This is a genomic window from Phenylobacterium sp. LjRoot225 (genome assembly GCF_964252855.1).
In the GTDB taxonomy this organism is placed as follows: Bacteria; Pseudomonadota; Alphaproteobacteria; order Caulobacterales; family Caulobacteraceae; genus Phenylobacterium.
Genome location: NZ_CAXUPL020000003.1, coordinates 827,416 through 1,019,962, shown reverse-complemented (window position 1 = coordinate 1,019,962; position 192,547 = coordinate 827,416). Strand labels below are relative to the sequence as shown.

Genomic DNA, 192,547 nt, shown 5'->3' with positions numbered 1-192,547 from the left:
AAGGCCGGCGGACCGGCCCGCTCTAAAAGAGCTACTTCTTGGAAGGGCGCTTACTTAACGACCGAAGGCCGGTTCCGCAAGTGCCTTTGTTCGGAAAGTTTTTCCGAACAACTCTCGTTGAGTTGGTCGTCTCTTTACAGAAGCGAAGACCGCTTTGCAAGAGACTTTCGTCAGTAAACCGACGAACTCCTCAAGAGCTCCAAGGACCTTTCTGGCTTCGGTTACCCTTAGCTTTCAGACCCTTGCTCGCCGAGATCTTCGAGGCGCGAAGCCCGTCCGCCGCGGCGAGGGGCGGTATCTAGTTGGCGGCCGATTTCGGGTCAAGCGCCTTTCGCCAAAAACCGCCGATCTCTGCGGGCCGCTCCTCCAGGACGCCCGCCCACGAGACGCACGCGGGTCCGCGCGCGCGTGCGTAGGCGACGAGTGCGAGCCCGCACGCGCGCGACGAGGAAGCCGGATGAAAGACGGCCGCCCGACGCGTTCCCTCGCCCGGCGGCCGCCCTCGGCTTTGGACGTCGCAGCCCCGCGCGCGGGTTCGGCGCCCTCGCCGCCTGTCAGCTTGGCGCAGCATGGCCGCCTGCGCCTTGAGGCGCATCAACGATGATCAGAGATGGCGGGATCGGCGATCGGCACGATCCGGGATCGCGGGCGTTCAGGCCGGTTCGTGGACCAGGCTCTGCAGCAGGTCGACCAGCAGGCGCCGGGATTCCGGCGACAGGGCCTCGTACCGCTTCAGCAGATCGATCGCGCCCGGCAGGGTCATGAGCTTCAGGAACTCGAAGTCGGCCGGGGCGAACTGCGGCTGGTCGAGCGCGCTGGTCAGGTCGGTCACCCGACACTCCAGGGCGCGGGCGATCTGCACCAGCCGGGAGAAGGAGACCCGGTTGGCGCCGTTCTCGTACTTCTGCACCTGCTGGAACGAGATTCCACAGGCGTTGGCCAGCTGCTCCTGGGTGAGGTTCAACGACCGCCTGCGCAGGCGGATGGCGTTACCGAGTGCGCGGTCCAGTTCGTCGGCCGCCCGGGCGTCGGAGGTTACCTTGGGCATGCCTTTGCTGTGAACGGATTGCCTGCGAGACGCAAGTCTCACAACGCGCCGAAATCATCGGAAGATATAGAGGAATGGTTAAGATTGGCCGGGGCCGGCCTCAAGGCTGCATTCGTCCAGCACCAGGGCGGTGAGGCAGAGCACTTCGCGCAGCACCATCTCGGCGGGCTTGAGCCCGGCGTAGACCTTGGTGCGCTCGACGAGCCGGTGCACCAGCTCGGCCTGCAGATCGGTCGGCGCGAGCTCGACCAGCTGCCGTTCCAGCGCCGCCCACCCGATGGTCAGACAAGGCTCGGTCTCGGCCAGCGGCGACCAACGGCTCGTGAAGCGTTCAACCTCCGCACGAAGCTCGAGCGCCCTGGCGAGAAGGGGATCTGAAACCTGGGCCGATCGGTCGTCGTTCATGAAGCCCTCCATGGTGGTGCGCTCCTCCCTATCCATAAGGCTTGCGCTGCGTCTGTCCTGATTGAGTGTGTCATCATGAAATGTGGACGGGCGCGCGTGACAAAATCGGGACACACGCGCGATACAAATGGGCGAGGAAGGGGCGTCGATCCACCGCGGACCGCCGGCGACACGTACGCCCTTCCGTGGGCCCGCAGACTTGTGGCATTCAACGGCTGGTGTTCGCCTGCGGCGCAGATCGTCGGCGAGCTCGAGAAACGAGCGCCCAACGAGAGATCATGCTGCAAGCCGCCGATGCGCGAGATCTGAAGCTCAGCCTGCTCACCCCGCAGGAGCGTGAGTGCCTGCGGCTGGTCGCCCAGCAGCGCTCGTCGAAAGAGATCGCAAGCGAGCTCGGCATCTCCAAGGCTTCGGTCGACACCTATTGCAATCGCGCCCGCGCCAAGCTGGGCGTCACCAGCCGCCGCGACGCAGCTCAGCTCGTGCTCAACCACGAGATCGTCGGCCCCGCGGCCAGCCCGGCCGCCGGGCTCACGCCGCCGTCGCGCAGCGAGGCGACCGTCCCCACGATCTCGCTGCTGCTGCCCATATCCAGCCTCGGGCCGATGGCGCGGCTGGCGATCATCATGGGCGGCGCCGTCGTCCTGGCGCTGGCCTTCGGCATGCTGGTGAGCGGACTGCAAAGCCTGAACGACGTCGTGAAAGCCGCCAGCTCCGCGCCGGCCCCGCCCGCGTCATCGACGGTCGTCGTCACCCGCTGAGGCCCCGCATCGACAGCCTCATGGCCACGTGATTAGCTTCTGCGATCATCGTTCGGGGAAGCGCCATGACCATCGTCGACGCCGCCCAAGCCAAGCTGGACATCAATCGCGTAATCCGGCGCACCCTCGAGGTGCTGCAACGGAACTGGCGCTCGCTGCTGCGCCCGGCGCTGCTGTTTCTCTATCTGCCGGGCATCGTCGTCGGCGCGCTGGAGCCGCACCGCGGGCCTTTCGGGCAAGGCCTTGGGATACATCCGGCCCTGCCGCTCGTCGCCCTGCTGGCGCTCATTCCCTACACCCTGTTCCACGGCGGCCTGATCCGCCTGACCGTCGCCGATCTGCGGGCCGAAGCGATCTCGACTGAGGAAGCGATGGCCGTGGGCCGCCGGCGCCTGTGGCCGCTGCTCGGCCTCTCCCTGCTCGCGGGCCTCGGCGTCGCTCTAGGCCTGGTCCTGCTGATCGTTCCGGGGGTCATGCTGGCGACCGCCTGGAGCGTCGCAGGGCCCACGCTGATCGAAGAACGCCGCCCGGTCATGGAGACCTTCGGCCGCAGCGCCGAGCTCACCCGCGGCTCGCGGCTGAACATCTTCGGCGTCGGCCTGATCCTGGTGGTCGTCCAGCTCGTCGGCTCGCTGGCGGTCTCGGTGGTGAGCGCGCCTTTCCCCGCCCTGCTCAGCGGGGCGCTGATCTGGCCGCTCTGGTCGTCGGCCATCAGCATCGCCGCCGTGGCGGCCTCCGCGGTCATCTACGACGAGCTGAGCAGCCTCAAGACCGACCGCGCCGAGGCCACGGCCGCGCCGGCCTGAGCATGTTCAAGCGCAAGACCGGCGTCCACCTTTGCGCAACACGCTCTACGTCTGCCGCCGCCGCTCCATGCCGCGATAGTCCAGGTCGGCGCGGCGCCGGCGGCAGGGGCCGAAAAAGTCCGGCGCTCGCACGAAGGGGCGGGCCTGGAAGATCAGCGCCTCGATCCGCCGCAGGAAACCGGTGACGGTGAAGGGCTTGGAGAGGAAGTCCGTGACGCCCGCGTCCCGCGCCGCGGTCACCCGCCGCTGTTCGGTGTAGCCGGTCAGCATCAGGACCGCGACATAGGGACTGGGGCTCGTCGGATCCTTGCGGATCCGCCGCACCAGCTGGACGCCCTCGTCTCCCTTGCCCAGATTCTGGTCGACGATGACGAGATCGAACACCTCGCGCTGCATGGTCTCGAACGCTCCGTGCGCCGTGGCGACGTAGCCGATGTCCTGCGCGCCCAGGCTGGTCAGAATCGACTTCACGATCTCGGCCGCGTGCCGGTTGTCGTCGACAACGAGTATGCGTAGAGCCTTGAGATCCATGCGCCCCGTAAGGTCCCCAAACGACCGGGGGATATTGGGCGGCGGGCCCTAATATTGAGCGAACGGCGTGAACCGTTCAGGCGCCCAGGGCCAGGCGCGGGGTTCTCAGCCGCAGAAGACTGACTCCAGCCGCCACCGCGGCGACCGCGCAGCCGGCGAGCAATGCGTCCGCCGTCGCCCGCGGACCTGCGAAATGGAAGAAGACCCCCGTCGCCAGCGCCCCGAACGTCTGGCCCAGCAGGCGGGCGGTGGCCAGCATGCCCCCTGCCGCGCCGCTGCGGCTGAGCGGGGCCGCCGAGACGATGGCGCGATTGTTCGGCGACTGGAAGAAGCCGAAGCCCAGGCCACAGACCACCATTCGCCAGCCGATCTCCAGGTCCGAGGCGCCGGGGTGAAGGGTCGACAGCAGGCCCAGGCCGCCGGCGAACACCGCCAGGCCCACCCCGCCCAGGAGACCGGCGGGATAGCGGTCGGCCAGGCGGCCGGCGAGCGGGGCGGACAGCGCCACCGCCAGCGGCCAGGGCGTCATCAAAAGGCCGGTGGCCACGGCGCTGCGGCCGAGAACCTCCTGGAAGTAGAAGGGCAGCGCCGTGTAGGCGAGCATCTGGGCCGCGAAGGAGACGATCGAGGTCGCGATCGACAGGCCGAAGATCGGGATGCGCAGCAGGTCGAACGGCACGAGCGGGGCGGCGCGGTCGAGCTCGCGGCGGACCAGCAGCACCGCGGCGATCGCCGCGCCGGCGATCTTCAGCAGTCCGGCGCCGAGCCCCTCCCGCGCGAGGTTCTCCAGTCCCAGGATCAGGAGGCCGAAGGCCAGGCCGTTGAGCAGGGCCGAGATCCAGTCGAACGGCCGGTGCGAGGGCTCCGTCCTCGGCAGCGCCCAGACCGCAAGCGCGATGGCCGCCGCGCCGATCGGCACATTGACGGCGAACAGCCACTCCCAGGAGGCCCGGGCGAGGATGGCGGAGGCGACCGTGGGACCGATCGCCGCCGAGATCGAGATGACCACCGCATTCAGGCCGATGCCGCGCCCGAGCATCCGCTGCGGATAGGTGAAGCGCACCAGAGCGCTGTTGATGCTCATGATCCCGGCCGCACCGAGGCCTTGCAGGATCCGCGCGGCGGTCAGGCCCTCCAGGGTATGCGACAGGGCGCAGGCGAGCGAGCCCAGGGTGAAGACGGCGACGCCGGCGATATAGACCCGGCGGTACCCGAGCTTCTCGCCGAGCGCTGCGAGCGGCAGCAGGCAGACGGTGATCGCCAGCTGGTAGGCGTTGACGATCCAGATCGAGGCGGCGGCGCTGGCCTGAAGCTCGCGGGCGATGGTCGGCAGGGCCACGTTGGCGATGGCCCCGTCCAGGACGGACATCGCCATCGCCATCCAGATCGCCAGCACCGACCAGTAGCGGCGTGGGACCGGCAAACCGTCAACGGGCGCGGCCGCGTCGACGGCGAGCGGGGATTTCGACATGTTTCGGCAAACTCGCGAACCGCCCGCCGTATCCGCCCGCGGCGCGATGGGCGGCCGCTACGGCTCAGGCTGTTAAGAAAACGTTACAATAAACAGCGCTCAGAGAGTGGCGTTATGTCACATGGGGGAATATAACGACGCGCCATGACGAACCGCAGCTTCAAACCAGATCTGACGGGATCGGACGAGACCCTCGACGCGCTGCTCGAGCGCCTCCGGTCCTTCAGCAAGCGGCGTCCCGCGCCGAGCGGACGCGATCTTCCTCCGGATTTCGACTACTTCGTCACCTCCCGTCGTCCGCGCGGCGGCGCCGGGGGCGCGGAGGCGCCGATCCCGAAGGACGTGCCGTTGCCAGACCTTTACGCCTCCATCTGACGCGGCCCGACGGCGTTCCGAGACGGGCGAGCGCCTTCGGTTGAAGGCTTCCCAGGGTCGCCCCTGCACACCTCCTTCAGACGTGTTAACCTCTTTCGTCCTCAGGAGGTTCAGCCATGTCGATGCCCCAGGAACACCTCGAAAAACTTGCCCTGCACAGCGCATTCGCCGTGCACCAGATCGCCCGCTGGGTCGCCCTGCAGAACAACGTGCCCGACGATGTGCGCGACCGTCTGAGCGCCCACATCGCCGCGATCGAAGGGGTCCTGGTCACCAACGGCCACGACTGGATCCGCGAAGAGATCGAGGCGACCGAGGCGGCCCTGCACCACGTCTGAGCTTCGAGCCGGCGACGACTTCATCAAGTGGCGGTCAGGCGGCGCAGGCCGCCGCGCGGCGGTCGCGCCGCTGGCTCGCCAGGGCGACCGCCAGTCCGGCCGCGGTCAGGGCCGCGCCGACCAGGGGCAGGCTCGTCAAGCCCGGCCCGTGGGCGATCGCCTCGCCGCCCGCCCAGGCGCCGAGCGCGTTGCCGAGGTTGAAGGCGGCGATGTTCAGGCTGGACGCCAGGGTCTGGCCTGCGGCGCCGGCCGCCTCCAGGACGCGCAGTTGCAGCGGCGCCACCGTGGCGAAGGCGGTCGCGCCCAGCAGGCCGGCGAACACCACCGCCGGGACCTTGCCGTGGATGGCGAAGGCCAGGCCGAGCAAGACGACGAGCAGGGCTGCGAGCGTGCCTGAAAGCGCCAGGCCGAGGTTTCGGTCGGCGAAGCGACCCCCAGCCAGGTTGCCGACCGAGAAGCCCGCGCCGAACACCAGCAGCACAGCCGCGACGGCGGCGGGGGAAAAGCCGGTGACCTGCGCCAGGATCGGCTGGATGTAGGTGAAGACGGCGAAGACGCCGGCGAAGCCCAGGACGGTCATCAAGAGACTCAGCTGCACCTGCGGCCGCAGCAGGACGGCGACCTCTTCGCGCAGGGATACGAGCGGCGCGTCGTCGCCCACCGCCTGCGGCACGAAGCGGGCGAGGACCGCCATGGCGACGAGACCGACGCCCGCGACCGTCCAGAAGGCGGCGCGCCAGCCGAACGACAGGCCGATCCAGGCGCCGAAGGGCACGCCGACGAGGGTGGCGACCGTCAGGCCGGCGAACATGGTGGCGATCGCCGAGGCGCGCCGGTCGCTGCTCACCAGGCTGGCGGCGACCACCGAGCCCACGCCGAAGAAGGCGCCGTGGGCGAGCGAGGTCAGCACCCGGGCGGCCATCAGGGTCGCATAGTCCGGGGCGAGCGCGCAGGCGGCGTTGCCCAGGGTGAAGATCCCCATCAGGCCGAGAAGCACCCGTTTGCGCGGCAGTCGCCGCGTCGCCAGCGTCAGGATCGGCGCGCCTGCGAAGACGCCCAGGGCATAGCCGGAGATCAGCAGACCCGCGGCCGGGACGCTGACGTGCATGTCGCCGGCCACCTGCATCAACAGGCCCATGATGATGAATTCGGTGGTTCCGATGCCGAAGGCGCCGGCGGTGAGGGCGAGGACAGCTATGGGCATGACAGCTCCGCGAGTTCTGGTGGAGCTCAGATGACGACGGGCTCAGTCTTGAGTTAGAAGGGGCTGGCTCCAGTCACTTGTGAGATGAAGTCAAAATGCCTCGGCTTGCTGCCAATCGCGCCGGCGAGATGGAAGTCTTCGTCCGGGTGATCGAACAGGGCGGCTTCTCCGCCGCCGCCCGGGAGTTCGGGCTGACCCCGTCGGGGACCAGCAAGCTGGTCACGCGGCTGGAGGCGCGGCTCAACACCCGGCTGGTGAACCGCTCCACGCGCAAGCTGCGGCTCACGCCCGAGGGCGAGGCCTTCTACGACCGCGCGGTGCGCATCCTCTCCGACATCAGCGAGGCCGAGCGGGAGGCCGCGGTCGGCGCCTGCCCCCGGGGCCATCTGCGGGTGAACAGCAACGTGCCGTTCGGCCGCCTCTATCTCGCGCCGCTCGCGCCGCGGTTCCTCGCGCTGTATCCGGAGGTGACCCTGGACCTGGTCCTCTCCGACACGGTGGTCGACCTGATGGAGGAACGAGCCGATGTCGCCATCCGGGTCGGCCCCTTGCGCGACTCCACCCTCGTCGCCCGCAAGCTCGGGGCCAGCGGCATGGTGGTGGTCGCCTCGCCGGACTATCTGGCGCGCTGCGGCGCGCCGGCGACGCCCGCCGACCTCGCAGACCACCTGGGCGTCGGCTGGACCTTCCAGCGCAGCATCGGCGCCTGGCCTTTTCGCGACGGCGAGCGGGCGGAGACCATCTCCCCGCCGCTCGTGGCCCGGGCCAGCGACGGCGAGACCGCGCGGCAGCTGGCGATCGGCGGGGTGGGCCTCGCACGCCTGGGCCTGTTCCACGTCGGCGAGGACATCGAGGCCGGCCGGCTGGTCCCGGTCCTGGAAGCGTTCAACCCCGGCGACCGCGAGGACACCCACGCCATCTACCTCGGCCAGGGCGGCCCCCTGCCGGCGCGCGTCCGAGTCTTCGTCGACTTCCTGGCGGCCAACGTCCGGATGCCGGCGACGAGCCTCCGGGCGCTCACGACCGGCGGATGGACGGTCCGGCAGCCGGTTCGGCCAATCTCTCCGTCAGGTTGACGTTCCGAAGTTTTGACAGCCATAGGTGGTTACCGCGAAGACCGCCTTTGGACGTCGGTCATCGCTGCTCAGACTGAAGTCCACTCAATGTAGTCGCAGCGGCGGCTCGCTCCCGACAGCGATTTTGTTTGCATTCGATTCACCGCGTTTGTTGGCGATATCGAAAAGGCCCGCCCGCTAACCCTATCACAACAAGCGAAAACCGTGGTCAGGGGCAAAATGCGCGTCGTCACCATCGTCAGCTTGGGCGCCTCCGCAGTGCTCGGACTGGCGGCCCTCGTCGTCGCCAAGACCGTGCTGCCGAACCAGGCCACGGCCAAGGTTGCCGGCGTCTCCGCCCCGGCGGAGGGCGTGGAGATCGTCGTCGCGTCAAAGGATATGAAGTACGGAGACAAGGTCGACGCCGACCATCTGCGCCTCATCCGCCTGCCGGCGGACTCCGTGCCCCAGGGCGCTTTCACCACGATCGCCTCGGTGCTGGCCGCCGACCGCGGAGGCGCCCCGGTGGTGCTGACCCCGATCGTCGCGCGCGAGCCGATCCTGCCGTCCAAGCTCTCCGGCCCCGGCGCCCGGCCCTCCGTCGCCGCCGAGATCGGCGACGGCCTGCGCGCCTACACCATCAAGGTCAGCGACGTCTCCGGCGTCGGCGGCCACGCCCTGCCCGGCGACCATGTCGACGTCGTGCTGCTGCGCGACATGAACCCCGCAGGTCCGCTCCACGCCTTCATCTCCGAAGTGGTGTTGCAGCGCGTGCGCGTGCTGGCGGTCGACCTCAACGCCGACCTCGTCGCGAACAAGCCCTCGACCCCCAGCACCGCGACCCTCGAGGTCAGCGTCGCCGACAGCCAGAAGCTGGCCGTGGCGGCGGATCTCGGCAAGCTTTCGCTCGCCCTGCGCCGCACCGGCTCGGCCGAGGTGGCGGCGACGGCGCCCGTGCGCACCAACGCCTTCACGGGCGGCGGCGGCGGCGGCGGCGGCGCAGCGCCGACATCGGCCGGCGTCGCGCCGCGCGAGGTGTACGGCGGCATCCTCATCATCGAAGGCGACAGCCATGGCGGCGGCCCGCGCAACCCGCCGCCGACCGCCAAGCCCGCCACACCTGCCGTGGCGGCGCCCGCCGCGGCCGTCGGATGACGCCCATGCTCCGCCCTTCCCTGCGAAACCGCGCCCTCGTCGGCGCGCTGATCAGCGCCGCGGTGCTGGCCCTGGCCCCGCCCGCCTCGGCGGAGGTCTATCGCACCACGCCGACCAGCCGCCGCGTGGTCTATGTGCCGCGGGACAAGTCGGTGGCGTTCCACCTCGACCGGCCCGCGAGCCGCATCGTCGTGGCCCAGCCTGACACCGCCACCGTGCGCGCCACGGGCGGCGACAGCTTCTACATCCAGGGCAAGGAGTTGGGCGAAACCAATCTCCTGATCTACGGCGCCAATGGCCGGCTCTCGGAGATCCTCGACGTTCGGGTCGGCTATGACGCCCAGGTGCTGCAGCAGGACCTGGCGATCGCCTTCCCCGGCGAAGGCATCCGGGTGCGCACCATGGGCGAAGGCGTGCTGCTGACAGGCCACGTCGCCAACACCGGCGTCGCCGCCCGCGCCAAGGCGCTGGCCGAGCGCTTCGCGCCTCAGTCCGTGACCTCGCAGCTCACCGTCGGCGCCTCGCAGCAGGTGATCCTGGAAGTGCGGGTGCTGGAGGCGAGCCGTTCGGTCCTTCAGGACATGGGCGTCAGCGCCAGCGTCATCAGCAAGAACTTCCAGTTCGCCACGGGCTCCGGCCTGCTGGGAGCCGACACGCCGGCCGGCATCCTCAACCTGAGCGGCAAGGTCGGCTCCACGGCGATCGACGTGCAGATCCAGGCCCTGGAATCCAAAGGCCTGGTGCGCACCCTGGCGCGTCCGAACCTGGTCGCCCTGTCGGGCGAAAAGGCCAGCTTCCTGGCGGGCGGCGAGTTTCCCTATCCGATCCCGCAGAACAGCAACGGTTCGGTGCAGACCATCTCGCTGGAGTTCCGCAAGTATGGGGTGAAGCTCGATTTCAAGCCGGATGTGCAGGAGAACGGTCTGATCCGGCTGGAGGTCGAACCGGAGGTCAGCAAGCTCGACCAGAGCAACAGCCTCAAGGTCAACGGCTTCGTCGTTCCCGGCCTGATCACCCGCAACGCCCATACGGTGGTGGAGCTGCGCAACGGCGCTTCCCTCGCGATCGGCGGTCTCTACCAGCGCGACTATCAGAACGACATGAGCCAGGTGCCGGGTCTCGGCGAAATCCCGGTGCTGAGCGCCCTGTTCCGCTCCGCGCGCTGGCGCAGGGCCGAGACCGAGCTGGTGATCATCGTCACGCCGAGGCTGGCGGAGGCGTCGGACTTCGCCAAGGCCAAGGCGACCCTCGATCTGCCGGGTGATGAGCCCAGCGACGAAGACACGCTGCTGCGCGGCAAGTCGCTCGATCGGCCGATCGAGCGCCAGTCCGACGCCGCCAAGCGGTGAACCCCATGCCGCGTGAGAGTGACAAGATGGCCTCCCCCCCCGCACCTGCCCTCGCCGGACGCCGCGTCCTGCTGGTCGGTCCAGCCTTGGCGGCCGCCGTTGGCGATTCCTTGAAGGGCGCGGCCACGGAAACGGCCGCGATCGAGCGCCTGCCGCAGGCGAACGCCGGAACCTACGATCTGGTGGTCGTGGACGCCGACGCCTGGGAGGCGACCGCTCTGGCCGCAGCCGTCCAGGACCTGGCGGCCAATCCGCGCGCCGCCCCAGTGCTGCTCGTCGGCCAGCGCATGCCCACCACCGTGGTGCGCAACCTTCTTCGACTGGCCAGCTCCGACGTGCTCGAAGCGCCCTTCACCGCCGACCAGTTCGCCAACGCCGTCGCCGCCCTGCTCGCGGGAGCGGAGCCCGCGCCAGCGCCTGCACCCATGGCCGCGCCCGAAGGCGGCTCGCGATGCTGGGCGATCACCGGCGCGGTCGGCGGCGCGGGCGCCACCACCATCGCCGTCGAGATCGCCACCGCGCTCGCCGCCCGCTCGGGCAAGGACAAGAGCGTCTGCCTGATCGACCTCAACCTCGCCGATGGCGCGGCCCCGGCCTATCTCGGCGCCCAGCCGGCCATGCGGCTCAACGATTTCGCCGGCGCCGCCGAGCGCATCGACGCGGCCGTGCTGCAGGCCTTCGTCACCCCGGTCTCCAAACAGCTCGACCTGCTGGCCAGTCCGCGTGACCCAGACGCCTTCGACACCGTCGGCCGCGAGGCGGTCCTGCGGATGCTGGAGGTGGCCTGCGAGTGCTACGAGTGGGTCGTCCTCGACATGCCGCGCCATCGTCGCGCCTGGACGCTGGAGGCGCTTTCCGGCTCGGACGAGGTGCTGGTCATCTCCGAATTGACCGTGCCGGCCCTGATCGCCGCCCGGTCCCTGGCGGAGGAGATCGAGACCGCGCTCGGCGGCGGGACCAAGCCGCGCATCGTGCTCAACCGGCTGGCCAGCCGGATGTTCGGCCCGGCGCCGTCGATGACCGAGGCCGAGCGCGCCCTGCAGCGCAAGGCCGACGCCGGCGTCAGCTCCGACTGGGAGGCCGCGGCGGCGGCGGCCAACCTCGGCGGGCCGATCGCCCAGCACCGGCCGAAGTCGAAGATCGTCAAGGACATCGCCCAGCTGGTGGAACGCCTGGCGGACACCGGCGTCCGCCGGCATGCGTCCGGCGCGAAGCGGGCCGCCTGATGGCCCGCTTCAGTCTCGCCCGCGCACCCGCCGCGAAGCCGGAGGCCGCCCCGGCCCCCGCCGCCGCGCCCGCCACCCCGCCTGCGGGGGCGCCCATCGGGGCGACCACGCCGTCACCCGCCGCGGCCGTCGCGCCCACGCCCACGCCCACGCCCAGACGTCCCGCCGAGCCCAAGCCGGCGCCGGCGAAGTCCTCGCAGCTGGATGTCCGGCTGAAGCTGCATTCGCGGCTGATCGAGGAGCTCGACCTCTCCAAGCTCGACAAGCTGAGCGAGGCCGAGCTTCGCCGCGAAGTGATGCGGCTCACCGCCGACTTCGCCCGCAGCGAGCGCATGGCCATCAACAACGCCGAGCTCGAGGAGCTGGGCTCCTCGATCTACGACGAGATGGTGGGGCTGGGCCCGATCGAGCCACTGCTGAAGGACGAGACGATCAGCGACATCCTGATCAACGGCCCGCAGCAGGTCTATGTCGAGCGCCGCGGCGAGCTGGAGCTGACCTCCGTCCGTTTCCGCGACAACGATCACCTGCTGCGCATCGTCAACCGCATCGTCGCCGGCGTCGGCCGACGGATCGACGAGAGCCAGCCGATGGTCGACGCGCGCCTGGCCGACGGCAGCCGGGTCAACGCCGCCATTTCGCCGGTGGCCATCGACGGCGCGGCGGTCTCGATCCGGAAGTTCTCCAAGAAGCCGCTGACGCTAGAGAAGCTGGTCGAAGTCGGCGCCATGCCCCAGCCGGTGGCGGAGTTCCTCTTCGGCGCCGTGCGCGCCCGGGTCTCCACCGTGATCTCCGGCGGCACCGGCTCGGGGAAGACCACCCTGCTGAACGCGCTGTCCGCCGCGATCAGCCCCGGTGAGCGCATGATCACCATCGAGGACGCCGCCGAGCTGCAGCTGCAGCAGCCGCATGTGGTCCGCATGGAGACGCGCCCGCCGAACATCGAAGGCAAGGGCGAGATCCGCCAGCGCGAGCTGGTCAAGAACGCGCTGCGGATGCGACCAGACCGGGTGATCCTGGGGGAGGTGCGTTCGGAAGAAGCCTTCGACATGCTGCAGGCCATGAACACCGGCCACGAAGGTTCGATGGCCACCATCCACTCCAACAATCCGCGCGAGGCGATCAGCCGTCTCGAACAGATGGTCGCCATGGGCGGCCTCAGCCTCAGCCCGGAATCGGTGCGCGCCCAGATCGCCTCCGCCGTAGGCATGGTGGTTCAGGTGATGCGCCTGGCCGACGGCAAGCGGAAGCTGACCCATGTGACCGAAATCGTCGGCATGGAGGGCAATGTCGTGCAGATGCAGGACATCTTCACCTTCAACCGCACCCACACTGACGCCGACGGGTCGGTGCACGGCGAGTTCCGCGCCAGCGGCCTGCGCCCGCGCTGCCTCGACGAGATGATCCGCCGCGGCATCAACTACGACGTCGCCAACTTCGACCCGTCGAAGGTGCTGGGCTCGACCTGACGATGAATGCCCGACCATGAATGTACGCCTCGTCTTCCTCATCCTGATCTTCGCCGCGGTCTTCGCGGCGGGTCAGGCGGTGTTCGGCCTGTTCACCGTGGCGCGACAGAAGCAGGTGGTGAACCGACGGCTGAAGACCGCCGAAAAGATCGATGGCGTCGCCGCACTGGTGACGGAGCTGCGCAAGCAGCGCGGCCTCACGGCCGAGGGCAAGAAGGGCGAGCGGCTTCGCTGGCTGTCGAACCTGATCGTCGCCTCCGGCGTCCCCTACGAGCCGCGCAAGTGGGCGCTGATGGCCGGGGGCGCGGCGATTGTGACCGCCTTCGCCGTGGCCGTCTTCCTCAAGCACCCGCTGCTGGCGATTCCGGCCGCGATCGTGGTCGCTCTGGGCGGCCCGATCGCCGTGCTCAAGTTCAAGGCCGGCAAGCGCACCAAGGCGCTCGGCGTCCAGCTTCCCCAGGCCCTGGACATCATCGTCCGCAGCCTCGAGGCCGGCCACCCGGTGCCGACGGCGGTGGCCCTCGTCGGGCGCGAGATGGCCGATCCGGCGGGCACCGAGTTCGGCATGGCCGCCGACGAGATCGCCTATGGCGCCACCCTCGAGCAGGCGGTCGAGCGCATGGCCGAGCGCTGCCAGCACCCGGACGTCGACCTGTTCGCCGCCACCGTGCGCCTGCAGGCCGGCACCGGCGGCAACCTCACGGGCCTCCTCAAGCTGAACGCCAACACCGTGCGCGACCGGCACAAGATGCGGCTGAAGATCAAGGCCGCCTCGTCGGAAGGCCGCGCCTCGGCCTCGATCCTGACCGCCGCGCCCATCCTCACCATGGCCTTCATCACCCTCTCCTCGCCGCATTTCTACGGCGACGTGATCCACGAGCCGTTCGTGCGGATCGGCCTGGGCGTGATCGTCACCTGGCTGGTGATCGGCAACCTGGTCATGCGCCGCATGATCGACATGCGGATCTGAGCCGATGACCGCGCTGCAGATCCAGAACCTGATCACCGTCATCGGCGTGGTCCTGGTCACTACCGCCCTGGGCGGCGTGACCTGGCTTGTGGTGAGCGAGCTGCGTCTGCGCGCGATGCGTCGCAGCCGCCTCGCGGTCACCGCCGGCGCGGCTCCCGCCGTCATCGGCCGCAAGGCGGGCGCCCTGGGCGGGCAGGTGATGGGGACCGTCCGGCGGCTCGGCCAACAGAGCGCCGTGCGCGACCCCGCCAAGCTCTCGGTGCTGCGCAACCAGCTGATGCAGGCCGGCTTCTTCAACCGCGAGGCGCCGGTGGTCTATCTCGGCGTCAAGGCGGTGGCCATGGCCGCGGCCACCGCCGGCGTGCTGCTGCTGCTGCCGATGCTGATGAACGGCAAGGGCGGCATGGGCGGCGTGCTCCTCGCCGGCGTGGTGTCCGGCATCGCCGTGCTCGGCCCCGACCAGGTGCTGAAATCCCGCCGGCAGTCGCGCGAGCGGGAATACTCCGACGGCTTCCCGGACCTGCTCGACCTGCTGGTCGCCTCCGTCGAGGCCGGCCTCAGCCTCGACGCCGCCGTGACCCGGGTGACCGACGAGCTCGAGCGCCGCTACCCCAACCTCACCATCCATCTGCGAATGCTGGTGCTGGAGCTGCGCGCCGGGCGGGCGCGCAAGGATGCCTGGAGCTCGCTGGCGGAACGCTTAGGCACCGACGACGCCCGCGCGCTCGCCACCATGCTGCGCCAGGCCGAGGAGATGGGCACCAGCCTCGGCGAGACCCTCGGCGTCTTCTCCCAGGACATGCGCGCCAAACGCATGCTGCGCGCCGAGGAAAAGGCGCTGGCGCTCTCGGCCAAGCTGACCGTGCCGCTGATCCTCTTCATCTTCCCCTGCCTGCTGGGCTCGCTGATGCTGCCTGCGGCGGTCCGCCTGATGCACGTCTTCGGCGGGGGCTGAGCCAACCGGGCGGGCGCGCGCCCCTTTCAAGCCTGGCTCAGGGCCGCGGCCACCGACTGCGCGAGCGACGTCGTCGGGCGGCCGATCAGGGCCGAGAGCCGGCGTCCGTCGTCAAACAGCGCGCCCTGGGAAGCGCCGACGTCCCAGCCTGCGATCGCCTGGGCCAAGCCGTCCGGCAGGCCGGCCCCGACCAGGGCGGCCGCATAGTCAGCCTCCGGCAGATCGCGATAGGGGATCGTCCGACCGGTCTGACGCGAGGCCTCCGCGGCGAGATCGGTCAGGGTCCAGGCTTGATCGCCAGCCAGCTCGTAGAGCTTGCCGGCATGGCCTTCGTCGATCATCGCCACGGCCGCGGCCTCGGCGTAGTCCTCGCGGGCGGCGGAGGCGATCCGCCCCTCGCCGGCGCTGCCGACAAGGGCGCCGTGGGCCAGGGCCGCGCCGAGCGAACCCGTGTAGTTCTCCGTATACCAGCCATTGCGCAGGATGGTGTGCGGCAGGCCGGACGCCTTCAGGGCCGTCTCGGTTGCACGATGCTCTTCGGCGAGGCTCAGTGGCGAGACGTCGGCGTGGAGCAGGCTGGTGTAGACGATACGCGTCACGCCCGCCCGCCTGGCCGCGTCGATGATGTTCTGATGCTGACGGGCGCGCTCGCCCACCTCGCTGGAGGAGATCAGGAGCAGGACGTCGACGCCCGCGAGCGCGGGATCCAGGGTCTCCGGCCGAGCGTAGTCGGCCGCGCGCGCGGCGACACCCAGGTCCGCCGCCTTCCGCGGGCTCCGCGCCAGGGCGAGGATCTCGGCCACAGGGGCGACGGCCTTCAGCTGTTGGATGACAAGGCGGCCAAGTTGGCCGGTGGCTCCGGTGACGGCGAGGGTCATGCTGGACTCCAGTTCTTCAAGAGCTGGATCTATGCCTGTTGCTTATTTTTTGTAAGTACATACATAAATGTAAGCATGAACCCGGCGCCCCCGACCCTGTCCGAACAGCTTCGCCGTGGCGACCTGCTGGCCGCCGCCTGCCCCTCGCGCGAGGTGTTGAAGCACGTCACCAGCCGCTGGGGCGTGTTGGTGTTGATCGTCCTGCAGGACCGAACCCATCGCTTCAGCGAACTGCGCCGCAAGATCGGCGGGGTCAGCGATCGGATGCTGGCCCAGACGCTCCAGTGGCTGGAGGGCGACGGCCTGGTGGACCGGGTCGCCTTCGAGGTGGTCCCACCGCACGTGGAATACAGCCTTACGCCGCTCGGCCAGGAGGCGGCTGAAAAGGTCCGCGCCCTGGCCGACTGGATCGAGGTCAACCTGCCCGGGATCGTCGCCGCTGGACGCCGCCAAGCTGCGACGGCGTGATCAGAACGCCCAGAGGACCGCGGCGGCCCACGGCATGCGCTCGCGCGATTGGCGGATCCCGGCGCTAGGACCGCGCCAGGGTGGGCGCGATCACTAGCCGATCGAGAATGTCGGCGATCCGTTCGACCGGGAGCGCCGGCTCCTGCTGCAGCCACCAGGCCAGGATGTCGATGGTCCCGCCGGTGGCGTAGACGACCTGTAGGTCGGCCGGGATCCAGCTTTCGGCCGGGGGCTTGCCCGCCGCGATCAGCTTGGCCTGGCGGATGAACTCGTGCCGCACCGTCCCAGCGGCGCCTCCTGTCAGCAGGGCCGACCACAGCTTGCGCCGCGCGTCGACATAGGCGCAGGTCTCGCGGGAGGCCACCAGACTGTCGGCGGCGAACAGGATCGGCAAGGTCTTGTCGATGAGCTCGCTGATCTGATCGGCCGCCAGGTCGTTGAGCAGCGCCTCCTTGTCCGGGTAGTGCCGGAAAAAGGTCGCATACCCCACCCCCGCCCTGCGGGTGATCTCGCGGACGGTGACCTGCTCGAAGGGCTTTTCCTCAAGCAGCGCCAGCAGCGTTCCGCACAAGGCCGAGCGTGTTCGCAACATGCGCGCGTCGACAGGCGTTGACGGGCCGCTGCCGTCGGACTTACGATCCATAGTGTATCACATCTACCGTTGGCCTCACAAAGCCAGCTGTCGAATGTCGTCCACCTGCCCCGCCGATGCAAACCGGCCGTCCGCAACCGGTGCGGGAACGACGCCTAAACGACGCTTTGATGAGCGGCCGGCGTCGCGGGTTCGGTCGCGGCGTGTGATCGTGAACGAAATTGGCCGACGCAGAGCCACTAGGGAGAAACCCGAATGAACGACGTCTCCGCTTTCGCGCCGAGGCCCGCGCACATTCCGGACGCCGCGGTCTACGACTTCGACATGTTCCGGGATTCGGCCCTGCTCGCCGACCCGCATGAGCGCGTGCGCCAGCTGCTGCGCGAGGCGCCGGCGGTCTTCTGGACGCCGCGCAACCGCGGCCACTGGGTGGCCCTCGGCCACGAGCCGGTCTTCGAGGTCTCGCGCGAGTTCGACCGGTTCTCCAGCGAGTTCATGGCGCGCGAGCAGATGCAGCAGATGCTGGCGATGGCGCCGCCCGGCATGCCCTACATTCCGCAGTCGAAGCCGATCAGCCTCGACCCGCCGGACCACGCCAAGTACCGCGCGCCGCTGGCCTCGGTGTTCGGTCCCAAGGCGATCAAGGCGCGGACCGACGAGATCCGCGCGCTCGCGAACGCCTTGATCGACGAGGTGGCCGGCCAGGGCTGTTGCGATTTCATGCCGTCCGTCGCCGAGCCCCTGCCCGTGCAGGTCTTCCTGAAGATGATGGGACTGCCGCTGGAGCGTCAGGCCGAGTTCCGCCGGATGGTGCACGAGTTCCTGGGCCCGGGCATGAATGAGCCGATGCAGGCGGCGTCGCGGATGCGGATGATCGCCGACGCGATCGACGAGGTGATCCTGGCGCGCAAGGACGATCGCAGGGACGACCTGATCAGCCTGCTCTGGGCGGCCGAGATCGACGGCAAGCCGATGACGCTGGAGACCATGGAGGACTTCGCCGTCCTGCTGTTCATCGCCGGTCTCGACACCGTGATCAACGGCATGGGCTTCGGCGTGCGCCACATGGCGGCGAACCCCGACTTCCAGGCCAGGCTGCGCGCCGATCCGTCTTTGATCCCCGAGGCGGTCGAAGAACTGCTGCGCCGCTACACCTTCACCGTGCCGACCCGGCGCGTGGCCAAGGACACCGAGCTCGGCGGCTGGACGCTGAAGAAGGACGAATGGGTGATGATCTACCTGCCGGCGGCGGACCTCGACCCGAGCGTCTTCCCCGCGCCGGAGGTGTTCGACCTCGATCGCGAGAACAAGACCCACATCGCCTTCGGCGCCGGTTCCCACCGCTGCCTCGGCTCGCACCTGGCCCGGCTCGAGCTTCAGGTCCTCTACACCGAGCTCCTGACGCGCCTGCCGACCTTCCGCCTCGACCCGGACAAGCCGGTCACCTTCCATGCCGGCAACATCATCGCCATGGACTCTCTGCCGCTGCGCTGGGACTGACCTCAGCCGCCCCGGGCGATGAGCTGCTCCAGGGTCCGGGGATCCGGCTGGCCGGCGAACCAGGTCGCAAGCGCCGTGCGGAACAGCGGCTCCTGCGGCGCGGCTTCGGCGAACAGGGTGAGGCTGGAGCGGAACTTCAGGTCGTCGGGGCTGCCGAAGATCTCGTGCGCCGAGCGGCCCGCGACGCCGTTCACCGCGGCCACGCAGGCCCGTAGCCGAGGGCCGAGCAGGGGATGCTCCAGATAGGCCCTGGCCTCCGCGAGCGAGCCGATCGCATAGGTCTGGGCCATCGGGCTGGAGCCCAGGCCGGCGATCTGCGGAAAGACGTACCACATCCAGTGGCTGGTCTTCCGCCCGACCGTCAGCTCGGCCAGCGCCGCGTCATAGTTGCGGGCCTGGGCCTCGACGAACCGCTGCAGCTCGAACGGATCCGCCATCGACGTGGCCCTCCTAAGGCCCCGCGGTCGGTCAAGCGACCGGCACCTCGAGTTGGGCGACGAAGCCGTCCGGCGCAAACTCCGACGTCACCCCGCCATGGCCCAGCAGCGCCGTCGACAACAGGCGCGAGCCGAAGCCCCGACGGGACGGCGGCCGCACCGGCGGCCCGCCCCGCTCGCGCCACTCGACGGTGACCCAGCCGTCGCGCCGCGAGCGCAGCGACAGGCTCACCCGGCCCTCCTCGGTCGACAGGGCGCCGTACTTCAATGCGTTGGTGGCCAGCTCGTGCAGCAGGAGCGCCAGCAGGATGACGCTGTCGCCGCTCATGTTCGCCGTCTCGAGCTCGGGATCGATGTCGAAGTGTGACAGATCAAAGGGGTCGAGCACCTGGGCCAGCAGCTGCCGCAAGCTCAGCGGCGTCCCATCCAGGGCGGTGGCGAGATCCTGCGACCGGGACATGGCGCCGAACCGGGAGAGGATCAGCTCGGTCAGCTCCTCGACCGTGCCCGCGGCGCGGGCGGCCTGCTGCACCATGGCCATCATCACCGTCATGGCGTTCTTGGCGCGATGGCCGAGCTCGCGCATCTGCAGCCGCCGCCGTTCCTCCAGGTCGCGCCGTTCGGTGATGTCGAGCGTGGTGCCGTGGATCGACTTCAGACCCAGGGCGTCGCGGCGGATGCGCTGATGCAGCTGCACCCAGCGGACCTCGCCGTCAGGGCGAACGATACGGTGCTCGAGCACATAGTCCCCGCCGTCTTCGGCGCGAGTGGCCGCAAGGACGGCCTCCTCCCAGACAGCCTTGTCGTCCGGGTGCACCGTACCGCGGAAGGCGGCGACGGTGATCGGGGTCCGCGGCGGCACGCCATAGACGGCGTACTGGTGGTCCGACCAGAGCACGGTGTCGGGATCGTCGCGATCCCATTGGAAGACGCCCATGTGGGTCAGTTCGATGGCCTGTTCCAGCCGCTGACGCTCATCCGCCAGCTGCTCGGCCATTCGCTTGGAGTCCGTGATGTCGACGATCAGCCCGTCCAGCAGGCGACCGCCATCCGACGCCGGACGGCTGGCGGAGGTCATGCGAATCCAGCGCAGCTCGCCGCCCGGCTTGCGAATGCGCGTCTCCGCCGTCGAGAGACGGTCGCTGCCCGCGACGCTCGCCTTGTCGCGCAGCAGGCGCTGCTGGTCTTCCGGGGAGATCAGCTCGGCGAAGGCGCGGGAATCCGCCAAGATCGCGTCCGGCGGAATTCCAAGGATCGGGAGACAGGCCGAGCCCAGGCGCAGGAAGCGCGAGCTGCGGCCGTCTGGGCCCAGGTGAAGCAGAAACGGAACGCCGAGCGACAAGGCGTCGGCCACGTCACGGAAGGACGGCTCGGCCGCCAGCGAGTCCTGCAGCACGTCACGCACGGGCGCTCCCTTCCCGTATCGCCGGTACTGTGTCGCCTGCAAGGGGCGCGCACAAGTCCTGGCTCCAGCGCCACGTCGCGCGCGAAATGGAAGATTGCGTTCCACGCACCGTCCTTCCCGACCCTAGTTCAGGAAGTATTGGTCAAGCTCGCGGCAAAACTACGACGGCGTTCGGCAACTCGTTCGGATTGCCGTCCGGGTCTGCGGGAAAATGCTCCGCCAGCACGTCGGCGCAGAGCCCGATCGCCGCGGCGACGGCCGCCGCCGGCTGGCCCCGGCGGAGCCCTTCGATGAGCGCCGCCATGGCCTGGTCCCAGACCTTCGGATCGACCTGGGCGGCGATCCCTTCGTCGGCGATCAACTCGGCCATGTGCTCGGCGAAGGAGACGAAGATCAGAACGCCGGTACGCTCGCGCGTCAGGTGCAGACTCTTGGCCGCGAACTGTTCGCGGGCGCGCCGTCGCACCCGTTCACGCTTGAAGGCCCGCGGCGTCAGCGCCCGGCGCACCGATGGCATGGCGGCCACGACGAGCGTGACGACGAACAGCCCCGCCTGCAGCAGGATCGCCCCGATCAGGGCGTCGCGCGCCGCGCGCTCGGCGGCCTGGCTGACCTGGGCCGCGGTCCAGCCGCCGAGCAGGTCGGGCGCGCTGACATGCACCCCGCCCAGCAGCAGCAGGGCGGGCCCCAGCAGGGCCACGCCGGCCGCCCAGGCAAGCGGGGTCTCGCCATAGTCCGAGCTCTCCTCAGTGACCACGCAATAGAGCTCGCCCGTGGTCCGGGATTCGGCCTGGCGGATCGCGCCTTCGATGGCGGCAAGGTCTGAGGGGCTCAGCTTCATCACCAGCTCCCGGACGATCCGCCGCCGCCGAACGACCCGCCGCCGCCGGAGAAACCACCGCCACCGCCGCCCCAGCCGCCGCGATCCCGGCCGCCGCCGCCGGACAGCAGCATCGGCAGCAGCCACCAGAGTCCGCCGCCGCCGCCCCGGCCGCCGAAGCCGCGCAGCAGCGAGCCCAGCACCCAGAAGATGACGACGATGGCGATGATCAGCCCGACGGGGATTCCACCGCCGTCCTGCGCCTTTTGCGGGACCTGGGCCGCCCTGGCGACATTGGCCTTGGCCTGGTCGTCGGGCAGGGCGAGCTGCTGGACGACGGCTTGGACGCCGTCGACCACGCCCTGCTCCATCTGGCCGGCCCTGAATCGCGGCAGGACCTTGGTCTGCAGGATCACGCTGGAGAGGGCGTCGGTCAGCACCGGCTCCAGGCCGTAACCCACCTCGATGCGCACCTTCCGGTCGTTGGGCGCCACCAGGAAGACGACGCCGTCGTCCTCGCCCTTCTGCCCGATCCCCCAGGTCCGGCCGAGCTGGTAGCCGTAGTCGGCGATGTCGTAGCCCTGCAGGTCGGGGATGGTCGCGACCACCATCTGGCGGCCGGTCTTCGCCTCCAGGTCGGCGAGGTCCGTATCCAGCTTCTGCGCCGCCTGGGGCGAGAGGATGTGGGCGTTGTCGACGACGCGGCCGGTCAGCGGCGGAAATTGCGGCGCGGCCGCCGCGACGGCGGCGAAGGCCACGAACAGAATGGTCGCAAGCGACGCTGCGAGCCCCCTCCGCCAGAGGGGGAGGAGACGCCAAGGCGCAGCCGCCCCTCTCCTCCCCCCTTGGGGGAGGGGGACCCCGAAGGGGTGGAGGGGGCCTTGAGCCATCTCAGGCGTCGCCAGGTCGCCCTACTGCGCCGGAGCGGGAGCAGGCGCGGCCGGCGTTGCCGGCGGGGCCGAGCCCGGGGTGACCGGCTGGCCGACCGGCGGGGCGCCGAAGTCGACGGTGGGCGCGCTCTGGGCCGAGGCGGCGGCCTGGAAGAGCTGCATCGGCTGCGAGCCGGAATACATGGTCTTGGCCCACAGCACGGTCGGGAAGGTCCGCAGGATGGTGTTGTAGTCGCGCACGGCCTCGTTGTAGTCGCGCCGCGAGATGGCGATCCGGTTCTCAGTGCCTTCCAGCTGGCTCTGCAGGGCCAGGAAGTTCTGGTTGGACTTGAGGTCGGGGTAGCGCTCCTGGATCATCATCAGCCGGCCGAGAACGCCGGAGAGCCGGTCCTGGGCCTGGGCGTACTGCTGGAACTTGGCCGGGTCGGTCAGGGTCGAGGCGTCGACCTTGACCTGGGTGGCGCTGGCGCGGGCCTGGGTCACCTCGACCAGAGTGCCGCGTTCCTGGGCGGCGTAGCCCTTCACGGTCTCGACCAGGTTCGGGATCAGGTCGGCGCGGCGCTGGTAGTTGTTCTGGACGTCGGCCCAAGCGGCCTTGGCGGCCTCCTCCTTGGTCGGGATGACGTTGACCCCGCACCCGGCCAGCATCAACGGGCCGATGAGCAGGAGCGCAGCGCGCGCGAGACGTGTGCGAAGAATTTTCACGGGTTGGGGCTCCGGGAGTCGCCAAGCTTGAGCAGCTATGAGCGGCCTATAGTTGGCCTGGGCATTGATCGCGCGCAACCGAGCCGCCATGACGCTGTGCAGCAATAAGGCCAGGACGCGGTGGAAGGTTTCGAGATCGATGCTGCGGACACGTCCCTATTACGCCGACCGGAGCCTCAGCGCAGCCTTCTATGAGGTTGTCACGGCGGCTGATTCCAATCTTACAGGCGACATCGAGTTCTATGCGGATCTGGCGCCGCCCGGCGGCTCGATCCTCGAGCTCGGCGCCGGCGCCGGCCGCATCGCCTTCGCCCTGGCCGAGCGCGGCCTGCCGGTAGTCGGCGTCGACATCGCCCCGGCCATGCTCGAGCAGGCCGGCAAGCGCCTCGCCGAGACGCCGGACGCCGTGGCGAAGCGGCTCGAATTCCGTCGCGGCGACATGACGGCCCTGGACCTCAAGCGAACCTTCGACCTGGTGATCTGCGGCTACTTCACCCTCGCCCACCTGCCGGCGGGCGCGGCCTGGAGGAACACCTTCGCCGTCATCGCCCGGCACCTGGAGGTCGGCGGAGCGGCCGCGATCCACCTGCCGCTCGCCGACTTGATGCGCCTGCCCGGGCCGGCGAACCCCGCGGCCCTCGTCCTCGACGAGCCCCTCCCCGGCGGCGGACGACTGCAGCTGCATGTTCTCGAGCGCCGCTTCCGCGCGGACATCGGCCGGCTCGACCAGGTGATCGAATATGTCGAGCGCGGCGCCGACGGCGGCGTCCTTCGGCGCAGTCCCGAACGCCAGACCTACTATGTCGCCGACCCGATCCCCTTCGCCGCCGCCGCCGGCCTCTCGGTCGCCCGGCCGCCGACGCGGTTGGGCGGCGTCGGCGACATCTGGGTGTTTCGCAAGACCTGAGCGGCGGCCGGACAGGAGCGGCGCGCGAACCTTGGTCAGGCGACCGCGCGGGCCGCGCGCTGCGGAAGGCTGGCGAGCGCGGCGAGGAGTTCGGTGAGCTGGATCGGCTTGGCGATGAAGCTGTCCATTCCCGCCGCCAGATATTCCTGGACCTGGTGGTTCATCACATTGGCGGTGAGCGCCACGATGGGGACGCGGGCCAGGCCCCGGTCGCGCTCGATGCGGCGGATCTCGGCCGCGGCCTGCATCCCGTTCATGCGCGGCATCTGCACGTCCATGAGCACGACGTCGAAGCCCCCGGCGGCGAACGCCTCGACGGCGGCCGCGCCATCGTCGGTCAGGGTCAGGGCGACGCCGAACGGCTCCAGCAGCGCGCTCAGCACCAGCTGGTTGTTGGGATTGTCTTCCGCGACCAGGATGCTGAGCGTCAGCTGGCCCTCGTCCTGCATGGCCGGCGGCGCCGGAGGGAGAGCCTCATCCGCCAGCCGCTCCAGCGCGAGGGTGAAGCCGAACTCAGACCCCTCGCCGGGGGCGCTGCGCACGGCCAGCCGCCCGCCCATGGTGGTGACGATGCTGGCGCAGATGGCGAGCCCCAGGCCGGTGCCGCCGAACTTCCGGGTGGTCGAGGCGTCCGCCTGCTCGAAGGCGGCGAAGATCAGCTCCTGCTTCTCCGTCGCGATGCCGATGCCGCTGTCCTGGACGCAGAAGCGCACGCCCGCTTCGCCGCCCGTCACCCGGACCAGGACATGGCCCTGATGGGTGAACTTCACGGCGTTGGCGACCAGGTTGGACAGCACCTGGCGAAGCCGGTCGCTGTCGCCGCGCCACACTCCGGCGGCGTCGGGATCGACCTCCACCAGCAGCCCGAGCTCCTTCTGCGCCGCCAGCGGCTCGAAGCCGCTGACCGCGACGCGGACCGTCTTCTCGAGGTCGAAGGGGTGCTCGTCGAGCTCGAACTTGCCGGCCTCGATCTTGGCGAGATCCAGCACGCTGTTCAGCACCGCGAGCAGCGAGTGGCCGCTCTCGGCGACCAGATGGAGGCGGCGGCGCTGTTCCGGATCCAGATCGTTGCGCTCCATCACCTGCACCATGCCCAGGAGGGCGTTCAGCGGGGTGCGGATCTCGTGACTGGTGTTGGCCAGGAACTCGCTTTTGGACCGGCTCACCCGTTCCGCCAGCACCTGCGCCCGGGCGGTCTGTTCGATCAGCTCGCGTTGGGCGGTCACGTCGTTCAGCAAGGCGACGAAGCCGCCATCGCGCGTGGCGCCGCTGCGCGCCTCGAACCAGCGGCCGTCGGGGGTCCGGAAGGGCTCGAAGCTCGACGGGTTGAGCTGGAAGTCGGCCGTCGAGCGGGCGACCGCAAGCGTGCTCGGCAGGCCCTGCTCCGCCGCAACCGCGACCATGGCTTCATAGGGAAGGGCGGCCCGCGCCTCGATCCCGTACTGCTGCAGCAGCTCGGCGAAGTTCTCGTTCCAGAAAATGAGCCTGAGATTGCGGTCGAAGAAGCCGATCGCGCTGGGCACCTGGTTCAGGGAGGCCTGAAGCGCGCCAAGTGTGGCGGCCTTGCTCATCCCGTCCATCATGAAGACGGCGCCGCCGCAGAACAGGATCACGCCCGCCAGCATGCCGACGCCGAGCGCCAGACCCTCTCGGCCATAGAAGCCGGGTTGTTGGATCAGCGGCCCCGGGACGAGCGTCGCGGCGGCCATGGCGGTGAAATGCAGCCCGCAGATCGCGACGATCAGCAGAACGGCGGCTGAGATCGCCCGCGGCAGATTCTTCATCTCACCGGCCACGACCAGCGCGGCCGCCGACGCCGTCGCGCCGATCACGATCGACAGGACCACCAGGGTCGGGCTCCAGACGAAATGGGCCGGCAGTCGCATCGCCGAGACGCCGATGAAGTGCATGGCGGCGATGGCGAGGCCGCAAAGTCCGCCGCCCAGCGCTCGGCCGAGGGGGCGGGACGAACAGGCCGCGACGCCTGCGCCGCTGAAGAAGCCGGCGGCCGCGACCAGCAGCGACACCAGGGTCAGGTCGAGGCCGAACATCGCCACCATGTTCTTGCGGAAGGCGAGCATGGACATGAAGTGGGTCGCCCACACGCCGGCCCCCAGCAGGACGGCCAGCAAGGCGAGCCAAGCCAGGCGGAAACTGCCTTCTGTCACACGCGCGCGGCGATAGGCGCTGAGGCCCGCGCACACCGACATGACGCAGATCAGCACCGCCCAGACGAGCTGTCGCGAGTCGTGCTGCTCCAGGCAGGTGATGATTGCGAACATGAGGTTCCCTCTCCCTCCGTCGCAAGCTACGGCGTTCGGGCGAACGAAGGTTTAAGCCGCCAGCCGAAACCCGTGGTCTTTCAACGGCGGGCGACGAGCAGGGCCGCCCAGCGATCGCAACAGACGCTCACCAACCGTGTCTGGCCTGCGCGCCGCGGCCCGTGCCATTAGGCTCACGCGCAATTCCGCCTGGCCGCGAGACGTAACAGCCGATGCCGATTCCCTTCATCGACCTGCAGACCCAGCGCAAGCGCCTTGGCCAGCCGCTGGAAGACGCTATCCTCAAGGTCGTCCGCTCCGGCGCCTACGTCATGGGGCCCGAGATCGCCGAGCTGGAGGCGGCGCTGGGCGCCTTCGGCCAGGCGCCGCACGTGCTGAGCTGCGGCTCCGGCACGGAAGCCCTGGTGCTGCCGCTGATGGCCTGGGGAATCGGCCCGGGCGACGCGGTCTTCTGCCCCTCCTTCACCTTCGCGGCGACCGCCGAGGCCATGCCGCTGGTCGGCGCCTCGCCGGTGTTCGTCGACATCGATCCGGCCACCTACAATATGGACGCCGAAAGCCTCGATGCGGCCATTCAGGCGGTGAAGGCCAAGGGCGAGCTGGTCCCCAAGGCGGTGATCGCCGTCGACCTGTTCGGTCAGCCCGCCGACTATCCGAAAATCGCCGAGGCAGCGCGCCGTCACGGGTTGAAGCTGATCGCCGACAGCGCCCAGGGCTTCGGCTGCACCCTGGCCGGCCAGCATCCGATCCATTGGGCCGACGTCGCCACCACCTCCTTCTTCCCGGCCAAGCCGCTCGGCGCCTATGGCGACGCCGGCGCCGTGCTCTGCAAGGACGCGCGCCTGCACGACGTGCTGGTCAGCTTGCGGGTCCACGGCCAGGCGGTGAAGTCGGACCTCGAGGGCCAGACCTTCGAGCACGACCCGAAATATCTGAACATGCGGATCGGCATCAACGGCCGCATGGACACCCTGCAGGCCGCGGTCCTGCTGCAGAAGCTGACCATCTTCGAGGACGAGATCGCCGCGCGGAACCGGGTCGCCGACCGCTACGCCGCAGGCCTCGGCGACGTCGTCAGGACGCCGACGGTGATCGACGGCGGGGTCTCGGTCTGGGCGCAGTACACCATCGAGGTGGAGAATCGCGACGGCCTCGCCGCAGCGCTGCGCGAAGCCGGCGTGCCCACCGCGGTCTACTACCCGATCCCGATCCACCGGCAGGGGGTCTACTCGGCCTATCCCGTCGCGCCCGGCGGCCTGCCGGTGACGGACGCCAAGGCCCACACGGTGATCAGCCTGCCCATGCACCCCTATCTCACCGAGGCCGACCAGGACCTGGTCATCGCGGCGATCCGCGGGTTCGTGGGATAGGTCCGCGCTCCGGATCGCCGCCGACGGGTTGTCAGAGGTATTTCTCCAGCACCGGGTTCTTCCAGGCCCGGCCGATCAGGCTCAGCCGGTCACGGAAGGGAATCGGACCGGGGCGGTTCGACGCCCCGTCGATGTGCAGGACCGTGGGTTTTCCCGGGAGGAAGGCTGGCCATGGCGGCCTGCCGCCGCCGTTGGGATCGCCACCGCGCGCGAACGACAGCCAATAGCCGGACAGCATGTCGCTCATCGCGCGCTGCGAGGCGTCGATCGGACCGCCCCACGCCTGCGGGTTTCGCAGCGCCAGTCCGATCTCGGCGCCGTGGTAGGCGACCTGCGGCTCCGGGGCGCGGTCGCGGCCACCGCGGCCGGGCAGGGGCACGCCGCTGTATGCGAAATGGTAGAAGTAGACGGGCTGTCGGCCCTGCTCGGCCATGGCGACCGCCAGGGCTGTGGTGTTCCAGTTGAAGATCATGTCGACGAACACGTCCTTCCCCCGCGCCACGGCTTCGGCGCCGGTCTGCGCGGCGTAGACCCGCCGGGCCTCCTGCGTCAGCTCGCCGAAAAAGGGTTCGAGCGCCGCGGACAGGCCAGCCGGCGTTCCGCCGCCCAAAGGCTGGAAGATGGCGCCCTCGTCCGCATTGAAGCCCGCAATGAGCGGGACGTCGGCGTGGCGGCCGCTCTTGATCAGGTCAAAGGGGTGATCCGGGATCACCACGCCGTCGAGAGCCGGGTGAAACACCCAGGTCTCATGATCGGCCCGCACCAGGTCCATCGGGGCCATGGCGCGCAGAGCCGCCAGATCCGGCGCGCCGACCCGCTTCGCAAAGGCGACCCCCGCCGCCTCCATCTCCTTGCCGTCGGTCAGCAGCACCAGGCTGTTGAGCTGGCCCATGGGCGCGCCGCTTTCGGCGACGCCGCGATGGAAGAGGCCGCGCGACCGCGGCATGACCAGGTGGAAGGCGACGCTGAATGACCCGGCCGACTGGCCCGCGATCGTGACGTTGTCCGGGTCGCCGCCGAAGGCCGCGATGTTGTCGCGGACCCAATGCAGCGCAGCGACCTGATCGAGCAGGGCGTAGTTGCCCGACACGCCGTCCGGTGACTCGCGCGCGAGCTCAGGGTGGGCGAAGAAGCCGAGGATGCCGACCCGATAGTTGAGCGAGACGAACACCACGTCCTGCGCCGCCATGTTGGCGCCGTCATACAGCGGATCATTGCTGGTGCCGGCCGCGAAGGCTCCGCCGTAGATCCACACCACGACCGCACGCGGCTTTGCGCTCGGCTGAACGGGCGCCCAGACGTTGAGCGTCAGGCAGTCCTCGTCCATCGCGACATGGCGCACCGCCTCGGGCGCCTCGTAGTTCTGCGGCATCGCCCAGGGACTGGCGGAAAAGCGGTCCGCCTTGCGGACCCCGGCCCACGGGATGACCGGCTGCGGCGGGCGCCAGCGGCGCGGCCCGACCGGAGGGGCGGCGTAGGGCACGCCAAGCCAGGCGACGACGCCGGGAACCGTGCTGCGGACCCCGACGATCCGGCCGCCCGTCACCTGGATCGGCCGCTCCTGCGGCTCGCCCTTGGAGGCGGCGATCAAGGCAAGGCTGGCGCTCGCCACGAGGCTGCGACGGGTAAGGTTGAGGCGCATGGCGCGATCTCACGAAATGGAGGTCCCGCCTCCTGCGAGGCGGGACCACAGGTCTCAGTATTTGTAGGTCGCCGTCATGCCGACGGTCCGGGGACGGTATCCGCCGGCGTAGAACAGGGGCGAACCGGCAACGTCGTGGGTGCGGAACAGCGCCGCATTCTCATTGAAGAGGTTGTTCACGAAGACCGAAGCCTCGACGTCCTTGATGAAGACGCCGAGCCGGGCCGAAACGACGTAGGCCGGCCGGGTCGCGGTAAGATCGGCGTCGTAGCTGAAGGTGTGCGGATCGGGAGAGACGCCCTTGGTGCGGAAGGTAAGATCGGATCGGAAGTAGCTGCGGTACGGGCCGATCGGGAAATCCACCTGACCCCAAACGGCTCCGGTGAACTGTGGGCCGCCGATCCCGTCCCCCTTGCCGGCGAGCAGCACGCCGCCGCCGCCCAGAACGTCGTCGTTGAAGGTCGTCTTGTTGAAGCCGATGTTGCCGCCCAGCCGCACCGCGTCGCTGACCCGGGTGTCGAAGGTCAGGTCCACGCCTCGGCTCCTGGCCTTCCCTAGGTTGCCGATGAACGAGAAGCCGCAGTTGGCGAGACGGACGCTCTGCTGGATGTTGTCCCAGTTGATGAAATAAGCGCTCGCATCGATGTTCAGCCGTCCGCCGAACAGGCTGTTCTTGGCGCCGGCGTCGTAGCTCCACACCGTATCGGCCTTGTAGGTGCTTGGGCCGGCGGTCAGGCCCAACGACGCCAGATCCGCCGCGCAGAAGCTCGCTGGAACCGGGGCTTGGGCGCCGCCCTGCCGGAAGCCCTTCGCGACGTTGGCGTACAGCAGGTTGTCGCGATCGATCTGATACGAAACCCCGAACTTGGGGGTGACCGGGGTTTCGCTGGTCTTGCCGGAGTCGCTGCTGGGACCTCCGTTGACCGGCCCGTCGCCGAGGCTGAGGTAGGAGAACTTCAGCTCCGCGACGCGAACCCCGGCGGACACCTTCAGTTGCTCCGTCAGCGGATAGGCGATGTTGGCGAAGCCGGCGATCTGCCGATCGGTCGAACTGGTGTGGTTCGTGTAGTTGTACCCGTTCGCCGCCGTTCCCCCGACCTCGTTGGAATCGGTGAGATTGATCGAACGTTGGCGTTGCCGGGTGAAGAAGGCGCCGAGGATCCATTCCACCCGGCTGCTAGCGGGGGACTGAAGGCGGACCTCCTGCGTGAAATTCTCCTGCTTGGTGGTGACGAACGCTCCGGAGGGTATCGTTCCATCGATCGGCGTCAGCGGATCGCCCGTGAACAACGCCCGCAGGAAGGTCGTGTAATCCAGGAGGATCGTCGACTTTCGGTTGAAATATGAAGTATTCGAATTCAGCTCGAAGACATCGTTCTGGTACTGGACCTTGACGGCCGGCAGATAAAATTTGTCGTGGTATTTTTCCGGAAGCGGGTTGCCGGACTTGAAATCCTCGCCGCCGACGTCGCTGAAGGACTCCCAGTACTGGCTTCGGTTGTTATCGAACTGCCGCTGATAGAACAGCGACGGCGTAATCAGCAGCCCCTCGGTCGGCTTGAACGCCAGGGCGGCGCGAACGACCGAGGTGCGGCTCCAGTCGGCGTCCTTGTCGACGACCGATCCGTCCGCGTCGTCGACCCGGTCGATATAGCCGCCGTCCCGGCGGGTCCAGGCGCTGAGCCGGAACCCGACGACGTCCTTCACGATGGGGCCGCCCACCGCGGCGCCAGCCTCGTAGGAGGGCGCGCCGTTTTCCGTGCTCGACAGTTCGGCGCGCGCATAGCTGCTGATGCGGTCCAAAGTCGGCTGCGGGGTGATGAAGCGGACGGCGCCGCCTTCGGCGCTGGCCCCGAAGAGCGTGCCCTGCGGCCCCTTGAGCACCTCGACCCGTTCCAGATCAAAGATGCGCGGATAGGGGTTGCCGCCGAAATAGCCAATGTTGCGGGTCTGGATCGGCGTCTCATCGATATAGATGGCGGTGGTCGCCGACCCGACTTCGGAGGCGATCCCGCGAATGGAGATGCTGGTGCTCACGTCGCCGGAAACGCCGCCGGTCCGTGTGAACTCCAGCCCCGGCGTAAAGCGGGTGATGTCCTCGATGCTGCGGATGCCGCGCCGATCCATCTGCATCGGATCATAGGCGTCGACCTTCAGTGGCACCTTGCGCAGCGATTCTTCGCGACGACGTGCAGTGACGACGATCTCCATGCTGCTGTCGGCAGTCGCCGACACGCCCGTGGTCTGCCCGTAGGCTTGGGGCGCAAGAGCCATTCCGCAACACGTCGCCAAGAGGAGGCACGTCCTATTTCGCCGAAGTCGTCCTAGTTCCGAGAGCATGTCCAAAACGTCCCCTGAGTTACCGGCCACCGCGTCCCGAGCTGCTCTCCCGCCAAGTCTTTGAACCCAGTTTTCGCACGCATTCCCGGCGCAAACTGTTCGACTAGCGAACGTATGATCCACTTTTTGATCGTAATTTCAGCACAGCGGATTCCTCCGTTGCTGTTTTGAACATTTCGCGTTGCCTGAACGACACCCCAGTCAATTGCCTTGCGCTCTGTAATGTTTGAGAATTTCCTGATCCCCTCCAAAGCCTCGACTTTGGACGTGAGATCTCGCCCAGAGATGGACTAAGGCGATCGCCGGACAACCTGAGCGTTCAGCGTTCGCTGGCCAACCGGCGCGCGGACGGGTCCCGCGAACAGCAGGACGCTCGCAGCCCGCGCGAGAAGGACGCGCTTCGTTCTTGGTCAGGCCTGGTCCCGCGTCAGGAGCCGGCCTAGGACGCCTACCCCCACACCTGCTTGAGGATCTCCGCCTGGCTCAGGCCCTGGGCCAGGCCGGCGCGAGCGACCTCGGGCTTGCGGGAGGAGTCCATCAGGTTCGCGCCGATGGCGAGGCTCGAACCCTCGTCGAGGGTGATGGCGACCACCGTCGCGCCGGCCGCCTTCAAGGTCTCGACCTCTTCATCCAGACGCACGGTCGGCGTCCCCGGCGGCGCCACGGCGATCACCACCACCAGGTCGTAGCCGGCCGCGAGATCGGCGTTGGTCGGCGAGCGCATGCCGCCGTCCATGTACCGCCGCCCCTTCATCGTGATCGGCGTGATCATCCCAGGCACGCAGGCGCTCGAGGTCACCGCCGGCAGCAGATCGACTCCGGAGTCCGCCTGCCAGAGCTGGAAGCCCCCGTCCTCGACGTCCACCGCCGCGCAGGCGAAGTTGCCGGCCGGCCACCCGAGATGGGGGATCGCGCCCAGCTCGCGGCCGATGACGTCCAGGAACGACGCCTCGCTCGCGGCCTCGGCGGCGAGCGCAAAGGCGCCGAGCTCGCGGCGCACCTCGGCCGGATGGCGGGTGCCCGCCTGCGCCTCGCGCATCAGGCCGACCATCGTCATGAAGCCCTCGGGCGAGCCGCCGGGCGGAGGACGAATCTCCGCTGAAGCCGGATCCAGGAGCGCGTCCGCCAGCCGGGCGCTGTCGCCCCCGCTCGCCAGCCGGGCGCCGACGATGGCCCCCGCCGAGGTGCCGAGGATGAAGTCAGCCTGGCCGAGATCCACCTCGCCCTGAGCGAAGCCGGCGATCAGCCCGCTTTCCCACGCCACCCCCAGGGGACCGCCGCCGCCCAGGACCAAAGCTCGCCGCATGCGCCGTCTCCTCCGAAGGCGTGGAGAATTCACCGCGCCGCGGGTCCTGTCCAGGCGGCGGCCGGCTTGCGCCGCGCCGGCCGGCTCGCCATGGTCCAGCCGCATGATTTATCTGGTTCGACACGGCGAGACGGAATTCAACCGCGAGCGGCGTCTGCAAGGGCACGTCGACTCCGCCCTCACCGACCTCGGCAAGCGCCAGGCCGAGGCGGTGGGCGCGCAGCTCAAGGCGCTGGTCGGCGCCCAGCCCGGCTGGCGGATCATCGCCAGTCCGCTCGGCCGCACGCGCCGCACCGCCGAAATCCTCGCCGAGCGTATCGGCCTCCACGACATCGAGATCGAGCCGCGGCTGATCGAGCTCAGCTGGGGGGAGTGGGACGGCCGCCTGCGCAGCGACCTCGCCGCAGCCTGTCCGGCGTTCGGCCGCAGCAACTGGGCCTTCCACGCGCCGACCGGCGAGACCTATGAGGCGATGTGCGGACGCCTGAACGGCTGGCTGGGCGATCTGCCGGCGGAGGGCGCACGACGGATCATCGCCGTCAGCCATGGCGTGACCGGACGCGTGCTGCGCGGCCTCTACGCGAGACTGCCGGTCGAAGCGGTGATGACGCACGACGCGCCGCAGGACGCCGTCTTCGGCCTCGCCGGGGGCGAAATCCGCCGTATCGACTGCGCCCTGGACGTCAGCGCCTAGCCAAGGCCACGGAGCTTTCGCTCCAGCGGCAGGCTCATGCGCCGCTCGGGCCCGGCCATCCGGCTGACCCCGACCGCGATCAGCGCCGCGGCGAGGCCGAGCGCGAAGGCGCCGGCGACCGCCACCCCAAGGCCCGCAGGTCCGAAGCTGAGCGGGCGGGGCTCCATCCAGTGGACCAGCTCCCCGTTCGGCTCCTCCGGCAGGACGTCGTCGAAGTCTCCGTAGCTGTGCTCGCTCATGATCTAACCTTCGCCGCTCAAGCCTTCCGCGCTAACCCGCGGCCCCGGTAGGGGTTCCGTGTACGCCGCACCGAGGGTAGAAGCGACGCCACATCCTCATTGACCTGCCGAACGGACATGGCCGGACACTCAAAATTCAAAAACATCATGCACCGCAAGGGCCGCCAGGACGCGGTCCGCTCGAAGCTGTTCTCAAAGCTCTCGCGCGAGATCACGGTGGCGGCGAAGGCCGGCATGCCCGACCCTGCGATGAACCCGAGGCTACGACTGGCGATCGCCAACGCCAAGGCGGAGTCTGTATCGAAGGACCTCATCGACCGGGCCATCAAAAAGGCCCAGGGCGGCGACGCGGAAACCTATGAGGACATCCGCTACGAGGGCTTCGGCCCCGGCGGCGTCGGCCTCATCGTCGAAGTGCTGACCGACAATCGCAACCGCACCGCCGCCAACGTGCGCTCGATCTTCAGCAAGAACGGCGGAAACATGGGCGAAAGCGGCTCGGTTTCCTTCATGTTCGATCGCGTCGGACGGATCGTCTATCCGCTGACCGCAGGATCCGACGAAAAGTTGATGGAAGCCGCCATCGAAGCGGGCGCCGACGACGTCGAGTCCGACGAGGAGGGCCACACCGTCTACACCGCCTTCGAACAGCTCTCGGACGTGGCGCAGGCGCTGGAAGGCTCGCTCGGCGAGCCCAAGTCGACCAGCATCGTCTGGCGGCCGAAATCGCTGACGCCGCTCACCGGCGACGCCGTCAGCACGCTGATGAAGCTGATCGACGCGCTGGACGACGACGACGACGTCCAGAACGTTTATTCCAACGAGGACATTTCCGAGGCCGAGCTCGAAAAATTGGCTTCGTAGACGGGAGCGTCGCCGCATGTCCCGAGGCCCAGAAGATCCGCGGGTCACCGACCTTCGCCGCTATCGCAAGGCGCGCGAGCTGGCGAAGAGGCGCGCCCCGCCCCGACCGCAGAAGGAGCGCCTTCTGGGCGGCCGGCCGCGGGCGGGGCTGATCCTGGCGGCGGTGGTCCTGGCGCTCGCGGCGTTAGGGATCCTGCCGTACCTGCCGTGAGTTCCGCGGTCTCCGCCCTCAGGCGGACGCCGGCGCCGGTCAGGCCGCCAGCTTGAAGGTCCACGGCGCCTGCCGGCCCTGAGCCGCCGCGAACTGCGCCTCGGCGAACGCCCAGTTGGCGACGGTGTCGAACCACCGCTCGATGAAGACCTTCCGATCCTGCTTGTAGTCCAGGTAGTAGGCGTGCTCCCAGACGTCGCAGACCAGCAGCGGCGTGCGCTTGTCGTGGGCCAGGGTGTCGGCGTCGTGGGTGCTGAGCACCACCAGCTCGGCGCCTTCGGCGGCCAGCCAGGCCCAGCCGGAGGCGAAGTGGTCCGCGCCTTCCTGCACGAACTTTTCCTTTAGCCCGCCCAGGCCGCCGAAGGCCTTGTCGATGGCGGCCGCCAGCTCGCCCTGCGGATCGCGCCGCTTCGGCGTCATGCAGTCCCAGAAGAAGGCGTGGTTCCAGGCCTGGGCGGCGTTGTTGAACAGCTTCTTCAGGCCCTGCCGCTCGGCCCGGGCGACGACGTCCTCGAGGCTGAGGCCTTCCAGGCCGTGCTCGGCGATCAGCGTGTTGGCGACCTCGACATACTTCGCGTGATGCTTGTCGTGGTGGGCGTGCAGGGTCTCGTCCGACAGGGTCGGCGAGAGGGCGTCATAGGCGTACGGCAGCTCGGGGAGGATAATCATCATGGGGCTCCTGGAATGGCCGTCCCGGGCAGGGGACTGAGGCCCCGCGATCAGACGACCCACCCCAAATCAGCGAGCCGCCGCATCGTTCCATGATCGTGGCTCAAATTCCCCCGAGCGCTCGCCGGCGCCTTGACTCCGGCCAGCAGCAGGCGGCGTCTTCCCCGTGATAGCTCAGCAATGCGGAGGCCAGCGGTGAAGCGCAAATACCAGAGCATCCTAGAGACGGTGGGCGACACGCCCGTGGTGCGGATCAACCGCCTGGCCCCGCCGAACGTGAACCTCTTCGTCAAGATCGAGGCCTTCAACCCGCTGGGCTCGGTGAAGGACCGGCTGGCGCTGGGCGTCATCGAAGAGGCCGAGCGGAGCGGGGCGCTGAAGCCCGGCCAGACGGTGATCGAGGCGACCAGCGGCAACACCGGCATCGGCCTGGCCATGGTCTGCGCGGCCAAGGGCTATCCGCTGGTCATCATCATGGCCGACAGCTTCAGCGTCGAGCGGCGCAAACTGATGCGGTTCCTGGGCGCCAAGGTGATCCTGACGCCGGCGGCCCAGCGCGCGGTGGGGATGGTCAAGATGGCCGAGGATCTCGCCGAACGACACGGCTGGTTCCTCGCCCGCCAGTTCGAGAACCCCGCCAATCCCGACATGCACAGCCGCACCACCGCCCAGGAGATCCTGCGCGACTTCGACGGCGAGGCGCTGGACTATTGGGTGACCGGCTACGGCACCGGCGGCACGCTGAAGGGCGTGGCCCAGGTCCTGCGCGAAAAGCGGCCGGACACCAGGATCGTCGTCTGCGAGCCGGCTGACGCCCCGCTGCTCGCCAGCGGCCAGCCTCAGGCGCGAAACCCCGACGGCAGCCCGGCCCAGGGCCATCCGGCCTGGAAGCCGCACCCCATGCAGGGCTGGACCCCGGACTTCATTCCGCAGATCACCGGCGAGGCGGTCGAGGCCCATCTGTTCGACGAGATTCTGCCGATCGCCGGCCCGGACGCGATCCGCTGCAGCCAGGAGCTGGCCCGCCAGGAGGGGATCTTCGTCGGCATCTCGTCCGGCGCGACCTTCGCCGGCGCCCTGAAGGTGGCGGAAACGGCCAAGCCGGGTTCGACCATCCTCTGCATGCTGCCGGACACCGGCGAACGCTACCTCTCGACGCCGCTGTTCGCCGACATCCCGGCGGACATGACCCCCGAAGAGGAAGCCATCGGCCGCACCAGCCCGCTCTTCCCCATCACTCATCCGCAGCCGGCGTAGAAGGCCGCCCCAAACTCCGGCTATTCCGGACGGGTCGGATGGGTGGAGATCGGCGCGGAGGGGTCGCTCGGCGCCGGCTTGGCCGGCGCCGGGACCGAAGCCGGCGGCGCGACGGCGACCGGCGCCGGCGGCGGCACGACCAGAGTGGGCGCGGCCTCGGCCGCCGGCGCGGCCGGCGCGGCTTCGACCGGCGCAGGCGCGCTCGAACGACGGGTCGTCCCGCGGACGGAGGCCAGCCGAGAGGCCGGCTTGGCGTCAGGCGCGCGAAGGGCGGGCGTGGGTAGGACGGGCGCGGACGTCGCCGCCGTTTCGGCAGCGGCCTCGAGCGCGCTCGGCGGCGGCGATGCGGCGGGCGCACCGTCCAGGGCCGGCGAGACCGCGGGCGTGACGGCGGCCGGCGATTCGGGCGCGGAGTTGCGGCTGGCGAAGACGGCGGCGAGCGCGGCGATCCCGATCACGCCGACGGCGCCGGCGGCGATCAGCGGCATCAGGCTGCGCCGCCGGCCGTAGGCGGCGGCCGGGGGCCGCGGTGTCCAGGATTCGGCCTCCTCGGGCTGGGCGAATTCATCCAGGAACGGCGGCGGCGTGCGCGGCCGGGCGATCACCTCCACCTCAGCCACCTGCATCGGGGCCGTCTGCAGCGGCGGCCCGGCAGGCTGGGGCTCGGCCTGCAGCGGGACCTCCATGCGCGAAACGGCGGCCGCTGGCGGCGGGGATTCGGCGACCGGGGCGGCCGGCGGCCGGGGCGACCCGCCCAGCCCGCCGCCGCCGAAAAAGGCCGGCGAGGCGCCGCCGGCGAGCACCCCCTGGCTCTGCGGGGCGACGAGCACCCGAGCGGGCGCCGGCCGGGCGACGGGCGGCGGAAGCGCCCCGCTCGATTTCGGCAGCGGGCCGATACGGAACGCGCCCTGAGGCATCTTCGGCCAGGCGGACGGGCGTTCGAAGGGATTGTCGTCTGTCGGCGGCACGGCTCTCATCTCTTAAGGGGCGGACCCTTGCGGCGGACTTTGCCGGTTCTGTGGCGTCGCCCGGTTCTTTGACGTCGCCCCGTCCTTTGACGTCGCCCCGTCCTTTGACGTCGACCCGTCCTTTGACGTCGCATTGACCCGGAGGGCGCGCGCCCCCACCTTTGCGACAGGTGACCGAGACCGTCCAGACCCCGCCCGCAATCGACCCGCCCCGCCCGGCCAATGCGCTGGGCGCCGGGCTCCTGCTTGTCTGGCTCGCCCTGGGATTCGTCCTGGCCCGGCTCGAGGCGCCGGTCGGCCCGGTCACCTTCGCCTTCGTCATGCTGGGCTGGGTGCTGAGCGTCATGGCCCACGAGTTCAGCCACGCCGCCGTCGCCTACCTCGGCGGCGACGTGACGGTGGTGCAGAAGGGCTATCTGTCCTTCGATCCGCGCCGCTACGGCGACGTCGGCGTCAGCCTGGTCCTGCCGCTCCTTGTCCTGGCGCTTGGGGGCGTCGCCCTGCCCGGCGGCGCGGTCTATCTGCGCCACGATCTGATGCGCAGCCGCAGCTGGCGGGCCGCGGCCTCCCTCGCCGGCCCGGCGGCCACCCTGGCCGTGCTGATCGTCCTGGCGAGCGTCCTGCGCCTCTGGCAGGCGGCGGGTGCGGAGAGCCCGCTGTTCGCCGCCCTGTCGCTTCTGGCCTTCCTGCAGGCCATGGCGTTCATCCTGAACATGCTGCCGATCCCGGGCCTCGACGGCTTCGGCGCCATCCGCCCCTTCCTGCCGGCCGCCTGGGCCCCGAAGATCCGCAAGGCGGAGGGGCTGGCTATGGTGTTGCTGCTGGTCGCCGTCTTCGTGATCCCCGGCTTCAGCGGCCTGCTGTTCATGGCCTCCGCGCACCTGAGCGTGGCGTTCGGGATCGATCCGCCGACCGTCGGCCAGGGCTGGAGGGCCTTCCACTTCTGGCGCTAGGCTCCAGCCACGCTAAGCTCCGCCCCATGACCGAGACCACCCGCCGTGATCTGCTGGCGCTCGCCGCCGCCCTCGCCGCGTCCCCCGCCCTTGCGCAAGGAACCGGGCCGGCGACCACGTCGGTCGCCCTGACCACCCCGCTCGGCCGCATCGTCATTGCGCTGGAGACGCAGCGCGCGCCGATCACCAGCGCCAACTTCCTGCGCTATGTCGATCGCAAGCTCTATGACGGGGCCAACTTCTACCGCGCCTCGCGGCCGCAGGGCTCGACGGCGGACGACTATGGGCTGGTGCAGGGCGGGCTGCAGAACGACCCGAAGAAGGTGCTGCCGCCGATCGCCCACGAGAGCACCCTGAAGACCGGGCTTTCCCATGTGAACGGGACCATCTCCATGGGCCGCCACGCGCCGGGGACGGCCCAGGCCGACTGGTTCATCTGCCTCGGCGCCCAGACCTATCTCGACGCTGATGCACAGCAGCCCGGCTTCGCCGCCTTCGGCCAGGTGACCGAGGGGCTGGAGGTGGTGAAGCAGATCCTGGTGATGCCGGTCGACCCGACGAAGGGGACCGGCTCGATGAAGGGCGAGATGCTGAAGGAGCCCGTGCCGATCACGACGGTCCGGCGAGTGTAGCTCGCCCTTCCCTTCACGAATGTCATCCCAGTTTCGCGCAGCGAAGACCGGGACCCATGCACACCGGAGAACGAGAGTTCGCGTGGCGCGACGGATTCCCGCCTTGAAGCGCCGTGTTCATGGGTCCCCAGTCTTTTCGCTCCGCGAAAAACCGGGATGACAGTCGTGGGGATACTTCGCGCCGCTCGCCTACGGCGAGCTGTCCCTCCCCATAAGGGGAGGGCCGTCCTACGCGTCTTGCTTCACGCGCTTCTTGCGGAAGCTGGGGTTCAGCACCCGCTTGCGCAGGCGGATCGACTTCGGCGTGACTTCGACCAGTTCGTCTTCCTCGATGTAGGCGATCGCCTGTTCGAGGGTCGGCCGGCGCGGCGGGGTCAGGCGGATCGCCTCGTCCTTGCCGGAGGCGCGGACGTTGGTGAGCTGCTTGGCCTTCATCGGATTGACGTCGAGGTCGTCGGCGCGGCTGTTCTCGCCGATGATCATGCCTTCGTAGGTCTTCTCGCCGGCGCCCACGAACATCACGCCGCGGTCCTCGAGGTTCCACAGGGCAAAGGCTGCGGTCTCGCCGTCCGAGTTGGAAACCAGCACGCCCTTACGCCCGGCGTCGATCGCCCCCTTGTAGGGCTCATAGTGGGAGAAGACGCGGTTCAGCACGCCCGAACCGCGGGTGTCAGTGAGGAATTCGCCCTGGTAGCCGATCAGCGAGCGCGATGGCGACATCAGGCTGATCCGGGTCTTGCCGGCGCCGGACGGGCCCATGTCCTTCAGCTCGGCCTTACGGGCCGACAGCTTCTCGATGACGATGCCGGTGAACTCGTCGTCCACGTCGATCATCACGTCCTCGATCGGCTCCAGCTTCTCGCCGGTCTCCGGATCGATCTGGAAGACCACCCGCGGGCGGCTGATGGAGAGCTCGAAGCCCTCGCGGCGCATGCCCTCGATCAGCACGCCCAGCTGCAGTTCGCCGCGGCCGGCGACCTCGTAGGCGTCCTTTTCGCTGGTCTCGGTGACCCGGATGGCGACGTTGGACTCGGCTTCCTTGAAGAGGCGAGCGGCGATCACGCGGCTCTGCACCTTGTCGCCTTCGCGGCCGGCCAGCGGGCTGTCGTTGACCGAGACCGTCATGGAGATGGTCGGCGGATCGATCGGCTGGGCCGGCAGCGCCTCGGTGACGTCCATGGCGCAGAGTGTGTCGGCCACGGTGGCCTTGGAGAGGCCGGCGATGGCGACGATGTCGCCGGCTTCGGCGTCCTCGATCGGCTGGCGCTTCAGGCCGCGGAAGGCCAGCACCTTGGTGATGCGGCCACGCTCGATCTCCTTGCCGTCCAGCGACAGGGCGTGGATGGCCAGGCCGGGGACGGCCTTGCCCGACTGGATGCGGCCGGTGAGCAGGCGACCCAGGAAGGGGTCGTTCTCGATCAGCACCGACAGGATCTGGAACGGCTTGTCCTTGTTCTCCACGACCTTGGGCTCGGGCACGTGGCGCACGATCAGGTCGAACAGCGGCGCCAGGGTGTCGTTGGGCTTGGCCATGTCGAGCGTGGCCCAGCCGTTCTTGCCGGAGGCGTAGATGTGCGGGAAGTCGAGCTGTTCGTCCGTCGCGCCCATGGCGGCGAACAGGTCGAACACGTCGTTGAGGATGCGGTCGGGATCGGCGTGCGGGCGGTCGACCTTGTTCAGGCAGAGGATCGGCCGCAGGCCCATCTTCAGGGCCTTGCCGAGCACGAACTTGGTCTGCGGCATGACGCCTTCTTCGGCGTCGACCAGGATGACGCAGCCATCCACCATGCCGAGGATCCGCTCCACCTCGCCGCCGAAGTCGGCGTGGCCAGGGGTGTCGATGATGTTGATCCGGGTCTCGCCGGCCTCGCCGTGCCACAGGACGCTGGTGCACTTGGCCAGGATGGTGATCCCGCGCTCGCGCTCCTGGTCGTTGGAGTCCATGGCGCGCTCGACCGTCGCCTCGTTGGCTCGGAACACGCCCGACTGGGCGAGCAGCTGATCCACCAGGGTGGTCTTGCCGTGGTCGACGTGGGCGATGATGGCGATGTTGCGGAGCGACATGGGCTTGGACGGTCTCGGGGGAGGCGGAAAGGCGGGCTTTTAGGCGAAGGGGGCCTTCACCGCCAGCATGGAGTTGTGTTCAGGCCAGCGACCGATTCGCCGATTCGGCGACAGGGCGGCGACAGCCGTTGTGCAGTGCAGCGATATAAGAGAGAGCCTCTCGGCTGCAACCCCTTATAAAATTTAACTGATCAGGCCAGCTAATGGCTTTGTGAGGAATTTTTAATCCTACCTCGCTTGCTGCGTTGTGCGTTGCACCGTATAAGGACCTTGTGAGGCGTCGCTGACGCTTCTGCCCTTCCTGGGCGTTTCCTCCCTAATGACTTGCCGCGCCTTCGGGCGCGGCTTTTTTTTGGCCTGAAGGCCGGACGAGGCGCGGTTCGTCCTGGTTTTCGAGCAGCGCACGAGCCGAAATTGCGGCTGTCATCCCGGTTTTCGCGCAGCGAAAGACCGGGATCTATGAACACGGCGCGTGGAATCGGCCCTCAGCCGCGCCGCGCTCTCCCGGCAGCGCCGTGTTCATGGGTCCCGGACAAGCGCTGCGCGCTTTCCGGGATGGCACAGAAACGACGCCGCCTCTCAGCTCTCCCGCAGCGCCGACCAGTCGGTCCCGGCGAGCGACGCCGTCAGCCGCTCCAGGTCGGCCTTCAACCGGGCGAAGCGGGCGGTGGGCTCGAGCGTCGTCTCGTTCAGATAGAGCCCGCGATTGATCTCGATCTGCAGGGCGTGGGTGCGCCGCGCCGGGCGCCCGTAGTGTTCGGTGGTGTAGCCTCCGGCGTAGGGCGAGTTGCGAGCCACCCGGTAGCCCATGGCTTCCAGCTCACGCTCCACCTGGGCGGTCAGGGCGCCGGCGCAGGCCGCGCCGAATCGGTCGCCCAGGACGAAGTCGCTCGGCCGGTCGCGCCCGGCCCGGGCCGCCGCCGAGGGCATGGAGTGCCAGTCGATCAGGATGGCGAAGCCGTGCGCCTCATGCGCCTCGGCGATCAGCCGCTGAAGTGCGGCGTGATAGGGCCGATGCGCCCGGTCGATCCGCCCGCGCGCCTCGGCGAAGGTCAGCTTGCGGGCATAGATCTCCTGGCCCTCCGAAACCACCCGGGCGATCGCGCCCAGGCCCGCCGCGACCCGGGCGGTGCGGGCGCGGGCGAAGTCCGGCAGTTCGTCGACGAACATCGCCGGATCCAGTTCGAAGGCCTCGCGGTTCACGTCGATGTAGGCGCGGGCGTAGCGGGCGGCGATGACGGCGGCGCCGAGGTCCGCCGCGCGGCCGATCAGGTCGTCGACCAGCACGTCCTCGGACCGGCGGATCGCGTGGGCGTCGAGGGCGGCGGCGGCCATCATGTCATCGGGATAGAGGCGGCCCGAGTGCGGCGAGGCGAACACCAGCGGCGTCGGCGGCGGGACGCCCTCGGCCGCGGCGCGTCGCAGGTCGAACGCCGGCGCGGAGTCGTCCATCGGCGCAGTCGGCTCTGGCGCGGCGTCGATGAGAATTGGCACCCAGGCGTCCATCGAATCTATTGAACGCTCAGCATACAGGTCGGTCAAAGGGTTCATCGCCCCTTTACGCTTAAACCCTATGCTGATCTCTCAGCTTTATAGATGGTTTCGAATGTCAGGCGCCACCATGCCCCGCATCCTCCTCGCTGAAGATGACGATTCTTTGCGCGGGTTCCTCGCTCGCGCACTGGAGCGCGCCGGCTATGACGTCACGGCCTGCGCCGATGGCGACGAGGCCGCCGCCGTCCTCGATCAAGAGTGGGACCTGTTGCTCACCGACATCGTCATGCCGGGTCTCGACGGGATCGAGGTCGCCCGCCAGGCGGCCGCAAAGCACCCCGGCCTGCGGATCATGTTCATCACCGGCTTCGCCGCCGTGGCGCTCGCCGCCGGCGAGGCTGCGCCTGCCGGCGCCAAGGTGCTGTCCAAGCCGATCCACCTGCGCGAGATCGTCCACGAAGTCGACCGGATGATCGCCGCCTAATCGACCCCTTGCGCGAGCGAAGTCCGACCGTTATATCCGCGGCCTTCCCGCTCCCGGCCCGCCCGGGAGACGCATGGTACGGACGCGTAGCTCAGCGGGAGAGCACCTCGTTGACATCGAGGGGGTCACAGGTTCAATCCCTGTCGCGTCCACCATCCTCCGCTCCTCGGCGAGCGATCCTGCATCCTCTTCGAGGCGTCGTCGGAAGAAGGCGACCCGGGACCAGATGGTCACACCTACGTGAGCGCCTGGCGCCATAGGCGCTGACCGCGAGGGTCTCCGGCCGCCATGCCGGAGCCGACGCCGCGCCCCTTCGGATCCCGTTAAAGCAGGGCCTGGAACTCGCTGTCGGGCAGCAAGGCGCCCCCGGTCGTCCATGCGACATTGACCGCATCCGCCGATTGCAGGCCGAGGTCGCGCCGCACACGATCGACGGCCGCCAGCCCCGCGGCGCCGGAGAGCTCGAGCCGCAATCCAGCCACACGCCATGCGCGGCGGACCCAGGCCTGCATCTCCGCATCGTGAAGCGCGACAATCGCCTCGACCATGTGGCCGGCGAGATCGAGCACCAGGTCGGAGGCGCGCGGCACGGCCATGCCGTCCGCCGCGGTGCGCCCGCTGAGCCCGATCTCCTGCACCGAGACGGCGCGGCCGTCGCCGGCGGCCAGGGCGGCGATCATGCAGGCCGACGCCGCCGGCTGCGCCCAGAAGCAGCGAACCGCCTCGCCGAAGATCGCCTTCAGCCCATAGGTGACGCCGCCCGGCGCGCCGCCCACCCCGCAAGGGATGTAGACGTGCAGCGGTCGGCGCAGCGAGATGCTGACGCCCCGCTCCGACAGCTGGTCGGCGAGCTCACGGGCCGCCGTCGCATAGCCTGCAAGCAGCGCGGGCGAATACTCGTCATCGACAAAATAGGCGCCGGTCGCGCCGGCGACGCCGCGGGCGCTGGCGACCGCATGGCTGTAGTCGGCGTCGTGCTCGATCACCTTTGCGCCCAGCGCGCGCAGCCGCTCCTTCTTCCATCGCTTGGCGTCGGCGGACATGTGGACCTCCACCTGGAAGCCCAGGGCCCTGGCGACGAGGCCGACGCTGAAGCCGAGATTGCCCGTGCTCGCGACCATGATCCGGCTGCGTGCGAAGAGGCCGCGCGCGGCGTCGCTCGCCAGCACGCCATAGTCGCCGCCGCCGCGCTCGATCAGTCCGGCCTCGAGGCCCAGCCCCTCGGCGACGAAGAGCACCTCATGCACCCCGCCGCGCGCCTTGATCGATCCCGTCATCGGCAGCGCGTGGTCGCACTTCACCAGCAGCGCCTCGCCTGGGAAATCCACCAGGGGAGACCGGACCTGGCCGTCCCATCCCGCTTCGGGGAAGAGCGCCGCCAGGACAGGGGCGAACCGCCGCCAGCGACCTTCGGCGCCCGCCACATCGATCGGCGGCGTCGGCCGGGACGAGGGCGTCCGCCGGTCATTGATCCAGACCGCGCCCTCTCCTCGCCGCAGCCGGCTGAGCACGCCCTCCTCGTTCGCCCGGTCAACGGCGGTCATGCCGGCCGCTCGCCATGCGGCGCATGGGCGGCAAGCAGGAAGCGAGGCTCGGCCGCCGCGCCGTCCGTCAGCCCGGCGACGTAGCGACCGACCGCGGGACCATGTTTGAAGCCGTGTCCGCTGCCTCCGCCGACGATCCAGACATTGCCCCATCCGGGATGCCGGTCGATCAGCAGGTCGCCGTTGTCGCTGTTCTCGTACTGGCAGACCCGCGATTCCGCCAACGGACGCTGCGCCAGGGCGGGAAAGCGCCGGGCCAGATAGGCGCGGACATCCGCCAGGGCCTGGTCGCCGATGCGCCGGTCGGCGGTGTCGGGATCGATCTTCGGGCCGTGAGCGTCCAGCGCGACCTTGAAGCCGCGCGACTCGATGTCGGGAAAGCCGTAGTGCAGATCCGCGCTGCTCATGTCGACCCAGGCGGGCAGGCTCGCTTCCCCGAAACGCGCGTCGCCCGGATCGGGAGCGAAGAAGAAGACGTCCTGTCGGCTGGGCGCGATCCGCGCGCCGACGACGTCGGGGAAGAGGCGCGGCAGCCAGGGGCCGCACGCAAAGACATAGCGGCCGGCCGACAGCGTCCGGCCATCGCTCGCCTCGATCCCGGAAAGCCCCTGTCCCTGAGCCCGGGGCGGCAGGATCTCCATCTGGCGGTACTCGCCCCCGGCCGCGACGAATTCCGTCACCAGCGCCTGCACGCTTCGGCGCGCCATGAGCGCGCCCATGGTCGGCTGGTAGACGCCGAGCGTGATGTCGGCGTAGCTCAGCTGAGGCCATCGCCGATGCATATCGGCCACCGGCAGCTTCTCGACCGGAATGCCCAGGGCGCGCTGCAGCGCGATGCTGCGGTCGATGCCCGCATCGTCCCGGGGAAAGATGTAGAGCGCTCCCACCTGATGGAAGAGCGCGTTCTCATGACGCGCCGACAAGCTGCGCCATTCCGCCAGCGAGTCCCACGCCATGCGGGTGTAGAGCGGGTCGCCGGCATATTCCGTGCGGATCAGACGTGTCTCGCCGCCGGACGAAGCGCGGGCATGCGCGGGCCCCCAGGCGTCGACCAGCAGAACGCGCGCGCGCCGCCGGCGCAGCGTCCATGCGGTCCAGGCGCCGAACACGCCCGCGCCGACCACGACATAGTCCCAGCTCTTACCAGGCGCGGCTGCGGTCCCGCGAGGCGCCGTCATCGCGCCGGCCATCGTCAGCCCGCCAAGCAGGCCACGTCGAGAGACTGGAAAGTCGGTCATTTTGACGGCGTCTCACAAGACAGCGGGGACCGGCGCCGCGCTCCGCGCGCGACGGATCGCCCAGAGAAGGAAGATGGCGGCCGTCAACGCCAGGCCGGACCAGAGCTGGGCCCGCAGATCCGGCCGGACCGTCATGGCCAGCAGGATCGCCACGATCGCCGCCAGCACGGCGTAGCTGCTGTAGGGAAAGAACCAGACCCGGAAGGTCAGGCGCTGCGGCGCGTCCCGCTCCACCCGGCGTCGATGCCGGATCTGCGCCAGGGCGAGCATCAGATAGATCACCAGCATGACGACGCCGGAGGCGTTCACCAGGAAGGCGAAGATCGCGTCGGGAAATGAGATCGCGCCGACCAGCGCCAGACAGGCGACTCCGCTGCCGGCGAGCACGGCGCCGACGGGAACGCCGCGCGGGTTGAGGCGGACCATCCAGCGCGGCGCGTCGCCCTCCCGGGCCAGCGCGAACAGGACCCGCGAGGAGACATAGAAGCCGGCGTTGAGACAGGAGGTCACCGCGATCAGCACGACCAGGTTCATGATCCCGGCGACGCCGGGAATGCCGATCCGGTCCAAGGCCATGGCGAAGGGCGACGCGCCCGGGTGGATCTCGGTCCAGGGCACGATCGACACCACGACCAGCATCGACAGGACGAAGAACAGTCCGAGCCGGATCACCAGGCTGGTGGTCAGCCGGGCGATGGTGCGCTCCGGCTCACGGGATTCGGCGGCGGCGACGGTGACGATCTCGGCGCCCACCAAGGCGAAGATCACCGTGGTGATGCAGGCGAACATGGCGCCCCAGCCCAGGGGCGCGAAGCCGCCATGGCCGGCCAGAGTCGAGGCCAGGCCCGGGGACGGCGCGGCCGGCGAAGGGATCCACCCCGCCAGCCACGCCCCGCCCAGCAGAATGAATGCGATCAGCGCCGTCAGCTTGGCCGCCGACAGCCAGAACTCCGCCTCGCCGAACACCCGGGCGGACATCAGGTTGACGAAGGTCAGCAGCAGCAGAAGGCCAAAGCCGATCTGCCAGATCGGCAGGCCGAGCCAGCCATGCAGGATCGCCGCGCCCGACAGGGCTTCCACCGCCAGCGCCAGCACCCAGAAGTACCAGTAGAGCCATCCGGCGATGAAGCCGGCGCCATTCCCCAGGCCTTGCCGGATGTATTCGGTGAACGAGCCGGCGTCGGGCGACAGGGCGGCCATCTCACCCAGCATCCGCATGACGAACAGGACCAGCACGCCGGCCAGCGCATAGCTGACCACCACGGCGGGCCCGGCGGCGGCGATGGCGGCGCTGCTCCCCACGAAGAGGCCCGAGCCGATGATTCCGCCGACGGAGATCATCGCCAGGTGTCGCGACTGCAGCTGCCTTCGCAGCCCGCCTGCCCCACCCTCTTGCGCTTCGTCTTCCATGGACGCCCGCCCCTGACCGCGACCTGAGCCATGGAAATGGATGTTCGGCGCCGCGTCAATGCCGAGGCAGACAATTCATCACTATAACCCAGATATGTTATATGTTTGACATGACCCATATTGGATGCATCAATGAAGAAATATCGATAATCCTACACAGGTGGGGCGGGGGGGAAGCGGCAGGCGCTCGGCGGATGTCCGGGCGAGGTGGGCGCACCGCAACGAGGGGGATCAGATGCTAATCGGACAGAAGTGGGCCTTGCATTCCGTTGCGACGGGCGCAATCGCCGCGGCCATGGCGGCGGCCGGCCCGTCCTGCGCCAGCGCCCAGGAGACGCCCGCGCGGTCGCAGCCGCAGATGGTGGACGAGGTCGTCGTGACCGCCACCAAGCTTGGCGCGACCCGGCTGGGCGACGTGCCCGTCAGCATCACCGCCATCGACCAGGCCAGCATCGAACGCGCGGGCATGGACAGCTTCATCGACTATGTCCGCCGCGTCCCGGGCCTGGGCTTTCAATCCCTGTCGGCGGCCGGCGCGCGCGACGACATCCGCGGCGGACGCCGGCTGAACCTGCGCGGCATCGAGTCCGGCTTCGACGGGGTGCCTACGGTCGCCTACTACATCGACGACGCGCCGATCCCGGTGATGGATCCCAAGCTGTTCGACATCGAGCGGATCGAGGTGCTGCGCGGTCCGCAGGGCACGCTCTACGGCGCCAACTCCATGGGCGGAGCCATCCGCCTCGTCCTGAACAAGCCGCAGCAGAACCAGTTCGACTATCGCGGCGACACGACGCTCTCGGCCACACGGCACGGGCAGGAGAGCTATTCCGGCAACAGCATGGTCAACGTGCCGCTGATCAAGGACGTGCTCGCGCTGCGCGCCGTCGGCTACTATCGCTTCGAGGGCGGCTATATCGACAATGTCGTCCAACAGGGCGCGTCGGGCGTCGCGGCGGCCAAGAAGGACATCAACGACGAGCGCAGCTGGGGCGTGCGCGTCGCCGCCGAGCTCCAGGCGACGCCCGAGCTGACGATCACGCCTAGCATCTTCCACCAGAAGACGCGCATGCCGTTCGGCAACTACTACGACAGCGCCTATGGCGATCTGGTCGTCTTCGATCGAGACATCGCCACGCCCGAGCGGAACAGCTTCACCCTCTATGGCGGGGAAGTCCGCTGGACGCGCGGGAACTGGGTGCTGTTCTCCGCCACCTCCTATTTCAAATCCTCCTTCAGCTCGGTGGAGGACCATACGCTCAGCTTTTACCACTACGACCTGATCACGGCGGACCAGAACCAGACCTCGCTCCAGAGCTTGAGCAGCAAGCGGCTGAGCGAAGAGCTTCGTCTTTCCTACAAGTCGGATCGTTGGAGCGCGGTGACCGGCTTCTTCTACCTGGATGAAGACCGGTTCTTCAGACAGGACTACCCCAGGGCGGACGGCGACCCCAGCTTGCCGTCCTTCTTCAACGGCACCCAGGCCAACACGGAGAAGCAGTACGCCCTGTTCGGCGAGGGAACCTTCCGCTTCACCGACACCTTGTCGGCGACCGCCGGGCTGCGCTGGTTCAAGGGCAAGCAGACCCAGGACACCCGCTGGTTCGTGGACGGCGAACCCGACCCCTATGCGGGCAAGGGATCGGCCTCGGCCTTCTCGCCCAAGCTCCAGCTCAGCTACAAGCCCGACCGGGACAAGCTGGTCTACGCCTCGGCGACCAAGGGCTTCCGCCCCGGCGGCGCGGCGGGCGCGATCCCGACATCCCTCTGCAGCGCCGATCTGGCCGCCCTCGGCCTCTCGGAAGCGCCGAAGGAATTCGAGCCCGACAAGCTGTGGAGCTATGAGATCGGCTCCAAGCTGTCCTTCAACCGGCGCGCGTCGCTGAACATCGCCGCCTACAGGATCAACTGGACCAACGTGCAGCAGACGGTGCTGCTCGAACAGTGCGGCTTCACCTTCGTCGGCAATGTCGGCAAGGCCAGGAGCCAGGGCGTCGAAGCCGAACTCAGCGTGAACGTCACCGACAATCTGAACATCTCGGGGTCAGCCGGCTACACCGACGCCAAGTTCACCCGGTCCAATCCCGACATCGGCATCTTCTCCGGCGACCGGCTGCCGCTGGTGCCCAAGTGGACGGCGTCGGCGAGCGCGCAATACAGCTTTCCCATCGCGACCGGACATGACGCCTATGTGCTGGCGGACGTCTCCTATCAAGACAAGGTCCTGAACGGCTATTCCAGCCACACGCAGAAGTCCTACGCCCTGATGAACGCCCGTTTCGGAGCGCGGATCAACGACCGCACGGAACTAGTCTTCTTCGCCGACAACGTCTTCGACAAGCGCGCGCAGCTCTACTTCTTCCGCACCGAGGACGAGGGGAACCTGCCCGCCAGCCTGCGCGACACGACCGTCACGGTCCGCCCGCGCACCATCGGCGTCACCGTCCGCTACGGCCTTTGATGGCCGCCGGCCTCGCCGGCCCGCCCCTGATCGGGCGGGCCGGCGAGGTCCCATACCCGTAGAGTTCCAAGTGTTCGGAGTGACAATGCCGGTTTCGCCCTCCCGGGAGACGTCGAGCGTCGATTGGCCTGACCCCGTCGAGGCGGCCAACCCCCGGGGCGCCTCGCCCGTCCTTCTGCTGTGCGAACATGCGTCCCGGCATATTCCCGCCGAATATGCGCAGCTGGGCTTGGACGCCGCGCAGACCGATCGGCATATCGCCTGGGATATCGGCGCGGCGGCGCTCACCCGCCATCTGTCGGAATTGCTGGATGCGACCGCCTTCCTGGGCGCCTACTCGCGGCTGCTGGTCGACCTCAACCGCCCGCTGGGCGCAGCGAGCTCCATACCGGTCCGGTCCGAGGACACCGATATTCCCGGCAACCTTGCCCTGTCCGACGCGGAACGGCGGCGGCGCGCGGACCGGATCTTCACGCCCTTCCACCATGCGGTCGCCCGCCATCTCGACGAGCGGCAGGCGTGCGGCCGCCCGACGCTGCTGGTCACGGTCCACAGCTTCACGCCGGTCTTCCTGGGACAGGCGCGGCCCTGGCATGCGGGCGTCCTGTTCGGAAAATCGCGGGCGACGGCCGAGCGGCTGGCGCGCCGGCTCAGCGCCGGATCGGACCGGTTGATCGGCCTCAATCAGCCATACCAGGTGAATCCGGAGGACGACTATGCGCTGCCGATCTACGGCGACGGACGGGACATTCCGGCCGTGCTGATCGAAGTCCGCAACGACCAGTTGGCGGACCAGGACGGCGTCGAGGGCTGGGCGACGCGGCTGGCGGCGGCGATCACGGCGGAAATCGAGGAGATCGGCGGATGATCGACCGGGGCCCCAACCGTGCGATGGCGAAGACGGCGAAGTCAGCGCTCTTCGGCGCGGCCTTCGCCGCCCTCCTCGTCCTCTCCTCGCCGGCGCGCGCCGCGGGCGACGGACTGGAGCGCCTGCCGGACGATACGCGGCCGGAGCGCTACACCCTATCCATCACCCCGGACGCGGCGTGGGAGCGTTTTTCGGGCCGCGGCGCGCTGGAATTCACGGTGACCAGGCCCACGGCCACGGTCACGGTCAACGCCGTCGGGCTGAAGATCGGCGAGGCGGTGCTGGATGGCGGCCAGTCGGCGGTCGTAGCCTATGACACCGCCCGCCAGCGCGCGACCTTCACCTTCCCGACGCCGCTGCCGGTCGGCGCGCACAAGATCTCCCTGTCCTGGGAGGGCGCGATCACCCGCAATGTGGAAGGGCTCTTCAAGGTCGACTACCCCACGGCGGAAGGTCGAACCGGGCAGATGCTGTTCACCCACCTGTGCTGCATCGCGACGGCGCGCAGCTTCGCGCCGCTGTGGGATCAGCCGGATCTGAAGGCCGTGTTCGACATCGACGTCGCCTCGCCGGCGGGCGACGCGGTGGTCGCCAACATGCCGGTCGAACGTCGCGAGGACTTGCCGGGGGGCGGCGCGCGATTCCACTTCGCCCCGACGCCGAAAATGAGCTCCTACCTGCTGTTCTTCTCGGTCGGCGCCTTCGATCGCATCGCGCGCCAGGTCGGCGACACCGACGTCGGCGTCGTGCTCCAGCGCGGCAAGGCCGAACAAGGACGCGACGCGCTCAACGCATCGGCCCAGGCGCTGGACTACTTCAACGACTACTTCGGCGTCTCCTACCCCCTGCCCAAGCTGGACAATGTCGGCATGCCGGGTGCGGGCGGTTTCGGCGCGATGGAGAACTGGGGGGCGATCTTCTATTTCGAGCCCTACATCCTGGTCGATCCGGCCATCTCCACCCAGGCGGACCGCCAGACCGTCTACGTCGTCGTCGCCCACGAGGTCGCGCACCAGTGGTTCGGCAATCTGGTCACCATGAAGTGGTGGGACGACCTCTGGCTGAACGAAGGCTTCGCCTCCTGGATGGCGGCCAAGACGGCGGATCATTTCCACCCCGAATGGCAGATCTGGCTGCAGGTGGCCGACAGCCGCGAGGCGGCGTTCCGCCTGGACGCGCGATCGACCACCCATCCGATCGTCCGGGAGGTCCACACGCTCGAGGAGGCGACGCTCGCCTTCGACGAGATCACCTACGAGAAGGGCAGCCAGATCATCCGCATGATCGAGGCCTGGGTCGGGGAGGCCGCCTTCCGCACGGCGATCCAGGCGCATGTGCGCAACCATGCCTATGGCAATGCGACCACGGCCGATCTGCTGGGCGAGCTCGTCCAGGCGTCCGATCCGTCGATCAAGGCCATCGTCCAGGACTTCACCGGACAGGAAGGCGTGCCGCTGATCGAGGTGCTTTCGACGCGATGCGACGCGGATCGCCGGACCTCCACGGTGATGCTGCGCCAGAGCCGTTTCGGGCTGGATGCGCCGTCGCGCTCGCCGCTGTCCTGGCGCGTGCCGGTCATGGCCCGGACCGTCGGCGCCGATACGATCGCGCGCCAGGTCGTCGAGGGCCCGCGCCCCGTCGCCATGACCGTCCCGGGCTGCGGGCCGGTGAAGATCAACGCCGGTGAGACCGCCTATTTCCGCACCCGCTACGACGACGCCTCCTTCGACGCCCTGGCCAGCCGGTTCGACGAGATGGCGCCTGCTGATCGGCTGGGACTGCTGGCCGACAGCTTCGGCCTGGCGGAGGGCGGCGACGCCGCCTTCGCCCGCTACATGGACCTGTCGAAGCGGGTCAGCGCCAAATCCGACCCGCTGCTGGCGCTCGCCCTGGCCGGCAACGCCGGCGAGCTCGACCGCACCTATGCGGGCCTGCCCGGCCAGGCCGCCTTCCGGACCTTCATCCACGCGCGGTTCGCCCCGATGCTCGCCGACATCGGCTGGGTCGGCCCGGCCGACGAAGCCGCGAACATCGGCATGCTGCGCGAAGCCCTGATCGATCTCCTGGCGCGCACCGGCGACGCCGCCACGCTCGCCGAAGCGACGCGGCGGTTCCGGGGCGCCGCATCCGATCCGGCGCTGACGCCGGGCGGCCTTCGCCAGGCGGTGGTGATGGCGGTCGGCGCCGGCGCGGACCAGGCGACCTTCGCCGAGCTGGCGGATCGGAGCGCGAAGGCGACCAACAGCGCCGAACAACGGCTCTACCTGATGGCCCTGGCCAACGCCAATGACCCGGCGATCGCGCGGCGAGCGCTCGATATGACGCTGACGCGGGCCCTGCCCGCCCAGCTCTTCGTCCCCCTGCTGCGCGCGATCGCCGAACGGCACCCGGCGCTGGTCTATGATTGCGTGACCGCCCGATATGCGGAGATCGCGCCGAAACTCGACACCTACGAGAAGGGCGCGATCGTTGCGATGATCGCCGAACGCGGCGTCGATCGCGCGCTTGCGGACCGGCTGGCCGCCTATGTCTCCGCGGGCGGCGAGGCCGCAGGCAAGGAGGCCGCCGAGCGCGCGCGCTCCTTGATCCTGTTTCGTGACGGCGTGCGGCGCAACGGCGTGCCGCAGATCGACGCCTGGATACGGAAGCAAGGCGCGTGATCCCCATGACCCCACCTTCCCTGTTTGAACGCGACGCCCGGGCGATCGCCAACATCGGCCGCCTGCGCTTCTCGCCGGTGACGGTCGTGCGCGGCGAAGGCAGCCGGCTGATCGACGAGACCGGCCGCGCCATGCTCGACCTCTCGGCCTCCTGCGGGCCGGCGATCGTCGGCTATGGCCATCCCGAGATCGTCGAGGCCGTCACGCACGCCGCGCGCGACATGGCCGGCGCCAGCCTGCTGGCCTATCCCAATCCCGAGGCGGTTGGCCTGGCCGAGGACCTGCTGCAGGCCGTGCCGGGCGCGGGGGAACGGCGCGTATGGTTCGGCCATTCGGGGTCGGACGCCAACGACTGCGCCGTACGGGTGCTGGCCGCGGCGACCAAGCGGCAGCGCTTCATCTCCTTCATCGGCTCCTATCACGGCGCCATCTCCGGCTCGATGGGGATCAGCGGCCATACGGCGATGACCCACACCCTCCCGCGGCCGGGGCTGGTGCTGCTGCCCTATCCCGATCCCTACCGGCCCGACTTCACGCCGGATCAGGTGCTGGCCCTGCTCGACTATCAGTTCGCCACCACCTGTCCGCCCAACCAGGTCGCGGCCGTCTTCATCGAGCCCCTGATGTCCGACGGCGGGCTGATCGTGCCGCCGCCCGGTTTCCTCAAGGCGCTGCAGGACCGCTGCCGCGCCCATGGCGTCAAGATCGTGGTCGACGAGGTGAAGGTGGGGCTGGGCCGGACCGGCCTGCTGCACGGCTTCCAGCACGAGGGGTTGGAGCCGGACCTGGTGATCTTCGGCAAGGCGCTGGGCGGCGGGCTGCCGATCTCGGCGGTCGTGGGCCCCGCCGAGATCATGGATCACGCGCCGGCCTTCGCGCTTCAGACCACCGCGGGCAATCCGGTCGCCGCGGCGGCCGGCCGCGCGGTGATGCGGCTCATCGCGCGGGAGGGGCTGACCGAGCGGGCCGAGCGCACCGGCGCGCGGATGCGCCAGGCCCTGACCCGGCTGATGGATCGCCACGAGATGATCGGCGACGTGCGCGGACGCGGGCTCGCCATCGGCGTCGAGCTGCTCGCCGACCGAGACAACAAGGCGCCCGTCCCGGTCTCCACCACCGCCAAGGTGATCTACCGCGCCTGGGAGCTGGGCGTGCTGTTCCTCTATGTCGGCCTGCGCGGCAATGTGCTGGAGCTGACGCCGCCCCTCAACCTCTCCGACGACGACGCCGACGAAGGCGTCGCGGTCATCGGCCAGGCGATCGAGGACGTCGTCCAGGGCCGCGTCAGCGACCAAGCCGTCGCCCCCTTCATGATGTGGTAGGCCGATGGCGACGGCGCCGCTGCTCATCCTCGAATGCGACCCTCTGGAGACGAGCGCGCCCGAGCTGCACGCCGCTCGCGGCGGCATGGGCGCCTTCTTCCGCGACGCCCTGGGGCCGGAGCCGACGCTGGTCCGCCGGGCCTGGCGACGCGAGGCCCTGCCGCCGGTCGAGACCGTCTCCGGCGTCCTGGTCACCGGCGCTGCGGCCATGGTGGCCGATCCCGACCCGTGGATCGGCGAGACGCGGAGCTGGCTGCGCACGGCCGCCGCCGCGGGCGCGCCGATGCTGGGCGTCTGTTTTGGCCATCAGCTGCTGGCGGACATGCTGGGCGGGACGGTCGCGGCGACGCCGGACGGACCCGAGGTGGGCACCGTCGCCGTGGAGCTGGCCGCGGCGGGCCAGGACGATCCGCTGACGGCCGCCCTGCCCGCCCGCTTCGCGGCGCAGGCCTCGCATTTCCAGAGCGTCGTCACACCGCCTCCGGGCGCCGTGGTGCTGGCGCGCAACGCCCTGGCCGTTCAGGCGCTGCGGTTCGCGCCCCGCATCTGGGGCGTCCAGTTCCATCCCGAATTCGCGCCGGGCGACCTGGCCGCGATCATCCGCTGGAACGCCCAGCCGCTCGCCCGGGCGCATCTCGATCCGGCGCGCGCGATCCAGGGGCTGAAGCCGACGCCGGAAGCGGCGTCCATTCTCGGGCGATTTGCGATCTTGGCGAGGGAGACGGCGGGGCGATGAGGGCGGTGGTTCAATGGGTGGCGGCCATCTCGCTGCTCGCCGGCGGCGTGGCGGGCGCAGCGCAGGCGCCGACGTCTCTCCCCAGCGAGATTCCGGCCGAGTTCAAGCCGGCCGGCGCGATCTTCGACTACGATCGCGAGGACTACATGATCCCCATGCGCGACGGGGTGAAGCTGCACACCGTCGTCTGGCGGCCGAAGACCAGCAAGACGCCGATGCCGATCGTGCTGACCCGCACGCCCTATGACGCCAGCAACCGGCCGGCCTGGACCCAGCGTCCCAACAGCCCCGCCGGCGCCTCCGCCGTGCCGCTGCCCGACGCGCCGCTGATCGCGAACGGCTATATCCGCGTCTATCAGGACGTGCGGGGCAAGTACGGCTCGGAAGGCGCCTATGTGATGAGCCTGCCGCCGCGCGGCCCGCTCAACGCCGGGCCGGTCGACCAGACCACCGACGCCTGGGACACCATCGACTGGCTGGTCAAGAACGTGCCGGGCAACAACGGCCGCGTCGGCCTGATCGGCGTTTCCTATGAGGGCTGGACGACCCTGATGGGCCTGCTCGAGCCGCACCCGGCGCTGAAGGCGGCGATCCCGATGAACGCCATGGTCGACGGATGGATGGGCGACGACTGGTACCACAACGGCGCCTTCCGCCAGTTCTCGCTCGAGTACGTCTATCGCCAGACCACGGTGAAGGGGGCCAGCGAGTTCCCGTTCGGATCGCGCGACGCCTATTCCGCCTACCTCAAGGCCGGGTCGGCCAACGCCATGGCGTCGTCGCGCGGCATGGACCAGCTGCCGGCCTGGAAGAAGCTGATCGACAATCCGGCCTACACCGCCTTCTGGCAGGAGCAGGCGGTCGACAAGCTGCTGTCGAAGGCGCCGATGCGCGTGCCGACGCTGACCGTCCATGGCCTCTACGACCAGGAAGACATCTACGGCCCGATCGCCAGCTATGCCGCGATGGAGGCCCAGGACCGCGGCGCCGACCGCAACTTCCTGGTCATCGGGCCCTGGTTCCACGGCCAGCAGGACCCCTGGTTCCACCAGGCGAGCGGATCCGGCCTGGGCCCCATCCCCTGGGGCTCAGATACGACGCGGACCTTCCTCCTCGACATGATGCTCCCCTTCTTCGACCAGTATCTGAAGGGGGTCGCGCCGGCCAAGCCGATCCCGCCCGTGCGGGCCTTTGAAACCGGCAGCAACGTCTGGCGGAGCCACGCCGCCTGGCCGCCGCCCGGCGTCGACGCCGGCAAGCTCTATCTGGGCCCCGCGGGCGGCCTGACGCTGAGCGCGCCGAAGAACGCCGCGGGCTACGACCAGTACGTGTCGGACCCGGCCAAGCCGGTGCCCTATCGCGTGCCGCCGATCATTCCCAACGACGCGCCCGACACCAGCTGGAAGATCTGGCTGGCCGACGACCAGCGGCCCTTCGAGTCCCGCCCCGACGTGCTCACCTACGCCACCGCGCCGCTGACCGAACCGGTGGCCATTTCCGGAAGCGTGATCGCCCATCTCGTCGCCTCGACCAGCGGCTCCGACAGCGATTGGGTGGTCAAGGTGATCGACGCCTATCCCGACGAATATCCCATGCAGCCGACGCTGGGCGGCTATCAGCTGATGATCTCCGCCGACATCTTCCGAGGGCGTTATCGCCAACGGCTGGACAAGGGCGAGGCGCTCGCGCCCGACCAGGCGCTGCCCTACCGGTTCGCCCTGCCCAACGCCAACCACGTCTTCCTCCCGGGGCACCGGATCGTGGTGCAGATCCAGTCCAGCTGGTTCCCGCTCTACGACCGCAACCCGCAGACCTTCGTCCCCAATATCGCCTATGCGAAGCCCGGGGATTACCGGGCCGCGACCCAGCGCATCTATTTTTCCAGCTACATCGAACTGCCCCTCAGATCGGGACAAGACACGAAGAGCCCGAGGGGATCGAAGGACAAGACGCCATGAAGAACGAGGAAACCACATCGCGGGGGACGTCGGTGCGCGAACTGCTCACCGAGGCGGAGACGACGCTGACGCCGTCGGAACTGAAGATCATCCAGGTCTTGCTGGCGGACTATCCAAGCGCCGGCCTGGGCAGCGCCTCGGCCCTGGCCCGCAGGGCCGGGGTGAGCGACCCGACCGTCGGGCGGCTGGCCAACAAGCTGGGGTTCGACAGCTTCACCGCCCTTCAGGCCCGCCTGCTCGAGGAGGTCGAGGAGCGGCTGCGCTCGCCGCTGATGATGATGCTCGAAACGCCGTCCGCCGGTCGGGAAGGCAACAAGGTCACCAACTATCTGATGTCGGTGACCCGCCGGATGCGCGACGCCACCGAAGCGGCCGTCGTCGAACCCTATGAGCGCGCCGCCGACCTGATCATGAACGCGCGCGGGCGCGTCCACATCCTCGGCGGCCGCTTCAGCCGCCACGTCGGCGGCATGCTGGCCGGCTACCTCTCCCAGTTCCGGCCTGGCGTCGAGCTGATCGCCCCGCTGACGTCCGAGAGCGTCGACGCCCTGCTCGACATGGGACGCAAGGATGTGCTGATCGTCTTCGACTACCGCCGCTATCAGACCGACGTCATCGATTTCGCACGTCAGGCCGTCGCCCGCGGCGCCCGGGTGATCCTGTTCACCGACCCCTGGCTGTCGCCGATCGCCGAGGTTGCGGACGCGGTGTTCATCGCCTCGGTCGAAGTGGATTCCCCCTACGACTCCCTCGCCCCCGCCGTCGCCCAGATGGAGGCGCTGGTGGCCCATGTGGTCGGGCGCGACAAGGACGTCTTCGAGCATCGCATCGCCGAGCTCGAAGCCCTGCGCAGCCACAACGCCGTCACCGTCGACGCCCCCGGGCCGTTCGACACGTCCAGCAGCTCCACGCCGAAAAAGCCCTGATGCGACCATGAGCAACCTCACCCTGTCCCGCGACGCCCCCTTTCCTTCCGGCGCCACCGCCCTGCTGCTGGTCGACATGCAGCGCATCTGGCTGGAGCCCGGACGCAACCCCGGCCATCCGGACTGGACCGCGGACCACTATTTCCACCGCGAGACCCGCACGCGCGCCCTCCCCAACCAGAGCCGCCTGATCGCCGCCGCGCGCGCATCCGGCGTCGAGGTGATCCATACGATCATCCGCAGCCTCACCCGCGACGGCCGCGACCGTTCGCTCGACCACAAGCTGACCCCGATCCATGTCGCGCCGGACGACCCGCTGGCGCTGCCGGCGCCCGAGGTCGCGCCCGGCCCCGACGAGATCCTGCTGCCCAAGACCTCGTCCGGCGTCTTCAACTCGACCAACATCGAGTACCTGCTGCGCAACATGGGCGTCAGCCATCTGGTGGTGGCGGGCATCATGACCGACCAGTGCGTGGACATGGCGGTGCGCGACGGCGCCGATCGCGGCTTCGCCGTGACCTGCGTCGCCGACGCCTGCGCGGCCACTACGCCAGAACGCCACGCCAACGCGCTGCAGGCGTTCGGCGGCTATTGCTGGCTCGCCGACACAGCCACGGTCGAAGCGCGCTTTCGCGCCTTGCGGGCGGCGGCATGAGCGAGGCCCTCAAGCCCCCCTTCGCCCCCCTGGTCGCGGTCGTCACCACCGATCTGGCGGCGATCACGCGCGGCCGGTTCGTCCCCGCCGACCGGGTCGCGGCGGTCCTGGAGGGCGGCGTCGGCTGGCTCCCGGCCAATCTGTCGCTCACCGCCTTCGGAACCATCGCCGATCCCAATCCATGGGGCTCGAAGGGCGACCTGCGCGTGCTGCCGGATCCGGCGGCGCGCTACCGCACCGGCGCGACCGGGGCCGAGACGCCCTTCGACATGATCATCGGCGATATCGTCGAGCTGGACGGCGCGCCCTGGTCCTGTTGTCCGCGCACGGTTCTGAAAGAGGCCGTGGCGGCGCTCAAGGCGGCGACCGGCCTTACGCTGCGGATCGCCTTCGAACAGGAATTCCAGATCTTCGGCGCGGATTTTCCGCCCGCCCATCCGCTTTCGATGGCCGCCCTGCGCCGCGCCGATCCCCTGGCGCCTCGCCTGGCTGCAGCGCTGGAGGAAGCCGCCATCGAGCCGGAGACCCTGATCGCCGAGTTCGGCGCGGACCAGTTCGAGCTGACCTGCGCCCCGGCCGACCCGGTGACGGCGGCCGACCGCGCCATCGCCATCCGCGAGATCGTCCGCGAGACCGCCTCCGTCGCCGGATATCGCGCGAGCTTCGCGCCCAAGACGGCGGTGGATTCCGTCGGCAACGGCGTCCACATCCATTTCAGCCTGGTCGACGACAAGGGAAGGCCGGCGACCTACGATCCCGCCGCGCCCGCCGGGCTTGCCGCCCCCGCCGGCGCCTTCTGCGCAGGCGTTCTGCGGAACCTGCCGGCTCTGACGCTGCTGAGCGCGCCCAGCCCCACCTCCTACTACCGCCTGCGCCCCAACAGCTGGAGCGCGTCGTGGACATGGCTGGCCGACCGCGACCGCGAGGCGACCCTCCGGATTTGCCCGGTCAACGTCGCCCGGGGCCGCGACCCGGCCCCGCAATACAATATCGAATATCGCGCGGCGGACGCGACGGCGAACCCCTACCTCGCCCTGGCGGGGATCATCCGTGCGGGGCTGGCCGGGATCAGCGGGTCCCTGCCGCCGCCGCCCATCGTCGCCGACCATCCCGACCGGATGGACGAGGCGCGCCGGGCGGAACTGGGGCTCCGGCGACTGCCGGACAGTCTGGAGGGGGCGCTCGCGGCCTGGCGCGCGGACGACATCGCCGACAGCTGGTTCGCGCCCAAGCTGGTCGAGACCATGCTGGGCGTCCGCGCGATGGAGCTGCGGTTCATGGCCGACAAGACGCCGGAGCAGCTCTGCCAGACCTACCGCGACCTCTACTGACCCCGACGGAGCCGTCCATGTCCAAGTCGCTGCTGCGCCTGCTGCTGTCGAGCCTGCTCGTGCTCTCGCTTCCCGCCGCAGCGACGGCGGCGCCGGACGCCATCTATCTGCACGGCAAGGTCTGGACCACCGAGGGCGACGGCCGAAACGGCGAGCGCTTCGCCCAGGCCTTGGCGACCGAGGGCGACCTCATCGTCGCGGTCGGGACGGATGCGGAGATCACCGCCCTGGCCGGTTCCTCGACCCGGAAGATCGATCTGGCCGGACGCCTGGTGACGCCGGGCTTCATCGACAATCACACCCACTTCCTCCAGGGGTCGCTGGCGCTGTCCTCGGTCGACCTGCGCGACGCCGGTTCGCCCGAGGAGTTCGCCCGCCGGATCGGCGCGCGCGCCAAGGAGCAGCCCGGCGAATGGATCCTGCAGGGCAATTGGGACCATGAGCTGTGGAACGGGCGGCTGCCGCGGCGCGACTGGATCGACGCCGTCACAGGCGACACGCCCGTCTTCGTGCTGCGGCTCGACGGCCATATGGGCCTGGCCAATTCGGCGGCGCTGAAGCTGGCGGGAATCGACGCTGCGACCGCCGATCCGGCGGGCGGCGCCATCGTCCGCGACGCCGACGGCCGGCCGACGGGCTTGCTGAAGGACTCGGCGATGGATGCGGTGATGCGGGTCATCCCGCCGCCGAGCGAGACGCAGATCGACGCGGCGATCCAGGGCGGGTTCCGGGACGCCGTCCTGCACGGCGTCACCCAGATCCACGACATGAGCGACGGCGACTGGCGCACCTTTGAGGCCTTACGCCGCGCCAAGGCGAACGGGCGCCTGCCGATCCGCGCCTACGCCTTCGTGCCGATCGCCGACTGGGAAAGGCTCGCCGGCTATATCCGCGCGAACGGCCGGGGCGACGACTGGCTGCGCTGGGGCGGGGTGAAGGGCTTTGTCGACGGCTCGCTGGGATCGACCACCGCCTGGTTCCACCAACCCTATTCCGACGCCCCGCAGACGAGCGGCCTCACCATGGGAGACCCTGCGACGCTCGCGACACTGATCGGCGAGGCCGACAGGGCGGGTCTGCATCTGGCGGTCCATGCGATCGGCGACCGCGCCAACGACTGGTTGCTCGACGCCTATCAGCGCATTGCGACGACCGATGGACCGAAGGATCGGCGTTTCCGCATCGAGCACGCCCAGCATCTGTCCCCGGCGGCCATCGCCCGCTTCGGCGAACTCGGCGTGATCCCGTCGATGCAGCCCTACCATGCGATCGACGACGGACGCTGGGCAGAGAAGCGGATCGGCGCGAAGCGGCTCACGGGAACCTACGCCTTCAGGTCCCTGCTTGCGGCCGGCGCGCCCTTGACCTTCGGATCCGACTGGCCGGTGGCGCCGCTCGATCCGCTGACGGGGATCGACGCGGCCGTCAACCGTCGGACCATCGACGGCCGCAATCCCAACGGCTGGCAGCCGCAGGAAAGGGTCACCGTGGCGCAGGCCCTGCGCAGCTACACCGTCGCCAACGCCCACGCCGGGTTCCAGGACAAGAAGGTCGGCCGGATCGCGCCAGGCTTCCTCGCCGATTTCGTGATCCTATCGGACGACCTGTTCAGCATCGATCCCGGCGCCATCCTGTCGGTGAAGGTGCAGCGTACGGTGATCGGCGGTCAGGACGCCTACGTCGCCGCCGCACGCGACTGAGCGCCTCGACGCGAGGCCGTTACGGGGTCCGTCCCGTGCTCCCATGACGCGCAGCCCGCGGAAAGGCTGAGCGATATCGGGATCGACAAGTTTCGAACACAATTCCCGGAGGTGCTGCGGCTTGACCGTGATACCTGAGGCCATCGGGGCGGGTGGTCTGCTCCGCCCGCTCTGAGCCGGTGAAGGACGGCTCACGACGCCGCCGGCCCCTGCGCCCAACCGAAAAGGCCCGCCATGAAGCGAGACACCGCCGCCCTCACCCAGACTCCATACGACGTGATCGTCGTGGGTGGTGGCGTCAACGCGGTGACCTGCGCCCTGGACGCGACCTTGCGCGGCCTGAGCGTCGCCCTGCTCGAGCGCGGCGATTTCGGGGCGGCGACCTCGTCCAACAGCTCGAAGATCGCCCACAGCGGGGTCCGCTACCTGCAGCACGCTGACTTCAAGCGACTACGGGAGTCAGTTCGCGAGCGCGCCTTTCTGATCCAGAACGCCCCGCATCTCGTCAGATCACAGCCGGTGCTCTTCCCCTTCTACGGCCACGGCCTGAAGGGGCCGGAGGTGATGCGCATCTATCTGAAGATCTACGATCTGCTGAGCCCTGAGCGGAAACGCTCCCCCGACCCGGCCCGCCGGATCCCCGACGCCAAGGTGATCTCCAGGTCGGAGGCCCTGAAGATCGCGCCGGGCCTGAACCCGAAGGGGCTGACCGGCGCCGCCGTCTGGCACGAGGGCCAGATCCTCAACACCGAACGGCTGCTGACCGCCGTGATCCACACCGCCGTCGAGCGCGGCGCCCACTTCGTCAACTACGCCGAAGTGACCCGGATCATCGTCGAGAACGGCGCCGTCCAGGGGGTCGAGGCGGTCGACCGGCTGTCCGGGCGGCGCCTGACCGTGCGCGGCCGCCTGGTCGTCAACGCCGCGGGCCCCTGGAGCAATGGAATCCTGAAGACGGCGGACGCGAAGCAGAAGCCCTATGTGGCCGGCTCCAAGTCCTTCAGCCTGCTCACCCGATCCCTCTGCGACACCCATGCGCTGAGCATCAGCACGCGTCCTATGTATCAGGACAAGAAGGCGGTGCTGGACAAGGGCTCGAGCATCCAGTTCGCCATTCCCTGGCGCGGCGCCTCGCTGATCGGGTCGCTGCACCTGCCCGCCGACGAGGATCCCGCGAAGGAGGGCATCTCCGAGGCGGAGATCGCCACCTACATCGAGATGATCAACGAGGGCTACCCGGCAGCCAAGCTGACCAGGTCCGACGTCAAGCGCGTGCTCTGGGGCATGCTGCCGGGCGAGGAACAGGGCATGGCCGCGCCCGAGAAGCAGTATCTGATCGTCGACCACGCCAAGGGCGACGCGATCGAGGGACTGGTCTCCGTCGCCGGCGTGAAGTTCACGACCTCACGCGACGTCGCGCAGAAGGCCATCGACCTGGTTTGCCGCAAGCTCGGCCACAAGGCGCATTCGCGCTCCGGCGGCACGCCGCTGTGGGGCGGCGACATCGCCTCGGTGGAGGCCTTCAGGCGCGACGGCGCAAAGGCCCTGGCCTTCCTGCCGCCCGCCGTCGCCGATCGCCTGCTCAGGACCTACGGGACAAGGTACGACGCCATCCTGGACCTGGGGCGGCGGCGGCCCGAGCTGATGGCCGTGCTGCCCGGAAGCGATGTGCTGCAGGCCGAGGTGGTGCACGCCGTCACCGAGGAGATGGCGATCCGGCTGGGCGACGTGGTGCTTCGCCGCACCGACCTTGGCAGCCTGGAATATCCGGGCGATCAGGCGCTGCGAGCCTGCGCCGAACGCATGGCCGACGAGCTTGGGTGGGACGAAAGCAAGATCGCCCTCGAGATCGCCGATGTGACGAACAATTCGGGATACAACGGTCATTTCCATGCTCAGCAAAACCAAGCTGCTTAAGGTCGCGCGCCTCGCCGGCACCGTCCTGCTGCTCAGCTACGTCCTCTACAAGGCGAAGCTGTTCAGCGCGGCTGGCTGGACCGAGCTGGCCGCCACCTTCGCCCATGTCAGCGTGACCCTGCTGGTCATCTCGATCCTGTCCAACCTGGTGCTGGACGTCATCAGCGCCGCGAAGTGGTGGGTGCTGTCGCGCGCCGTGGGTCTGAAGGGCGGGTTCTGGACGCTGTTCGGCTATTACCTCAGCGGCCGCTTCTTCAACCTGGTGCTGCCGAGCAACATCGGCGGCGACGTCATCCGGGTCGGCCTTCAGGGCCGGCTGAGCGGCAACACGGCGGCTTCGGCCGCCAGCGTCTTCATGGACCGCCTGACCGGCTTCATCGTGCTCATCACCCTGACGGCGGCGGACACCTTGCTCAACGCGCGGACCCAGAACCTGCCGTTCGTCACCGAAGCGCTGGTGATCAGCGTGGTGGGCCTGATCGGCCTGCTCTGGGTGATCTTCGACCGGCGGCCGTTCGACTTCGTCAGGCGCGTCAGCCTCCGCCTCGTTCCGCGCCTGGAGCCGCTGTTCCACCAGAGCGACAAGCTGCTGGGCGCCCTCAATCTCTATCGCAGCCGGCGCGCGCAGCTGGTCGGAGCCTTCCTGCTGTCGCTGCTGTTCTACGTCTCGGCGGGCGTCACCTACTGGCTGGACGTCGTTCCGTTCGCGCCGTCGACGCCGCTCCTGCCCGTCCTCATCGCCACGCCCTTCATCATGTTCATCATGAACATTCCGCTCAGCCTCGGAAACGTCGGCCTGATGGAGTTCGCCTACACGGTCGTGCTCGGCCTGTTCGGGATCCCGCCGTCTGTCGCCCTGTCCGCCGCCGTGCTTCACCGGCTCAAGAGCTTCATCGCCGCCGGCTGGGGCGGCGTCGTCTACAATCTGATGAAGCTGGAATCGCCGGTCGCGGAGTTGAAGACGGCCGAAGCGAAGCCGTAAAGGCCCTGAACGGCCCCCTCGTGCGAGCTCGGAGCCTGGAAAACCGGTGCAACCTGTAGATTTTCTGCGGCCACGGTCGCTTGACCGCCGCAGGCGAGCCGGGTCTAGGTCCGCGCTTTCACTGCTCGGGCGCCGCATTGGACCTGCTTCACCAGATCAACCCGCTGTACAGCCTCTCGGGACTGGCCGTCGGATTCCTTGTCGGGCTGACCGGCGTCGGCGGCGGATCGCTGATGACGCCCCTGCTGGTGCTGGCGTTCGGCGTCCATCCGGCGACCGCCGTGGGCACCGACCTGCTCTACGCCGCGGCGACCAAGACCGTCGGGACCGGGGTGCACGGCTTCAAGCGCACCGTGCAGTGGAACATCGTCGGCCGGCTGGCCGCGGGAAGCATTCCGGCGACCCTGGCGACCCTGTGGTTCATGCATGAGAGGAACGGCGAGGGGGCCAGCGGACTGATCACCGTCACCCTGGGCTGGGCGCTGATCGTCACCGCCGCGGCGGTGCTGTTCCGCAAGACCATCGTGAGCGCCTTCGCCTCGCGCGCCACCGGGCTGGAGCGATGGCAGGTCTCCGCCCTGACCGTCCTGCTGGGGGCGATCCTCGGCTTCCTGGTCTCGCTGACCTCGGTGGGCGCCGGCGCGCTCGGCATGACGGTGCTGCTGATCCTCTATCCCCGAACCGACATCCCCAAGCTGGTCGGCTCCGACATCGCCCACGCCGTGCCGCTCACCCTGATCGCCGGCGTCGGCCACTGGATGCTGGGTTCGGTGGACTGGACCCTGCTCATTTCGCTGCTGTCGGGCTCGATCCCCGGGATCATTGTCGGCAGCCTGCTGGGGTCACGCACCCCCGACCGGGTGCTGCGGCCGCTGCTGGCCACCACCCTCGGCCTCGTCGGCCTCAAGCTGCTGGCCTGATCAGGCGCCGCAGGATGGTGAATCTCCCGGACACCATCTTCGCTTAGATCGCCTTCACGGCGGGCGGCGGAGGATCGGAACACTTCCAGGAGCGGCCGATGACCCCCGACACTTCCCCCACGATCGCGCGGACGGCAGGCCTGGCCCTTGTGATCAGCAGCCTTCTGGCGCTCGGCGCCTTCGCCCTGATCCACAGCCCGGACCTGCTCGCCCAGGCCGCCTGGGTCTACTGCGCCGCCCTCCTGCTGGTGGCGACGCCGCCGCCGCACCGGCGCGCCCTGTTCACCGTCCTGCTCTTGATCCTGGTCGCCATCGCCACGAGCCTGCAGGCGGCCTGGGGACATGAGGTGTCGGGCGCCGACGCCGTGGCGCGGATGGCCGGCGTCTGCGCCGCCCATCTGGTCATCAAGGTGGCGGCGCTCGCCCCCCACGCGCCGACCGACGGCGCCGAGCTGAGCCCCGCGGTCGGCTAGACTGACCTAACCGCGCAGCCGCAGCGACTCGTGGCTCCAGGGCGCGGCCTTGATCGACTTGTCCTGCAGGTCCGACGGCAACACCTCGACCATGTCCCAGGCCGCCGCCAGCCGGCCGAAGCCGATGAAATAGGCGATGAACATGCCGAGCTCGACGATCTCGGCCTCGGTGAACAGCTTGCGAAGCGCGTCAAACGTCGCCTCGTCGATGGCGAGGTGGTTGGTCGCCGAGAGGTCGGCATAGGCGAGCGCCGCCTTCTCCTTGGCCGACAGGTCCGGGGCTTCGAACGGCTTCTCCAGCGAGCAAACCGCGCCCTCGTCCATCCCGTCGTCGATCGCTGACTGGTAGCGAATGGCCATGCAGCTGCGACACTGGTTGTGGAAGGCGATCCGCAGGCGCACCAGCTCCAGCAGCCGCCTCGGCAGGGTGTATCGACTCCACATCGCGCCAGCGAAGCTCACCACCGCCTTGGCCAGCTCCGGCTGGTGGGCCATGACCCCGCCCATCAGTTGTTCGAGAGGCGCGCCATGATCGGCGTCGGTCATCTGGCGCAGCTCCGGATCCCACTGGTCCAACGGCAGCTTCGGCACTCTCGACATCGTCACATCCTCCGGAAAGACCTAGGCCCGCGCCGCCGGCAGCAGGGCGTCGCTGATGATCGAGGGCGAGAAGGGCCTCAGGCGCTGGAACTCGCCCTGGCGGACGATCTTCGCCCAGTCCGGCTCGGCGATCATGGCGCGGCCGACGCCCACCAGGTCGAAGTCGCCGCGTTCGAACATCTCGATCAGCCGGTCGAGGCTGGACAGGTTCAGCCCCGCTTCGCGTCCCTCCATGAGGCTGGACATCATCTCGCAGTCGAGACCGATGGAGCCGATGGTCATGGTGGGCTTGCCGGTCAGCTTCTTGACCCAGCCGGCGAGGTTCAGGTCGCTTCCCTCGAAACAGGGCTCCCAGAATCGCCGCTCAGAGCAGTCGAACAGATCGACGCCCGCCTCGACGATCGGCGCCAGGATCTGCGCCAGCTCCTGGGGCGACTCGGCGAACCTGGCCCTGTAGTCGACCACCTTCCACTGGGAGATCCGCAGCACGACCGGGACGCCCGGACCGACGCGGCGGCGGCACTCGGCCACCACCTCGGCGGCGAACTGGCCGCGCGCACGCGGGCTGCCGCCATAGCGGTCGCTGCGGTGGTTGGTCCCGGACCAGAAGAACTGGTCGATCAGATAGCCGTGGCCGCCGTGGATCTCGACCCCGTCGAAGCCCAGCTGCAGGGCCATGTCGGCGCCGGCGCCATAGGCCGCGATCACCTCGTCGATCTGCGCCTGGGTCATGCCCTCGCAGACCTTCTTGCCGGGCTCGATGTAGCCGGAGGGGCTGACCTGGCCGAGTTCGGGCCGGTAGCGCGGGGCGCCGGTCACTAGGTCGTAGGTCGAGTAGTTCAGGCCGACGTGCCAGAGCTCGGGCATGGTGATCCCGCCGGCGGCGTGGACCTCGCGGGCCACGTTACGCCAGCCCTCCAGCGCGTCTCGGCCATGGAAGCGGCCGAGCATCGGATTGTCGCCGGACGCGGGATGGTCGATGTAGACGCCCTCCGTCATCACCAGGCCCGCCCCGCCGGTCGCGCGGCGCGCGTAGTAGGCTGCGACCTCCGCCGAGGGGATGCCGTTCTCGCAGATGGCGAGCCCCATCGCCGGCATGACGATCCGGTTCGGCAAGGTGATGTCGCCCAGCTGGAACGGCGTGAACAGCTTCGACCAGTCGGCCACCTTGGCGTCTCTCCCTGGGTCTTTTCTGCGAAAGACTGTTTCGCAGCTAATCAGCCGGGGAACCGGGCGCAAGTCATTGATCACCTTGACCTTAGGTCAACCGCTTCCGGCTCGCGGACCTCTCCTGCCCGCCGGCGACGCTGACTGTCTGAGGTCCGCGCGCCGCCGCGCGACGCGCGAAGCGGCCGGGATCGACCAACGCCGCCTGGGCCTGCGGCAGCGGGCTGGGCTCGCCCAGCGCCAGGGCGGCGACATGTTCCGCCAGCAAGGGCGCCAGCGAAAAGCCGCGCGAGCCGAAGCCGGTCAGCAGGAAGAGCCGCGCCTGCGCCCCCTCCCCCGCCAGCGGGAGCCGGTCGGCGGTCGTCGCCCGCACCGCTGCGCGACCCTGAAGGGGTTGATCCTGCAGCCGGGCGGCGAGGTCGGGCAGCCGGCCAGCCAGGGTCTCCAGGTTGCGCCGGTGGTCGGCGACGCGCAGCTCCACGCCCGTGTCATCACGGTCGTGGGTCGCGCCGAACAGCAGGCCCGTACGCGTCGGGATCGCATAGCCGCCCCAGGCGCAGGCGGGCGGCGGCCCCCCGAGCTCGGCCCAGCTGGCCTGGCCGCGCACCGGACGCAGGTCGAGCCCCGGCGCAAGCCGCGCCGCATCCGGTCCGGCGGCGAGGATCACCGCCTCGACCTCGGCCAGCAGGGCGCCCGACGGGTCGTAGAGGCGCCAGAGGCCGTCGCCCGGCTCCAGGCGATCCACCCGGGCCCGAATCGGCGCGCCGCTCCAGGCGGCGAGCACCGGCCCCGGATCCAGCACCAGCGCCGTCCTCTGGTCCAGGGCGGCCGGCGCGGGTTCGCCCAGGCGCGCGCTCGCCTCGGCGGCGTCGATCAGCGCCAGGACGCCGGGGTCGAACAGGTCCGAGGCGGCGATGCGTGCGAATCGGTCGAGGTCGCGCTCGCCGGCGGCCAGCTGCAGCACGCCCCTAGAGATCACCGCGTCGGGATGGTGTTCGTAAAGCTGCACCGCGCGGAGGAAGGCTCCGGCGAACAGCTGGGCCGGCGCCGCCAGGCCGGCGTCGAGCCGGGGCGTCACCAGGGCGGCGGGATTGCCGGACCCGCCAGCGCCCAGGCCCTCGGCCTCGAACACCAGGGCCTCGCCGCCCAGGGCCCGCACCGCCCGGGCGGCGGAGGCTCCGGCGATCCCGGCGCCGATCACCGCCACGCGGCGCGCGCCGGGCGGATCCGACGCTTCGCCGGGGAGGCGCGCCTCAAGCCGTTCGCGCTTGCGGCCGTAGCCGGGCCGTTTTTCGATCGCAAAGCCCGCCGACGTCAGGCCGCGTCGCACCTGGCCCGCCACGGTGAAGGTCGCCGCCCGCGCGCCGGGCGCCGAACGCGCGGCGACCAGGGCCAGGATCTCGTCGCGCCACATGGCGGGATTGAGCGCCGGCGAGAAGCCGTCGAGAAACCAGGCGTCGGCGCGGCCGCCCCAGCCCTCCAGCGCCTCGGCCACATCCATCACCGCCAGGTCGAGGATGGCGTCCAGCTCGGGAAGCTCGATGCGGTGGACGCCGCGGCTGCGGCCGGGCCAGCGCCCGATCAGCAGGTCCGCGAGGTCGGCGAGCTCCGGCCAGCGGGCGAGCGCGCGGGCCGCCTCGGCGGCCTCGATCGGGTGGGCCTCGATGGAGAAGATGTGCAGCCGGCCCCCGGACGGACGGTTGCGCCGCCAGAGGTCGAGCAGGGCCAGGATGTTGAGGCCGGTGCCGAAGCCCAGCTCGGCGACCACGAACCGGCGTCGGCCGGCCCAGGCGTCAGGCAGGCCGCAGCCCTGCAGGAAGACCGCGCGGGTCTCGGCCAGTCCGTCGTCGCTGGAGAAGTAGACGTCGCCGTAGAGCCGCGAGCGCGGCAGGCCATCGTCGCCCCACTCCAGCGGACCGGGGCGCGGACTCTGCGGCGGGTCAGGCGATTCGGCGCTCATGGGCCAGAAACGAATGGGGGGGCTGAAACGAAAAGAGGGCCGCCCGACGGGCGACCCTCTCTCCAACGCAATGAAGCGTGGTCGGACGCTTAGTGAGCGGCCGGAGCGGTTTCGGTCGTCGTCGTTTCCGTCGTCGTGGTCGTCGCGGCGTTGCCGGCTTCGACAGCGGCGTTGCCAGCGGCGGCCGAAGCGTCGGCGGCGGCGTTGGCGGCGGTCGCGGCGGCGTTCTGGGCCGAGTCAGCGGCGGCGGCGGCGGTGTTGGCTTCGGCCGCGGCGGTGTTGGCTTCGTCGGTCTTCTTCGTGCAGGCGGCGACCGACAGGGCGGCGACGGCGGCGGTGGCGACGATCAGGGTGCGGAAAGCTTGAATCTTCATGTGCCTAAATCCTCTTCAGTGTGTCGTACGCTTTTGGCGGCCTGCGCGGCACGCAATCCCGGCCAATGGCGCGGCGTAGGACTAAAGCCCAGTCGCCGCCAACACAAGCCAAGATTTCACGGATCCGTGATAACTGACCTTAATGTCAGCCTTCCGCCGGAATGGCGGAGAGGGCTTCTTCCAGCTCCAGGAAGCTCGGCTGAGACTCCGACGGCACATTGCCGCGACCGATCTCGACGGAGATCTGGGCGGCGTTGCCGTGCAGGTGAGCGACCAGCACCGACTGGATGATCTGATAGAAGGAGCCTTCCTCCTCAACAATCCCCTTCATCCGCGCGGCGATCGGCGCGACGAGGCCGTAGGCCAGGAACACGCCCATGAAGGTGCCGACCAGGGCCGAGCCGATCATCTCGCCCAGCACTTCCGGCGGCTCGGTGATCGCACCCATGGTCTTGATGACGCCCAGCACGGCGGCGACGATCCCCAGCGCCGGCAAGGCGTCGGCGAGAGTCTGCAGCGCGTGGCTGGGGCCGAGCGCTTCGTGATGGTGCTTCTCGAGCTGCTTCTCCATCGCGTCCTCGACCTGGTGAGGATCTTCGAGGTTCATGGTCATCATGCGCAGCGTGTCGCAGATGAAGTCGACCGCGAAGTGGTCCTTCCCGATCTTCGGGAAGCGCGAAAAGATGGTGCTGTCGTGGGGATTCTCGATGTGGCTTTCCAGGGCGATGACGCCCTTGGACTTCATCGTCTTGGTGAGCAGGAACAGCAGCGAAAGCAGGTCGCGGTAGTCGCTCGCCTTCCACTTCGGACCGGCGAAGGCCTTTCCGAGCCCGCCGCCGGTGCCCTTGATGACCGTCATGGAGTTGCCGATCAGGAAGCTCGCGACGGCCGCGCCGCCGATACACATCATCTCGTGCGGCAGGGCGTGCAGGATGACGCCGATATTCCCGCCGGAGATGATGAAGCTGCCGAACACGAGCGCGAACAGCAGAACGATGCCGATGATCTGGAACATGGACGAAGGGGTCCCCGCAGTTGCGCGAACCTTCGCCGGGAATGCTTAAGGCTCGATGAGCGGGTCGCCGCGACGACACAGGGCGAAGCCGAACGGCTCTATCCTGACGTCGGGTAAGCTGCTGCAATTCACGCCCCACAAGATCGAGGACGCCTTTCGCACGCCGGACAACGCGCTCGCTTGAACGTTGAACGGGGCCGCGAATTCCAAATGCAGCGGCCGCAAGACGGCCGAAAATCCAAGGGAGGAACGACCGATGAATGTGGAGGTGATGGCGCGATGACCGTCGAGGAGCTCCTGGCCCGCGAGGGCATCCGCCAGACCATGGCGGACTATACCATGGCCGGCGACCGACTGCGGATCGACGACTTCGTCGGCGTCTTCACCGAGGACGCGGTGCTGGAGTCCGAGGGCGTGCCGGAGTCCGACGCCTTCCGCTACGCCAGCCGGGCCGAGATCCACGACTGGATGAGCCGCTGGAGCCGGCCGGGCGACGGGACTCCAAAGCCCCACCAGGCCACCTTCATCCGCCACCACCTCGCCACCAGCCAGATCCAGCTGACCGGGCCGGACACGGCCAAGGCCCGCACCTACTGGGTCGCTTACACCGACATCGGCCCGGACCACTGCGGCTACTACCTCGACGCCTTCCGCCGCGAGGGGGGCCGATGGCTGATCTCACACCGGCGAATCCGCCTGGACTGGCGCTCGGACCAAAGCCTCTACACCCAGGCGATCCTGAGCACCGCCGCCACACCCCCGGGAGACCGCTGATGGCGCGCTTCACAGGCAAGGTGGCCATCGTCACCGGCGCGAGCACGGGCCTCGGTCCGGTGATGGCCAGGATGCTGGCCGACGAGGGCGCCAAGGTGGTGCTGGCCGCCCGGCGGAAGGATCTGGTCGAGGCGACGGCCGCCGAGATCGGCGAGGCCGCCGTCGCCGTCCAGGCCGACGTCACCCAGGAAGACGACGTGGCCGCCATGGTCGAGGCGGCGATGAGCCGCTGGGGCCAGGTCGACATCATGATGAACAACGCCGCCGCGCCGGGGACCGACAAGTTCGTCTGGGAGCAGACGCTGGAGAACTGGAACGCGACGATCGCCGTCGACGTCACTGCGGCCATGCTCTGCAGCCGCGAGGTGCTGCGCCGGTCGATGATCGAGCGCAAGACCGGGGTGATCCTCAACTTCTCCTCCGGCGCCGGCTGGAAGGGCATGCCGCGCAAGAGCCACTACTCAGTCGCCAAGGCCGGCCTGCGGGTGCTGACCAAGGTCATCGCCATGGAGGCGGGCCCCTACGGCGTGCGCTGCAACTGCGTGGTGCCGGGGGTCATCGACACCGAGCTCTACCAGAACTGGGTCAGGCGGATGGCCGGCGAGCAGGGGATCAGTTTCGAGGAGATGCGGGCCAAGACCCTCGCCCACCTGCCGCTGCAGACGGCGAGCACGGTGGAGGACGTGGCGAAGTTCGCCCTGTTCCTGGCCTCCGACGACGCCCGCACCATCACCGGCCAATCGATGAACGTCGACGCCGGCGACGTCATGGTGGGCTAGCCGCCGGCGGCCCGTCCTCAGGCCGAGCGGCCGGCCATCGGACATGGCTCGCGATCTGCTCCGCCGCTTCGCGCGGCGTGAGGACTGCAGTGTCGATCGCCAGATCCGGCGCCGGCATGTCCCGCATGCAGCGCGTGAAGTCGTCGCGCAGGCTCCGCAGCATTTCGATGGAGCGAAGCTTGCCGAACTGGGCGCGACTTGGATCGACCAGCCGCTGCTCCTGTTGGTCCAGCGACACGTCGAGGGCGACGAACAGGACCGCGCCGCCGGCCCCTTCGACAAGCTCGCGCAGGCGCAGCGGGAAGGCCGGATCGACGGTCGATTCGGGTGCGAAGGTGAAGATCAGCGAGCGGCCGGCCCGCGCGGCTTCGCCGATCACCCGAAGCCAGATCTCTTCGCGCAGGCACACGAACGGTTCCGTCCCGAACGGGAACACCGCGCCCACGGCGTCCACGACCAGATGGTTGTGAAAGAGTGGCAGGCCAGTGATCGCTGCGAGCTCACGACCGACCGTGAACTTCCCCGACGCCGGCTGCCCAAAGACAAAGATCAGCTGCATGGCGAATTGTTACGGGCCTGAGCGTCCGCTTTCCACCACCTGGCTTGGGCCGCATCGCCGTAGACGGAGCCTTAAGCCTGCGCGTGTCAATTCTCACCCCTGCGCCCGCAGATTGCGCGGCGACGCTAGGGATCGACATGGGCCGGCGGCAACTCTTCTCCAATCCGTTCTTCCTCGCCGCGGTGGAAAACAGCGACGATTGCGTGTGCGTCCTGAGCCGCGACGGAACGGTGGAGTACGCCAACCGCAGCGCGCGCGCCGCCATGGCCCTGCGGAGCGCCGACGCCGACCAATGCGGCGCCTTATGGCCCGGCCTCTGGCCCGGGGAGACCGGGACGTTGGCCGCCGATGCGATCGCGACGGCTGCGGCCGGACGCCAGGCCGAATTCCGCACCCCCTGCCCCAATCGCCACGGCGGCAGACCCAGCTGGTGGGACGGCTCCGTCTCCCCGGTGCTCGACCCAGACTCGAACGAGGTGATCGGCCTTCTCGCCAAGTTCCGGAACGTCACGGAGGAGGTGAGCCGCGAAGCCCTGCTCAGGACCGTGATCGACAACGCGCCGGCCGCGATCAGCGTCAAGAGCGCCGAGGACGGGCGCTTCCATCTGGTCAACAAGGCGCTGGAAGACCTGCTCGGCTACGCCACCGACGAGATGATCGGCAAGACCGACCACGACCTGTTCCCGGTCGACCAGGCCGACTTCTTCCGGGCCAAGGATCAGGAGCTGATGGCCGCCAGCGAGGCCATGGTCATCGAGCGCGAGCCGATCACCGGCGCCGACGGCCAGGAGCGGATGCTCCGGACCCGGAAGGTCGTCATTCGCGACGAAGGGCGGCCGCGTTACATCGTCTGCCTTTCCGAAGACATCACCCAGGATCTGGCCTCCGCCGAGGAGCTGCGGCTCGCCCTGGCGGCCTCGGAATCCGCCAGCCGCGCCAAGTCCGAGTTCCTGGCCAATATGAGCCACGAGATCCGCACGCCGCTCAACGGCGTCATGGGCGTAGCCGGCGCCCTGTCGAAGACGACGCTGACGGAAACCCAGAGAGAGATGGTCTCGATCATCGAGACCTCCGCCAAGACCCTCGAGACCCTGCTCAGCGACATCCTCGACCTGGCGCGCATCGAAGCCGGGAAGATCGACCTTCGGCCCGAACCCTTCGACCTCGCCGCGTCGGTCAACGCCTGCGCGGCGATCTTCGACACCACGGCGCGCGCGAAGGGGCTCGACCTCGTCGTCGACATCGCGCCTTGCGCGATCAGCAACTATCTCGGGGACGCGCCGCGGATCCGGCAGATCCTCTCGAACCTGCTCAGCAACGCCGTCAAGTTCACCGCCAGGGGGCAGGTGCGGCTGCACGTGGACGCCGTGCGCGACGAGACCAGCTCGCAGCTGACGTTCGAGGTCAGCGACACCGGCATCGGCTTCGACGCCGAGACTCGGGACCGGCTCTTCTCGCGCTTCGAACAGGCGGACGGGTCGATCACCCGGCGCTTCGGCGGCAGCGGTCTGGGCCTATCGATCTCGCGGACGCTGGCGGAGGCCATGGATGGAACCCTGGAGGCGGACGCCACGCCCGGAGAGGGGGCGCGGTTCATCCTGCGTCTCGCCCTGCCGCGTTGCGCCGGCGACCTGGACATCTGGTCGGAGCCCGAGCCCCAGACGGCGGCCCTGGAGGTTGCGCGCGCGCTTCGCGTGCTGGTCGCGGAGGATCATCCGACGAACCGGCGGGTGATCGAGCTGATCCTGGAGTCCACCGGCGTGGAGCTGCTTTGCGTCGAGAACGGCGCCGAAGCCCTGGTCGCCACCGAGCTCGAGACCTTCGACCTCATCCTCATGGACATGCAGATGCCGGTCATGGACGGGCTGACCGCGATCCGGGCGATCCGCGCCCGCGAGGGCAGCGCGCACCGCGGACGCACGCCGATCTATGTCCTGACCGCCAACGCCATGCCCGAGCACGTCGCCGCCTCCGCCGCCGCCGGCGCGGACGGGCACCTGTCAAAGCCCATCTTGGCCGAGAACCTCATCAACCTGGTGGTGGAGATCACCAACGGAACGGCGGACCAGGCGTCCAACGCCGCGGCCTGACGCGCCTGAGCCTCAGGCGACGCCCGCCTCCGCCTTCAGCCGTCGCACCATGTCCGGCGACAGATAGCCGTCGGCGGTGAGGCCGCGGGCCTTCTGCCAGGCGCGCAGCGCGTCGCGGGACTTCAGACCGATCAGGCCGTCCGGCGCGCCGGGATCGAAGCCCAGGTTCGCCAGCACGCGCTGGGCGGTCATCCGGTCGACCAGCGACAGCGGCGTCTCCTGCGGCCAGGGCCGCACCATCCCCGCCCCGCCCGCGATGCGGTCGGCCAGCAGGCCCACGCCCAGGGCATAGGCGACCGAGTTGTTGTACTTGCGGATCGCGAAGTGGTTGGGGAACAGCAGGAAGATCGGCCCCGACGCCCCGGTGGGCGCGATCAGCTGGGCCTGCGCCGTGGCGTCGGCGGCCGGCCAGGGCCGACCGTCGGCCCGCCTCACCCCCAGCGCCTCCCAGTCCGCCGGGGTCCGCTTCGGCCCCTCGGTGACGCTGAAATCGAAGCCGGCCGGAACCGTCACCTCGCGCGCCCAGTCCTGGCCGGGGACCCAGCCCGCCTGCCGCAGCAGGTTGGCGGCGGAGGCCAGGGCGTCGGCGGGCGACTTCCAGAGGTCGCGGCGGCCGTCGCCGTCGCCGTCCACCGCGGTCGAGACGAAGGTCGAGGGGATGAACTGGGTCTGGCCCATCGCACCCGCCCACGACCCCCGCAGCTGGCTGCGCGAGACCTCGCCCGAGCCGATCAGCTCCAAGGCCGCGATCAGCTGGTCCTCGGCGAACCCCCGGCGCCGCCCCTGAGCGGCGAGCGTCGCCATGGCCCGGATCACGTCGAAGTCGCCCTGGATCGCGCCGAACCCGCTCTCCATGCCCCAGATTCCCTCGAGGATCTCGCGCGGCACGCCGAAGCGCTGCTCGATGCCGGCGAGTTGCGGCACCTCGGCCGACCTCCGCGCGCCGATCGCCACCCGGGTGTCGCTGACCACGCCGCGGATATAGTCCGAGAGCGGCTTGGAGAATTCCGGCTGCTTGTTGTCGAGGCCGCCGACCCGCGGATCCGGCGTCAGGCCGGCGAACTCCCGCTGCAGCAGGGCGGGCGCGATCCCGGCCGCCACGGCGCGGCCGTAGAAGCCCGCCGCCCAGGCGTCGAACGGCATGTCGCCCGAGGCGACGAGCGGCCGGATCGGTCCCGACGCCTGCGGCTCGCCGCTCGGCGCCGCAGGTTGCGGCGGCGGGGGGGCCGGAGGCGCATGGGGCGCGGGACCCCGGTTGGCGGGGCTGGCGCAACCGGCCAGGGCGAGACATAGCAACAGATATCGACGACGCATTTGGGGGAATCTACGAGCCTCGGGTGCGCCCTTCAATGACAACGGCGAGCGGGTGAAGCGTTGACTCCGTTGCGGCCCAGCCGTATATGCGCGCGCTCAGTTTCACCAGGACGGGCCCGCCCGGCCCAGCCTCAGAAGATTACGGTCATGAAGGTCAGAAGCTCGCTCAAGTCGCTGAAGACGCGCCACCGCGACTGCAAGCTCGTGCGCCGCAAGGGCGTCGTCTACATCATCAACAAGACCGACCCGCGCTTCAAAGCCAAGCAGGGCTGACTTCGGCCTTCGCGCATCCGGCCTCGTCGGATGCGCCGCTTCGGCCGACGCCCTTCTTCCGGCCGGAGCTTGCGAGCATCCCCCGCGACGCCGACCGTTGGTTCCGTAACCGGGACATCGGCGGCGTCGTTGTGCGTCAGAATCCTCGCGCCTCGATCCCTAAATCCGCAACGAATCGGCAGAGCGCCCCGCCAATCCGTCTGGCCGCGCCTGAAGCCGCACGTCCGGCCCTGACGCAGGATAACCCGCCACGGCGCGCGCCGGGCGGGTTCGAGAGTCCAGGACCGCTGAATTCGGGCCGAAGCCCCCTGCAGCTAAAGAGGGGTCAGTGGCCCGAGCCGCCGCCGCGCAGGATGAGGACGCCGATCACGACCGCCACGACCCCGGTGATCAGGGCGCCCAGGAAGCCCGCCGAGGTGCAGAACCAGAGCACCAGGACCAGCACCGCCGCGGAGACCGCCAGCGAGCCCCACTTGGTCAGGCTCATGACGAAGGCGTAGGTCGCCGCCTGCTCGTGGATGTCCATTTCGCCGTGGTGGTATTCGGAAGCTTGATTGGCCATCGCCGAAAACTGCTCTCTGATCGGGAAGTTCGTGGGTCGTGCTACACGAGACAGCCGCGCCGCTCAAGCTCGCCCACTCAGGCTCTCCAAGCGGCGAGCAGGCTGCGGATCGCCGCGATCAGGGCCAGCGGCCGGTCCACCATCACATGGTGATGCGCATCCGGGATCTCGATGACGAGCCCGTTCCGCGGGTAGGCGTCATAGAGGCCCGGCACGGTCCGCAGCATGCTGTGCTCGCCGATCAGATGGGCGAGCGGCATGTCGATCCTGGGCGGGGCGCTGAAGATGCGCCGGACCGCCTCGCGATCCAGCCGATCCATGGTCTGCGGATCGAACTTCCAGGCCCAGCCCTCGCCGGAGCCGTCGGCCATGGGCGCGCGCATCAGCCCATGCCGTGCGAGATGGTCGACGATGAAGAGGTTTTCCGCCGGTTGCGGCGGCGACAGGCGGAAGCGCGCCAGCGCGGCGGCCAGGCTCGGATAGACCCGGGCCGGGCGTCTTTCGCGGACGCCCTGGGGCCGGGCGGGCGGCGGCGGCGTCGTCTCGTCCACCGGGCTGCGGAAGCCGACGTCGATGAGGATCGCCGCGTGCATCTGCTCGGGCCGCTGGCTCGCCGTGTAGAAGACCTGGCCGCCGCCGAATGAGTGGCCGATGTAGACCGGCTTGCGGCCGCCCTCGTGGAGACCCGTGGAGGCGGCTGCGGCCTCGGCGTCTTCGGCGAAGTCGTCGAAGCTGTAGACCTCGCGCCAGTCGGACCCGCCCATGCCGGCGAGCGACATGGCGGTGACCCGGTATTGGCCGGCGAACAGCGGGCAGATGAAGCTCCACCAGTCCGCATGCGCGGTGTTGCCATGAACGAACAGCAGGCCGGGCTTGCCGCGCTCGCCCCAGCTCAGCGCTTCGATCCGCCCGCGCGGCGTCTCGACCATCGCGCGGTCGGGGACGTCGGCCAGGGCCTCCCGGAACCAGGCGGGCGCGGGCGGGAACTCGCCATTGAACGGCGCGAGCGCCGAGCTTTGCGCGGCCTTGGCCGTCTCGCCCGAAGTGTCCGCCATCACCTTCCCTCACCCTGGGGCGCGTTCGACCGCGCGCTCGTCTGCTTCGGTGACTAACGGCCCTGGGGCGTTTGGCAAGATTGACGCTACGGCGCCTTGCCGGTCACCCCCTTGATGAGGGCGACGCGTTCCTCAGGCGTCAAGATGCGCCAGCGGCCCTCCGGCAGGAAGCCGAGGCGCAAGGGGCCGATCCGCACGCGCAACAGGTCGACGACGTGCAGGCCGACCAGCTGGCACATCCGGCGGATCTGCCGGTTGCGGCCCTCCCTCAGCACGAACCGCAGCTTCTGCTCCCCGAGTTGGGTGACCTCGGCCCGCCGCAGCTGGCGGCGGTCGAGCTGCAGGCCATAGCGAAGCGTCTCCAGCTTCTTCTCGGTGACCTCGCCGGCGACATCGACCAGGTATTCCTTATCCAGGTCCGAGTCCGGTCCGATGATCGCCTTGGCCAGCACCCCGTCGTCGGACAGGATCAGCAGGCCGCGCGAGTCCATGTCGAGGCGGCCGAGCGGCGCCAGGCTGGTGTGCGCGTCGGGGATGCTCGGGCTTTCGCCCACCAGCGCCTCGCGGGTCAGCAGCCGCACCGCCGGCACCTGGTCCCCCTCCGGCTGGGCCGAGACGACGCCCACCGGCTTGTGCAGCATGATGCAGAGGCTGGCCTGCAGCTCGCTCTCGGCGGCGTCGGCGAGGGTGAGGGTCTGGCCCGGGGCGATCTTGCGCCCGACGTCCTCCACCCGATCGCCGTCGATCGAGACCAGGCCGCGGGCGATCAGGTCCTCGGCCTCGCGGCGCGAGCAGACGCCGTTCTGTGCCAGCCAGCGGTTCACCCGCTGCGGTTCGGCTTCCTCGTAGCGGCGCGTCCAGGCCATGGGCTTCCAACAAACTCCGGTGGTCCCGTGAGGGATGCAGCTCTGTACATCGCCCCCTCCCCTCCGTCATGGCCCGGCTTGTCCGCAGGGGGACCAAGGCGCACCCCCAACCTTCCGTCATGGCCGGGCCCGTCCCGGCCACCCATGAACGTCGAAGGCGCAGGACGATCTCCGTCTCTCCGTGTGCATGGGTTCCCGGCACAAGGCCGGGAATGACGGTGGGGTGGGCTGAAGAGGAAACTTGCAGCGCGGATGGGGAGCCGCCCGCACCTGTGCTAGCTGCCCCTCGCAAAGGAGCGGCCCTTGGACCAGTTCGACGTGGTGGTGATCGGCGCGGGCGCCGCGGGCATGATGTGCGCGCTGGAGGCCGGCAAGCGCGGGCGGCGCGTGCTGGTGCTCGACCACGCCGCAGCGCCCGGCGAGAAGATCCGCATCTCCGGCGGCGGGCGCTGCAACTTCACCAACATCAAGACCAATCCCCAGGCCTTCCTCTCGGAGAACCCGCGGTTCTGCATCTCTGCGCTCCGGCGCTACCGGCCGGCCGACTTCATCGCCCTGGTCGAGGCGCACGGCATCGCCTGGCACGAGAAGACCCTGGGCCAGCTGTTCTGCGACGGCTCGGCCAAACAGATCATCGAAATGCTGACCGGCGAGATGCGCCAGGCCGGCGTCGAGCTTCGACTGCAAACGACGGTCGATGGGATCGACCGGGCGCAGGCAGGCTTTTCCCTGCGCTGCGGCGGGCGGACCGTCGTCTGCCAGAGCCTGGTGGTCGCCTGCGGCGGCAAGTCGATCCCGAAGATGGGCGCGACCGGCTTCGGCTACGAGGTCGCCCGCCAGTTCGGGATCCGCGTCACCGAGACCCGCCCCGCCCTCGTGCCGCTGACCTTCGAGCCCGGCCTGCTGTCCCGCCTCGCGCCGCTGGCCGGAGTCGCCGTCGATGTTCGCGCAAGCAGTGGCAAGGCGAAGTTCGACGAGGCCATGCTGTTCACCCACCGGGGCCTCAGCGGCCCGGCTATCCTGCAGATCTCCTCCTACTGGCGAGAGGGCCAGGAGATCGGCGTAGACATGGCGCCAGGCGTCGACCTCTTCGCCGTGCTGCGGCTGGCGCGGACCGAGCGCGCCCGCCAGGCGCCACACACCGTGCTGGCCGAACACCTGCCCAAGCGGCTCGCCCAGCTGGTTGTCGAACAGCAGGAGATCCGCGGCAACCTCGCCGACCAGTCCGACGCCAAGCTGCGCGCGCTGGCCCAGGCGGTGAACGCATGGCGGGTGAAGCCGGTGGGCTCGGAGGGCTACCGCACCGCCGAGGTCACCCTGGGCGGCGTCGACACCACCGCTCTGGAGTCCCGAACCCTGGAGGCCAAGGCGGTCCCCGGCCTCTTCTTCATCGGCGAGGTGGTCGACGTCACCGGCTGGCTCGGCGGCTACAATTTCCAATGGGCCTGGGCCAGCGGCTGGAGCGCCGGGCAGTCGGTATAGGCGTCGCCGCCCCCTCCCCGTGTCATCCCGGTTTTCGCGCAGCGAAAGACCGGGCCCCATGAACACGGCGTCGATCGCAGCGCGGCCGCCGCGCGAACCCATCCACGCCGTGTTCATGGGTCCCGGACACGCGCTGGCGCGCCTTCCGGGATGACACTTAAGGGGTTGCTTTAGTTACGAGGCGCCGTTACTTAGGCATGTGCTTAACCAATCCCCCACTCTCGACCAGATGTTTCAGGCGCTCGCCGATCCGACGCGCCGCGGCATGCTGGAGCGGCTCGGCCGCGGGCCCGCCTCGGTGAGCGAGCTGGCCCAACCGCTGGCCATGTCGCTGCCGGCGGTCGTGCAGCACCTGCAGGTCTTGGAGGCCAGCGGCCTGGTCTCGACGCGCAAGGTGGGCCGGGTGCGCACCTGCCAGCTGGAGCCCGGCGCCCTGCAGCAGGTCGAGCGCTGGGTCGAAGCGCGCCGTCTCGAATGGGAGCGCAAGCTCGACCGGCTGGGCGCCTATCTCGCCGCAACCGCCCCCGAAAACCCCAACGACGAAGGGAGCTCGTCATGACCCAAAGGTCCGTCACCCACGCCATCTTCACCCTCGAACGCACCTATCCCCATCCGGTGAAGCGCGTGTTCGACGCGTTTGCGACCGAGGAGGGCAAGGCCGGCTGGTTCGGCGGCGAGCAGCACGGCGCGGAGCTGCTGGAGAAGGGCTTCGACTTCCGCGAGGGCGGCGAAGAGCGGTCCGTGGGCCGCTGGGCCGACGGCAAGGTGAGCGATTTCCATGCCCGCTACCTCGACATCCTGCCGGGCGAGCGGATCGTCTACGTCTACGAGATGCGGATCAACGGGACCAAGATCTCCGCCTCGCTGGCGACCCTGGAGTTCAAGTCGGCCGCTGGCGGGACCCAGCTCAAGCTCACCGAACAGGGCGCCTTCCTCGACGGCTACGACGACGCCGGCTCGCGCGAACGCGGGACGGCGGAATTGCTGGAGCAGCTGGGGAAGAGTTTGGACGCGGCCTAGGGGCGGCGAGCCCCCTCCACCCCTTTGGGGTCCCCCTCCCCCAACGGGGGAGGAGAAGGAGGTTGCAGCTACCCTCTCCTCCCCCTCTGGGGGAGGGGGACCGCGAAGCGGTGGAGGGGGCTCCGCTGCGCCCTCACACCAGCGCTTCGAACTCGTCGACCAGCCGCTCCAGCTGCTTCATGCCCGCGGCCCAGAAGGCCTTTTCGCGCGGGTTGAGGCCGAAGGGGGCGAGCGCCTCGACATAGGTCTTGGTCCCGCCGCCGGCGAGCAGCTGTTCGTAGAGCGGGGCGAAACCCTCGGGGTTCTCGCGCCGCGCTTCCATCAGTCCGCGCACCAGGAGGTCGCCGAAGGCGTAGGCGTAGACGTAGAAGGACGAATGCACGAAGTGGCTGACATAGGCCCAGTAGTGCTCGTAGCCCTCATTCAGCGTCACCGCCGGGCCCAGGCTCTCTGACATCACCTCCAGGAACAGGCTGGCGATCTCGTCGGGCGCGAGCTCGCCCTCCAGGCGGGCGGCGTGGAAGCGGGTCTCGAAGCGGTGGAAGGCGATCTGGCGCACCACCGTGTTGAGGCCGTCCTCGATCTTGCCGGCCAGCAAGCCCCGACGCTCCTCCGGCGTAGCCGAAGCCAAGAGACGCTCGAACACCAGGCCTTCGCCGAAGATCGAGGCGGTCTCGGCCAGGGTCAGCGGGGTGTCGGCCAGGAGGGTGCCGAGCGGCCGGCAGAGCGTCTGGTGGACCGCATGGCCGAGTTCGTGGGCCAGGGTCAGCACGTCTCGGCGCTCGCCCATATAGTTCATGAAGACGTAAGGGTGGCGGTCGGCGGTGACCGGGTGCGAATAGGCGCCCGACTGCTTGCCGGCCCGCGGGCGGGCGTCGATCCAGGGCTGGGCGAAGAAGCTCTGGGCGGTGTCGGCGATCTTCGGCGCCAGGGCGGAAAAGCTGTCCAGCACCATGCTGCGCGCCTCATCCCACCCATAGGTCCGCGGCGCGGACGTCTCAAGCGGCGCGTTGCGGTCCCAGTAGTTGAGCGCCTCCATCCCCATGATCTTCGCCTTGAGGCGGTAGTAGCGATGGCTGACCCGCGGATAGGCCTCGACCACCGCGGCCTCCAGCGCCTCGACAGCGTCGGCATGGACCTCGTTGGCGATGTGCCTTGCGGCGGCCGGCGTCGGATATTTGCGCCAGCGGTCCTCGACCTGCTTTTCAAAGGCCAGGGTGTTGAGGCAGAGCGCCAGCAGCGAGCTGCGCTCCTCCAGCGCCTTGGCCAGGCCCTCGCCGGCCGCCTTGCGGCGCGCGCCGTCGGGGTCGGACAGCCGGTTCAGCGCTTCCGGCAGGGTCAGGCTCTCCTCGCCGACTTGGGCGGTGAGCTTGGCCAGGGTCTCGTCGAACAGCCGGCCCCAGTTGGCGACGGCGGGCCCGCGGTCGACCAGCATCCGCTCCAGCTCCGGCGAAAGCTCGTGCGGCCGCCACAGGCGCACCCGCCGCAGCCACGGCCGCCAGTGCGCCGCCCCCGCATGGGCGGCCATCGCAGCCTCGATCTCCGCCTCCTCCAGCGCATTGATCTCGAGGGTGAAGAACAGGCTCTCCGCGCCGATCTGCGCCGAGCGAGCGCGGAAGTCGGCCTCGAACTTCGACCAGGCCGGGTCGTTGCGCGCCGTCGAGGCGGCCAGCGAGGCGTAGGCGCCGACGCCCCAGAGCGCGTTGGTGGTCTCCTCGTAGAGGCGGATCCCGCGGTCCAGCCGCTCGCCCAGGGTCGCGGCGTCGGCGCGAGCGGCGACCAGCTGGTCCTTCAGCTGGACCAGCTCCTGCGTCTTGCGCTCGGCCAGCGCCAGGTCCGCGGCGATCCGCGGGTCCTCCCGGTCGGCATAGAGGTCATCGAGACGCCACTCGGGCAGGCTGTCGGTCTTGAAGGGCGCGTTCATGGGAAGAGATTAGGCCATCCTGGCGAGCGTGGGGAGGCGCCGCAGAGCGCTTGAGGGGTCACGCTCGAAACGCTCGGGACGCATGGCCCGTCCCGCCGGAAACGCGCCCTGTTCCACGGCAGAGACGAATTGCGATCATCTGAGGTCGCGCTCCGTCTCAATGACCGTAAATTGTATCCACGGACCCCCACACGTCGCGCTCGATCCGGAGTAGGTCATGCAAGAGATCGTCTCGCTCTACGTCTTCGTGGCGGTTTCCGGGGCCTTCGTCTGCGGCGTCTACTGCGAACGCTGGCGCGCGCAGCTCGCCCGCCAAAGACGCAAGGCAAGCCCGACGGAGCACCGAACCACAAGCATCGCGCGCCTCGCCACCCCGCCGTCGCCCGCGCTTCGCACGGACGCCGTCGAGCAGCTGCGCACCGTCATGGGCGCGACCTTCGAGACCCGCCCCTTGCTCTCGAAAACCGAAGCCAAGGTCCTATATGCGGCTGAAAAGGCGATCGCCGATCAAGGCCTTTCGTGGCGAGTCATGGGGCAGGTCAGCCTTGGCGAAATCCTGGCGACGCCCGATGCCCAGGCCTACGCCGCCATTAATAGCAAGCGGGTCGACCTCCTGCTGATCCAGCGCTCTGGCAGGCCGATCGCCGCCATTGAGTACCAAGGCCAAGGTCACTATCAGAGCCAAGCCGCCGCGCGTGACGCCGTGAAGAAGGAAGCCCTGCGACGCGCCGGCGTCCGATACATCGAGATCACTCCCGACCACCGGCCGCCCGACCTGGCGCACGAAATCGCCCGCCTCGCGGCGACGCTAGATGCACGCCAATGATAGGGCCCGGTCCCCACGGCGCCGCCGCTGCCTGATCAAGGGTGAAGCTGGCGGCCTCTTCCGGCAAGCAGAGTTATTTCTCGCCTCACACGCTCGCCAGCAGGAGCGAGGTCTCGGTCATCGAGATCCCTTCGACCGTGCGGATGTCGTCCAGGGCGCGGCTGAACTCGCCCAGGTTGGCGACGTCGAGTTCGGCGATCAGGTCCCAGCGGCCGTTGGTGGTGTAGATCCGATCGACCGCCGGAAAGCCCTTCAGCGCACGGATGACGGCGGCGGAACGCTCGCCCTCGATGGCGATGCTCATCATCGCCCGGACCCGCTGGGCCTCCATCTCCGGGCGGGTGCGGACGGTGAAGGCCTGGATCGCACCTTGCGCCTGCATCCGGGCGATCCGGTTCTGCACCGTCCCACGCGAGACCTTCAGCCTCTCCGCCAGGACCGCGGCGGGGGTGCGCGAATCAGCCCGCAGCAGGGCCAGCAGCTTGCGGTCGAGTTCGTCCACCGATCGCCAATCCCACGCAGCAAATCGCCAATAATTCTGACCTATCGTAGCAGCTTGTGGGCTTATCGCTAGCGCAGCTATGAGCGATCCTTCCATCTCGCGCATCACTCGCGGGGATGAGGATGGACCACAGGCCGCTGTTTCTGGTGACCGACCCTTCCGGGTTCGAGGTCTGCTACCAGATCAATCCGTGGATGCAGCCCACCGCCTGGCGCGCCGATCCCGCCGCCTGCCGTGCGCAGGCCAAAGCCTCGGCCGCGGCGCTGAAGCTGGCGCTGATCGCCGCCGGCGCGGAGGTCGAGACCCTGGAGGGCGTCCGCGGCCTGCCGGACCTGGTCTTTCCCGCCAACGCCGCGGTGGTGCTGGACGGCCGCGTCCTCGTCGCCCGTTTCCGCCATCCCGAGCGCCAGGGCGAGGAGGCGGTGTTCCGCTCGGCCTTCCTGAAGCTCAAGCGCCGCGGCAAGATCCGCGAGGTGATCGACCTGCCCGAGCACCTGTTCCACGAAGGCGCGGGCGATGCGATCTGGGACGCCGTGCGCGGCCATTTCTGGGGCGGATACGGCCAGCGCTCCAGCGAAGGCGCGCTGGGGGTGATCCGCGAGGTGTTCGGCCAGGAGGTGGTCCCGCTGCAACTGGCGAGCCCGCGCTTCTACCATCTCGACACCTGCTTCTGCCCGTTGAGCGGCGGCGAGGTTCTCTACTATCCGCCGGCCTTCACCGAAGACGCGCTGGCGGCGATCCGCGCCCGGGTGGCGCCGGAGCACCGCATCGAGGCCTCGGACGCCGAGGCCGCCGCCTTCTGCGTCAACGCCGTGAACATCGACCGCAAGGTGATCATGGCGCGCGCGCCGGAGAGCCTGCGCACGACCCTGGCGGAGCGCGGCTACCAGCTCGTCGAGATCAATCTCGATCCCTTCATCCTTTCCGGCGGCGCGGCCTACTGCATGACGCTGAGGCTCGACCGCGCCAGCCGACCTGCCGCCGCCATGGCGGCCGAATAGGGGCGCATCCGATGAACGACCTCTCCCTTTCCCCTCAATTCGCGGACGAGCTGATCGCCACCGAGGCGCGCTACGGGGCGAAGAACTACAAGCCGCTCGACGTGGTGCTGACCCGCGGCGAAGGCGTCTACGTCTGGGACGTGTCCGGCCGGCGCTACCTCGACTGCCTCTCGGCCTATTCCGCCGTGAACCAGGGCCACTGCCACCCGAAGATCCTGAAGGCCATGGTCGAGCAGGCCGGCCGGCTGACGCTCACCTCGCGGGCCTTCCGCAACGACCAGCTGGCGCCCTTCTATGAAGAACTCTGCGCCCTGACCGGCTCGCACAAGGCGTTGCCGATGAACTCCGGCGCCGAAGCCGTCGAGAGCGCGCTGAAGATCGCTCGGAAGTGGGCCTATCAGGTGAAGGGCGTGGCGGACGATCAGGCGGAGATCATCGTCTGCTCCGGCAACTTCCACGGCCGGACCATCGCCATCGTCGGCTTCTCCAGCGATCCCGCCTCGCGCGACGGCTTCGGCCCCTTCCCGCCGGGCTTCCGGATGGTCCCCTATGGCGACGCCGACGCCTTGGAAGCGGCGATCACCCCGAACACCGCCGCCTTCCTGGTCGAGCCGATCCAGGGCGAGGCCGGCGTGATCCTCCCGCCCCCCGGCTACCTGGCCCGCGCCCGCGAGCTCTGCAGCGCCAACAACGTCCTGCTCATCCTCGACGAGATCCAGACCGGCCTCGGCCGCACCGGCAAGCTGCTGGCGGAGGAGCACGAGGGCGTCGAGGCCGACCTCACCCTGATCGGCAAGGCGCTGTCGGGCGGCTTCTATCCGGTCTCCGCGGTGCTCTCGAACGCCGAGGCGATGAGCGTGCTGCATCCGGGCGAGCACGGCTCGACCTTCGGCGGCAATCCGCTGGCCTGCGCCGTCGCCCGCGCCGCGCTGCGGGTGCTCACCGAGGAAGGCATGATCGACAACGCCGCACGCGTCGGCGAGCGGCTGAAGGCCAGCCTGGCCTCGGTGGCGACCGACGCGGTCAAGGAGGTCCGCGGCCGCGGCCTGATGCTGGCGGTCGAGCTGCACCCCGAGGCCGGCGGCGCGCGGCGGGTCTGCGAGACCCTGCAGGACCGCGGCCTGCTGGCCAAGGAGACCCACGACCACACCATCCGCATCGCCCCGCCGCTGATCCTCACCGACGACCAGGCCGACTGGATCGCCGAACAGTTCGCGATCGCCCTGCCGTAAGGCGGAGCCTCGCTCGAAGAAAATTTCGTCATCCCGGACGGCCGACAGGCCGATCCGGGACCGAGGGCGGTGCGCACGGCCCTGGGTCCCGGCTCTGCGCTGCGCTTCGGCCGAGATGACGGCCAATGCGGATAGGACCCGAGACGGACGTCCGCCAGCCCACCGACCCCGCCCGCGTTAACTTCTGACTCAGGTCTCCGAAACCCACTCTTTACGAGTTGCCTGTATCAATTCGCGACACAAGAGCCTCGCCCCATGAGACGAGCGCCGGTCCCAGGTGGGTGTTTTCGAATGGCAAAAACAGTTCTCGTGGTCGACGACGATCCGACCCAACGCCGGCTTATTCAGGCTGTTCTTGAGCGCGAAGGTTTCGCCGTCGTTCATTCTGAAAACGGGGACGAGGCGATTCAACGTTTGATGTCGGGCGCGAACGCCGACGTCATCCTGCTCGACCTGATCATGCCCGGTCTTTCCGGCCAGGACACCCTCTCGGAGATGCGTTCGCGCGGCTTCAACCAGCCCGTGATCGTCGTCACCGCCACCGGCGGCATCGAAACCGTCGTCCAGGCGATGCAGGCCGGGGCTGTCGATTTCTTCGTCAAACCTGCCGCGCCCGAGCGAATTCTCGTCTCGATCCGCAACGCCCTCAACATGGGCGCCCTGAAGGGCGAGGTGGAGCGGCTGAAGAAGCACGCCACCGGCCGCACCACCTTCGACGACCTGATCGGCGACTCCGCGCCGATGACCATGGTCAAGCGGCTGGGCGAACGCGGCGCCAAGTCCGGCATCCCGATCCTGATCACCGGCGAGAGCGGCGTCGGCAAGGAAGTCATCGCGCGCGCCGTGCACGGCTCCTCGGACCGCGCCGGCAAGCCCTTCGTCGCCGTCAACTGCGGCGCCATCCCGGAAAACCTCGTGGAGTCGATCCTCTTCGGCCACGAAAAGGGCAGCTTCACCGGCGCCAGCGACAAGCACCTGGGCAAGTTCCAGGAGGCCAACGGCGGCACCCTGTTCCTCGACGAGGTCGGCGAGCTGCCGCTGGACGTGCAGGTCAAACTCTTGCGCGCCCTTCAAGAGAGCGAGATCGATCCGATCGGCGCCAAGCGCTCGGTCAAGGTCGACGTCCGCATCGTCTCGGCGACCAACCGCGACCTCTCCCAGGCGGTGGCCGAAGGCCGCTTCCGCGAGGACCTCTTCTACCGGCTGAACGTCTATCCGATCGAGGCCCCGGCCCTGCGCGAGCGCCGCGAGGACGTGCCGGCCCTGGTCGACGCCTTCGTGCGCCGGTTCAACATCGAGGAAGGCAAGTCGGTGGTCGGCGCGGCCGCCGACACCCTGGCCTTCCTGACCGCCTACGACTGGCCGGGCAATGTCCGCCAGCTGGAAAACGCCGTCTATCGCGCCATCGTGCTCGCCGACGCGCCCTATCTGCAGCCGCACGACTTCCCGTCGATCTCGGGCGTCGCGGCCCCGCCGCCGGAAGCGGCAGCCCGCTCGCATGCGGCGACGCCGGCGTCTTCCCCGGTCGCCGCAGCCGCAGCCGCAGCCGCCGCGGATGTCGCCCCGGACGCCCCCGTGCGGATCCTCGACGGCCGCGGCCACCTGCGCACGCTGGAGGACATCGAACGCGACCTGATCCAGCTCGCCATCGAGATCTACGCCGGCCACATGAGCGAAGTCGCCCGCCGCCTCGGCATCGGCCGCTCGACGCTTTATCGCAAGGTCCGCGAGAACGGCCTGGAAGACATGATCAAGGGCGGCGGCCAGGAAGCCGCGGCCTGACGATGCGCGGCGTTCGCGACGCCGCAAAAGTCACGGATTGGCACTAGGCCAAGGCGCCGCTGTTCCATAAGGTCCGCCTCGTTCGATGTAACAAGGCGTATCAATGAACAAGCTCCTCCTTGGCGCAGTCGCCTTCCTGGCGCTCAGCGCGCCGGCCGTCGCCGACCCTGCCGCCTTCTCGACCGCGCGCTTTGGCGAGAACATTCGCGTCCTGGCGTCCGACGCCTTCGAAGGCCGCGGCCCGGCGACAGCCGGCGAGACCAAGAGCGTCGACTACATCATCAAGCAATTCCAGGCGGCGGGCCTTCAGCCGGGCGGTGATCTGCAGCCGGGCGGCGCCCGCGCCTGGACCCAGGCGGTGCCCCTGGCGCGCTTCCGCACCGCCGGCCCCGTAACATTCCGCGTCACCGCCGGCGGCGCCAGCCAGGCCTGGAGCCAGGGCCAGCAGATCGCGATCCGCGCCGCGCAGACCGGCGCGGACCGCCTGACCGTCAAGGACGCGCCCGTCGTCTTCGTCGGCTACGGGGTCAAGGCGCCGGAGCGCAACTGGGACGACTTCAAGGGCTACGACCTGCACGGCAAGATCGCCCTCGTCCTGATCAACGACCCGGACTTCGAGGGTGGCCCCCAAATCGAGAAAGAACAGGGCGACTTCGGCGGCAAGGCGATGACCTATTACGGCCGCTGGACCTACAAGTTCGAGGAGGCGGCCCGCCAGGGCGCGATCGGCTTCATCGTCATCCACGAGACGGCGCCGGCGTCCTACGGCTGGAACACGGTCAAGAACTCCAACACCAATGAGATCTTCGACATCATCCGCCAGGATCCGAAGGCGGTTCACGCCCCTCTGGAAGGCTGGATCCAGCGCGATTCAACCGTCGAGCTCTTCACCAAGGCCGGCCTCGACTTCGAAGCGCTCAAGAAGACCGCCCAGACCCGCGACTTCCGGCCCGTCGAGCTCAAGGGCGTGACCATGTCGGTCGACTACGCGATCGACGCGAAGACGGTCGTCTCACACAACGTCGTCGGCCTTCTGCCGGGCGCGAAGCATCCGGACGAGCACCTCATCTACACCGCCCACTGGGACCACCTGGGGGTCGGCGAGCCGGACGCCAAGGGCGACCGGATCTACAACGGCGCCCAGGACAACGCCTCCGGCGTCGCCGCCCTGATCGAACTCGCCAACGCCTTCGGCCAGCGCAAGCCGCGGCCTGACCGCAGCGTCGTCTTCCTGGCGGTCACGGCGGAGGAGAAGGGCCTCTTGGGGTCGGAATACTATTCCAGCCATCCGCTCTATCCCCTGGCCACCACCGTGGCGGACCTGAACATGGACGTCACCAACGCCAACGGTCTCACACGGGACGTCTCAACCTCGGGGAATGCGCCCGCGACCCTGCAGGACGACCTGGCCAGGGTCGCCGAGCGCCGCGGCCTGCGGGTCACGCCGGACCCTCAACCCGAGGCCGGCCACTTCTTCCGTTCGGACCACTTCCCGTTCGCCAAGCGCGGGGTCCCGTCCCTGTCGATCGATGGCGGCGTGGACCTTGTGAAGGGCGGCGTGGCCGCTGGCGAGGCCGCCCGCGAGGCCTATACCCGCGATCGCTACCACCAGCCCGCCGACGAATATGATCCGAACTGGGATCTCAGCGGGTCTGTGCAGCAGCTGGAGATCTTCTACGACCTCGGCCGCTCATTGGCGGACAGTCGCGAATGGCCGGCCTGGAAGGCGGGCGCGGAGTTCAAGGCCGAGCGGGACAAGACCGCGGCGCAGCGGAAGTAGGGCGAACGCAAGCGCCGAACGCCCCCCAGTCAGCTTCGCTGATAGCTCCACCGCAAGGCGGGGGAGGTGGCTCGCGCGAGACGGAGGGGGCGTTGCGGCCTATGCGCCACCCTCCCCGCCAAGCTGAGGAGGCCCCTGAGCCCCCGTCTAGGCGATCGCTTCTTCGGCTTCCAGCGTGGTGCGCGACATCAGCCGGCCGCTGTCTTCCGCATAGGGCTCCACGCGGTGCATGGTGCCGGTGTTGTCCCAGATCAGCAGGTCGCCGACCTGCCATTCGTGGCGATAGACGAACTGCGGCTGGGTCGCCCACTCCTGCAGCTTGCAGAGCAGCAGTCGGCCTTCTTCCAGGCTCATGCCTTCGACGTGCGAGGTGGTCGCGCCGAGCAGCAGCGACTTGCGCCCGGTGCCGTGCGTCCAGACCAGCGGGTGCACCTTCGGCGTCCGCAGCTGCCAGCGCTGCAGCTCTTCGTAGGTCGGCACCGGGACGAACAGGCGCTGGGAGGCTTCCATGCTGTGCACGACGCGCAAGCCCTCGATCGCCTTCTTCTCGTCCTCCGGCAGGTCGTCCCAGGCGGCGTAGGTGTTGGCGAACAGGGTCTGGCCGCCGGTCTCCGACAGCACGTGGGCGTTCAGCAGGGCGGCGAAGTTCGGGACGTCGTCGCTGGCGCCGTCGATGTGCCAGTAGAAGGAGCCCTTGAGATAGTCAGCGACGAAGGCGTTGATCTTCTTGTCGAGGGTGATCGGCAGGATGCCGTCGCCGCCCATGCCCTGGACCTTCCCGAGCGTGACGCCGAACTGCTTCTGCTGCTCCTTGGTCATGTGCAGCCCGCGGAAGATCAGCACCCCGCGCTGCTGCAGCGTCTCGCGGATCTCCGCGGCGTAGCGGCCGCTCACCAGCGTCTCGATGTCGGCCTTGATCTCCGTGCCGATACGCGGCGTCAGATCGATCTTGGTGAGTTGGGAGCTCTCCAGCGGGACCGTGTTCATGCGTCTCTTCCTAATGCCGCCTGCGGGCAGGATTTGATTACAGATGTTAGTATATGAATGCGGGCGGCCGGCGACAAGGGACCCGGGCCCTCGCCGATCGCAGGTCAGCCGGCCGAACGCCGCGCAGCGATGCAACCGAACACCTCAGAGGCGCCGATACTGAGGCCCCACGGAGTTCGCGAGATGGCGCAGGCCGGCCCCTCGCCAGTCGGCGATTCCGCGGGCCATCAGCAGGGGTTTTTCGAGCAGTAGCGGCCGCAAGCCCCTGGAGCCTGGCCCGGAGCGCGAATAGGCGTCGCTTGTTGTTGGCCGCACCTTTGGCGCCGTGGGCGAGCGCTTGGACAGCCTCCCGCCGCGGACGTTCCGCGGCGGGAGAGCTCTGGATCGACTACTCGATGCTGCCGATGAGGGTGCCGACCTCGTAGATCGAGCCGGCCGGCTGCAGGATGCGGAGCGTGCCGGTCGCCGGCGCTTCGACCTCGTTGGCCGACTTGTCGGCTTCCAGGGTGAACAGCGGCTGGCCTTCGGTGACGGGCTGGCCGTCCGCGACGAGCCATTCGGTGATCTGACCTTCAGTCATGGCGAAACCGATTTTCGGGAGCAGAACTTCAGTGGCCATAGTCAGTCTTTTCCTTTGACGAACATGTTGAGCGGCGACCGCGCCCTATGCCTGGGCTTAGCGATCACAGGGTTGGAAGGCGCTGGTATATCAATCGAAAATCTAGCCTCGCCAACCCCTCAACCGACTGCCGGCGTCGCAATGCACGATTTCGCAGTCGATGAAGCGGGCCTCGTCCGAGGCCAGGAACAGGCCGAGGTCGGCGATGTCCTGCGCCGTTCCGTGCAGTTTCAGGAGCTGCATGCCCGCGACCCGCGTCTTCTGTTCCTCGGTCAGGAAGGCGTTCGAGGCGGGGGTCTCCATGATCCCAGGCGCGATGCCGTTCACCCGGATGCCGTCGGCGGCGAAGGCGTTCGCCATCCCGAAGGTCATCGAGTTCAGCGTCGCCTTGGTCACGCCGTAGGCGGTGGCCGGCATGTAGGCGGCGCTGGAGGACTGGTTGATGATCACGCCCTTGGCCTGAGCGAGACCAGGACGCAGCGCCTGGGCGAGGATCAGAGGCGCCACCGAATTGATCGCGAAATAGCGCAGCCACTTCTCGAGACTGAGATGCTCGAACCCGCCGCTGATCTCGCCATAGGCCAGGCCGGCGTTGTTGATCAGCACATGGACCGCCGGGTGGCGCTCGCAGATCTGCGCGCCGAAGGCCTTGATCTCCGCCTCCACGGCGAGATCGAACGTATGGGTGGAGGCCGTCGCGCCCAGCGCCCGGACCTCGTCTGCGGTCTCTTCCAGCAGCGGCTTGTCGACGTCGGCCAGGACCAGGCTGGCGCCTTCCTGCGCGAAGCTGCGGGCGAAGGCCCGGCCGAGACCGCCGCCGGCGCCGGTGATGACGACCACCCGCCCCTCGAAGCGATTGGCGACGCAGCGCTCGACCATGGTTTTCTCCCGTTTCACGACAAAGATGTCGGAATTTATCCAGCGAAGTTCGGACGGCAAGCGAATCCGCTAGCCGCGCGAAACGGCCCGCCTCGGCGCCCCTCGGTTCAAGTCTGTTATCGCGCCGGCGATCCCGAGCCGCTTCCCATGGGGTGGGGCGCACGCGATAGTCTCACCTCAGGGCGTAGGCCGTCGACGGGCCGGTGGAACTGGCCTGAAGCCGCCGCCCACCCCATTTGGCCCCCTAAAGGGTCCGTCTTCGGGCGTCCGGGGCGCGCTTTCCTTGGCTGAGGGCCTATGCCACTTAAGCCGCGGGAACGCCGCTCACGGTCAGCCCGGTCCGTGAACGCAGGAGATCTGAATGTCCGACGCCTTCATCATCGACGCCGTCCGCACGCCGCGCGCCATCGGCAAGGTCGGCAAGGGCGCGCTGGCCCATCTGCATCCGCAGCATGTGGCCGCGACCGTGCTGAAGGCCCTGGCCGAACGCAACAACCTCAACACCGCCGAGGTCGACGACGTGATCTGGGGCACCAGCGCCCAGATGGGCCTGCAGGGCGGCGACATGGGCAGGATGGCGGCGCTGGACGCCGGCTTCGACGTGCGCGCCAGCGGCGTCACCCTCGACCGCTTCTGCGGCAGCGGCATCACCTCCGCGGCCCTGGCCGCCGCCCAGGTGATGTCCGGCATGGAAGACCTGGTGATCTCGGGCGGGACCGAGATGATGTCCCACGTCAACGCCTACGGCATGTCGCTGCGCGAGGCGGGCGTGAAGACCGCGGGCGGCCTGGGCACCGGCAACGCGCGTCTGCAGGCGAAGCACCCGCAATCCAACCAGGGCGTCTGCGCCGACGCCATCGCCGCCATCGAAGGCATCACCCGCGCGGATGTCGACGCCATCGGCGTGCTGAGCCAGGAGCGCGCCGCCAAGGCGCTCGCCGAGGGCCGCTTCACCCGCTCGACGGTTCCGGTGGTGGACGACGAAGGCAAGGTCATCCTCGACCGCGAAGAATATCCGCGTCCCGGCACCACCCTGGCCGACCTGGCGGCGCTGAAGCCCGCCTTCGGCCAGATCGCCGACTTCCCCTCGATCCCCGGCGGCCCGACCTTCCGCCAGCTGATCAACTCGCGCTACCCGGACGTGACGATCGAGGCGATCCACCACGCCGGCAACTCCTCCGGCGTGGTCGACGGGGCCGCGGCCCTGCTGTTCGCGTCCAAGTCCTATGCTGAGAAGCACGGGCTGAAGCCCCGCGCCCGCGTGGTCGCCACCGCCAACATGGGCGACGATCCGACCTTGATGCTGAACGGCCCGGTGCCGGCGGCGCGCAAGGTCCTCGCCAGGGCCGGCCTGACGATCGACGACATCGACCTGTTCGAGGTCAACGAGGCCTTCGCCGTGGTGATCGAGAAGTTCATCCGCGACCTGAAGATCGACCGCGACAAGATCAATGTGAACGGCGGCGCGATCGCGCTCGGCCACCCGATCGGCGCGACCGGGGCTGTGCTGATCGGCACCGTGCTCGACGAACTGGAGCGCCGGGACGCCAAGCGCGGCCTGATCACCATGTGCGCCGCCGGCGGGATGGCCCCGGCGATCATCATCGAGCGCGTGTGAGGGGCGCCCGCGGCTTGCGCCCGGCCCGGGAACGCCAGTTCAGATGACCGGCGCGGTCTCCGAACCGACCGTCGCGTCGTCGCCGCTCGACGAGCGGAAGATGGCGATGGGCGTAAAGCTGACGGTGATCGCCCGTCAGCTCTGGCTGGACTTCGACCAGGACGCCGAGAAGATCGGCCTGACGCGGGCGAAATGGAGCGTCGTCGCCGAGGCCAATCGCGCCCCCGGCGCGACCCAGCGCATGATCGCCATGCGTCTTCAGGTGACGGACGTGACTGCAGGACGGCTGATCGATCGCCTCTGCGCCGAAGGCCTGCTCGAGCGGCACGAGAACCCGGAGGACCGGCGCGCCTACCGGGTCTATCCCACCGAAAAGGCCCAGCCCGTCTTGGCGCAACTGCAGGAGCTCGCCGCGAGCCATGCGCGCGAGGCCTTCGCGGGCTTTCAGACGGAAGACCTGGCGGAGCTGGAGGGCCTCCTGGACGCCATCTCGAGGAACCTCGGCAAGACCCGGGGCTAGGACTTTAGAACCACGGAAATCACGGAAAGCACGGAAGAATCCAAGGTCCCAGCATTGCGATCGCGACTCTGAAACGCCAGGCGTCGCCGATCCCGAACATTCCGTGTCGTCCGTGTTTTCCGTGGTTCCTGAAAACCAAGCCCGCCGTCATCGTCTCGGCGATGTCTTTCCAGGTTTACGCCGCGTAACTTGATGAGCCGGCGCGTGCAATTAGAAGCCGTGTCTAGTATGGGACCGGCGCGGCCGGACGCTGCCGACGTTAGGGATGGAGTCGATTTATGACGCAGGTGATGAAGGGCGTTCGGATCCTCGAAGTGGCGCAGTTCACCTTCGTGCCGGCGGCTGGAGCGGTGCTCGCCGACTGGGGCGCGGACGTGATCAAGATCGAGCATCCGGTGCGCGGCGACACCCAGCGCGGCTTCGTCAACGTCGGCGGACAGAAGGTCGACCCGAACCGATTCACCCTGATGGAGCACCCCAACCGCGGCAAGCGCAGCGTCGGCCTCGACGTCGGCACGCCGGAAGGCCAGGAACTGCTCTACGAGATCGCCAAGACCGCCGACGTCTTCCTGACCAACTTCCTGCCGCAGGCGCGTCAGAAGAATAAGTTCGACATCGAACACATCCGGGCGGCCAACCCGAACATCATCTACGCCCGCGGCAGCGCCTACGGCGACAAGGGTCCCGAACGCGAAGTCGGCGGCTTCGACGGCACCGCCTTCTGGACCCGCAGCGGCATCGGCCTGTCGATGACGCCGCCGGAGATGGAAGGCCCGCTGACCCAGGGCATCCCGGCCTTCGGCGACTCGATCGGCGGCATGAACATCGCCGGCGGCATCTGCGCGGCCCTGTTCCATCGCGAGCGCACCGGCGAGGCGGTCGAGCTCGACGTCTCGCTGATGAGCACCGCCTGGTGGGCGGCCGGCGCGGGCGTCGCCGCGGCCATGGACACCGGCGTCGCCGGGCGCAACCGCATGCCGCAGTCGGGCGCCCACCCGGGCAACCCCTTCATGGGCAATTTCCGGACCTCGGACGGCGGCACCATCAACCTGTGCACCCTGACGCCGGGCCCCTACATCCGCGACCTGTTCACCCATCTCGGACTTCCCGAGCTCGCCGACGACCCGCGGTTCGCCACGGCCGAGGCCCTGATGAAGAACTGGGCGGACGCCAGCGGCGCGATGGTCGCCGCCTTCGGCAAGCAGCCGTTCGAGTACTGGCGCAAGCATCTGAGGACCTTCAAGGGCCAGTGGGCGCCCTTCCAGAGCCTGCTGGACCTAGCCACCGACGAGCAGGCGCTCGCCAACGACATGATCGTCGAAGTGGAATCCATCGCCGGCGGCCCGCCGATCAAGCTGGTCCGCCCGCCGGTCCAGTTCAATCACGAAGCGATCAAGACCGAGCGGATGCCGCAGGCCTCCGAACACACCGAAACCTTCCTGCTCGAAGACATGGGCATCGAATGGGATCGGATCGAGAGCCTCAAGGCCGCCGGCGTGATCGCCTAAACATCGACTGTTGGAGAACCGATGAAACCGGGAGCTAGGCTGAAAAGCGCGGTGTGCGACACCGAAGTGATCGTGGTTCGCGCTGGCGCGGACACGGTCGTGGAATGCGGCGGCAAGCCGATGGACACGGAGCGTCCCGCCGAGCGCGGCGCCATCGACCCGGCCTTCGCGTCGGGCACGATGACCGGCAAGCGCTACGTCGACGACGCCGGCACGGCGGAGCTGCTGTGCGTCAAGGCGGGCCAAGGCTCGCTGTCAATCGGCGGCGTCGCCCTGGTGCTGAAGGAAGCCAAGCCGCTTCCCTCGTCCGACTAAGATCGACGACAGAACCGTCGTTTTCGCGCCGCTCACGGCTGACCGTGGGCGGCGCGACTATCTCTGACGCCCGGATCGCGGCTGCGACATTTCGGCGCCGTAGCGCAGTTTCCGCTTGCACCTAGTCTAAACACCGTTCAGATTGGAGATGCCCTTCCTGGGCGTTTCCTCCCTAATGACTTGCCGCGCCTTCGGGCGCGGCTTTTTTTGCGCTGTCGCGTTCCGCCCCAGCGGCAGTGCTCCGCTTCCCGATCCCGGCGAGGCGCGCGACGAGCCGCTAAGCGTTCACCAGCCGGCTCAGGCGCTCGGTCCAGGCGTGAAGGGTCAGGCCGGCTTCCTGCGCGGCCGCCCGGGTCTGCGCCAGATCCGCCGCATAGCACTCGCCGTCCCGGCAAGCCGCCTCCAGGCGGTGCGCCGCCTCGCTCAAGGTCAGGAGGCCCAGGGTGCCGGCGCTGCCGACGACCTTGTGCGCGTCCTCCTGCAGCGCGGGCCGCTGCTCGTCGAGGAAACGCTGCGCCAGCTGTTCCTGGAACAGCCGAACGAGCCTGAGCGTGGTCGCCGGGCCCATGGAGGTCTCGAAGGCCTCCCGGACCTGCCGCTCCTCGTCGCGCCGGTCGGGGGACGAGGGCTGGACCGGCGGCCCTGCGACGCCGTCGAAGACGCGGGCCAGGGCGCGCTCCAGGTCCTGGGGCGCGAGCGGCTTGAGGAGATGGCTGTTCATGCCCGCCGCGAGACAGGCGTCCACCTGCTCCGGCGTGCCGCTGGCGGTGAGGGCCAGCACCGGCAGCGACATGAAGCCGGCCGCCCGGATCGCCTGGGTGGCGGCCAGCCCGTCCATCACCGGCATGTGGACGTCCATCAGCACGAGGTCGTAGCGCCTGCCCGTCACCGCCTCGACGGCCTCCTGGCCGTCGCAGGCGAGATGCACCTCGCAGCCGTGCCGCTGCAGCATCTCCTGGAACAGCTCGCGGTTCAGCGCGACGTCGTCGACGACCAGCACCCGACGGCCGAGGAAGCTGGCGCGCCCCTGGGCGGCCTTTTCGCGGCGCGGCGCCATCCGCCCGCGCGGAAGCTCCAGCTGGAACCAGAAGGTCGCGCCCCGGCCGGGCGCGCTCTCCACCCCGACCTCGCCGCCCATCAGCTCGACCAGCTCGCGCGAGATGGCGAGGCCAAGGCCGCTGCCGCCAAAGTTCCGGGTGATGGATCCGTCGGCCTGGGAGAAGCGCCGGAACAGGTTGGGGATCTTCTCCGGCGCGATGCCGATGCCCTGGTCGACGACCTCCACCTTCAGCCAGAGGCGGTCGTCGGGCCGAGGTTCGGTCGCGAGATGGACGCTGATGGCGCCTCTGTCGGCGAACTTCACCGCGTTCGACAGGAAGTTCAGCAGCACCTGGCGCAGGCGGTATTTGTCGCCCACCAGGACGCCGGGATCCTCCCCGGCGATCTTCAGTTCCAGGGCCTTGTCCGTCGCCTGCGGCTCGACCATCGAGAGCGCCTCGGAGACCATGTCGCCGACGCTGAACGGGCGCGCTTCGAGCTGCACCGCCCCCACCTCCAGCTTGGAGAAGTCGAGCACGTCGTTGATCAGGCTGTTCAGCGCCTCGCCGGCCCCGCGCACCAGCAGGATCCGCCGCCGATCCTCGGCAGTCAGGTCCTTGCTTTCCGCCAACAGGCGCGAGAAGCCGATGACGCCGTTCAGCGGCGTGCGCAGCTCGTGGCTCATGTTGGCCAGGAACTCGGACTTCGCCCGGTTGGCGGCCTCGGCGGCGTGCACCAACCGGTCCTTCCCCGTCACCACGGTGTCGCGCATCCGCAGGATGTCGCGCATGAGCGCGGCGAACTCGCCGCGGCCTTCCACCCGCACCTGCCAGATCGCATCGCCGGATTCGACGCCCTGCACCACGCTTCGGGCCTGCGCGAGCGCGGTCAGCACGCTGCGTGCAAGCAGGAAGGCCAATACCGCTGCGAGGATCACCGCCGGCGCGAGGGCCAGGATAATCAGATCGTGCCCCTTGGCGGCGATCCGCTCGATCTCCTGGCGGCCCTGAAAAACCCGCATGAACTGGCTGTCGGCTGCATTCCGCAGCTCTTGGTCGGCGACGTCGAAGGTGGCCTGAGAGCGGTCGCCGGCGGCGAGCTTCGCGAGAGCCGCCGCAGCTCTGGTCGCCGCCGCGTTCGCGTCGGGGTCGGCCAGCCTGGCTGGAAAGCTGGCGACGTTGGCGGCTGCGTCCGCGGCGGATCCCAGCAGGTTTGCGGACATGCCGGGCGCCAAGGTCTTAACCGCCATCTGCGCGTTGCGCAGGTCATCGAGTGCTGCGACCTCCGTCTCGTCGAACTTGGCCCGCAGGTCGGTGAAGGCTGTGTACTGGTGAGCGCCATAGATCCCCGCCGCCGTGGTCAGGGCGAGGATCGCGCTGCAGCAGATGGCCAGTTGCGCCGCCACCGGCACGTAGTTGGTCAGACGGCCCTTCGCCGGCGCCGGCAGCATGCGCTCCATAACCGGCGCCTTGCGGACCAGATTGTTGAAGACCACCATCAGCACGTGCCCGCCCACCAGGCCCAGGAGGGCGAAGGCGGTCCAGCGATGCGCAAGCTCCATCTGCATCCCCTGCGCATTGGACAGGCGCACCAGGGTCGGGATTCTCAGTATTCCGGCCAGCACGATATCGTCCCCGCGCGACCAGGCGACCAGGAACCCCAGCACCGGTTGGGCCAACAAGAGGAGGATCATCACCAGATGGACGACATGGGCGGCCAGCTGCTGCCAGGAGGGCAGGCCGACGTCGCTCTTGGGGACGCGGAAGCGGAAGGCCAGCGCCAGCCTCAGCACCACCAGGATGAAGACGATTGCGCCGCATTGACGATGGGCGGCCAGGACCAATCCGGCGAATTCCGGCGACTGCAGCTGGCGTAGGACCAGGACGAGCGCGACCTGCACCGCAACAAGGACGACCATCAACCAGTGCAGGGTCTGCAAGACGCGGGGATAGCGTGGCGCCGCCGCGCTTTCCGCGATCGAGGAGCCCGGGGCCAGGGTCACTGGACCACGACCGTCATCATCATCTTGGGATGGATGGCGCAGGTTACCTGATACGTGCCGGATTTCATGAACGGCGCCTTGAAGGCGACGCCTGGCTTCTGGAGCCCGCTGTCCACCGTCAGGCCGCTGCCGGTGATGAGCAGGTTGTGCGAGGTCGGGTCGCTGTTGGTGAAGGTGACGCTATCGCCCCGCTTCACCACCAGTCGGGACAGGCTGAAGGCGATGTCCTTCTGGTCGACGGCGATCGTCGCCGCCCAGCAGACCCCTGAAATCACCAGGGCTGCGGCCAGGCCGGAGAGGATGCGGATCTTCATGGCGGCGCCAACGATTTCGTTCAATGTGGAAGAGTCGGGGCCACGACGGTGTCGTCATGGCTGCTGAGGGTGCGCATGAAGGCCAGAAGGTCGGCCTTGTCCTGCGCAGAGAGCCCTAGCGGCTTGATCTGGTCGGCGAGCGACGGCCGCTTGATAAACCCATGGTCATAGTGGTCGACGACCTCTTCGAGGGTCCGCATCGAGCCGTCATGCATATAGGGCGACCGGTCGGCGACATTGCGCAGGGTCGGGGTCTTGAAGGCGTGATCCAGGACGGCGATTTTCGGCATGATCCTGCCCCGGCCGGGATCGTCGCCGGCCAGGCCGATGTCGTGGAAGCCGTCGTCCGTGAACCGCCAGCCGGAGTGGCAGGACGCGCATTTGGCCGTGGTGTTGAACAGCACGAACCCCTGCTTGGCCGAGGCCGAGATCGCCGCTTCTTCGCCGCCCAGCCATTCGTCGAACGGGGACCTGCCGGAGATCACCGTGCGCTCGTAGGTGGCGATCGCCTTGGCGATCGTGTCGATATTGACGTCTTCGCCCGGGTAGGCGGTGGCGAACGCCGCGCGATATCCCGGTATCGCCTTCACCTGCGCCACCACCTGGTCGTGGGGCTTGTTCATTTCGTCACCCGCGGCCATGGGAACCTTGGCCTGCTCCTCCAGGGTCGCGGCTCGGCCGTCCCAGAACAGGGGCGCGCTCCAGGCAAGATTGAGGATCGTCGGCGTGCGGCGGGCGAGCTGGCTCCCGTGATCACCGACTCCCTTGGCCAAGCCGTCCTGCCAACCCAAGGAGGGATTGTGGCAACTGGCGCAGGAAATGACGCCTGAGCCGGAGAGCCGCGGATCGAAGAAAAGCGCCTTGCCCAGCGCGACCTTCGCCGGCGTTATCGGATTGTCGGGAGGCGCGGGTATGTCCGCCGGACGCCGGTAGCCGTCCATCAGCTTGGCGAGCTGCGCCTGCCCCGCCGCCATGGCCGCATAGGCATAGGGCGACGACAGCGGCGCGGTGATCACCGCCAGCGCCAGCAGCCCCCCAAACGCGCATATAGGTTTGCGCTTCGTTCCCGACATTCGGCCTAGCCCTAGTCAAGGCGAACCCGAAATCTGTCCGACTTACACGCCAAAGTATACAGGGCAAGGGGTCGCACGCCAGGCGCGCTCTGCCGAGCTAGCGCGAACAGCGGGTGAAGGTGTCGGTCTGGCCCTTGGAGCGCAGGCGGCCGGCGGCGAGGACCAGCTCCTGCCGGCGTTCGGCGCAGGTCACGCGCAGACCCTTCGGCCCCTGGATGCGCGACACCTCACGGGAGACGACCTGCGCCGTGCGGCCGTCGGCGCCCAGGGTGATCCGGGCGATCTCGCCGGTCTCGGAGACCTTGGACGCCGCACGGAATTTGCGGGCCTGGGCCCGCGCCGCGGCCAGGCTGCTGCTGCCGTAGGACACGACCTCTCCCGCGGGGGTCCGGTACTGGTCGGTGAAGACCGCGTCAGGCTGGAAGGCGGTGAAATAGGCCTCCAGAGCCCCGGCGTTCCAGGCCCGCTCCTGCTGGGCGAAGAAGGCGCGGACCTGGGCCTCGCTCAGACCAGCCGCCCGGGCGGGTGCGGCGGCGAGGGTCGCGGCGACCAGCAGCAGGGCGAACCTTAGACGAGGCTTCACAGCCATTCCTGCGTCCCGTTGGCGACGGGCGAAGGGTAGCGGATACGCCCCTCCCAGCAAACGCTGCGCAAGACGGCGAACACAAGCCCGCCCGCACGGGTTCGCGCGGGCGGCGTCAGGCGCGTCCAAGCCTCTCCGCGAGCATCCCCTCGAGCTGGCGCCGCCCGACCTTGTTGCTGTGCAGCAGGGGCACCTCGTCGCGGGTGATCGGCACATAGGCCCGCGGCACCTTGTAGCTGGACAGCCGCTGGCGCAGCTTCGTCTCGATGTCCGCGAAGTCCAGCACCGCGCCGTCGCGGGGCACCACCGCCGCCACCAGCAGTTGGCCCCGCTCCGGATCCGGCAGCCCCACGACATAGGCGGAGTGGACGCCCTCCAGCTGCTGCATCTCCATCTCGACCTCGGCGGGAGAGACGTTCGAGCCGGCGGTCTTGATCATGTCGCCGTTGCGCCCGACGAAAAGGATGCGCTCGCCGTCGACCTGTCCCATGTCGCCGGTGCGGTAGAAGCCGTCCGGCTCGAAATACTGGGCGCGCTCGACCTTGTGCAGGCCCGGCGTCAGCGCATAGCCCCGCACCTGGATCTCGCCGATCCCGCCGTCGGCGACCGCCCTGCCCTCGTCCCAGACCCGCACCTCGTACCGGTCGGCGATATGGTCCAGCGGCGCGCAAAGGGGATAGCCGGGAACCCGGACCTCATCGCCCCACGAATAGGGTCCGATGGTCTCGGTCATGCCCAGCGCCCAGTTGATCGGCGCCTGTTTCATCAGCTCCAGGTCTTCGTCGGCCAGCACGCTGCCCATGGCGACGCGGCTGTTGCTCAGCGTCCGTTCGGTGCAGATGGTCGTGGCGCCCACCTCCCAGTTGGGCATCAGATACATGATCAGCCCTCCGACCCAGAACATCGGCAGGGCCGCGGCGACCTGCATGCCGCGCTCCACCTTGAGCTTCGGCCGGATCCAGTGGGTGCGGAACAGGATCGGTCCGTGGTTGTGCTTCACGCCCTTGGGCAGGGCCATGGAGCCGGAGGTGTAGATTTCGATCATCTGGTCCACAGGGTGGACCTCGGCTTCGATCTCCGAAAGTAGGGCCTCGCTCACCGTCCCGGCGAGTTCGGTGAGATGGCTCATGTCGTGGAAGGCGGGCGGCAGCCCCTCGCCGGTGGAGGCGATCCATCGCAGGAACGGCGTCTGGGAGAGCCTCAGGTCCGGGCCGCCCGCCGCACGCAAGTCCGGCAGCGCGTCGCAGAGACGTTCGACGTAGTCGTGGCCCAGCAGCGTCCGCTGGACGATCAACCCGCTCACGTCGGACTGGCGCAGCACTCGGACCAGCTCGTTGGACCGGATCATGGTGCTGATCGGGATCGCGATCGCGCCGATCCGGGCGATGGCGGCGAGCAGCACGGCGAAGGTTGGACCATTGCCGCAGATGAAGCCGATGCGCGTTCCCTTGCCGACGCCGCGGGCGATCAGTCCCCGGCCCAGCTCGGCGGACGTCCGCTCCAGCTCCGCGAAGGTGATCTGGTCGTCCGGGACCTTGTCGCCCTTGAGGACGACCGCGACGGCGTCGCCGTAGGCGGCCGCGGCCGCGCGGACCAGCTGCGGAAGCGTCGTGGCCGACTGGGGATCACCCACATTGCCCTCGGGACGGCTCACGGCTGGATGTCTCGGCGGGGGATGGTGGGCATGGTCTCCTCCGAAGTCTTTTTTCTGCTGTCGCCTGGCCACCCGGATCGGGCCGGCGAGCCTGCCTAAGCTATCGCCTTGCGGATGGCGGCGCCTAGGGGCTGCGGGCGCTCGCGTGCCCGGGAAACGATATTTTCCGAATAATATGTCGAAATCGGGAACAATTGTGCTGCGCGAGAGCCTGGCCGTCGCGGAGACTGCACGCACCGGATGAACTGGAGCGCGACGTGAGCCGCGCGCCGGTCCAGTTCAACGAACAGGCAGTGGACGCCGCCGCATGCAAACAGCAAACGAGACCCTCTCATTTTTCGTTGACAGCGCACTTCCCATCGCGCAACCGTGCCCGCAAATTAGGGGAGGAGCGGAGCGCGATGACGACGGTTCTTGATCCGAATAAGGCGAAGACCGCTCGCCGTGTCATCGAGGTCCTCGAGTTTTTCGACGAACAGAACCGCCACGCGACCGTCATGGACATCGCCCGGCGTTACAAGCGCCCCCAGTCCAGCACCTCCGAACTGCTCGCCATCCTGGTCGAGATGGGCCTGCTCTATAAGGATCCCAACTCCCGCTCCTTCACGCCGACCCCGCGGGCGGCGATGCTGGGATCGCTCTGCCAGCCCACCCTGGTGCGCGACGGCCGGCTGTCGATGACGATGGAGCGGCTGGAGGCCCAGACCGGCCAGGGCGTCGCGGTGATGGGCATGGTGGGCCTGCAGGTGCAGATGTTCCGCTGGCTCGCCGGGCCCCGCCCGATCGCCACCTCCCTGCCCAACGGCCTGTCCGGCGGCGCGCTGGGCGAGCTTTGTGAAAGCGCCGCGGGCTGGCTGTTGCTCTCGACCGTGCCGACCGAGCGGCGCGACGGCGTGCTGCGGCGGCTGCGCGCCGAGGCGGCGGCTGAACACGCCTTCAACCCCGCCGCCATCCGCGAGCAGATCGAGGCGTGCGGCCGCCAGGGCTACGCCATCGGCCCGGCCGGCTTCGGCTCTGCGGCCCGGATGTGCGCGATCCTGCTGCCCTGCGAACCGGGCGAGCGGCCGATGGCCGTGGGCCTGATCCATGAGGCGAACGACGACGCCGATCCGCAGACCCTGATCGCCATGTTGCAGCGGGCCGTCCAGGGATGCATCGAGGCCGGCGACCGGGTCCGCCACCTGCCGCTCTGAAGCGGCGCGTTCCTCTCCCGCGTCGCGGGAGAGGAAGGGCCAGCCCGCCTACTCCTTCTTGCCGCCCTTGCCGATGCCCTGGACGTATTTGGCGATGCCCTCGAGATAGGCCGGGTTGAGCATCAGCGCGCTGTTGGCCAGACGCTCGACCTGACGGCCCTGCTCGCGGCCCACTTCGCTGGCCAGTTCGATCGCCAGCTTGGCGGCGCCCATCTGCTCGCCGTTCTGCTTGGCCAGGTGCCGGCAGAAGATCATCACATCGTCCTCGAAGGTCTCGTCCGGGAAGACCTCGTGGACCAGGCCCATGGTCAGGGCCTTTTCGGCGCTGGCCGCCATGTTGGCCATGATCAGATAGCGCGCCCAGTGGGTCCCGCAGATCCGCGTCAGCCGGCTGACGCCGTTCGAGGCCGGGAGCACGCCAAACAGGCCTTCGGGGAAGGCGTAGCTGGCGCTCTTGGCAGCCAGGCGGAAGTCGGCCGACAGCGACATCTCCAGCCCGCCGCCGACACAGGTGGCGTGGTGGGCGGCGACGATCGGCTTCTCGATATGCTCCATCTCGTCATAGATGCGGTGCATGCCGTTGAGCCCGATGCGGTGGGTCTCGCGGATCGCCGAGGCGCTGCGCTTTTGTTCGGTCGCGCTGCCGGAGCGCATGTCGGCGCCCGAGCAGAAGTAGCGGCCGGTCGAGCGGATCAGCATGACCTTCAGCTCGGGCGTGTCGCGGAACCGGATCAGCGCCTGCTCGAACAGGCCCATCATCTGAGCGGTGATGGCGTTGAGCTTCTCGGGCCGGTTGAGGGTGGCGATCAGGATCCCGTCGACGTCCTCGGTGAGGAGATGGGGGGCTTCTTCGGACATGTCTTTCCTCACTTCGCGCGGCTACGGGGAAGGCCGAGGTTACGCTCGGCGATCATGCTGCGGTGGACCTGGCTGGTGCCGCCGTAGATCCGGGTTCCATGCGCATGGCGGTAGCAGAGATTGAGATAGCCTGCCGGGCCGTCTCGCTTGGAGAGCGAGTGCGGCGCGGTCAGGTCCAAAAGGTCGGACGCATCCGACATGAACTTCTCGGACGAGTACATCTTGGTCATCGGCCCGTAGGCCGGGCTGGGCTTCTTCTCGACGCCCGCCCAGAGCGCGCGCAGGCCGAGCAGGAGGGAGACCTGGACATTGGCGTAGGTGCGCGCTAGGCGGCGCTGGGCCGAGGCGTCCTCGATCAGCGGCCGGCCCTGGAAGACGATCTCGCGGCAGAGCGCCTCGGCCGCGCGCAGCATGTGCGCCTGGGTCTTGCCGAAGCCGCCGCCGTGCTCGAGCTCGAGCGCCGCCGACATCACCTTCACCCCGCCGTCCACCTCGCCCAGCCGGTAGCTGTCCGGGATCTTCACCCCGTCGTAGTAGGTGATGTTGGTCCGCTCGTCCTGGAAGGTGAAGACCGGCTGGACCTCGATGCCCGGCGCCTTCAGCGGGACGATGAACATCGTCAGCCCCTTGTGCTTGGGCGCGTCGGGATTGGTGCGCGTCAGCATCAGGACGTAGTCGGCGATGTTGGCGCCGCTGGTGAACATCTTCTGGCCGTCGATGCGCCAGCCGTCGCCGACCGGCGTCGCCTTGGTCTGGGCGGCGAACACGTCCGAGCCTGACCCCGGTTCGGAATAGCCCAGGCTGCAGACGGCCTCGCCCGCCACGATCTTCGACAACACCTCGGCCTTCGCCTCGTCGCTGCCGAAGGCGCGGATGATGGCGGCCACCATCTGCGTCACCCCGGCGGCGTGGCCGCTCCAGCCGTTCTCCTCCCACACCTCGCGCGCGGCGGAGACGGCGTAGGGCGGCGCGTCGCGGCCGCCGAGCGCCTTGGGCCAGCTGGGGAACAGGTAGCCAGCCTCGGCCAGCTTCTTGTGGACGCCCGGATCATGGCCATCCCAGGAGTAGTGAGCCTTGGCCTTCAGCTCCGGCGTGAGCGTCGCCTTGAAGAAGGCGTCCACCTCGGCGGCGAAGGCGCGGGCCTCCTCGCCCAGGTCGAAGTCGATGCTGACCTCGCCGACGTCGGGCAGGCTCGCCGCTTCGCCGGCGTAGAGCCGCCGGCCGGCCTCGTCGAGCTGGCGGGTCGGGTCGCCGAACACCAGCGGCCAGGCCTTGGCCCTAAGGTCGTAGAGATGGATGTCGTATTCGGTGGTCAGGCCGTAGCCGCCGAAGGTCTGCAAGGACTGCAGGACCGCGCGGCTGGCGGTGTCGGCGTTCCACCAGTAGGTGAGCGCGACCTCGGCGCCGGCCCTGGGCGCGTCGTCGGCGATGTTGCGCAGCGTCTGCCAGAGCAGCAGCTTGCCGCCGTCGACCTCGGTGATCAGGTCGGCGAGCGGATGCGACAGCGCCTGGTAGGCGCCGATCGGCTGGCCGAACTGCACCCGCTCGGTCGCGTAGGCCGCCGCCAGCCGGATGGATTCCCGCGCCAGGCCGTTGAGCGCCGCCGACATCAAGAGCTGCCACTCCTCGATGGCCTGGGCGAAGGCCGTCACGGCCTCCGGACCGACGGCGAGGACGGTCCGCTCTGCGCCGGTCAGGCGCAGCTCGGCGATCGGGGTGGAGGCGAGGTTGGCCTCGCCCTTGCGGTCGCGCTCAGGGATAGGGACCAGCACCAGCTGGTCCCCGTCGCGGGCGATCACCGCGGCGGCCACGGCGCCGCCGGCGATCCACTGCACGGGCTGTTCGGCCACGTCATGGAAGGCGAGGCTCAGCACGCTCTGGCCGGCGATCACCTTTTCCAGCAGGTCGCCCGCCCGGTCGCCGCCGGCCACGGCCAGCAGCCGCGCCGCCACCATTGTCTCGGCGATGGGACCGGAGGCCAGGGTGCGGCCCACCTCCTCCATCAGCGCCGCGGCGTCGAGCACGCCCAGGCCCAGGCCGCCCGCCGATTCCGGAACGCGCACCGAGAAGGCGCCCAGGTCCGCGAGCCCCGCCCACAGCGCCTCGTCCAAGCCCGACGGCAGCGCCGCGCGGACGCGGGCCATGCTGCTCTCTTCGTTCAGGAAACGGGCGAAGGCCTCGCGAAGCGCTTCCTGGTCGGCGGAGAGTTCGAGGTTCATGTCGGCGCCTCCCAGATTGCGTCTTGTTGTTCTTGTCGTGGGCTATGGCGACCGGGTCCGGCCAGTTGCGGCCGGGGACGCAGGTCTCGAACCGCGTCCCCAAGGCCGATCTATAGGCGCCTTAGGCCTTCTTCGCCCCGCCCATCAGGGCGGCCATGTCGATCTGGCCCGTGGCCAGGCCGCCCATGAATCCGCCGTCGACGGCGAAGGCGTGGCCGTTGACGTAGCTGGCCGCGTCGCTGTTCAGGAAGATCAGCGGGCTGGCCTGTTCGTCCGGGGTGGCCCGGCGGTTGATCGGCTGGGCGGCGGCGTCGATCACCGTCACCGGCGTCGCGGACTCGAAGCTCGACATCATCGGCGTCTGGGTCGGGCCCGGCAGGGTGCAGTTCAGCCGGATGCCCTTCTTGATCAGGTGCGCCGCGGTGAACATGGTCCAGACGGTGATGACTTCCTTCGAGAAGGAGTAGCCTTCCGCCACCGTGTCCAGGTGGCCTTCGCACCACTTCACGCCGTCCTCGTAGGTGGGGGTGGTGACCAGCTCCATGATGGTCGGCAGCCGGCGCGACCAGCCCATGGCCGCCGTCGAGGCGATGCTGGCGATCGCGCCGCCTTCAGACATCAGCGGCAGCACCGTCTCGGTCATCTTGCGGGTGCCGAGGAAGTTCACCTTCATGACGTCGAGGGGGCCTGCGGTCTGCGGCAGGCCGGCGCAGTTGAACAGGGCGTCGACCTTGCCGCCGATCTTGGCCACCGCCGCCTCGATCGAGGCCGGGTCACGCAGGTCGACCTGGTTGAAGGAGGCGAGGTCGAGCGTCGACGGCTTGAAGTCCAGGCCGTGCACTTCGGCGCCCAGGCCGACCAGTTGCCGGGCCGTGGCTTCGCCCATGCCCGAGAAGCAGCCGCTGACGATGACGCGCTTGTTCTTGTAGTTCACGAGGTCAGACATGAGGTCTCCCTAGCGGCCCGACGGGCGGCCTTTTGCTATTCTTCGACAGTGATGATGCGTTCGGGGCAGGCGCGCGCGCCGCGACGGGCCAGGGCTTCCAGCTCCGGCGGCACGTCGATTTCCTCGACGGCGATGAAGCCGTCGTCGTCGAGCTCGTAGACTTCCGGGGCGACCGCCGCGCAGCGCGCGTGGCCCACGCAGCCAGCCTTGTTGATGCGGATCTTCATCCCGATGCTCCTGCAGGCAAGCCGGCTGGCCAAGGCCAGCGGCATTGCAAAAAAAACCGCCCGCCTCGCGGCGCCGATTTTCGTTCGAATAGAGGGCGCCGGCCCAGGCCGATCAACCGCCCCCCTCGCAAATCGTCCCGGCGATAGGCGCCTCTCAAGCGGACGGTCGAAAGGTGCATATCCTCGGTTTCGAAAGCAGACAACCGAGCCGAGGATAACGCTCTCTGCTCCCACCCCCACGGCGGAGCCCTTCTCGTCGAGGGTCGGGCTGTCACATCTGCCGCAAACGCCCCCTCAGTCGCTACGCGACAGCTCCCCCGTTTCACGGTGGAGCATCTTAGCTCCTCCACCGCGCAGCGGGGGAGGTGGCCCGAAGGGACGGAGGGGGCGTTTGCGGCCTCTGCAACAGACCCTTCCGTTGAGACGACCGCGCGAAAGCCTTCCGGCCTCCGCGCGGTCCGAACCTCACGCCACCCGGTCGTGCTTGGCGAACATTCCCATGATGTCGCCGGAGGTGATCGGACGCGGCTTCTCGCCGGGCGCGAGCGGCGCGCGGCCGCCCGAGGATTTCGGCGAGGTGTCCACGCCGGCCGCCACCGCCTTGGCCCGGAGCGCGCCCACCGTCACCTCTTCGCGCTTGTAGTGCTTGAACAGGTCGAAGTTCCAGAAGCGCATCGCGTTCTTGTGGGTGACCTTGTCGATCTGCTCGACGGTCAGGTGCTTCACAGACGGCCACAGGTGCTCAGGCACCTCCGGCCACAGGGTGTCTGAGTGCGGATAGTCGCACTCGTAGGAGACCAGATCCTCGTTGAGGAACCGCAGGTTCTGCAGCCCGAACTTGTCGTCGATGAAGCAGAGCATGAAGTGGCGCTTGAAGACGTCGGACGGCTTCAGCTCGCCGAACGCCATGTCCGAGTGCGTCCAGGTCTTGTGGCGCCAGTGGCTGAAGTCGGCGCGCTCCATGAAGTAGGGCACCCAGCCGATGCCGCCTTCGGAGAGGGCGATCTTCATGGTCGGGTAGCGATGCAGCGCCTCCAGGTGCAGCCAATCGGCCGCGCCAAGCGAGATCGACATCGGCATGGTGGTGATCCAGGCCTCGATCGGGGTCTCCATCGAGGCGTGCGGCGCCGGGTTGCCGCCGCCGATATGCAGGCAGATCACCATGTCGTGGTCGGTGATGGCCTTCCACATCGGCTCCCAGTAGGCGTTGTGGATGCTGGGCAGGCCCTTGGTCGTCGGGTTCTCGTTGATCGAGACCGCGGTGCAGCCCTTGGCCGCCAGGCGTTTGATCTCGGCCACCGTGGCGTCCATGTTCCAGGTCGGCAGGATGCCGCAGGGGATGAAGCGGCCGGGATAGGCGGCGCACCATTCGTCGACGTGCCAGTCGTTGTAGGCGCGCAGGTGGATCAGGGAGAGGTCCTTGTCCGCCACCTGGTGGAAGCGGCCGCCGGCGAAGTCCACGACGCTGCCGAAGTTCAGCGACGCGGCGATGCCGTTGACGTCCATGTCCTTGATGCGTTCGTGGACGTCGTAGACGCCCTTGCGCATCTGCTCGAGGCTGGTCGGCTCCATGCCGTACTCTTCGAACGGGCGGCCGACAACGGCGTTGAGGCCCACGGACGGCCACTTCTGGCCCTGGTATTCCCAGTAGTCGGTGCCGCTCGCGGTCAGTTTCAGTTTCGGCGCCGTGGCGAGCGCGTCGCCCGTCAGGTGCTTGTCGAACAAGTCCGGCGGTTCGCTGATGTGGTCGTCGACGCTGACGATCACCATGTCGTTCATTTCCATCGGGTTTCCTCCGTTGGCGTCATTGCGCCCTGTTGTGGGTGTGGTTCGGGGTTGGGGTTGGGTTTAGGCTCCGGTTCGCGGCTCCAGGGGCTTGAGCGTCCCCTTGCTGAAGTCGCGGATCTCGCCGACGCGCGCCGCCTTGACCTTGTTCTCCGGTTGGAAGGTGAAGCAGGTCGGCGGCATTCGCGTGGCGTCGGACTGGTTTTCGAGCGGGATCGCACGGCCGTGGGCGACGATGGCGCCCCAGCGCAGGATCCGCGCCCGTTCCTGGCCTTCGGCGTCGAGGGACTCGATGAAGGGACGCAGCTGAAGCAGCGTCAGGCCGGACGCCGCCGCCGGCTCGGCCAACCGCCCGTCCTGCTCCACCCAGGTCATCACCGGCTCACCGTTTCGCCGCAGTTCGATGCGGCGTCGCCCGTCTACGGGGTCGGAGGTCAGGATATCATAGGTCAAGGGTTCGCGGTCGAAGGCGTGCGTCGCCGCGAGTGTGGCCAGGTCGTGGAGATGGGTGCAGTTCGTGGCCTTGTCGCTGTTGCGCCCGGGAACGTCGGCGAGCGGCGCGCCGGTGAACGTCGCCTTCAGCCGCTCGACCGCGCCCGGACAGGTGGTCCAGGGGGCCCGCACCATCACCGGCTCGACGGCGGTCACGACCCCGCCCTGGTGGCGCAGGGTGACGTGCATATGGTGGTAGTCGTCCTCGAGGTCGCTCCGCACCCAGCCGGGACCGGCGGTCACCCGGAAGCGCCGCCGATATCCCGGAAGATCGTCGAGGGCGACTGCCACGGGCCTAGTCCCTGGCGAGCAGAAGCGCGGTAGCCAGAGGGCCGCCTCCGGACGTGGCCACCGCCACCTTCGGATCGCCCTTGATCTGGCGGTCGCCGCCCTTGCCGCGCAGCTGGGTCACCGCCTCGTGGGCGAAGCCGAAGCCGTGCAGCCGCCCGGCGCCGATCTGGCCTCCGAAGGTGTTCAGCGGCAGCTCGCCGTCCAGCGCGATGCGGTGGCCGCCTTCGATGAAGCGGCCGCCCTCGCCGACTTCACAGAAGCCCAGGGCTTCGAGCCAGGTCAGCGCCAGGAAGGCGAAGCCGTCGTAGAACTGGACGGTGTCGACGTCCTTCGGCTTGTAGTCGGTGTGCTTCCAGAGCTCCCGGCCGGTGGCGTAGCTGGCCATCCACTCGGCCTGGTCCCAGCTGTCGCGGTCGACCGCGCCGGCCGAGGCGGCGATGCGGATCGGCGTGCAGGTCACCTCGTCCACCGCGTCGCCGGCGGAGACGATGACCACCGTCGAGGCGTCGCTGAAGCGGTCGCAGTCGTAGAGGCACAGCGGCGAGGCGATCATCCGGGCCGACATGTACTGGTCGAGGCTCAGCGGCTCGCGGACCAGGGCCCGCGGGTTCAGGAGGGCGTTGGCGCGATCCGTCAGCGCGATCTGCGCCAGCTGTTCGCGGGTCAGCCCGTACTTCTTGACGTGGCGCATGGCGTACTGGGCCGTCCAGGTCACCGCCGAGGTGGCGTTGAACGGCGCGGTCCACTGGGACATGCCGTCCACGCGGCCGCGCTTCGGCATCGGATACTCGTCGGGGCGCGCCATGGCGGCGGCCTCGTAGACGGTGCGGAAGCACATCACGTGCCTTGCGTGACCTGCCTTCACCGCGTCAGCGGCCGCGGCGATCGCTCCCAGCTGGGCCGAAAGCTCCATGCCGCCGAGGCGCCACTTCGCCTTGATGCCGAAGCCTTCGATGACCTCGTCCGTGCCGACCGGGGAGAAGCCGAGATAGCCGGCCATGCGGCCCGGATAGGTGGCGACCCCGTCGATCTGGTCGACCGTCAGGCCCGCCTCATCGAGCGCCTCCTTGAAGGCGTCGAGGGTGAGCAGCAGCGGATGTCGGGTGAGCTTCTGGCCGATCTTCGACTGGCCGACCCCGGTGATATAGGCCTCGCGGGTCGCCATCTTACGCCACCTTCTCGAACAGGGGGATGTAGACGTCCTCGTGCTGCTCGAAGGTGACGCGCACGCGGTCTCCGATCTCCACCTCTTCCGGCGGACAGCCGACGACATTGGTCGTCAGGATCACGCCCGGCGCCCCGTCGAGGGCGACGCGCGCGATCACGAAGGGCACCTCCATGCCCGGGCCCCAGGCCTGGTAGTTCACGGTGTAGGTGTCGACCACGCCCGTCCCGGCGACCGCCTCGGCCGCCACGTTCTCCGACAGGCATTGGCGGCAGACCGGCATCGGCGGGTGGTTCCAGCTTCCGCAGTCACCGCAATGGTGGATCCGCAGCTCGCCGTCCGCGCCCCCGGTCCAGAAGGCCCGGTTGTCGGCGTCGAGGCGGGGAAGAGGGCGTGGTGCAGCCATGCGTCAGACGTCCCAGATCAGATGGAGGCTGTTGAGGCCGATCACGTTGCCGCCATGGAATTGCGGCGGGTTCTCGGGATCGAGACGGAAGGTCGGCAGGCCGGCCAGCAGTTCTTCGTAAAGGATCTGCAGCTCGATGCGCGCCAGGTGCGAGCCCACGCAGCGGTGCGGACCCGTGCCGAAGGCGATGTGCACCTTGTCTTCGCGGTCGATGTCGGTCCGCTCAGGGTCGGCAAAGCGGCTGGTGTCGAGGTCGGCGCCGCCGAGCAGCATCAGAACCCGTTCCCGCGCCTTGATCGGCGCGCCATGCCACTCGGTGTCCTTCGCCGCCATCCGGACCGGCACGGTGAAGGTGTAGCGGCGCAGCAGCTCCTCGGTCAGGTCCTGCGAGAGCTCCGGATTCTTGCGAAGGCGCTCCTGCAGCGCCGGGTCGGTCGCCAGGTGGCGCACGCCCAGGCCGATGCCGTTCATCACCGTGTCGAGGCCGGCGAGGAAGAGCAGGACGCCCCAGTTCTCCATGTCCTCGATCGTGGTCGGCGTTCCGTCGACGTTCGCCTGCCACAGGCGGCTGATCAGGTCGTCGCCCGGGTTCTCCTTCCGCTCGAGGAAGGTGTCGTGCATGATCGCCGCGACCTTCTGCAGCTTCACCATGGTGGCTTTCGGATCGAAGTCGATCGATTCGAAATGCTCCTTCACCAGGTCGCGGTACTCCTCGGCGCGCGCGACCGGCAGGCCGAACATCTTCAGGAAGACGTTGACCGGCAGCGGCTCGGCCACCTCGTTCATGAACTCGCTGCAGCCCTTCGGCGCGATGTTCGCGACCAGCTCCTTGGCCAGGGCGCGGATGTCGTCCTTCAGCAGGTTCATCGCCTTGGGCGAAAAGGCGCCGTTCAGCGGAATGCGGTATTTGGTGTGCAGCGGCGGGTCGACGTTGATCGGCAGGGGCTGCGGGATGTGCGGCGCGCCCGGCGGGAGCGCCGCCCGCATGGCCTGCATCTGCGCCTGGGGCACGAATTCGCTGGTGAAGGTCTCCCAGTCGCGCCCGAGGTCGAAGTTGGCCTCGTAGCTGAGCGCCACCCAGTGCCCCCCCTGGCGCGGCGTCCAGAAGACCTCCGGCGCGTCCTTCAGCATCTGCGCGATACGGCCATGGGGATCGGTGGCGAAGCCCGGATCCTTGAAGTAGTCGAAATCATAGACCAGCGCGTCCGGCACATGCGCCGGCTTGGGGGCGGCGGGCGAAAGGGCGGCGGGGGCGGCGTCGTCAGCCATCGGAATCTCCGACAAATTGGGGCGCTCGGGGATGGCGGGAGCCCCCGAGACTGTTGTTCTCACTAGCAGGGCGCCGCGCCCTCCGTCACACCTAATCACCGGCCCCATGCGACCTCGGGGCCGGCGCTTCTCCACAACCACGTGGAATGTTGCGACCGCCGGAACGAGACACAATAGCTCATGGCCGCCGGCGCATCCGATAACGCTCTGGCGATCCCGCCACCTAGGCCGCCGACGGGGCGCGGCTCTGGACGCGGCCATCGCGCAGCGCCAGCTCGAGAAGACGTCCCTCGGTGCGCAGCAGGTTGCGGATGTGCGGTTCCGGGTCCTCCTGGAAGAGGTTGCGGAACTTCTCGTCGGTGGCGATGGTGATCATCCGCTCGATGCCGGTCATCAGCACCGAAGCCATGTAGTAGATCGGCGTCCGCAGTTCGGCGGGATCGCCCTCCATCTGACGGACCAATAGCTCCATCACCAGGCGGGAAGGCCCGATACGGCTCGACCGCATGCGCTCGTCGCCGTCATCGGCGTAGGTGTTGCGCAGGTGCAGGATGCGCGAGTGCCGGACCCAGAAGGCGTGGTAGGCCTCGACGAAACGCAGACAGTGGGCGCCCAGCTCGTCATCCGGCCAGGGCTGCCGCAAGTGCGCGATGTAGGTCTCCTCGGCGGTCGCCATAATCGGCGCGAGGACCGCGAGCAGCAGTTCGGACAGGTCGCTGAAATAGAGGTAGAGCGTCGTCATGCCCAGCGACGCTTCGCGCGCGACGGCGCTCAGCGAGATCGGCTGGCCGAGAGGCCCCGCGAGCAGCTTCTCGGTGGCCAGAATGATCCGCTCGCGGGTGTCACGACCCTTACGCCCGAGCCGCTGACCCAGGAGGTTGTGGCTCAGCGATTCTTTCTCGATCGTGGAAGTCTGCGCTCTCACCATCGCAGGATCGCTCCTTCGTGCGGTCCAGGCCGGACCGACGCCAAATCGGCGCCGGCCCGACCGGAACGGCCTGACCTAGGCCGGAACGCCGACCGCGATCACCTTGCTTTCGAGGAACTCCTCGATGCCTTCACGGCCCCACTCGCGGCCGACGCCGCTGCCCTTGAAGCCGCCGAACGGCAGGTCGCCGGCGATGCACATGCCGCCGTTGACGCTGACCGAGCCGGTCCGCAGGCGCTTGGCGATGTGGGCGGCCCGCTCAGGGCTGCCCTGCACCATGCCCGACAGGCCGTAGGTGGTGTCGTTGGCGATGCGGATGGCGTCCTCGTCGTCCTCGTACGGAATGACCACCAGCACGGGGCCGAAGATCTCTTCCTGGGCGATGCGCATGTCATTGGTCACATCGACGAAGCAGGTCGGCTCGATGAAGTAGCCGCCGCCCTTGTCCGGACGCGCGTGGCCGCCGGCCAGCAGCCGGGCGCCTTCCTTCTGGCCCAGCTCGATGTAGCTCATCACCCGTTCCATCTGCTTCTTGGAGATGACCGGGCCCATGATGCTGGTCGGCTGTTCGAAGTTGCCCCACTTGTCGGCGAAGCCGGCGTAGGCCTGCTCGAGGATGGCGCACGCCTCGGCGTAGCGGCTGCGCGGGATCAACACGCGGGTGGTGATGGCGCAGCCCTGGCCGGCGTGGAAGACCACCATCGACGAGGCGACCGCCATGGCGAAGTTCGGCGCGTCGTCGAGGATGATGTTGGCCGACTTGCCGCCGAGCTCGAGGAAGACGCGCTTCAGGGTCTGGGCGCCGTTCTCCATGATCTTCTTTCCCACCAGGGTCGAGCCGGTGAAGGTGATCAGGTCGACGCGCGGGTCCTTGGTCAGCATCTCGCCGGCCATGGCCGGGTCCTCGGAGAGCACGACGTTGAACACGCCCGCCGGGAAGCCGGCTTCGAGGGCCAGTTCGCCGAGGATGGCGGCGGCGCTGGGGGTGTTCGGCGCGGGCTTCAGGATCATGGTGCAGCCGGCGAGCAGGCCGGCGATCACCTTGCCTAGGTTGACGTACAGCGGCACGTTCCAGGGGGTGATGGCGGCGGCGACGCCGATCGCCTCGTAGACGACCGTGCGGTCGGAAACGTACTTCCCGCCCATCGCGCTCTTGCGGCCACGGTCCTCCTCCCACTTCACCTCGGGGAAGAGGTCGATCAGGGCGTCCATACCGTCGACGGCGTTGTTGACGTGGGCGGCGAACACCGCGCCGATCGCCGCGCCGGCCTCGTGCCGGGCGATCTCGACCATGCGGGCGTTGTTCGCCTTGATCAGGTCGCGCAGCTTCTTGACCAGCTCGTAGCGCTTGGCGTGGTTGGTCGCCCAGTCGGTGTGGTCGAAGGCGCGGCGGGCCGCGACGATCGCCTCTTCGACGTCGGCGGCCGTGGCGTCGGCGGCCTTGGTGACGACCTCGCCGGTCCACGGGCCGAGGACGTCATAGGTCTTGCCGCCGGTCGCGGGCCGGATCTTGCCGTCGATGTAAAGGTTGGCATCAGGAAGTATCGTCACGTTCGTCCTCTCCCGGCGCAGGTTTCCCGCGCCCGATCAGTTGGTTGTTCCAGCCGCCCTCAGGCCGCCGCCTCCGCCAGGTTTCCGGCGTTGGCCGCATGCTTGGCGGCTATATAGGCGAAGGTGAACGCCGGGCCTATGCTGGCCCCGGCGCCCGGGCTGCGCGCGCCCATCACCGAGGCGGTCGACGTGCCCGTCGCATAGAGGCCGTCGATCACCGAGCCATCCTCGCGCAGCACGCGCGCCTGCGCGTCGGTCACCAGGCCCCCGAAGGTGGAGACGTCGCCCGGATAGACCTGAAGGGCGTAGAAGGGCCCCTCCTCGACCGTTCCGAGCGACTGGGCCGCGCCGCTCTCGAAGGGGTCGCCCAGCCAGCGGTCATAAGCCCGATCGCCGCGATGGAAGTCCTCGTCGCGGCCGTTGCGGACGAAGCCGTTGAACCGCTCGACCGTGGCGCGCAGCTTTCCAGCGTCGATGCCGCAGGCGGCGGCCAGCTCGTCCAGGGTCTCGCCCTTCTTCAGGAAGCCCTGGTCGAACCAAGCCTGAGGCTTGGCGGAACCGGGCATGGTGCCGACGAACATGTACTTCTTCAGATACTGGCTATCGACCACCAGCCAGCTGGGGATCGCCGGCGCGACCTTGTTGCGTTCGATCAACCCGCGGCCCAGTTCAACGTAGGACTGCGCCTCGCTCATGAACCGCTCGCCGCCCTGATCGACGATGATCCCGTGCGGCTTGGTGACGTCCCCGTGGACGAGACTCGGCGGCCGTCCCGGCGGCAGGGCGACCGGCTGGCCGATCAATTCGCCCATCTGGGCCACGGCCGCCCCGATCCGCACGGCTTCCTGCAGGACCTCGCCGGTGTCGCCGACGCTGGTGATGGTCCAGGTCGCGGAGGTGCCGGGGATGTAGCGGTCGCGCATCTCCTGGTTGCGCGAGAAGCCGCCGGCGTTGAGCAGCACCCCCAACGCAGCCCCGATCCGCCGCTCGCGGCCGTCGATCTCCGCGACGACGCCGGCCACGCGGCCGCCTTCGACCAGGATCTGCTTCACCCCGGCGTTCAGCCGGATCTCGACGCCGGCCTTCAGGGCCGCGCTGGCCATCTGGCCCTGCAGACCTGCGCCGCCGCCCAGCAGCTGTTTGCCGGTCAGCTTGCCCAGCAGGGTGCGGAAGGCGATCTTGCCGAGGACCTTCCGCGCCGCGCCGGACCGCTTCATCCAGGGCAGCAGCAGGGCCTCGTCGATGGTCACCGGCAGCGGCAGGAAGGACGGCGGGAACTTCGACTTCCAGGCGCCCAACTTGCTCATGTCGAAGAGTTCGGAGGTGATGGTCCGGCTCGTATCCAGCGCGCCCGGCTTGCCGCTGTAATAGTCCGGATAGGTCGGGATCCACTTCAGCTTGACCCCCTGGCTGACCAGGAAGTCGATCATCTTCGGACCTTCCTCGACGAAGGCGTGGCGGCGTTCGCGAGTGGCCGCCGGCGCGGCGGTCTCCTCGCCCTCGGCGAGGGCGTCGAGGTAGGCGATCGCCTTCTCGCGGCTGTCCTCGACCTTCATGAAGCGATTGTTGGGGATCCACATCACCCCGCCGGACGTCGCGGTGGTGCCGCCGACCTTGTCCAGCTTCTCCAGGACGAGCACGCTCTTGCCGAGCGACCGCATCATCAGCGCGGCGCACAGCGAGCCTGCGCCGCTGCCGACGATCACGAAATCGAAGGTCTCTTCCATCCTAGGCCTCGCCGCCAAGGGCCCGCGCCGCGGCCGCCATCAGCCCGCGGCCCGGGCGTGGACCTGGACGTTGACGACATGCACGTCCGGCGGCAGGTCGATCACCGCGCGGAAGATGCCGGTCACCGAGGCGAACTGCGAGATCGGGCGCTTCATCAGGTCGACGCCGCCCTGCAGGTTGGCGATGTGGAAGCGCTTGGCCGCCTCGGGGTCCCAGCCGGTGGCCTTGCCCTCTTCCATCATCTGACCGGCGCGGATGATCGTCACCCGGATGCCGCTCGGCTCCAGCTCGCGGTGCAGGCTGAGCGAGAACCGCTCGAGGCCGGCCTTGGAGGTCTGATAGAGCGTCAGGTGCCAGAACGGCACGTCGATGGATTCGCTGCTGACGTTGATGATGTGGCCGCCGGCGCCCAGCATCGGGATGGCGGCGCGCGCGCAGAAGATCGAGCCGATCAGGTTGATGTTGATCGTATTGATGATGTGGGCGTCGCTGGCCTCGGCCACTGTGGCCGGCTCGAAGATCGCCGCGTTGTTGATCAGCACGTCGATCTTCGGATAGCGCGCGGCGACCGCTGCGAAGGCTGCGCGCACCGACTCGGCGGAGCCGACGTCGCATTCGACCGCCATGGCGCGCTCGCCGATTTCGGCTGCGACCGCCTGCACCTTGGAGAGGGTGCGGCCAAGCAGCACCACGGTGTCGCCTTCAGACGCGAACCGCTGCGCCAGGTTCTTGCCAAGGCCGGCGCCGGCGCCGGTGATGACGATGATCTTGGACAATCCCCGCTCCAATATATTGCGCCCGCACAGGCGGCAGGCTGGTTCATCGTTGCGCCGGAGGAGCGGAAGAGGACAAGACCCTTCCGCATCGTGCCGGCGATACTTGACAGGCCCCCTGAGACCGGCGGCGCGCCGGCTCCCAGCGAGCGATCGAGACTATTGCCGATAGACGGACAGATCGCCGCCGTAGGCGACCCCGCCGCTCCAGAACCTGTCGCCGCTGATCTTGCGGAAGTAGTGCACCGTGCGGGCGACGGACGCGGCCTTGGAGCGCGGCTCCATGGCGATCCCGCTCGGACTGCGGCCGCCCGCCCGGGCGCTGAAGTCGCGGTGGGTGAAGGTCAGGTCGTCGGTCTGGCAGCCGGTGAAGACCAACTGTTCGCCAGGACAGTAGCGGCGCGGCTCGATCTGCACGTCCGACAGGGCCCCGCGCTTCATCGCGACGTGGCCGGGGACGTTGATGACCTCGACGCTGTGCACCTCTTCGTACCATTTCTGGTACTCGGCCTCCCGACCGATGGTGAAGTTGGCCAGGATGATGCTGACGCCGGAGAAGGGTTCGTCCCGCCGCCAGTTCGGGCTGGCCTTCCAGTCGGAGAACATCGCGTAGCTGTAGAGGCGCTCGCTCTCGTCGGCGTCGTCGATCAGGCCGGCGTCGCGCGCCTCGGCGATCAGCGGGCCCAGCGCCGGCAGGTCGATCTTCGGATCCGGCAGGTCGAAGTCGTAGGCGCTGAGGAAGCGCCACGGCTGCGGGATGTCCGGCATCATCTGTTCCGGGGTGACGTCGTAGCGGTCGGCCGCCTTGAAGCCGCGCAAGGCCGCCAGCGCCTCGCGGTGCGGACCGTCGAACCAGTTGGCGTACTCGGCCTCACGCCCCGCAGGGACGTTGTGCAGATGAAGGGTGGTGTAGAGCGCCATCTGTTTCCCGCCCGGGCTTCAGAGCCCTGCACGGACATCGCCGCAGCGGCCCCGCGCCTGTGATTGTTCGTGTCGCTGCGAGGATACGAACGGCCGACAGGCCTTGCGCCTACTCGCCGAGATCAGCACTGCGGCAGTGATATAGCCCGGCGCCGGACTGGACAAGACGCCGCAGGTTGGGGGACGAGGCGAGCGCCGAACGGCCCCTCCGTCTCGCTGCGCGAGCCACCTCCCCCGCGTTGCGGTGGAGGATCTGGGCCGAAGATGCTCCACCACCCAGCGGGAGAGCTGTCGCGTAGCGACTGAGGGGGCGTTTGGGACGCTGTGATTGAACTCAGTCGTCGGATTCAGCCTTTGGCTTTCGCCGGCCGAACCGGGCGGGCTTCTCGCCCTTGGCCTTCACGGCGATCTCCTTCAGCTTGACCCGCTGCAGGAGGGAGAGCGCCTCGCCGGCGGCGCCCTTCTCGGGATCGCCGAAGGCGCGGCCGAAGGTCTTCAGCCGGTCTTCGACGGACCCCAGGAACTCGCCCTCCCAGTCGGAGAGCTTCACGCCCGCGCGCTCGGCCTGGCGGCGGGCGCGCTTCAGCGCGTTCAGCGCAGCACGTTTGGCCTGCGCCTTAGGATCGGTGGGCTTGCGCTTCAAATTTCTCCGAGCGCCGACAGATAGAGGTCGAGGATCGCCTCCTCCTCCATCCGCTTGGCGCGGTCCTGCTTCCGGATGCGGACGATTTTGCGCAGGATCTTCACGTCGAAGCCGTTGCCCTTGGCCTCAGCGAACACTTCCTTGATCTGCTCGGCGATCTCGGTCTTTTCCTGCTCGAGACGCTCTACGCGCTCGATGATGCTCTTCAGCTGGGTCTGAGCCGTGCCGTTGAGCACGTCGGAGTGGGGGGAAGCGTCGTCGGCCATAGGTCGAGGTCTCTAAGCTGGGGTCAGGATGCCGGAAAGCGCGGGACCCTAGCTGCGCGGTTGGGCGATGTCATCCGCACCTTGAACCTTGACTTCAGGTCAGACGTTGAGACGGATCGCCGCGGGAGAATTGTGATGTCCGACGACGCAAAAAAACGCCCCACCCAGCAAGACGCCGAAGACGCGGTGCGCACCCTGATCGAGTGGGCTGGCGACGATCCATCCCGCGAAGGCCTGCTCGAGACGCCCAAGCGGGTCGCCAAGGCGTATCGCGAGCTCTTCGCCGGCTACGAGGCCGATCCGCGCGAATACCTGGAGCGCACCTTCGAGGAAGTGGGCGGCTACGACGAACTGGTCGTCCTGCGCGACATTCGCGTCGTCAGCTTCTGCGAGCACCATATGCTGCCCTTCCTCGGCAAGGCGCACGTCGGCTACCTGCCCTCGGACCGGGTGGTCGGGATCTCGAAGCTGGCGCGGGTGGTCAACGGCTTCGCCCGCCGGCTGCAGATCCAGGAGAAGCTGACGTCGGAGATCGCCCAGGCCATTCAGGACATCCTGAAGCCCAAGGGCGTCGGCGTGGTCATCGTCTCCGAGCACAGCTGCATGACCATGCGCGGCGTGAACACCCCGGGCTCGCGCCTGACCACCAGCAGCCTTCTCGGCGTGCTCCGCGACGACCCCCGCACGCGGCAGGAATTCCTGGAGCTGGTGCGCAACGGCGACCGCTGACGACATAGGCGCCGACGGCTTAGGCGGCGGACCGGCGTTGCACAGGGCCGGCCGCACGCCCGCTTCAAGATCAGAAACTGAACCCTCGGGGCCTCGACGGCCGAGCCCGGCCGCCCTATCTCAGTTGAAGGATCGACGGCGCCAAGGCGTTCACAAGTACGATGTCCGTATCCCAGCGTCCGCCCTGCCGGGGTGAAATGGTCGATCTCGGCGACCGCGCCCTGCGCGTGGTGCTCGCCGGACCCCGCGGCGCCAGCCCGACCATCGTCCTCGAGCACGGCGCCTTCGGCTGCGCCTCCGACTGGGCCGTGGTGCAGGACCGCCTCGCCGCCAAGGGCCTGCGCAGCCTGGCCTATGATCGGGCGGGCCTGGGCCATTCCGATCCGGGTCCGAAGCCGCGCGACGGACGCGCCATCGTCGCCGATCTCGCCGCCCTGCTGCGCGAGCTGGACGAACCGGCCCCCTACATCCTGGTCGGCCACTCCATGGGCGGGTTGATGGTGCGCCTCTACGCCCTCACCCATCCGGCCCAGACGGTGGGGGTCGTGCTGGTCGACGCGGTCACGCCGGACATCATGAAGACCGCCGCAGGCCCGAGCGCCGTGCGCGCCTTCGGCCGGGCGCTGCGCTGGGTCAGCCACGGCGCCCGGCTCGGCATGATGCGCCCCGTCGCCGCCCTCTCCGGCGACCGGATCGGCCTGATCGGTGAAGCCGCCGCGGAAAAACGCCGGATCTACGGCTCGGCCCCGCACGCCCATTGGTCGGCCGAAGAGGTCGCCTTTTGGCCCACGACCTCCGACCAGGCCGCCGAGGCCGACTTCCCGCCGCACATGCCGATCGCCGTGGTCACCGCCGGCGCCGAACGCGCCGCGCCGTCGCTGAAAGCCATTCAGGCGGTCCCGGCGCGCGACTCGCACCACGGCTACGTCGAGCATGTCGCCCACGCCGGCCACGCCAACCTGCTCGGCCGCAAGTTCGCCGACCCGATCGTGCGCGGCGTCGAGCATGTGCTGCAAGCCGGCGGCTTCGGGGCCGCCTAGTGTCCCGATTCCGAAGTTCGCAGGCGCTTCTGGCGGGCTCCGACGAACTTCGGATCGAGAAGGACACTAGGTGTGCAAGTGTAAGTTTCTAGTGTGCTTTTTGGATCTGAAGTTCGCCACGGCGCATGACCCAGATGCTGGCGAACTTCAGATCCAGCACACCTAGAGCGGCTCGCGCTCGACCAGGCCCGCCGCCGCGCGCAGCCGACCTTCGACCAGGCGCTCCATCCGCGCAGGCGAAACCCCGAGCTGCGGGCAGCTGACGCCGCCGTCGGCCGCGACGATCGCCGGCAGGGCTGGCCGCGCGGCGGCCGGCATGCGCGCAAGCGCGCGCTGCTGATCTTCCGGCAGCCGCCGCGCCAGACCGCGCAACGGCCGCACCTCGAGCCCCTCGCCCCCGGCCGCCACCTCGAAACGGCCGTCCCAGACCCCGCTCGCGCCGGCCGCCAGGACCAGCGGCTGCAGCCCGCCGCGCCGCGCCTCGCCGGCCTCGCGGACGATCCGCACCGCCTCGTCGTGGGCCTGGATGCGCGACCCGGCCAGGGTGGCGACCACCTCCCCCTCGCCGCGCAGCCGCTCGCTCAAACGGTCCCGCGCCGCCGAAGCCGGCGGGCGGACGCCGCCGCCGGCGCAGACGCAGGCCAGGCCCAGCAGCCTCTGCGCCTCGGCGCGCGGCGCGGCGCGGAACGCCGCCCGCGGAAAAGCGACCCCGCCCCAGGGATCGAAGCGGCAGAGACCGGCGATCGCCAGCGGGACATCCGGGGCGAACACCACCTCCCCCGCGTGGGACAGGCCGGCTCGCGCCCGAGCCCGGGCGAACCGTGGGTCGGCGTTGGCCGGATCCTCGATCCAGGCCTCGCCGTGAACGGTCAGCCAATCGCGCAGTTCTGCGCGCCGGACGCCCAGCAGCGGCCGCAACAGAAAGAGCCCCCGTCCCTCCGGCCAGGCCGGCGACGGCGACCATTCGCGGGGCTCGGGCGTCGTGGCGCCAGCGGCGCGCATCGCCCGCGCCTCCAGCACGTCGTCGGCGGTGTGGCCGATCAGCAGGACGCGCGCGCCCAGGCTGCGGGCGGCGTCCGCCAACAGCCGGTGGCGCGCCGCGCGGGCGGCCGCGGGCAGGCCCAGGGCCGGCTTGGGGCCCTCCCAGGCCAGCGCCTGAAATCCGGCGCCGATCCGTTTGGCCAGCCGCGCACAGGCCTCGGTCCAGGCGCGGCTCTGGGACTGCAGCTGATGGTCGACGGTCAGCGCGATCAGCCGCCGGCCATGGGCCTGGGCCCATGACCGCGCCGCCAACAGCAGGGCGACGGAATCGCCTCCGCCGGACAGGGCGACCGCGATCGGGCGCGGGCTGTCGGCGAGAAGCCGTCGATCGAGGACGCGGCGGCAAGCCCCCTCGCCGCTTACGCCGCGCACTTCGCCTGGCGCGCCGTGGCTGTGGCGCGGCTGGTGACGGCGGGCGGCGCCTTGGGGTAGCGCTTGGCGAGTTCGGAGAGGGTCGCGCAGGCGTCGGCCGGCTTCTTCAGAGCCACCAGGGAGCGGGCCAGTTCGCTCACCGCGTCCGGCGCCCAGGTGGTCTTCGGCCAGCCGCGGATCGCCCCGATGTAAGCGGTGGCGGCCTGGGCGTGGGCGCCGCGGACGCTCAGCGTCTTGCCCCACCAGTAGCGGGCCTCGGGCGCGCGCGGCGCGTCCGGATAGGTCTGGACGTAGGCCGCGAAGGCGCCTTCCGCCCCGGCGTAGTCGCCGCCCAGCATCAGCTCGCGCGCCTTCGCAAAGGCTTCCGTGGGGCTGGCTTGCGGCGCCGGCGCGTCCTGGGCCGCGGGGGCCGGCGGGGCGGCGGCGGCCTCGGCCTTCTGCTCGACGGCCGTCAGCCGGTCGCTCAACGCCTTCACCTGAGCCTGCAGGTCGGCGTTGGCGCGCCGGGCCTGGTCCACCTCCTGCGACGTCGCGTCGAGCGAGCCGTTGATCCGCGTCAGCGTCTGTTCGAGGTCGCCGAGGCGGTTGGCCAGGTCCTGCAGCCGCGCGTCGGTGTCCGCCGGCTGCACCACCACCGGCTTTCCGGTCTCCTTGAGCTGGAAGACGATGGAGCGGAGCTCCCGCACCACCTTCTCCATGCGATCCACCCGCTTGGCGTCGCGCGCGTCCAGCGGATCGTCCAGCGAGGTCTGCGCGAGCGCAGGCCCGGCCGCCAGCCCTACGCCAAGGACCAGAGCGAGCGCCGTGGCCGCGACACGCAAGCGGGGGAAGCTCATGAGACCTCGAGCCTTCAGCGCGCGCCGCTCAAAAGTGCGGTGTGGGCGTTGCGGTTGTGGGCGTCGGCCTCTTCACCGGAGCCGGCGTCGATCGGCTTTTCCTTGCCGTAGGACACGGTGGTGATCCGGTCCGCGGCGACGCCGTGAGCGGTCAGGTAATCGCGCACCGCATTGGCCCGGCGGGCGCCGAGCGCGAGGTTGTACTCCCGGGTGCCGCGTTCGTCGCAGTTGCCGTCGATCCGCACCTGGACCGCCGGATAGCGCTGCAGCCAGGCCGCCTGGGCGTCGAGGATCGGCTGGGCGTCGGTGCGCACGTCGTAGCGGTCGAAGTCGAAATAGACCCGGTCGCCGGCGTTGATCACGAAGTCGCGCTCGGAGCCGGGCAGGACGCTCTCGCCCACCGGGCTCGGGGGCGGCGCGGTCTGTTCCGCGGGCGGCGGCGCCGGCGGCGGAGCGGCGGCCACGGGCCCGGTGGGCTTCGGCCGCGAGGCGCAGGCGGCCATCGAGGCCGCGGCGGTGGCGATCAGCGCAAGGCGCAGGGCGGTCCTGACTGTCGTAGACTTCACGAAGGCGTCTCCTTTGAGTGCGGCCAGTTTGGACTTGGGCGGTCGGCCGGGACAGAGTTCACAGCTGTAGGCTGTACGCAACTAGTTGAGCAGCGGCGACCAGGCGGGATCGGAGGCGTTGGCCGGGTATGGCACCGGCTGCAGGATCCTGCCGGTGACGTCGACGCTCCACAGTTTCGAGACGCCGTCCGCGGTTTCCCGCGAGAACATCAGCACCCGGCCATTGGGCGCCCAGGTGGGGCCCTCGTCCATGTAGCTGGAGGTCAGCAGCCGCTCGTCGGAGCCGTCGGCGCGCATCACCCCGATGTGGAACTCGCCGCCGCTCTGTTTGGTGAAGGCGATGAACTCGCCGGTCGGGCTCCAGACCGGGGTCGTGTAGCGGCCCTGGCCGTAGGAGAGCCGGCGCGGGGCCGAGCCGTCCGCGCCCATCACATAGAGCTGCGGCGTGCCGGAGCGGTCGGAGTTGAAGACGATCCGGCTCCCGTCCGGCGAGAAGGATGGCGAGGTGTCGATCGCCGGGTCCGAGGTGATCCGCGCGCTAGAGCGGTTGCGCAGGTCCATGACGAAGATGTCACTGTTGCCGCCGCGCTCGACAGAGAAGGCGACGCGCGCGCCGTCCGGCGAGAACCGCGGGGCGAACACCATGCCCTTGAACGCGCCCAAGCTCTCGCGCCGGCCGGTCTCCAGGTTGAAGAGATAGATGGCCGAGCCCTCGGGCCGCAGCGCCATGTAGGTGATCTCCTGGCTGTTGGAGGAGAACCTCGGCGACATGACGATGTAGGAGCCGTCGGTCAGGTAGCTGGGGTTGGCGCCGTCCTGGTCCATGATCGCCAGCCGCTTGGTGCGCGTGGCCCGCCCCCCGGTCTCGGCGACGAAGACGACGCGGGTGTCGAAATAGCCCTTCTCGCCGGTCAGCCGCTCGTAGATCTGGTCGGAGATCTTGTGCGCCACGCGCCGCCAGTTCTCCGGGCTGGAGGTGAACTGCAGCCCGAGAAGCTGTTGTTCCGAAAACACGTCCCACAGCCGGAAGTCGACCACCAGCCGGCCGTCCTGGACGGTGACCTGGCCATTGACCAGCGCCTGGGCGTTGATCTGCTTCCAGTCGGGAAAGCGCGGCTGGACCGCCGCGTTCAGGTCCTTCTCGATGAAGGTCGCGGGATCCAGCGACCGGAACAGGCCCGAACGCTGCAGATTGGCCCCGATCACCGAGGCGATGTCGGCGCCGGCCTGACCGCCGCCGAAGGCCGGCACGGCGATCGGCAGCGGCTGGACGTCGCCGCGATTGACGTTGACCTCGATCTCAGCGCGCGCGGCCGGCGCCGCGAGTCCAAAGGCGAACACCACCGCGGCGAAGGCGGCGACCAGAGCCTGAAAGCGGACGTTTCTGGGCAAGCGGATCCTCATGAGCAGGCCTTCCGGGCGTCGAAGTTCACGCGAATGGGCTGGCCGTAGACTTCCCGCGGAAGGCTGCGGAAGGGGGCGGCGGCGTAGACGGCGCTGACCGCGCGGTCAGCGGCGGTCAAGGCGGCGGGCGTCTGAGCGCCCTGGGCCAGTTGGCCGCGCGCCTGACCGACCACCCCGCCGCCGGAGTTGAGCGTGAAGGTCACGGCGACCACGACCTGGCGTGCGTCGGCCACGGCGCAGTTCGGGTTCCAGCGCCGTTGCAGCTCGTCGGCCAGGCCGTTCAGCGCAGCGGACACGGCGGCCTGGCCGGCGCCGGTGCGGGCCTGCGGCGCAGTTTCCGGCCGCGGCGCGCCTTTCGCCCCGGACGCGGGCTTGGCCATCTTCGAGACGCTGGCGGCCAGGGCGTCGAGGTCGAGACTCTTTTCGGCCTTGGCGGGCGTGGGCTTCGGCGCCGGCGTCTTGGCCGGGGTGGGCGCAGGCTTGGGCGCAGGCGCGGCCTTGGCCGGAGGCCTCGGCGGTTGCGGGGTCGGCTCAGGCGTGGGCGGGACAGGCTCCGGCGGCGCGTCGAGGATCGGCTCCGCGACCTGGGCGGTCTGGGTCTCGGGCGCCGCGAGCGCCGGGCTGAGCTCGGCCGCCGGCGCATTGCTGACGATGGTCACCGGCACCACGGCGCCGATCTTGAGGTCGCGCGGATGGCGCCAGGAGATGAGCAGGGCGGCGGCCACGGCCAGGTGCAGGGTGGCCGAGCCGATCATCGCGGGCGAGATCTCCCGGCGGGTCACGGCGCGCGCGGCTCCCCGTTGGCGCCGTCAGGCGCGAAGCTCATCGGTTTGTCGCCGGGGGCCGAACCGCCGGACGACGGTCCGCCGGTGTCGGTGATCAGGTTGATCGAGGTGAACCCCGAGGTGGAGAGCGCGGCCATGACCTGGGCCACCACCGCATAGGAGGCCTTGCCGTCGGCGCGCACGAAGACCGGCTTCTTCGCCTCCGGGCCGGCCATCTCGCGCAACTGCGGGGCGAGGCTCGAGAAGGGAACCTGCCGCTCGCCGACAAAGATGGCGCCGTCGGCGCGGATCGAGACCGACAGCGGCTCGGCCTGGTCCTGGATGGAGCCCGCCTCGGTCTTCGGCAGCTCCACCGGCACCCCGGCGGTCAGCAGCGGCGCGGAGATCATGAAGATGATCAGCAGCACCAGCATCACGTCGACCAGCGGGGTGACGTTGATCTCCGACAGGGCTCCGCGCTGGCTGCCGCGCCGTCGGCGGCGACCGCGCCGGCCGCCGGCGGCGAAGGCGTCGTTGGCGGAGAGCGCCATGCCTCAGACCCTCTCCGCCAGCCGCCGCTGGATGGCGGTGTGCAGGTCATCGGCGAAACCTTCCAGCCGCGCGGCGTACTTGCCGGCCTTGGTCGAGAAGGCGTTGAAGGCGATGTAGGCCGGAATGGCCGCGATCAGGCCGATGGCGGTGGCGAACAGCGCCTCGGCGATCGCCGGCGCCACCACCGCCAGGTTGGTGTTCTTCTGCAGGGCGATGGCCTGGAAGGCGTGCATGATGCCCCAGACCGTGCCGAACAGGCCGACGAAGGGCGAGGCGGTGGCGACGATGGCCAGCACGCCCAGCCCGTCCTCCACCCGCGCGCTCTCGCGGGCGATCATCGTGTCCAGCACCCGGTCGATCCGCTGAATCAGGAAGGCGGTCTGGCCCTCGGACGTCGGCTTCAGCTTTGTGTCCCGCCATTCCCGGAGCGCCGCCTGCAGCATGCGCGGCAGGGCGTGCCGCGGCAGCTCGCCCGCGTTGGCCGCGACCTCCTCCAGGCTCTGGCCCGCGCCCACCTGGGCTTCGAACTGGTCGGCCTCGCGGTTGAGGCTGGCGAAGCGGAAGGTCTTGTCGAGGATCACCGCCCACGACCACAGCGAGGCCAGGCCCAGGCCGAGCATCACAAACTTCACCACCCAGTCGGCCCGCATGAAGAGGGAGATGAAGTTGAAGCTGTCGGGCGTGACGGCGGCGACGTCCATGCGGGTTTGGGCTCCGGGCGAGTTTGGATGGCTGGGGTTGGCGCGCCGGAATGGCGAACTTGTGGCGAGGCTAATGCGCTTCGCGCGGCGAAGGAATCCGTTGCAAACGCGCCGCGCCCCTTCCGGACCCCCGCCTATGCGAAATAAGGGGTCAGCGCCGCCACCAGATCGGCCGGAGGCCGCCGGGCGCGGCCGGAAAGATCGATGCAGGCGGCCTCGACCTCGGCTTCGGCCACCAGCGCCTCGTCGCGTAGGATGCGCTGGCGGATGAACAGCCGCGGCCCCCGCACCGCCTCGTAGCGGGTGCGGACCTGCAGGGCGTCATCGATCCGTGCGGCGCGGCGGAAGTCGATCGAAAGCCGCGTGACGGTGAAGGCCAGCGGGTCGGGCCGCTCCAGGAGGGCGGCGTGGCTGACGCCCGCCAGCCGCAGGAAGTCGGTGCGCCCGCGCTCGAAGAACCGCACATAGCCGCCGTGATAGACGACGCCGGTGAAGTCGGTGTCCTCGTAGTAGATCCGGATCGGCAGGACGTGCTCGATCCCGTCCAGCCACCCGGAGCTCGGTTCGTCGCCCATTGACGCCCTCCTGGTCTCTTCTGCGCAAAGCCGGGGACGAGGATTTCTCCACGAACCACACGAACGAAGCAGGTTTGAACCACGGAAAACACGGAAAGCACGGAAGCGCAGAACTGAGAGCGCGCCACCACACTGCTTCCGTCATTCCCGGCCTCGTGCCGGGAACCCATGCACACTCACGTCGTATGGTGTTCATGGGTGGCCGGGACAAGCCCGGCCATGACGGTGAGGATAGGGAAGGGCCGAATCGTCCGCCCCGTTCGTGTGGTTCGCGGCCGCATCTTCTTCCGTGTTTTCCGTGGTTCCCCCTACTCGAACAGATCCGCCGCCGGCGGCCGGCCGTTCGGCGGCGGGGCGGCGAGGCCCAGGTGGGCGTAGGCCTTGGAAGCGGCCATCCGGCCGCGCGGCGTGCGCTGGATGAAGCCCTGTTGCAGCAGGAAGGGCTCGATCACGTCCTCCACCGCGTCGCGGGCCTCGGCGATGGCGTAGGCCAGGGTCTCCACCCCGGCCGGACCGCCGGCGTAGTTCTCGATCAACGCCCGCAGATAGCGCCGGTCGAGGGCGTCCAACCCCTGTTCGTCGACGTCGAGCCTGGCCAGCGCCGAGGCGGCGGACTTACGGTCGATGACGGTGGAGCCGTCGGCGGCGGCGAAATCGCGGACCCGCCGCAGCAGCCGGCCGGCGACCCTGGGGGTTCCGCGCGAGCGCCGGGCGATCTCGAAGGCGCCCTCTTCGGCCAGCGACAGGCCCATCTTGACCGCCGCCCCCTTCAGCACCCAGGCGAGCTCCTCGTGGGTGTAGAACTCGAGCCGCAGCGGAATGCCGAAACGGTCGCGCAGCGGGGTGGCGAGTAGTCCGGCCCGCGTCGTGGCGGCGACCAGCGTGAAGGGCGCCAGGTCGATGCGGATCGACCGCGCCGAAGGTCCCTCGCCGATGATCAGGTCCAGCACGTGGTCCTCCATCGCCGGATAGAGGATCTCCTCGACGTTGGCCGCCAGCCGGTGGATCTCGTCGATGAACAGGACGTCGCGCGGCTCGAGATTGGTCAGGATCGCCGCCAGGTCGCCGGCCTTGGCCAGCACCGGGCCGGAGGTGGCGCGGAAGTTCACGCCCAGCTCACGAGCGACGATCTGCGCCAGCGTCGTCTTGCCGAGGCCCGGCGGGCCGAACAGCAGCACATGGTCCAGGGCTTCTTCGCGGGCCTTCGCCGCCTCGATGAAGACGCGCAGATTGGCCTTCACCTGCTCCTGGCCGACGAACTCCGACAGGGTCTGCGGCCGCATCGCCTTGTCGTGGCCCTCGAAAGGCTGGGCGTCGCCGGAGACGATGCGGGTCATGGATGAAGCCCCAGGAGCGGCAGCCCCCTCCACCGCTTCGCGGTCCCCCTCCCCCTGTGGGGGAGGAGAGTTAGGCGGCGGCTTCCTTCTCCTCCCCCTCTGGGGGAGGGGGACCCCGAAGGGGTGGAGGGGGCCAGCCGCGTCACGGCCCTCACCGGCCCAGCTCCTGCAGGGCGGCCTTGATCACCGCCGGCGGCTCGGCGTCCTCGCCAAGGCGCACGACGGCCTGCTCGACGACCCGACGGGCGGCGGGCTCGGCGACGCCCAGGCCCATCAGGGCGGCGACGGCTTCGCCGGCGACCGAGGCCTTGACCGGCGTGGCCGAAGCCAGCGCATTCGGCTGGAAGGACGCGGCCGAGAGGTCGCTCAGCGGCTTGTCTTTCAGCTCGGTGACGATCCGCTGGGCGAGCTTGGGGCCGACGCCCTGGGCGCGGGCGACCGCGGCCTTGTCGTCGCGTGCGGCGGCGGCGGCGAGCTCTGCGGGTGGCAGCACGTCCAGCACCGACAGCGCCGCCTTCGGCCCCACGCCCTGGATCGCCCGCAGCGCCAGATAGGCCTTGCGGTCGTCGCGGGAGAGGAAGCCGTAGAGGGTGATCCCGGTCTGCTCGGACCACTGGGTCTCGACGTGCAGCAGCGCCTCCTCGCCGATCGCCGGCAGGCGCGAGAGGGTGCGGGCGCCGCAACGGACGACATAGCCGACGCCGACCACGTCGATCAGCACATCCTCTTCGCCCACCTCGGCGACGAGACCACGCAGCCGGCCGATCATGCGAAGCGCCTCTCAGGCGTGGAAACGGGAATCATGTTCGACATCTGTTCCAGATCTAGCCTGCGGCGCTCCGCGGGATCAATCGCCATGGCGCCATTGGGCCTCAGGCGTAGGCGCGCGCGGTGCGGTGATGGGCATGAGCGATGGCGACGGCGAGCGCGTCGGCCGCGTCGGCGGTCGTCTGGCCGGCCGTCGGCAGGAGGCGGCGGATCATGAAGCCGACCTGCTCCTTCTCGGCGGCGCCGGTGCCGACCACCGACTTCTTCACCACCGTGGCGGCGTATTCCGCCACCAGCAGGCCGGCGCGCGCCGGCGCGATCAGGCAGCAGGCCCGCGCGTGGCCGAGCTTCAGCGTCGACGAGGCGTTGTTGTTGACGAAGGTCTCCTCGACCGCCGCCTCGTCCGGCGCATGGGTCGCGATCACCTCGGTGATCCCTTCGAACAGGATCAGCAGCCGCTCGGCGAACGGCAGGCTGTCCTTCGGCGCGATCACGCCGTGGGCGACATGAACCATGCGTGCGCCGCTGACCGCCACCAGGCCCCAGCCAGTGCGGCGCAGGCCCGGGTCGAGCCCCAGGATGCGGACAGGTCGAATCGCGCCGTTCATCATACGTTCCGGAAGCATGCCCCATGGGGCGACCAAATGCTTGACGAAAGGTGGACGGACGCGACCTCGCCTGACGAAAGGCCGACGAGGGACGCCCCCGCGTGCACCGGGTTTTAAGGCTGTTCGGCCTACTGAGGCGTCTCGGCGCCAAAATGCGCCCAGGATCACGAGGAAGATCATGGCGAAGCCTGTCTCGCCGACCCGGCTGCTGCTCGTCTGCGACGTCGAGGAGAGCCGCGTCCAGCTGCGCCGGCGCTTCACGCGCATCGGCTATGAAGTGATGGATGTCGCCGACGAGGAGAAGGCCTTGTCGCTGATCGGCATGATCCCCTTCGACCTGGCGATCCTCGACATCGAGGGGCCGGAGACCGACGGATTCGGGATCCTGCAGCGCATGCGCGAGACCCGCAGCCGCACCGAACTGCCGATCCTGATGGTGACCGACCGGCCCGGCGGCGAGGACGCGGCTGAAGCGCTGGAGCTGGGCGCCAACGACTGCATTCCCCGCCCGGTCGACACGGAACTGGCCTATGGGCGCGCCGAGATGCAGATCCGCCGCCGCCGCGAGCACGACCCGGACCGCACCCTGGAAATCAACCTGGTCAAGCTGCAGGACGCGGTTGACCGGATGGAGAACGCCGCCGCCGCCCTGACGCACCTGGGCCACGACGAGCGCGCGCCGCTGTTCGGGGTTCTGCGCGCGGCCGGCGTCCTGACCTCGATCTGCGTCACGCCGGAGCTGAAGAAGGTGGTCGACCTGGTCGAGGCCGCCGCCGGCACGCTGGAGACCCTGATGGTCCGGGCGCTGGAGCATGGCGACCGCCGCGACCGCGGGCCGCGGGAGATCGTGCGGGTGCTGTCGGCCGACGACGACGCCGAAAGCCGATTCGCCATGCGGGCCATGCTGGACGCCGCCGAGACGCCTATCGACCTGGCCGAGGTGGCGACCGGGCTGCAGGCCGCGCTCGCCGCCGAAGCCAGCGTGTTCGACCTGATCCTGGTCAACAGCGCCACCGCCGAGTCCGTCGCGGGCATCCGCGCCATCCGCCGCATCGAACGGCACAGCCAGATGCGCCGCACGCCGATCCTGGCCATCACCTCGGACGCCGAGGCCGGGGCTTCGGCCCTGTCCGCCGGCGCCGACCTCTACATGTACCGACCGGTGACGGCGACGCGGCTGCTGGCGGCGCTGGCCGGCGCGATCAGCCGCGAAACCGCGGACCTCAGCGCGGTCGCCTGACGCTGGACGCCGGCGGCGCGGGGTGCGAATCCTCGCCGCATGGCCGATGCGATCTTCTCCAGCCTGCCGACGACCATCTTCGAGGAGATGTCGGGCCTGGCGCGCGAACTGGGCGCGCTCAACCTCGGCCAGGGCTTCCCCGACGACCCGGGCCCGGAGGCGATCCGCGCCAAGGCGGCCGACGCCGTCCTCAACGGCTACAACCAGTACCCGCCGATGGTCGGCCTGCCCGAGCTGCGCCAGGCCGTCGCCGCCCACTACGCCGGCGCCCAGGGCCTCGACCTCGACTGGGCGAGCGAGGTCACCATCACCTCCGGCGCCACCGAGGCCCTGGCCGCGACCTTCCTCGGCCTGATCGAGCCGGGCGACGAGGTGGTCGTCTTCCAGCCGGTCTATGACGCCTATCTGCCGCTGATCCGCCGCGCCGGCGGGACGCCGAAGCTGCTGCGCCTGTCGCCGCCGCACTGGCGGTTCGACCGGGCCATGCTCGAGGCCGCCTTCAGCGACCGCACCCGCTTCGTGGTGCTGAACAACCCGATCAATCCCGCCGGCGTCGTGCTGCCGCCGGAGGACCTGGCGCTGCTGGCCGAGTTCTGCGTGCGCCACGACGTCACCGCCGTCTGCGACGAGGTCTGGGAGCAGGTGGTGTTCGGCGGCGCCGTCCACCGGCCGCTGATGGCCTTTCCCGGCATGCGCGGGCGGACGGTGAAGATCGGTTCGGCCGGCAAGATGTTCGGCCTGACCGGCTGGAAGGTCGGTTTCCTGATGGCCGCCCCCGAGCTCAGCCGCACGCTCGCCCGCGCCCACCAGTTCCTGACCTTCACCACCCCGCCCAATCTGCAGACCGCCGTGGCCTTCGGGCTGGAGACCGGGGCGGACTGGTTCACCGCCATGCCGCGGACGCTCGAACGATCCCGCGACCGCCTGGCCGAGAGCCTGAGGCGCGAAGGCTTCGTCGTCCTGCCGGGACAGGGCACCTACTTCCTCAACCTCGACCTGCCCGCCTCGGGCGTCGAGGAGGCCGACCGCGCCTTCGCGCTGCGCGCCGTGCGCGAGGCCGGCGTCGCCTCCATCCCCGTCTCGGCCCTCTACGAGGAGACGCCGGTGACCACCATCCTGCGCCTCTGCTTCGCCAAGCGCGACGAGGTGCTGGACGCGGCCGTCGGGCGGCTGGCGAAAGCGCGGGAGCTCAGTCGGGCCGATTAAGATTCCGGTGTCATCCCGGAAGCCGCGCAGCGGCTGTCCGGGAACCATGAACACCGGACGAGCCCGCTCGCGCACAACGGTCCCGCTTCAAATCGACACGCCGTGTTCATGGGTCACGGTCTTCGCTGCGCGAAACCCGGATGACAGTCGAGGGGGCGGCCATCACCGCTCTGCACGCCCTCTTCGCCGAATTTCCACCCCTGCCCGCTTGCCGGACGGCCCGGGGACCAATAACTGCTAGAGGTGCATTCTCAGCTTGCAGTCGACGAAGGCGTCTCGCTGCAGGCCGACGCCTTAGGAGATCCCATGACGACTTGGACCGCTTTGCTGGACGACGACGGCGACGAAGAAAAGGGCCGTCAGCCCGACATGCCGATGACGGCGGGCCCGGTCCAGAACGCGCTCTTCAAGTCGCGGACGGTCCTGGTGTTCGGCGAAATCGACATGCGGCTGGCCGAGCGGGTCACCGCCCAGATGACGGCCCTGGCCGCCGAGAGCGACGCGCCGATCCGCATGCTCATCAACTCGCCCGGCGGCCACGTCGAGAGCGGCGACACCATCCACGACATGATCCGCTTCTGCGGCGCGCCGGTGACGGTGATCGGCACCGGCTGGGTCGCCAGCGCCGGCGCCCACATCTTCCTGGGCGCGGAGAAGGAACGCCGGCTCTGCCTGCCGAACACCCGCTTCCTGCTGCACCAACCGGCCGGCGGCATGCGCGGCCAAGCCTCGGACATCCAGATCGAAGCCGAGCAGATCATCCAGATGCGCGACCGGGTGAACCGGATGATCGCCGAGGAGACGGGTCAGACCGTCGAACGGATCGTCAAGGACACCCAGCGGAACTTCTGGATGAACGCCGAGGCGGCGGTCGAATACGGCATCGTCTCGCGGATCATCAAGACCACCGCCGAGGTGTGAGTCAGATGCGGCCGTGGTGGCGGGGGGCCGTCCTCTACCACATCTACGTCCGCAGCTTTTTCGACAGCGACGGCGACGGCCAGGGCGACCTTCCAGGCGTCCTGGCCAAGCTCGACTACATCCAGGGGCTCGGCGTCGACGGGATCTGGCTGTCGCCGATCCACCCCTCGCCGAACCGCGACTGGGGCTATGACGTCGCCGACTTCCAGGGCGTCCAGGCCGACTACGGGACCCTAGAAGACTTCGAACGCCTGCTGGCCGCCGCCCACGAGCGCGGCCTGAAGGTGCTGCTGGACCAGGTCCTGGCCCACACCTCCGACGAGCACCCCTGGTTCGTCGAAAGTCTGACCGGCGGACCGAACGGACCCAAGGCCGACTGGTATGTCTGGTCCGACCCCAAGGCGGACGGGACCGCGCCCAACAACTGGCTCTCGGTGTTCGGGGGACCGGCATGGGCCTACCAGCCCAAGCGCCGCCAGCACTACCACCACAAGTTCCTGCGCCAGCAGCCGAAGCTGAACTGGCGCGCCCCGGCGGCCCAGGAGGCCGCGCTGTCGGTGCTCGACCACTGGCTGGCCAAGGGCGTCGACGGCTTCCGCCTGGACGTGGCAAACGCCTACCTCCACGACGACGCCCTCGCCGACAATCCGGCTGTCCCGATGGACGAGCGGACGTCCGCCGACTGGGGCCACGCGGGCAATCTGCAGCGCCACCTCCACGACTCCAACCTGGCGGAAAACCAGGCGCTGATGGACCGGGTTCGCCGGCGTGTCGAGGCGCACGGCGAGCGCTTCGTCTTCGGCGAGTTCTCCGAAGAGGAGGAGCGCTGCGGCGCCTACCTCTCCCCCGACGACGGCCTGCACTCGGCCTACACCTTCGTCCTGCTGCTGCAGAACCAGCTGACGCCGGCCTTCGTGCGCGCGCACTACGAGACCCTGGCGCGGTTCCCGGCGCACTGGCCGACCATCTCCTTCTCCAACCACGACGTGCCGCGCACGGTCAGCCGGTTTGGCGGCGCGGCGGCGTCGCACGACCTCGCCAGGCTGATGTTCGCCCTGCTGCTCAGCCTGCGCGGCACGACCCTGATCTATCAGGGCGAGGAGCTGGGGCTGCCGCAGGCCAGGCTCGCCCGCCACCAGCTGCGCGACCCGGTCGGCGACCTCTACTGGCCCTATGAGGGCGGGCGCGACGGGGCCCGCACGCCCATGCCCTGGGACGGGGAGCGGCCGAACCTGGGGTTCAGCGACGGCGAGCCCTGGCTGCCCGCGGCGGCCGAGCACCGCGGCCTGACCGTCGTCGACCAGGAGGCCGATCCGGACTCCAACCTCGCCTTCGCCCGGCAGATGATCGCCCTGCGCAAGGCCTCGCCGGCGCTGACGCTCGGCGAGCTCGAGTTCCTGGACGCCCAGGGTCCGGTGCTGGCCTTCATCCGCCGCGATGGCGACGAGGCGGTCGCCTGCGTCTTCAACCTGAGCGCCGAGCCGCGCTTCGTCGAGCTCCCGGCGGTCGAGGGCGGCGCCCTGCATCCCCTGCGCGCCGCCGACGCCGACCTGCGCGGCGGGTCGCTGGGTTTGGCCCCCTGGGCGGCGGCGTTTGTCGCGCTGAGGCCGTAGACGCCCCCTCCGTCTCGCTACGCGAGCCACCTCCCCCGCTGCGCGGTGGAGGATCTGGGCCGTAGATGCTCCACCGCTTGCGGGGGAGCTGTCAGCGAAGCTGACTGAGGGGGCGTTCGGCGCTTGCGACGTCCCGCGCCTCTTCCGGCGCAGCCCCACGACGGCTAGAACCCGGACATGGCCGAGGGCGACGCCAAGACCAGCCGCAGCGACACCCGGTTCGGCCAGGGCTTCCTGACCGACATCTGGTATTTCGCCGCCCTGTCCAGCGAGCTGAAGGCGGGCAAGCTCGCCCGCTATGAGATCCTCGGCGAGCCGGTGATGCTGGGCCGGTCGCCCGCGGGCCAGGTCTTCGCGCTCAAGGACATCTGCCCGCACCGCGCAGCGCCTCTCTCCGCCGGCCGCTTCACCACTGAGGCCGGCGGCGCCCAGAGCGTCGAATGCCCCTACCACGGCTGGCGCTTCGGCGCGGACGGCGGCTGCACCGCCATTCCCAGCCTGGTCGACGACCAGACGATGGACGTCGGCCGCATCCGCGTGCGGCGCTATCAGGTCGCCGAGAGCCAGGGGCTGGTCTTCGTCTGGATGGCCAGCGAGGCGCGTCGCGAGGCCGAGCCCACGGAGCCTGCGCCCACCTTCCCCGGCGTCGTCGGAGGCGCGCCCAAGCTGGTCGACCGGATGGCGTTCGACAGCCACATCGACCACGCGGTCGTGGGCTTGATGGATCCCGCCCACGGCCCCTACGTGCACCAGCAATGGTGGTGGCGCTCGGCCAAGAGCCAGCACGAGAAGGCCAAGCGGTTCGAACCGCGCGACGCCGGCTTCTCGATGGTGCGCCACGAGCCGTCGAAGAATTCCCGCGCCTACGCCGTGCTGGGCGGCGAGCCGCTGACCGAAATCAGCTTCCGCCTGCCGGGCCTGCGCTGGGAGCATGTGACGGTCGGAAAACGCCAGGTGCTGTCGTTGACCTGCCTGACGCCGGTCCACGCGACCAAGACCCGGATCACCCAGATCATCTGGTCCGACCACCCGGCCTTCGCGCTGCTGAAGCCGCTCATCGCCGCCGGAGCCCGCGCCTTCCTGCGCCAGGACGGGGAGATGGTGAACCTGCAGAACCAGGGGCTAAAGTACGACCCCGCCCTGCTGTGGGTCGATGACGCCGACCGCCAGGCCAAGTGGTACCAGCAGCTGAAGCGCGAATGGACCGCCAGCCGCAACGAGGGCCGGCCCTTCGTCAATCCGGTGGAGCCGGCTACGCTGCGGTGGCGGAGCTAGGGTTGCCCGCGAGATCGCGACGCCCCCTCCGTCTCGCCTTCGGCGATCCACCTCCCCCGCTGCGCGGTGGAGGATCTGGACCGAAGATGCTCCACCGCGCAGCGAGGGAGCTGTCAGCGAAGCTGACTGGGGGGGCGTTCGGCGCATATGTGATAGCCGCGGCCCTGCTTGCGCTCGTCGCGCTTCAGGTGACCGGCTGCGCGCCGACGCCGAGGCCTCCGCCGCCTCAGGTCGCCGCGGAGATCCCGCCGCCGCCCAGGATCCTCTCGCGCGACTGCGAGGCGCCGGGCTGGGAGGAAGCGGCCCGGGTCAACGAAAGCTCGCTCGGCGGTCTCTACTGGGCGCCGTTCGGCCGTAACGAGGTCGGCTGGCGCATCTACGCCCCGATGATCGCCCGCGAGATCGGCGTCGATTGCCCGCCCTATTCCACCGGCTTCGCCCGCGCCCTCGCCGACTGGCAGGCGCGGCAGGGATTTCAGCCCAGCGGCCTGCTCAGCGAATTCACCTTCATCCGCATGAAAGGCGTGCTGCAGGGCCGCCGGCCCTTCGTGCTGCTCTCCGCCCAAGGCGTCTGCGCCGCGCCCGCCGAGGAGACCGACCTCACCGCCGGCCGGCCGGACGAAGGGTTCGGCGACAAGCCCATCCTGCTGCGCCCCGCGGCCTTCGCCGCCTACCGTCGGATGGTCGCGACCGCCCGGGCCGAGGAGCCCCGGATCGCCGCCGACCCGGAGTTGCTGAGGATCTTCTCCGCCTACCGCAGTCCGGCCTATGACGCCGCCCGCTGCGCGACCCAGAACAACTGCAACGGCCGCGAACGGGCGACCTGCTCGCCGCACCGCACGGGCTTGGCGATGGATCTCTATCTGGGCCACGCCCCGGGCTTCTCGGCGGACTCCAGCGCCGACGCGAACCGGCTCTATCTGGCCGAAAGTCCGGCCTACCGCTGGCTGCTGGCCAACGCCGACCGCTTCGGCTTCGTGAACTATCCGTTCGAGCCCTGGCACTGGGAGTGGACCGGGGAAAGCCCGAAGGCGCCGTAGCGCTGGGAGGGGGCGTTCAGCGCGGCCGCAAGCCCGCGGCGATCATGCCGATCTGCTGGTCCATCACCGCAGTCATCGCCTCGGCGCTGGCCTGCTCCCAGGCGGCGAGGCGATAGGTCCAGGCATAGGCGGCCATCAAGAGGTCCACCCCTCCCTGGAGGTTGGCGCCGGCATCGACGTCCCCTTTCGATATGCCTTGGGCCAGGCAGTCCTGGATCAGCCCCTGCAGCCGCAGGTTCCGGCCGAACGGCAGGGCGCCGGCGGGCAGCGTCCAGTCATAGGCCGCCGCGATGTGCGCCAGGAACAGCTGAACATGGCGGATCTCGAAGGCGAAATGGATGGCGAAGATCGACCGCAGCCGGTCGACGGTCGAGCCGCGCAGGTGCGGGATCACCCGGTCGAGCTCGGCGTAGAGGGCGTCCAGCCGCTCCTGCATCACCTCGCTGAGGATCTGGCCCTTCGAGGCGAAGGTGGTGAAGACGCTGCCGACCGAAACCCCGGCGCGCTGGGCGATCTGGCGGACGGTGGCGGCTTCGTAGCCTTGGGCGGCGAACAGATCGCGGGCGGCGGCGAGCACGCGTTGGCGTGTCGCCGCCTTTTGAGTCTGGCGAAGGCTCGCCCCGCTCAAGACTAGCCCCGGCGGGCGCCGGCGAGCAGGATCCGGATCTGGTCGCGCGACCGCGCCTGCAGCGCTTCCAGGCTCCAGCCCTCGAAGATCGCCTGCGGATAGTTGGCCAGATAGGCTTCGTAGAGCATCTGCGCGCGCAGCTTGACCTCGGCCTCCTGGCCGAGCTCGCCGCGCTCCACGGCGAGGGTCAGTTGCTCGAGGATCAGCTGCTGGGTCTCGCCGAGCGGCGCGATCTTGCGGAACAGCTCGCCCTCCTGCGGCGCCCAGGAGACGCTGAAGGCGGCGCGCGCCAACGGCATCTGGGTCCGATAGAAGGCGTAGCCCGTGGAGAAGATCTTCAGCAGCACGTCTTCGATCCCGCGGCCGCGCTCGGCGGCTTCGCGCATGTCGGCGACCAGCTTGGAGATGTCCGAGAACATGATCTCGCGGAACAGGTCGGACTTGTCGCTGAAGTTGGCGAAGACGGCGCCGGTCGACATGCCGGCGGCCGCGGCGATGTCGCGGATGGTGGCGCCTTCATAGCCGTTCTCGCTGAACAGCTTGCGGGCGGCGGCGATCACCTTGTTGCGGGTCTGCTGCTTGGCGAGCGCGCGGCGCGTCGGGCCTTTGACGCGGGCTTCGCTGGTCACCTCAGTAGGGGAAACGTGTTTCATAATTTCTGAACCTTCAAGAGCACGGGATCCGCGCTCGTCTTGATCACTACGCACGACACTCACTCCAACCCTCACAACCGGCGTCGGCTTGGCCGATTCTCACACCTCGGTCAGTCCCGGAGGCGTGACAGCCAGCCGCTCGGAGGCGGAAGGTCTCGTCGAGCATGTTCACGCGGCGGCGTCACTATTCCGTCGCTCCGCAAACCCGCTGCCCAGCCCATATGGTGGCCCAACAGCATTCGCGCAACAAAGTCGCTGAACATGCTCAGCGAGCGTTGAGCTCTCGGCCGAATACCGTCGATCCGTAGTGGCCCGCAACCGTGCGAAGCCCTAAATTGGGTTCCATGGACATTTTCAGCTTCCTGATCCCCGCTGCGCTTGTTGCAGTGTCAATCGTGCTCGCATTCGGGATTTTCGCCCTCTATCGCGGCGGAGATTTCGGCCGGTCGTATTCGAACAAGCTCATGCGGCTGCGGGTCGTGACCCAGGCGGTCGCGATCGCGATCCTAGTGGGCGCGGTCTGGTGGCGGACAAGGCACTAGCCCCCAGGCTTGCAGCCCGCCGGTCGAACTTCAGTGCAGCAAGAACTTTAAAATCAAGGTTTTGCCAGCAGCCTTGTCGATCCCGACAGTCGCTCGGAATCTCTGCGGGCTGGCGGACTTTGGAACCAGGACACCAGACCGATGGTCACCCTCAACCGCATCTACACCCGCACCGGCGACGCCGGCCGCACGCGCCTGGCGACCGGCGAGAGCGTCAGCAAGTCGGACATGCGGGTCGCGGCCTATGGCGCGGTCGACGAGACCAACGCCTGCGTCGGAATGGCGCGGCTGCACACCGCCGGCGACGACGCCTTCGACACTCTTTTGGGCAGAATCCAGAACGAGCTGTTCGACCTGGGCGCAGACCTCGCCACCCCGCCCAAGCCGGACGAGGCCGAAGGCCAGGCCCTGCGCATCCTGGAAAGCCAGGTCGCGCGGCTGGAAGGCGAGATCGATGCGATGAACGGACAGCTGCCGGAGCTGACGACCTTCATCCTGCCGGGCGGGACGGCGGCTGCCGCCGCCTTGCACCTGGCCCGCACGGTCTGCCGACGGGCCGAGCGCGACGCGGTGCGGCTGGTGGAAGCCGGCGCGCCGGTCAGCCCGCCCGCCCTGCGCTACCTGAACCGCCTCTCGGACCTGCTGTTCGTCGCCGCCCGCTACGCCAACGACCGCGGCGCGACGGAGGTCTTCTGGCAGGCGGGCGCGACGCGGTAAGGCGACAAACGCCCCCTCCGTCTCGCTACGCGAGCCACCTCCTCCGCTGCGCGGCGGAGGATCTGGGCCGTAGATGCTCCACCGTGAAACGGGGGAGCTGTCGCGAAGCGACTGAGGGGGCGTTCAGCGCCTACTTCTCCTTGCCCAGCGCCTTCAGCGCCTCGGCGCGGGCCTGCGGATCGGCGATCACGCGGCCGGTGATGTCGGAGATCAGCACCGGCTGGGCGCAGGCCCGCTGGGAGTCGTCCCACCACTTGTGATCCTTTTCGCAGCTCTGCCGCGGCCAGATCCAGCCGACCTGCCAGATCATCATGGCCACGGTGAGCACCGCGAAGATGGCGAGAAAGATGAGCTTGAGCCGCTCGAGCGTCGGGTTCATGGAGGGGTACTTAGTATCGCGTTTCGCTGGGAGCCAGCCTTACCGCTCCGGCGGAATTGCGGCGCCCGTCATGTCGCACGGCTTGCAATGCCCGCCGGAACCGCTATTGCCCCTGCGATCCAATTTCCGCCATGCAATTTACGAGGCCTAGTCGACCATGAAGGTGTTGGTCCCGGTCAAGCGGGTGATTGACTACAACGTGAAGGCGCGGGTGAAGCCCGATCAGTCCGGTATCGACCTCGCCAACGTGAAGATGTCGATGAACCCCTTTGACGAAATTTCCGTCGAAGAAGCGGTCCGCCTGAAGGAGAAGGGCGTCGTCACCGAGATCGTCGCGATCTCCGTGGGCCCGACCCAGGCGCAGGAAACCCTGCGCACGGCGCTGGCCATGGGCGCCGACCGCGCCATCCTGGTGAACGCCGGTGATCAGGACCTGGAGCCGCTCGCGGTCGCCAAGGTGCTGAAGGCCGTCATCGCCGAGGAAAACCCCGAGGCGGTGATCGTCGGCAAGCAGGCGATCGACGGCGACAACAACGCGGTCGGCCAGATGCTGGCGGCCCTGCTCGACTGGCCGCAGGCGACCTTCGCCTCGCAAATCGAGATCGCCGGCGGCAAGGCCAAGGTGACGCGGGAAGTCGACGGCGGGCTGCAGACGCTCGAAGTCGACCTGCCGGCGGTGATCACCGTCGACCTGCGCCTCAATGAGCCGCGCTACGCGAGCCTGCCCAACATCATGAAGGCCAAGAAGAAGCCGCTCGACGTGAAGGAGCTGGCTTCGCTCGGCGCCGACACGGCCCCGCGCCTGAAGGTGCTCAAGGTCACCGAGCCGCCGAAACGCGCCGGCGGCATCAAGGTCGAGAGCGCCGCCGATCTGGTCTCGAAGCTGAAGAACGAAGCGGGGGTCCTCTAATGGCCGTTCTCGTCATCGCCGATCACGACGGCGCGTCGCTGAAGGACAGCACGCACAAGACCGTGACCGCCGCCCAGGGCATCTCGGGCGACATCGACGTGTTGGTCGCCGGCCAGAACGCCAAGGCCGTGGCCGACGCCGCGGCCAAGATCGCCGGCGTCCGCAAGGTGCTGCTGGCCGAGAGCGTGGAGCTGGGCCAGGGCCTAGCCGAAGCCTTCCAGGACCTCGTCGTCCCGCTGATGGGGTCTTACGACGCCGTGCTGACGCCGGCGACCTCGCAGGGCAAGAACCTGTCGCCGCGGATCGCCGCCAAGCTCGACGTGGCGCAGATCTCCGACGTCATCGAGGTCATCGACGGCTCGACCTTCGTGCACCCGATCTACGCCGGCAATGCGCTGGAGACGGTGCAGTCGTCGGACGCCAAGAAGGTGATCACCGTGCGCCCGACCGCCTTCAAGGCGGCGGCGGAAGGCGGCTCGGCGGCGGTCGAAAGCGTGGCGGCCCCGGCCGCTCCGGCCAAGATCCGTTTTGTCGACCAACAGCTGGTGAAGTCGGCCCGTCCCGAACTCGCCGGCGCCAAGATCGTCGTCTCCGGCGGTCGCGCCCTGGGTTCAGCCGAAGAGTTCCAGAAGGTCATCGAGCCGCTCGCCGACAAGCTCGGCGCAGCGGTCGGCGCCAGCCGCGCCGCGGTCGACGCCGGCTATGCGCCGAACGACTACCAGGTCGGCCAGACCGGCAAGGTCGTGGCCCCCGAGCTCTACGTCGCCATCGGCATCTCCGGCGCGATCCAGCATCTGGCCGGCATGAAGGACTCCAAGGTGATCGTCGCGATCAACAAGGATCCGGACGCCCCGATCTTCCAGGTCGCCGACTACGGCCTGGTGGCCGACTACAAGACCGCCGTGCCGGAACTGATGACCGCTCTGGGCTGATCCGGCCGAAATCGCCAAAGCTGGCCAGAACGCCCGCGCGGTCCCGCCGCGCGGGCGTTTTTCGTTATGCGCGCCGGGTTTGATCGGCTTCCATGCTGCTCAAACATTGGGGAGCAAGCATGAGCCAGCCTGTCGACTACGCCTTCCTGCACGGCGGCGGCCAGGGCGGCTGGGTGTGGGACGAGACGATCGCGGCGCTGGACGCCCAGACCGGCGGCGGCTTTGGCCGGGCGCTGGCCCTCGACGCCCCAGGCTGCGGCCGCAAGCGCGGCCGCGCCACCGACGGGATCGACAATGAGGCGATCGCCGCCGAGCTGATCGCCGACATCGAGGCCGCCGGCCTTGGCGACGTCGTCCTGGTCGGCCACTCGCAGGCCGGCATGGTGCTGCCGTTCATGGTCGAGCAGCGCCCCAGCCTCTTCCGCCGCATCGTCTACGTGACCTGTTCGGCGCCCCCAGCGGGCCGGACCACGCTGAGCATGATGGGCGCGAGCCTCCACGGCGAAAATCCCGACGAAGTGGGCTGGCCCGTCGATCCGAAGACCCACAGCGTCGCCGAGCGCTATCCGCTGATGTTCTGCAACGACATGGACCCGGCCCAGACCGAGGCCTTCCTGGGCAAGCTCGGCCACGACATGTGGCCTGCCCTGACCTACAGCGCCTCGAACTGGCGCTACGACCACCTGGACGCGGTCCCGGCCAGCTATGTCGTCTGCCTGCGCGACGGCAGCCTTCCGGTCCCCTGGCAGGAGACCTTCGCCACGCGCCTCAAGGCCGAACGCCGGGTCCGCATCGACGCCGGGCACCAGGTGATGAACACGCGGCCGCACGCGCTGGCGGAGGTTTTGCGCCTGGAGGCGCTCGCCGGCTGAGCCAGAGCGGCGCGTGCGCTGCAACATGCACTTCCAAATTGTTGCCCCCCGGTAGACACAAGCAGGGCGAGAATCCGCGGCCACGCTCTACGCTGCGGCGCAGCAAAAGACTTTTCCACCGATGTGGATCGGGTGTTAGAAAGTCAGCTGCGAGGTAAGCGGTCGGTCGTCCGCTTCTGTGATTAGGACCTGGGCATGGTTGGCATCAAGACGGTCGGCATTATCGGCGCCGGTCAAATGGGAGCGGGCATCGCTCACGTCTGTGCTCTGGCCGGCTATGACGTGCTGCTGCACGACGTCAGCCACGACCGGATCGAGGCCGGCCTGCAGAACATCGAACGCAACATGACCCGTCAGGTCGCCCGCGGCATCATCCGCCAGGACGAGATGGACGCCGGCCTGAAGCACCTGAAGGCCGCCGAAGAGCTCCAGGCGATCGGCAAGTCCGACCTCGCGATCGAGGCCGCGACCGAGGACGAGAGCGTCAAGAAGACCATCTTCAAGGCCCTGACCCCGCACCTCGGCCCCAAGACGCTGCTGGCGTCCAACACCTCATCGATCTCGATCACCCGGTTGGCCTCGACCACCGACCGGCCCGAGAAATTCATTGGCCTGCATTTCATGAACCCGGTGCCTGTCATGAAGCTCGTGGAGATTATCCGCGGCATCGCCACGGACGCGGCCACATATGAGATCGCCGTCAACTTCGCCAAATCGCTGGGCAAGACCACGGCCAACGCCGAGGACTTCCCCGCCTTCATCGTCAACCGCATCCTGGTGCCGATGATCAACGAGGCCATCTACACCCTCTACGAGGGCGTCGGCACGGTCGAGGCGATCGACAACGCCATGCGGCTGGGCGCCAACCATCCGATGGGGCCTCTTGAACTGGGAGACTTCATTGGGCTGGATACCGTGCTGGCGATCATGAACGTGCTCTACGAAGGCCTGGCGGATTCCAAGTACCGTCCCTGCCCGCTGCTGGTGAAGTACGTCGAGGCCGGCTGGCTCGGCCGCAAGGCCGGCCGCGGCTTCTACGACTACCGCGGCGAGACCCCGATCCCGACGCGGTGACCCGTCATCCCGGACAAGGCGCGCAGCGCCGCAGATCCGGGACCCAGGACCGCCGCCCTGCAGAACCCCCTGGGTCCCGGCTCTCCGCTTCGCTCCGGCCGGGATGACGAAAAAGGGGGATCATCTGTAGATCTCCAACTATTTTTGCCCGCCATGTCGGGCCGTCGCATACTCGGGCGTCCTTCGAACGCACACGAGGTCTGCGCATGCTCTACGCCCTGCTCTGCTACAACGACGAAGACATGGTCTATTCCTGGACACAGGAAGAGGACGCCGCCGTCATGGCGAAAATCCGCGTCGTCCAGGAGAGGCTGATCCGCGAAGGCAAGCTCGGGCCCTCGCTGCGGCTGCTGCCCACCACCTCGGCCACCTCGGTGCGCAAGACCAATGGCGAGCCTTTGGTGATCGACGGGCCCTACGCCGAGACCAAGGAGCAGCTGCTCGGCTTCTATATCCTCGATGTCGAGAACCTCGAGGAAGCGCTCGCCGTGACCCGCGAGCTCGGCGAGGCCAATCCCACCAGCACCTATGAGATCCGCCCCGTCGGCCTGTATTTCGGCGACGAGCGCGGGACGGCGTCCGCATGACCGACCTGGCCTGGATCAACGCCGCGCTGATCGGCGCGCGGCCCCAGGCCGTCGGCGCCCTGCTGCGCTATTTCCGCGACCTCGACCAGGCGGAGGAGGCCTTCCAGGAGGCCTCGCTGCGCGCCCTGAAGAGCTGGCCGCGCAACGGCCCGCCGCGCGACGCGGCCGCCTGGTTGATCCTGGTCGGCCGCAACGCCGCCCTCGACGGCGTGCGCAAGCGGTCCCGGGAGGCCGCCCTGCCGGACGAGGCGGCCCTCTCGGACCTGGACGACGTCGAGACGCCGCTCGCCGAGCGGCTGGACGGCTCGCACTACCGCGACGACGTCTTGCGCCTGCTGTTCGTCTGCGGCCACCCGGAGCTGCCGGCGACCCAGCAGATCGCGCTCGCCCTGCGCATCGTCTCGGGCCTTTCGGTGAAGCAGATCGCCCGCGCCTTCCTGGTGAGCGAAGCGGCCATGGAGCAGAGGATCACCCGCGCCAAGGCCCGCATCGCCAAGGCCGAGGTGCCGTTCGAGGCGCCGGGGCCCGTCGAGCGCTCCGAGCGGCTCGGCGCGGTGGCGGCCATGCTCTACCTGGCGTTCAACGAGGGCTATTCCGCCGGCGACGGCGAGGCCCGCGCCCAGTTCTGCGACGAGGCGATCCGGCTGGCGCGCCTGCTGCTGCGGCTTTTCGCGACCGAGCCGGAGATCATGGGGCTGACGGCGCTGATGCTGCTGCAGCATGCGCGCAGCCCGGCCCGCTTCGACGCCGACGGCCAGATCGTGTTGCTGGAGGACCAGGACCGCAGCCGCTGGGACGGTAAGCTGATCGCCGAGGGCCTCGCCCTGATCGACAAGGCCATCCGCCACCACGCGCCGGGCGCCTATCAGGTCCAGGCCGCCATCGCCGCCCTGCACGCCCGGGCGGATCGGTTCGAGGACACCGACTGGCGCGGGATCGAGCGGCTCTACGCGACGCTGGAGATCATCCAACCGTCGCCGGTGATCACCCTCAACCGCGCCGCGGCCCTCGCCAAGGTCGCGGGACCGACCGCGGCGCTGGAGCTGATCGAGCCCCTGGCCGAGCGGCTCGACGGCTACTTCCACTTCCACGGCGCGCGCGGCGCGCTGCTGCTGCAGCTCGGTCGCGAACGCGAGGCTAGGACCTGCTTCGACCAGGCGATCGCGCTCGCCAACACCGCCGCCGAGGCCAACCACATCCGCCAGCACCTTGACCGGCTGGCGCAGGAATCGTCGCGCGCCGTGTCGGATCCGCCGGACGCCGCGCGTCCTTGAGAGGTCAACAGCCTGAAGGAGGCCCTGAGATGTCGAGCGTTCTGGAAGCCGAAACCCCCGTCACCGCGCCGACCAAGAGCGGCGTGGTCGCCTATCTCAACGTCGACGGCGCCCTGGCCGCCGCCGAATTCTACAAGAAGGCCTTCGGGGCCGAGCTCGCCGCCCAGCAGCCGGCGGACGACCAGGGCCGCACCATGCACGTCCACCTCTATGTGAACGGCTCGTCGGTGATGCTGAGCGACTTCTACCCCGAGCACGGCCAGCCCAAGGTCGCTCCGCAAGGGTTCAGCCTGGTGCTGATCGCCCGCGACATCCACGCCGAGTTCCAGCGCGCCGTCGACGCCGGCTGCGAGGTGGTGACGCCCGTCCAGCAGATGTTCTGGGGCGACCTCTTCGGCGCCCTGCGCGACCCCTATGGCGTCAGCTGGGCGATGAACCAGGCTGCGAAGTAACCGTCTGCCCACAATGTCATCCCGGAAAGCCGCGCGAGCGGCTTGTCCGGGATCCATGAACACGGCGCGCATCGAGAATTCTCGACGAATTCGGTGTTCATGGTTCCCGGTCTTTCGCTGGCGCGAAAACCGGGATGACAGCCGAAGGGGGTGCGACGGTTAATCCGTTCGACACCGTGTGAGTCCCTAGCCGATACTTCGTCTCGATTCGGATGGTGGGATGATGCGACGGCTCACCCTTGCGCTGCTCTGCGGCGCCTATCTTTGCCTCTCGCTGATCGTCGCGCTCACCCTGTGGCGCAACGGCGGCGGCTGGGGTGCGGGCGTTGCGGCCCTGGTCGGAGGCCTTGGCCTCTGCTTCGCCTTTCACGGGCTGATCGAACGCGCCCTCGACCACGGCTCCATCCGCTCCGATCTCGACTCGCTGCGCGAAGCCCACATCCTGCTGCTCGACCAGGTCGAACGGCTCGACACCCGCGTCACCGACATGGCCGGCGCCGTGGCCGATGACATGAGCCGCGGCGAGGCGCTCACCGACGAGGTGGAGATGCTGGAGCAGCTGGTCCAGAAGCTGCAAAGTCGTGCGCCCACCGCGGCCGAGATCTCCCCCGCCTATGCCGGCAGGATGGGCCACAACTCCGCCCATCGCCAGTCCGCCCCCATGATGACCGCCACCCTGCTGGACACGGTCCGCGAGGCCTTGGCCGAGAACCGGGTCGACCTCTACCTGCAGCCGGTGGTCGCCCTGCCGCAGCGCAAGACCGTCTTCTACGAAAGCTTCACCCGCCTGCGCGACGAGAGCGGCCGGGTGATGATGCCGACGGAGTACCTCAGCGTCGCCGAGCCCGGCGGCCTGGTCACCGCCATCGACAACCTGCTGCTGTTCCGCTGCGTGCAGATCGTGCGCCGGCTGGCCAAGCAGGACCGGCGCATCGGCATCTTCTGCAACATCTCCATGTCCAGCCTGGGGGACGACGAGTTCTTCCCGCAGTTCCTGGAGCTGCTCGCCGCCAACCGCGATCTCGCCAACGCCCTGATCTTCGAGGTCGGCCAGGCCGCCTTCGACGCCCGCGGCCCGGTCGAGAACCGCAACATGGGCCGGCTCGCCGACCTCGGGTTCCGCTTCTCGATCGACAAGATCACCGACCTCGACTTCGACCTGCAGGACTTCGCCCGCGCCGACGTCAGCTTCGTCAAGGTCGGCGCCCAGATGCTGCTGGAAGAGCTGGTGGAGCTGGACGGCCGGCTGGTGCTGCGGGCCATGCCCGACCTGGCGGCGGAGGATTTCGCCTCGCTCACCCGCCGCTACGGCATGCAGCTGATCGCCGAGAAGGTCGAGAACGAGCGGCAGGTGGTCGATATCCTCGAGCTCAACATCCCGCTCGGCCAGGGCAACCTGTTCGGCGAGCCGCGCGCCATCCGCGACTCCGTCCTCGCCGAGACCGGTTCCCCCTCCGGCCCTACCCTGGGCCGACCGGCCCCGCTGCGACGGATGGGCGGCCGGTACTAGCTCCTGCGCAGAGCTGAGAAGCTCACGACCCAGAGTTCATCGAGCAGCGTTCTCTTGACGCCGCGGGACATTCGGCAGCTTGTAGGTCGCTTTCGACGCACCTGGTCGAGGCCAACCAACCTCGCCCACACCCCAGGAGGCCGGGATGAGCGCGACGAAGGCCAACAACGACATGAAGCTCGAGATCGTCGTCATCCCCGTATCGGATGTCGACCGCGCGAAGGCGTTCTACGCGCAACTCGGGTGGAGGCTCGACGCCGACTTCGACGACGGAAAAGCCTTCCGCGTGCTCCAGTTCACGCCGCCCGGCTCCGGGTGCTCGGTCATCTTCGGCAAGGACGTCACCGCGGCGGCGCCCGGCTCCGCCCAGGGCCTGTACCTCGTCGTCTCCGACATCGACGCCGCACGCAAAGAGCTGCTCGACCGTGGCGTCGCGGTCAGTGAGGTGTTCCACAGCGCCGGCGTGTACGCCGGTCCCGACGAGCCCTATCTGTTCGGGCGCGATCGCGCGAGCGGTCCGGATCCCGAGCACGGCAGCTACCGCTCCTTCGCTTCGTTCCGCGATCCGGACGGCAACGGCTGGCTGTTCCAGGAGGTCACGACGCGCCTGGCGGGTCGCATCGATTCCACAGCGACGACCTTCGCGTCGTCGAACGATCTGGCGAGCGCGTTCCGCCGCGCGGAGCACGCGCACGGCGCGTACGAGGCGGGCCTCGGTCACAGGGACGAGGACTGGCCCGACTGGTACGCCGCCTACATGGTGGCGGAGCAGTCGGGTACGGAACTGCCGAAGTGACCAGCTACGACGCGATCGTCGTCGGCGTCGGCCAGGGCGGCCCTTACGTGGCCTCCCGTCTCGCGGGCGCCGGCATGAAGGTCGCGGTCATAGAGCGGAACCTCATCGGCGGAACCTGCATCAACACCGGCTGCATTCCGACGAAGACGATGGTGGCGAGCGCCTACGCGGCGCGCATGGCCGCCCGCGCCGCCGAGTACGGCGTCGACGTCGGCCCGTTCCGCGTCGACATGAAGCGTGTGAAGGCGCGGAAGGACGCGGTCTCCGGGCAATCGCGCACCGGTCTCGAAGACTGGCTGCAGAACATGGAGAACTGCACCGTCTACCGGGGCCACGCCCGGTTCGAATCCGCACACGAGGTGCGCGTCGGCGAAGAACGCCTGCAGGCCGACAAGATCTTCCTGAACGTCGGCGGTCGGGCGTTCGTGCCGGACATGCCGGGCATTCGCGAGATCGACGTCCTCACCAACAGCTCGATGATGTCGGTGGATTTCCTGCCGAAGCGCCTGATCGTCGTCGGCGGCAGTTACATCGGTCTCGAATTCGCGCAGATGTTTCGGCGCTTCGGCGCCGAGGTCACGATCCTCGAAATGGGGCCGCGGCTCATCGCCCGCGAGGACGAAGACGTGTCGACCGCGATCCGGGAGATCGTCGAGAGCGAGGGCGTCGAGGTGCGCCTGGACGCCAGATGCATCGGCTTCGCCAAGCGTGGCGACGAGATCATAGCCGACGTCGACTGCGCCTCCGGTGCGCCTCAAGTGCACGGCTCGCACGTGCTGCTCGCCGTCGGCCGGCGACCCAACACCGACGATCTCGGACTCGACGAAGCGGGCGTCGCTGTCGACGCACGAGGTTACGTCGTGGTCGACGACCAGCTCCGCACGAACGTCCCGGGCATCTGGGCGCTCGGCGACTGCAACGGCAAGGGCGCCTTCACGCACACGGCGTACAACGACGGCGAGATCGTCATCGCGAACCTGCTCGAGAACGATCCGCGCCGTGTGAGCGATCGGATCACGGCATACGCACTGTACGTCGATCCGCCGCTCGGTCGGGCCGGAATGACGGAGGAAGAGATCCGCAAGAGCGGGCGGAAGACGCTCATTGGCAAGCGGCCGATGACGCGCGTCGGACGCGCGGTCGAAAAGGGCGAGACTCAAGGATTCATGAAGATCGCCGTCGACGCCGAGACCGGCGCCATCCTCGGAGCCGCGATCCTCGGCGTCGGCGGCGACGAGGTGATCCACTCGATTCTCGACGTGATGTACGCGAAGGCGCCCTGGACGGTGATCCGTGGCGCCATGCACATTCATCCGACGGTCTCGGAGCTCATCCCGACCATGCTGTCCGAGCTCCGACCGATGGACACGACGGCCGCATGAAGAGCGAACGCAGGCTCAGCGCCGCCAGGACACCTTGACGCCCCAGGTCCCAAGCGTCGGCTTCACCTCGACGGCGGGCGGCGCAGGCTCCGGCGCCAGGTCCGTCGGCGACCAGTTCAACTGGTAGCGCACGAGATAGCCGGCGTGGTCCGAAAGCGCTTGCCGGCCCTGCGTGGCGTCGAAGACGGTCGCGACCCTGACCGGCCTGACGCCCACAGGCTTTCCGTGACGGAAGGCCTGCAGATCCTGCGAGCGCAGCCAGGGCTTCTGCGCCGCGGCCGGCGCCTGGCCCTCGCAGCGCGCGTCAAGGGCGTCGCAAAACTCGCTGACCACCATATAGGGGCGCGCCTGCGCCTCATAGTCATAGCGGGTCGGCGCCCCTTTCACATTGAAATCTCCCCCGACCAGCAGGGGGATATCCGGTGCGTGCTCGCGCTGAACGAAGGCGGCGAGTTGCTCGGTCTGGCGGTTATGGGCGCGCAGAGCCCGCCCGGGCGGCGTACGGGACGCCTTCTTGGCGTTCATATGGGTGTTGACGACGTCGACCTCGCCAGCCCCGTTCGGCAAGACCAGCCGGGCCAGCATGACGCCCTTGTTCGCCAGGCAATCCAGGCCGGCGCAGGCCCGGTAGGGCTCGCTCTGCACCGCGACGATCGGCAGATCGCTCAGGATGTGCAGTCCGCTTCCGGTGAACTTCCCCCATCCCTCCCCGGCCAGAGGATAGCGCACCGACGGGTAGGAGCGTCCCCCGGGCGGCGGCTTGGGCGCCCGGTCGGGCCGGCTCGGCCCCTGCGCCCAGAACCGGTAGCCGCTCAGCTTGACGAGATCGGCGATCTCATCGCGAAAGCCCTCCTGGATGAGGACGACATCGGGTTGCAGGCCGACGTCCCGCTGCGCCGCGAGTTCGCGGCCGATCGCCCGCAGAGCGGCGCCGCGCCCGCCCGTCAAAGGCCAGGGCAGTCCATGGACATTGTAGGTGAGGACGCTGATGTGCACCGTCTGCTCCGCAGACGGCGAGACCTGCGGAGCGTCAAGCGTCTCTGCCGACACGGCCGGGCCAGGATTGACGTTCGGAATCGCCGCCGATACGAGGGCGGCCGCCATTACAAAATCAGCTAAGTATATCATTCTCCGCTCCAAGACATAGGAGCCGGATCACCAGGCGGCCGTCTCGTACCCCGCCCCGGATACGGCCCACATTGTTTCAATGAAGCCGGATTCTCTTAGTCTGTTCGCCGGCGCCGCTGGAGTTACAGAGATTCCATGACTGTCCGATGATGTCATAAAATCTTCTTCAAAAGACGCTGACCGATCGTCGCAGAATTTCTGCCTTTACCCTGAATTCTACAGGCGCGGTCCAGTAGGCGAAGCGCCTTAAACTGCGTCATTCCAAGACCTCTCATCGCCTGATGAGGTCGTCACGAGCCACCTCCGTGCCGGGTCCGTGCCCGGACGCATTGACCCGGCGACCGTCGAGAGCTACCGCCCGCGCATGACCCTCCCCGCCCTGCCTTCGGGCCTGTCCGAGATCGCCGACCGCTACGACGTCCTGCTCTGCGACGTCTGGGGCGTGGTCCACAATGGCCGCGAGAGCTTCCCCGACGCCTGCGAGGCGCTGGTCCGCTTCAAGGCCGAGCGCGGACCGGTGATCCTGCTGACCAACGCCCCGCGTCCGAACGCCCCCATCGTCGAGCAGCTCGACAGCCTGGGCGTCCCGCGCGAGGCCTGGTCGCGCGTGGTGACCTCCGGCGACGCCACCCGCGAGCTGCTGAACGAACGCGCGCCGGGACCGGCCTACAAGCTGGGCCCCGAGCGCGACTGGCCGCTCTACGAGGGCCTCCCGCTACAAGAGGCGGGGCTCGACGAGGCCGCCTTCATCGCCTGCACCGGACCGTTCGACGACGTCAAAGACGAGCCGGAGGACTATCGCGAGGCCTTCCTCGGCGCGGTCGCCCGCGGCCTGGAGTTCATCTGCGCCAATCCCGACATCGTGGTGATGCGCGGCGACACCCTGATCTATTGCGCCGGCGCGCTCGCCCAGCTGTACGAGAGCCTGGGCGGCAAGGTGCTGATGGCGGGCAAGCCCTATCCGGCGATCTACGACCTGGCTTTGGCCGAGGCGGCCAGCCGGCTGCCGGCGACGCTCGACAGGACGCGGGTGCTCTGCGTCGGCGACGGCCTGCCCACCGACATCCGCGGGGCCAACGCCCAGAACCTGGACGCCCTCTTCATCGCCCGCGGCATCCACGCCGCCGAGGCGGTGGGCGCGGGGGGCCTTAAGCCCGACGTCGTCGCCGACCTGCTGCGCCAGGAAGGCCTGCACGCCCGCTTCGCCATGACCGACCTCGTCTGGTAGCCCCCTCTCATCTGGTAAGGGGGGCTGCTGTCCCTTAAGGGAGACGGAACGCTGGCGAGGAGCGCTTCAGAGTGCAGGGCCTTTATTTCGAGGATCTGAGCGAGGGTCAGAGCGCGGAGCACACCCGCGTGGCCAGCGCCGCCGTGATCGAGGCCTTCGCCGAGCTGTCCGGCGACGTCAATCCGCTCCACCTCGATGAGGCCTACGCCAAGACCACCCCCTTCGGCGGGCGAATCGCCCACGGCATGCTGGCGGCCGCCTATATCTCGGCGGTGGTCGGCACCCAGCTGCCGGGCCCGGGCGTCGTCTATCTGAAGCAGAGCCTGACCTTCCGCCGGCCGGTGCGCCTGGGCGACTCGGTGACGGCGCGCGTGACGATCAAGACGCTGAACGCCTCCCGCGCCCACGCCACCCTGGCCACCGTGTGCGAGGTCAACGGCAAGGTGGTGGTGGACGGCGAGGCGCTGATCATGGTCCCGAGGCGCCCCGCATGAGACGGTTGCGCGTCGTCCGGGGCTGGAAGGACCTGCCCGCCTCTGACCGGGGGGCTGCGATCGCGGTCGGCAGCTTCGACGGCGTGCACCGCGGCCACCAGCGGGTGATCGATCTCGCCGCCGAGGCGGCCAAGGCGCTCGGCGCCCCGCTGGCGGTGATCACCTTCGATCCGCACCCGCGGGCCTATTTCCATCCCGACCAGCCGGCCTTCGCCCTGCAGAAGCGCGACCAGCAGGCGCGCGCCCTCGAAACCCTGGGCGTCGAGGTGCTCTACGTCCTGCCGCTCGAACCCGAGCTCGCCGAGATGAGCGACCGCGAGTTCGCTTCGCGGGTGCTGGCCCAGGGCCTGGGCGCCCGGCACATCGCCGTCGGCTTCGACAACACCTTCGGCAAGGACCGCAGCGGCTCGCCCGACGCCATGCAGGCCTACGGCCAGGAGCTGGGCTTCGGCGTCTCGGTCGCCCCGGCGGTGACGGGCGGCGAAGGCGACAAGTTCTCCTCGACGCGGATCCGCGAGGCGCTGCGCGAGGGCCGGCCGCAGGAAGCCGCCGAAATCCTCGGCCGCCCCTTCGCCATCGAGGGCGCGGTCCAGCGCGGCCGCCAGCTCGGCCGCAAGCTCGGCTTTCCCACCGCCAACGTCTCCATCGCCGGCTATGTGGTCCCGCGTTTCGGCGTCTATGCGACGCGCACCCGCCTGCCCGACGGCCGTCAGCTTCCGGGCGTCGCCAACATCGGGGTCAACCCGACCATCGAGGGCCACACCGACCCGGTGCTGGAGGTCTGGCTGTTCGACTTCGACGAGGACCTCTACGACCAGGTCATCGAGACCGAACTGATCGCCTTCCTGCGCCCGGAAGAGAAGTTCCCCGACCTGCCGACCATGGTCACCCAGGTCCTGGCCGACGCCCAGGCCGCCCGAACGCTGCTGGGCGCCTGAGCCTCGGCGGGGTTTCCGGGCCCGCCGCAAAAACGTGATGCCCCCCGGCTTGTCAGCTCAAGCGTCCGCGCCTTGAACAATGACCTGCTCAAGCCCACTCTTGCTTGGCGACGGGAGGATCTGGCGATGCAGACGCAGATCAGCGAGATCGCCGCGGGCGTCTATCGATTGTCGACCTGGGTCGCCCAGGTCGCCCCGCCCGCCGGCTTCACCTTCAACCAGTTCCTCATCGACGGCGACGAGCCGATGCTCTTCCACTGCGGGCAGCGCCAGCTGTTTCCGCTGCTGTCCGAGGCGGTGAGCCGGATCATGCCGCCGGAGCGGCTGCGCTGGATCAGTTTCGGCCATGTGGAGGCCGACGAGTGCGGGGCCATGAACCTCTGGCTGGCCGCCGCCCCCCAGGCCCAGGTGGTGCAAGGCGGCCTGGGCTGCGAAGTCTCGATCAACGATCTCGCCGACCGACCGCCGCGGCCGCTGGCCGAGGGCGAAGTGATGGACCTGGGCGGCCGCCGGATGCGCTGGATCTCCACCCCGCACGTGCCGCACGGCTGGGAGGCCGGCCTCTTCTTCGACGAAACCACCGGGACCCTGTTCTCCGGCGACCTCCTGACCCATGTCGGCGACGGCCCGCCGTTGACCGACGCCGACATTCTGGGTCCCGCGCTCGACGCCGAGCGGATGTTCCGGGCGATGACGCTGGCGCCTGGCACCGCGGCTATCCTGCGCGGCCTGGCGGAGCTGAAGCCAACGACGCTGGCGGTGATGCACGGCTCTTCCCTGCGCGGCGACTGCGCGGCCGCGCTCGAGGGCCTGGCCTCCTTCTGCGAGCGCGAGGCGATGGAGCCGGCATAGGGGGCGTTCGGCCGCCGCTTCCGCCACGCCGGCGCTTGGGTTCGCGGTCCACCTCTGTTAGAGCCTGCCCATGAATTCGGGTCGGAAAGAGCTGCGAATTACCCGCCCGGCGTGACGTCGTCGGACGAGATCGTCCCAGCGCGCGCCGGGTCTAGCCCCGCACCCCACCTTCCGAGCCAAGCTGGAACATCCCATGGCCGACGACGCCGACACGCCCAATTCCGAGACCCGCGACTATCGCGAAACCGTCTTCCTGCCGGACACGCCGTTCCCGATGCGCGCCGGCCTGCCCAAGCTCGAGCCGCAGATCCTCGACCGCTGGCGGGAGATCGATCTCTACAACGCCATCCGCACCGAGCGTCAGAAGGCCGGCGCGCCGCTGTTCGTGCTGCACGACGGCCCGCCCTACGCCAATGGCGGCATCCACATCGGCCACGCGCTGAACAAGATCCTCAAGGACTTCGTCGTCCGCTCGCGCTTCGCGCTGGGCTTCGACGTCGACTACGTGCCCGGCTGGGATTGCCACGGCCTGCCGATCGAGTGGAAGATCGAGGAGCAGTACCGCGCCAAGGGCCGGCGCAAGGACGACGTCCCGGTCGCCGAGTTCCGCCAGCAGTGCCGCGACTACGCCGGCCACTGGATCGGCGAGCAGATGCGCGAGTTCCAGCGCCTGGGCGTGACCGGCGACTGGGCCAACCGTTACGCCACCATGGACTTCGCCTCTGAGGCGGCCATCGTCGCCGAGTTCCACAAGTTCCTGACCTCGAACCAGCTCTATCGCGGCTCCAAGCCGGTGATGTGGAGCCCGGTGGAGCGCACGGCGCTCGCCGACGCCGAGGTCGAATACCACGACCACGTCAGCCCCACCGTCTGGGTGAAGTTCCCGGTGGTCGAAGGCTCCGACGCCGCCCAGGACGCCGCGGTGGTGATCTGGACCACCACGCCCTGGACCATCCCGGCCAACCGCGCCGTCAGCTACAACCCGGACATCGCCTACGCCGTCTATGAGGTCGAGGCGATGGAGACGGACCTGGCCTTCGAGCCCTGGGCCAAGCCGGGCGACAAGCTGGTCGTCGCCGAGAAGCTGGCGGACGAGGTGATGAAGGCGGCCAAGGTCGCCGGCTTCCGCAAGGTCGAGAGCGTCGACTGCGAGGGCATGGAGCTGGCCCATCCGCTGGCCAACCTCGACCGCTACTACAGCTTCGGCGTGCCGATGCTGGCGGGCGACCACGTCACCGACGACGCCGGCACCGGCTTCGTGCACACCGCCCCCGGCCACGGCGTCGACGACTACATGGTCTGGCTGGCGCACGGCCATCGCGAGATCCCCGACACCGTCGATCCGGACGGCGCCTACTATCCGCACGTCGGCCTGTTCGCCGGGCTGAAGGTGCTGGAGACCGAGGGCAAGAAGGCCGGCAAGTTCGGCCCGGCCAATCCCGCGGTGATGGACAAGCTGATCGAGGCCGGCAACCTGCTGGCGCGCGGGCGGCTGGAGCACTCCTATCCGCACTCCTGGCGCTCCAAGGCGCCGGTGATCTTCCGCAACACCCCGCAGTGGTTCATCCGCATGGACCATGCCATTGCGGGCGCTGTGCATGAGGGCCGCACTTTGCGCGAGACGGCGCTGACGGCGATCGACGAGACCGCCTTCTATCCGGCCGCCGGCAAGAACCGCATCCGCACCATGGTCGAGGGCCGCCCAGACTGGCTGATCAGCCGCCAGCGCGCCTGGGGCTCGCCGATGGCCATGTTCGTCGAGAAGGACAACGGCCAGCCGCTGCACGACGCCGAGGTCAACGCCCGTATCGTCGAGATCGTCGGCCGCGAAGGGGCCGACGCCTGGTTCACCCGGCCCGCCGAGGACTTCCTGGGCAACGCGGTCGACGCCAGCCGCTACGAGAAGGTCGAGGACATCCTCGACGTCTGGTTCGATTCCGGCTCGACCCACGCCTTCGTGCTGGAGAACCGGCCGGATGTGCGCCAGCCGACCCGCTCGCCCGCCGACCTCTATCTCGAAGGCTCCGACCAGCACCGCGGCTGGTTCCAGTCCTCTCTGCTGGAAAGCTCCGGGACGCGCGGCCGCGCCCCCTTCAAGGGCGTGCTGACCCACGGCTTCACCCTCGACGAGAAGGGGGAGAAGATGTCGAAGTCGCTGGGCAACACCGTCGATCCCCAGTCCGTCATCAAGGACAGCGGCGCGGAAATCCTGCGGCTCTGGGCCGGCATGGTCGACTACGGCGACGACACGCGCATCGGCAAGGCCATCCTGCAGACCACCACCGACGCCTACCGCAAGATCCGCAACACCGTCCGCTACATGCTGGGCGCGCTGGCGGGCTTCAGCGAGGCCGAGCGGCTGCCGGTCGAGGAGATGCCGCCTCTCGAGCGCTACGTGCTGCACCGTTTGTGGGCGCTCGACCGCGAGGTCCGCGCCGCCTACGAGCGCTACGCCTTCCAGGAGGTGACCCGCGCCCTGGTCGACTTCTGCCAGACCGACCTCTCGGCCCTGTTCTTCGACATCCGCCGCGACAGCCTGTATTGCGACGCGCCCGCCTCGACCTCGCGCCGCGCCGCCCGCACGGTGATGGACCTGGCCTTCGAACGGCTGACCATCTGGCTGGCGCCGCTGCTGCCCTTCACCACCGAAGAAGCCTGGACCAGCCGCTTCCCCGACGCCGGCTCCAACTGCCTGCGGGTGATGCCGGAAACCCCCGAAGGCTGGCGCAACGACGCCGAGGCCGCGCGCTGGGCCAAGGTCGCCCAGGTGACCTCGGTGGTCACCGGCGCCCTTGAGGTCGAGCGCCGCGAGAAGCGGATCGGCGCCGCCCTGGAGGCCGCCCCGCGGGTCCACGTGGCGTCCGCCGAGCTGCGTCAGGCCTTCGAAGGCCTCGACGCCGCCGAGGTGTTCCGCACCAGCGGCGCGCAGTTGGTCGCCGGCGACGGCCCGGCCGAAGCCTTCCGCCTGGCGGAGGTCGCGGGCGTGGCGGTCGAACCCGTCCGCTCAAACGGTTGTAAATGCGCGCGCTGCTGGCGCGTGCTGCCGGAGGTCGCTCCGCCCCGGACGCTCTGCCTGCGCTGCGAAGAGGCGGTGGAGACCTGGGACGCGGCTCACGGGACCGTCGCGGCATGAAGGCCGTGACCAAGCTGGGCCTCACCAAGCTGGGATTGGGCGCCTATTTTTTGGCGGCCCTGGTGGTGGCGCTCGACCAGGCGTCGAAGTTCTGGATCGTCCAGGTCTTCGATCTGCCGATGAAGAGCACGACGCCGGTGGCCGGCCCCTTCCACCTGACCATGGTCTGGAACCGCGGCGTGAGCTTCGGCCTGCTGCGCGCGGACGTCGACACGACCCGCTGGGCGCTGGCGGCCTTCTCGATCATCGTCTCGATCTTCCTGGCCGTCTGGGTGCGCAACGCGAGCCGCAAGCTCTCGGCCGTCGCGCTCGGCCTGGTGATGGGCGGGGCGATCGGCAACGTCATCGACCGCATCCGCTTCGGCGCGGTCGCCGACTTCATCGATGTCTCCAGGCTCTGGTTCCCGTGGATCTTCAACGTGGCCGACGCGGCGATCAGCGTCGGCATCGCGCTGCTGCTGCTCGACATGCTGCTGCAGGACAAGGAGACGACGTCGGCGCCCGCGCAAAAGGATGCGATCTAATGCGCGTGGCGCGGCGGCCAGGATTGCGGTAACTAATCCGCCGAATTTGGCCGGGGGCGGCCCTTTGGAGCTGTTAAGGTTCATGAGCGTCAACCGAGTGTTCGTCACGCCGGCTCTGGTGACTGCGGCCCTGATCGCCACGGCGGGTCTCGCCGGGTGCCAGTCGGCCGGCAAGGCGCTGGGCATGAGCAAGGTCACGCCCGACGAGTTCCGGGTGGTCACCAAGGCTCCCCTGGTCGTGCCGCCGGACTTCGCCCTGCGCCCGCCGGCGCCCGGCCAGCCCCGCCCGCAGGAACTGCAGCCGGACAGCGCCGCGCGCACCGCGCTGCTGGGCGCCCGCGAGTCCCAGACCCGCTCCGACGGCGAGAAGATCCTGGTCGCCAAGGCCGGCGCCGAGAAGGCCGACCCGCTGATCCGCTACGTCGTCGACGACGAGTTCGGCGACATCGCCCACAAGGACAAGACCTTCGCCGACCGCGTGATGTTCTGGCGCGCCGGCAAGCCCGCCGCTGAACAGTCCACCCCGGCCCCGGTCGACGCGGCCGCCGAGCAGCAGCGCATCACCGGCCTGGTCGGCGACAAGCCGATCATCATCCAGCGCGACGAGAACAAGCGCTTCAAGCTGCCGGGGCTGTAGGCCCCCTAGCGCTCCAAAACCTCCGTCATGGCCCGGCTTGTCCGGGCCACCCAGCCCAAGGCGCCCGTCGCGGCTGTTGCGGAACGACGTTGGGATGGATCACCCGGACAAGCCGGGTGATGACGGATCGTTTTGACGGCCGCGAGTTTTCGGCTGCCCCTAAACCTCCCCCGGCGTCTTCACCTCGTAGCCCTTGGCGCGGAGCTGATCGAGCACGCCGCCCTGGGCCAGCAGCGGCCGCAGGTGCACCACCGCGATCGCATGGCCGGGCGCCTTCAGCGCCTTTTCGATGGCGGCGACCTGGTCGGCCTTGGTGCGGGCGTCGAAGGTCTGGGCGCCGGGAACCATGTTGATGCAGCGTTCGTAGGTCCGCTCGTTGTCCAGCGCGCCGGGCGTGTCGCCCTCGGCCCAGGCCTTGGCCGCGGCGACGGTGACGCCGGGTCCCGCCTCCACCTGCTCCAGCACCGCGTCGAGACAGGCGCGGGCGGCGGGCTTCGGGGTGCGAAGGATCGCCCCCATCAGCGGGCCGATGTCGTAGCTCTTCTGCACCACCGGGACCTTGGCCATCTGCGCATAGGCCCTCACCACCTTGGCGGTGTCGGCGTTGGTCAGGTTGGAATGGTCGCGGTAATCGCCCGCCAGCAGCAGGCCGGCGGCCAGGGCGTTGTTGGTCTTGTAGCGGCCGGCGGGCTGGCCGATCTTTTCCCGCGCCGCGGCGAAGCGGGCGCGCCCCGCCGGGTCGAGCCCCTCCTCGAACGGCTTGCCGGTGCGCAGGCGCATCAGGTTCCACGCCGCGCCCACCGAGCCGGCCAGCTGCACCTTCACCTCCTGGAACGGCAGGATCACCTGGCTGGCGCCGTTCAGCCGGCGCTGGAGCGTGATGAGGTCCCAGGGCGTGCGCTTGGGCGCCAGGGAGGGCGCGCCCAGCACATAGACGGTGCTGGTCCCGTTGGAGACCGTCCACCAGGCCGGACCCCGGTCGCGGGCCACGACCACCAGCTCCTCGACCAGGGTGGCGTCGGGATCGATAACCGGGAGCTGGGGAGCGGCTTGCGTCGGCGGCGCCGGTTGCAGCACGACGCCCTGCGCCAGGCTCGCCGCCGGCGACGTCGCCACGACGCCCAACGTCAGAGCCAAGAATCCGAGACCTCTTCTCACGGCCATCACCCTATCGGAATCGTCCTATATTGGCGGGTCTGCGAGAGTGTTCCCATGCCGATCCGTCGTCTGCCGCCCGAGACCGTCAACCGCATCGCCGCCGGCGAGGTGGTGGAACGGCCAGCCAGCGCCGTCAAGGAGCTGGTGGAAAACGCGCTGGACGCCGGCGCGGCCAAGGTCGAGGTCCAGGCCGACGGCGGGGGCCTGACCCGCATCCTCGTCGCCGACGACGGTTCGGGGCTCTCGGCCGACGAGCTGCCGCTGGCGATCGAGCGCCACGCCACCTCCAAGCTCAGCCCCGACGCAGAGGGCGACTACGACCTGTTGCGCATCATCACCCTGGGCTTCCGCGGCGAGGCCCTGCCCTCGATCGGCTCGGTGGCCCGGCTGTCGATCGCCAGCCGCGCGCGCGGCGCGAGCGAAGCCTACGCCATCCAGGTGGAAGGCGGCGCGGTCGCCGCCGTGGCGCCGGCGGCCTTCCCGGGCCCGCACGGCGCGCGGGTCGAGGTGCGCGACCTCTTCTACGCCACGCCCGCCCGCCTGAAGTTCATGAAGTCGGAGCGCGCCGAAGCCTTGGCGATCACCGAGGAGATCAAGCGCCAGGCCATGGCCCACGAGGCGGTGAGCTTCGCCCTCGATCTCGACGGCCGCCGCAGCCTGCGCCTTCCCGCCGAGGCCAAGGGGCCGGACGGGCGGCTTGCAAGGCTGTCGGCGATCATGGGGCGGGACTTCTCCGACAATGCGCTGGAGATCGAGCAGGAACGCGAGGGCGTGCGGCTCTCGGGATTCGCCGGCCTGCCGACCTTCAACCGCGGCAACGCCGCCCACCAATACCTGTTCGTCAACGGCCGGCCGGTGCGCGACCGGCTTCTTCAAGGCGCCTTGCGCGCGGCCTATGCGGACTTCCTGGCGAGGGACCGGCACCCGCTGGCCGCCCTCTACATCGAGCTCGACACCGCCTACGTCGACGTCAACGTCCACCCCGCCAAAGCCGAAGTGCGGTTCCGCGATCCCGGTTTGGTGCGCGGCCTGATCGTCGGCGGCCTGCGCCATGCGCTGGCCAGCGCCGGCCACCGCGCCTCGACCACAGTGGCCTCCGCCGCGCTCGGCGGCTTCCGGCCGCAGGGACAGCCGGGCCAGGGCTATACGCCGCCGCCCGCCGGGGGCGGCTTCTCCAGCTGGGCCGCCGGCGGCTGGACGCCCAGCGGCGGCGGCGGCGGCCTGGCTGCGGCGCTGCAGACCCTGCCCGGCCTGACCGAGGTCTCCGCCCGCGCCGAACCCGCCTACGAGCCCCAAGGCGTGGCGGAGCCTGGCATGGCGCCGGTGATCGACCCCGTGGACTTCCCGCTCGGCGCGGCGCGGGCCCAGGTGCATGAGACCTATATCGTCGCCCAGACCCGCGACGGGGTGGTCATCGTCGACCAGCACGCCGCCCACGAACGCCTGGTCTACGAGCGGATGAAGACCGAGATGGCCGGCGGCGCCGTGGCCCGCCAGGCGCTGCTGCTGCCCGAGGTGGTCGAGCTCGACCCGGCTGAGGCCGAACGGGTCTCGGCGCGCGCCGAGGAGCTGGCGCTGCTCGGCCTGTTGCTCGAACCCTTCGGCCCCGGCGCCGTCCTGGTCCGCGAAACCCCCGCCCTGCTGGGCGCGACCGACGTCCAGGGCCTGGTGCGCGACATCGCCGACGACCTCGCCGAGAACGGCCAGGCGCTGGCGCTGATGGAGCGCCTGGAGGAGGTCTGCGGGACCATGGCCTGCCACGGTTCGGTCCGGTCTGGAAGGCGCCTCACGGCTCCAGAAATGAACGCCCTGCTCCGGCAGATGGAGGCCACGCCTCATTCCGGCCAGTGCAACCACGGCCGGCCGACCTATGTCGAACTCAAGCTCGCCGACATCGAGCGGCTGTTCGGACGCCGCTAGACCCGTCAGCGTGAGCTTAGGAAGGCGGCTCCGAGGGCCGCCCCGGCGCAGATGGCGGCGAAGATGCAGGTGAGCACGACCGCGATTGTGGCGAAGACCAGCCGGTCCAGGGTCACGCGCAGCGCAGACCTCGGCGGGCCCGAACTCAGGACCTCGAAATCGGCGTCAATCGGCTCGTCGATTGGATATCTCATGATCACCTCCGCACATCTGCGAAGGCTGATCCTGCGAGCCGGCCGAGACGCCAGCACGGCCGGCTTGTATCAGGAATGCTTCAAGGAAGGCTGAGGGGGCCGTTCGGCGCTCAGGCCGCGCACTCCACCGGCTCAGCCGGATCCATCTGCAGCACCGCGCTCATCGCCGCCAGCAGCCGCTCGGGCTTCAGCGGCTTCTCGACGACGCCGTTCATGCCGCTGGCCCGGTAGAAGGCCGCGTCGGCGGGGTCGGCGTTGGCGGTCAGGGCGATGATCGGCGCCTGGCTCCACGCGCCGCCGCCGGAGCGGATCCGGCGGGTCGCCTCGACCCCGTCCATGCCGGGCATCTTGATGTCCATCAGCACCAGGTCGAAGCGCCCGGTCGCCGCCGCGGCGACGGCGTCCGCCCCGTCGCCCACCATTTCGCTGGTGCAGCCGAACATTTCGCAGAGCGTCGCCGCCACCAACCGGTTGGTCGCATTGTCGTCGACGATCAGCACGTGCAGCGCCCCGCCGGCGGCCTCGACCGGCGAGCCGGGGGCCTCGGCCGCCGCGGGGGCGGGAACATGGTAGAGCGGCGCCTCGAAGACGAAACAGGCCCCGCCGCCGGGAGCCTCCAGAACCCGGATCGTCCCGTTCATCCGCTCGACGATCTGCCGGCAGACCGCCAGGCCCAGCCCCGCCCCGCCGAGCCGCACGCCGGCCTCGGCCTGGTGGAAGGGCGAGAAGATCGCCTCGCGCAACTCGGCCGGAACGCCCGGGCCGGTGTCGGACACCTCACCCGTCAGCCGCGCGCAATCGCCCTCCACCACCGCCCGCAAGCGCACCTCGACGGCGCCTATCGCGGTGAATTTCAGGGCGTTGCCGACAAGATTGTTCAGCACCTGGCGCAGCCGGTCGCGGTCGGCCAGCAGCCAGAGGTCCTTCGGCCCCTCATAGGCCGCATGGAAGCGGACGCCCTTCAGCTCCGCGTGGGCCGACCAGAGACCGATCACGTCGTCCAGCAGGGTCGCCGCCGCCAGCGGCTCCTCCTGCAGCTCGAGCCCCGAGGCCTGGGCGCGCGAAAGGTCGAGCGCGTCGTTCAACAGCCGCAGAAGCGTGCGGCCGGAATCGAGGATGGTGTCGATGAAGGGGGCGAGGTCCGCCTGATGCGACTTGCGCCGGACGATTTCGGCGACCCCCAGCACGCCGTTCAGCGGCGTGCGGATCTCGTGGCTCATCACCGCCAGGAACCGCTCCTTGGCCGCCAGCGCGCCTTGCGCCTCTTCGGCCATCCGGCTCATCTCGCCGGCGTAGGTGGCGGTCGCGGTCGCCGTGGCCTGCAGCAGGGCGAGCGCCGTGCCGACGCCGGCGTAGCGCCCGCCGCAGGTGACGATGAAGCCCTGCAACAGCTCCGAGGGCCGCTCCTCCAGCACCCGGCCGCAGAACTCCGCAACCGTCATCTCCCCGTCGGCGATCACCGGGTCGGTCTGCATCCAGAAGGAGACCGGACGGCCCGACCACAGGGCGTAGCCGTACTGCGCCGCCATCCGCACCAGGAAGTTATTGCGGTCGATCAGGCCGATCGGCCGATTGGCGGCGTCCACCACGGCGATCACCAGGGTGTCCGGCTCATCCTGAAACCGCTTGTAGATCTCGCGCCCGGCGACATCGGCGGCGACCGGCTCGGCATAGGGCGCGATATCGAAAAGAAGCGTCATTCCGCACTCCAACAGGCGCGCAGAGATGCTGTTTCCAACCCTAACTTTGCGTTTATACACGCCTTAAGGTTGTGTGAATATTTTACGAAGTCTTTGTGACATCGCTAATGGCGTGGGGCCTGCGCAGCTTGCTGCAGACGCCGCCCAGGCGCTGGTAGGTCGACAGGACGACCTCGACCACCCACCAGGCCACGGCGGAGCGAAGCCAGCTCAGGCCGATCCGCAGATTCTCGAACATGGCGCGATCACCGCCTTTCGCTGAAGATATCGGGACCTCGAGGACGGGGCGCCAGTCACGACGGACAGGTCAGCGCTCAACGCACGAAAGATTGAGCCAAGATGATGGCCCTGCCCGCAAGGCGATATCGCCCGATCGGCGTTGAATCTGCGCCATCCGGACAGGACGTCATGGATGCCGGTAGACCAAGGCGTCGCCATGGACACTGAATTTCAAATAGCGTCGTGCCACTGCAACCATGCAGGCCAGGCCTATATGACCATCAAACATCTGCGCACCGGCGCCGTGCTCGTCCTGCAGCACCTGCCCTTCGAGCACGCCCAGGACCAGACGCTCCAGCAGGAGCAGCAGCGGATCGCGACGGAGGCCTTGCATCTCACCCAGGAAGCCGCGGAATTCCTCGCCGCGGAGATCGAAAGCTGCGCCGGCTGGCCCACCACAGCGGAACACACCTGCGGCGCCGCGCCCCACGAGAACGAGCCGCCGAACGCCTTCGGCTTTCCGATGACTCCGGCCTAGGTGTCGTTACCAAGAAGGTTGTTCACCCTCTGCCAGGGGGTGAAGCCTTTGATGCCGGAGTGGGGTCGGGTGAGGTTGTAGCTGTCGGTCCAGGGTCCGACGGCCTTTGATCGCTCCGCCGACGAGCCGTAAGGCTTGGCGTAGGCCCACTCGCGCAGACTGGTCTGGATGAAGCGTTCGGCCTTGCCGTTGGTCCTAGGCGTGTAGGGGCGGGTTCGGACGTGACGCGCGCCGGCGGTCTGCAAGGCTTTGGCGAAGAGCTTGGAGCGATATGCCGAGCCGTTGTCGGTCATCACCCGTTCGACGGTGACGCCGTGGCGGGCGAGCCAGGCCAGGGCGCGCTCGAGGAAGGCCGTGGTGTCCTCCTTGCGCTCGCTAGGCAGGATCTCGGTGTAGGCCAGGCGCGAGGCGTCATCGACGCAGACGTGCAGGAAGTCCCAGCCGGCTCCCCGGGATGCGCCTTTACGGCGGTCGCCGGTGATGCGGTGGCCTTCCACGTCGAAGCGGCCGAGCTTCTTGATGTCGAGATGGATCATCTCGCCGGGTCGCGAGCGCTCGTAACGGATCACCTCGGGCCGGGGCTCCAGCGCCGTCAGCTTGCCCAGCCCCAGCCGGCGAAGGATCACGCCCACCGTCGAGCGCGCCATGCCCAGGGCCTGGGCGATCGCCGGCCCGGTCATCCGCTGGCGGCGCAGCTGCTCGATCTGCATCACCCGCGGTTGCGACGTCCTGCGCGGACATCGTCGGGGCGCCGAGCTGCGATCGGTGAAGTCTTCGCTCGGCCCCCGACGACGCCGGCCCACCCATTTGCGGGCCGTCCGCACCGAGACCCCAGCCGCTTCCGCCGCAGCTGCCACCGACCAGCCTTCATCTACGATCCGAGACACCATCAGGGCTCGACCACGCGGCGTCAGCCGCGCATTCTTATGGACGTTCATCCGGGGAGTTCCGGTGGAAGTGGAGTGTTGCAACCCCAGCTTCGTTCAGACCCCTCCCCGGGTGAACAACCTTCGTAGCTTCGACAACTAGGCAGCCAGGTAGCGGAGGAACCAGACCCGCGCCGCGCCATAGTCGCGCACGTCCAGCTGCTCGTAGCCCTCGACGCTGAGCGGCGCCTCGTCGGCGCCGCGTTCGCAGACGACGATCGCCTCAGGCGCCAGCCAGCCGCCCTCGGCAAGCTTCGCCAGCGCCGTTTCGCCCAGCCCCTTGCCATAGGGCGGATCGAGGAAGGCCAGGTCGAAGGCCGGGCCGTCGGCGCCGGGCCGCTGGCCCAGCTGGGTGGCGTCGCGCCGGTGCACCCGGGTGCGGCCGAACAGGGCCATGGCGTCGACGTTCTCGCGGATCGCGCCGCGGGCGGCCTCATCGGTCTCGACGAACAGGCAGAAGGTCGCGCCGCGCGACAGGGCCTCGAAGCCCAGGGCGCCGGAGCCGGCGAAAAGGTCGATCACGCGCACGTCGCGCACCCCCTTCGACCAGGCGGCGTGCTCCAGGATGTTGAAGATGGCCTGGCGGGCGCGGTCCGACGTCGGCCGCGTGATCTGCCCTCCGGGCGCCGCCAACGCCTTGCCGCGAAATTCGCCGGATACGATGCGCACGTCCTGAAATCCCCTGCCCGCTCATCCCCGCGAAACCGGGGACCCAGGCTTTTTCTGTAAGAGCCCCGCGCCGGCAACCAAAAACGCCTGGATCCCCGCTTTCGCGGCGACGAGCGGATAAGGAGCTACCGCCCGCGCTTCGGGGCGCCGCCGGGCCGCTTCGGGGGGCCGGGCTTGCGCACCGCGCCGGACTTCCGGGCCGCGTCAGGCGTCCGGGCCGCATCGACCTTGTGGGCGGCCCCGGACTTCCTCGGGCCGGGCCCCTTCTTCGGCACGGCGGCCCGGGGCTTGGGCTTGGCCCAGCCGGGCTTGTACTCGGTCTTCGGCGCAGGATCGGCGGCGCCGCGGCCCTGGGCCGCCTGACGGCGGGGGATGCGCAGCGCCCGCGCCGGCGTCGCGCCGTCGGCGTCGGGCACAGGCCGCGCGCGGCGGCCGGGCGTCGGGGTCTGGACGCGCTGGAACAACGGGCGGTCGCCCTTGGGCATGTTCTCCGGCGCGATGTGCTCGGCGACCTGCTCGCGGATCACCCGCGGGCCGACCTCCTCGATCTCGCCGATCTGCAGGGTCCCCAGCGCGAAGGGTCCGTAAGAGAGGCGGATCAGCCGGTTGACCTTCAGGCCCAGCGATTCCAGCACCCGGCGCACTTCGCGGTTCTTGCCTTCGGCCAGGGTCACGGTGATCCAGAGGTTGGCGCCCTGGGGGCCTTCCTTGGCCTTGTCGAGCTTGGCGTCGATCGGGCCGTAGCGAACGCCCTCGACGGTGACGCCGTCCTTCAGCTTGTCGAGCTTCTCCTGGGTGACGCGGCCGTGGGCGCGGGCGCGGTAGCGGCGCTGGATGCCCGTGGCCGGCAGCTCCAGGCCCCGCGCCAGGCCGCCGTCGTTGGTCAGCAGCAGCAGCCCCTCGGAGTTGATGTCGAGCCGCCCCACCGAGATCAGCCGCGGCAGGCCGGGCGGCAGGGCGTCGAACACCGTCTGGCGCCCGTGCGGGTCCTTGTGGGTGGTCACCAGGCCAACCGGCTTGTGGTAGCGGAACAGGCGCGCGGGCTCGGCGTCGTTCACCACCTTGCCGTCGACGGTGAGGATGTCGCCGGGCTCGACCTTGACCGCGGGCGTGGTCAGGACCTTGCCGTTCAGCGCCACCCGGCCGTCGGCGATCATCTGCTCTACGTCACGGCGCGAACCCACGCCGGCGCGCGCCAGCGCCTTGGCGATGCGGTCGCCGCCGGCGTCGGCGGGGGTTTCAGAAGCGTTGCGGGCTTGACCGGACGCAGGGCGGTCGGTTCGGTGCGGATTGTGGACCATGTTCAGCGCACCATGCGCATCGCCCTCGAAGCGGCGCAAGCCGCCGCAGACGCCGGAGAAACGCCGGTGGGCGCCGTCGTGTTCGATCCGGCCTCCGGCGAAATCATCGCCATAGGCGCCAACCAGCCGATCGGGGCGCACGATCCCACCGCCCACGCCGAGGTCGTGGCGATGCGCGCCGCGGCGCAAAAGCTCGGCAACTATCGACTGACGGGCCTGGGCCTCGCCGTCACCCTGGAGCCCTGCGCCATGTGCGCCGGCGCCATCAGCCACGCCCGCATCGGGACGCTGATCTACGGCGCGGAGGACCCGAAGGGCGGCGCCGTCGTCCACGGCCCCCGCTTCTTCACCCTGCCGACCTGCCATTGGCGGCCGCAGGTCGAGGGCGGCGTCCTGGCCGAGGAGAGCGCCGCCCTGCTGCGCGGCTTCTTCCGGGCGCGGCGGGGGAAGTAGCTCAAGATCTTCCCCCTGAGGGCTATCGGTCCGGCTCGCCGACCTCGGAAGCCACATCCCCATCCCAACCCTTCCCCATCGAGGGGGAAGGGCTTCGGTCTGGCCTGCATTCGTAGTTGGCCTTCAACCCTTCATCATGAATTTTTCAAGCTTGGCCATTGCATCCTGCGGAAAGGCGCCTATTTCAGGCCCTGCCCATTCTGGGCGTTTCCTCCCTATGACTTAAAGCCGGGCCCTCGGGTCCGGCTCTTTTTTTGCCCGCGCTCCGGCCTTGCTCGCCCGGTCCTTCAGCGCGTCAGAAACAGCTGCCCAGCCTGCACCAGGTAGACCGCGCCGACGGCCGTCACCAGCCAGCGGGTCCAGCGCTTGAAGTTCACGTCGGTCATCCGCTCGAGGATCCTGCCGCCGACGACCGCGCCCGCCATCGAGAGCGGCACGGCGAGCAGGAAGACCCACACCGACGGCAGCCCGGTCTCGGGGACTGCGACCAGCGGCAGGCCGTAGACGACGATCTTCGCCAGGTGGGCGAAAACCTGGGTGGCGGCCTTGGTGGCGACGATGGCGTGGCGGGTGAGCTCGGTGCGCACGAAGAAGAGGTCGAGCAAGGGGCCGGCGACGCCCGCCGTAAGATTGACGCCGGTGACCAGCAGGCCCGAGGCGAAGGCCTGGGCCGGCCGGGCGGCGTCGAGGCGGAGCCAGGCTTGCGGCAGCCAGAGCACGACCGGGACCAGGCCCATCAGCAGATAGAGCACCGGCTTGGAGGGCGTGAAGGCGAGCCAGGACACCACCGCGCCCGCCGTCAGCGACGCCAAGGCATAGATGGCGACGACGTCCCAGCGCACGTAGCTGCGGTGCAGGATGGCCCGCCAGCCGTTGGCGACCAGCTGCAGGAGACCGTGGGTCACGAAGGCCGCCTTGACCGGCAGCACCAGCGCCAGCGCCCCCATCAGCACCAGGCCTCCGGCCATGCCGAAGACCCCCGACAGGGTGGCGGTCCCAAAGGCGACGACGAGGATGAAGACCGATGTGACGAGGCTCACGCGGCCGCGCTTACACCCGATCCGGTCGCATCGTCGAGCCGGCCGCCGGCGCCTGTGGCAGGCGTTTTGGGCTGGATGGCCCGCACGCGCCGGGCCATGACGGTGGGCATGAATGCGGAAGAGCGCTCATGAGCGACACCCTGATGGTCGCCGTCCTGGCCGGCGGCGAGGGCCGGCGGATGGGCGGGATCAAGGCGCTGCGGCCGTTCCGTGGCGCGCCGCTGGTGGCTCACGCCTTGAGCCTGGCCCGCGGCTGGTCGGACCAGGTGGTCGTCGCCGTGCGCGACGCCGCCCAGTTGGCCGGCGCGGTGGAAGCGGACCTGACCTTCGACCGGGCGGACATTCCCGGACCGCTCGCGGGCCTGGCCGGCGCCCTGCAGCATGCCCGCGACGCGGGCGCGGACCGGCTCTTCACCCTGCCCTGCGACATGCCGCGACTGCCGCAGACCCTGCCCGCCCAGCTCGCCGCCGCGCTCGGCCCGGACGACGGGGTGGCCCTGCCGCGGATCGAGGGCGAGCTGCAGCCGACCTGCGGCCTCTGGCGCGTGACCTCCCTGGAGCGCCTGCCCGCCTACCGCGCCTCAGGCCAGAGCTCGCTGCGCGGCTTCGCCGCCGCCTGCGGCCTGGCGGTCGTCGACTTCGGGCCCGAAGCCGCCGCCGCCTTCGCCAACATCAATTCCCCTGAGGATCTGGCGCGGCTGGAGGCGGAGGGATCTTAGCTGAGCCGACCACCTATTTTTTGAACCACGGAAAACACGGAAGACACGGAAGAGGATTTGTCCACGAACCACACGAACGTGGACGGTGGATCGGCTTGGAGATCGATCTCTTGACCGGCCAAGAGCCGGTCGGTTGGCTCGAGCCAGACTCGCCGGAGGCGCGCGCTCAGCGCTGTGCTTCCGTGTTTTCCGTGTTTTTCGTGGTTCAAGACTGTCGGAGAGGAGAAGGGATCCGCCCTCACGCCGCGCGCCGGTGCGGCCGGGTCAGCCGGCGCTCGGCCTCGCCGATATAGTCGCGGGTCAGCGGGACGGCGTCGATCTTCTTGGCCAGCTGCAACTGGAAGACCATGTGGCCGCGATAGCGGAAGGCGATCTCGCTGAGGCAGAGATAGAATTCCCACATCCGGCAGAACCGCTCGTCGTAGAGGCGGGCGATCTCCGCGCGCTGGGCGTTGAAGCGCTCGCGCCACGCCCTGAGCGTGTCGGCGTAGTGCAGCCTCAAAACCTCGACGTCGGCAACCATCAGGCCGGCCCGCTCGACGCAGGTCAGCACCTCGCTCATCGCCGGGATGTAGCCGCCGGGGAAGATGTATTTGGCGATCCAGGCCTGGGTGAAGGAGGGTCCCTCGGATCGGCCGATCGAGTGGATCACCGCCACCCCGTCGTCCTTCAGCAGCCGCGCCACCTGGTCGAAATAGGTCTGAAAATTCGGCCGGCCGACGTGCTCGAACATTCCCACCGAGACGATCCGGTCGTAGGGGCCTTCGACGTCGCGGTAGTCGGTCAGCGAGAAGCTGGCGCGACCGGCGAGCCCCGCGGCCTCGGCCCGCGCCTGGGCGGTGGCCAGCTGCTCGGTCGACAGCGTGATCCCCTCGAGCCGCACGCCGGCCTCCTGGGCGAGCGTCAGGCCGAGCCCGCCCCAGCCGCAACCGATGTCCAGCACCCGCTGCTCCGGCGCCAGCAGCAGCTTGGCCGCGATGTGCCGCTTCTTGGCGAGCTGGGCGGCCTCCAGGGGCACGCCGGGTCCTTGGAAATAGGCGCAGGAGTACTGCAGGTCGGCGTCGAGGAAGCGCCGGTAGAAGTCGACCGACAGGTCGTAGTGATGGGCCACGTTGCGCCGCGCCTGGGCGCGCGGGTTGGCCTGCAGCCGCCAGTCCAGCCACCAGCGCTCCAGCAGACCGGCGCGCCTCGGCGGCCGGTGCCTGGAATTGCGCCCGATCACCTCGGCGAAGTCGTAGATGTCGCCGCGCTCGAGGACCAGGCCGCCCTCCATATAGGCCTCGCCCAGGACCAGTCCCGGATTGGCGGCGATCCGCGCCGCCCAGCGCTTCGACGTTATGGAGACGACCACAGGCGGCCCGCAACCGTCGCCCAGCTCGAACTGGCTTCCGTCCGGCATGCGAACGGTCAACGAGCCTTCACGCACGACCTTGCGCAGGAAGGATTGCAGCGCCATGTGCAGCCTCTCGACCTACGACGTAGGAACGATGCGCCGCGGCCAAGGTTCCGAGAACGCCATTTGACGAGATGGGCTCCGCAGCGTCCCGAGCCTTGACTCCGCAGCCCGACCTTCCTAATTCCGTCGCGGCGTTAGCACTCAAGGACCCCGACTGCTAACACGGTTAAAGCCGCGGCCTTTCGGCGCTTACGCCACCACCATTCCAACCGTCTCGAACGGAGAAAGATCATCATGGCGTTTCGTCCTCTGGGAGACCGCGTTCTCGTCAAGCGCGTCGAGGAAGAAGAAAAGACCCGTGGCGGGATCATCATCCCCGACACCGCCAAGGAAAAGCCGCAGGAAGGCGAAGTCATCGCCGTCGGTCCCGGCGCGCGCGACGACGCTGGCAAGGTCCAGCCCCTCGACGTCAAGGCGGGCGACCGCATCCTGTTCGGCAAGTGGTCCGGCACCGAGGTCAAGCTCGACGGCAAGGACCTGCTGATCATGAAGGAAAGCGACATCCTGGGCGTGCTCGAGCCGGTGAAGGTCCCGGCCTAACGGCCCCGACCCAACAGCTCGCACCGCTCCACACCTCTTTCAGAAAAAGGACAGCACCAGATGGCTGCCAAAGACGTCTATTTCTCCTCCGACGCTCGTGACCGCATGCTGCGCGGCGTCAACATCCTCGCCAACGCGGTGAAGGTGACCCTCGGCCCCAAGGGCCGGAACGTCGTCATCGAAAAGTCCTTCGGCGCTCCGCGCTCGACCAAGGACGGCGTGTCGGTGGCCAAGGAAATCGAACTGAGCGATCGCTTCGAGAACCTCGGCGCCCAGCTGATCCGTGAAGTCGCCTCCAAGACCAACGACAAGGCCGGCGACGGCACCACCACCGCCACCGTTCTGGCGCAAGCCATCGTCGTCGAAGGCCTGAAGTCGGTCGCCGCCGGCATGAACCCGATGGACCTGAAGCGCGGCGTCGACAAGGCGGTCGCCAAGGTCATCGAAGAGATCAAGTCCTCCGCCAAGAAGGTCTCGGCCAACAGCGAAATCGCTCAGGTCGGCACCATTTCGGCGAACGGCGACGTGGAAGTCGGCGAGATGATCGCCCGCGCCATGGAAAAGGTCGGCAACGAAGGCGTCATCACCGTCGAAGAAGCCAAGACCGCCGAGACTGAACTCGACGTCGTCGAAGGCATGCAGTTCGACCGCGGCTACCTGTCGCCCTACTTCATCACCAACGCCGAGAAGATGGAGGCCGATCTCGAAGAGCCTCTGATCCTGCTCTTCGAAAAGAAGCTTTCCTCGCTGCAGCCCCTGCTGCCGGTGCTGGAATCGGTGGTCCAGTCGGGCCGTCCGCTGCTGATCATCGCCGAAGACGTCGAAGGCGAAGCCCTGGCCACCCTGGTGGTCAACAAGCTCCGCGGCGGCCTGCGGGTCGCGGCCGTCAAGGCGCCGGGCTTCGGCGATCGCCGCAAGGCGATGCTGGAAGACATCGCCATCCTGACCGGCGGCCAGCTGATCAGCGAAGACCTCGGCATCAAGCTCGAGAATGTCACCATCGACATGCTCGGCAAGGCCAAGAAGGTCACGATCACCAAGGAAGACACCACGATCGTCGACGGCTCGGGCGACAAGTCCGGCATCGAAGGCCGCGTCTCCCAGATCAAGCGTCAGATCGAGGACACCACCTCGGACTACGACAAGGAAAAGCTGCAAGAACGTCTGGCCAAGCTGGCCGGCGGCGTTGCGGTCATCCGCGTCGGCGGCGCGACTGAAGTCGAAGTGAAGGAAAAGAAGGACCGCGTCGACGACGCCCTGAACGCCACCCGCGCTGCGGTGGAAGAAGGCATCGTCCCCGGCGGCGGCGTCGCCCTGCTGAAGGCCTCGAAGGTTCTCGACGGCTTCAAGGGCGACAACGACGACCAGGAAGCCGGCGTCGCCATCGTGCGTCGCGCGCTCCAGGCGCCGATCCGTCAGATCGCCGAAAACGCCGGCGTCGAAGGCTCGATCGTGGTCGGCAAGGTTCTCGAGAACACCTCGGCGACCTTCGGCTTCAACGCCCAGACCGAAGAGTATGTGGACATGGTCCAAGCCGGCGTCATCGACCCGGCGAAGGTCGTCCGCACGGCTCTGCAGGACGCCGCCTCGGTGGCCGGCCTGCTGATCACCACGGAAGCCGCGATCGTCGAAGCGCCGAAGAAGAACGCCCCTGCGGGCGGCGGCGGCGGCATGCCCGGCGGCATGGGCGACATGGACTTCTAGGTCCAGTCGACCAGCACTGAGATCGGGGGCGGGGCCGCAAGGCTCCGCCCCTTTTCTTTAGGCCGAGATGCTTCCCCCTGAGGGGGAGGATTTTGAGCCCGCTACCGCTTCGCGTCGCCCATCACCATGCCGCCGATCCAGCTGGCCAGTCCGGTGACGATGGCGCCCAGAACGCCTGGGATCAGGCCGTCCACGTGGAAGCCGCCGAGCAGCATTCCCACAAGGCCGATCATGGCGGCGTTCACCACCAGCAGGAACAGCCCCAGTGTCAGGATCGTCAGCGGCAGGGTCAGGACGAAGACCACCGGCCGCACGAAGGCGTTCACCACCCCCAGCAGGAGGGCCGCGGCGACCAGGCTTCCCACGCTGTCGAACCGCAGGCCCGGCACGATCTGGCCGGCGATCCAGAGGCCGACAGCGGCGAAGATGGCGCGGACGATGAACCTGGCGAGCATTCCAATGCCTCCGACGGAATTCGAGCACGGCCGAGGTTTAACCGATACGCAAGCGGCGCAATTCGGCCGCCCGGCGCGGTAAGAGCTGCGCCATTAGATCGGGGTCCGTCCGCCATGCGCAAGTTTCTCCTCCTCGCGGCCGCCGTCATGGTCGTCGCTCCCCCGGCGCACAGCCAGCAGCCGCTGCCGGAGCCCCTGCCCCAGCGGGGGCCGCCGCCGAGCGAGGGCCAGCGGCCCCGCCGCCACCTCTTCGTCAGCCCGTCGGGCGAGCCGTTCCGCGGGCGTGACGGGCTGGCGGCCTGGTTCGCCCAGGCCGACGCAGACCATGACGCCGCCCTCGCCCCCGCGGAGTTTCAGGCCGACGCCGAGCGCGCCTTCCGGCTCTACGACAGCGACGGCAGCGGCGTGCTCGACGGCCTGGAGATCCAGGCCTACGAGCGCGAGCGCGTCCCGGAGATCACCGAGCTCGCCTTCGGCGGCGACGCGCCGGGCGGGCGTGGCGGCCGCCGGGGGCGCGGTCCGCGACGCGGCGGAGGCGGCGACGGCGAACGATCCGAGCCGCGCGCCGGCAAGCCGCCCGGAGACGGGGACGCCCCGTTCCGCGGCGCGGGCTCGACTGGCGCAGCGCGCTTCTCGCTGCTGAACGAGCCCGAGCCGCTGCTGGCGGCGGACGAAGACATCGACGGCAAGGTGACCCGGGCCGAATGGAGCCGCGCAGCCGTCAGGCGGTTCGCCCTGCTGGATCGCGATCACGCCGGCCGCCTGACCCTCGCCGGCTTGCGGACATCCGCTGCGAAGCACAGGGGTTGAATCGTCAGCGCTCAAAGGCGCGTTCGATGAACCAGCTCATGAAATGGTGTATGGCGTGCGCGCCGGACGCGTCACGAACGTGGCGGCGGGGTTGGGGAGAGGCCATACAGTGGGCGCTAAGCCCTGGAGTTTGCTGCACGATGAGCGGCTGGACAGCGTCGCCCGCACCGCCTGGGAGGTCTTGGCGGTGCGCATTGTCGTGGGCGTTGGCGCCGCCCTGCTCAGCGGCCACCGCTTCGGCCTCGCCTGGGGGCTCGGCTGGTTCGCCGCCTTTGCGCTGACCGAAGCCGCCGCGCGGATCGTCTCGCTGGAAGCCGCCTTCCGCGGCGGGGCGATGACCCAGACCCAGCGAGCCGCCTATGTCGCCTGCCTGTTGTCCGTCAGCCTGACCTGGTGCTCGCTGGCCTTGCGGTGTTGGGTCACAGGCGCCGAGCCGCTGCACATTTCCGCCGTCGTGATCCTGGTGGCGCTGCTGGTCCACGCCCACGCCTTCTCCTTCCGCGCGCCGGCGGCCCTGGCGGCGCTGGGCGGCCCCCCGGCGATCCTGACGCTCGCCGCGCCCTTCGCCTTCGGGAGCTATTCGACGGTCGATCTGCTGGTCATCAGCTTCAGCTGTGCGACTCTGGTGATCTATCTGATCGCCAGCGGGCGGGCGAACGGGCGGACCGCGGCGGCGCTGGAAGCCGCCCAACGCCAGGCCCAGGAGGCCAACGCCGCCAAGTCGAGCTTCCTCAACATGGTGACGCATGAGCTGCGGACGCCGATGAACGGGGTCATCGGCATGGCCAACGCCCTGCAAGGCACCGCCCTCGACACCCGCCAGCGCGACTATGTCGACACCATCGCCCGCTCTGGGGACGGCCTGCTCACCATCCTCAACGACCTGCTCGATCATGCGAAGATCGAGGCCGGCCGCATGGACCTGGAGGTGGCGGCCTTCGACCTGGCGAAGGTCGGCCGCGAGGCGGTGCAGCTGTGGCGCGAGACGGCGACGTCCAAGGGCGTGGCGCTCATCTGCGACGTCGCCTACGACCTGCCGCCGCGGCTGATGGGCGACGAGACGCGGATCCGCCAGATCCTGCTGAACCTGCTCTCCAACGCGCTGAAGTTCACGGACGCCGGCGCCGTCACCCTGACGCTCGCCCCCACCCTCGGCGCCGATGGCGAGCGCAGCGTGGAGATCGCCGTCTGCGACACCGGCCCGGGCATGACGCCCGAACAGGTCGAGCGGTTGTTCCGCCCCTTCGTCCAGGCCGAGGCCTCCACTGCGCGCCGCTTCGGCGGCACCGGCCTGGGCCTCGCCATCTGCCGCAACCTGGCCGCCATGATGGGCGGCGAGATCGCGGTCGACAGCAGGCCGGGCGTCGGCTCCACCTTCCGCGTGCGCCTGCCGCTGCCGGTCGCCTACGCAGCGCCCGACGCGGAGCCGAAGGCGCCCGAGGCGGCCGCCCTGCCGCCGCGGAGGGTGCTGGTGGTCGACGACAACCCGGTCAACCTCGCCGTCGCCCGCGCCCTGCTCGAGGCGGCGGGCCTGGTCATCGAAACGGCCGCCAACGGCGCCGAAGCGCTTGAACGCCTGCGTGGCGAGGCCTTCGACCTGGTGCTGATGGACGTGCAGATGCCGGTGATGGGCGGGATCGAGGCCGTCGAGCGCATCCGCGCCGGCCAAGCCGGGTCCGCGGACCTTCCGGTGATCGCGCTCACCGCCGATGGCGATCCCAAGACCGACCTGCGCCTTCGCAGCGTCGGCTTTGACGCCCTGCACACCAAGCCGATCCGCCCTACGGAGCTGCTGACGGCGATCAGCGTGGCGCTCGGCGCGCGCGAAGCGGCGGTCAGCGCCGCCTGACCGAGCTTAAGCCTCGATACGTTCGATGACCGGGACGTGCTGCGACAGCCGTCCGCCGATGCGGATCGGCTCGACGCGCCGGGCCAGGCCGGTGCCCGGATGGGTCTCGACAAAGACGCCGCAGACCGTCGCCGGCCCGCTGGCGGGCTTGTAGCGGCCGCCGGAGATGCGCGTCGTGAAGCGGCGCAGCGGCTCTTCCTTGTCGTTGCCGATCACGCTGTCGTAGTCGCAGCAGCCGCCCGCATCGGTCTGGTAGGCGGTGCCGCCGGTCAGGATCTGGGCGTCGGCGGTCGGCACGTGGGTATGGGTGCCCACCACCAGGCTGGCGCGCCCGTCGCAGAAATGGCCCATGGCCATCTTCTCGGAGGTGGCCTCGGCGTGCATGTCGACCACCACCGCGTCGGCGACGGCGCCGATCGGACAGGCCTCCAGCTCGCGGTCCACCGCGGCGAAGGGATCGTCCAGGCTGTCCATATGCACCCGGCCCAGCAGGTTGATCACCAGGATCCGATGGCCGGAATCGGTCTCGAACAGCTGGGCGCCGCGGCCCGGCGCGGCGGCCATGACCGAATAGTTCAGCGGGCGGATCAGCCGCGGCTCTCTGACGATGTAGGTCAGCGCCTCCTTCTGGTCCCAGGAGTGGTTGCCGAGCGTCAGGCAGTCGGCGCCGGACTCGAACAGCTCCCGCGCCGTGGCCTCGGTGATGCCGAAGCCCGCCGCGGCGTTCTCCGCATTGACGATGACGAAATCCAGACCCAGCCGCCGGCGCAGGCCCGGCAGGTGCTCCGCCAGGCCTTCGCGGCCCGATCGGCCGACCACGTCTCCAAAGAAAGCAAACCTCATCCGTCGTCCTTAGCTGACCGTCATATAGTCCGTCTCGGTCAGGATCGCATCGAGACGCTCGTCATGAGCCTCTTCCGGCAATTGGTCGATTTCCTGACCGGCGAAGGCGAGGCCAAGGACAAAAACCGGCTTTCGGGCCCGAAGGGCCGAGATCGTCCGGTCGTAGTGGCCTGCGCCCTGGCCCAGGCGGCGGCCGGCGCGGTCGAAGGCCAGCACGGGGGCGATCACCAGGTCCGGCTCGACCTCGTCCGCCAGCGCCGGCGGGGCGGGAATGCCGAAGGCGTCGGGAACGAGCGGCATGGCCGGGTCCCACAGCCGGAAGCTCAGCGCCGCGTCCCGGCCGCCGGCGGCCGGCAGGGCGGCTCGCGCGCCGTTGCGGCGCAGGAGCTCGAGCAGCGGGCGCGGATCCATCTCCGACCCCATGGGCATGTAGAGGCTGAAGACCTCGAACGGCGGCAGGCGCTCGATCGGCAGCCGTGCAGCCGCACGCGCGGCGGCGTCACGGATCTCCGCCGCCAGCCTGCGCCTCTGGCCGCGCAGGCGCACGCGAAGCGCGGTCTTGTCAAAGGGCGCAGTCACGCCGGGAAGCCTTAAAGGCCCGAAAGCTTTAAAGAAAGGGTGGCGGCGCCGAGAGAACCGTGAAGGACTGTTTCATCCCCTCGACCTGGTTAACCAGGTGGGCGCCGTGTGTCCGAAACCACGGTCGCGGACAGGGACAGCTCCCTATGAGAGAGATAAGGTCGCTGGGATATGTCGCCTTCGACGAGGGCCGCAGCAGACCCGCCGTCGATTAAGGTAGTGGGTCGGGCGGGGTTTCTCAAGGCGGACGTCAGATTCCTCCACTGCCACGGGACCTGGACGTCGCAGCGACGACCCTTCTCCCCTTGTGGGAGAAGGTGGCCCGCGCAGCGGGTCGGATGAGGGGTCGAAGATCGCCTCAAGCTGAGCCATGCTGAAGCATGGTGCGAAAGGCGTGCATCCGGCAGGCACGTGCCCTTCGGCGATCTTCGTCGTCGACCGAGCAGTTCCTGTGGCGAATTTTTGCGAGACCGCAGACTCGGCGATCTGAAGTTTCGTCGACAGGTCCCGATGGGACCTTATGTGCTCGACTTCGTCTGCTTGCGGCACAAGCTGGTCATCGAAGCGGACGGACCCTTCCACGATCCGGAGCACGACGCTCGCCGCGACGCATGGCTCGCCTCGCTGGGCTTTCGCGTCCTTCGGTTCACCAACAGCGAGATTGGCGCGGGCGATGTCCGTGTGAGGGCGAAGATCCTGACGGCTGTTGGTCGGCCGCCCCTTGTCGGCGAGTTCTGAGAAACCCCTCATCCGACCCGCTTCGCGGCCCACCTTCTCCCACAAGGGGAGAAGGATCCCGGAGCAGCTCAGGCCGCCTCGTCGTTCGCCAGTTTCTCGATGCGCTTGGCGGCGCCCTCCAGGGCCGAGACGGCGCGAGCCTCGATGCGGGCCTGATCAGACTGCAGACGCCCGAGGTCGGCCTGGATGGCGGACATCCGCGCCTTGGTCTCGGCGAGATCGTCGGCCAGCAGCAGGGCGCCCATCAGGAAGAGCCGGGTGTCGCCAAGCTGGCCCATGTCCTGGCTGACCTGGCGCACCTGGCGATCGAACATCTGGGCGAGGTCGGCCAGATGCTGCTCCTGGCCGTCCTCGCAGCCGACGACATAGGGCTTGCCGTTCACGTTCAGGGTGACCTGGGCCATGGTTCAGCGCTCCTCGGGCGCGGCGCCGTTCAGCGCCGCACGGATTTCTTGAATGGCGCGACCCAGCGCCGCAGACGCTTCTGCGCCGGCGGTCTCCAGTTCGCGCTCGCGAGCGCGGGCGCGCTCCAGTTCGTCGGCGAGGCCGGGCGGCGCGTCGGGGCGCTCGAAGAGATCGCCGCCGCCGGCTTTCGGCCCGCGCGCCAGCCGCTGCTCCAGGGCGCCGATCGCCCGCTCCAGTCGTTTGGCGGCCAGTTCCAGCGCGCTGTCGGCTGCGGTCTCCCGGATCATGCGGTCTCCGTCGGCTGCAGGTGTGGAGATCAATCTATAGAGCGTCGCCCGGTTCCTCCAGATGGCGGAGGCTTGGGGCCATTCCTTGACCATGCGCCTTTCGCATGCGAGGGCGCGCCAACTTTTCTCTCCGAACCGATCTGGACCGCAATGCCCGCCAATCTTCAGACCATGGCCGACGCGATCCGCGTCCTCTCGATGGACGCCGTCGAAAAGGCCAACTCCGGCCACCCGGGCATGCCGATGGGCATGGCCGACGTCGCAGCCGTGCTCTGGAGCAAGTTCCTCAAATACGACGCCAGCCAGCCGGACTGGGCCGACCGCGACCGCTTCGTGCTGTCGGCCGGCCACGGCTCGATGCTGCTCTACAGCCTGCTGCACCTGTCCGGCTTCAAGGCGGTGACGCTGGACGAGCTCAAGGCCTTCCGTCAGCTCGGCTCCAAGACCCCGGGTCACCCGGAGTACGGCCACACCCCGGGCGTCGAGACCACCACCGGCCCGCTCGGCCAGGGCCTGGCCACCGCCGTCGGCATGGCGATCGCCGAGCGCCATCTGGCCGCGCGCTTCGGCGCCGACCTGGTCGACCACCGCACCTGGGTGGTCGCCGGCGACGGCTGTCTGATGGAGGGGATCAGCCACGAGGCCATCAGCCTCGCCGGCCGGCTGAAGCTCGCCAAGCTGACCGTGCTGTGGGACGACAACAACATCACCATCGACGGCGCGGTGGCGCTCTCCGACACCACTGACCAGCCGGCCCGCTTCAAGGCCGCCGGCTGGGCGGTGAAGGCGATCGACGGCCATGACGCCGGCCAGATCCGCCGCGCCCTGGCCTGGGCCGTGAAGCAGGACAAGCCGACGCTGATCGCCTGCCGCACCACGATCGGCAAGGGCTCGCCGAACTTCGAAGGCACCCACGACGTCCACGGCAAGGCGCTCGGCAAGGACGAGGTGGCCGCCACCCGCGCCAACCTGGGCTGGCCGCACGAGCCCTTCGTCATCCCCGAGGAGGTCAACCGCACCTGGCGCGCCGCCGGCCGCCGGGGCGCCAAGGACCGCAAGGCCTGGGCGGCCCGCCTCGGCGCCTCGAGCCAGAAGAGCGAGTTCGAACGCGCCATGTCCGGCGAGCTGCCGAAGCACGCCTTCGAGCGGCTGGACGCCTTCATCGCCCAGGCCGAGGCCTCCAAGCCGGCAGCGGCGACCCGCCAGCATTCCGGCAGCGTGCTGGAGCAGATCTTCGGCGAGATCCCGGACCTGGTGGGAGGCTCGGCCGACCTGACCGGTTCGAACAACACCTTCGTCAAGAACACCGCCATCCTCGATGCGCCCGACTACGCCGGCCGCTACGTGAACTACGGCGTGCGCGAGTTCGGCATGGCCGCGGCGATGAACGGCATGGCCCTGCACGGCGGCGTGATCCCCTACGGCGGCACCTTCCTGGTCTTCTCCGACTACGCCCGTCCGGCGATCCGCCTGGCCGCCCTGATGGGGGTGCGCGTGGTCCACGTCGGCACCCACGACTCCATCGGCCTGGGCGAAGACGGCCCGACCCACCAGCCGGTCGAGCACCTGGCGTCCTTGCGCGCCATGCCCAACCTCAACGTCTTCCGCCCGGCGGACGCGGTGGAGACCGCCGAGTGCTGGAAGATCGCGCTCGAGGCCCAGGCCACGCCCTCGGTCATGGCCCTGTCGCGCCAGAAGGTCCCGGCGGTGCGCACCCAGCCGATCGGCGAGAACCTGTCGGCGCGCGGCGCCTACCAGCTGGCCGCCGCCGGCCATCCGGCCCAGGTGACGATCTTCGCCACCGGCACGGAAGTGTCGGTCGCGATCGCCGCCCGCGAGCAGCTGGAAACGCAAGGGATCGGCGCGCGCGTCGTCTCCGTCCCCTCCTTCGAGCTCTTCGCCGCCCAGCCGACCGACTACCAGGACGCCGTGATCGGCGAGACCGAGGTCCGCGTGGCGATCGAGGCCGGCGTGCGCATGGGCTGGGACCGCTTCATCGGCGCGGACGGGATCTTCGTCGGCATGGCCGGCTTCGGCGCCAGCGCCCCCGACAAGGCGCTCTACGAGCACTTCGGCGTCACCGCCGAGGCGGTCGTCCGCGCGGCCAAGTCGAAGCTGGCCTGAGCCCCATGCGCCTCGGCACGCCGCTCTCGCCCTCCGCCGTCAGGGTGATGCTGCTGGGCGCGGGCGAGCTCGGCAAGGAGGTCGCCATCGAGCTGCAGCGGCTCGGCTGCGAGGTGATCGCCGTCGACCGCTACGCCGACGCCCCGGCCATGCAGGTGGCGCACCGCAGCCACGTCATCGCCATGACCGATCCGGCGGCGCTGCGGGCCGTGGTCGAGACCGAGCGGCCGCACCTGATCGTCCCGGAGATCGAGGCCATCGCCACCGACGAGCTGGTGAAGATCGAGGCCGAGGGTCTGGCGCGCGTCATCCCCACCGCCCGCGCCGCCCGGCTCACCATGAACCGCGAGGGCATCCGCAGGCTCGCGGCCGAGGAGCTGGGCCTGCCGACCAGCCCCTACGCCTTCGCCTCGTCCGAGGCCGAGCTGGCCAGGGCGGCGGCCGAACTCACCGGTTTTCCCTGTTTCGTGAAGCCGGTGATGTCCTCGTCCGGCAAGGGACAGTCCTATGTGGAGGGCCCCGACCAGATCGCGGAGGCCTGGCGCTACGCCCTGGAGGGCGGCCGCGTCGAACAGCCCCGAGTGATTGTCGAGGGCCGGATCGACTTCGATTTCGAGATCACCCTGCTGACCGTGCGGGCGCGCGACGCCGAGGGCGAGACCGTCACCGCCTTCTGCGAGGCCATCGGCCACCGCCAGGTGAAGGGCGACTATGTCGAGAGCTGGCAGCCCCAGGGCATGGCGCCCGGCGCCCACAAGAAGGCCCGGGACATCGCCCGCGCGATAACTGACGCGCTCGGAGGCTGGGGTATTTTCGGCGTCGAACTGTTCGTCAAAGGCGACCAGGTCTGGTTTTCCGAGGTGAGCCCTCGCCCGCACGACACCGGCCTGGTGACCCTGGTCAGCCAGGTGCAGAGCGAGTTCGCCATCCACGCCCGCGCCATTTTGGGACTGCCCGTCGAGGTGCGTCTGCGCGAGCCCGGCGCCAGCGCGGTGATCTATGGCGGGATCGAAGCCAGGGGCGTCGCCTACGCCGGCGTCGACGAGGCCTTGCGCGTGCCGGGGGCCGACCTGCGCCTTTTTGGCAAGCCCGACAGCTTCACCCGCCGGCGCATGGGCGTGGCACTGGCGCGCGCCGGATCGGTCGACGAGGCCCGCGAGCGCGCGCGAACCGCCGCCGGCAAGGTCCAGCCGATCGAGGGCTGATCACAGGGAGTCCGGCGCCGCTGGCACAAGCCTTGCTGTTCGGGGGCAGGACGCCCTTCTGGCGCCCAGTTCTGCAACGGCTTCGCTGCAGCGCAAAAACTTCACGGGCGTCAGGGGTTGACTTAAATCCCCCCCGGCCGAAAAAACGCCCCCGCATGTCAAAAGCAGAGGTCTTCGGGCCGTCTGCGCCCATAAGGAGACTTCGCCCATGCCCGTTCGCGTCGCTATCAACGGTTTCGGTCGCATCGGCCGCCTGGTCCTGCGCTCGATCGTGGAACATGCACGGACGGACATCGAAGTCGTCGCCATCAACGACCTCGGCCCGGTGGAGACCAACGCCCACCTGCTGCGCTACGACAGCGTGCACGGCCGCTTCCCGGGCGTCGTCACCGTCGACGGCGACTACATCGACGTCGGCACGGGCGCCAAGATCCGGGTCACCGCGATCCGCAACCCCGCCGAGCTGCCGCACAAGGAGCTGGGCGTCGATATCGCGCTGGAGTGCACCGGCCTCTTCACCTCGAGGGACAAGGCCAAGGCGCACCTGGACGCCGGCGCCAAGCGCGTCCTGGTCTCCGCCCCCTGCGACGACGCCGACAAGACCATCGTCTTCGGCGTCAACCACGAGACCCTGACCGCCGCCGACCTGGTGGTCTCCAACGCCTCGTGCACCACCAACTGCCTGGCCCCGATCGCCAAGGTCATCGACGACCTGTGCGGCATCGAGCGCGGCTACATGACCACCATCCACTCCTACACCGGCGACCAGCCGACGCTCGACACCATGCACAAGGACCTCTACCGCGCTCGCGCGGCGTCCCTGTCGATGATCCCGACGTCGACCGGCGCGGCCAAGGCCGTGGGCCTGGTGCTGCCGAACCTGAAGGGCAAGCTGGACGGCTCGTCGATCCGCGTGCCGACCCCGAACGTCTCGGTCGTCGACCTGAAGTTCGTGCCTGGCCGCGCCATCACCAAGGACGAGATCAACGCGGCCCTGACGGCTGCGGCGAACTCCGACGCCCTGCGCGGCGTGCTGGCGGTCTCCAACGATCCGCTGGTGTCGATCGACATGAACCACATCGCCGCCTCCTCGACTGCGGCCCTGCCGCAGACCCAGGTGATCGAAGGCCAGCTCGGCCGGGTGCTCTCCTGGTACGACAACGAGTGGGGCTTCTCGACCCGGATGAGCGACACCGCCATCGCCATGGCGAAACTGATCTAAGACGACGCTCACGGTCGCGGCGTCACGGAATTCTTCCTCCCCTGCGCAGCGGGGGAGGGGGACCGCGCGCCGCAGAGCGCGGGGTGGAGGGGGCAGGCCGCAGTCGCGGCGTCTCCGCCCCGCACCAAGATTTCATCAGCGCGATGCGCGCGGCTCGCCCCCTGCACCGCCCGGTGTTCCCCAGGCGGTCCCCCTCCCCCGCTGCGCGAGGGAGGAAAGGGAAGCCGGTTTGAGGACCGACACCGATGACGTTTAAAACCCTCGACCAGGCCAACCTCCAGGACCAGCGCGCCCTGGTCCGCGTCGACTTCAATGTCCCCATGGCCGACGGCCGGGTGACCGACGACACGCGCCTGAAAGCAGCGCTGCCGACTATCGAAAAGCTGCGCAAGGGCGGCGCCAAGGTGATCCTCTTGGCCCACTTCGATCGTCCGAAGGGCAAGCGCGTGCCGGAAATGAGCCTGAAGCCCGTCGTCGAGCCGTTGGCCAAGCTGCTCGGCGCGCCCGTCGGCTTCGCCGACGACTGCATCGGCGAGGCCGCCAAGGCCGCCGTCGAGGCGATGGCGCCCGGCGACGTCCTGCTGCTCGAGAACGTCCGCTACCACGCAGGCGAAGAGGCGAACGACCCTGAGCTGGCCAAGGCGCTGGCCGCCAACGGCGACCTCTACGTCAACGACGCCTTCTCCGCGGCGCACCGGGCGCACGCCTCGACCGAAGCCTTGGCCCGCGTCCTGCCGGCCTACGCCGGCGAACAGATGCGCCGCGAGCTGGAAGCCCTCGACGCCGCCCTCGGCAATCCGAAGCGGCCGGTTCTGGGCATCGTCGGCGGCTCCAAGGTCTCGACCAAGCTCGACCTACTGAACAACCTGGTCGGCAAGCTCGACAAGCTGGCGATCGGCGGGGGCATGGCCAACACCTTCCTCGCGGCGCAAGGCATCGACGTGGGCGCCTCGCTCTGCGAGCACGATCTGGCCGACACCGCGCGCCAGATCATCGCCACGGCCAAGGAAAAGGGCTGCGAGCTGCTGCTGCCCATCGACGTGGTCACGGCGGAAAAGGTGGAACCGGGCGTTAGCTCGACCGTTCGCGAACTTGACGCGATCGGAGCTCAGGATCGCATCCTGGACGCTGGCCCGAAGACCCTGGCCCGGCTGATCGCGGCGATGGACGCCTCGGCCACCCTGGTCTGGAACGGCCCGCTTGGAGTGTTTGAAGTGCCTCCGTTCGACAAAGCGACTGTTGAATCAGCACATCACGCAGCAAAGCTGGCCAAGAGTGGAGCGCTCGTGGCGGTTGCGGGCGGCGGTGATACCGTGGCCGCACTGAACGTGGCCGGCGTAACGGGCGACTTCACCTTCGTCTCGACCGCCGGCGGTGCGTTTCTTGAATGGATGGAAGGAAAGGTGCTGCCCGGCGTGGCTGCGCTGACCCGTTAAAGGACAGGCTGGGAAAAACAGATGGCTCGTATCACCCTTCGACAACTCCTCGACCACGCCGCCGAGTACGGCTACGGCGTTCCGGCCTTCAATATCAACAACATGGAGCAGGGTCTGGCGATCCTGGAGGCCGCCGACAAGGTCGACGCTCCGGTCATCATCCAGGCCAGCCGGGGCGCGCGCTCCTACGCCAACGACATCGTGCTGAAGCACCTGATCGACGCCCTGGCGGAAATGTACCCGCACATCCCGATCTGCATGCACCAGGATCACGGGAACAACGAAGCCACCTGCGCCACGGCGATCCAGTACGGCTTCACCAGCGTGATGATGGACGGCTCGCTGAAGGCCGACGCCAAGACCCCGGCTGACTACGACTACAACGTCCGCGTCACCAAGAACGTCGTCGACATGGCCCACTGGGTGGGCGCCTCGGTGGAAGGCGAACTCGGCATTCTCGGCAGCCTGGAGACCGGCGAAGGCGAGAAGGAAGACGGCCACGGCTTCGAAGGCAAGCTCGACCACTCGCAGCTGCTGACCGATCCCGATCAGGCGGTGGACTTCGTCCGCGCCACCGAGGTCGACGCCCTGGCCATCGCCATGGGCACCAGCCACGGCGCCTACAAGTTCACCCGCAAGCCGGACGGCGACGTCCTGGCGATGAACGTGATCGAAGAGATCCATCGCCGCCTGCCCAACACCCACCTGGTGATGCACGGCTCCTCCTCGGTGCCGCAGGACCTGCAGGACATCATCAACAAGTACGGCGGCGAGATGCCCCAGACCTGGGGCGTGCCGGTCGAAGAGATCCAGCGCGGCATCAAGCACGGCGTTCGCAAGATCAATATCGACACCGACAACCGGATGGCGATGACCGGCGCGATCCGCAAGATCTTCGCCGAGAACCCCGGCGAGTTCGACCCGCGCAAATATCTGAAGCCCGCCATGGAAGCCATGCGCGCGGTCTGCCAGCAGCGGATGGAAGAGTTCGGCGGCGCCGGCATGGCCTCGAAGATCAACCCGCTGCCGATGTCGGCCATGGCCAAGCGCTACGCCAAGGGCGAACTGGCCCCGAAGATCGGCATCACCCGCCAGGCGGCGGAATAGGCTTCAGGTTCACCCCTGAAACACGAGAGGCTGCCGGGACACCGGCGGCCTTTTTCGTGGGGCTCCCTTAAGCGTAGGCGCGGAATTCCTTCTTCGTCCAGGCGGCGACCTGACGCGCCGCGCGCGCGAGCCAGTCCTTCGGGCGCGCCTCCAGGTCCCGCAGGATGGCGTCGGCCGCGCCCGCCTCGGCCGCGTGGATGGCGGCGAGGTCCGCGGCCATCGCCCGCATCAGACGCCCCGTGCGGCGGCGGCGCAGTTCGCCGAATTTCAGCTTGCGGCTGTTGGGCGCCAGGCGGCGCACCACGCCGTTCGGCCCATAGGACAGGAACGGATCGGGCGATCGCCACGGACCGGTCGCCAGCCGATCGGCCAGGGCCGCGTCCTGTCCGCCCCAGCAGGACGGCGCCCGCCCCTTGATCTCGCGGGCGGCGGGGCCGCCCCGCAAGCGTCCGAACGCGACGAACCGAGGACGCCCCAGGCCGCCGACGCCCGCGGTGCGCGCGACGATCGTCAGTACACTGACGCCCGGCAGGGCCGCCCTGAGCTGCGCGTCATAGGACGCCGGCGCGGTCTCCGGCGAACTGGCCTCCAGATCGCGCCAGAAATCCTCCCGCACCTCCTCCGTCGCGGCGAAGGCGTCCCGCAGCCACAGATGCTCGCTCTCCAGGACGAAGGGAGCTGGCCTCTGCAGCCCGGCCAGGTAGCCTTGCAAGGCGCGATCGGCGACCTCCTCCGCCGAAACCACAGGCTCGGCGATCAGCATGCTGGCGCAGAGGCGCACGAGGTCGAGCGGATAGGGCGAAACGCAGGCTTCGTCGAAATCGTTCACGCCGAAGACGAGCCGGAACTCAGCGTCGCGCCAGAGCCCGAAGTTGCCGGCGTGCGCATCACCGACCGACCCCACCGCCGGAGCGTTCATGAGGTCCGGGCAGAGGGCCGCCGCCGTCTCCGCCCACCGCCAGCAGGCGCCACGGAGAAATTGGAAGGCGTCCTCCCGCATCCGCGCATGCTTGCGCGCGAGGTCCCGCTCGCGGAAGCTCGGCCCGAAGAGCTTGCGCAGACTCGCTTCATAGGCCGCCATCGAGGCGTCGAACGATCCCATCTGTCCTCCCGTATTGCGGCCGAGATATTACAGATCTTCGTTCTGCGCATGTCCGCCAGCTGCTCGCAGCGCTAGCGTGATTTGGCGACGCTCGTTTGACGATCGGCCCGCCCGCCAGGACGGCTATGCGTCGCGAAGTTCGGGGAAGTCCTCTTCGCGATGTTCCTCCGACGGCCGCTCCCCGGTCCGGGCGCGCTCCCCCTCGAGACGCCGCAGCTCCACCCGCCGGATCTTGCCGGAGATCGTCTTGGGAAGCTCGAAGAACTCGATCCGCCGGACGCGCTTGTAGGGCGCCAGGGCAGACCGGATGTGCCGGAAGATCGCCAGCGCCGTCTCGCGGCTCGGCGCGACATCGGGCGCGAGCGCGATGAAGGCCTTGGGCACGGCCAGGCGCACAGGGTCCGGCGCGGGGACCACCGCCGCCTCGGCGACCGCCGGATGCTCGATCAGGGCGCTTTCCAGCTCGAACGGGCTGATCCGGTAGTCGGAGGCTTTGAAGACGTCGTCGGCGCGGCCGACATAGGTGAACCAGCCGTCGGCGTCGCGGCTGGCGACGTCGCCGGTCCGGTAAAAGCCGCCGTCGATCGGCCGCAGACCGCCCTCGTCCTGATAGCCGCACATCAGACCGGCGGGCCGCGGGTCGAGACGCATGACGATCTCCCCTTCCTCGACCTCGTTCCCGTCGCCATCCAGCAGGACCAGGTCATAGCCCGGCAGCGGCCGGCCGACGGAGCCCGGCCGGACCGGCTGTCCGGGCGTGTTCGCCAGCTGGGCCGTCGTCTCGGTCTGGCCGTAGCCGTCGCGGATGGTCAGGCCCCAGGCCCGCTGCACGGCCTCGATCACCTCGGGATTGAGCGGCTCGCCCGCGCCGCAGAGGTTGTCGAGGCGCGTCCGCCACGCGGCCAGGTCTTCCTGGATCAGCATCCGCCAGACCGTCGGCGGGGCGCAAAGCGAGGTGACCCCGTGCTCGACCACCGCGTCGAGCAGGGCGCGCGCGTTGAAGCGTCCGAAGTTCGGCACGAACACGGTCGCGCCGGCGTTCCAGGGCGCGAAGACGCAGCTCCAGGCGTGCTTGGCCCAGCCGGGCGAGGAGACGTTGAGATGCACGTCGCCGGGCCGCAGCCCCAGCCAGTACAGGGTCGAGAGCGCCCCCACTCCGTAGCTGCGATGGCTGTGCATCACCAGCTTCGGCTTCGCCGTGGTGCCGGAGGTGAAATAGAGCAGGATCGGATCATCGGCGGCGGTCGGTCCGTCCGGCGTGAAGGACGGCGCGCCGGACAACAGATCGTCGTAGGGGAGCCATCCGGCCAGGGGCTCGCCGACGGCGATCCGCAGGGCGGGAAGGTCGAGGTCGCCGAACCTGGCGGCGAGCTCAGTCTCGGTGACCCAGACCGTCACCTCGCCCTGGGTCATGCGGGCGGCCAGGTCCTCGGCGGTGAGCAGGGTCGTCGCCGGGATCGTCACGGCGCCCAGCTTCATCGCCGCCAGCAGGGTCTCCCACAGCTCCGCGCAGTTGCCGAGCATCAGCAGGATCCGGTCGCCGCGGCCGACGCCGCGTTCGCGCAAGGCGTTGGCGACCCGGTTGGAGCGTTCCGACAGTTCGGCGAAGGTCCGGCTCGC

The 192,547-nt window shown here is 69.1% G+C and carries 185 protein-coding genes and 1 tRNA gene (1 of these 186 cut by a window edge); 95 read left to right on the top strand and 91 right to left on the bottom strand.

The window, feature by feature from the left end:
* Positions 1-652: 652 nt before the first annotated feature.
* On the bottom strand, positions 653-1,048 hold the full coding sequence (locus ACSQ2B_RS20060; protein ID WP_436052569.1) for a helix-turn-helix domain-containing protein: 396 nt from the start codon (positions 1,046-1,048) through the stop codon (positions 653-655).
* A 78-nt stretch (positions 1,049-1,126) separates the two neighbouring features.
* Positions 1,127-1,453, bottom strand: coding sequence for a hypothetical protein (locus tag ACSQ2B_RS20055; RefSeq protein ID WP_436052568.1), 327 nt, complete (start codon positions 1,451-1,453; stop codon positions 1,127-1,129).
* Between the two features lie 278 nt (positions 1,454-1,731).
* Between ACSQ2B_RS20055 and ACSQ2B_RS20050 the strand changes: the two genes are divergently transcribed.
* Together ACSQ2B_RS20050 and ACSQ2B_RS20045 are read left to right on the top strand one after the other, a co-directional pair.
* Positions 1,732-2,214, top strand: coding sequence for a response regulator transcription factor (locus ACSQ2B_RS20050; protein ID WP_436052566.1), 483 nt, complete (start codon positions 1,732-1,734; stop codon positions 2,212-2,214).
* A 65-nt stretch (positions 2,215-2,279) separates the two neighbouring features.
* Positions 2,280-3,020, top strand: coding sequence for a hypothetical protein (locus ACSQ2B_RS20045; protein WP_436052564.1), 741 nt, complete (start codon positions 2,280-2,282; stop codon positions 3,018-3,020).
* Positions 3,021-3,065: 45 nt separating this feature from the next.
* On the opposite strand, the gene ACSQ2B_RS20040 is transcribed toward ACSQ2B_RS20045, so the two are convergent.
* Both ACSQ2B_RS20040 and ACSQ2B_RS20035 read right to left on the bottom strand, forming a co-directional pair.
* Positions 3,066-3,551 carry a response regulator gene (locus ACSQ2B_RS20040; protein WP_436052562.1) on the bottom strand — a complete coding sequence of 162 codons (486 nt, stop codon included), beginning with the start codon at positions 3,549-3,551 and terminating at the stop codon, positions 3,066-3,068.
* Between the two features lie 76 nt (positions 3,552-3,627).
* Complete coding sequence (locus ACSQ2B_RS20035; protein ID WP_436052560.1) at positions 3,628-5,022, bottom strand: MFS transporter; 1,395 nt, start codon at positions 5,020-5,022, stop codon at positions 3,628-3,630.
* Between the two features lie 144 nt (positions 5,023-5,166).
* On the opposite strand from ACSQ2B_RS20035, the gene ACSQ2B_RS20030 reads away from it, so the two are divergent.
* Positions 5,167-5,397, top strand: a complete 231-nt coding sequence (locus ACSQ2B_RS20030) for a hypothetical protein (protein ID WP_436052559.1) — start codon at positions 5,167-5,169, stop codon at positions 5,395-5,397.
* Positions 5,398-5,513: 116 nt separating this feature from the next.
* The gene (locus tag ACSQ2B_RS20025; RefSeq protein ID WP_436052558.1) at positions 5,514-5,735 is read left to right on the top strand and encodes a hypothetical protein; all 222 of its coding nucleotides are present in this window, start codon (positions 5,514-5,516) and stop codon (positions 5,733-5,735) included.
* A 34-nt stretch (positions 5,736-5,769) separates the two neighbouring features.
* Here the strand turns inward: ACSQ2B_RS20025 and ACSQ2B_RS20020 are convergent, their stop codons facing one another.
* Positions 5,770-6,939, bottom strand: a complete 1,170-nt coding sequence (locus ACSQ2B_RS20020) for an MFS transporter (protein WP_436052556.1) — start codon at positions 6,937-6,939, stop codon at positions 5,770-5,772.
* A 95-nt stretch (positions 6,940-7,034) separates the two neighbouring features.
* Between ACSQ2B_RS20020 and ACSQ2B_RS20015 the strand changes: the two genes are divergently transcribed.
* The 7 genes from ACSQ2B_RS20015 to ACSQ2B_RS19985 all read left to right on the top strand — a co-directional run bounded on the left by ACSQ2B_RS20015 (position 7,035) and on the right by ACSQ2B_RS19985 (position 15,118).
* On the top strand, positions 7,035-8,015 hold the full coding sequence (locus tag ACSQ2B_RS20015) for a LysR family transcriptional regulator (protein ID WP_436052554.1): 981 nt from the start codon (positions 7,035-7,037) through the stop codon (positions 8,013-8,015).
* A gap of 204 nt (positions 8,016-8,219) precedes the next feature.
* Positions 8,220-9,149 (top strand): Flp pilus assembly protein CpaB, encoded by a 930-nt coding sequence (cpaB, locus tag ACSQ2B_RS20010; RefSeq protein WP_436052552.1) that lies wholly within the window; start codon positions 8,220-8,222, stop codon positions 9,147-9,149.
* 5 nt (positions 9,150-9,154) lie between these two features.
* Entirely contained in the window at positions 9,155-10,498 is a 1,344-nt protein-coding gene (locus ACSQ2B_RS20005; RefSeq protein WP_436052550.1) for a type II and III secretion system protein family protein, read from the top strand.
* A gap of 26 nt (positions 10,499-10,524) precedes the next feature.
* Entirely contained in the window at positions 10,525-11,724 is a 1,200-nt protein-coding gene (locus ACSQ2B_RS20000) for an AAA family ATPase (RefSeq protein WP_436052548.1), read from the top strand.
* Positions 11,724-13,193 carry a CpaF family protein gene (locus ACSQ2B_RS19995; RefSeq protein ID WP_436052546.1) on the top strand — a complete coding sequence of 490 codons (1,470 nt, stop codon included), beginning with the start codon at positions 11,724-11,726 and terminating at the stop codon, positions 13,191-13,193. The genes ACSQ2B_RS20000 and ACSQ2B_RS19995 overlap by 1 nt, the downstream gene beginning before the upstream one ends.
* 16 nt (positions 13,194-13,209) lie before the next feature.
* On the top strand, positions 13,210-14,163 hold the full coding sequence (locus ACSQ2B_RS19990) for a type II secretion system F family protein (RefSeq protein ID WP_436052544.1): 954 nt from the start codon (positions 13,210-13,212) through the stop codon (positions 14,161-14,163).
* Between the two features lie 4 nt (positions 14,164-14,167).
* Positions 14,168-15,118, top strand: a complete 951-nt coding sequence (locus ACSQ2B_RS19985) for a type II secretion system F family protein (protein ID WP_436052543.1) — start codon at positions 14,168-14,170, stop codon at positions 15,116-15,118.
* A 26-nt stretch (positions 15,119-15,144) separates the two neighbouring features.
* On the opposite strand, the gene ACSQ2B_RS19980 is transcribed toward ACSQ2B_RS19985, so the two are convergent.
* Positions 15,145-15,996, bottom strand: a complete 852-nt coding sequence (locus ACSQ2B_RS19980) for an SDR family oxidoreductase (protein WP_436052541.1) — start codon at positions 15,994-15,996, stop codon at positions 15,145-15,147.
* Positions 15,997-16,071: 75 nt separating this feature from the next.
* On the opposite strand from ACSQ2B_RS19980, the gene ACSQ2B_RS19975 reads away from it, so the two are divergent.
* Positions 16,072-16,464, top strand: coding sequence for a winged helix-turn-helix transcriptional regulator (locus ACSQ2B_RS19975; protein WP_436052539.1), 393 nt, complete (start codon positions 16,072-16,074; stop codon positions 16,462-16,464).
* Between the two features lie 64 nt (positions 16,465-16,528).
* Here the strand turns inward: ACSQ2B_RS19975 and ACSQ2B_RS19970 are convergent, their stop codons facing one another.
* A complete protein-coding gene (locus ACSQ2B_RS19970; RefSeq protein WP_436052537.1) occupies positions 16,529-17,056 on the bottom strand; it encodes a TetR/AcrR family transcriptional regulator in 528 nt (175 codons plus the stop codon).
* Positions 17,057-17,311: 255 nt separating this feature from the next.
* Here ACSQ2B_RS19970 and ACSQ2B_RS19965 point away from each other — a divergent pair, with 255 nt between their 5' ends.
* On the top strand, positions 17,312-18,556 hold the full coding sequence (locus ACSQ2B_RS19965) for a cytochrome P450 (protein ID WP_436052535.1): 1,245 nt from the start codon (positions 17,312-17,314) through the stop codon (positions 18,554-18,556).
* A gap of 2 nt (positions 18,557-18,558) precedes the next feature.
* Here ACSQ2B_RS19965 and ACSQ2B_RS19960 read toward each other — a convergent pair whose 3' ends face one another.
* The 5 genes from ACSQ2B_RS19960 to ACSQ2B_RS19940 form a co-directional block, all read right to left on the bottom strand.
* Positions 18,559-18,993 (bottom strand): DUF1810 domain-containing protein, encoded by a 435-nt coding sequence (locus ACSQ2B_RS19960; protein ID WP_436052533.1) that lies wholly within the window; start codon positions 18,991-18,993, stop codon positions 18,559-18,561.
* A gap of 31 nt (positions 18,994-19,024) precedes the next feature.
* Positions 19,025-20,398 (bottom strand): sensor histidine kinase, encoded by a 1,374-nt coding sequence (locus ACSQ2B_RS19955; protein ID WP_436052531.1) that lies wholly within the window; start codon positions 20,396-20,398, stop codon positions 19,025-19,027.
* 142 nt (positions 20,399-20,540) lie between these two features.
* Positions 20,541-21,239, bottom strand: coding sequence for a TPM domain-containing protein (locus ACSQ2B_RS19950; protein WP_436052529.1), 699 nt, complete (start codon positions 21,237-21,239; stop codon positions 20,541-20,543).
* Positions 21,239-21,976, bottom strand: coding sequence for a TPM domain-containing protein (locus ACSQ2B_RS19945; RefSeq protein WP_436052527.1), 738 nt, complete (start codon positions 21,974-21,976; stop codon positions 21,239-21,241). The genes ACSQ2B_RS19950 and ACSQ2B_RS19945 overlap by 1 nt, the downstream gene beginning before the upstream one ends.
* Positions 21,977-22,129: 153 nt before the next feature.
* Entirely contained in the window at positions 22,130-22,756 is a 627-nt protein-coding gene (locus ACSQ2B_RS19940; RefSeq protein ID WP_436052631.1) for a LemA family protein, read from the bottom strand.
* Between the two features lie 196 nt (positions 22,757-22,952).
* Between ACSQ2B_RS19940 and ACSQ2B_RS19935 the strand changes: the two genes are divergently transcribed.
* Positions 22,953-23,720, top strand: coding sequence for a class I SAM-dependent methyltransferase (locus ACSQ2B_RS19935; RefSeq protein WP_436052526.1), 768 nt, complete (start codon positions 22,953-22,955; stop codon positions 23,718-23,720).
* Between the two features lie 35 nt (positions 23,721-23,755).
* Here ACSQ2B_RS19935 and ACSQ2B_RS19930 read toward each other — a convergent pair whose 3' ends face one another.
* Entirely contained in the window at positions 23,756-26,002 is a 2,247-nt protein-coding gene (locus tag ACSQ2B_RS19930) for an ATP-binding protein (protein ID WP_436052524.1), read from the bottom strand.
* A gap of 212 nt (positions 26,003-26,214) precedes the next feature.
* On the opposite strand from ACSQ2B_RS19930, the gene ACSQ2B_RS19925 reads away from it, so the two are divergent.
* Entirely contained in the window at positions 26,215-27,372 is a 1,158-nt protein-coding gene (locus ACSQ2B_RS19925; protein WP_436052522.1) for a DegT/DnrJ/EryC1/StrS family aminotransferase, read from the top strand.
* A gap of 31 nt (positions 27,373-27,403) precedes the next feature.
* Here the strand turns inward: ACSQ2B_RS19925 and ACSQ2B_RS19920 are convergent, their stop codons facing one another.
* From ACSQ2B_RS19920 to ACSQ2B_RS19910, 3 genes are all read right to left on the bottom strand, one after another.
* A complete protein-coding gene (locus tag ACSQ2B_RS19920; RefSeq protein ID WP_436052520.1) occupies positions 27,404-29,014 on the bottom strand; it encodes a carboxylesterase/lipase family protein in 1,611 nt (536 codons plus the stop codon).
* 54 nt (positions 29,015-29,068) lie between these two features.
* The gene (locus tag ACSQ2B_RS19915; RefSeq protein ID WP_436052518.1) at positions 29,069-31,288 is read right to left on the bottom strand and encodes a TonB-dependent receptor; all 2,220 of its coding nucleotides are present in this window, start codon (positions 31,286-31,288) and stop codon (positions 29,069-29,071) included.
* Between the two features lie 514 nt (positions 31,289-31,802).
* The gene (locus ACSQ2B_RS19910; RefSeq protein WP_436052516.1) at positions 31,803-32,660 is read right to left on the bottom strand and encodes a patatin-like phospholipase family protein; all 858 of its coding nucleotides are present in this window, start codon (positions 32,658-32,660) and stop codon (positions 31,803-31,805) included.
* Between the two features lie 103 nt (positions 32,661-32,763).
* On the opposite strand from ACSQ2B_RS19910, the gene ACSQ2B_RS19905 reads away from it, so the two are divergent.
* On the top strand, positions 32,764-33,354 hold the full coding sequence (locus ACSQ2B_RS19905; protein WP_436052514.1) for a histidine phosphatase family protein: 591 nt from the start codon (positions 32,764-32,766) through the stop codon (positions 33,352-33,354).
* Here the strand turns inward: ACSQ2B_RS19905 and ACSQ2B_RS19900 are convergent.
* Positions 33,351-33,593 carry a hypothetical protein gene (locus ACSQ2B_RS19900; protein WP_436052512.1) on the bottom strand — a complete coding sequence of 81 codons (243 nt, stop codon included), beginning with the start codon at positions 33,591-33,593 and terminating at the stop codon, positions 33,351-33,353. The two genes, ACSQ2B_RS19905 and ACSQ2B_RS19900, sit on opposite strands and share 4 nt — an antisense overlap.
* Positions 33,594-33,710: 117 nt before the next feature.
* Between ACSQ2B_RS19900 and ACSQ2B_RS19895 the strand changes: the two genes are divergently transcribed.
* Both ACSQ2B_RS19895 and ACSQ2B_RS19890 read left to right on the top strand, forming a co-directional pair.
* Positions 33,711-34,457, top strand: a complete 747-nt coding sequence (locus tag ACSQ2B_RS19895; protein ID WP_436052510.1) for a YebC/PmpR family DNA-binding transcriptional regulator — start codon at positions 33,711-33,713, stop codon at positions 34,455-34,457.
* Positions 34,458-34,473: 16 nt separating this feature from the next.
* On the top strand, positions 34,474-34,668 hold the full coding sequence (locus ACSQ2B_RS19890) for a hypothetical protein (protein WP_436052508.1): 195 nt from the start codon (positions 34,474-34,476) through the stop codon (positions 34,666-34,668).
* Positions 34,669-34,707: 39 nt separating this feature from the next.
* On the opposite strand, the gene ACSQ2B_RS19885 is transcribed toward ACSQ2B_RS19890, so the two are convergent.
* Complete coding sequence (locus tag ACSQ2B_RS19885; RefSeq protein ID WP_436052506.1) at positions 34,708-35,340, bottom strand: superoxide dismutase; 633 nt, start codon at positions 35,338-35,340, stop codon at positions 34,708-34,710.
* A 192-nt stretch (positions 35,341-35,532) separates the two neighbouring features.
* Here ACSQ2B_RS19885 and cysK point away from each other — a divergent pair, with 192 nt between their 5' ends.
* Positions 35,533-36,594 carry a cysteine synthase A gene (cysK, locus tag ACSQ2B_RS19880; RefSeq protein ID WP_436052504.1) on the top strand — a complete coding sequence of 354 codons (1,062 nt, stop codon included), beginning with the start codon at positions 35,533-35,535 and terminating at the stop codon, positions 36,592-36,594.
* A 20-nt stretch (positions 36,595-36,614) separates the two neighbouring features.
* Here the strand turns inward: cysK and ACSQ2B_RS19875 are convergent, their stop codons facing one another.
* A complete protein-coding gene (locus ACSQ2B_RS19875) occupies positions 36,615-37,562 on the bottom strand; it encodes a hypothetical protein (RefSeq protein WP_436052503.1) in 948 nt (315 codons plus the stop codon).
* 170 nt (positions 37,563-37,732) lie between these two features.
* On the opposite strand from ACSQ2B_RS19875, the gene ACSQ2B_RS19870 reads away from it, so the two are divergent.
* Positions 37,733-38,515, top strand: a complete 783-nt coding sequence (locus tag ACSQ2B_RS19870) for a site-2 protease family protein (RefSeq protein ID WP_436052502.1) — start codon at positions 37,733-37,735, stop codon at positions 38,513-38,515.
* A gap of 26 nt (positions 38,516-38,541) precedes the next feature.
* Positions 38,542-39,147, top strand: coding sequence for a peptidylprolyl isomerase (locus ACSQ2B_RS19865; RefSeq protein ID WP_436052500.1), 606 nt, complete (start codon positions 38,542-38,544; stop codon positions 39,145-39,147).
* A 228-nt stretch (positions 39,148-39,375) separates the two neighbouring features.
* On the opposite strand, the gene typA is transcribed toward ACSQ2B_RS19865, so the two are convergent.
* Positions 39,376-41,211 (bottom strand): translational GTPase TypA, encoded by a 1,836-nt coding sequence (gene typA, locus ACSQ2B_RS19860; RefSeq protein WP_436052498.1) that lies wholly within the window; start codon positions 41,209-41,211, stop codon positions 39,376-39,378.
* Between the two features lie 579 nt (positions 41,212-41,790).
* Positions 41,791-42,717, bottom strand: coding sequence for an N-formylglutamate amidohydrolase (locus ACSQ2B_RS19855; RefSeq protein ID WP_436052496.1), 927 nt, complete (start codon positions 42,715-42,717; stop codon positions 41,791-41,793).
* Between the two features lie 115 nt (positions 42,718-42,832).
* Here ACSQ2B_RS19855 and cpdR point away from each other — a divergent pair, with 115 nt between their 5' ends.
* Together cpdR and ACSQ2B_RS19845 are read left to right on the top strand one after the other, a co-directional pair.
* Complete coding sequence (cpdR, locus tag ACSQ2B_RS19850; protein ID WP_436052494.1) at positions 42,833-43,189, top strand: cell cycle two-component system response regulator CpdR; 357 nt, start codon at positions 42,833-42,835, stop codon at positions 43,187-43,189.
* 80 nt (positions 43,190-43,269) lie between these two features.
* Positions 43,270-43,344: transfer RNA gene (locus tag ACSQ2B_RS19845), tRNA-Val, on the top strand.
* Between the two features lie 168 nt (positions 43,345-43,512).
* On the opposite strand, the gene ACSQ2B_RS19840 is transcribed toward ACSQ2B_RS19845, so the two are convergent.
* Genes ACSQ2B_RS19840 through ACSQ2B_RS19830 form a run of 3 tightly spaced genes read right to left on the bottom strand, consistent with a single transcriptional unit; the run spans position 43,513 to position 47,381 of the window.
* Complete coding sequence (locus tag ACSQ2B_RS19840) at positions 43,513-44,733, bottom strand: D-serine ammonia-lyase (protein WP_436052492.1); 1,221 nt, start codon at positions 44,731-44,733, stop codon at positions 43,513-43,515.
* Positions 44,730-45,971: an FAD-dependent oxidoreductase gene (locus ACSQ2B_RS19835; RefSeq protein WP_436052490.1), complete on the bottom strand. Its 1,242-nt coding sequence runs from the start codon at positions 45,969-45,971 to the stop codon at positions 44,730-44,732. The genes ACSQ2B_RS19840 and ACSQ2B_RS19835 overlap by 4 nt, the downstream gene beginning before the upstream one ends.
* A gap of 12 nt (positions 45,972-45,983) precedes the next feature.
* Positions 45,984-47,381, bottom strand: a complete 1,398-nt coding sequence (locus ACSQ2B_RS19830) for an amino acid permease (RefSeq protein ID WP_436052488.1) — start codon at positions 47,379-47,381, stop codon at positions 45,984-45,986.
* 235 nt (positions 47,382-47,616) lie between these two features.
* On the opposite strand from ACSQ2B_RS19830, the gene ACSQ2B_RS19825 reads away from it, so the two are divergent.
* From ACSQ2B_RS19825 to ACSQ2B_RS19760, 14 genes are all read left to right on the top strand, one after another.
* A complete protein-coding gene (locus ACSQ2B_RS19825; RefSeq protein WP_436052486.1) occupies positions 47,617-49,842 on the top strand; it encodes a TonB-dependent receptor in 2,226 nt (741 codons plus the stop codon).
* Positions 49,843-49,927: 85 nt separating this feature from the next.
* Positions 49,928-50,710, top strand: coding sequence for an N-formylglutamate amidohydrolase (locus tag ACSQ2B_RS19820; protein WP_436052484.1), 783 nt, complete (start codon positions 49,928-49,930; stop codon positions 50,708-50,710).
* Complete coding sequence (locus ACSQ2B_RS19815; RefSeq protein WP_436052482.1) at positions 50,707-53,370, top strand: M1 family metallopeptidase; 2,664 nt, start codon at positions 50,707-50,709, stop codon at positions 53,368-53,370. The genes ACSQ2B_RS19820 and ACSQ2B_RS19815 overlap by 4 nt, the downstream gene beginning before the upstream one ends.
* Before the next feature lie 5 nt (positions 53,371-53,375).
* A complete protein-coding gene (locus ACSQ2B_RS19810; RefSeq protein ID WP_436052480.1) occupies positions 53,376-54,692 on the top strand; it encodes an aspartate aminotransferase family protein in 1,317 nt (438 codons plus the stop codon).
* 4 nt (positions 54,693-54,696) lie between these two features.
* Positions 54,697-55,428 carry a glutamine amidotransferase gene (locus ACSQ2B_RS19805; protein WP_436052478.1) on the top strand — a complete coding sequence of 244 codons (732 nt, stop codon included), beginning with the start codon at positions 54,697-54,699 and terminating at the stop codon, positions 55,426-55,428.
* Positions 55,425-57,386: a CocE/NonD family hydrolase gene (locus ACSQ2B_RS19800; protein ID WP_436052476.1), complete on the top strand. Its 1,962-nt coding sequence runs from the start codon at positions 55,425-55,427 to the stop codon at positions 57,384-57,386. Before ACSQ2B_RS19805 ends, ACSQ2B_RS19800 begins: the two co-directional genes overlap by 4 nt.
* Positions 57,383-58,312: a MurR/RpiR family transcriptional regulator gene (locus ACSQ2B_RS19795; RefSeq protein WP_436052474.1), complete on the top strand. Its 930-nt coding sequence runs from the start codon at positions 57,383-57,385 to the stop codon at positions 58,310-58,312. The genes ACSQ2B_RS19800 and ACSQ2B_RS19795 overlap by 4 nt, the downstream gene beginning before the upstream one ends.
* A gap of 7 nt (positions 58,313-58,319) precedes the next feature.
* Complete coding sequence (locus tag ACSQ2B_RS19790; protein WP_436052472.1) at positions 58,320-58,967, top strand: cysteine hydrolase family protein; 648 nt, start codon at positions 58,320-58,322, stop codon at positions 58,965-58,967.
* Positions 58,964-60,298 carry a hypothetical protein gene (locus tag ACSQ2B_RS19785; RefSeq protein WP_436052471.1) on the top strand — a complete coding sequence of 445 codons (1,335 nt, stop codon included), beginning with the start codon at positions 58,964-58,966 and terminating at the stop codon, positions 60,296-60,298. The genes ACSQ2B_RS19790 and ACSQ2B_RS19785 overlap by 4 nt, the downstream gene beginning before the upstream one ends.
* 17 nt (positions 60,299-60,315) lie before the next feature.
* Entirely contained in the window at positions 60,316-61,998 is a 1,683-nt protein-coding gene (locus tag ACSQ2B_RS19780) for an amidohydrolase (protein WP_436052470.1), read from the top strand.
* A 234-nt stretch (positions 61,999-62,232) separates the two neighbouring features.
* Positions 62,233-63,915: an FAD-dependent oxidoreductase gene (locus ACSQ2B_RS19775; protein WP_436052469.1), complete on the top strand. Its 1,683-nt coding sequence runs from the start codon at positions 62,233-62,235 to the stop codon at positions 63,913-63,915.
* Entirely contained in the window at positions 63,890-64,897 is a 1,008-nt protein-coding gene (locus ACSQ2B_RS19770) for a lysylphosphatidylglycerol synthase transmembrane domain-containing protein (RefSeq protein ID WP_436052468.1), read from the top strand. The genes ACSQ2B_RS19775 and ACSQ2B_RS19770 overlap by 26 nt, the downstream gene beginning before the upstream one ends.
* Positions 64,898-65,034: 137 nt before the next feature.
* The gene (locus ACSQ2B_RS19765; protein WP_436052466.1) at positions 65,035-65,817 is read left to right on the top strand and encodes a sulfite exporter TauE/SafE family protein; all 783 of its coding nucleotides are present in this window, start codon (positions 65,035-65,037) and stop codon (positions 65,815-65,817) included.
* A gap of 98 nt (positions 65,818-65,915) precedes the next feature.
* Positions 65,916-66,290: a hypothetical protein gene (locus tag ACSQ2B_RS19760; RefSeq protein ID WP_436052465.1), complete on the top strand. Its 375-nt coding sequence runs from the start codon at positions 65,916-65,918 to the stop codon at positions 66,288-66,290.
* Positions 66,291-66,296: 6 nt separating this feature from the next.
* Here ACSQ2B_RS19760 and ACSQ2B_RS19755 read toward each other — a convergent pair whose 3' ends face one another.
* The 5 genes from ACSQ2B_RS19755 to motA all read right to left on the bottom strand — a co-directional run bounded on the left by ACSQ2B_RS19755 (position 66,297) and on the right by motA (position 71,406).
* On the bottom strand, positions 66,297-66,890 hold the full coding sequence (locus tag ACSQ2B_RS19755; protein WP_436052464.1) for a carboxymuconolactone decarboxylase family protein: 594 nt from the start codon (positions 66,888-66,890) through the stop codon (positions 66,297-66,299).
* A 21-nt stretch (positions 66,891-66,911) separates the two neighbouring features.
* On the bottom strand, positions 66,912-68,057 hold the full coding sequence (locus ACSQ2B_RS19750) for an NADH:flavin oxidoreductase (RefSeq protein WP_436052463.1): 1,146 nt from the start codon (positions 68,055-68,057) through the stop codon (positions 66,912-66,914).
* 91 nt (positions 68,058-68,148) lie between these two features.
* A complete protein-coding gene (mnmD, locus tag ACSQ2B_RS19745; protein ID WP_436052461.1) occupies positions 68,149-70,017 on the bottom strand; it encodes a tRNA (5-methylaminomethyl-2-thiouridine)(34)-methyltransferase MnmD in 1,869 nt (622 codons plus the stop codon).
* 89 nt (positions 70,018-70,106) lie between these two features.
* Positions 70,107-70,391: a hypothetical protein gene (locus ACSQ2B_RS19740; protein WP_436052459.1), complete on the bottom strand. Its 285-nt coding sequence runs from the start codon at positions 70,389-70,391 to the stop codon at positions 70,107-70,109.
* 145 nt (positions 70,392-70,536) lie between these two features.
* Positions 70,537-71,406 carry a flagellar motor stator protein MotA gene (gene motA / locus ACSQ2B_RS19735; RefSeq protein WP_436052457.1) on the bottom strand — a complete coding sequence of 290 codons (870 nt, stop codon included), beginning with the start codon at positions 71,404-71,406 and terminating at the stop codon, positions 70,537-70,539.
* Positions 71,407-71,685: 279 nt separating this feature from the next.
* Between motA and ACSQ2B_RS19730 the strand changes: the two genes are divergently transcribed.
* Both ACSQ2B_RS19730 and ACSQ2B_RS19725 read left to right on the top strand, forming a co-directional pair.
* On the top strand, positions 71,686-72,180 hold the full coding sequence (locus tag ACSQ2B_RS19730; protein WP_436052455.1) for a nuclear transport factor 2 family protein: 495 nt from the start codon (positions 71,686-71,688) through the stop codon (positions 72,178-72,180).
* Complete coding sequence (locus ACSQ2B_RS19725) at positions 72,180-72,959, top strand: SDR family NAD(P)-dependent oxidoreductase (RefSeq protein WP_436052453.1); 780 nt, start codon at positions 72,180-72,182, stop codon at positions 72,957-72,959. Before ACSQ2B_RS19730 ends, ACSQ2B_RS19725 begins: the two co-directional genes overlap by 1 nt.
* Here the strand turns inward: ACSQ2B_RS19725 and ACSQ2B_RS19720 are convergent.
* Positions 72,946-73,518, bottom strand: a complete 573-nt coding sequence (locus tag ACSQ2B_RS19720; protein WP_436052451.1) for an AAA family ATPase — start codon at positions 73,516-73,518, stop codon at positions 72,946-72,948. The two genes, ACSQ2B_RS19725 and ACSQ2B_RS19720, sit on opposite strands and share 14 nt — an antisense overlap.
* A 137-nt stretch (positions 73,519-73,655) precedes the next feature.
* On the opposite strand from ACSQ2B_RS19720, the gene ACSQ2B_RS19715 reads away from it, so the two are divergent.
* Entirely contained in the window at positions 73,656-75,608 is a 1,953-nt protein-coding gene (locus tag ACSQ2B_RS19715; protein ID WP_436052449.1) for a PAS domain-containing protein, read from the top strand.
* 12 nt (positions 75,609-75,620) lie between these two features.
* Here the strand turns inward: ACSQ2B_RS19715 and ACSQ2B_RS19710 are convergent, their stop codons facing one another.
* Complete coding sequence (locus ACSQ2B_RS19710; RefSeq protein ID WP_436052447.1) at positions 75,621-76,922, bottom strand: lytic murein transglycosylase; 1,302 nt, start codon at positions 76,920-76,922, stop codon at positions 75,621-75,623.
* A 147-nt stretch (positions 76,923-77,069) separates the two neighbouring features.
* Here ACSQ2B_RS19710 and ykgO point away from each other — a divergent pair, with 147 nt between their 5' ends.
* Positions 77,070-77,195, top strand: a complete 126-nt coding sequence (gene ykgO, locus ACSQ2B_RS19705; RefSeq protein WP_242563125.1) for a type B 50S ribosomal protein L36 — start codon at positions 77,070-77,072, stop codon at positions 77,193-77,195.
* Positions 77,196-77,520: 325 nt separating this feature from the next.
* On the opposite strand, the gene ACSQ2B_RS19700 is transcribed toward ykgO, so the two are convergent.
* The 3 genes from ACSQ2B_RS19700 to ACSQ2B_RS19690 form a co-directional block, all read right to left on the bottom strand.
* Complete coding sequence (locus ACSQ2B_RS19700; RefSeq protein WP_436052445.1) at positions 77,521-77,757, bottom strand: aa3-type cytochrome c oxidase subunit IV; 237 nt, start codon at positions 77,755-77,757, stop codon at positions 77,521-77,523.
* Positions 77,758-77,834: 77 nt separating this feature from the next.
* Positions 77,835-78,812 carry an alpha/beta fold hydrolase gene (locus tag ACSQ2B_RS19695; RefSeq protein ID WP_436052443.1) on the bottom strand — a complete coding sequence of 326 codons (978 nt, stop codon included), beginning with the start codon at positions 78,810-78,812 and terminating at the stop codon, positions 77,835-77,837.
* A gap of 86 nt (positions 78,813-78,898) precedes the next feature.
* Positions 78,899-79,678, bottom strand: a complete 780-nt coding sequence (locus ACSQ2B_RS19690; RefSeq protein ID WP_436052441.1) for a pseudouridine synthase — start codon at positions 79,676-79,678, stop codon at positions 78,899-78,901.
* A gap of 303 nt (positions 79,679-79,981) precedes the next feature.
* Between ACSQ2B_RS19690 and ACSQ2B_RS19685 the strand changes: the two genes are divergently transcribed.
* From ACSQ2B_RS19685 to ACSQ2B_RS19675, 3 genes are all read left to right on the top strand, one after another.
* The gene (locus tag ACSQ2B_RS19685; protein WP_436052439.1) at positions 79,982-81,160 is read left to right on the top strand and encodes an NAD(P)/FAD-dependent oxidoreductase; all 1,179 of its coding nucleotides are present in this window, start codon (positions 79,982-79,984) and stop codon (positions 81,158-81,160) included.
* Positions 81,161-81,359: 199 nt separating this feature from the next.
* Positions 81,360-81,719: an ArsR/SmtB family transcription factor gene (locus ACSQ2B_RS19680; protein ID WP_436052437.1), complete on the top strand. Its 360-nt coding sequence runs from the start codon at positions 81,360-81,362 to the stop codon at positions 81,717-81,719.
* Entirely contained in the window at positions 81,716-82,180 is a 465-nt protein-coding gene (locus ACSQ2B_RS19675) for an SRPBCC family protein (RefSeq protein WP_436052435.1), read from the top strand. Before ACSQ2B_RS19680 ends, ACSQ2B_RS19675 begins: the two co-directional genes overlap by 4 nt.
* 133 nt (positions 82,181-82,313) lie before the next feature.
* On the opposite strand, the gene ACSQ2B_RS19670 is transcribed toward ACSQ2B_RS19675, so the two are convergent.
* Positions 82,314-84,104, bottom strand: a complete 1,791-nt coding sequence (locus ACSQ2B_RS19670) for a M3 family oligoendopeptidase (protein ID WP_436052433.1) — start codon at positions 84,102-84,104, stop codon at positions 82,314-82,316.
* A 217-nt stretch (positions 84,105-84,321) separates the two neighbouring features.
* Here ACSQ2B_RS19670 and ACSQ2B_RS19665 point away from each other — a divergent pair, with 217 nt between their 5' ends.
* Positions 84,322-84,930: a DUF2726 domain-containing protein gene (locus tag ACSQ2B_RS19665; RefSeq protein ID WP_436052431.1), complete on the top strand. Its 609-nt coding sequence runs from the start codon at positions 84,322-84,324 to the stop codon at positions 84,928-84,930.
* 85 nt (positions 84,931-85,015) lie between these two features.
* On the opposite strand, the gene ACSQ2B_RS19660 is transcribed toward ACSQ2B_RS19665, so the two are convergent.
* Positions 85,016-85,432, bottom strand: coding sequence for an Lrp/AsnC family transcriptional regulator (locus tag ACSQ2B_RS19660; protein ID WP_436052430.1), 417 nt, complete (start codon positions 85,430-85,432; stop codon positions 85,016-85,018).
* 122 nt (positions 85,433-85,554) lie between these two features.
* Here ACSQ2B_RS19660 and ACSQ2B_RS19655 point away from each other — a divergent pair, with 122 nt between their 5' ends.
* From ACSQ2B_RS19655 to ACSQ2B_RS19640, 4 genes are all read left to right on the top strand, one after another.
* Positions 85,555-86,433, top strand: a complete 879-nt coding sequence (locus ACSQ2B_RS19655; protein ID WP_436052428.1) for a dimethylarginine dimethylaminohydrolase family protein — start codon at positions 85,555-85,557, stop codon at positions 86,431-86,433.
* 11 nt (positions 86,434-86,444) lie between these two features.
* On the top strand, positions 86,445-87,665 hold the full coding sequence (rocD, locus tag ACSQ2B_RS19650) for an ornithine--oxo-acid transaminase (protein ID WP_436052426.1): 1,221 nt from the start codon (positions 86,445-86,447) through the stop codon (positions 87,663-87,665).
* Between the two features lie 291 nt (positions 87,666-87,956).
* Positions 87,957-89,447, top strand: a complete 1,491-nt coding sequence (locus ACSQ2B_RS19645; RefSeq protein WP_436052425.1) for a sigma-54-dependent transcriptional regulator — start codon at positions 87,957-87,959, stop codon at positions 89,445-89,447.
* A 103-nt stretch (positions 89,448-89,550) separates the two neighbouring features.
* Positions 89,551-91,227: a M28 family metallopeptidase gene (locus ACSQ2B_RS19640; RefSeq protein WP_436052423.1), complete on the top strand. Its 1,677-nt coding sequence runs from the start codon at positions 89,551-89,553 to the stop codon at positions 91,225-91,227.
* 147 nt (positions 91,228-91,374) lie between these two features.
* Here the strand turns inward: ACSQ2B_RS19640 and ACSQ2B_RS19635 are convergent, their stop codons facing one another.
* The 3 genes from ACSQ2B_RS19635 to ACSQ2B_RS19625 form a co-directional block, all read right to left on the bottom strand.
* Positions 91,375-92,214, bottom strand: a complete 840-nt coding sequence (locus ACSQ2B_RS19635; protein ID WP_436052422.1) for a TauD/TfdA dioxygenase family protein — start codon at positions 92,212-92,214, stop codon at positions 91,375-91,377.
* A 388-nt stretch (positions 92,215-92,602) separates the two neighbouring features.
* Positions 92,603-92,833 (bottom strand): biotin/lipoyl-containing protein, encoded by a 231-nt coding sequence (locus ACSQ2B_RS19630; protein WP_436052420.1) that lies wholly within the window; start codon positions 92,831-92,833, stop codon positions 92,603-92,605.
* Positions 92,834-92,935: 102 nt separating this feature from the next.
* Positions 92,936-93,712 (bottom strand): SDR family NAD(P)-dependent oxidoreductase, encoded by a 777-nt coding sequence (locus ACSQ2B_RS19625; RefSeq protein WP_436052419.1) that lies wholly within the window; start codon positions 93,710-93,712, stop codon positions 92,936-92,938.
* 361 nt (positions 93,713-94,073) lie between these two features.
* On the opposite strand from ACSQ2B_RS19625, the gene ACSQ2B_RS19620 reads away from it, so the two are divergent.
* The 4 genes from ACSQ2B_RS19620 (at position 94,074) to ACSQ2B_RS19605 (ending at position 97,673) form a co-directional block, all read left to right on the top strand.
* On the top strand, positions 94,074-95,330 hold the full coding sequence (locus ACSQ2B_RS19620) for an acetyl-CoA C-acetyltransferase (RefSeq protein WP_436052417.1): 1,257 nt from the start codon (positions 94,074-94,076) through the stop codon (positions 95,328-95,330).
* 43 nt (positions 95,331-95,373) lie between these two features.
* A complete protein-coding gene (locus ACSQ2B_RS19615) occupies positions 95,374-95,850 on the top strand; it encodes a MarR family winged helix-turn-helix transcriptional regulator (RefSeq protein WP_436052415.1) in 477 nt (158 codons plus the stop codon).
* A gap of 278 nt (positions 95,851-96,128) precedes the next feature.
* Positions 96,129-97,358, top strand: coding sequence for a CaiB/BaiF CoA transferase family protein (locus ACSQ2B_RS19610; RefSeq protein ID WP_436052413.1), 1,230 nt, complete (start codon positions 96,129-96,131; stop codon positions 97,356-97,358).
* A 21-nt stretch (positions 97,359-97,379) separates the two neighbouring features.
* Entirely contained in the window at positions 97,380-97,673 is a 294-nt protein-coding gene (locus tag ACSQ2B_RS19605; RefSeq protein ID WP_436052411.1) for a hypothetical protein, read from the top strand.
* Between the two features lie 277 nt (positions 97,674-97,950).
* Here ACSQ2B_RS19605 and ACSQ2B_RS19600 read toward each other — a convergent pair whose 3' ends face one another.
* The 5 genes from ACSQ2B_RS19600 to ACSQ2B_RS19580 form a co-directional block, all read right to left on the bottom strand.
* On the bottom strand, positions 97,951-100,713 hold the full coding sequence (locus tag ACSQ2B_RS19600; protein ID WP_436052409.1) for an ATP-binding protein: 2,763 nt from the start codon (positions 100,711-100,713) through the stop codon (positions 97,951-97,953).
* Positions 100,710-101,027, bottom strand: a complete 318-nt coding sequence (locus ACSQ2B_RS19595; RefSeq protein WP_436052407.1) for a cupredoxin domain-containing protein — start codon at positions 101,025-101,027, stop codon at positions 100,710-100,712. The genes ACSQ2B_RS19600 and ACSQ2B_RS19595 overlap by 4 nt, the downstream gene beginning before the upstream one ends.
* Before the next feature lie 20 nt (positions 101,028-101,047).
* Positions 101,048-102,100, bottom strand: a complete 1,053-nt coding sequence (locus ACSQ2B_RS19590; protein WP_436052405.1) for a cytochrome-c peroxidase — start codon at positions 102,098-102,100, stop codon at positions 101,048-101,050.
* Positions 102,101-102,197: 97 nt separating this feature from the next.
* Entirely contained in the window at positions 102,198-102,689 is a 492-nt protein-coding gene (locus ACSQ2B_RS19585; RefSeq protein ID WP_436052403.1) for a hypothetical protein, read from the bottom strand.
* Between the two features lie 109 nt (positions 102,690-102,798).
* On the bottom strand, positions 102,799-104,337 hold the full coding sequence (locus tag ACSQ2B_RS19580) for a class I adenylate-forming enzyme family protein (RefSeq protein ID WP_436052401.1): 1,539 nt from the start codon (positions 104,335-104,337) through the stop codon (positions 102,799-102,801).
* 401 nt (positions 104,338-104,738) lie between these two features.
* Here ACSQ2B_RS19580 and ACSQ2B_RS19575 point away from each other — a divergent pair, with 401 nt between their 5' ends.
* On the top strand, positions 104,739-105,530 hold the full coding sequence (locus ACSQ2B_RS19575) for a helix-turn-helix domain-containing protein (RefSeq protein ID WP_436052399.1): 792 nt from the start codon (positions 104,739-104,741) through the stop codon (positions 105,528-105,530).
* 48 nt (positions 105,531-105,578) lie between these two features.
* On the opposite strand, the gene ACSQ2B_RS19570 is transcribed toward ACSQ2B_RS19575, so the two are convergent.
* The 16 genes from ACSQ2B_RS19570 to ACSQ2B_RS19495 all read right to left on the bottom strand — a co-directional run bounded on the left by ACSQ2B_RS19570 (position 105,579) and on the right by ACSQ2B_RS19495 (position 121,998).
* Positions 105,579-106,388 carry an enoyl-CoA hydratase/isomerase family protein gene (locus ACSQ2B_RS19570; RefSeq protein ID WP_436052397.1) on the bottom strand — a complete coding sequence of 270 codons (810 nt, stop codon included), beginning with the start codon at positions 106,386-106,388 and terminating at the stop codon, positions 105,579-105,581.
* A gap of 8 nt (positions 106,389-106,396) precedes the next feature.
* Positions 106,397-108,607 (bottom strand): acyl-CoA dehydrogenase, encoded by a 2,211-nt coding sequence (locus ACSQ2B_RS19565; RefSeq protein ID WP_436052395.1) that lies wholly within the window; start codon positions 108,605-108,607, stop codon positions 106,397-106,399.
* A 121-nt stretch (positions 108,608-108,728) separates the two neighbouring features.
* On the bottom strand, positions 108,729-109,553 hold the full coding sequence (locus tag ACSQ2B_RS19560) for a coniferyl-alcohol dehydrogenase (protein ID WP_436052393.1): 825 nt from the start codon (positions 109,551-109,553) through the stop codon (positions 108,729-108,731).
* 35 nt (positions 109,554-109,588) lie between these two features.
* On the bottom strand, positions 109,589-109,780 hold the full coding sequence (locus ACSQ2B_RS19555; protein ID WP_436052391.1) for a ferredoxin: 192 nt from the start codon (positions 109,778-109,780) through the stop codon (positions 109,589-109,591).
* A 465-nt stretch (positions 109,781-110,245) separates the two neighbouring features.
* A complete protein-coding gene (locus ACSQ2B_RS19550) occupies positions 110,246-111,565 on the bottom strand; it encodes an amidohydrolase family protein (RefSeq protein WP_436052389.1) in 1,320 nt (439 codons plus the stop codon).
* 63 nt (positions 111,566-111,628) lie between these two features.
* Positions 111,629-112,348, bottom strand: coding sequence for a hypothetical protein (locus ACSQ2B_RS19545; RefSeq protein ID WP_436052387.1), 720 nt, complete (start codon positions 112,346-112,348; stop codon positions 111,629-111,631).
* 4 nt (positions 112,349-112,352) lie between these two features.
* Positions 112,353-113,513 carry a thiolase family protein gene (locus ACSQ2B_RS19540; protein ID WP_436052386.1) on the bottom strand — a complete coding sequence of 387 codons (1,161 nt, stop codon included), beginning with the start codon at positions 113,511-113,513 and terminating at the stop codon, positions 112,353-112,355.
* Between the two features lies 1 nt (position 113,514).
* Entirely contained in the window at positions 113,515-113,919 is a 405-nt protein-coding gene (locus tag ACSQ2B_RS19535) for a Zn-ribbon domain-containing OB-fold protein (RefSeq protein WP_436052384.1), read from the bottom strand.
* Between the two features lie 3 nt (positions 113,920-113,922).
* The gene (locus tag ACSQ2B_RS19530) at positions 113,923-115,188 is read right to left on the bottom strand and encodes a cytochrome P450 (RefSeq protein WP_436052382.1); all 1,266 of its coding nucleotides are present in this window, start codon (positions 115,186-115,188) and stop codon (positions 113,923-113,925) included.
* Positions 115,189-115,411: 223 nt separating this feature from the next.
* Positions 115,412-116,116 carry a TetR/AcrR family transcriptional regulator gene (locus tag ACSQ2B_RS19525; RefSeq protein WP_436052380.1) on the bottom strand — a complete coding sequence of 235 codons (705 nt, stop codon included), beginning with the start codon at positions 116,114-116,116 and terminating at the stop codon, positions 115,412-115,414.
* Between the two features lie 75 nt (positions 116,117-116,191).
* Positions 116,192-117,667 (bottom strand): aldehyde dehydrogenase family protein, encoded by a 1,476-nt coding sequence (locus ACSQ2B_RS19520; protein ID WP_436052378.1) that lies wholly within the window; start codon positions 117,665-117,667, stop codon positions 116,192-116,194.
* Positions 117,668-117,726: 59 nt separating this feature from the next.
* Positions 117,727-119,394 (bottom strand): FAD-binding protein, encoded by a 1,668-nt coding sequence (locus ACSQ2B_RS19515; RefSeq protein ID WP_436052376.1) that lies wholly within the window; start codon positions 119,392-119,394, stop codon positions 117,727-117,729.
* A 39-nt stretch (positions 119,395-119,433) separates the two neighbouring features.
* Positions 119,434-120,171, bottom strand: a complete 738-nt coding sequence (locus ACSQ2B_RS19510) for an SDR family oxidoreductase (protein ID WP_436052374.1) — start codon at positions 120,169-120,171, stop codon at positions 119,434-119,436.
* Between the two features lie 156 nt (positions 120,172-120,327).
* Positions 120,328-121,089 carry a hypothetical protein gene (locus ACSQ2B_RS19505; protein ID WP_436052373.1) on the bottom strand — a complete coding sequence of 254 codons (762 nt, stop codon included), beginning with the start codon at positions 121,087-121,089 and terminating at the stop codon, positions 120,328-120,330.
* Positions 121,090-121,423: 334 nt separating this feature from the next.
* Positions 121,424-121,732 (bottom strand): hypothetical protein, encoded by a 309-nt coding sequence (locus ACSQ2B_RS19500; protein WP_436052372.1) that lies wholly within the window; start codon positions 121,730-121,732, stop codon positions 121,424-121,426.
* Positions 121,729-121,998: a DUF2312 domain-containing protein gene (locus ACSQ2B_RS19495; protein ID WP_436052370.1), complete on the bottom strand. Its 270-nt coding sequence runs from the start codon at positions 121,996-121,998 to the stop codon at positions 121,729-121,731. Before ACSQ2B_RS19495 ends, ACSQ2B_RS19500 begins: the two co-directional genes overlap by 4 nt.
* A gap of 135 nt (positions 121,999-122,133) precedes the next feature.
* Between ACSQ2B_RS19495 and folE the strand changes: the two genes are divergently transcribed.
* Complete coding sequence (gene folE, locus ACSQ2B_RS19490) at positions 122,134-122,727, top strand: GTP cyclohydrolase I FolE (protein WP_436052368.1); 594 nt, start codon at positions 122,134-122,136, stop codon at positions 122,725-122,727.
* A gap of 161 nt (positions 122,728-122,888) precedes the next feature.
* Entirely contained in the window at positions 122,889-123,767 is an 879-nt protein-coding gene (locus tag ACSQ2B_RS19485; RefSeq protein ID WP_436052366.1) for an alpha/beta fold hydrolase, read from the top strand.
* A 162-nt stretch (positions 123,768-123,929) separates the two neighbouring features.
* Here ACSQ2B_RS19485 and tilS read toward each other — a convergent pair whose 3' ends face one another.
* The 11 genes from tilS to ruvC form a co-directional block, all read right to left on the bottom strand.
* Entirely contained in the window at positions 123,930-125,180 is a 1,251-nt protein-coding gene (gene tilS, locus ACSQ2B_RS19480) for a tRNA lysidine(34) synthetase TilS (RefSeq protein ID WP_436052364.1), read from the bottom strand.
* Positions 125,168-126,016, bottom strand: coding sequence for a tol-pal system protein YbgF (gene ybgF / locus ACSQ2B_RS19475; RefSeq protein ID WP_436052362.1), 849 nt, complete (start codon positions 126,014-126,016; stop codon positions 125,168-125,170). Before ybgF ends, tilS begins: the two co-directional genes overlap by 13 nt.
* Before the next feature lie 14 nt (positions 126,017-126,030).
* Positions 126,031-126,519: a peptidoglycan-associated lipoprotein Pal gene (gene pal / locus ACSQ2B_RS19470; protein WP_436052629.1), complete on the bottom strand. Its 489-nt coding sequence runs from the start codon at positions 126,517-126,519 to the stop codon at positions 126,031-126,033.
* Between the two features lie 144 nt (positions 126,520-126,663).
* Positions 126,664-127,974 carry a Tol-Pal system beta propeller repeat protein TolB gene (gene tolB / locus ACSQ2B_RS19465; RefSeq protein ID WP_436052361.1) on the bottom strand — a complete coding sequence of 437 codons (1,311 nt, stop codon included), beginning with the start codon at positions 127,972-127,974 and terminating at the stop codon, positions 126,664-126,666.
* An 8-nt stretch (positions 127,975-127,982) separates the two neighbouring features.
* Positions 127,983-128,768, bottom strand: a complete 786-nt coding sequence (locus ACSQ2B_RS19460) for an energy transducer TonB (protein ID WP_436052360.1) — start codon at positions 128,766-128,768, stop codon at positions 127,983-127,985.
* Positions 128,765-129,301 carry an ExbD/TolR family protein gene (locus ACSQ2B_RS19455; RefSeq protein ID WP_436052358.1) on the bottom strand — a complete coding sequence of 179 codons (537 nt, stop codon included), beginning with the start codon at positions 129,299-129,301 and terminating at the stop codon, positions 128,765-128,767. Before ACSQ2B_RS19455 ends, ACSQ2B_RS19460 begins: the two co-directional genes overlap by 4 nt.
* Positions 129,302-129,304: 3 nt before the next feature.
* A complete protein-coding gene (tolQ, locus tag ACSQ2B_RS19450; protein WP_436052357.1) occupies positions 129,305-130,003 on the bottom strand; it encodes a protein TolQ in 699 nt (232 codons plus the stop codon).
* Positions 130,004-130,137: 134 nt separating this feature from the next.
* A complete protein-coding gene (locus ACSQ2B_RS19445; RefSeq protein WP_436052356.1) occupies positions 130,138-130,578 on the bottom strand; it encodes a YbgC/FadM family acyl-CoA thioesterase in 441 nt (146 codons plus the stop codon).
* 308 nt (positions 130,579-130,886) lie between these two features.
* Entirely contained in the window at positions 130,887-131,915 is a 1,029-nt protein-coding gene (gene ruvB, locus ACSQ2B_RS19440) for a Holliday junction branch migration DNA helicase RuvB (protein ID WP_436052354.1), read from the bottom strand.
* 151 nt (positions 131,916-132,066) lie between these two features.
* On the bottom strand, positions 132,067-132,684 hold the full coding sequence (gene ruvA, locus ACSQ2B_RS19435) for a Holliday junction branch migration protein RuvA (protein ID WP_436052353.1): 618 nt from the start codon (positions 132,682-132,684) through the stop codon (positions 132,067-132,069).
* A gap of 103 nt (positions 132,685-132,787) precedes the next feature.
* Positions 132,788-133,294 carry a crossover junction endodeoxyribonuclease RuvC gene (gene ruvC, locus ACSQ2B_RS19430; protein WP_436052628.1) on the bottom strand — a complete coding sequence of 169 codons (507 nt, stop codon included), beginning with the start codon at positions 133,292-133,294 and terminating at the stop codon, positions 132,788-132,790.
* Positions 133,295-133,469: 175 nt separating this feature from the next.
* Here ruvC and ACSQ2B_RS19425 point away from each other — a divergent pair, with 175 nt between their 5' ends.
* From ACSQ2B_RS19425 to ACSQ2B_RS19400, 6 genes are all read left to right on the top strand, one after another.
* Positions 133,470-134,531, top strand: coding sequence for a response regulator (locus ACSQ2B_RS19425; RefSeq protein ID WP_436052351.1), 1,062 nt, complete (start codon positions 133,470-133,472; stop codon positions 134,529-134,531).
* A gap of 39 nt (positions 134,532-134,570) precedes the next feature.
* Entirely contained in the window at positions 134,571-135,737 is a 1,167-nt protein-coding gene (locus tag ACSQ2B_RS19420) for an aminotransferase (RefSeq protein ID WP_436052350.1), read from the top strand.
* Between the two features lie 306 nt (positions 135,738-136,043).
* Positions 136,044-136,658: an ATP-dependent Clp protease proteolytic subunit gene (locus tag ACSQ2B_RS19415; RefSeq protein ID WP_436052349.1), complete on the top strand. Its 615-nt coding sequence runs from the start codon at positions 136,044-136,046 to the stop codon at positions 136,656-136,658.
* 5 nt (positions 136,659-136,663) lie between these two features.
* Entirely contained in the window at positions 136,664-138,271 is a 1,608-nt protein-coding gene (locus ACSQ2B_RS19410; RefSeq protein WP_436052348.1) for an alpha-glucosidase family protein, read from the top strand.
* 177 nt (positions 138,272-138,448) lie between these two features.
* The gene (locus tag ACSQ2B_RS19405) at positions 138,449-139,546 is read left to right on the top strand and encodes an aromatic ring-hydroxylating oxygenase subunit alpha (protein ID WP_436052346.1); all 1,098 of its coding nucleotides are present in this window, start codon (positions 138,449-138,451) and stop codon (positions 139,544-139,546) included.
* Positions 139,547-139,695: 149 nt separating this feature from the next.
* Entirely contained in the window at positions 139,696-140,586 is an 891-nt protein-coding gene (locus ACSQ2B_RS19400) for a D-alanyl-D-alanine carboxypeptidase family protein (RefSeq protein WP_436052344.1), read from the top strand.
* 16 nt (positions 140,587-140,602) lie between these two features.
* Here ACSQ2B_RS19400 and ACSQ2B_RS19395 read toward each other — a convergent pair whose 3' ends face one another.
* Positions 140,603-141,163, bottom strand: coding sequence for a TetR/AcrR family transcriptional regulator (locus ACSQ2B_RS19395; protein WP_436052343.1), 561 nt, complete (start codon positions 141,161-141,163; stop codon positions 140,603-140,605).
* 53 nt (positions 141,164-141,216) lie between these two features.
* Positions 141,217-141,867: a TetR/AcrR family transcriptional regulator gene (locus tag ACSQ2B_RS19390; RefSeq protein WP_436052341.1), complete on the bottom strand. Its 651-nt coding sequence runs from the start codon at positions 141,865-141,867 to the stop codon at positions 141,217-141,219.
* Between the two features lie 344 nt (positions 141,868-142,211).
* Between ACSQ2B_RS19390 and ACSQ2B_RS19385 the strand changes: the two genes are divergently transcribed.
* Both ACSQ2B_RS19385 and ACSQ2B_RS19380 read left to right on the top strand, forming a co-directional pair.
* Positions 142,212-142,409, top strand: coding sequence for a twin transmembrane helix small protein (locus tag ACSQ2B_RS19385; protein WP_436052339.1), 198 nt, complete (start codon positions 142,212-142,214; stop codon positions 142,407-142,409).
* Positions 142,410-142,550: 141 nt separating this feature from the next.
* The gene (locus ACSQ2B_RS19380; RefSeq protein WP_436052338.1) at positions 142,551-143,126 is read left to right on the top strand and encodes a cob(I)yrinic acid a,c-diamide adenosyltransferase; all 576 of its coding nucleotides are present in this window, start codon (positions 142,551-142,553) and stop codon (positions 143,124-143,126) included.
* A gap of 130 nt (positions 143,127-143,256) precedes the next feature.
* On the opposite strand, the gene ACSQ2B_RS19375 is transcribed toward ACSQ2B_RS19380, so the two are convergent.
* Positions 143,257-143,505: a hypothetical protein gene (locus ACSQ2B_RS19375; RefSeq protein WP_436052337.1), complete on the bottom strand. Its 249-nt coding sequence runs from the start codon at positions 143,503-143,505 to the stop codon at positions 143,257-143,259.
* 157 nt (positions 143,506-143,662) lie between these two features.
* Here ACSQ2B_RS19375 and ACSQ2B_RS19370 point away from each other — a divergent pair, with 157 nt between their 5' ends.
* The 10 genes from ACSQ2B_RS19370 (at position 143,663) to ACSQ2B_RS19325 (ending at position 153,294) form a co-directional block, all read left to right on the top strand.
* The gene (locus ACSQ2B_RS19370) at positions 143,663-144,415 is read left to right on the top strand and encodes an electron transfer flavoprotein subunit beta/FixA family protein (RefSeq protein ID WP_436052336.1); all 753 of its coding nucleotides are present in this window, start codon (positions 143,663-143,665) and stop codon (positions 144,413-144,415) included.
* Complete coding sequence (locus ACSQ2B_RS19365) at positions 144,415-145,347, top strand: electron transfer flavoprotein subunit alpha/FixB family protein (RefSeq protein WP_436052335.1); 933 nt, start codon at positions 144,415-144,417, stop codon at positions 145,345-145,347. The genes ACSQ2B_RS19370 and ACSQ2B_RS19365 overlap by 1 nt, the downstream gene beginning before the upstream one ends.
* 119 nt (positions 145,348-145,466) lie before the next feature.
* Positions 145,467-146,219 (top strand): alpha/beta fold hydrolase, encoded by a 753-nt coding sequence (locus ACSQ2B_RS19360; protein ID WP_436052334.1) that lies wholly within the window; start codon positions 145,467-145,469, stop codon positions 146,217-146,219.
* Positions 146,220-146,414: 195 nt separating this feature from the next.
* Positions 146,415-147,293 carry a 3-hydroxybutyryl-CoA dehydrogenase gene (locus tag ACSQ2B_RS19355; protein ID WP_436052333.1) on the top strand — a complete coding sequence of 293 codons (879 nt, stop codon included), beginning with the start codon at positions 146,415-146,417 and terminating at the stop codon, positions 147,291-147,293.
* Between the two features lie 206 nt (positions 147,294-147,499).
* Positions 147,500-147,880, top strand: coding sequence for a YciI family protein (locus ACSQ2B_RS19350; RefSeq protein ID WP_436052331.1), 381 nt, complete (start codon positions 147,500-147,502; stop codon positions 147,878-147,880).
* Complete coding sequence (locus tag ACSQ2B_RS19345; protein WP_436052329.1) at positions 147,877-149,154, top strand: RNA polymerase sigma factor; 1,278 nt, start codon at positions 147,877-147,879, stop codon at positions 149,152-149,154. Before ACSQ2B_RS19350 ends, ACSQ2B_RS19345 begins: the two co-directional genes overlap by 4 nt.
* Before the next feature lie 29 nt (positions 149,155-149,183).
* Complete coding sequence (locus ACSQ2B_RS19340) at positions 149,184-149,606, top strand: VOC family protein (protein WP_436052327.1); 423 nt, start codon at positions 149,184-149,186, stop codon at positions 149,604-149,606.
* Between the two features lie 223 nt (positions 149,607-149,829).
* A complete protein-coding gene (gene tipF / locus ACSQ2B_RS19335; RefSeq protein ID WP_436052626.1) occupies positions 149,830-151,116 on the top strand; it encodes a flagella assembly cyclic-di-GMP phosphodiesterase TipF in 1,287 nt (428 codons plus the stop codon).
* 145 nt (positions 151,117-151,261) lie between these two features.
* Positions 151,262-151,912, top strand: coding sequence for a VOC family protein (locus tag ACSQ2B_RS19330; protein WP_436052325.1), 651 nt, complete (start codon positions 151,262-151,264; stop codon positions 151,910-151,912).
* On the top strand, positions 151,909-153,294 hold the full coding sequence (locus ACSQ2B_RS19325) for an FAD-containing oxidoreductase (RefSeq protein WP_436052324.1): 1,386 nt from the start codon (positions 151,909-151,911) through the stop codon (positions 153,292-153,294). Before ACSQ2B_RS19330 ends, ACSQ2B_RS19325 begins: the two co-directional genes overlap by 4 nt.
* A 15-nt stretch (positions 153,295-153,309) precedes the next feature.
* On the opposite strand, the gene ACSQ2B_RS19320 is transcribed toward ACSQ2B_RS19325, so the two are convergent.
* Positions 153,310-154,398 carry an endonuclease/exonuclease/phosphatase family protein gene (locus tag ACSQ2B_RS19320; protein ID WP_436052323.1) on the bottom strand — a complete coding sequence of 363 codons (1,089 nt, stop codon included), beginning with the start codon at positions 154,396-154,398 and terminating at the stop codon, positions 153,310-153,312.
* Between the two features lie 388 nt (positions 154,399-154,786).
* Between ACSQ2B_RS19320 and ACSQ2B_RS19315 the strand changes: the two genes are divergently transcribed.
* The 7 genes from ACSQ2B_RS19315 to ACSQ2B_RS19285 all read left to right on the top strand — a co-directional run bounded on the left by ACSQ2B_RS19315 (position 154,787) and on the right by ACSQ2B_RS19285 (position 162,228).
* Positions 154,787-155,650, top strand: a complete 864-nt coding sequence (locus tag ACSQ2B_RS19315; RefSeq protein WP_436052624.1) for a TIGR01459 family HAD-type hydrolase — start codon at positions 154,787-154,789, stop codon at positions 155,648-155,650.
* 71 nt (positions 155,651-155,721) lie between these two features.
* Positions 155,722-156,144 (top strand): MaoC family dehydratase, encoded by a 423-nt coding sequence (locus tag ACSQ2B_RS19310; protein ID WP_436052321.1) that lies wholly within the window; start codon positions 155,722-155,724, stop codon positions 156,142-156,144.
* Positions 156,141-157,082 carry a bifunctional riboflavin kinase/FAD synthetase gene (locus ACSQ2B_RS19305; protein WP_436052320.1) on the top strand — a complete coding sequence of 314 codons (942 nt, stop codon included), beginning with the start codon at positions 156,141-156,143 and terminating at the stop codon, positions 157,080-157,082. The genes ACSQ2B_RS19310 and ACSQ2B_RS19305 overlap by 4 nt, the downstream gene beginning before the upstream one ends.
* Positions 157,083-157,208: 126 nt before the next feature.
* Positions 157,209-157,934 (top strand): MBL fold metallo-hydrolase, encoded by a 726-nt coding sequence (locus tag ACSQ2B_RS19300; RefSeq protein WP_436052319.1) that lies wholly within the window; start codon positions 157,209-157,211, stop codon positions 157,932-157,934.
* A 193-nt stretch (positions 157,935-158,127) separates the two neighbouring features.
* Positions 158,128-161,067: an isoleucine--tRNA ligase gene (ileS, locus tag ACSQ2B_RS19295; protein WP_436052317.1), complete on the top strand. Its 2,940-nt coding sequence runs from the start codon at positions 158,128-158,130 to the stop codon at positions 161,065-161,067.
* A complete protein-coding gene (gene lspA, locus ACSQ2B_RS19290) occupies positions 161,064-161,591 on the top strand; it encodes a signal peptidase II (RefSeq protein WP_436052315.1) in 528 nt (175 codons plus the stop codon). Before ileS ends, lspA begins: the two co-directional genes overlap by 4 nt.
* Before the next feature lie 82 nt (positions 161,592-161,673).
* Entirely contained in the window at positions 161,674-162,228 is a 555-nt protein-coding gene (locus ACSQ2B_RS19285; RefSeq protein ID WP_436052314.1) for a DUF3035 domain-containing protein, read from the top strand.
* A gap of 159 nt (positions 162,229-162,387) precedes the next feature.
* Here ACSQ2B_RS19285 and ACSQ2B_RS19280 read toward each other — a convergent pair whose 3' ends face one another.
* Entirely contained in the window at positions 162,388-163,365 is a 978-nt protein-coding gene (locus ACSQ2B_RS19280; RefSeq protein ID WP_436052312.1) for a TraB/GumN family protein, read from the bottom strand.
* A 75-nt stretch (positions 163,366-163,440) separates the two neighbouring features.
* Between ACSQ2B_RS19280 and mutL the strand changes: the two genes are divergently transcribed.
* Entirely contained in the window at positions 163,441-165,306 is a 1,866-nt protein-coding gene (mutL, locus tag ACSQ2B_RS19275; RefSeq protein ID WP_436052310.1) for a DNA mismatch repair endonuclease MutL, read from the top strand.
* 5 nt (positions 165,307-165,311) lie between these two features.
* On the opposite strand, the gene ACSQ2B_RS19270 is transcribed toward mutL, so the two are convergent.
* The 3 genes from ACSQ2B_RS19270 to ACSQ2B_RS19260 form a co-directional block, all read right to left on the bottom strand.
* Positions 165,312-165,500: a hypothetical protein gene (locus tag ACSQ2B_RS19270; protein WP_436052308.1), complete on the bottom strand. Its 189-nt coding sequence runs from the start codon at positions 165,498-165,500 to the stop codon at positions 165,312-165,314.
* 110 nt (positions 165,501-165,610) lie between these two features.
* Positions 165,611-167,200 (bottom strand): ATP-binding protein, encoded by a 1,590-nt coding sequence (locus tag ACSQ2B_RS19265; protein ID WP_436052307.1) that lies wholly within the window; start codon positions 167,198-167,200, stop codon positions 165,611-165,613.
* Between the two features lie 82 nt (positions 167,201-167,282).
* The gene (locus ACSQ2B_RS19260) at positions 167,283-167,438 is read right to left on the bottom strand and encodes a hypothetical protein (protein WP_436052305.1); all 156 of its coding nucleotides are present in this window, start codon (positions 167,436-167,438) and stop codon (positions 167,283-167,285) included.
* Between the two features lie 255 nt (positions 167,439-167,693).
* On the opposite strand from ACSQ2B_RS19260, the gene ACSQ2B_RS19255 reads away from it, so the two are divergent.
* Positions 167,694-167,957 carry a hypothetical protein gene (locus tag ACSQ2B_RS19255; protein ID WP_436052303.1) on the top strand — a complete coding sequence of 88 codons (264 nt, stop codon included), beginning with the start codon at positions 167,694-167,696 and terminating at the stop codon, positions 167,955-167,957.
* On the opposite strand, the gene ACSQ2B_RS19250 is transcribed toward ACSQ2B_RS19255, so the two are convergent.
* The 3 genes from ACSQ2B_RS19250 to ACSQ2B_RS19240 all read right to left on the bottom strand — a co-directional run bounded on the left by ACSQ2B_RS19250 (position 167,954) and on the right by ACSQ2B_RS19240 (position 170,853).
* Positions 167,954-168,895, bottom strand: coding sequence for an IS481 family transposase (locus tag ACSQ2B_RS19250; protein ID WP_436049975.1), 942 nt, complete (start codon positions 168,893-168,895; stop codon positions 167,954-167,956). The genes ACSQ2B_RS19255 and ACSQ2B_RS19250 overlap by 4 nt on opposite strands.
* 87 nt (positions 168,896-168,982) lie before the next feature.
* On the bottom strand, positions 168,983-169,552 hold the full coding sequence (gene rsmD / locus ACSQ2B_RS19245; RefSeq protein ID WP_436052301.1) for a 16S rRNA (guanine(966)-N(2))-methyltransferase RsmD: 570 nt from the start codon (positions 169,550-169,552) through the stop codon (positions 168,983-168,985).
* Between the two features lie 125 nt (positions 169,553-169,677).
* Positions 169,678-170,853, bottom strand: coding sequence for a pseudouridine synthase (locus ACSQ2B_RS19240; RefSeq protein WP_436052299.1), 1,176 nt, complete (start codon positions 170,851-170,853; stop codon positions 169,678-169,680).
* A 12-nt stretch (positions 170,854-170,865) separates the two neighbouring features.
* Here ACSQ2B_RS19240 and ACSQ2B_RS19235 point away from each other — a divergent pair, with 12 nt between their 5' ends.
* Positions 170,866-171,306 carry a nucleoside deaminase gene (locus tag ACSQ2B_RS19235; RefSeq protein WP_436052623.1) on the top strand — a complete coding sequence of 147 codons (441 nt, stop codon included), beginning with the start codon at positions 170,866-170,868 and terminating at the stop codon, positions 171,304-171,306.
* A 287-nt stretch (positions 171,307-171,593) separates the two neighbouring features.
* On the opposite strand, the gene ACSQ2B_RS19230 is transcribed toward ACSQ2B_RS19235, so the two are convergent.
* Entirely contained in the window at positions 171,594-172,346 is a 753-nt protein-coding gene (locus tag ACSQ2B_RS19230; protein WP_436052297.1) for a TSUP family transporter, read from the bottom strand.
* Between the two features lie 128 nt (positions 172,347-172,474).
* Here ACSQ2B_RS19230 and mobA point away from each other — a divergent pair, with 128 nt between their 5' ends.
* Positions 172,475-173,065 (top strand): molybdenum cofactor guanylyltransferase, encoded by a 591-nt coding sequence (gene mobA, locus ACSQ2B_RS19225; RefSeq protein ID WP_436052295.1) that lies wholly within the window; start codon positions 172,475-172,477, stop codon positions 173,063-173,065.
* A 238-nt stretch (positions 173,066-173,303) separates the two neighbouring features.
* Here the strand turns inward: mobA and ACSQ2B_RS19220 are convergent, their stop codons facing one another.
* Positions 173,304-174,521 carry a class I SAM-dependent methyltransferase gene (locus tag ACSQ2B_RS19220; protein WP_436052294.1) on the bottom strand — a complete coding sequence of 406 codons (1,218 nt, stop codon included), beginning with the start codon at positions 174,519-174,521 and terminating at the stop codon, positions 173,304-173,306.
* Between the two features lie 234 nt (positions 174,522-174,755).
* Here ACSQ2B_RS19220 and groES point away from each other — a divergent pair, with 234 nt between their 5' ends.
* Together groES and groL are read left to right on the top strand one after the other, a co-directional pair.
* Complete coding sequence (gene groES, locus ACSQ2B_RS19215) at positions 174,756-175,061, top strand: co-chaperone GroES (protein WP_436052292.1); 306 nt, start codon at positions 174,756-174,758, stop codon at positions 175,059-175,061.
* Between the two features lie 60 nt (positions 175,062-175,121).
* Positions 175,122-176,765 (top strand): chaperonin GroEL, encoded by a 1,644-nt coding sequence (groL, locus tag ACSQ2B_RS19210; RefSeq protein WP_436052291.1) that lies wholly within the window; start codon positions 175,122-175,124, stop codon positions 176,763-176,765.
* Between the two features lie 101 nt (positions 176,766-176,866).
* Here the strand turns inward: groL and ACSQ2B_RS19205 are convergent, their stop codons facing one another.
* Complete coding sequence (locus ACSQ2B_RS19205) at positions 176,867-177,220, bottom strand: phage holin family protein (protein ID WP_436052290.1); 354 nt, start codon at positions 177,218-177,220, stop codon at positions 176,867-176,869.
* Between the two features lie 114 nt (positions 177,221-177,334).
* Here ACSQ2B_RS19205 and ACSQ2B_RS19200 point away from each other — a divergent pair, with 114 nt between their 5' ends.
* Both ACSQ2B_RS19200 and ACSQ2B_RS19195 read left to right on the top strand, forming a co-directional pair.
* On the top strand, positions 177,335-178,030 hold the full coding sequence (locus tag ACSQ2B_RS19200) for a hypothetical protein (protein WP_436052289.1): 696 nt from the start codon (positions 177,335-177,337) through the stop codon (positions 178,028-178,030).
* A gap of 109 nt (positions 178,031-178,139) precedes the next feature.
* Positions 178,140-179,879, top strand: a complete 1,740-nt coding sequence (locus tag ACSQ2B_RS19195; RefSeq protein ID WP_436052287.1) for an ATP-binding protein — start codon at positions 178,140-178,142, stop codon at positions 179,877-179,879.
* A 6-nt stretch (positions 179,880-179,885) separates the two neighbouring features.
* Here ACSQ2B_RS19195 and ACSQ2B_RS19190 read toward each other — a convergent pair whose 3' ends face one another.
* Together ACSQ2B_RS19190 and ACSQ2B_RS19185 are read right to left on the bottom strand one after the other, a co-directional pair.
* Positions 179,886-180,722, bottom strand: coding sequence for a TIGR00282 family metallophosphoesterase (locus tag ACSQ2B_RS19190; RefSeq protein WP_436052286.1), 837 nt, complete (start codon positions 180,720-180,722; stop codon positions 179,886-179,888).
* A 9-nt stretch (positions 180,723-180,731) separates the two neighbouring features.
* Positions 180,732-181,301: a 5-formyltetrahydrofolate cyclo-ligase gene (locus tag ACSQ2B_RS19185; protein ID WP_436052284.1), complete on the bottom strand. Its 570-nt coding sequence runs from the start codon at positions 181,299-181,301 to the stop codon at positions 180,732-180,734.
* 510 nt (positions 181,302-181,811) lie between these two features.
* Here ACSQ2B_RS19185 and ACSQ2B_RS19180 point away from each other — a divergent pair.
* A complete protein-coding gene (locus tag ACSQ2B_RS19180) occupies positions 181,812-182,039 on the top strand; it encodes a DUF559 domain-containing protein (RefSeq protein ID WP_436052621.1) in 228 nt (75 codons plus the stop codon).
* Positions 182,040-182,107: 68 nt separating this feature from the next.
* On the opposite strand, the gene ACSQ2B_RS19175 is transcribed toward ACSQ2B_RS19180, so the two are convergent.
* Both ACSQ2B_RS19175 and ACSQ2B_RS19170 read right to left on the bottom strand, forming a co-directional pair.
* A complete protein-coding gene (locus ACSQ2B_RS19175) occupies positions 182,108-182,443 on the bottom strand; it encodes a cell division protein ZapA (protein ID WP_436052282.1) in 336 nt (111 codons plus the stop codon).
* A 3-nt stretch (positions 182,444-182,446) separates the two neighbouring features.
* Positions 182,447-182,731, bottom strand: a complete 285-nt coding sequence (locus tag ACSQ2B_RS19170; protein WP_436052280.1) for a DUF4164 family protein — start codon at positions 182,729-182,731, stop codon at positions 182,447-182,449.
* A 150-nt stretch (positions 182,732-182,881) separates the two neighbouring features.
* On the opposite strand from ACSQ2B_RS19170, the gene tkt reads away from it, so the two are divergent.
* The 5 genes from tkt to fba all read left to right on the top strand — a co-directional run bounded on the left by tkt (position 182,882) and on the right by fba (position 189,825).
* Positions 182,882-184,855: a transketolase gene (tkt, locus tag ACSQ2B_RS19165; protein WP_436052278.1), complete on the top strand. Its 1,974-nt coding sequence runs from the start codon at positions 182,882-182,884 to the stop codon at positions 184,853-184,855.
* Between the two features lie 5 nt (positions 184,856-184,860).
* Positions 184,861-186,060 (top strand): formate-dependent phosphoribosylglycinamide formyltransferase, encoded by a 1,200-nt coding sequence (gene purT, locus ACSQ2B_RS19160; RefSeq protein WP_436052276.1) that lies wholly within the window; start codon positions 184,861-184,863, stop codon positions 186,058-186,060.
* 208 nt (positions 186,061-186,268) lie between these two features.
* Positions 186,269-187,282, top strand: a complete 1,014-nt coding sequence (gene gap / locus ACSQ2B_RS19155) for a type I glyceraldehyde-3-phosphate dehydrogenase (protein WP_436052274.1) — start codon at positions 186,269-186,271, stop codon at positions 187,280-187,282.
* 245 nt (positions 187,283-187,527) lie between these two features.
* Positions 187,528-188,718, top strand: coding sequence for a phosphoglycerate kinase (locus tag ACSQ2B_RS19150; RefSeq protein WP_436052273.1), 1,191 nt, complete (start codon positions 187,528-187,530; stop codon positions 188,716-188,718).
* A gap of 21 nt (positions 188,719-188,739) precedes the next feature.
* Complete coding sequence (gene fba, locus ACSQ2B_RS19145; protein WP_436052271.1) at positions 188,740-189,825, top strand: class II fructose-bisphosphate aldolase; 1,086 nt, start codon at positions 188,740-188,742, stop codon at positions 189,823-189,825.
* 67 nt (positions 189,826-189,892) lie between these two features.
* Here the strand turns inward: fba and ACSQ2B_RS19140 are convergent, their stop codons facing one another.
* On the bottom strand, positions 189,893-190,927 hold the full coding sequence (locus ACSQ2B_RS19140; protein ID WP_436052269.1) for a DUF2252 family protein: 1,035 nt from the start codon (positions 190,925-190,927) through the stop codon (positions 189,893-189,895).
* A 123-nt stretch (positions 190,928-191,050) separates the two neighbouring features.
* Positions 191,051-192,547, bottom strand: the 3' portion of a protein-coding gene (locus ACSQ2B_RS19135; RefSeq protein ID WP_436052267.1) for an AMP-binding protein. The gene runs 189 nt beyond the window's last position; only the last 1,497 of its 1,686 coding nucleotides appear in the window; the start codon falls outside the window, past its right edge; its stop codon occupies positions 191,051-191,053.

What these genes read in the sequence shown, in the direction of transcription:
- ACSQ2B_RS20060 (WP_436052569.1), bottom strand. Translation starts at nt 1,048, where the DNA reads ATGCCCAAGGTAACCTCCGACGCCCGGGCGGCCGACGAACTGGACCGC.
- ACSQ2B_RS20055 (WP_436052568.1), bottom strand. Translation starts at nt 1,453, where the DNA reads ATGAACGACGACCGATCGGCCCAGGTTTCAGATCCCCTTCTCGCCAGG.
- ACSQ2B_RS20050 (WP_436052566.1), top strand. Translation starts at nt 1,732, where the DNA reads ATGCTGCAAGCCGCCGATGCGCGAGATCTGAAGCTCAGCCTGCTCACC.
- ACSQ2B_RS20045 (WP_436052564.1), top strand. Translation starts at nt 2,280, where the DNA reads ATGACCATCGTCGACGCCGCCCAAGCCAAGCTGGACATCAATCGCGTA.
- ACSQ2B_RS20040 (WP_436052562.1), bottom strand. Translation starts at nt 3,551, where the DNA reads ATGGATCTCAAGGCTCTACGCATACTCGTTGTCGACGACAACCGGCAC.
- ACSQ2B_RS20035 (WP_436052560.1), bottom strand. Translation starts at nt 5,022, where the DNA reads ATGTCGAAATCCCCGCTCGCCGTCGACGCGGCCGCGCCCGTTGACGGT.
- ACSQ2B_RS20030 (WP_436052559.1), top strand. Translation starts at nt 5,167, where the DNA reads ATGACGAACCGCAGCTTCAAACCAGATCTGACGGGATCGGACGAGACC.
- ACSQ2B_RS20025 (WP_436052558.1), top strand. Translation starts at nt 5,514, where the DNA reads ATGTCGATGCCCCAGGAACACCTCGAAAAACTTGCCCTGCACAGCGCA.
- ACSQ2B_RS20020 (WP_436052556.1), bottom strand. Translation starts at nt 6,939, where the DNA reads ATGCCCATAGCTGTCCTCGCCCTCACCGCCGGCGCCTTCGGCATCGGA.
- ACSQ2B_RS20015 (WP_436052554.1), top strand. Translation starts at nt 7,035, where the DNA reads ATGCCTCGGCTTGCTGCCAATCGCGCCGGCGAGATGGAAGTCTTCGTC.
- ACSQ2B_RS20005 (WP_436052550.1), top strand. Translation starts at nt 9,155, where the DNA reads ATGCTCCGCCCTTCCCTGCGAAACCGCGCCCTCGTCGGCGCGCTGATC.
- ACSQ2B_RS20000 (WP_436052548.1), top strand. Translation starts at nt 10,525, where the DNA reads ATGGCCTCCCCCCCCGCACCTGCCCTCGCCGGACGCCGCGTCCTGCTG.
- ACSQ2B_RS19995 (WP_436052546.1), top strand. Translation starts at nt 11,724, where the DNA reads ATGGCCCGCTTCAGTCTCGCCCGCGCACCCGCCGCGAAGCCGGAGGCC.
- ACSQ2B_RS19990 (WP_436052544.1), top strand. Translation starts at nt 13,210, where the DNA reads ATGAATGTACGCCTCGTCTTCCTCATCCTGATCTTCGCCGCGGTCTTC.
- ACSQ2B_RS19985 (WP_436052543.1), top strand. Translation starts at nt 14,168, where the DNA reads ATGACCGCGCTGCAGATCCAGAACCTGATCACCGTCATCGGCGTGGTC.
- ACSQ2B_RS19980 (WP_436052541.1), bottom strand. Translation starts at nt 15,996, where the DNA reads ATGACCCTCGCCGTCACCGGAGCCACCGGCCAACTTGGCCGCCTTGTC.
- ACSQ2B_RS19975 (WP_436052539.1), top strand. Translation starts at nt 16,072, where the DNA reads ATGAACCCGGCGCCCCCGACCCTGTCCGAACAGCTTCGCCGTGGCGAC.
- ACSQ2B_RS19970 (WP_436052537.1), bottom strand. Translation starts at nt 17,056, where the DNA reads ATGTTGCGAACACGCTCGGCCTTGTGCGGAACGCTGCTGGCGCTGCTT.
- ACSQ2B_RS19965 (WP_436052535.1), top strand. Translation starts at nt 17,312, where the DNA reads ATGAACGACGTCTCCGCTTTCGCGCCGAGGCCCGCGCACATTCCGGAC.
- ACSQ2B_RS19960 (WP_436052533.1), bottom strand. Translation starts at nt 18,993, where the DNA reads ATGGCGGATCCGTTCGAGCTGCAGCGGTTCGTCGAGGCCCAGGCCCGC.
- ACSQ2B_RS19950 (WP_436052529.1), bottom strand. Translation starts at nt 21,239, where the DNA reads ATGAAGCTGAGCCCCTCAGACCTTGCCGCCATCGAAGGCGCGATCCGC.
- ACSQ2B_RS19940 (WP_436052631.1), bottom strand. Translation starts at nt 22,756, where the DNA reads ATGCTGGCCGGGTGCGGGGTCAACGTCATCCCGACCAAGGAGGAGGCC.
- ACSQ2B_RS19935 (WP_436052526.1), top strand. Translation starts at nt 22,953, where the DNA reads ATGCTGCGGACACGTCCCTATTACGCCGACCGGAGCCTCAGCGCAGCC.
- ACSQ2B_RS19930 (WP_436052524.1), bottom strand. Translation starts at nt 26,002, where the DNA reads ATGTTCGCAATCATCACCTGCCTGGAGCAGCACGACTCGCGACAGCTC.
- ACSQ2B_RS19925 (WP_436052522.1), top strand. Translation starts at nt 26,215, where the DNA reads ATGCCGATTCCCTTCATCGACCTGCAGACCCAGCGCAAGCGCCTTGGC.
- ACSQ2B_RS19920 (WP_436052520.1), bottom strand. Translation starts at nt 29,014, where the DNA reads ATGCGCCTCAACCTTACCCGTCGCAGCCTCGTGGCGAGCGCCAGCCTT.
- ACSQ2B_RS19915 (WP_436052518.1), bottom strand. Translation starts at nt 31,288, where the DNA reads ATGGCTCTTGCGCCCCAAGCCTACGGGCAGACCACGGGCGTGTCGGCG.
- ACSQ2B_RS19910 (WP_436052516.1), bottom strand. Translation starts at nt 32,660, where the DNA reads ATGCGGCGAGCTTTGGTCCTGGGCGGCGGCGGTCCCCTGGGGGTGGCG.
- ACSQ2B_RS19905 (WP_436052514.1), top strand. Translation starts at nt 32,764, where the DNA reads ATGATTTATCTGGTTCGACACGGCGAGACGGAATTCAACCGCGAGCGG.
- ACSQ2B_RS19900 (WP_436052512.1), bottom strand. Translation starts at nt 33,593, where the DNA reads ATGAGCGAGCACAGCTACGGAGACTTCGACGACGTCCTGCCGGAGGAG.
- ACSQ2B_RS19895 (WP_436052510.1), top strand. Translation starts at nt 33,711, where the DNA reads ATGGCCGGACACTCAAAATTCAAAAACATCATGCACCGCAAGGGCCGC.
- ACSQ2B_RS19890 (WP_436052508.1), top strand. Translation starts at nt 34,474, where the DNA reads ATGTCCCGAGGCCCAGAAGATCCGCGGGTCACCGACCTTCGCCGCTAT.
- ACSQ2B_RS19885 (WP_436052506.1), bottom strand. Translation starts at nt 35,340, where the DNA reads ATGATGATTATCCTCCCCGAGCTGCCGTACGCCTATGACGCCCTCTCG.
- ACSQ2B_RS19865 (WP_436052500.1), top strand. Translation starts at nt 38,542, where the DNA reads ATGACCGAGACCACCCGCCGTGATCTGCTGGCGCTCGCCGCCGCCCTC.
- typA (WP_436052498.1), bottom strand. Translation starts at nt 41,211, where the DNA reads ATGTCGCTCCGCAACATCGCCATCATCGCCCACGTCGACCACGGCAAG.
- ACSQ2B_RS19855 (WP_436052496.1), bottom strand. Translation starts at nt 42,717, where the DNA reads ATGGACGCCTGGGTGCCAATTCTCATCGACGCCGCGCCAGAGCCGACT.
- cpdR (WP_436052494.1), top strand. Translation starts at nt 42,833, where the DNA reads ATGCCCCGCATCCTCCTCGCTGAAGATGACGATTCTTTGCGCGGGTTC.
- ACSQ2B_RS19840 (WP_436052492.1), bottom strand. Translation starts at nt 44,733, where the DNA reads ATGACCGCCGTTGACCGGGCGAACGAGGAGGGCGTGCTCAGCCGGCTG.
- ACSQ2B_RS19835 (WP_436052490.1), bottom strand. Translation starts at nt 45,971, where the DNA reads ATGACCGACTTTCCAGTCTCTCGACGTGGCCTGCTTGGCGGGCTGACG.
- ACSQ2B_RS19830 (WP_436052488.1), bottom strand. Translation starts at nt 47,381, where the DNA reads ATGGAAGACGAAGCGCAAGAGGGTGGGGCAGGCGGGCTGCGAAGGCAG.
- ACSQ2B_RS19825 (WP_436052486.1), top strand. Translation starts at nt 47,617, where the DNA reads ATGCTAATCGGACAGAAGTGGGCCTTGCATTCCGTTGCGACGGGCGCA.
- ACSQ2B_RS19820 (WP_436052484.1), top strand. Translation starts at nt 49,928, where the DNA reads ATGCCGGTTTCGCCCTCCCGGGAGACGTCGAGCGTCGATTGGCCTGAC.
- ACSQ2B_RS19815 (WP_436052482.1), top strand. Translation starts at nt 50,707, where the DNA reads ATGATCGACCGGGGCCCCAACCGTGCGATGGCGAAGACGGCGAAGTCA.
- ACSQ2B_RS19810 (WP_436052480.1), top strand. Translation starts at nt 53,376, where the DNA reads ATGACCCCACCTTCCCTGTTTGAACGCGACGCCCGGGCGATCGCCAAC.
- ACSQ2B_RS19805 (WP_436052478.1), top strand. Translation starts at nt 54,697, where the DNA reads ATGGCGACGGCGCCGCTGCTCATCCTCGAATGCGACCCTCTGGAGACG.
- ACSQ2B_RS19800 (WP_436052476.1), top strand. Translation starts at nt 55,425, where the DNA reads ATGAGGGCGGTGGTTCAATGGGTGGCGGCCATCTCGCTGCTCGCCGGC.
- ACSQ2B_RS19795 (WP_436052474.1), top strand. Translation starts at nt 57,383, where the DNA reads ATGAAGAACGAGGAAACCACATCGCGGGGGACGTCGGTGCGCGAACTG.
- ACSQ2B_RS19790 (WP_436052472.1), top strand. Translation starts at nt 58,320, where the DNA reads ATGAGCAACCTCACCCTGTCCCGCGACGCCCCCTTTCCTTCCGGCGCC.
- ACSQ2B_RS19785 (WP_436052471.1), top strand. Translation starts at nt 58,964, where the DNA reads ATGAGCGAGGCCCTCAAGCCCCCCTTCGCCCCCCTGGTCGCGGTCGTC.
- ACSQ2B_RS19780 (WP_436052470.1), top strand. Translation starts at nt 60,316, where the DNA reads ATGTCCAAGTCGCTGCTGCGCCTGCTGCTGTCGAGCCTGCTCGTGCTC.
- ACSQ2B_RS19775 (WP_436052469.1), top strand. Translation starts at nt 62,233, where the DNA reads ATGAAGCGAGACACCGCCGCCCTCACCCAGACTCCATACGACGTGATC.
- ACSQ2B_RS19770 (WP_436052468.1), top strand. Translation starts at nt 63,890, where the DNA reads ATGCTCAGCAAAACCAAGCTGCTTAAGGTCGCGCGCCTCGCCGGCACC.
- ACSQ2B_RS19760 (WP_436052465.1), top strand. Translation starts at nt 65,916, where the DNA reads ATGACCCCCGACACTTCCCCCACGATCGCGCGGACGGCAGGCCTGGCC.
- ACSQ2B_RS19755 (WP_436052464.1), bottom strand. Translation starts at nt 66,890, where the DNA reads ATGTCGAGAGTGCCGAAGCTGCCGTTGGACCAGTGGGATCCGGAGCTG.
- mnmD (WP_436052461.1), bottom strand. Translation starts at nt 70,017, where the DNA reads ATGAGCGCCGAATCGCCTGACCCGCCGCAGAGTCCGCGCCCCGGTCCG.
- ACSQ2B_RS19740 (WP_436052459.1), bottom strand. Translation starts at nt 70,391, where the DNA reads ATGAAGATTCAAGCTTTCCGCACCCTGATCGTCGCCACCGCCGCCGTC.
- motA (WP_436052457.1), bottom strand. Translation starts at nt 71,406, where the DNA reads ATGTTCCAGATCATCGGCATCGTTCTGCTGTTCGCGCTCGTGTTCGGC.
- ACSQ2B_RS19730 (WP_436052455.1), top strand. Translation starts at nt 71,686, where the DNA reads ATGACCGTCGAGGAGCTCCTGGCCCGCGAGGGCATCCGCCAGACCATG.
- ACSQ2B_RS19725 (WP_436052453.1), top strand. Translation starts at nt 72,180, where the DNA reads ATGGCGCGCTTCACAGGCAAGGTGGCCATCGTCACCGGCGCGAGCACG.
- ACSQ2B_RS19720 (WP_436052451.1), bottom strand. Translation starts at nt 73,518, where the DNA reads ATGCAGCTGATCTTTGTCTTTGGGCAGCCGGCGTCGGGGAAGTTCACG.
- ACSQ2B_RS19715 (WP_436052449.1), top strand. Translation starts at nt 73,656, where the DNA reads ATGGGCCGGCGGCAACTCTTCTCCAATCCGTTCTTCCTCGCCGCGGTG.
- ACSQ2B_RS19710 (WP_436052447.1), bottom strand. Translation starts at nt 76,922, where the DNA reads ATGCGTCGTCGATATCTGTTGCTATGTCTCGCCCTGGCCGGTTGCGCC.
- ykgO (WP_242563125.1), top strand. Translation starts at nt 77,070, where the DNA reads ATGAAGGTCAGAAGCTCGCTCAAGTCGCTGAAGACGCGCCACCGCGAC.
- ACSQ2B_RS19700 (WP_436052445.1), bottom strand. Translation starts at nt 77,757, where the DNA reads ATGGCCAATCAAGCTTCCGAATACCACCACGGCGAAATGGACATCCAC.
- ACSQ2B_RS19695 (WP_436052443.1), bottom strand. Translation starts at nt 78,812, where the DNA reads ATGGCGGACACTTCGGGCGAGACGGCCAAGGCCGCGCAAAGCTCGGCG.
- ACSQ2B_RS19690 (WP_436052441.1), bottom strand. Translation starts at nt 79,678, where the DNA reads ATGGCCTGGACGCGCCGCTACGAGGAAGCCGAACCGCAGCGGGTGAAC.
- ACSQ2B_RS19675 (WP_436052435.1), top strand. Translation starts at nt 81,716, where the DNA reads ATGACCCAAAGGTCCGTCACCCACGCCATCTTCACCCTCGAACGCACC.
- ACSQ2B_RS19670 (WP_436052433.1), bottom strand. Translation starts at nt 84,104, where the DNA reads ATGAACGCGCCCTTCAAGACCGACAGCCTGCCCGAGTGGCGTCTCGAT.
- ACSQ2B_RS19665 (WP_436052431.1), top strand. Translation starts at nt 84,322, where the DNA reads ATGCAAGAGATCGTCTCGCTCTACGTCTTCGTGGCGGTTTCCGGGGCC.
- ACSQ2B_RS19655 (WP_436052428.1), top strand. Translation starts at nt 85,555, where the DNA reads ATGGACCACAGGCCGCTGTTTCTGGTGACCGACCCTTCCGGGTTCGAG.
- rocD (WP_436052426.1), top strand. Translation starts at nt 86,445, where the DNA reads ATGAACGACCTCTCCCTTTCCCCTCAATTCGCGGACGAGCTGATCGCC.
- ACSQ2B_RS19645 (WP_436052425.1), top strand. Translation starts at nt 87,957, where the DNA reads ATGGCAAAAACAGTTCTCGTGGTCGACGACGATCCGACCCAACGCCGG.
- ACSQ2B_RS19640 (WP_436052423.1), top strand. Translation starts at nt 89,551, where the DNA reads ATGAACAAGCTCCTCCTTGGCGCAGTCGCCTTCCTGGCGCTCAGCGCG.
- ACSQ2B_RS19635 (WP_436052422.1), bottom strand. Translation starts at nt 92,214, where the DNA reads ATGAACACGGTCCCGCTGGAGAGCTCCCAACTCACCAAGATCGATCTG.
- ACSQ2B_RS19630 (WP_436052420.1), bottom strand. Translation starts at nt 92,833, where the DNA reads ATGGCCACTGAAGTTCTGCTCCCGAAAATCGGTTTCGCCATGACTGAA.
- ACSQ2B_RS19625 (WP_436052419.1), bottom strand. Translation starts at nt 93,712, where the DNA reads ATGGTCGAGCGCTGCGTCGCCAATCGCTTCGAGGGGCGGGTGGTCGTC.
- ACSQ2B_RS19620 (WP_436052417.1), top strand. Translation starts at nt 94,074, where the DNA reads ATGTCCGACGCCTTCATCATCGACGCCGTCCGCACGCCGCGCGCCATC.
- ACSQ2B_RS19615 (WP_436052415.1), top strand. Translation starts at nt 95,374, where the DNA reads ATGACCGGCGCGGTCTCCGAACCGACCGTCGCGTCGTCGCCGCTCGAC.
- ACSQ2B_RS19610 (WP_436052413.1), top strand. Translation starts at nt 96,129, where the DNA reads ATGACGCAGGTGATGAAGGGCGTTCGGATCCTCGAAGTGGCGCAGTTC.
- ACSQ2B_RS19605 (WP_436052411.1), top strand. Translation starts at nt 97,380, where the DNA reads ATGAAACCGGGAGCTAGGCTGAAAAGCGCGGTGTGCGACACCGAAGTG.
- ACSQ2B_RS19595 (WP_436052407.1), bottom strand. Translation starts at nt 101,027, where the DNA reads ATGAAGATCCGCATCCTCTCCGGCCTGGCCGCAGCCCTGGTGATTTCA.
- ACSQ2B_RS19590 (WP_436052405.1), bottom strand. Translation starts at nt 102,100, where the DNA reads ATGTCGGGAACGAAGCGCAAACCTATATGCGCGTTTGGGGGGCTGCTG.
- ACSQ2B_RS19585 (WP_436052403.1), bottom strand. Translation starts at nt 102,689, where the DNA reads ATGGCTGTGAAGCCTCGTCTAAGGTTCGCCCTGCTGCTGGTCGCCGCG.
- ACSQ2B_RS19575 (WP_436052399.1), top strand. Translation starts at nt 104,739, where the DNA reads ATGACGACGGTTCTTGATCCGAATAAGGCGAAGACCGCTCGCCGTGTC.
- ACSQ2B_RS19570 (WP_436052397.1), bottom strand. Translation starts at nt 106,388, where the DNA reads ATGTCCGAAGAAGCCCCCCATCTCCTCACCGAGGACGTCGACGGGATC.
- ACSQ2B_RS19565 (WP_436052395.1), bottom strand. Translation starts at nt 108,607, where the DNA reads ATGAACCTCGAACTCTCCGCCGACCAGGAAGCGCTTCGCGAGGCCTTC.
- ACSQ2B_RS19560 (WP_436052393.1), bottom strand. Translation starts at nt 109,553, where the DNA reads ATGTCTGACCTCGTGAACTACAAGAACAAGCGCGTCATCGTCAGCGGC.
- ACSQ2B_RS19555 (WP_436052391.1), bottom strand. Translation starts at nt 109,780, where the DNA reads ATGAAGATCCGCATCAACAAGGCTGGCTGCGTGGGCCACGCGCGCTGC.
- ACSQ2B_RS19550 (WP_436052389.1), bottom strand. Translation starts at nt 111,565, where the DNA reads ATGGAAATGAACGACATGGTGATCGTCAGCGTCGACGACCACATCAGC.
- ACSQ2B_RS19540 (WP_436052386.1), bottom strand. Translation starts at nt 113,513, where the DNA reads ATGGCGACCCGCGAGGCCTATATCACCGGGGTCGGCCAGTCGAAGATC.
- ACSQ2B_RS19535 (WP_436052384.1), bottom strand. Translation starts at nt 113,919, where the DNA reads ATGGCTGCACCACGCCCTCTTCCCCGCCTCGACGCCGACAACCGGGCC.
- ACSQ2B_RS19530 (WP_436052382.1), bottom strand. Translation starts at nt 115,188, where the DNA reads ATGGCTGACGACGCCGCCCCCGCCGCCCTTTCGCCCGCCGCCCCCAAG.
- ACSQ2B_RS19525 (WP_436052380.1), bottom strand. Translation starts at nt 116,116, where the DNA reads ATGGTGAGAGCGCAGACTTCCACGATCGAGAAAGAATCGCTGAGCCAC.
- ACSQ2B_RS19515 (WP_436052376.1), bottom strand. Translation starts at nt 119,394, where the DNA reads ATGGAAGAGACCTTCGATTTCGTGATCGTCGGCAGCGGCGCAGGCTCG.
- ACSQ2B_RS19505 (WP_436052373.1), bottom strand. Translation starts at nt 121,089, where the DNA reads ATGGCGCTCTACACCACCCTTCATCTGCACAACGTCCCTGCGGGGCGT.
- ACSQ2B_RS19495 (WP_436052370.1), bottom strand. Translation starts at nt 121,998, where the DNA reads ATGGCCGACGACGCTTCCCCCCACTCCGACGTGCTCAACGGCACGGCT.
- folE (WP_436052368.1), top strand. Translation starts at nt 122,134, where the DNA reads ATGTCCGACGACGCAAAAAAACGCCCCACCCAGCAAGACGCCGAAGAC.
- ACSQ2B_RS19485 (WP_436052366.1), top strand. Translation starts at nt 122,889, where the DNA reads ATGTCCGTATCCCAGCGTCCGCCCTGCCGGGGTGAAATGGTCGATCTC.
- ybgF (WP_436052362.1), bottom strand. Translation starts at nt 126,016, where the DNA reads ATGAGCTTCCCCCGCTTGCGTGTCGCGGCCACGGCGCTCGCTCTGGTC.
- pal (WP_436052629.1), bottom strand. Translation starts at nt 126,519, where the DNA reads ATGGCCGCCTGCGCCTCGCGGCCGAAGCCCACCGGGCCCGTGGCCGCC.
- ACSQ2B_RS19455 (WP_436052358.1), bottom strand. Translation starts at nt 129,301, where the DNA reads ATGGCGCTCTCCGCCAACGACGCCTTCGCCGCCGGCGGCCGGCGCGGT.
- tolQ (WP_436052357.1), bottom strand. Translation starts at nt 130,003, where the DNA reads ATGGACGTCGCCGCCGTCACGCCCGACAGCTTCAACTTCATCTCCCTC.
- ACSQ2B_RS19445 (WP_436052356.1), bottom strand. Translation starts at nt 130,578, where the DNA reads ATGGGCGACGAACCGAGCTCCGGGTGGCTGGACGGGATCGAGCACGTC.
- ruvB (WP_436052354.1), bottom strand. Translation starts at nt 131,915, where the DNA reads ATGACCCGCATCGTCTCCGGCGACGCCCAGCCTTTCGAGGGCCACGAC.
- ruvA (WP_436052353.1), bottom strand. Translation starts at nt 132,684, where the DNA reads ATGATCGGCCGGCTGCGTGGTCTCGTCGCCGAGGTGGGCGAAGAGGAT.
- ruvC (WP_436052628.1), bottom strand. Translation starts at nt 133,294, where the DNA reads ATGATGAACGGCGCGATTCGACCTGTCCGCATCCTGGGGCTCGACCCG.
- ACSQ2B_RS19425 (WP_436052351.1), top strand. Translation starts at nt 133,470, where the DNA reads ATGGCGAAGCCTGTCTCGCCGACCCGGCTGCTGCTCGTCTGCGACGTC.
- ACSQ2B_RS19420 (WP_436052350.1), top strand. Translation starts at nt 134,571, where the DNA reads ATGGCCGATGCGATCTTCTCCAGCCTGCCGACGACCATCTTCGAGGAG.
- ACSQ2B_RS19415 (WP_436052349.1), top strand. Translation starts at nt 136,044, where the DNA reads ATGACGACTTGGACCGCTTTGCTGGACGACGACGGCGACGAAGAAAAG.
- ACSQ2B_RS19410 (WP_436052348.1), top strand. Translation starts at nt 136,664, where the DNA reads ATGCGGCCGTGGTGGCGGGGGGCCGTCCTCTACCACATCTACGTCCGC.
- ACSQ2B_RS19405 (WP_436052346.1), top strand. Translation starts at nt 138,449, where the DNA reads ATGGCCGAGGGCGACGCCAAGACCAGCCGCAGCGACACCCGGTTCGGC.
- ACSQ2B_RS19390 (WP_436052341.1), bottom strand. Translation starts at nt 141,867, where the DNA reads ATGAAACACGTTTCCCCTACTGAGGTGACCAGCGAAGCCCGCGTCAAA.
- ACSQ2B_RS19385 (WP_436052339.1), top strand. Translation starts at nt 142,212, where the DNA reads ATGGACATTTTCAGCTTCCTGATCCCCGCTGCGCTTGTTGCAGTGTCA.
- ACSQ2B_RS19380 (WP_436052338.1), top strand. Translation starts at nt 142,551, where the DNA reads ATGGTCACCCTCAACCGCATCTACACCCGCACCGGCGACGCCGGCCGC.
- ACSQ2B_RS19375 (WP_436052337.1), bottom strand. Translation starts at nt 143,505, where the DNA reads ATGAACCCGACGCTCGAGCGGCTCAAGCTCATCTTTCTCGCCATCTTC.
- ACSQ2B_RS19370 (WP_436052336.1), top strand. Translation starts at nt 143,663, where the DNA reads ATGAAGGTGTTGGTCCCGGTCAAGCGGGTGATTGACTACAACGTGAAG.
- ACSQ2B_RS19365 (WP_436052335.1), top strand. Translation starts at nt 144,415, where the DNA reads ATGGCCGTTCTCGTCATCGCCGATCACGACGGCGCGTCGCTGAAGGAC.
- ACSQ2B_RS19360 (WP_436052334.1), top strand. Translation starts at nt 145,467, where the DNA reads ATGAGCCAGCCTGTCGACTACGCCTTCCTGCACGGCGGCGGCCAGGGC.
- ACSQ2B_RS19355 (WP_436052333.1), top strand. Translation starts at nt 146,415, where the DNA reads ATGGTTGGCATCAAGACGGTCGGCATTATCGGCGCCGGTCAAATGGGA.
- ACSQ2B_RS19350 (WP_436052331.1), top strand. Translation starts at nt 147,500, where the DNA reads ATGCTCTACGCCCTGCTCTGCTACAACGACGAAGACATGGTCTATTCC.
- ACSQ2B_RS19345 (WP_436052329.1), top strand. Translation starts at nt 147,877, where the DNA reads ATGACCGACCTGGCCTGGATCAACGCCGCGCTGATCGGCGCGCGGCCC.
- ACSQ2B_RS19340 (WP_436052327.1), top strand. Translation starts at nt 149,184, where the DNA reads ATGTCGAGCGTTCTGGAAGCCGAAACCCCCGTCACCGCGCCGACCAAG.
- tipF (WP_436052626.1), top strand. Translation starts at nt 149,830, where the DNA reads ATGCGACGGCTCACCCTTGCGCTGCTCTGCGGCGCCTATCTTTGCCTC.
- ACSQ2B_RS19330 (WP_436052325.1), top strand. Translation starts at nt 151,262, where the DNA reads ATGAGCGCGACGAAGGCCAACAACGACATGAAGCTCGAGATCGTCGTC.
- ACSQ2B_RS19320 (WP_436052323.1), bottom strand. Translation starts at nt 154,398, where the DNA reads ATGGCGGCCGCCCTCGTATCGGCGGCGATTCCGAACGTCAATCCTGGC.
- ACSQ2B_RS19315 (WP_436052624.1), top strand. Translation starts at nt 154,787, where the DNA reads ATGACCCTCCCCGCCCTGCCTTCGGGCCTGTCCGAGATCGCCGACCGC.
- ACSQ2B_RS19305 (WP_436052320.1), top strand. Translation starts at nt 156,141, where the DNA reads ATGAGACGGTTGCGCGTCGTCCGGGGCTGGAAGGACCTGCCCGCCTCT.
- ACSQ2B_RS19300 (WP_436052319.1), top strand. Translation starts at nt 157,209, where the DNA reads ATGCAGACGCAGATCAGCGAGATCGCCGCGGGCGTCTATCGATTGTCG.
- ileS (WP_436052317.1), top strand. Translation starts at nt 158,128, where the DNA reads ATGGCCGACGACGCCGACACGCCCAATTCCGAGACCCGCGACTATCGC.
- lspA (WP_436052315.1), top strand. Translation starts at nt 161,064, where the DNA reads ATGAAGGCCGTGACCAAGCTGGGCCTCACCAAGCTGGGATTGGGCGCC.
- ACSQ2B_RS19285 (WP_436052314.1), top strand. Translation starts at nt 161,674, where the DNA reads ATGAGCGTCAACCGAGTGTTCGTCACGCCGGCTCTGGTGACTGCGGCC.
- mutL (WP_436052310.1), top strand. Translation starts at nt 163,441, where the DNA reads ATGCCGATCCGTCGTCTGCCGCCCGAGACCGTCAACCGCATCGCCGCC.
- ACSQ2B_RS19270 (WP_436052308.1), bottom strand. Translation starts at nt 165,500, where the DNA reads ATGAGATATCCAATCGACGAGCCGATTGACGCCGATTTCGAGGTCCTG.
- ACSQ2B_RS19265 (WP_436052307.1), bottom strand. Translation starts at nt 167,200, where the DNA reads ATGACGCTTCTTTTCGATATCGCGCCCTATGCCGAGCCGGTCGCCGCC.
- ACSQ2B_RS19260 (WP_436052305.1), bottom strand. Translation starts at nt 167,438, where the DNA reads ATGTTCGAGAATCTGCGGATCGGCCTGAGCTGGCTTCGCTCCGCCGTG.
- ACSQ2B_RS19255 (WP_436052303.1), top strand. Translation starts at nt 167,694, where the DNA reads ATGACCATCAAACATCTGCGCACCGGCGCCGTGCTCGTCCTGCAGCAC.
- ACSQ2B_RS19250 (WP_436049975.1), bottom strand. Translation starts at nt 168,895, where the DNA reads ATGAACGTCCATAAGAATGCGCGGCTGACGCCGCGTGGTCGAGCCCTG.
- ACSQ2B_RS19240 (WP_436052299.1), bottom strand. Translation starts at nt 170,853, where the DNA reads ATGGTCCACAATCCGCACCGAACCGACCGCCCTGCGTCCGGTCAAGCC.
- ACSQ2B_RS19235 (WP_436052623.1), top strand. Translation starts at nt 170,866, where the DNA reads ATGCGCATCGCCCTCGAAGCGGCGCAAGCCGCCGCAGACGCCGGAGAA.
- mobA (WP_436052295.1), top strand. Translation starts at nt 172,475, where the DNA reads ATGAGCGACACCCTGATGGTCGCCGTCCTGGCCGGCGGCGAGGGCCGG.
- ACSQ2B_RS19220 (WP_436052294.1), bottom strand. Translation starts at nt 174,521, where the DNA reads ATGGCGCTGCAATCCTTCCTGCGCAAGGTCGTGCGTGAAGGCTCGTTG.
- groES (WP_436052292.1), top strand. Translation starts at nt 174,756, where the DNA reads ATGGCGTTTCGTCCTCTGGGAGACCGCGTTCTCGTCAAGCGCGTCGAG.
- groL (WP_436052291.1), top strand. Translation starts at nt 175,122, where the DNA reads ATGGCTGCCAAAGACGTCTATTTCTCCTCCGACGCTCGTGACCGCATG.
- ACSQ2B_RS19205 (WP_436052290.1), bottom strand. Translation starts at nt 177,220, where the DNA reads ATGCTCGCCAGGTTCATCGTCCGCGCCATCTTCGCCGCTGTCGGCCTC.
- ACSQ2B_RS19200 (WP_436052289.1), top strand. Translation starts at nt 177,335, where the DNA reads ATGCGCAAGTTTCTCCTCCTCGCGGCCGCCGTCATGGTCGTCGCTCCC.
- ACSQ2B_RS19190 (WP_436052286.1), bottom strand. Translation starts at nt 180,722, where the DNA reads ATGAGGTTTGCTTTCTTTGGAGACGTGGTCGGCCGATCGGGCCGCGAA.
- ACSQ2B_RS19180 (WP_436052621.1), top strand. Translation starts at nt 181,812, where the DNA reads ATGGGACCTTATGTGCTCGACTTCGTCTGCTTGCGGCACAAGCTGGTC.
- ACSQ2B_RS19175 (WP_436052282.1), bottom strand. Translation starts at nt 182,443, where the DNA reads ATGGCCCAGGTCACCCTGAACGTGAACGGCAAGCCCTATGTCGTCGGC.
- ACSQ2B_RS19170 (WP_436052280.1), bottom strand. Translation starts at nt 182,731, where the DNA reads ATGATCCGGGAGACCGCAGCCGACAGCGCGCTGGAACTGGCCGCCAAA.
- tkt (WP_436052278.1), top strand. Translation starts at nt 182,882, where the DNA reads ATGCCCGCCAATCTTCAGACCATGGCCGACGCGATCCGCGTCCTCTCG.
- purT (WP_436052276.1), top strand. Translation starts at nt 184,861, where the DNA reads ATGCGCCTCGGCACGCCGCTCTCGCCCTCCGCCGTCAGGGTGATGCTG.
- gap (WP_436052274.1), top strand. Translation starts at nt 186,269, where the DNA reads ATGCCCGTTCGCGTCGCTATCAACGGTTTCGGTCGCATCGGCCGCCTG.
- ACSQ2B_RS19150 (WP_436052273.1), top strand. Translation starts at nt 187,528, where the DNA reads ATGACGTTTAAAACCCTCGACCAGGCCAACCTCCAGGACCAGCGCGCC.
- fba (WP_436052271.1), top strand. Translation starts at nt 188,740, where the DNA reads ATGGCTCGTATCACCCTTCGACAACTCCTCGACCACGCCGCCGAGTAC.
- ACSQ2B_RS19140 (WP_436052269.1), bottom strand. Translation starts at nt 190,927, where the DNA reads ATGGGATCGTTCGACGCCTCGATGGCGGCCTATGAAGCGAGTCTGCGC.